This is a genomic window from Pseudomonas sp. ESBL9 (assembly GCF_036668715.1).
Taxonomy (GTDB): domain Bacteria; phylum Pseudomonadota; class Gammaproteobacteria; order Pseudomonadales; family Pseudomonadaceae; genus Aquipseudomonas; species Aquipseudomonas lundensis.
Genome location: NZ_JAZEVV010000005.1, coordinates 56074 through 286759, shown reverse-complemented (window position 1 = coordinate 286759; position 230686 = coordinate 56074). Strand labels below are relative to the sequence as shown.

The window sequence follows — 230686 nt, the reverse complement described above, 5'->3', positions numbered from 1 at the left end:
CCAAAGTGCTGGTGGCCGACGAACCGACGTCCGCCCTCGACGTATCGATTCAGGCACAAGTGCTCAACTTGTTCATGGACCTGCAGCAAGAGTTCAATACAGCCTATGTGTTCATCTCGCACAACCTGGCAGTGGTGCGGCACGTAGCCGATCAAGTGTTGGTGATGTACCTCGGCCGCCCGGTGGAAATGGGGCCCAAAGAGGAGATCTACACTCGGCCGCTGCATCCCTACACCCAAGCGCTGCTGTCAGCCACCCCGACCATTCATCCCGATCCACTGAAGCCGAAAATCAAGATCGTCGGCGAACTGCCCAACCCGCTTAACCCGCCTTCAGGTTGCGCATTCCACAAGCGCTGCCCCTATGCGACAGCGCTGTGCAGCACGGACGAACCCGCATTGCGCGTGCTCGATAACCGCCAGGTGGCCTGCCACTACGCCGAGCAATTCCTCACTTAATACGGGCTAAAGAAAAACGCGCCTGTTCAGAGGCGCGTTTTTATTCAGCTGTTGGAGGAACCTCAAGGATTAGTACTGCCCATCGCTGGACTTGCCATGATCGACACTGTCATCGTCCTTGCGATCGGTCTTGCCATCCTCGCTATGGGTGGTGCTGTCATCAGTGTCTTCATCGCCATCGACCTGATCGTCGTCCCCCGCGCTTCCTCCCTGCCCTTGATCACCCGGTTCGGATTCCGATTTGTAAATCGCATTGAGCGTTGGCCCCGGCACACCGGTTGCAGAAAACCCGGCGGCCTGACCTTGCAGCGGATTGCTCGCCCACGCCGTTGAGGCGCTCACTGCCAGCAACATCATGACTTTTAACAACATGGCGAAACGTTGATAAATCCTCATGTAGAACTCTCCCTGATTACTCAAGCGCATGCGTGAATAGCTGAGACGTCACCGCTGTTACGCCTCGTGGAGGTTTTAAAAATAGTCGCTGAAAGGAGTCTTCGCCAACTTTAAAGGCGAGCATTCCAAAACGTGACCGTTAGATCAATTTGCACTAAAGCACATCGCCGATCTACATATAGATACGTCTATGCAAGAAAACTGGCGCTGCTTTTAATCGACTTTATTTATCTTCAGGAAACCCCCAAGCACCGTCAGCGTCTTTAACGCCCTGAGTCGTGCTGCCATCCTTGAACGTAAACAGTCCGGTATTGTCATTAAAGCTATCGCCATTCTTATAAGTCGTAATGCCATCGGCTGTGGTGATACTTCCGTCTTCATTTTCATGCGCGCCTTCAGGCAGTGTGCCTGAGCCACCCGCCCCCTTTTCATCACCTTGCGCACCTTTACCGTCCGGAAACGTCCACACACCACTGCTATTTTTTACCCCTTGCACAGACTCACCCGTAGAAAACGTGTAGATGCCAGTTTTGTTATCCAACGTATCGCCCGTTTTCGAGACCCACACTCCATCCGGTCTGGTAGTGCTGCCATCAAGATGATTGACCGTGCCATCAGGCATCGCTTTAGAGCCGTCGGGGAGGGTGTGAGAACCGTCCGCATTCATTTGACTGCCTTCGGGGTATTTAACTGTTCGCTTGCCGGTGACCTGATCGACAACGATCTCAACAACGGCAGGCGCAACGAAATTCGCCAGAATGAACTGCAGGGCCTCGCTGATCTGACCTCGACCACCGCCAGTGGTTGCCGGATTGGTTACGGGCGGCTGAACCGGTGGCTTGACCGGGGGTTTTACAGGCGGGTTCACTGGCGGCTGAACCGGTGGCTTGATCGGAGGTTTTACAGGCGGGTTCACTGGCGGCTGAACCGGTGGCTTGATCGGAGGTTTTACAGGTGGGTTCACTGGCGGCTGAACCGGTGGCTTGATCGGAGGTTTTACAGGTGGGTTAACTGGCGGCTGAACCGGTGGCTTGATCGGAGGTTTTACAGGTGGCTTGAACGGGGGTTGAACGGGGGGCTTGATCGGGGGGGTTACAGGCGGCTTGAACGGGGGTTTTGCAACAGGCTTGGAAACCCTGAACGCCGGAGGTTTCGGACTTAACTTCAAGCTCCCGGTCTTCGCTTCTGGCTCTTGGTGTTCTCCTCTTAGCGTGTCTTCACGTACCAAGCCAACAGTGACTTCATTACGATCGTCGAGCAACTCAAACTCATCGTCATCCAAACGTTTGGCTGAGTCGTTTTCGAGTATCTGAATACCCGGTTTATCATCGAATCCATTCATTTCTTTATCATCCTTTAAAGCCGTCACCTTGACAGCCACACTATTATTCAACTCACCTATTTGGTAGTTGAGATTGTTATTTACCCATTAACAAACACTAAAATGAAATTTACTAAAAGCGAGTACCCACACAACAAATAGCCTTAGGACAAGATTAATCTCTGTTTGTACGACAACACCTTTCAGACGCTTCTGTAGGATTGCACAAGCAACAGACTCATATGGTGTGGCGAACCCTTCCGTTCAACTCAACGCTATTGTGTTGAGCGTTATCGAGCTTGCGTCTTTTCAGTACCTCCTAAGAGCAAGCAGAACGGAATCAAAAAAATCGACCCAAAAAAAATGCCAGTCAGCAGAACTGACTGGCATTCAAACGCAGACATGGCCTGCGTTATCGAGGGGTCACGCCTTAGTGATGCTCACGCGTCGCGCGGAACTTCACATCAGGCCAACGCTCTTCCATCAACGCGAGGTTAACCCGCGTCGGTGCGAGGTAGGTCAAGTGACCGCCGCCGTCGAGCGCAAGGTTTTCCACCGCTTTGACGCTGAATTCTTCCAGCTTCTTCTTATCGCTGCATTCGATCCAGCGCGCCGACCACACCGTGATCGGCTCGTAGGAGCATTCCACTTTGTATTCTTCTTTCAGACGGCTCGCGACCACGTCGAATTGCAGCACACCCACCGCACCCAGAATGATGTCGTTGCTGCGCTCGGGGAAGAACACCTGAGTGGCCCCCTCTTCGGCCAGTTGCTGCAAACCCTGGCGCAATTGCTTGGACTTGAGCGGGTCGCGCAGACGTACGCGACGGAACAGTTCCGGGGCAAAGTGCGGGATACCGGTAAAGCTCAGGCTCTCGCCTTCGCTGAACGTGTCGCCGATCTGGATCGTGCCGTGGTTATGCAGGCCGATGATGTCACCGGCGTAGGCTTCTTCGAGCTGTTCACGCTCGGAGGAGAAGAACGTCAAAGCGTCGCCGATACGCACATCTTTGCCGGTGCGCACGTGGCGCATCTTCATGCCTTTTTCGTACTTGCCCGAGCAAATACGCATGAAGGCGATCCGGTCGCGGTGTTTTGGGTCCATGTTCGCCTGAATCTTGAACACGAAGCCGGTGAACTTTTCTTCTTCCGGCTCAACCGTACGCTCGTTGGCCACACGGGCCAGGGGCATTGGCGCCCAGTCCACCACCGCATCCAGTACATGGTCGACACCGAAGTTGCCCAGGGCCGTACCGAAGAAGACAGGAGTCAGTTGACCGTCGAGGAATTCTTGCTGGTTGAACTCATGGCAGGCGCCCTGGACCAGTTCCAGTTGATCGACAAAACGGTCGTACTCGTCACCCAGGTGGGCACGGGCCTCGTCAGAGTCGAGTTTCTCGATGATTTTGACTTCAGTGCGTTCGTGGCCATGACCGGCGGTGTACACAATGATGTAGTCGCCCGCCAGGTGATAAACACCCTTGAAGTCGCGGTAGCAACCAATCGGCCAGGTGATCGGCGCCGCCTTGATTTTGAGTACGGCTTCAATTTCGTCCAGCAGCTCGATCGGATCGCGGATGTCCCGGTCAAGTTTGTTGATGAAACTGACGATCGGTGTATCACGCAGACGGCAAACGTCCATCAGGGCGATGGTGCGCGGTTCGACACCTTTACCGCCATCGAGCACCATCAAAGCAGAGTCGACGGCGGTCAGCGTACGGTAGGTGTCTTCCGAGAAGTCTTCGTGGCCCGGGGTGTCGAGCAGGTTGATCATGTGGTCGCGATACGGGAACTGCATGACCGACGTGGTAATCGAGATACCCCGTTGTTTCTCCATTTCCATCCAGTCGGAGGTGGCATGGCGGTCGGACTTTCGCGATTTCACCGTACCGGCAACGGCAATGGCCTTGCCCATCAGCAAGAGTTTCTCGGTGATGGTGGTTTTACCCGCATCGGGGTGGGAAATGATGGCGAAAGTGCGGCGTTTCGCGACTTCGGCGGCCTGATGGGTCATGGGAAATCGCCTGACGATTGATTCAAAAAAGGGCGCGGATTATAGCCCAAATCCGGCATCCGCAGCCACCGTTGGTGCCTTGGTCTGAATCACAAGGGTGGCAATGTGCCGTAAAAAATGTGAACCTTTTGAGCGGTGGAGGCGTCCACTCTCCTGATAAGACATACCGTCAGGGGCTGAAATATCAGCAAGTTAGCCTGACGAGGCTGCGCTAATGACAGGCGATGCCGGCGTTTACTCTGCCCCCGCCTGTTGCTCTTCGCGAACACATTGTCGGCAGCCAAGAATGGCGTTGCCACACGAGAATGTGTTCGCCGACTAAAAAAAGGAGTCCGCCTGTGGCTAATCGCTATAGAAAAGGGCTTATAGGTTGCGTGGCAGTTGTCGCCCTCCTGGCCCTGTTGGTCCATTGGATCGGCATCAGCACTATCGAACACTATCAAGATGATCTGTTGTTCTACCTGCAAGCCCATCTGTACCTCGTACTCGTTTCAATGCTCGCCGCCCTCCTCGTGGGGATACCCGCCGGCATTTTCCTCAGCCGACCTTCAATGGCCGGACGTGCGGAACGCTTCATGCAAGTCTTCAACATCGGCAACACCGTCCCGCCGCTGGCTGTACTGGCCATTGCACTGGGCTTTCTGGGGATCGGTAGCGGCCCCGCCATCTTCGCCCTGTTTCTCGCCTCGTTGCTGCCCATTGTGCGCAACACCTACGAAGGCCTGAAAAACGTCCAGGGTTCACTCAAAGAAGCCGCCGTCGGCATTGGCATGACCCCGCGCCAAGTGCTTTGGCGCGTCGAGTTACCCAACGCCGTGCCCATCATCATGGGCGGTGTGCGGGTTGCACTGGCGATCAACGTCGGGACTGCGCCACTGGCGTTCCTGATCGGCGCCAACAGCCTGGGCAGCCTGATTTTCCCCGGCATCGCCCTCAACAATCAGCCGCAATTGATCCTCGGCGCCGCGTGTACCGCGCTGCTGGCATTGCTGCTCGACGGCCTGGTGATACTCATCAGCCGCCAATGGTTGGAACGCGGTCTGCGACCTGCTTAGGTCGGGCTGAGCATAGGAAAACCCATGAAAAAAATAAGCTTGTTTTTAGGCTGCATCCTGCTGTGCGCAGGAATTGTGCAGGCCGCTGAAAAACCTTTGATCCGCATCGGGGCACGGGTATTCACCGAGCAAACACTGCTTGCTGAAATCACCTCGCAATACCTCAACGCCAAGGGCTATAACGCGCAAGTCACGGGCGGGTTGGGCAGCAGCCTGGCACGGTCGGCCCAGGAATCGGGACAACTGGACATGGTGTGGGAATACACCGGGGTCTCGCTGGTGGCGTACAACCACATCACTGACAAACTCGACAGTCAGCAATCCTACGACCGCGTTAAAGAAGTCGACGCCAAACAAGGCCTGATCTGGCTGCACCCGTCCAAGTTCAGCAACACCTTTGCACTGGCGCTACCGCAAAAAGTGGCTGAGCAATACCCGCAGATCAACAGCATCAGCGACCTGAACAAAGCCCTGCGCGACCCGGAGCACGAAACGGCACTGGTGGCACTGGACACCGAATTTGCCAACCGTTCTGACGGTCTGGGCGGGCTGGTCAAGCTCTACGACATGGACTTGACCCGTCGCAACATTCGCCAAATGGACGCCGGTCTCGTCTACACCGCGCTGAAAAACAGCCAAGTGTTTGCCGGTCTGGTCTACACAACCGACGGCCGTTTGAGTGCGTTCAACCTCAAGCTGCTGAACGATGACCTGCATTACTTCCCGGACTACACCGCCGCTCCCGTCGTGCGTAAAGCCTATCTGGATCAGCACCCGGATCTCGAAGGCCTGCTCAAGCCGCTGGCCGACCTGTTTGACGATGAAACCATGCGTCAGCTTAACGCCCGGGTCGACGTGGACCACGAAAGCCCGTCCAAAGTAGCCGCCGACTTCCTGCGCCAACACCCACTCAACTGAGGAGAAGACATGGAATTTCTAAACGCCTTTTCCCACATGGACTGGACGCTTGTACTGCACCTCACATGGCAGCACATCACCCTGGTCGGCATCGCCGTCACCTTGGCCATTGTGGTCGGCGTGCCGTTGGGCGTGCTGATGACGCGCTTCCCGTCGTTAGCCGGGCCGATGCAGGCCAGCGCCACGGTGCTGCTGACCATCCCGTCCATCGCCCTGTTTGGTCTGCTGCTGCCCTTCTACTCCAAGTTCGGTCAGGGCCTGGGGCCGATGCCGGCCATCACGGCCGTGTTCCTTTATTCACTGTTGCCCATCATGCGCAATACCTTTCTTGCGCTCACCGGTGTTGAACCGGGCATTCGTGAAGCCGCCCGCGGCATCGGCATGACCTTCGGCCAGCGCCTGCGCATGGTCGAATTGCCCATCGCGGTGCCGGTGATTCTGGCCGGTGTACGCACCGCTGTCGTGATGAACATCGGGGTAATGACCATCGCCGCCACCATCGGCGCCGGCGGTCTGGGTGTACTTATTCTGGCTGCCATCAGCCGCAGCGATATGTCGATGCTGATCGTCGGCGCCGTGCTGGTCAGTGTACTGGCCATCATCGCTGACCTGCTTTTGCAATGGCTGCAACGCTCGCTGACTCCAAAAGGACTGCTCAAATGATCGAACTTCAAAACCTCAGCAAAACCTTCCAAAGCAACGGCAAAGATGTCAAAGCCGTCGACTCGGTAAACCTGACCGTCAACGAAGGCGAAATCTGCGTATTCCTCGGGCCATCGGGTTGCGGCAAAAGCACCACGTTGAAAATGATTAACCGCCTGATTAAGCCCACCTCCGGCAAGATTCTGATCAATGGCGAAGACACCACTGACCTCGACCCGGTGACCCTGCGTCGCAACATCGGTTACGTGATTCAGCAGATCGGTCTGTTTCCGAACATGACCATCGAAGAAAACATCACGGTCGTGCCCAGGCTGCTGGGCTGGGACAAACAGAAGTGCCATGAGCGGGCACGCGAACTGATGAGCATGATCAAGCTTGAACCCAAGCAGTATCTGCACCGCTACCCGCGCGAGCTGTCGGGCGGCCAGCAACAGCGCATCGGCGTGATTCGCGCCCTGGCCGCTGATGCCCCGCTGCTGTTGATGGATGAACCGTTCGGCGCCGTTGACCCGATCAACCGTGAAATGATCCAGAACGAATTCTTCGAGATGCAACGGGCGCTGAACAAGACCGTGATCATGGTCAGCCACGACATTGACGAAGCCATCAAGCTGGGCGACAAGATTGCGATCTTCCGGGGCGGCAAGCTGTTGCAGATGGACCACCCCGACACCCTGCTCGCCCACCCTGCCGACGAGTTTGTCAGCAACTTTGTCGGTCAGGACAGCACCCTCAAGCGCCTGCTGCTGGTCAAGGCCGAAGACGCAGCCGACAACGCCCCTTCAGTCAGCCCTGAAACCCCGGTGGGCGAAGCACTGGAACTGATGGACGAACTTGACCGTCGCTATGTGGTGGTCACCTGCGCCGACAACAAGGCGCTGGGTTATGTACGGCGTCGCGACCTGCATCGCCAGACCGGCACCTGCGGGCAGTTCCTGCGCGAATTCACCGCCACGGCGGCGTCCGAAGAACACTTGCGCATCCTGTTGTCGCGCATGTACGAATTTAACCGTTCGTGGTTGCCGGTAATGGACACCGAGCGTGTGTTCCAGGGTGAAGTCACTCAGGAATCGATCGCGGCTTATTTAAGCTCCGGTCGTTCACGTGGCGCCAAGACCAGCATCGTGTCCCCAGCCGAGACCGCACTGGCTTAAATCGCATCCCGCAGGCGCGATCCGCTCCAGGCTCTGCCTCCCGTTTCATTGCAAACCGCTATGAAACGGGAGCAGAGCCTTGCGCCTGCGGCCTCTGGGCACCTCTAAAAACGCCTTATTGAACATCCCCTCCCTGCCACGGTCGGTTACTTAAACCGCCGGTAAACAGCCTGCGACGAACTCGTGCAAAAACGCGACATTTTTTGTTGATCAATGGGCAATCACCCCCTACAGTTCGCGCCGAACATCCATGCTGGAAACGATCCATCCGGCTCAAGTACTGACGACGAGACAGCAAGGTTCATTTACCTTTTTTGCTTTCGGCGGACATGCCTTGGGAAGTAGGCGAACCAAAGTGGGGATACGGAGGATGTTCAGTTGCGCCCATTTATTGATGACGTTTGCCACCAGGAGTCCTTCAGCATGTCGATTAAGGTCGAAGACTATTACGCGCGCGATACCTTTCAGAAAATGAAAGCGTTCGCTGACACCCAGGAAACCCCGTTCGTGGTAATCGACACCGCGATGATCAGCCAGGCCTACGATGACCTGCGCGCAGGTTTCGAATTTGCCAAGGTGTACTACGCCGTCAAGGCCAACCCGGCGGTTGAAATCATCAACTTGCTGCGCGACAAAGGCTCGAACTTCGACATCGCTTCGATCTATGAGCTGGATAAAGTGATGGCACAGGGCGTGAGCCCGGATCGCATCAGCTACGGCAATACCATCAAGAAGTCCAAAGACATCCGCTACTTCTACGAGAAAGGTGTGCGCCTGTTCTCCACGGACTCCGAAGCCGACCTGCGCAACATCGCCAAAGCCGCGCCTGGCGCCAAGGTGTATGTGCGCATCCTCACCGAAGGCTCGACCACCGCTGACTGGCCACTGTCACGCAAGTTTGGTTGCCAGACCGACATGGCCATGGACCTGCTGATTCTGGCCCGCGATCTTGGTCTGGTGCCTTACGGTATTTCGTTCCATGTCGGCTCCCAGCAACGCGACATCAGCGTTTGGGATGCCGCCATTGCCAAGGTCAAAGTGATTTTCGAACGCCTGAAAGAAGAAGATGGCATTCACCTGAAGCTGATCAACATGGGCGGTGGCTTCCCGGCCAACTACATCACTCGTACCAACAGCCTTGAAACCTACGCTGAAGAAATCATTCGCTTCCTGAAAGAAGATTTCGGCGATGACCTGCCGGAAATCATTCTGGAACCGGGTCGCTCCCTGATTGCCAACGCGGGGATTCTGGTCAGCGAAGTGGTGCTGGTGGCCCGTAAATCCCGCACCGCTGTGGAGCGCTGGGTGTACACCGATGTCGGCAAATTCTCGGGTTTGATTGAAACCATGGACGAAGCGATCAAGTTTCCGATCTGGACCGAAAAGAAAGGTGAAATGGAAGAAGTGGTCATCGCGGGGCCCACCTGCGACAGCGCCGACATCATGTATGAAAACTACAAGTATGGTTTGCCGCTGAATCTGGCTATTGGCGACCGTCTGTACTGGTTGTCGACCGGTGCCTATACCACAAGCTACAGCGCCGTTGAATTCAATGGCTTCCCTCCGCTGAAGTCTTTTTACTTGTAATCCCACACGCCCATGCAGCCAAACTGCATGGGCGTTTTGCTCTGACGCTTAAATCAAACACGCACCTGACGCAACACTGAAATAAATGTGGTCAGGTGAGTTTGCAATGAAGCAATGTCGCACCCGTCAGCTGTTTGAAAAAGACGACACTCTCTTAGAAACACCACCAGACTTTCCACGACCAGCCCCACTTGTTCTACCCATTGCGTTCTTGCCGTCAAGACGCCGTCATAGGACTCAAATTTTTCCTTACGCGCCTGCAACGCCTTGATTTTCTCTTGAACCTCTTGGCGCTCAAGGTTGTTGGCGGATATATGTTTCGACAACCGCACAAGGGCTTCGCCCAAGGACACCAGCTTTGCCGCTGCACCAAAGATATCCAAGTACGTCTCTAATCGCTGCAGTCCTAACTTGATAATTTCAACATCAAACTTGGGAACCAGCGCCTGCGACACTAACATCTGCAGTTCTTCGGCAGTGGGCAGTGTTTTTTTAATATGTTCCTTCCAAAAATCAGTCTCGAGTAATTCATTAGCAGCTTTGATGGCATCCCAATCTGCCTGCAGTTGCTCACCCGTGGCTTTCAATGCGGCTTCACGTGTCACCAGTGCCGTCAGGCGAGCCTCATCATAGTCAATCAAATCACCTGCAAAGTGATCCAGCGTCAATGCGCCTATTTCTGCCCGGTTGGCCTCAATCAAGCCTTGGGCGGCTTCCACTTTTTGCACTACGTGGCGCAATCGTTCCTGGCAGAACGCGTTCAAGTCTTCAATGCCCTTGGCCTTCAATCTGGGGGCCAAGGATGAATCCTCAGCAATCACTTTATACTGCCCGGCAAGATCGCTGATACCTGCACTGGACAGTGACGCTTCGAGTGCGATGGCCTGATCGACTAAAGAGCGACTATGACTATTAATGAGTAACTGCGCCCGCATTACACGCTCATGCAAACCGGGAAGTGCAGCAAAAGCATTATTTGCAACCGCACTGTTAAACACACTTACAGCCCCTTTGACGGCTACCATATTCAAAGTGGGATAGAGATTCAGGTGGGTGATTCCGTTCACGTTTATATTCCTTCTAAATCAGGGTTGGAGCAGTTCATTGAACGCTGCGGAAATTTGCGCAGAGTAGCCTTTGATACTGACCCAAGGATTAATAACTATAGAAAAATTCATTGCAAACTTATGGAGTTCCAACAGGGTATCTACCTTGCTCAAGGATTCGCTGGCCTCATCAAGGTAAGCAGCAATATACGTCCATATCTGGGACAGCTGCTTGGCACCGACTTCAGCCCCTAACATTTGCCCTTGCAGATCAACAAGGTGCAGCTGGAGATCATCAAGCAACTCAGCTAACTTATCGGCATTTTTGAGTTTCTCTAACAACTTACGTCTATCAGCAATGAGTTTATTTTTTTCCTTGCGAATATTTTCTGCTTTACTGCCAAAAATCCCTCCCGTTACCACCAGCCCGATTGGCCCCAAAGCCAAGCCTGAAAAAGAAGCGCCTACCGCGTTTTTGTAAGCACTGGCAAGCGCATCGATTTGCTCATTGAGTTGTAGAACTTTTTCAAGTAATGCCTCACGCTCATGCTCTTTGCCCGAGTTTTTATAGGCCATCATTTTGGCTTTAACCAAGGGGATCAAATCATCGGACAAACCTTTCTCAAAGCCCTTGGCCAATGTCCCAACCTGTTCAACAGACTTGATAAACCCAGCTGTACTCTTCTTGGCGTCTGCTAAATACTCCACCATCTTTTCAATGGCGCGTTTCTCTGTACGGTCTAGCAATATAGCGTTAAGCTCTTCTTGTTCTTCCTCGGTTAGATCTTGGAGGGTTCCATCCAGCTGTCGCCCTAACTCAATAGCCCTTATAAGAGAGACTACACTTTCGCCCGTCGTTACAAAATCAGCTGCGAATTTCTCCAACTCTCTCGCGACTTCTTTACTGCCCGACTCTAATGCTGGCCACGTATTAGCATGTGCCACAGCACGCTCATTCAGTTTTAAAATGTCTTCTGGCGACAAGCCCTCAACATCAATACGATCATAGTTCAAACGCTTTCTTACCACGTCAAGCGAGAGCGGTAGCATTTTGGCAAAAGCGACATACCTACGCGTATTATGAATATCCTCTCGCCGTATTAAAAAACCTAGATCTTTGGGATCAACAGCAGACGGCGTCAGCCCCGTCACTAACTTGATGTATTCCCCCGGCAAACGACTGGCAGCCACATCAAGACTTAAATCCTTGACACTTTCCAAGTCAATTTCCAACGCCAAACTATCCATTTTTTAGCACCTTTAAATTTATGAGCCTGCTCATAACAGCGTAGAGCCAAACTCAACGTACTCAACACGACTAAAGCATCAAAGGGTGTAGGAGAATGGCACATCTGAATATGAGAAGTGGCGAAAAACAACTGGGATACACGTGTTAATAAAAGCACCTTTGAAATAATTGAAACAGTAAGCGTACCCCCTCATTCAGCCCACTCCGTATGTGCAAGAGGCGTCGGCACGCTAAGTTCAAGTCTTCCCATAATATGAAAGGAATAGTCATACACTACCCCGCCGTCCAGTCATCGCGCTCCAATAGGGTCCTAAATGAACTGTAGACTTGCTCAGTCAGTGATTTAACGCCCAACCAGGTTCTCATCAGCCTCACGAGATTTATTTTCAGTTGGGTGAGGTCTGACAGGTGGCTCACCTGCTTTAAATACTCATTCACGCCCAACACATACCACTTGAGGGGGGCCCACGCCTGCTCCATCTCGCGGCAGGTCACGGCGGCAGCCATAAAGCGTCCGCGTAGCTCAAAAAATCGTTGTTGGGATACGTATAGAAGCGTGCCCAAAGCATCCTGCGGCAAATGGGCGAAGACTAAACGCCCGCGCTCGACAACCAGCCGATGAATCTCCCCTCTTACTATTCCCGCCTGGCGGCTGAAAACACCTGAACGGGCATCCAGACTGAACCGTGGCATCATGCCTGGCACGGTCTGCGCAATCAGCCGTTCATAATCAGTGACCCGTGTATGTAGCTGATCATCTATCGCACGCAGATCAGTCTCAAAGGAGTCATTGACTGGCAGATTATTCACGTGCGAATAGGCCTCTAAAAGCGCAGCGACCTTTGGCATCAACACATTTACAAGGGTGTTATTGAAGACACGGCATTGGGTAAAGATGGTGGTATTGAAGAAGCCTCGTATATCGGGCTGCTCGTGAACCCGATTTAAACGTATACCTTCAAGCGCAGAACGCTGTTGATCAGTCAACGCAACACGTTGCAGATCCCCTCCGTTACTTTGAAGGTCTGCGGATTGCCCTCCCGCGATCCCATCGATATCTTCAACCAGTTGAAGAAAACGCTCCGGGATGTCTCCCGCCAATTGGTTCATGCTGTCGCATGCAACTTTGACGGCATGTTCAAGGTGGGTCCAGGCCTTAGTGTGCGTCAGTACCTGTTGATGAAAACTCACTATTTGTTCCGGCTCAAGTCCCTCCAGACCCACAGCCCACGAGGGATACAGTCGCTTTACGCTCTCAAGAGCCGTGGGCAGGAGGCGTGCATGGTCAACATATAATCGAATATTTTCAATATCCGTGCGCCTAAATAAAAACCCTCTGTCGGCACGAGGAATTCCACTTATGCGTACACCCGCCAAATACTGCATAAAGCGCAACGGTACGACAATCGATTGCTCGAACACGCCCGATTGTTCGTAAAATTCAGACCCAACAATAGATTCCAGCTCATCGACATAATGCTCAGACATCGTGCAACTCCTGTTCAATTAATACAGATGAACAAGACTAAGCCTAACCACGACACCCGCAATACAGGCCAAGCGCTAAATCATGTAAGAGAGTGCGCTGCGTGACAGCGCTATTGACCATTGCACTAACTATTACTACTGCGCCTGTAGCGTAATAACTATTTAACTCGGATCTTATTTAAACTTGCGCCTGCCAGAACAGCATCTGATCACGCCGATTCAAGTTGTGCCACGCGCTGTGCAAAGTCTGAGGCCATTGAACGAATGCGCGGATCCGGCGCCTCGATGAGGGATCGCTGAGCAACGCGCAAAAAATTCAGATTCCCGCCAGCCAGCGCCTTGCGCAACCACTCAAGGGCTTCGTCGACTTGCCCACGTTGAGCCAGGACAGCGGCATGGCTGAACTGCCCGCGAAAATCTCCGCCCTCAGCCGAACGTTGGTACCACTGCCAGGCGGCTTTAAGGTCCTGTACACAGTACTGACCGTCCTCCAGATAACGGCCCAACAAATTCATCGACTTGGCGTGCCCCAACTCAGCCGCCTGCCGGTACAACGCCACGGCGGCACACTGATCCTCTGCTACGCCGCGCCCCGTGGCCAGCACGTTGGCGTAGTTGTACATGGCCCAGTCCAGTCCGGCTTCGGCTGCCTGACGGTATTCCAGACTGGCCAGAGTCAGATCCGAAGGCCCGCCCCAGCCATGTTCCCAACAGCGGCCGAGCATGTTGCGCGCCATCAGGTGACCCGCGTTGGCTGCGATCTGGAACCAGCGCCTGGCCAGCACCGGGTCACGTTCGATGCCTTGCCCGTCGAGCAAAATCTGCCCCAGCAACGCCTGACCATCGACGATGCCTTGCCTGGCTGCCAGCAGGATCGCCTGAGCCGCCCGCGCAGGATTTTCAGCCAACATGGCGCTGAGCTGTTCGCCATCGAGCAATTCCTGGCGGCGTAGTTGAAAACTCATGGGTTATACCTCAACCCAGCGGCGCAGCAAGTTGTGGTAGGTGCCGGTGAGCTGAATGAGTGAAGGGTGATCAGGCACGTCAAGGGTCAGTTGCTGGATCGCGCCGTCCATTTCGTACAACAGCGTGCGTTGGCTGTCTTCGCGCACCAGGCTTTGGGTCCAGAAGAAGGAGGCAAACCGGGTGCCCCGCGTCACGGCATTGACCTTGTGCAGGCTGGTGCCGGGGTACAAGACCATGTCGCCAGCGGGCAATTTGACGCGCTGTACGCCATACGTGTCCTGAATCACCAACTCGCCGCCGTCGTAATCGTCGGGGTCGCTGAAGAACAGGGTCGACGACAAATCCGTGCGCACCCGCTCAGGGTTGCCCTTGGGTTGACGCACCGCGTTATCGATATGGAAGTCGAAGCTGCCGCCTGCCGTGTAACAGTTGAGCAACGGCGGGAACACTTTATGCGGCAAGGCGGCTGACATGAACTGCGGGTTCTGCCACAGCCGATCAATCATGGCCGCGCCAATTTCTTTGGCGAGCGGATGGCCTTCCGGCAATTGCAGGTTGTGCTTGGCCTTGGCGGACTGATAGCCGGCCGTGATTTTGCCGTCAGCCCAGTCCGCCTGCTCCAGTGCCTGGCGAATACGCAGGACTTCTTCACGGGTAAACAAGCCGGGAATATGCAGGAGCATGACGCAGTACCTGATAGCAAAGAGATGGCAATGGTATTGATTCTTATTGATCGTGTAAAACGCTGATCGAGGCAGGAGACGAACGAGTGTGAAAAAACCGTAAAGCAAAATTGTAAAGAATGTAAATTTCGCGCTAATAGTAATTGATCTCAATTGATAGGCAGAATTGTTTGCACTATATTTCTCTGCTCAAATTCTGGGGGAAGGGATCTAACGATGTTGCGCCAACCAATAAAAATACCTGTCAGCTCGCCGCGTTTGCTGGCTTCGGCCATCGGTGTAGCAATCACTGCAACCTCTGCCGCGCACATGGCTCAGGCGGCTGAAAGCACCGAAAGCAAGGCACAGGGCAACAGTATTTCCCTTGGCGCAACCACCGTGACGGGGGAGCAGCAGGACGCCTACCAAACTGAAAAGGCAGACTCCCCAAAATACACGGCCCCTCTGATCGACACCCCGCGCTCGATCACCGTGATCCCGCAGCAACTGATCAAAGACACTGCGGCCACTTCGCTGCAAGACGCCTTGCGCACCGTTCCGGGTGTTACGTTCGGCGCTGGCGAAGGTGGCAACCCGCAAGGCGACCGCCCCTTCATTCGTGGTTTTGATGCCCAAGGTGATACATATCTGGATGGCGTGCGCGACACCGGCGCACAAAGCCGCGAAATCTTCGCCGTAGAAAACATCGAAGTCGCGAAGGGACCGAACTCCGCCTTCGGCGGGCGTGGAGCGGCGGGCGGCACCATCAACCTCGTGAGCAAAAAAGCTCATTTGGGTAACTCTTTCGATGCGGGTTATACCTGGGGCTCGGATCAAACCCAGCGTTACACGCTGGATGGCAACTACCAGTTCAGCGACACAGTAGCGGGCCGGTTGAACCTGATGAGCCACGAAAGCAACGTTGCCGGACGTGACAACGTGAACTACGACCGCTGGGGTATCGCCCCGTCGCTGGCCTTTGGCCTGGGCACTGACACGCGCGTTAACATCGATTACTACCACATGGAAAGTAATGACCTGCCGGACTCAGGCATTCCTTACGGTTTCTCTGTGGGCAAGACTCACACTGCCGCAAGCCCCGACAAGCCCAACGATGGCGGCGACAGCACGAACTTTTACGGCTTGACCGATCGTGACTTCCGCAAAACCCGCACCGATATCACCACGCTGGCTTTCGAGCATGATTTCAATGACAGCCTGACTGTCAAAAATACGCTGCGCCATGGCAACAGCATGCAGGACTACATCCTGACGCAGCCGGATGACAGCAAAGGCAACGTGAACAATGGCAGCGTTTGGCGCAGAGCCAACTCGCGAGTAAGCAATACTGCGACGACAACCAACCAAACAGATCTGTTTGGTGATTTCTACGTTGCAGGCTTCAAGAACAGTTTTTCCACCGGGATTGAAATTAGCCGCGAGACCAGCGACAGATCCTCTTATAACGTCAATACCGATACCATTGGCAGCACCAGTGCCGCGGATTCAACCTGCACGCCGGGAATGATCGGATCACCAAGTGGTTATAACTGCACCTCTCTGGGTAACCCGACACCGAACGACCCATGGAGCGGCGCAATCTCGCGCAACTATCTGGGAACGGCCACGTCCAGCAATACTCGCGCTCTATATGTAATGGATACGCTGGAACTGTCGCCTGAGTGGCTACTGAACATGGGCCTTCGTTACGACCATTTCGAGACTAAGTACAAAACTCACGCACTGGATTCAAAAACCAAAGCACCGGTGACCTACAAAGGTGAAGACACCAGCGACTTCTTCTCCGGCCAACTGGGCTTGGTCTGGAAAGTAAGACCGAACGGCAGCATCTATGTTTCTTACGCCACGTCGGCTACCCCACCCGGATCAATGTTGGGTGAAGGCATGGACCCTAACGCACTTCCTGGTTCTCCTGAGCGCAGCGGAGCATTCGCCAGTAGCGACCTTGAGCCCGAAGAAACAACTAACTACGAGCTCGGCACCAAGTGGGATGTGTTCAATGACCGCCTCTCTCTGACCGCGGCTATCTTCCGTACAGAGAAAGAAAACACCCGAGTTCAGGTCGACACTGCATCTTACGAAAACGCCGGTAAAACCCGTGTAGACGGCATCGAGTTGTCTGCCAGCGGCAAGATCACCGATAAATGGCAAGTGTTCGCCGGTTATAGCTACCTTGACGCCAAACAGCAGGACGGTGGCCCGTTGAACAAGGCTACCGATGGCAACAAGCTGCCTAACACGCCGCGCAACAGCGCCAGCCTGTGGACTACGTACGCCATTACGCCCAAGCTGACTGTAGGTGGCGGCGCTTTCTATGTAGACGACGTGTTCGGCAACGTTGCCAACACCACCTACGTACCGTCTTACACACGCTACGACGCCATGGCCAGTTACAAGCTGAGCAAAAACGTTGACCTGCAACTGAACGTACAAAATCTGACCGACAAGACCTACTACGACAAAGCCTTCTCGACCCACTTTGCTAATCAGGCACCGGGCCGTACGGCTTTGCTGACCACCAATTTCCACTTCTAAACAGATGTCACGTTAAGCCAAGCCCCGCCCATCCTATGGCCGGGGCTTTTGTGTGCAAGCCGGATCACTTTCGGTCTCGACGTATAACAAGCATTCAATTGAGCAAGCAAGGCGGTCGTTGTGTTCAAGAAAACACTGTTTCAACTGCACTGGTTTTTCGGGATAACCGCCGGTCTGGTGCTAGCCCTGATGGGCATTACCGGTGCAGTGGTGTCGTTTCAGGACGAACTGCTGAGCGCGCTCAACCCGTCTGTACTCAAGGTCGAAAAACTCGACAGCGGCGTGCTGCCACCGGCCGAGCTGGTACGCAAGGTCGAGGCCACGGAGGGCAAACAGGTCGCGATGTTGTGGGTCGGCGTCGACAGTGACAGCGCCGCCCGCGTGTTCTTCACCCCGCCGCCGGGCGAGCGACGTGGCCAGATGCGCTATGTCGACCCTTACACCGGCACCTATCAGGGCGACGCCGTGGGTCAGGATTTCTTCGGCCTGATGCTGCAATTGCACCGTTTTTTGGCCATGGGCCAAACCGGGCGGCAAATCACCGGCGCTTGCACCCTGATGCTGATTTTCTTTTGCCTCTCCGGACTGTACCTGCGCTGGCCGCGTAAAGCGCTGAACTGGCGCGCATGGTTGACGCTCGATTGGGCGAAAAAAGGCCGTAGCTTCAACTGGGATCTGCACGCGGTGGCAGGCACCTGGTGCCTGGTCTTCTATCTGTTGGCGGCGTTGACCGGGTTGTCATGGTCCTACGAGTGGTACAACAAAGGCTTACAAACGCTGTTTGGTGATTCGCATCAGGGCGAGCAACGCAAAGGCGGTCGTGGCCAGCGCGGGCCGGCCGGGCCGGCTCCCGTGGCCGATTACGATGCAATCTGGGCCAGCATTCAGAAAGCCGCCGGCCCTGAACTGAGCACGTACAACGTGCGCATGCCGCCTGCGGCCGGTCAGCCTGCAACCGTGTTCTACCTGCGCACCGACTCGCCCCATGAGCGAGCTTTCAATCAGATCGTGCTTGACCCGGCAACTGGCGCGATCCAAAAACACGCGCGCTACGACGATAAAAGTTACAAGGCCCAGCTGCTCACCAGCATCTACGCCCTGCACGTTGGCAGTTACTGGGGCCTGACCGGGCGCATCCTGGTCACCGTGGCCAGCTTGACCATGCCGCTGTTTTTTATCACCGGGTGGTTGTTGTATCTGGACCGACGCCGCAAAAAGCGTCAGGTCAAAGAGGCCCGTAAAGGGTTGGCTGGCAACAGCAGCGATGTGTCTTCCTGGTTGATCGGCTTTGCCAGTCAAAGCGGATTTGCCGAGCAACTGGCCTGGCAAACGGCAGGCCAGTTGCAGTCGGCAGGGCTACCGGTACGGGTGCAGCCATTGGCGACACTCAGTGAAGAAGACTTGCAGCACGCGGGCAACGCCCTGTTTGTGGTCAGTACCTTTGGCGACGGTGAAGCGCCGGACAGCGCCCGGGGCTTTGAACGCAACGTGCTGGGCCAACCTTTAAGCCTGCGCACGCTCAAGTATTCAGTGCTGGCCTTGGGTGATCGCCAATACCCGCACTTCTGCGGGTTTGCGACACGCATTCAACAGTGGCTCAGCGAGCGCGGCGCGCAGGCATTGTTCAGCCCTGTTCAGGTCGACAGCGGCGACCCCGATGCGCTGCATCAGTGGCAACAACACCTCCGCCAACTGACGGGAGGCGCACCCAGTGCCCCGTGGCAAGCGCCCAGCTACAACAACTGGACCCTTGAACAGCGCGACCTGATCAACCCCGGCAGCAGCGGCTCCAGCGTGTATCTGCTGGGGTTGCGTGCGCCTGACGCCCATTACCGCTGGCAAGCCGGCGATCTGGTCGAGGTCATGCCGCGCCAATGTGCATGGGCAGTTGAACACTTCCTTGAAGGCCTTGGCCTGAGCGCCGACAGCCCGGTACAACTTGCAGGCCTGCAAGAAACACTGGCTCAAGCTCTTGCTAGCCGCCAACTGCCGGAAAACCGCGGGCATCTGGTGGGCATGCATGCACAAGCGTTGGTCGATGCCTTGATCCCGTTGAACATGCGCGAATACTCCATCGCCTCGATCCCGGAGGATGGCGTGCTGCAACTCATCGTGCGTCAGGAACGGCATGCCGATGGGAGTCTGGGGATTGGTTCAGGCTGGCTGACAGAGCACGCGCCTGTGGGGTTGAGCATCAACCTGCGCGTGCGACGCAACAGTGGTTTCCACCTGCCTGCCGAACCTTGCCCGCTGATATTGATCGGCAACGGCACCGGTCTGGCCGGTTTGCGCAGCCTGCTCAAGGCCCGGATCGCTGCGGGCGAACAGCGCAACTGGCTGTTCTTCGGCGAGCGCAATGCGGCTCATGACTTCTACTGCCGCCAAGAGCTGCAAGGCTGGCTGGCCAACGGCGATCTGGAGCACCTGAGCCTGGCTTTCTCACGTGACCAGGCCCACAAGGTCTACGTGCAAGACCGTGTCCGCGAAGCGGCTGACGAGATCCGGCGCTGGCTCGCTGAAGGAGCAGCCCTTTACATCTGCGGCAGTCTGCAGGGCATGGCGGCGGGGGTTGATCAGGCATTGATCGACATCGTGGGAGCAGAAACATTGGAACACCTGATAGAACAGGGGCGTTATAAGAGAGACGTTTACTGATCAATGCCCCTCAGCCTTTAACACCGGCTGAGGGGCAGTCAGAATATCGTGTACGTTAGGCGGTCTATTCTGCTTTCTTTAAATGCAACTGGGCTTGTTTTCGGGCGTCTTTCATCGAATCTTTATTTATACAATGTTTGTGTTCGCAATTATTGGTGTAGTTGCACGCATCAACACAAGGAATACTGCGCCGGCGATTATCGGCATCTAAAAGCATACACACATCTGCCGAATTGCCTTCAATAGCGCCATTGGCATTCATATCTTTACCGAAAAACAAACACGTTACACTTCCTCCGCCAATGGGCAACATATCGCAGGGTACGCCACCGACCAACACCCATCTGCCCTCACACAATGCGGCGGCCGAAGCCGAAGCGCTAAACATCATGAATGCAGAAAACAAAACACCCAACGATGCTGAAACAATGCTTTTGAATACGTCTTTCGAATTATTATAGATTTTCATAAGAATCAACTCAGGCTTCGTGAATAAAATAAACCTTAACGACAGGTTCACTTATAAAACTACACCCGCTTTTATTCACGCATCAGGCACCCCACCTGTGCCTTCGGCAGGCACAATAAAAAAGTCCCTGCTTATTAAATAAGGCAGGGACTTTTTATTCTCAGCACAACGACACGTCAGGCAGCGGCTGTTTCCAACGCCATCTCCACCGGCTCCGGCCGTTTAATCACGGCATAGACCACCGCTGTCAGCACACTGCCCGCCACAATAGCCAGCAAGTACAGCAGCGCGTGGTTGATGGCATTGGGGATCAACATCACGAACAGCCCGCCATGCGGGGCCATCAGTTTGCAGCCGAAGTACATCGACAACGCTCCGGTCAACGCGCCACCCAACACGCTCGCCGGGATCACGCGCAACGGGTCTTTGGCCGCAAACGGGATCGCACCTTCGGAGATGAAACACATCCCCAGCACCATCGCTGCCTTGCCAGCTTCACGCTCGGTCTGTGCAAATTTGCGACGCGCGATCAGAGTCGCGATACCCAAGCCTATCGGCGGCACCATGCCCGCCGCCATGGTGGCCGCCATCGGTGCATAACTTTGCGAAGCCAGCAACCCGACAGAAAACGCGTACGCCGCTTTGTTGATCGGGCCACCCAGGTCGACGCACATCATGCCGCCCAACAACACGCCCAGCAGGATCGCGTTGGTGGTGCCCATGCTGTCGAGGAAGTGGGTCAGCCCTTCGAGCATGCCCGCCACCGGTTTGCCCACCACGTAGATCATCACCAGTCCGGTAAACAGGCTGGCGAATAACGGGATGATGAGAATTGGCTTTAACGCTTCCAGACTTTGCGGCAGGCGCGCGTAGCGGTTGATCACTTTGGCGCAATACCCGGCAATGAAACCGGCAATGATGCCGCCAATGAAACCTGCACCCAACGTGCTGGCCAGCAAGCCGCCAATCATCCCCGGCGCCAGGCCCGGGCGGTCGGCAATCGAGTAAGCGATGTAGCCCGCCAGCAGCGGCACCATCAATTTGAACGCGGCATCGCCGCCAATCTGCATCAAGGCGGCGGCCAATGTGCCGGGCTCTTTATACGCGGTAATGCCGAAGACGAATGACAGGGCGATCAGCAAACCGCCCGCCACGACCATCGGCAACATGAACGACACACCCGTCAGCAGGTGCTTATAGACCCCGGTCTTCTCCGATTTGACAGGCGCCTCGGCGCCGGACGCCGCGCTCTCTACACGCCCCTCGCTCAGGGCTTTTTTCAGTGTGGCTTGTGATTGTTTAAGGGCAATGCCCGTCCCGCAGCGGTAGATTTTTTTGCCAGCGAAACGCTCGGTGGGCACTTCAATGTCAGCGGCCAGCAACACCACATCGGCTTCACGGATGGCTTGGGCGCTCAGCGGGTTTCTGGCACCCACCGATCCCTGGGTTTCGATCTGCACCTCATAGCCCAGTTGCTTGGCCGCTTGCTGCAAGGCTTCGGCGGCCATGAACGTGTGGGCCACGCCGGTCGGGCACGCCGTCACGGCGACGATTTTGGGGGCATGGGAATGGACAGGCGCTGAGCCTTGCCCGACGGGATCGACCGCCGTGTAGACCTGCGCTTCTTCAACGCCCCGACGCAGTATCCCTTCCACATCCTGCAAGGCTTGAGCCGGGGTGCTCTGGAATACGCGTTTGCCAATAAAGCGCTGCATGTCCAGCGGTGTGCTGCTGACCACCAGAATCCACTCAGCCTCGTCGATGGTGGCTGCCGACAATTGGCGTTCCGGGTGCTTGGGGTCATGCACCTCGACACTGGTGCTCCACCCCTGACGCTGTGCCGCGGCGTCCAGCAATCGGGCACATAACACGCTGGTCACCATGCCGTTGGGGCAACCCGTCACAATGGCTAATTTCATGAGTTTGCCTCTTGTTCTTCTGTCAGGGGATGCACGCGCACGCCACGTTCGAGTGTCGCCAGTTGCGCCCTATCGCTGATACCAAAACCGATCTGGGTAACCGCCATCGCGGCAATCGCTGTGGCAGTGCGCAGTGTCTGTTCAGGGGAGTGGCCGCTGAGCAGGCCGTGCAGCATGCCCGCGAGCAGTGAATCACCGGCACCCACGGTACTGGCGACACTCACTTTGGGCGGCAATGCCTGCCAGATCGGGCCAAGGCTGAACCAATTCACGCCCTCGGCCCCTTGAGAAATCACCACGTGCTCGACGCCTTGGGCGTGCAGGCGGGTTGCCGCTGCAACCTGCGACGCCAAACTGCTGGTATCGGCGCCCAGCGCGTCGCTCAGTTCTTCGGTGTTGGGTTTGATCAGCCACGGTCCCGCGTTCAAACCGTGTTTCAAGGCTTCCCCGCTGGTGTCCAGAATCACTTTCAAGCCCATGGCTTTTAGCCGCAGCAGCAGCTCATACAGCCACTGCGGGCTGACCCCTCGCGGCAAACTGCCCGCGACCACGACAGCGTCATGGCTGGCAGCAATCAGGTCGAGCGTGTCGAGCAGGGCTTGCTGCGCGGCCTCGCTGACCTGCGGGCCCGGCCCGTTGATGTCGGTGACACGGCCATCGTCTTCGGCCAGTTTGATGTTGCTGCGGGTCTCACCGGGCACGCGGATAAACGCATCGACAAAACCGCGACGGGCGAACAGCGCATTGAAGGCGTGTTGATTGTCTTCACCGAGAAAGCCGCTCACGGTGAGTGCGTGGCCCAGATCCGCCAGCACTTGCGCCACGTTGACGCCCTTGCCGGCCGCATGGGTCAGCATCGTCTGGCTGCGATTGACGTCGCCCGGCTGCAAATGCGCCACGCGCACCGTCAGGTCCAGCGCCGGGTTGAGGGTGAGGGTCAGAATCTTGGCCATCAGAGCGCTTCCACCAATTGACGTACTTCGTCCGGGCTGCCCACGCCTAATGCGTCGGCGGCCAGGGTTTTGAGACGGTCCATGCTCAGCTCGCGCACCCGCGCCTTGACCTCGGGAATGCTGCGCGCCGACACACTCAGTTCATCGACCCCCAGCCCGACCAGCACGGGAACGGCCAGCGGATCAGCCGCCAGTTCGCCGCACACTCCCACCCACTTGCCATGGGCATGGGCGGCGCGCACGGTGATGTCGATCAGTTGCAAGACGGCCGGGTGCAAGCCGTCGGCCTTAGCCGACAAGGTCGGATGGCCACGGTCGATGGCCAGCGTGTACTGCGTCAGGTCGTTGGTGCCGACACTGAAGAAATCCACCTCTTTGGCCAGCACCGGCGCCAGCAAGGCGGCAGACGGCACTTCGATCATGATCCCCAGTTGCAGGTCAGCGACCGGGATTTCCTGACGCAAGCGCTCGGTCATGTCGCGGGCAGCGCGCCATTCGGCCACGCTGCCGACCATTGGGAACATGATGCGCAGCGGGCGGTTGTCGGCCGAACGCAACAAGGCGCGCAACTGGCTTTCCATGACCTGCGGGCGCTGCAACGTGAGACGGATGCCGCGCACGCCCAAAAACGGGTTTTCTTCCTTATCAATCGGCCAGTACGGCAGCGGCTTGTCGCCCCCCACGTCCAGCGTACGCACCACCAGCGGGCGGCCGTTGAGGCCATCCAGAACCCGGCGATATTCGGCTTCTTGAGTGGCTTCATCCGGGGCTTGGGAATGGGCCATGAAAATCAGCTCGGTGCGCAGCAGACCGATGCCTTCAGCTCCTTGCTCGACGGCACTGGCCACGCCTTTGCTTTCACCGATGTTGGCAAACACTTCCACCGCGTGCCCGTCGCGGGTCACGGCAGGCTCATGGCGCAATGCGCTGGCGGCCTGCAAACGCTGTTCACGGCTGTCACGTTCCTGCGTTGCGCGTTGCAGGGCCTCAGCGTCCGGCGCCACGTGCAGGCGTCCGCGCTGACCGTCGATCAACAGGGGCGTGCCCGGTGCCAGCAACAATACAGCGTCGCCCGCACCGACCAGCGCCGGAATGCCCAGCGCACGGGCGACGATGGCACTGTGGGCCGTCGCACCACCGCGCGCGGTCAGAATGCCCGCCACCCGCGCCGGGTCGAGCCGCGCCACGTCTGAAGGCCCCACTTCATCCATCACCAGCACGTAAGGCTGATCGGGTTCGGGCGGGGTTTCGATGCCGCACAACTGCGCCAGCACGCGGCGGCCAATGTCGCGCAGATCGGCGGCACGCTCGGCCAACAGCGCATCCTGCAACGCCTCTTGCTGACGCGCCGCCGCTTCAATCACCGACATCCACGCCGCTTCTGCGCTTTCGCCTTGCTTGAGGCGGTTATCGACATCATCGGTCAGCTCGGGATCGTCGAGCATTTCCTGGTGGGTGATGAAAATTTCGCGAATGGCCTTGGACTGGCTGCGCTGAATCAGCGTTTCGATGTCCTGACGTACTTCGGTCAACGCGTGTTGCAAACGCTCGCGCTCCACCACGGACGATTCACCGCGCACCGGGTAATCCAGCACTTGCAGCACGTGAACATGCGCCGGGCCAATGGCGATGCCCGGTGCGGCCGGGATGGCGTTGATCACACTGCCGGGCGCCGGGGCGCTCAGCACTTGCGCCACGTCCGCCACAGGAGCGGGTGCTTCGCTGAGGGCTGACAACGGCTCGACGTCTTCGCCCAACCCTTCTTCAATGGCCGCCAACAGGGCGGGCAGCGCGTCGCTGGCAATGCCCGGCTCGGCCACAAACTCCAGCACCTGGCCGCGACGGGCCCCCAGACTCAGTAATTTGCTCAAACTTTTGGCCGACACGGGCGACTCATGGCCCCCCACGATGCTGACGCGAATCTCGCCCTCAAAACTTTTGGCCAACTGCGCGAGCACTTTAGCCGGGCGCGCATGCAGCCCGTGGGCGTTGGCAAGGGTGATGCGCGCACTCGGCCAGTCGGCCGGCAATTCGCCCCCCAAGACTTCAAGCACGGCGCGGCGGCTGGTGGCATTGCCCAATTCGTGGCCGCGGCCTTCGATCAATAAGGCACACAGCCGCTCCAGCAAGGCCTGGTGAGCCTCCCCCAGGCTGGCGAGGCAGAACAGACCGCTGAGCGGCTGGCCCAGGTAGCGGATCGGTTTGTCGGGCGTGACGAAAGCCAGCCCCGGCCGCCTGACCATTTGCTCGCTGTGCAGCCACCACAGGCCATCCCCCAGCGGCAGCGCTTCAACCTGCTGCAACACCGCGGCGAAGCCGTTATCGACGCATTCAGCCTGACGCAGCAAACGTGCCCCGCGCCAGACCAACTCTTCAAAGTCGTCTGCCGAGACCCCCAAGCCAATCATTTGCGCGTCGAGCGCCAGTTCCTGAGGCGCGCCTTGCAGCAGTTTGAGCAGGGCCTGGGCCGAACTCGCGCGTCGTAAGGCTTCGCCCAGATCGGTTTCGCCCAAGGCACGGGTCAACAATTGCAACAAACGCAAGTGCTCGTCGGACTTGGCGGCAATGCCGATGGCCAGGTACACGATTTGCCCGTCGCCCCAGTCCACGCCTTCGGGGAACTGCAACAGACGCACGCCGGTGGTGAACACCAGGTCGCGGGTTTCAGGGGTGCCATGGGGAATCGCGATCCCCTGCCCCAGAAAGGTCGAGCCCTGAGCTTCACGCGCTCGCAAACCGTCCAGATAGCCTTCGGCCACTAAGCCATCAGCGACCAGCTTCTCGGCGAGTAATTGCAACGCAGCAGACTTATCCACAGCCATCTGGCCCATGGATATCTGCTCTATGGTGAGCTCGAGCATGCGTTCTCCTTTCCTGGCGCTCCGTGGCGCCCGGTATTGTTTTGAATTAAGTCAGCTTAGGCCGCTCGTCCCCAAGTGTGTCACCGGATGTGTGGCAAGCACATCAACCTGAGGCTTACGTCGATTAAACAGGCTTGCTGAAACGTTTAATCATGAATATGCGGCACGTTACTGCATAATCGTCCGCGCTTGAAGCCCAACCTGTCGCATTGACTCGCGTCAGGTAGACGATGCAGTAAAAAAATACAGTAGCGATAAGGCAGACGTTGGTCGGCTGCCTTTATCGGGTAGGATTGGCCAGAATGTCGGCATGTACTACAAAAAATAAGGAATTATCGGCGTGAAGCTCAGCGATATCGCTCAACTGGCAGGTGTTTCCGTGACCACCGCCAGCTATGTCATCAATGGCAAGGCTGAACAGCAACGCATCAGCAGCACGACGGTGGAACGGGTGCGCGCTGTGGTTGAAGAACATGGTTTTACGCCCAACCCGCAAGCGGCGGGTTTGCGTAGCCGCCACAGCCGCACCCTGGGTTTCATCCTCCCCGACCTCGAAAACCCGAGTTACGCGCGCATTGCCAAGCAATTGGAACAAGGCGCCCGGGCCCGTGGCTATCAACTGCTGATCGCCAGTTCAGACGACGCGCCCGAGAGTGAGCGCCAATTGCTCAAACTGTTCCGTGCACGCCGCTGCGACGCCCTGTTTGTGGCCAGTTGCTTGCCGGAAGAAGACGACAGCTACCGTCAATTGCAAGATCTGGGGATGCCGATCATCGCGATTGACCGCACGTTGCCAGCAGACCGCTTTTGCTCAGTCATCAGCGATGACCGCGAAGCCAGCATGGCCTTGACCCGCAGCCTTTTGCAGCCGATGCCGCGTCAAATTGCGTTGATCGGCGCACGCCCAGAGCTGAGCGTCAGCCAGGCCCGCGCGGCAGGGTTCAAACAAGCCCTGGAAGGTTTTGACGGTGAAGTGCTGATCGAGCACGGGACTGCGTTCAGCCGCGAATGCGGTCGACGCATCATTGATGAGTTACTGGCACGTCTGGGGCATTTCCCTGACGCGTTGGTCACGACCTCGTACGTGTTGCTGCAAGGCATGTTTGACGCCTTGCTCGATCACCCGGAACACACAGCACCTACGCGCCTGGCAACCTTTGGTGACACGCAGTTGCTGGACTTCCTGCCGTTGCCGGTCAATGCCATGGGCCAACAGCACCCCTTGATCGCCCAAACAGCGCTCAACCTCGCCCTGGCTGCCATTGAAGAACACCACTACGCGCCCGGCATTCACGCCATTGCCCGTACCTTCAAGCAGCGTATTCATCAGGCCTGAGCATGCAACTGATCGACACCCACACCCACCTCGATTTCCCGGTGTTCGATGCCGACCGCGCGCCGCTGCTGGCGCGCAGTCGGGCGCTGGGTGTCGAGCGCATGGTGGTGCTGGGCGTTTATCAGAGCAACTGGCAACGGGTGTGGGATTTGGTCCAAACCGACAGTCAGTTGCATGCCGCGTTTGGGTTGCACCCGGTGTATCTGGACACGCATCGCCCCGAGCACGTCCTTGAACTCGGGCAATGGCTCAGTCGGCTGGCCGGGCAACGTCAAGTGTGTGCCGTGGGCGAAATCGGCCTCGATTACTTTCTGCCGGCGCTCGACCGCGAACGCCAGCAATCACTGTTTGAAGCCCAGTTGCAGCTAGCCGCTGACTTCCGGCTTCCGGCGCTGCTGCACGTGCGCCGCAGCCATGCGCAAGTCATTGCCACCCTCAAACGCTTCAAGCTGCAACGTGGCGGGATTATTCATGCCTTCGCGGGCAGCCGGGAGGAAGCTCGCGAATACATCAAGCTGGGGTTCAAGCTGGGCTTGGGCGGCGCCGCGACCTGGCCGCAGGCCCTGCGTTTGCGCAGGGTGCTGGCTGACTTGCCGCTGGACACGGTCGTGCTGGAAACCGACTCGCCCGACATGGCGCCGGTCATGTTCGCCAACCAGCGCAACAGCCCGGAGCACCTGCCCGCTATTTGCGAAGCCCTGGCTGAAGTGATGAACCTAAGCCCCGAACGGCTGGCCGAGGCCAGTACGGCCAATGCCTGTGCTGTGTTTGGCTGGTAAACGCGCACCCGTAGCCGCGTGCGCCCGTGCGCATTCAATCAGAGCAACAGCGTCCACACGGCAAAACCGGCGTACCAGAGCAACGCAGAGCGCAGCAATAACTCCCACAACGCATCCAGGCTGGAAACCCCTTCCGGCCCGGTCTGCGGGGGCGGGATTTCAGCCGCAGCGCACCCGGCCTTGTCGATCAGTTGGGCGGCGCTGATGTCCCAGCTCAGCAACTCATGCAGCATGACGCGGCTGACGGCGGCAAAGTTACCCACCAGTGCAAAGCTCGCCGCCAGCAGGCGCACCGGCAGCCAGTCAAAGGCATGGCGCAGTTGCTGGGCACGTTCAACCAGCTCCGGATTTTTGCCATGCTCGACCGCCAGCGCCAGCAAGCGATAGCTCAACGCAGCCACCGGGCCCAGCAAGAAGTACCAGAAGATCACGGCAAAAAAACTTTGATAGGCCTGCCACAGCAGGTGCGCCTGCACGTTCTCCAGCAATTGCTCGCCAGTGTCGGCGCACACGTCAATGTCGCGTTGGGCCACATGGGCGGCCGCTTGCAAATCACCCCGGCGCCACGCGTCGCGAAATGGCCCCAGCCCTGCCAACACATCCCCGCGGCCCAGGCTGAACACCAGCACCAGCACATGCACCGGCAAGGCCAGCAAGCCATACGCCACAGGGTCCAGCACCACCAGCAGCAGGCCCAGCAGCATCACCGGCAACAGGACAAGAATGACCAATACCCACCACGGCCTGTTTGCCAGACGGGTCGACGCCTCCAGCTTGTGGAGCTCTCGCACCCAGCCGCTGTCGCGCTGAAGACGTTGACGCAAGGCCGAAAATTTTTCGATCAGGATCGCCAGCAGTAACACCACAAAACTCATTGTTTCTCTCCTGTGTGCGGCAGCTCACGGCGAAAACGCGCCCAATCAAAGCAAGGGCCCGGATCCGTCTTGCGCCCCGGCGCCACGTCACTGTGGCCACATATTCGCTGGGGGGTAATCTGCGGATAGTGCTGTTGCAGTTGTCGGGTCAGGGCAATCAATGCCTGATATTGCGCGTCGGTGAACGGTTGGTCGTCCGTGCCTTCGAGTTCGATGCCCAGCGAAAAGTCATTGCACGCCTCACGCCCTTCAAAGCTGGAAATACCCGCATGCCAGGCGCGGTCCAGGCACGACACAAACTGCGTGATCTGGCCGTCGCGTTCAATCAGAAAATGCGCACTGACGCGTAGCGCCTTGATGCCTTCAAAGTACGGATGCTCGGTGACGTCCAGCCGGTTCTGGAAAAACGCCTGGACCTTGCCCGTCGCAAACTGCCCCGGCGGCAAGCTGATGTTGTGGATCACCAACAGGGAGATTTCGCCGTCAGGGCGCTCATTGAAGTTGGGCGACGGGCACCGGTGCACGCCTTGGCACCAACCGCTCGCGGGGTCCAGCTGCATAAACGCTCCTTGTGCGTTGAAAAAACCGAAGACGCAGTATGCCGCGATGCGCGCTTCAATTGGCAGCTATCTATGGCGCTGATGTCGCAGGGGTTACTGCGCGTGGTGCTGGTGCAAGCTGCCAATGACCGATTCCAGTGCGCGATCAAAGAGCAAACGGTCATCCAGCAGCAAAACCTTGCCGCTGCGCAACTGGCCAATCAAGTCAGTGCGGCTTTGTTCCAGCACCTTCAGGCCGGTGCGGTTAACGAAAATATGTTTGCCACCCGGCTCCAGAATGGCAATCAGCTTGCAGCGCAGTCGGAATTCTTCGTTTTCCTGCAATTCGATCCACGTCCCCAGCCGTAACTGGCTGACCAGCAGCAGACCCAGATGGTCTTGCTCATCGAGGGTTTGTGAGGCAGCGAGCGGTTTTTCAGGCGCCTTAAGACGCGCGTGCTCAGCCTCGCGCGTGCGCTGTTCCAACAGCTCGATTCGGCCACGTTCAGCCTGGGTGAAGACCAAAAACTCATGCAGCAACGAATCCAGCAGCGCGGGGTTATCGCCCGAATAAGACGCGAGCTGTTGCACGACGCGCTCAATCTGGCGAAACAGCGGGTCGCTGCGCTCATCGGTGCGCACGTCCCAGCCGATGGCCGCGGCAGCGATCACATTCAACAAACGCCGGGCCGCATGGGTGTCGCAGCTGAAAAAATTCTGATCCCGCTGCGCAATCTTGCGCAAGGGTTCCTGCAATAAAGCAATCTGGCTTTTCAGCGCCGGCGAGACATTTCGATCCTGAGCAATGTACTCAAACAGAAGCCCGACCAGATTCTGCGCTTCTTGCACGTGGGCGGGCGGCGCTGCGGCCTGGGCTCCGCAACAGGCGTCGTTGTCAGCCAGTGAAGGCAGTACGCCCGTGGCAATCAGCAGCTGATTGGCGTCGGCATACAGCTGGCCGGAGTGGCTGAGCAGGTAGGTTTCGAACAGTTGCAGCATGATCAGCTTGACCTTGAGGTCCATGCCCTGCTCACGTTCGGCCTGCAAAAAGTACTCACACAACATGGCCGGCCCCAACGGATTGTTGTGCTCATCCAGCGGCAGGTTACAGAGGGTTGCAAGGCGCTGGGTCAGTTGGCAAAGCGCCATTTGGTCACGCGTCATGACCTGCGCCACCATTGCGTTAACGACTTGCGTGCGCTCCAGGTCATTGGATAACAGAGAGAACGTGCCCTCGACGGGCGCGGCGCCATGCAGGGTGCGCTCACTGACATCAGGCTGGGTCAGTCGGGTAAACGCGTCAAAAAAACGGTCCAGGAACCCGCGTTCAATGTGTTTGCGCTTGAGCCTGACATCGCGCATGGCCTCAAAAAACAGGCTTTGCTCGGCGTCGCTGCGGGCGTTGTCAGCCATGGCAAACAGGGTTTCGTCGGCGTTGTCGAACAGCACTTGCAGGCCGCTCTTGAGTTGCTGCGCGGCCTTGTCATGGACCTGCAACAAAATGACAGGCAGGCGTGCGAGCGGCGAATGCGTCGCCAGCTCCGCTATCGCCTTGTGGGCAGCTCCCACTTTCCCGTCATTGTGCATCCAAGCCTCCTGGAACGATGTGTCGCTTGCGGTGGGCGTGCACGGGACAAAGCCGCTTTTGACGCTCGCAAACAGAAACCAGCCAGCCCAAGATGCGCTCGCCGGAAGATCTGAAATTAGGACTTGATGGCATGTCAAAGCTATGACGCCAATTACAAGGCGCGGATTATCTTGCAAAAGACGCGCCTTGTGCTACCCGACTGGCTGAATCATTTGCCAATCGGTGAAAAAAACGTTTCTGAACCCTAAAAAAACAGCACAGTTGCCGCCGTTTACCCACCGTGCAGCGCGCCACCTTGGGTTCGTTCGCGGCATGGCCCTATAATCGACGCACTTTGTTTGTGGAGTTCGTTATGCCGAATTTACATCTGGCCGATCTCACCGCCGAGATCGAAGCCAACGTACGCCGTGCGCTTGCCGAAGACATTGGGAGCGGCGACATCACTGCGCGGTTGATTCCGGCAGAACGCCTGGCCAAAGCCACGATCATCACCCGCGATGCCGCCGTGATCAGTGGCACCGCATGGGTGGACGCGGTGTTCCGCCAACTGGACCCTCGCGTTGCCGTGCATTGGCAGGTTGTCGATGGCGAACGCGTCAGCCCCAATCAAGTGCTGTTTCACCTCGAAGGCCCGGCCCGCTCTCTGCTCAGCGGCGAGCGCAGTGCGTTGAACTTCCTGCAAATGCTGTCGGGCGTCGCGACCCACGCCCGCCAGTTGGCTGACCATGTGGCCGACACTCAGGTCAAATTGCTCGACACCCGCAAAACCCTGCCGGGTTTGCGTCTGGCGCAAAAGTACGCCGTGACCTGCGGTGGCTGTCATAACCATCGCATTGGCCTGTACGACGCGTTTCTGATCAAGGAAAACCACATTGCCGCCTGCGGCGGCATCGCTCAGGCCATCGACGCCGCGCATAAAATCGCGCCCGGCAAACCGGTGGAGATCGAGGTCGAGAGCCTGGATGAACTCAGAGAAGCGCTGGCCGCAGGGGCTGACATCATCATGCTCGACGAGTTGAGCCTGGACGACATGCGCGAAGCCGTGCGCCTGAACGCGGGCAAAGCCAAGCTGGAAGCCAGCGGCGGCATCAATGAAAGTACGTTGCTGCCCATTGCCCAAACGGGCGTGGACTACATTTCGATTGGCGCCATGACCAAGGATGTCAAAGCGGTCGACCTGTCGATGCGGTTGAGTTTGTAAGGCGCCACCGGCTGCGGCGCATTACGTCAGATCGAAGGGCTGATGCGCCCGCTCATGCTCCAGCAGCCACTGCTTGGCCGCGAGCCCGCCGGCAAAGCCCGTCAGTTTGCCGTTGCTGCCGATCACCCGGTGGCACGGGATGATGATCGGAATCGGGTTACGACCATTGGCTGCGCCCACCGCACGCGACGCGGTGGGCCGCTGGATCTGCTGCGATAACTGGCCGTAACTGGTGGTCACCGCGAAAGGAATGGCGGTCAGTGCTTGCCAGACCTGCTGTTGAAACGGCGTACCTTGTGGCTTGAGCGGCAAATCAAAGGTCAGGCGCTCGCCTGCAAAATACGCGTCCAGCTGTCGGCGCACGTGCGCCAGTTTGTGCGGCGCATGCAGCCAGCCTTCCTCCGGTGCATGCGCCCGGCGTTCACATTCGAAGCGCACTTCTCTCAGGCCCTCATCGTCAGCCACTAAAAACAGCGGACCAATGGGCGACGGCATTTGCGCGTAGTAAATCTGCGTCATGGTTAAACCCTCCGTGCCGCAGCCGCATCGGTGGCTGCGCGCCATAAGTACATCACTGAATAGGCCCGCCATGGCCGCCAGCTTTCGGCCAGTTCGAGCAGGGTTTTAGTGCTCAACGGGGCGCCGTCAGGGTTGGCCTCGCGGCGCAAAATCAGATCGGCCGCCGGGAACGCGTCGGGGTGTTTGAGCACGCGCATGGCAATGTAATGCGCGGTCCACTCACCTATGCCCGGCAGTTGCACCCAGCGACGAATGAAGGTTTCGAGCGGCTGTTCAACCGCGAAATCGACCTGTCCATCGATCAGGGCGCGGGCAATGCCCCGGATCGTATGGATGCGCGCCTGAGTGATACCGAGTTGATCCAGATGGGCGTCGGCCAATTGCTGCGCCGCAGGAAACAGGCGATTGAGCCCGGGGATACCGGGCATTTCAACCGGTGTTCCAAACCGTTGCACGATGCGGCTGGCCAACGTGCGCGCGGCGGCCACGCTCACTTGCTGGCCCAACACCGCCCGTACGGCCACCTCAAAGCCATCCCAACCGCCGGGCAAACGCAAGCCCGGGTAGCGTTCGACCAGCGGGGCGAGTGACGGGCTGGCGCCGAGTGTATGCGCAATGGCCTGAGGGTCGGCATCCAGATCGAACATGCGCCGAATGCGGGTAATCACGTTAAGGAGTTGGGCCGGCGCGACGTTGTACAACTCCAGGCGCAAGGCATGCTGCCCCGCCGGCGCGGCGCTGACCCGCAGCCAGCCGGGCGATTGCGCCGGGCCGAACACTCGCTGATAACTCTGGGCGTCCACAGACTCGATACCCGGCAACGCACGATTGAACAGGAAACCCAGCACGGCCTTGAAGTCGTAGGGCGGGCGATAGCCAAGGCGCAGCACCATGGCCGCATCGGCCCGAATGGCTGGGCTGCGCCTGAATGCGCGAGGCTCGGCATGGTTGGCTTCGGCAAACGCCGAATTGAAACGCCGTACACTGCCGAACCCCGAAGCCAGAGCGACGTCAGTGATCGACAATGCGGTTTCGGTCAGCAGTTGTTTGGCAAACAACAACCGTTGGGTGGCATGCACCGCGATGGGTGGCGCCCCCAGGTATTTCACGAACAAGCGGCGTAACTGCCGAGCCCCTACATTCAAACGTTCGGCCAACGCATCCAGCGGGTGATCGGCTAAAAAACCTTCGTTGATCAGCTTCAGGGCACGCGTCACCAAGTGCTCGCTGTGCGACCACAACAGATTGCCCGGCGCCAGCTCGGGGCGACAGCGCAAACAGGGACGAAACCCCTGGGCCTGAGCCGCCGCCGCACTGGCGTAATACACCACGTTCTCAGCCTTGGGCGCACGGGCCGGGCAGACGGGACGGCAGTAAATACGCGTGGTAAGCACGGCCGTGAAAAACACCCCGTCAAACCGCGCATCGCGGCTCAACCGGGCGATTTCGCAGGCGGCGGTAGACGGTGTCAGCGCGGTGTGGGGCGAGTCGTGTGTGTTCATGGCCCGCACAATAGCACCGGACTTTTGGTGAATCTCGCCATTTTCGGACGTTAATGTTGACCGCCGATCAGGTCACCCTGGCGCCTTGAACCGGCCAAACGCGCCCCATAAAAAACGCCCTGCTGAAGACAGGGCGTTTTATTGACTGGTGCCGGAGACAGGAATCGAACCTGCGACCTTCGCGTTACGAGTGCGCTGCTCTACCGACTGAGCTACACCGGCGGTGGCAGCAAAACTATCACTGCCAATGAAATCGGGCAATTCGTGGCTATTTGCAGGCACCGCTGGTCAGGCACGTGCCGCTTTGGGTCCAGACCAGCGCATTACCAGCGCCACTCAAGGCCGGGACCATGACGCTGGTCCAGCCGCCAGCCGCTTGAGTACCGGTCATGGCGATCACACCATCAATCACGGTCATGCCGGCAGCGAGGTTGTCGGTGGCATCTGCGGGGCCGGGTATGCCGTGGGTGCCCGCATCGCATTGGGCCAGATCATTGGTTTCGCTAAAGCACAGTGCAACCGCCGTTTTGTAGCTGTTGCCGAGCGTGTTCACCTCAGCAAACCGCGCTTTCATGGTGTGGTCGTTGTAAGCAGGCAATGCAAAAGACGCGATCAGACCGATGATCGCTACCACGATCATCAGCTCAATCAAGGTAATGCCCTGTTGTTGTTTCATGTACGGCCTCCGAAAAATAAGTCGCCGCCCGGCGACCCGATGCAAGGTCAACGCTGAGCCGCTAAAAAAGTGCGCACAGGCTACCAAGGTTCGTTGTCAGAAGCTTCTGAACAACAGCGTTTGACACCTTTGGAATTGCACTGGCACAGGTGACGACTGTGGCGCTGTCTAGTCTTTGACATGCACGGCGCAACTGAACGCGCCACTGTTCAAGGACGACAGCATGGTCGACACGTATTTGTATCGCTGGGAAGGCAAGGATGCCCACGGCGCCACTCACACCGGGGAACTCAGCGCCAGCGGGCACGCCCAACTTCGCGCCCAATTGCGGCGCAAAGGGATCACGGTGCGCAGCATTCGGCGTCAACGCCCCTCACGCCGTCGCGCTGGCAGGTCTGTCAACGCGTCAGACATCACCCTGTTCAGTCGCCAACTGGCGACGCTGATCCAGTCGGGCGTGCCTCTTTTGCAAGCGCTAGAGGTGATTGGCAAAGGGTTCGAACAGTGCGCCATGCGCCAACTGATGATCGAACTGACGCGGGACATTGCCGCCGGAACCAGCCTCACCGCCGCCCTGCGTAACAAACCGGAGCACTTCGACACGCTGTTCTGCAATCTGGTGGAAGCCGGGGAACAAGCTGGCGCGCTGGAGGTGATGCTGCAACGTATCGCGACCTACAAGGAAAAATCCGACGCGCTGAAGAAGAAGATCAAAAAAGCCATGACGTATCCCATCGCCGTGTTACTGGTGGCATTAGTGGTCAGCAGCATCCTGTTGATAAAAGTCGTGCCGCAATTTCAGGGGGTGTTTGCTTCGTTCAATGCGCAACTCCCCGTCTTTACCTTGTGGGTGATTGGCATGTCTGAGGCATTGCAACGCCACGGCCTTTGGCTTTTACTGGGCACCGCTGGCGCTGCCGTGATCGTCCGTCATCGTTACAAGGCCTCAGCCACCCTGCGCCATCGACTGGACGCCCTGTTGCTGAAAATTCCTGTCACGGGGCAGTTGTTACACCTGTCTGCGATTGCCCGATTTGCCCGCACCCTTTCCACCACCCTGGCCGCCGGCGTGCCTTTGCTCGACGCGCTGGACTCAGTCGCAGGCGCGACGGGCAACAGCGTGCTGAAAGAGGCCGTGCTGCGGCTCAAGCAACACGTTGCCACGGGTACGCAGATTCATGTGGCCATGAGCAGCAGTGGCGCATTCCCGGACATGGCGATTCAGATGACAGCCATTGGCGAAGAGTCCGGCACACTGGACAGCATGCTCAATCACGTAGCCACCTATTATGAGAGCGAGGTCGACACCCTCGTCGATAACCTGACAACGCTGATGGAGCCCGCAATCATGGTGGTACTGGGGATTGTGGTGGGCGGTCTGGTCATTGCCATGTATTTACCGATTTTCAAACTGGGCCAAGTGATTTGAGCATGATCGATTTTTTAAGCATCCACCCTGCTGCGTTAATCGCGGGTGCCTTGTTGCTGGGCCTGTTGGTCGGCAGTTTCCTGAACGTACTGGTCTGGCGATTGCCGAAAATGCTTGAGCAGGACTGGCAGGCTCAGGCCCGTGAAGTGCTTGAGCTTGCCCCTGCGGACGATAAAACGACCTACAACCTGTGCCTGCCGGCGTCTCACTGCCCTGAATGCCAGCACCGCTTACGCCCCTGGGAGAACATCCCGCTGCTCAGTTATGCGCTCTTGCGCGGCAAGTGCTCGCAGTGCAAAACCCGCATCAGCCCCCGCTACCCCCTGACCGAACTGGCGTGCGGCCTCGTGTCTGGCTTTATTGCCTGGCATTTTGGCTTGACCCCTCAGGCTGGCTGGATGCTGTTGCTGACTTGGGGCCTGATTGCCATTTGCCTGATCGACGCCCGGCATCAAATCGTGCCCGATGTGCTGGTACTGCCTTTGCTATGGCTCGGACTGCTGCTCAACAGCTTCGAACTTTTCACCACGCTGTCACAGGCCGTTTGGGGGGCAGCGCTGGGTTACCTGAGCTTGTGGTCGATTTTTTGGCTGTTCAAATGGATGACGGGCAAGGACGGCATGGGCCATGGGGATTTCAAGTTGCTGGCCCTGTTTGGCGCGTGGGGGGGCGTATCGGTATTACCGTTAACGATCCTGTTGTCATCGCTGGTCGGGGCACTGGTGGGCGTCGGTTTGCTGCTGTTGCGCCGCGCTCATCGCGCGACGGCCATCCCCTTTGCCCCCTATCTGGCCATTGCCGGGTGGATTGCATTGCTCTGGGGTGGTCAAATGACCGCTTTCTATTGGCAACTTGCGACGTGAAATGAATACCGCATCTTCCAAACCCTGGATTCTGGGCCTGACCGGCGGGATCGGCAGCGGCAAAAGCGCGGCGGCCGAGCACTTTGCCGCGCTGGGCGTTCATGTTGTGGATGCCGACCACGCGGCACGCTGGGTGGTCGAACCGGGCCGTGCGGCGCTGAAAAAAATCGCTGAGCACTTCGGTGCCGATGTTTTGCAGCCCGACGGGCAACTGGATCGCGGCGCCCTGCGCACACTGATTTTTGCCGACCCGCAGCAACGCCTTTGGCTGGAGGCTCTGCTACACCCGTTGATCCGCGATGAGATTGCTCAGAACCTGGCTCAGGCGACATCGCCCTATGCGATCCTGGTATCGCCGTTGCTGGTCGAATCCGGGCAACACGCGACGACCCAGCGGGTGCTGGTCATTGATGCTCCCCAAGCCCTGCAAATTCAGCGAACCCTGTTGCGCGACAACACCAGCGAAGATCAAGTCCGGGCCATTCTCAAGGCACAGGCCAGTCGTGAAGAACGCCTGCGCCATGCCGATGATGTGCTGGTCAACGACAACGATTTGAAGGCGTTACAGACGGAAGTCGAGCGCTTGCATCACTACTATTTAACTTTGCGTGGAGGCCAATCATGACCAAACCAATGACCGTAGACTGCCCGACGTGCGGCACTGCCGTGGAGTGGGCCCCTGCCAGTGCATTCCGGCCTTTCTGCTCGGACCGTTGCAAACTCATCGATCTGGGCGCATGGGCCAGTGAAGAACACAAAATCCCGGTCAGCCCGGATGCAGAAGAGGACATGTTTTCAGAAGAGTTGACGCCGCGTATTCATTGATTCGCGCTGCTGCCCAAGGCTGCGAGCCATTCAACCGACCCGCTCGCAGCCTCTTGGAAGCAGGTTATTTGTTGGGTCCGTCATCCTTCCATGGCGCTGCGAGGTAACGCGTGCGATTGAAGGTTTCAAGCCACTCCGGGCAAAACACCACCAGCGCCGTGACCAGCATCCCGTTGATAAACGCCTCGGGAAAGATGATCAACCAGAGATAACCGATAAAGTCCTCCAACCATTCCGGCATGACAAACAGGCCATCCAGCCACAGCACGCCCAGGCCCGCCAACAAACACAGCAAGGCCGCCAGCGCCGCTGCAAAAAAACCTGAGCAAAAAATGTACACAAACGGGTTACGTGGTTGCGCGCGCTCGACCAGGTGCGCGCAGGCCTCCGTGACGGCAATGGGCAACAGAATCAACAGCACGCCATTGATGCCCATTGCAGCCAGATCCTGCCGCCCCAACAGAACCAGTCCTATTTGCGCCATCAACGCGCCGACAATGGCCAGCGGCCAGTCCAGCAGCAAAGTGACGACTGTCAGGCCGATAAAGTGATAGGAGACGCCGGTGTCAAAATCGCGACGCACCAGCCACAGCAAGAACAGCGCGAACACCGTGCCAAACAGCAAATGCTGACGCCGCGTGTCGGCAAACAGTTCGACCCACGGCGCCCGCAGGATGGCCCACAGCACTACAGGCACGTACAGCAACCAGCCGATCACCATCGTTGGCGCAGATAACACCTGGCTGGTAATCATGCACGCACCTCCCACTCAACCGTGTTCACGTACACCGCTCTACCCTCCCTGTCAGATGACCCTGTATGTCATGCGGCTCAGTCTACACCCGCACTTCCAGTCACACCTGTTTCGAGGCTAAGCTGCGCCCATGGACGACTCTGATTATTTACGCCTGTTAACCATTCAGGCCGAGCAAGCCAATGCCTTTTTGTCTAATGCCCGCAAATGGGAGCGTGAGCGTTGGGTCTGCCAGCGCCTGCTGCAAGGCTTGAACATTAGCTACCACACGCAAGATTTCACACAGCCCGATCAGGAACCGCCTGATGTGCTGTTTCGCGATGCACGCTTTGAAGTGTTTTTTGTGCTCGACGAAGGGCGACGTCTCAGTGATGAATGGCGTGACGAGCTGCAACGTCGCCGCAATGCCTACTCACTGAGTCAGCTCGTGCGCCGCGAGGCCCGCCCCAAACGTATTCCGGCCAGCAAGTTACTGCAACGGCTGGGGCCGACGCTGCACAAAAAAGCCACCAATTACCGTGAACGCGACCTTGATCTCGGGCAGTTGGACATCATTGCGTTTTCCAGCCTCAAGCGCGAAGTGCTCGATCTCAACAGCCACTTCCCGCCACCGACCGAGTATTTGCGCATGGGCTGGCGCTCACTGTCACTGGTTGGACCGACGTTCGCCCGGGTGCTGTTTGCACAACCCGACGCCCCTGACTTTTTGCGCGGCAATTTGGGGCGCAGCATTATTTTCGATGTCGGGATCAGCCTGTGAGCCCGTTGCAAGAACTGATGGCTGAAGTGCCGCAAACCGGTCGCGTACGCTGGATTGGGGTCCGCCCGCAATCACGCGCCGACCTGGTGATACTGGACGCTGTGGAGGCGCGTCGCGAAGCCGGACTGACGGGCGATCATGCCCGGTCCGGTGCGCGCAATGCACGGCAAGTCACGTTGATTCAGTGGGAACACTTAGCGGTGATCAACGCTTTGCTGGGGCGCCCCACCGAAAACCCGGTATTACCTCAGGATTTGCGGCGCAACATCGTGGTTAGCGGCATCAATTTGTTCAGCCTCAAAGGCCGACGCTTTCGCATCGGACGCGCAATATTCGAGACCACCGGCTGGTGCCAACCGTGCGCCCGACTGGAGCTACGACTCGGCGCGGGCACATTCCAGGCGGTACGTGGTCACGGGGGCATTACGGCAAGGGTTATAGAAAGCGGGATCATTCGTCTAGACGACGAACTGCGGGTCGAGCCTTTGGGTCCCAACGGCTATGCTTCCTTTCATCCCGGTTAACCCTTTGCTGTAGCTTTTACACATTCCGCAACGTCTATCTGACGAGGCAAACTCTATGTCCAGTCGCCTGAAACCAGATGACCAACAGCGTGTCGAAGAGTACCTGCAACTGCCACAACACCAAGTTGAGCGCCGGCCCTTCAGGCCGTGGATGCTCCTTGGCGTGGTGCTGATTGTGGTGATCGGTCTGGGCTTTTTGAGCCGCCTCCTGAGTTACCTGGCACTATGAGCTGCAGTGCGCTCGCCCACGGGACTCAGGCACAGAATTTTTTTTCAAGCCTTGTGAGTGATACCTATGTCCCATCGTATTGTGATTGTCGGCGGCGGCGCCGGCGGCCTGGAGTTGGCGACCCGCCTGGGCAAAACCCTGGGTAAGCGCGGCAAAGCCAGCGTAACGCTGGTCGATGCCAACCTGACCCATATCTGGAAACCGCTGCTGCATGAAGTGGCCGCCGGTTCGTTGAACTCCTCCGAAGACGAACTCAACTACGTCGCCCAAGCCAAATGGAATCACTTTGAGTTCCAGTTGGGCCGCATGAGTGGTCTTGATCGCGAGCTGAAAAAGATCTCATTGTCGGCAACCCTCGACGAAAAAGGCGAAGAGCTAGTGCCTGCCCGTGAACTGGGCTACGACACGCTGGTGATCGCAGTGGGCAGTACCACCAACGATTTCGGCACCCAAGGCGCGGCCGAGCACTGCCTGTTCTTGGACACGCGCAAACAAGCCGAAAAATTCCACCAGCAATTGTTGAACCACTACTTGCGCGCGCATGCGGGGCAAACCGATGCGATTGAAAAAATCAGCGTGGCCATCGTGGGTGCGGGCGCAACGGGTGTCGAGCTGGCAGCCGAACTGCACAACGCGGCCCATGAACTGGCGGCTTATGGCCTGGACCGTATCAAACCGGAAAACATGCACATCACTGTGATCGAAGCTGGGCCCCGCGTACTGCCGGCGCTGCCCGAGCGCATCGGTGGGCCTGTGCATAAGACGCTAGAGAAACTGGGCGTTACCGTCCTGACCAATTCGGCCGTGAGCGAGGTGACGGCTGACAGCCTGATCACTAAAGAAGGCCAAGTGATTCCCGCGAGCTTGAAGGTATGGGCCGCCGGTATTCGTGCGCCCGGTTTCTTGCAAGATATTGCCGGGCTGGAAACCAACCGCATTAACCAGTTGGTCGTGCGCCCTACCCTGCAAACCACCCGCGATGACAATATTTTTGCGTTTGGCGATTGCGCGGCTTGCCCGCAACCGGGCACTGACCGGATGGTGCCGCCTCGCGCACAAGCCGCTCACCAGCAAGCGTCACTGTTGGCCAAATCGCTGAAGATGCGCCTTGAAGGCAAAACAAACCTGCCCGATTACCACTACCGCGATTACGGCTCGCTGATCTCACTGTCGAGTTTTTCAGCTGTGGGTAACTTGATGGGCAGCCTGATGGGCACGGTCATGCTCGAAGGCTGGCTGGCGCGGATGTTCTACATCTCGCTGTACCGCATGCACCAAATGGCGCTTTACGGCACATTCCGCACATTGATGCTGATGCTGGGCAGCCGCATCGGACGCGGCACGGAGCCACGCCTGAAACTGCATTGACCCCACCCGTCGCCGCGGCGGCCATGCGTCAAAGCTGCGAGGCATGAAGCTCGCAGCTTTGATAGCAACGCACACGGTCATCAGCGTCCTGCGTGATTACCCGCCTCGGCTTCACGGCCTTTGAACCCGTGGGGCTGATGCTCATCAAAAAACTTGATGTCCCGCTCAAAGTCCGCCAACAACAGTTTGGCCATGTCGATCGACAGCCCCTGACGTACCAGAATCCGTTGCACTACGACGTTTTCAACATTGGCCGGCAGGCTATAGGCCGGGACTAGCCAGCCCCTTACCCGCAATCGATCTGCCAGATCGTAAAGCGAGAAGTTGGTTTTCACGCCGGGCTTTAAACGCCAGGTCAGCGCCGGGATGCCCAGTTGTGGATCGCCGTTGTACAGCATTTCAAACGGCCCGATCTTCACCAGTTCACGGGCCAGAAATTGCGCCGTTTCGTAACACGCCGAATGAATGCGCTCATACCCTTCACGCCCCAACCGCAAAAAGTTGTAGTACTGCGCAATGATCTGCCCGGCCGGGCGTGAAAAATTGAGGGCAAACGTCGGCATATCGCCCCCCAAATAGTTGACGTGGAATATCAGACCTTCCGGCAGATCCTGCACGTCTCGCCACACTACCCAGCCCGCCCCTAAAGGCGCCAGGCCGAATTTATGCCCGGAAGTGCTGATGGATTTGACGCGCGACAAACGGAAATCCCACTCAATATCCGGGGCACAAAATGGAGCCAGCATGGCGCCGCTGGCGCCGTCGACATGAATCGCCACATTCAGGCCATTGCGTTTTTCCAGATCATCCAGTGCATCGGACAGCGGCTTCACGGTTTCATACAGGCCGGTAAACGTCTGACCAAACGTCGGCACCACCACGATGGTGTTTTCATCAATGCGCTCAAGCATGTCCTCGGGGGTCATGAACCATTGCCCGTCTGACATGGGCACTTCACGGATTTCAATGTCCCAATAACGCGCAAATTTGTGCCAACAGACTTGCACCGGGCCGCACACCATGTTCGGGGTGGTGGTCTGTTTGCCCGCTGCTTTGCGGGCCGCTCGCCAACGCCACAATGCTGCCAGACCACCCAACATGCAGGCTTCACTGGAACCTACTGTCGAGGTGCCGATGGTGGTCGCAGCAGAGGGTGAATGCCAAAGATCCGCCAGCATATGAATGCAGCGACTTTCGAGTTCAGCCGATTGGGGGTATTCGTCCTTGTCGATCATGTTCTTGTCGATGGACAGGTCCATGAGCTTGTGAACTTCATCCTCCTCCCAAGTCTGACAGAAGGTCGCAAGGTTCTGGCGGGCGTTACCGTCCAGATACAGCTCATCATGGACCAGCTGGTAAACCTCGCGCGCAGACTGCTCGGCTTCGGGGAACAGTTTGGTTGCCGCGGCATGCGCCAATGCCGATGAACCAAAAACGGGATCCGTGTCGCTATGACGTTTGGTGCGGTGCAGCGCCATGGGAACTCTCCTTGAATGATGGACCGTGGCTGGCCGACCTCCTCATTTCTGGCTCAGCGTAGGGCTAAGAGCATAGCCAAGCATTTTGACTTTGCCCTGCCTGCGGGCATGTCTGGAAATTCCGTCCTATAGTTGCCGGCGACCCAACGCACACACGGAGTGAGCGCAATGAAAACACAACCCCTGACAGTTGACGGTTCAGTAACCCACGCATTGCATGAAGCCCATCAACGTTTTGCCAATAACCACCACGGAAAAAACGCCAGTTACATCCCGTATCTGGCCTCGGTCCCGGCCAACCTGTTCGGCATCAGCATCATGTTTTGTGATGGCACCCATGCCGAAGTTGGCGACACCGATTACGCCTTTGCCATTGAATCGATTTCAAAAGTGTTCACGCTCGCCCATGTGCTGGATGACATCGGCCCGCAGTCTTTGCGCAGCAAGATTGGCTGCGACCCGACTGGCGAACCCTTCAACTCGGTCATAGCCCTTGAACTTCACAAGGGAAAACCGCTTAACCCTTTCGTCAACGCCGGAGCCATGGCCACTGTCAGCTTGCTCAAGGCCGAAAATGCAACCGCGCGCTGGGCGCAGATTGAGTCTACGTACCAGGCCTTCGCCGGACGCGATCTGACCGTCAACGAAGAGGTGTACGCCTCTGAAGCCTCGACCAATCAGCACAATCGCGGCATTGCCTGGCTGCTTCAAAGCTACGGTTATCTGTATGCCGACCCAATGGAGGTGTGCGATGTGTATACCCGCCAATGCTCGGTTGCGATCACCTGCCATGACTTGGTCACGATGGGGGCAACACTGGCCAATGGCGGGGTTAACCCGGTTACCAACACGCGCGTTGTCGCGGCCAAAACCATTGCTCCCATCCTCGCGGAAATGACCCTGAACGGCCTGTATGACACCACGGGCGACTGGTATTACAAGGTTGGATTGCCGGGCAAAAGCGGAGTGGGCGGCGGGATTCTGGCAGTGGTGCCGGGAGTCTGTGCGATCGCCGCTTTTGCTCCACCGCTGGATGTTGCGGGCAACAGCGTGCGTGGCCAACTGGCTGCCGAACACCTTAGCCGCACGCTCAATTTGAGCTTGCTGCACTGACGAAAAATGTGAAGGGAGGCGATATGGCTACCACCAGTAAAGCTAAAACTTACATGTCATGGCTGACCATCTGTTTCATGATGGTTGCCGCTGTTGCCAGTATTCGTTCATTGCCCAGCATGGCTGTTTACGGCCTGGGTTCGATTTTTCTCTATGTCATCCCGGCGTTACTGTTTTTTATCCCCGTGTCATTGGTTGCGTCTGAACTGGGCACCGGCTGGAACGGCGGGATTTATGGCTGGGTCCGACAAGCCTATGGTGACCGACCCGGGTTTTTCATCATGTGGTTCATGTGGATTCAGGTGGTGGTGTGGTACCCGATAGTGCTCGGGTTCGGAGCCAGCACGATGGCGTACCTGATTAACCCGGAACTGGCCAAGAGCGGGGTGTTCACGGCTGCGGTGATTATTGTGCTGTATTGGCTGTCGACGTTCGTTGCCCTCAACGGCCTGACAACTCTGTCGAAGCTGACGTCGTGGTTCATGCTTTTGGGGACGGCACTGCCAGCCGCGTTGCTGGTACTGTTGGGCGTAGCCTGGCTGGTACTGGGACACAAATCGGCTGCGCCCTTAACCTGGGACGCGTTGATTCCAGCGATTTTCGACACGCACTCCACCGTAAAAACAGGTTCGCACAACCTGCATCCGGATTTGTGGCGTGAGTTCACAGGCGCCATCACTGGTCTGGTGTTGATTGTCAGCAACTTCCTGGCGTTTGCCGGTATCGAAATGAACGCCATTCACGCTCGGGAACTGCGCAATCCGCAAAAGGAAATGCCCCGCGCAATTCTGCTGGCCTTCTTTATGATTCTGTTGGTGTTTATCCCCCCGACGGTCGCGATTTCACTGGTGGTACCGGCGGACTCCACGAGCCTGACGGCGGGCGTTATTCAGGCTTACGCGGCCTTCTTCGAAGGCTTCAATATGCCCTGGGCCACGCCAATCATGGCCATTTTGCTGATCATCGGTGCATTGGGCGGGGTACTGGCGTGGACGGCCGGACCTTCCACCGGTCTGTTGTTTGTGGGTAAGGCGGGAATGCTTCCACCGGTGATGCAAAAAGTGAACAGCAAAGGCGTGCAGAAGAACATTTTGTATTTACAAGCGCTCATCGTGACGCTGCTCTCGACAATTTACATCTTCATCGACAACGTATCCGATGCGTTCTGGATGATCAGCGCCATGGCTGCACTGATGTACCTGATCATTTACGTGTTCATGTTTATGTCCGCCATGAAGCTGCGTAAAACCCAGCCAGACGTTAAACGCGGTTACGTGCTCAAAGGGCTGCATGGCTGGTGCTACCTGGGGTTGTTTTCAACCTGTGTGGCCTTGATTTTCGGGTTTATTCCACCGAATAACTTCAGCAGCATGCCGTTCTTTGAATATGCAGGAATTTTATTGCTGGGCTTGATCGTGGCAGGTACACCCCCGTTTATCTTCTACGCCCTGCGTAAGCCATCATGGCAGATGGTGCCCAAGTCTGAGGCCGATCAATATTCGGCAGCGTTGCAGGACTTGCAGGATGCAGACGAAAAGGGAGTTAACCGCTAGCACAGAACGCTCCCGCGGCCGTTGCCTATGGGAGCGTCGCCTGCGAACCCTGCCCCCAGGGTCTGCAGGCGTGCATTGGCGACTGCAGCGCTCTGGAACGTAGCTTCGGGGGCTACGGTTCGCCATGACCAAGAGCCAGTACCCAGCACAATGGTTTTTTTGAAGCAAAAAAAAAGCGTCCCTAAGGACGCTTTTTTCATGGCGCTGATGCGATTGGCATCAGCGCCTTATTTTCTACACCCATTACTGCCGGGCAGAAAATGGTCGGGGTAGGGGGATTCGAACTCCCGACATCCTGCTCCCAAAGCAGGCGCGCTACCGGACTGCGCTATACCCCGGTAAAAAAAAGGCACCTTCAAAGAGGCGCCTTCTGCGATCAGCGCTTTTGGCCTCTGATCTTAAGATCTAACCCCAGCGAACTGGAGCCAAAAATGGTGGGTCGTGTGGGATTCGAACCTACGACCAATTGGTTAAAAGCCAACTGCTCTACCAACTGAGCTAACGACCCAAAAATGGTCGGGGTAAGGGGATTCGAACTCCTGACATCCTGCTCCCAAAGCAGGCGCGCTACCGGACTGCGCTATACCCCGGCTTGAAAATGGCTCCACGACCTGGACTCGAACCAGGGACCCAATGATTAACAGTCATTTGCTCTACCAACTGAGCTATCGCGGAACTACATATTTCAATCTACTACGATGTTGCTTTACTACTTTGTAACTCTTTGCAATTCTCGTTGACTTCAGCGCATCGCTGCGTTGTCGTCTCTGAGGCGGGCCATTCTACAACCTTTCAAACCCTTGTCAACCATTTTTTTTCGTTAGAAGACAATGATTTAGCGCTTCTAACTGACACCTTGGTTTGGGCCAAGTTGCCGTTGCTGGTGACTGACTGCGGGGCGCACTTTACTCGCGTTTCCCTTACAGATCAACACCCTATGTAAAAAAATTCAAAAAAAGGGCCTCGCACTGCGAGGCCCCCTTTAAAGCACCACTTGCCCGCCTTACGCGAAGACGATTTCGTCGTCTTTCACACTGGCCACTACCGTGGTTCCCGGCAGGAACTGACCCGAGAGAATCAGTTGTGCCAGCGGGTTTTCGATCCAGCGCTGGATTGCACGTTTCAGAGGACGTGCGCCATACACAGGGTCGTAACCGACCGCGATCAGCTTATCCAGAGCCTCCTGGCTCAGCTCCAGGCTCAGATCGCGTTCAGCCAGACGGCTGCGCAGGCGACCCAACTGGATCTCGGCGATGCCGGCGATCTGATCGCGGGCCAGAGGCTCGAAGATCACCACTTCGTCGATCCGGTTCACAAACTCCGGACGGAAGTGAGTACTCACCGCATCCATCACCGCAGCACGCTGTGCCTCACGGTCCCCTACCAACTCCTGGATCTGTGCCGACCCCAGGTTAGAGGTCATCACGATCACGGTATTGCGGAAGTCGACCGTGCGACCGTGGCTATCAGTCAACCGACCGTCTTCAAGCACTTGCAGCAGTACGTTGAACACGTCCGGGTGAGCTTTCTCGACCTCATCCAGCAGGATGACCGAATAAGGCTTACGCCGTACGGCTTCGGTCAGATAGCCACCTTCCTCGTAACCCACATAGCCTGGTGGAGCACCGATCAGTCGAGCCACGGAATGTTTCTCCATGAACTCGGACATGTCGATCCGCACCATCGCCTCTTCGGTATCAAAGAGGAATTCGGCCAGCGCCTTGCACAACTCGGTTTTACCGACACCGGTTGGGCCAAGGAACATGAACGAGCCGCTCGGACGGTTCGGGTCGCTCAGGCCAGCGCGGGAACGGCGCACGGCGTTGGACACGGCCACAACCGCTTCGTCCTGACCAATCACGCGCTCGTGCAGCAAGCTTTCCATCTTCATCAGCTTGTCACGCTCGCCTTCAAGCATCTTGGACACAGGAATCCCGGTCCATTTCGACACCACTTCAGCGATCTCTTCTTCGGTCACTTTGCTGCGCAGCAACTGGTTCTCGGTCTTGCTGTGCTCGTCGACCATTTGCAGGCTGCGTTCCAGATCCGGGATGATCCCGTACTGCAATTCAGCCATGCGATTCAGGTTGCCGCTGCGGCGTGCCACTTCCAGTTCCTGGCGAGCTTGCTCGATCTTTTGCTGGATCTGGGCAGAGCCTTGCACTTCGGCTTTTTCCGAGGTCCAGATTTCTTCCAGGTCGGAATATTCACGCTCGTGGCGCTCAATTTCTTCCTGCAATTTCTCAAGACGTTTTTTCGCCGCCTCGTCTTCTTCTTTCTTGAGCGCTTGCGCTTCAACTTTCAGTTGAATCAGACGGCGCTCCAGACGGTCGAGCACTTCAGGCTTGGAGTCGATCTCCATGCGAATACGGCTGGCGGCTTCGTCGATCAGGTCAATCGCCTTGTCTGGCAACTGCCGATCCGTGATGTACCGATGACTCAGCTTGGCCGCCGCAATGATGGCACCGTCGGTAATCGCGACTTTGTGGTGCACTTCATAGCGCTCTTTCAAACCACGCAGGATCGCGATGGTGTCTTCTTCGCTCGGCTCGTCGACCAGTACTTTCTGGAAGCGACGCTCAAGCGCAGCATCCTTTTCAATGTACTGGCGGTACTCGTTAAGGGTGGTTGCACCGACACAGTGCAACTCGCCCCGCGCCAGCGCAGGCTTGAGCATGTTGCCCGCGTCCATGGCGCCCTCGCCTTTACCGGCACCGACCATGACGTGCAGCTCGTCAATGAACAGGATGATTTGACCTTCCTGCTTTGACAGTTCGTTAAGCAGCGCTTTCAGACGCTCTTCGAATTCACCCCGGAATTTGGCGCCCGCGATCAACGCACCGATGTCCAGCGACAGCAGGCGTTTGCCTTTAAGGCCGTCAGGCACTTCGCCGTTGATGATCCGCTGAGCCAGGCCTTCGGCAATCGCGGTTTTACCCACACCGGGTTCACCGATCAGGACCGGGTTGTTTTTGGTCCGGCGCTGCAACACTTGAATGGTGCGACGGATTTCATCGTCACGACCGATTACCGGGTCAAGCTTGCCTTCTTCAGCACGCTTGGTCAGGTCAATGGTGTATTTGTCCAGCGCCTGACGGGACTCTTCAGCATTGGGGTCATTGACCGCTTCACCGCCGCGCAGGTTGTTGATGGCGTTTTCAAGGGCTTTTTTACTCACGCCCTGACCCAGCAACAACTTGCCCAACTTGCTGTTTTCGTCCATTGCAGCCAGCAATACCACTTCGCTGGTGATGTACTGGTCGCCTTTTTGTTGCGCCAGACGGTCCGCCTGATTCAACAGACGCGCCAAGTCCTGCGACATATTCACGTCGCCGGTGGGGTTCTGTATTTTGGGTAGCTGGTCGAGCTCTTTGGTCAGCTCTTTACGCAGGCTGTTTACATCGAAACCGACTTGCATCAGCAGAGGCTTGATCGAACCGCCCTGCTGCTCCAGTAATGCCTGCATCAAGTGCGCTGGCTCAATTGCCGGATGATCAAGGCCGACGGCCAATGACTGAGCATCGGACAACGCCAATTGCAACTTGCTGGTTAATCTATCTATACGCATTCGTCACCTTCCTTATGAGCAGGCCGGAGGGATGGAAACTCCTGAATGAAGAAACCTGCCAGATACCTTAGTAGATGCGGGCAATTCTGGGAGTTTCAAGCGTACGGTGAATGACGCAGATCAGCTGGACGGCGTTTCGATCCAGACCAGCGAAGCAAAGCGGCCAGTACGGGAACTGCGCCGGTAGGAATAGAAGCGCGGGTCGTTGACGGTGCAAAAGCCTGCGCCGTAGACAGCTTCAATACCGCAGCGAGCCAGACGCAGACGCGCCAGCTCATAGATGTCGGCCATATAACGCCCGGCATTGACACTTGGCACGAAGGCCGAGGCGGCCTGGGGCATGTCTTTAATAAAGACATCACGCACCTCACCCCCGACTTCAAACGCCGCGGGACCGATGGCGGGTCCAAGCCACACAAGTATCTCCTGGGGCTCAACATGGAGGCTGCGCGCGGCGGCTTCAAGCACCCCGGCTGCCAATCCGCGCCAGCCCGCATGCGCCGCAGCGACGCGTGTACCGGCGCGGTTGCAGAACAGTGCAGGCAAGCAGTCGGCGGTCATGACCGTACACGCCACGCCGGGCGTGGACGTCCAGCTGGCATCGGCTTCAACGATGCTGGACGGGTCGGCAGGCGCAACGACAACCCCGTGAACCTGGCTAAGCCAAGCGGGCTGTACGTTAAAAACGCGGGTCAGGTGTTGGCGATTTTGAGCAACGGCGCAAGGATCGTCGTCGACATGGTCACCCAGGTTGAAGCTGTCGAACGGCGCCTGGCTGACGCCGCCCGCACGGGTGGTCACGCAGGCCCTGATGCCTGCCGGCGCAGGCCAGTCAGGAATCAGGAACGCGCTCATCCGATGAAGGCCTCACGGTCTTGCTTGAGCAGCGTCAACAACCAGACAAAATCGTCAGGGAGTGGGGATTCCCAGCTCATGCGTTTACCGGTCGTCGGATGGTCCAGCTCCAGGAAGCGCGCATGCAAGGCCTGACGCGGGAAGTTCTTCAGGGATTCGACCATGGTCACACTGGCTGCCGGCGGGATACGGAAACGACCGCCGTAGGCAGGATCTCCGACCAACGGGAAGTTGATGTGAGACATATGCACACGGATCTGGTGCGTACGCCCGGTTTCCAGCTTGACCCGCACGTGGGTATGGGAACGGAAACGCTCAAGCACGCGGTAATGACTCACCGCCTGTTTGCCGCCTTCCATAACCGCCATGCGCTGGCGTTGCTGGCCGTGACGGCCGATGGGCGCGTCGATCTTGCCCCCGGCGGTGACGACACCGATGACAATGCACTCATATATCCGGCTGACACTGCGGCTCTGCAATTGGGCAACCAGCTGCGTCTGCGCCTGGATGGTCTTGGCGACCACCATCAATCCGGTGGTGTCTTTGTCCAGGCGATGCACGATCCCCGCACGCGGCACATTAATAATGTCCGGTACGTGGTGCAGCAACGCATTGAGCAAAGTGCCATCAGCATGCCCCGCAGCCGGGTGCACCACCAAACCCGCGGGTTTGTTGATGACCAGGATGTCATCGTCTTCGTAAACGATGTCGAGGGGAATGTCCTGGGCGATCCACTCACCCTGGGCTTCCTGCTCTGCAGTCAGCTCCAGGATGGCGCCACCATGCACGATGTCGCGGGGACGTATGACGTCTCCGTCCACAGTGAGGCGGCCGTCTTTGATCCAGGCGGAAAGGCGCGAGCGCGAGTGCTCAGCGAATAATTGTGCGGCGACTTGATCGAGGCGTTGGCCGCCCAATTCGGACGGCACCTCTGCGCGAAGTAGTATTTTCTCGGACATGCTCATCAGGACGGCGCCAAGCCTTTGGTTTCGGCTGCGCGCTTGTGGTTAAATACGGCGTCTTTTGCCCCGAGGCTTTTCACGGGGCGCTCATCATAACAGGACGGCCTCGCCCAAGACAGCGGCCGTCATAGGGACGCAAGCCGCCATGCAAGTGAGACACCTGCTGCTGATCGCCATCCTCGCACTGACCGCCGCTTGCTCGTCGACAAAGGAAGTCGTTGACGAAAACCTCAGCGAAGTCGAGCTGTACCAGCAGGCACAGGCCGATCTGGACAACCACAGCTACACCAGTGCAACCGCCAAACTGAAGGCACTTGAGTCACGCTACCCGTTCGGCCGTTATGCCGATCAGGCTCAGCTTGAACTGATCTATGCCTACTATAAAAACTCCGAGCCGGAAGCTGCCAAGTCTGCCGCAGAGCGGTTCATCCGCCTGCACCCGCAGCATCCGAACGTTGATTACGCCTACTACCTCAAAGGCTTGACCTCGTTTGACCAGGACGTTGGTCTGCTGGCGCGCTTCCTGCCGCTGGACATGACCAAGCGTGACCCCGGCGCGGCCCGTGACTCGTATAACGAGTTCGCCCAGCTGACCAGCCGCTTCCCCAACAGCCGCTACGCGCCTGATGCCAAGCAGCGCATGATTTACCTGCGCAACCTGCTGGCGGCTTATGAAATTCACGTGGCCCACTATTACCTGACCCGTCAGGCCTATGTGGCTTCGGCCAACCGTGGCCGGTACGTGGTTGAGAACTTCCAGGAAACCCCTTCGGTCGCTGACGGCCTGGCGGTGATGGTTGAGTCTTATCAGCGCCTGCACCTCGACAAACTGGCTGACACCAGTCTTGAAGTGCTCAAAGACAACTACCCTAACCATCCGAGCCTGGTTGACGGTCAGTTTGTGCCTCAAGTGTCCGAGTCTGACAACCGCTCTTGGTTGAGCAAGGCTACGTTGGGCCTGATCGAATCCAGCACGCCTCTGCCACCGGGTGAAACCCGCGCCAACCAGGACGTGCAGAAGCAATTCCAGGATGCGAAAGACGCTATTCCTGCCGAGCTGAAGCCTAAAGATTCAGACGGCAATGTCATCGAAGAACCAGAATCGGAAGATACCAGCCGTTCATGGTTCAGCTACATGACGTTCGGTCTTTTCGACTGATCGTCACACTCAAGAAAAGAGCCTTTCGGGGCTCTTTTTTTTGCGTCGCATTTGGTGCTGGGCGCCTACACGGTCCTTGGCTAAACTGGCGCATCTTTTCTCAAATAGCGATTAGCCATGTTTCGTTTACTGATCTGGGTGGCCTTGATTGCTGCCGGCGTGTGGTTGTGGCGCAAATACAAAGCGGGCCTAACCCCCACCAAAAAACCGGTCGACCCCAACGCCCAACCGATGGTGCGCTGCGCCCATTGCGGCGTCCACTTGCCACGAGACCGCGCCCTGAGCCAACAACAAGAGTGGTATTGCACCCAAAACCATCTTGAACAAGGCCCGGGCAAACGCTGAGCAACGGGGTCGCAGCCTGGCAACGCAAGGCTGCGAGACAGCCGCCGTTATCGCTCAGAGTCGCCCTGCAGGAGCGTACGGCGCCGGATCAATGATAGGCGTGCGCTCCAGCAACAAATCTGCAAACAACTGGCAAGACGCGGGCGCCAACACCAACCCGTTGCGGTAATGCCCGCAGTTCAGCCAGAGCCCTTCAAAACCGGCGACCGGCCCGATATACGGTATGCCTTGCGGCGAACCCGGACGCAATCCGGCCCAATGCGCAACGGGCTCGGCATCCGCCAACGCAGGAATCAACGCCACAGCCGACGCTTTCAAACTCTCCAGGGCCGTCTGGGTCGGGGTTTTGTCGAAGCCTTCATGCTCCAGCGTGCTACCAATCAAGATATGGCCATCACGGCGAGGTATGGCGTAGCGGCCGTTGGCCAGAACCATGCACGACAAGAAATCCGAAGCACATTTGTACAAAATCATTTGGCCTTTGACCGGCTCAACGGGCAGTTCTATGTCCAGATGCTTGAGCAGTTCACCGCTCCAGGCCCCGGCGGCCAATACCACGGCATCCCCCAATACGGAGCCATTAACCGTATTGACGCCCGTAATCCGCTCCCCCTCCCTGACAAAGCCCAGCACCTCGGATTGTTCGTGAACCGTGACATTGGGCATCGCTTGCAGTGCCGCTTTTAGTGACTTAACCAGCCGCGGATTGCGCACATTCGCCACGTCCTTCATATAAACAGCACGGGAAAAACCGCCGCCCAATACCGGAACATGGCTTTGAACCGCCGCGATATCCACGGCACTCAAAGGTCGGCCGGCTTGCCGGGCCCAAGCCAGCGCTTGAGCCTCATCGTCCAGATCAAGCCAGTAAAGACCCGTCGTATGCACTTCCGGATCCAGCCCGGAAGTCGCCAGCAGACGCTGCGCCAAATGCGGGTAAAAATCCTGGGACCAGTGAGCCAGCGCTGTGACGGCCGGGGTGTAACGCCACGGATACAGCGGTGACACGATTCCACCGCCCGCCCAGGAAGACTCCTGCCCCACGCCACCGCGCTCCAGCAAAATTACTTGCTCGACGTCTGCGGCCAGATTAAACGCAGTCAGCAGCCCGATCACTCCGCCGCCGACAATCACTACCCGTTGATGCCTAGCCATCTATCAGTCCAGCCCTTATTCAAAAGTAATGGGTCAGCGCCCCCAACATTGCTGCGCGGTGATGCCCGGGGCCGCCTGGGTTATAGCGCTCAGACCTGTATGCGCCAACGTGAAGTTGCCACACGGATCATCTGCCATGGGCGAGCCGTCTTTTCGTGTGGCCATCAATAAAAAGGCATGATCCGAAAAGTCTGTCGTGATGCTGTAGTTCTCATTGCCAGAACTGATATCCGGCAGACCGCTATATAACCCGTTTTTCGTGTAGAACCGCTCTAGACTTTGGGCTTGCTCAGAGAGCAACACGACAATTTGAGACCGGTTCACCCGCTTCACATACTCGCTGTAAAGCGGATAAACAAAGGCCCCAAGGATACCGATGATCGCCACGGTGATCATCATTTCGATCAGCGTAAAACCTGTATTAGACCTAACCATGTGTTCATTCCCTATTGAATTTGTCGCCACATAACCCGACGAAAACGCTGCCGGACAGGCCCGGCCTCCCCGTCCTGCACCGCCTGATGGCGCGCATAAACACTTTCGAGCACAGTGCGAGACAGCCCTCGAAGGCCAATACCGGTTATTCGATAGAGATAGACAGAGCCGTCCTTTTCAGACTGAGAAAGCGGGATGCTGAGCCCCAGAAACTGAATGCCATACAACCCATCCTGCGTTTGCACCCAGTTAATGCCTGACTGAAGATCGAGCCCTGGTGAACGCTGGCTTCTCGCCTCAACAGGGGGCGCGCAGCGGATCGGCGAAGCACACTCCGCCATACCGGACCAATGAGCTTGCAACCACGTCTCACCGACGTGCATCGCCGCTTCGGCCCCTTGAAATGATTGATTGGCAGCCCGTATGGCACCCGCCATTTTCTCTTGCTGGCCCGCGCTTTCCATCGCAGAAAGCCCCAGAAAACCGAGCAACATCAAAAAAACCAGACTGGCCAGCAGCACCATGCCTTTTTGCGAACCTAATACGGGCGGCATAACTATTCCTACCCCTGCCGGTTACGAACGGCGACCAGCACATGGTAGGTCTGGTCTTTTACCCGGGCCCCGGGATCTCTCAAGGTCAAGGCCAGGCGCACGCTGCGAATGCTCGTGGCATCGGCCGGTCTGGACTCATAGCGCACAACCGGGTGCGCGCTGGCTGAACCGGAGACACCGAAGCTCACCTCAAACGCGGCAACATTGTCCAGTAGCACGGTGTTACTGAGCCCGCTCTTGAGTTGGCCTTGCTCAAAACGATAAGCAACCCGACGTACCGCAAAGCCTGTTTCTCCAGGCCCCCACTCAGCCTGTGCGCCAGCAAAAACCTGCGCGTGGTGTTTGCAGTCCGTCACCACCGTCCAGTCAGGCTTGCCGGACTGAGGTCCGACGTCGGCGCTGATCATGTGCAGCGCTCCCGAACTTGAAGTGCCTTGCCATGAAACGGGTGTCGCAAACGCAGCAGGCGCATCGATGATGTGGGTCAAAGGCAAGCAGCCAAACATGCCAGCCATGCGAATTTCCTGCGCGATTTTGCTCAGCACGTAACGGGCATCCTCTTGCAGTTGCGCGGAAGCTGACTGAGCCAAAGAGGTCTGCCGGGCACTCAAGAACACCTGCGTCATCCCCAGCACCAGCAGCAAGCCCAAAGCCATCGCAATCATCAGCTCAATCAGGCCAAATCCCGAGTGGCGCTTTCTCATGACGGGCACGCAGGCGGTATGCCGGGCAGCTGGCTGTTGAGTGTGAATGACTGCAAGGCGCCCTCGTTTTTCTCTGCACGCGAGCCGTCCCAGCGAATGTGGATACTCACTTGCCGGTCATTCAGAGAAATCTCGCCTCGGGCGCTCTCCCCGCCGAAAGCCTGTATGTTGCGTTTGAATTCGCTCAGATCCTGAGTGACGACCCCCGTAACGCTGGAGGTCCGGGCCACGCCATAACGCCCGGAAAAGCGATAGTCCCCTGCAGAATTGGCGCGCATCCGATCCAGCATGTCGTACGCGATGAAACTGGCCTGAGTGCTCATGCGCGCGCTGTCGGTGTATTTCAGTGCACTGATTTGCGCGCCTGCGGCCCCCAAGAGGCCCACGCCTAAAATAAGAGCGGCTACCAGCACTTCAATCAGGGTCATGCCGGCTTGTCGTTTTTTAGTGCCACGCCGCTTCTGGCTCATCCCTGACCACCTGTTTTAACGGCACGTCCTGCGCCGCATTGAGCACAGCCTAGACCCGCGCTCAGCGCTCATGGATCAGAAACGGGTGAGCTCGGCTGTAGGATTGTTCGCTTGATTGCGTACGCTTCAAGCAATCGCAAGGCATAAACATCGGGCAATGATTGGACGACCGCGTTTTAGGTGGCTGCCCTGTCGCAACCGCTATACCTAAGGGTGTTCACCACAAACAAGTCCAGGGAGGACGCTGTGTATCAACGAGGGATGAGTTTGATTCAACTGGTGATTACCTTGTCGATCGTCGCCACCACTGCACAATTTGCCAGCCCGGCCTACCACATGCTCACGGAACAACAACGACGCCAAACCACGGCGGAGCAATTGGCCGGCAGTTTGCGCAAGGCACGCAGCGAAGCGCTGATACGCCATCAGTACGTGGTGGTTCACGCCCGGGAGGGTGACTGGGGCAAAGGATGGAGAATGGTGCTTGATGTAAGCGGTCAGGGCCACGCCGACAAGAACAATCCGGTACTGGCCGAAACACACAACAGTCGCCTGATCCCCATAGCGGGGAACTCGCCGGTCAAACACTACGTGCGATTCAACCCGCTGGGCGAGCCATTATTGAATGCGGGGAGTTTTCAGGCAGGCACCCTGCATGTGTGCCAGACAAAAGAAGAGCTGAGTCACTATCAGGTTGTGCTCGCAAAAAGCGGGAGGATCAGCCTGCGCAACCAAAAAACTGCGCAGGCATTGTGTGCAATGGCTTAGGTGATGGCGCGAACCCGCAACTCTTTGGGCATGGAGAATGTGATGTTCTCTTCACGGCCAGCCAATTCGTCGGCCCCGGTGGCGCCCCAGGCGTGCAATTGCTGAATCACGCCGCGCACCAGCACCTCCGGCGCCGAGGCACCCGCGGTGATGCCAATGCGTTCAACGCCATCGAACCAGCTTTTTTGCAGGTCTTCAGCACCATCGATCAGGTAGGCCGGGGTGGCCATGCGCTCTGCCAGCTCCCGGAGGCGATTGGAGTTGGAGCTATTTGGACTGCCCACCACCAGCACCACGTCGCACTCGTCAGCCAGTTGCTTCACAGCATCCTGCCGGTTTTGTGTGGCGTAGCAGATGTCATCTTTTCGTGGGCCACCAATGGCCGGGAATCGCGTACGCAGGGCATCGATCACCCGGCTGGTGTCGTCCATCGACAGCGTGGTCTGGGTCACGAAAGCCAGTTTTTCGGGGTTGTGCACTTGCAGGTTGGCGACGTCTTTTTCGTCTTCAACCAGGTAGATAGCGCCGCCATTGCTGGCGTCATATTGCCCCATGGTGCCTTCAACTTCCGGGTGACCGGCGTGGCCAATCAGGATGCATTCGCGGCCATCACGGCTGTAACGCGCCACTTCGATATGAACCTTGGTGACCAAGGGGCACGTGGCGTCGAACACTTTCAGGCCGCGCCCGGCAGCTTCACTGCGCACGGCCTGAGAAACGCCGTGGGCACTGAAGATCACAATGACGTCATCCGGCACCTGATCCAGCTCTTCAACGAAGATCGCTCCGCGCGAGCGCAGGTCTTCGACGACAAATTTGTTGTGCACCACTTCGTGGCGAACGTAGATAGGTGGGCCGAATACTTCAAGAGCGCGATTGACGATCTCAATCGCTCGGTCCACCCCGGCGCAAAAACCACGGGGGTTGGCGAGTTTGATGTGCATGCTAGGCCTCGTGGGACGCGCAGAAAGATAATGCCAAACAGGCCCGGCCATTTAGCCGGGCACTGGATTTACAGCGCTTTGACGTCTTTGATTTCGACTTCGAAGGTCAGGGTTTTACCTGCCAGCGGATGGTTGAAATCGATGGTGACCTGGTCGTCGTCAAACGCTTTGACCACGCCAGGCAACTCGGTGTTTGCGGCGTCATTGAAGATCACCAGCAACCCTTCCGACAGTTCCATGTCCTTGAACTGCGAGCGCGCAATAATCTGCACATTTTGCGGATTGGGCTGACCGAATGCATTCTCCGGCAGGATCTCAAGTGTCCGCTTGTCGCCTGCCTTGAAGCCGAAAATAGCCGCTTCAAAACCCGGCAACAGATTGCCATCACCGACTTTGAACGTTGCAGGGTCTTTGTCGAACGTACTGTCGACCGTGTCGCCATTCTCCAGGCGCAAAGCGAAATGCAGGGTGACTTCCGTGTTCTGGCCAATACGAGGCTCAGTCATGAACGGGTTCTCCGGACTTTTTACTTTTGAACATATCCAGTGCCAGCATTACCGCACCCACACAGATTGCGCTGTCGGCAAAGTTGAATGCAGGGAAGTACCAGCGGTTTTGCCAGTGCACGAGAATGAAGTCGATGACATGGCCATAGGCAATGCGGTCATACAAGTTGCCCAATGCCCCGCCGAGGATCAACGCCAGCGCAATGGCCAGCCACGTGTCATCACGCCCCAGGCGTTTGAGCCAGACCACCAGTACGGCGCTGACCACCACGGCAATCAGGGCAAACAGCCAGCGCTGCCAGCCGGCACTGTCAGCCAGGAAGCTGAAGGCTGCGCCCGTGTTGTAGGCCAGCGTCCAACTGAAGTAATCCGGAATGATGACGACCTGTTGATACATCTGTAATGCGCTGTCGAAATAAACCTTGCTGGCCTGGTCAATGACCAGGACCAGCAGGGTCAACCACAACCAGCTCAGGCGCCCGAAGCGCCCGGCAGTGCGGGCATCAGGCATAGTGACGTACCTCGCCGGCGCCGCTGATGTTGTCCACACAGCGGCCGCAGATTTCCGGATGCTCCGGGTTCACGCCAACGTCTTCACGGCAATGCCAGCAACGGGCGCACTTGGCGTGGGCAGATTTGACCACTTTGAGCTTCAGGCCTGGCACCTCAGTCACCACCGCATCCGCCGGGGCCGATGCAAACGGCGCAACGCTGGCTGTGGAGGTGATCAGCACGAAGCGCAGCTCATTGCTCAGCTTGGTGAGGTCGACTGCCAGTTCATCTTCGGCGAACAAGGTGACTTCAGCCTGCAAGTTGCCACCAATGGCCTTGGCCGCGCGCAGGTTTTCCATTTCCTTGTTGACCGCGACCTTGACCGCCATGATCCGCTCCCAATAAGCGCGGTCCAGTTCAGTCCCTTCAGGCAGCTCGGTCAGGCCCTGATACCAGGTATTGAGCATCACCGATTCGTTGCGCTCGCCCGGCAGGTATTGCCACAACTCGTCGGCAGTGAACGCCAGGATCGGAGCGATCCAGCGCACCAGCGCTTCGGAGATATGGAACAACGCGGTCTGGCATGAGCGACGGGCCTTGCTGTTGGCGCCCGTGGTGTACTGACGGTCTTTGATGATGTCGAGGTAGAAACCGCCCAGCTCTTGCACGCAGAAGTTGTGCACTTTGGAGTACACGTTCCAGAAGCGGTATTCACCGTAGTGAAGTTCCAGCTCGCGTTGCAGCAGCAGTGCGCGGTCCACAGCCCAACGGTCCAGTGCCAGCATTTCTTCGGCAGGCAGGATGTCGGTGGCCGGATTGAAACCGGTCAGGTTCGACAGCAAGAAGCGTGCAGTGTTGCGGATACGTCGGTAGGCATCGGCGCTACGTTGCAGGATTTGGTCGGAGACCGCGATCTCGCCCGAGTAGTCCGTCGACGCGACCCACAGGCGCATGATGTCGGCGCCCAGCGTGTCGTTGACTTTCTGTGGCGCAATCACGTTACCCAAGGATTTGGACATCTTGCGACCGGCCTCGTCCACGGTGAAACCATGGGTCAGCAGTTCGCGATAAGGCGCGTGATTGTCGATGGCGCAACCGGTCAGCAACGAAGAGTGGAACCAGCCGCGGTGCTGGTCGGAACCTTCGAGGTACAAGTCGGCGCGCGGGCCGGTTTCATGGCCCATCGGGTGTGAGCCGCGCAGCACGTGCCAGTGCGTGGTGCCCGAGTCGAACCAGACGTCCAGGGTGTCAGAGATCTTGTCGTACAATGGCGCTTCATCGCCCAGCAACTCGGCGGCGTCCATCTTGAACCAGGCTTCAATCCCTTCACGCTCAACGCGCTTGGCGACTTCTTCCATCATTTCGACGGTACGCGGGTGCAGCTCGCCGCTTTCCTTGTTCAGGAAGAACGGGATCGGCACGCCCCAGTTGCGTTGACGCGAGATGCACCAGTCCGGACGGTTGGCAATCATCGAGTGCAGGCGCGCCTGACCCCAGGCCGGAACGAACTGGGTGTCTTCAATGGCCTGCAACGCGCGGGTGCGCAAGGTATCGCCGGCTACCGGCTCTTTGTCCATGCCGATGAACCACTGCGCAGTGGCGCGGTAGATCAGCGGGGTTTTGTGACGCCAGCAGTGCATGTAGCTGTGGCTGATGGTTTCGGTGTGCATCAGCGCACCGACTTCAGTCAGTTTTTCAACAATGGCCGGATTGGCTTTCCAGATGAACTGGCCGCCAAAAAACTCTAGCGACGGCACGTAAACACCGTTGCTTTGAACCGGATTGATGATGTCATCGTTGACCATGCCGTAGGCTTTGCAGGTCACGAAGTCGTCTACGCCGTAGGCCGGAGCGGAGTGAACCACGCCAGTGCCCGCGCCCAGTTCGACATACTCGGCCAGATAAACAGGCGACAGACGATCATAGAACGGGTGACGGAAGTTGATCAGTTCGAGCGCGGCACCGGTGGTGGTGGCAATGACCGAACCTTCCAGGTTGTAGCGTGCCAGGCACGCTTCGACCAGCTCTTCAGCCAGCACCAGCAGCTTGTCACCGACATCGACCAGCGCGTAGTTGAACTCCGGGTGCACGTTGAGCGCCTGGTTGGCCGGGATGGTCCACGGGGTGGTGGTCCAGATCACGATCGAAGCCGGTTTGCTCAAGGCCGCCAGACCGAAAGCCTCAGCCAGCTTGGCTTCGTCGGCAATCGGGAACGCAACGTCAATGGTCGCGGATTTTTTGTCCTGATATTCAACTTCAGCTTCAGCCAATGCCGAGCCGCAGTCGAAACACCAGTTCACAGGCTTAAGGCCCTTGAACACGAAGCCCGCCTTGACGATTTCAGCCAAGGCGCGGATTTCACCGGCTTCGTTCTTGAAATCCATGGTTTTGTACGGGTTGGCAAAGTCACCCAACACACCCAGACGGATGAACTCGGATTTCTGGCCTTCGATCTGCTCGGTGGCGTAGGCACGGCACAGCTCGCGGGTTTTATCCGCAGGCAGGTTTTTGCCGTGGGTCACTTCAACCTTGTGCTCAATCGGCAAACCGTGGCAATCCCAGCCCGGCACGTACGGCGCATCGAAACCGGCAAGGGTTTTCGAGCGAATGATCATGTCCTTGAGGATCTTGTTCAGCGCGTGACCGATGTGGATCGTGCCGTTGGCGTACGGAGGACCGTCATGAAGAACGAACTTCGGACGATCCTTGCCAATCTCGCGCAACTTCCCGTACAGGCCAATGCTGTCCCAGCGCTGCAAAATTTGCGGTTCGCGCTGTGGCAGGCCGGCCTTCATTGGGAAGGCTGTGTCCGGAAGGTTTAGCGTGGCTTTGTAGTCGGTCATTTCAGGCTCTTTTTAAGCGGTTGACCCTGCCAATAGGCTCGGGCGGCGGCGACGTCCGCATTGATCGCCGTCTTGAGCGCCTCCAGGGAGGCGAAACGCTGCTCATCACGCAGCTTGTGGTGGAATGCCACGGTCAGGCGCCGGTCATACAGATCACCGGTGTAATCCAATAGATGTACTTCAAGATGGGCACTGCCATCCCCTGAAACGGTGGGCCGCACGCCAATATTGGCGACGCCGGGCCAGGTTTTGCCGTCGATATCGACACTGGCCAGGTAAACCCCGGTCAGCGGCACGCGACGACGCTTTAATTGAACGTTGGCCGTTGGCGTGCCGAGTTGACGCGCCAGTTTCTGCCCGTGCAACACGCGTCCGGCGATCTGGAACGGACGCCCGAGCAAACGCTCGGCGAGGGCGAAATCAGCATCGGCCAGTGCATCACGCACTTTGGTGCTGCTGACGCGCATACCGTCAAGTTCAACGGTTTGCGCCGCCTCGACGGTGAAACCTTGCGTGAGGCCCGCCTGTTGCAAGAAGTCAAAATCTCCAACCCGGTCACACCCGAAACGGAAGTCGTCCCCGACCTCAAGGTGCTGCACGCCCAGACCATTGACCAGAATCGTGTCAACGAACTCGGCAGCGCTGAGTTTGCTTAAACGCTGATTGAAGGCCAGGCACAGTACCCGATCCACACCGGCGTCTGCCAATAGCTGCAGTTTGTCACGCAAACGCGCCAGACGTGCCGGCGCGGTTTGCGGGGCAAAGAATTCGCGCGGCTGGGGTTCAAAAATCACCACGCAGCTGGGCACACCCAACTCCAGCGCACGTTCACGCAGCCGGCCCAGGATTGCCTGGTGACCACGGTGTACACCGTCAAAGTTGCCAATAGTGGCGACACAGCCCCGATGTTGGGGCCGCAGATTGTGAAGGCCTCGAACCAGCTGCATAACGCGCTTCTTGCTCATAAAGTGGCCGATTATAACCACACCCAGCCTGCTACAACAGGCAACAGCGCAAGGCATTTAGGCCAAACCCCTAAAACAGACGCCTGACCGGTCATAACCTTACATAAGGGACTTGCGGGCGAAATCCTTCAAACGCAAGCCCAGGACCAGCAACATACCGAAATAAGCCAGCACGCCAGCGACGACCAAAGCCCCCAAGCGCAAAAAACGCTCCAGCATATGACCTTGGTCCCATGCGGGCATCAGTTGCATCAAGCCCAGCAAAACGCCCGACATGACAGCAACTGCCAGAACCAGCTTGAATAGGTATTTAGCCCACCCCGGCTGCGCTACAAACAGTTTTTGACTGCGCAGCTGCCAAAACAGCAGGCCGGCGTTAATACAGGCCCCCACACTGATGGCCAACGCCAGGCCCGCATGCTGCAACGGCACAATGAATACCAGGTTCAACAGCTGGGTCACAATCAAAGTGAAGACCGCAATTTTGACCGGCGTACGGATATTTTGTTGAGCATAGAAGCCCGGAGCCAGCACCTTGATCAGAATAATGCCGAGCAAACCGACCGAGTAAGCAATCAGCGCCTGCTGGGTCATGACCGCGTCACGGGCACTGAACTCACCGTACTGGAACAATGAAACCGTCAGCGGCTCGGACAAAATGGCCAGCGCGAGGGCGCACGGCAACACCAATACAAAACACAGGCGCAGCCCCCAGTCGAGAATCCGCGAATACTCATGCCGGTCTTTATTGGCGTAGGTCTTGGACAACGTTGGCAAAAGGATCGTCCCCAGCGCCACGCCCAGTACACCCGACGGCAACTCCATCAAACGGTCCGCGTAGTACATCCACGACACCGAACCTGCGACCAGAAAGGACGCAAAGATGGTGTTGATGATCAGGGAGATCTGACTGACCGAAACCCCCAGGATGGCTGGCAACATTTGCTTCATCACCCGCCACACGCCGGTATCGCGCAAATTGAGGCGAGGCAGCACGAGCATGCCGATCTTTTTAAGGTGCGGCAGTTGAAACAATAACTGCGCCAGACCACCGGCCAGCACGGCCCAGCCAAGGGCCATCACGGGCGGATCAAAATAAGGTGTCAGGAACAGCGCAAAAATAATCATGCTGACATTGAGCAGAGTCGGCACAAACGCCGGAACCGAGAAACGGTTCCAGGTGTTCAGGATCGCGCCCGCCAGCGACGACAACGAAATCAGCAATATATAAGGGAAGGTCACCCGCAGCATGTCACTGGTGAGCTGGAATTTTTCCGGTGTGGTGGCAAATCCCGGCGCCGTCGCCCAGATCACCCAGGGCGCGGCCAGCATCCCCAGGATCGTGACAATCGCTAACACCAGCGTCAGCAAACCGGCCACATACGCCACGAAAGTGCGGGTCGCCTCCTCGCCCTGCTGATTTTTGTATTCCGCAAGAATGGGCACGAACGCTTGAGAAAAGGCCCCTTCAGCGAAGATGCGGCGCAACAGATTGGGCAGTTTGAAGGCGATGAAGAACGCATCCGTGGCCATACCGGCGCCAAAGGTGCGGGCAATGATGGTGTCTCGGATAAAGCCCAAAACCCTTGAAATCATGGTGATGGAACTGACGGCAGCCAACGACTTGAGCAAATTCATTGAAAGAGTTTTTGCCTATAGAGAAAAAGAGCAGGCGAACAAAGCGTCCACTTATGCGATACTGCGCGCCGCAACAGCACAGAGCCAAGCTCGCGAGTTTACAGGTCAAGCGCCGGAAATAAATCTCCCGTCTCCCTCGATCAACCACTCAGCGGATCGTATCAAACGCCCTTGACAAGCCTTCACGTCATCGGCATGATTCGCGGCCTATTTTGTTTGCTATTTTCTAAAGTCTTTCGAGGAGCTCGACGGTGGCCAACACACCTTCCGCCAAAAAACGTGCAAAACAGGCTGAGAAGCGTCGCAGCCACAACGCCAGCCTGCGTTCCATGGTTCGCACCTACATCAAGAATGTAGTTAAAGCCATCGACGCAAAAGACGCCGCTAAAGCACAAGCTGCTTATGTTCTGGCTGTTCCTGTTATCGACCGTATGGCCGATAAAGGCATCATCCACAAGAACAAAGCTGCTCGTCATAAGAGCCGTCTGAATGGCCACGTCAAGGCGTTGAACCTTGCGACCGCCGCTTAAGCGTTAAGCTTTTTAAAAAACCGACCTCAGGGTCGGTTTTTTATTGCCTGCGATTTAGACCAAACACCACCACCCTGGCCACCACCACAAAAACACAGGCAAAAAAAAGCTGCGATTAACGCAGCCTTTTTATAAAAGTTACTGATGCGGCCACGGCAGAATCGGGATCGCCGTTACTGCATTCTGCGGACTGCCTTCAATCAGGCGATCGCTGTACACCAGGTACACCAGCGTATTGCGTTTTTTGTCGAGGAAGCGCACCACCTGCATGGTTTTGAACACCAGCGAGGTGCGCTCCTTGAAGACCTCATCACCGTCTTTGAGATCCCCCTTGAAGCTGATCGGGCCAGTCTGGCGACACGCCAGCGAAGCCTCTGCACGGTCCTCCGCCAACCCCAGACCACCTTTCATGCCCCCCGTTTTAGCGCGGGACAGATAGCAGGTCACGCCTTCGACCTTGGGATCATCGAACGCCTCGACCACAATGCGGTCGTTAGGGCCAACCAGCTTAAACACGGTCGATACCGTGCCAATCTCTTCCGCCGATGCCAGTAACGGCATGGCCAACATCAAACCTAGCAACCCTTTAATCAAGCGCATTCAAACCTCACATTCAAACCAGAATCAGGTTATCGCGATGAACCAGCTCCGGTTCCGCCATATACCCCAACAAGCTGACAATCGCATCCGACGACTGCCCGATAATTTTTTGCGCTTCCGCAGCGCTGTAGTTGGCCAGCCCGCGGGCAACTTCTCGGCCGTCCGGCGCTACGCACACCACCATTTCTCCGCGACGAAAACCACCCTGAACCGCCTTGACGCCCACCGGCAACAGGCTTTTATTGCCCTGCGACAGGGCCGCAACAGCCCCTTCGTCCAGCACCAGCGTGCCGCGCGTTTGCAGATGCCCTGCCAGCCACTGCTTGCGCGCTGCCAACATGCCGCGTTCCGGCGATAACAAGGTGCCAATGCGCTCACCCGCTTTAAGACGGTCGAGCACCCGCTCCAGACGCCCGCCCACAATAATGGTGTGCGCCCCGGAACGCGCCGCCAGACGGGCCGCACGCAACTTGGTCTGCATGCCCCCGCGCCCCAGCGCACCACCCGTGCCGCCCGCCACCGCATCCAGCGCCGGGTCATCCGCGCGCGCTTCATAAATCATTTGCGCGTCAGGGTTCGTGCGCGGATCAGCATCAAACATGCCGTCGCGGTCGGTCAGGATCACCAACAGATCGGCTTCGACCAGGTTGGCCACCAGCGCCGCCAGGGTGTCGTTGTCCCCGAAACGAATCTCATCGGTCACCACCGTGTCGTTTTCGTTGATGACCGGGATCACACCCAACTCCACCAGGGCACGCAAGGTACTGCGAGCATTCAGGTAACGCTTGCGGTCAGACAAATCGTCATGGGTCAGCAGAATTTGCGCAGTGTGGCGCGAGTGCTCAGCAAAGCTCGACTCCCAGGCCTGCACCAACCCCATCTGGCCGATGGCTGCCGCTGCTTGCAGCTCATGCATGGCACTCGGTCGCACCGTCCACCCCAAGCGGCTCATCCCGGCCGCCACCGCGCCCGAAGACACCAACACCAACTCAACGCCAGCTTCGTGCAGGGCCACCATTTGCTCGACCCACACACCCATTGCCGCGCGATCCAGACCTTTGCCATCTGCCGTCAGCAGTGCGCTGCCGATCTTGACGACCCAACGCTGCGCACCTGTCACCTTGCTCCGCATCATGTTCCAACCTATGCCTGAGAGCAGCGCGACCGAGCGCTACCCGTGGAATTTTTGTGATTACCGTTTCGTAGATGCTAAAACGCCGCTCAATTGAGCGGCGCTGTAGTTTACTGCAACGAATCAGTCGCGGACGTAAATGATTTCTGGACCATCGTCGTCTTCAACATCTTCTTCATCCCAGTCATCGTCACCGATGTCGTGGACGCTCTTCACGCCACTGCGACGCAGGGCACGCTTGTCATCCAGCGCCTGCAACTGCGCACGCGCCTCATCTTCAATGCGCTGATCCAGCTCGGCCAGCTCTTCCTTATAGGCAGGATCATTGGCCAGGCGGTCTGCGCGATGTTCGAGGTAGCGCATGATGTCGTGGCACAGCTTGTCAGTGCCGATTTTGGCAATAGCCGAAATCACATACACAGGACCGGTCCACTCAAGGCGATCAACCACCTCTTTCACCACCGCATCGTGCTCTTCCTGAGGCAGCGAATCGCACTTGTTCAAGACCAGCCAGCGATCACGATCAGCCAGGGCCGGGCTGAACTTGGTCAGCTCGTTAACGATGACTTCAGCGGTATCGGCAGCGCTTTCCGAGCCTTCAACCGGAGCCATGTCCACGAGGTGCAGAAGCAAGCGGGTACGCGCCAAATGCTTGAGGAAACGAATCCCCAGGCCAGCACCATCAGAGGCACCTTCGATCAACCCCGGGATGTCAGCAATGACAAAGCTTTTCCAGCGATCGACGCTGACCACACCCAGGTTGGGCACCAGCGTGGTGAACGGATAATCCGCCACCTTTGGCTTGGCCGCAGACACCGAACGGATAAAGGTACTTTTACCGGCATTCGGCAAGCCCAGCAGACCGACGTCAGCCAGTACTTTCAACTCAAGCTTCAAGTCCCGCTGCTCACCCGGCTTGCCCGGCGTGGTTTGGCGCGGCGCGCGGTTGGTACTGGATTTGAAGCGCGTGTTGCCCAGACCGTGCCAGCCGCCCTGAACCACCATCAGCTTCTGACCCGCCTTGGTCAGGTCGCCAATCACTTCTTGCGTGCCAGCATCAATGACGGTCGTACCGACCGGCACGCGCAGGATCAGATCGTCACCCTTGCGCCCCGTGCAATCGGTACTACCACCGTTCGAACCACGCTGGGCATCGAAGTGACGGGTGTAACGGTAGTCAACCAGGGTGTTGAGGTTTTCGTCGGCGACCATATAGATCGAGCCGCCATCACCACCATCACCCCCGTTAGGGCCACCGTTTTCGATGAATTTCTCACGACGGAAACTCATGCAACCGTTACCACCGTCGCCCGCTTTTACCTTGATCGATACTTCATCAACAAACTTCATAACAAAACGCCTCTCGTCATCAGGACGAGCCGATAAACATAAGACATAAGACTCTTGCAAAAATGAGCGCAGCGACCTCAATCAACGACCGTTAAATCCAGCGCCAGCAGCCCATACAAACAGTTTTGCAAGAGACTCATCCCACAAACGAAAAAGCCCCGTCGCAAGACAGGGCTCTTCCAGCTACCAAGCTATTACGCTGCGACGACTTCAGTCTTCGGAACGATGCTTACATAGCGACGACCGAAGGCGCCTTTAACCTGGAACTTGATCACGCCTTCCACTTTCGCGAACAGGGTGTGATCTTTGCCCATACCAACGCCGTAGCCAGCGTGGAATTGGGTACCGCGCTGACGCACGATGATGTTGCCTGGAACGATAGCCTGGCCGCCATACATCTTCACGCCAAGGCGTTTGGCTTCTGAGTCGCGACCGTTACGGGTACTACCACCAGCTTTTTTGTGTGCCATGAGTCAATTCTCCTAGTGAGGAATTAGGCTGAAATTAAGCCTGAATACCGGTGATTTTGATCTCGGTGTACCACTGGCGGTGGCCCATACGCTTCATGTGGTGCTTACGACGACGGAACTTGATGATGCGGACTTTATCGTGACGACCTTGGGAGATCACTTCAGCCACAACAGTGGCGCCAGGAACAACTGGAGCGCCGATGTTCACGTCGTCGCCATTGGCGACCAACAGAACGCGATCAAAAGTTACGGATTCGCCGGTAGCGATTTCCAGTTTTTCGATCTTCAGGTATTCACCTGGAGCTACTTTGTACTGCTTGCCACCAGTAACGATTACTGCATACGACATGGTATTTCTCCGATAATCCTGCTCACCCAGCGCTTTATAGGTAAAGGTATTGGCTGGCATGGCTGCATGGGGCTGGAACGGCCCAAGTGCAATTGCGTAAGGCAGGTGCTGCCCAGGAAGTTCAGGGTGCGCGATTGTACGCAAGGCAAGAGGACGTTGCAAGGGGCCGCCCATCGCGCCTTGACAGGCCATCCCCCCCGACCTAGCATGCCGCGCAACCCTTCTGGAGCACCTGTCGCTGATGCAACCCCAAGCTTTCTACCGCGCGGTGGCGGACGATTTTAGCGCCGTCGACGGCATCATCAAGAAGCAGCTGACTTCACGCGTACCGCTGGTCTCAAAAATCGGCGACTACATTACTTCGGCCGGCGGTAAACGCCTGCGTCCTTTATTAGTGTTGCTCTGTGGCAAGGCGCTGGGCCGCGAAGGCGATGACTTGCGCCTGCTGGCGGCAACCATCGAGTTCCTGCACACCGCCACCCTGCTGCACGACGACGTGGTGGACATGTCCGGCATGCGCCGTGGCCGCAAGACCGCCAATGCGACGTGGGGCAACGCGCCGAGCGTACTGGTGGGCGACTTCCTGTACTCGCGCTCCTTCGAAATGATGGTTGAGCTGGGCTCGATGCCGGTGATGAAGATCCTGTCGCAAGCGACCCGCATCATTGCCGAAGGCGAAGTGCTGCAACTGTCAAAAGTGCGCGACGCCAGCACCACGGAAGAAACCTACATGGAAGTCATCCGCGGCAAAACCGCGATGCTCTTCGAGGCCTCGACCCACAGCGCCGCGGCTCTGGCGGGTGCAACACCCGAACAAAGCGAAGCATTGCGCATGTTCGGCGATCACCTGGGCGTGGCATTCCAACTGGTGGACGACCTGCTCGACTACCGAGGCGACGCCGAAACCTTAGGCAAGAACGTGGGTGACGACCTGGCTGAAGGCAAGCCGACGCTGCCCTTGATCTACACCATGCGCGAGGGCACGCCGGAACAAGCGGCACTGGTTCGCCAAGCCATCCAGAAAGGTGGCATTGAAGACCTGGAAAGCATCCGCGACGCGGTTGAAGCCTCCGGTTCGCTGGAATACACCGCACAACTGGCCCGCGACTTCGTTGCCCGCGCCATTGTTTGCCTTGAAGCCCTGCCGCCGAGCGAATACCGCGACGCGCTGGTCGAACTGAGCGAATTCGCGGTCGCCCGCACACACTGATCCACACCCGGCGTCAGCCGCTCCCGCTCCCAAGGCCTTCACACGAGGGTCTTGGGCAGTGACGCCAAGCGCATCCCCCCGCACTTTCCCCGCCCGCCGACAAAACCCTATACAATGCGTGCCTTTTAGCCATCCTGACTTTTAAGGAGCGCAAGTGAGCACTTTGCCACCCTGCCCGAAATGCAATTCCGAATACACCTACGAAGACGGCGTACAGCTGGTCTGCCCGGAATGCGCCCATGAGTGGTCTGCCAACGCTGAAGCGGAAGTCGACAGCGACGTAAAAGTCTACAAAGACTCCGCTGGCACTGTCCTGAACGATGGCGACACCATCACCGTGATCAAGGACCTGAAAATCAAAGGCACCTCGCTGGTGGTCAAAGTCGGCACCAAGGTCAAGAACATCCGCTTGTGCGATGGCGATCACGACATCGACTGCAAAATCGACGGCATCGGCCCGATGAAGCTCAAGTCCGAGTTCGTGCGTAAAGTCTGATTTCTGCGCCTTTCCTTCCTGCGCCTGGCGCAGGAAGGTGTTGTTTCCCCGCTCTGCTCCCTATCCCGCTTCCTCCCCTGCCACTGCCTGGTTCAACACGCGACATCAAATCGCCAGCCACTTTGACCGGTAGCAACGTCTTCGCAGAAAAACCGGAAATCCGCCAATAGGCACTTGCTATTAATTGAATAAGAATTATTCTCATTGATATCCATCAAGGAGATGACACCCATGACTTATTTAATAGACGCTTGGCTAGACCGACCACACCCGTACCTGCGAATCCTGCATCGGGAAACCGGGGAAGTGTGTGCCGTACTGGAAGAAGACGCGCTGACTGAATTGCAGGATCAGGGCGACCTGGATTTTTCAGGACTTAACTCAAGCGAGCCGGGAGTGCTTAAAGAGTTGGTGCGAAACTTGTTTCTATTCTGTTACGCCCGGGCGTTGCGCCCTGTCGGCTCGGCTGACACCCATGAGCACCAGGCCAAACTAGAACTATGAAGCCAAACGCGTAATGACGGGCTGGCCAACAACCCGTCATTACCGCTAAACCGTGGCGTTCTTACAGAACGTCCAGCAGCTCAACGTCGAATACCAGCACGCTGTGCGGTGCGATGCTGCCAACGCCTTGAGCGCCGTAAGCCAGTTCGCTCGGCACGTAGATACGCCATTTGCTGCCGGCGTTCATCAATTGCAGGGCTTCAGTCCAACCAGCGATCACGCCACCAACCGGGAACTCGGCAGGCTGGCCACGCTCGTAAGAGCTGTCGAACACAGTGCCGTCGATCAGAGTGCCGTGGTAGTGAACACGCACGGTGTCTTCACGGGATGGCTTAGCGCCTTCACCTGCTGTCACCACTTCGAATTGCAGGCCGGACGCCAGGGTGGTGATGCCGTCTTTCTTCGCGTTTTCAGCCAGGAAAGCCTTGCCTTCGCCCGCTGCGGCTTCTGCCTTGGCAGCCGCTTCAGCTTGCATGATCTCGCGGATCACTTTGAAGCTGGCGGACATTTCTTCCTGGCCAACACGGCTTTCTTTACCGGCGAACGCGTCGGTCAGGCCTGCCAGAATGGCATCCAGGCTAACGCCCGGTGGCGGGTTGTCGCGCAGTTGGTCGCCCAACTGACGGCCAATGCCGTAGCTGACGCGGGTTTCGTCGGTCGACAGATTTACTTCGGACATAACACTGCTCCGCTGTGGGACGCTGCAGGCCAGTCAACTGAACGACTGACCCAAACGCCCTGAACCAAAAAAGGGCGAGCAGACTAACACAGCCCCCAAAGCCTTCGCAGCCCGCGTTGTGCAGGCGCTACCGGCGCCCGGCCTCAATGCTTGGTGATCTTGTCCAGATACCCCATGGCAAATGCCGAGATCACAAATGTCATGTGGATAATCACGTACCACATCAGGTACTGGGGCTCGATATTGCGCGCATCCATGAACACCCGCAGCAGGTGAATCGAAGAGATCGCCACAATCGAGGCCGCGACTTTCATTTTCAGCGACGTGGAATCCATCGTGCCCAACCAGCTGAGCTTCTCTTTGTGCTCGTCGATGTCCAGTTGCGAAACGAAGTTCTCGTAACCCGAAATCATGACCATGACCAGCAAGCCCCCCACCAGCGCCATGTCAATCAGCGACAGAATGACCAGGATCAAGTCCGACTCAGATAGCGCAAACACGTTCGGAATTACGTGAAACACTTCCTGGAAGAACTTCAACGCCAGCGCCAGCAGGCCCAGCGACAAACCAAAATAGATCGGCGCCAGAATCCAGCGCGACGCGTACATTGCATTTTCGATAAAGCGTTCCATTGAAACTCACAGGAAGTGAAAAAATGGGCGCGAGTATATCAGCGGGAATTCACTAGAGATAAAGCCCCGGACACAGTCTGTAAAAACTTTTTCTGCTAGTGTCCACCTACTCGGCATCGTTTACGGACAGGAAACCTGAAGAATGGATCTGCGATTCCCCTTGGCTGGTCTCGGACTCTCATTGGCGCTGCTCGCCACGGGAGGCTGCTCACCGGATGACCAACACCCGCTCGCCAGCCTGGAAGAAAGAACCGCCCAATTCGAACAGAACCTGGACACCATCAAAGACCAGCCACTCAAAGATGCCGTCGCCGACCTTGGCGGATCGCTGCTGTTGCTGGAGCGGGCGCGGCTCAAGCTGCAAGACAAGCCGATTGAAACCGAATACACCACAGACGATCTGGCACTGCTCAACCACTACCCCAGCATTCAGGCGCTGACGGACACCTACATCAATGGCCTGTTTGTCCTGCGTAAAAATGCCAGTTCCGACTACCTGACCGATCTGGAGCCGGTGTTCCCCTTCCCGATCAACAGCGCCTCCGAATTCCCGTTCCCCCACGCTCTGGAATGGCAATCCGTCACCTTGAGCAATAAACAAGAGGTGCCGTTCCAGCCCGAGTGGTCCGAAACCGATCCCGGCATTCAGCTAAGCCCTTCGAGCGCCAACCTGAGCAACCCGGACGACCTGACCGTCACCTACCCTTACATCGACGGCGTTGAGACCGAAAACGGCCAGCAGCCGCAACCGGTGATGCTGCATGGCAAGGTAGAAGTGATTGCGCCGGGCAACGTCGTGCATTTCAAGCTCAACGGCAAAGACGTGGGCCAGACACGGACCGATGGCACCATCAGCGTGACCCTGTTAGCGCTGGGCAAAAACTTCGCTGAAGTCGAGATCCACAACAGCGCCGCGCCCGCCGAGGCTGTGGGGGACACCGAACTGAATCCCTTGATCATTCAGGCCCGCGATCAATCAGGCCAATTCCTCTCGCGCGCAGGCTCGATCAACGAAAATGCCGAGCAACTGGCGTTTTACCAGCAACAGCTAGCCGAGATGCTCAAGCAAACCGCCTGGAGCGAAGCCTTCGAACGACAGTTGGCAGACGAAGAAAAAGCCTTCGAGCAAAAACACCCCAACCACTACAGCAAGGTGTACTTCAACGGCTCTGTCGACACGCTGGACATCAGCGTCATGGACTTCTCCAGCGCCACAGTGACCCGCAAAGCCCTCGACCTGCCGGTACGTCGGCTCGATAAAACCGTGATCAGCAAAGAGGTTCAGCCCCTGCCGCTATCGGTCGTGGTGTACGACGACCAGGCGCCTGCGTACCTGAAAAACGCCAACCTCGACCCTGAGCGCTTAAAAAAGACCGTGACCATCAACCAGTCCATTGACGACGCCAGCGCCGCGACGCTGGAGTTCAGCCACCCCGCTACGTTTAATGACGAGTTGGTCGGCCTGCTGCCCGACGCCTCCCAAGCTCCGGTCACGTTCTTTGCCGAAGATGAAAGTGGCAAGCGCAGCGAGCCGCTGGAGCTGCCGGAAGAAGCCTTCGATGTCGACCCGCACACTGGCGTCATCACCTACGACCTGAACTTGTTCCCGGAAACCCCTGCCTACGCCATTGGCTCGATGCCCATGTACATCGCAGCAGTCGACAAGCAGGTGCTGAACATAGAGCACCTGCCCACAGGGCTGGAGCTTAAGGGCAACGCACTAATAGTCGATCAAAAGGCGTTCCCGTCGGATGCCTGGCGGTTCTACGCCAAGGACGCCACCGGCAACTACCTGAAGGAAGTGCTGGCCGTGAGCCACAGCGCAGAGGCAGAAGGCCCTGCGCTGTTTGACGTGCATTACTTCTATGGCCAGCCGACCCAACTGGAAAGCTATGCCCGCACCGACCTTACCCCCGTGGAATACGGCTTTGAGGTCAAGCTCGACAAGGTGCCGGAGGTCAATCCGCCCCACTGAAGCCTGCGATCAGCGAGACGCGTGACAGCGCGCTCCGTTGATTTGCCGTAGCTGGGCCTGCACATGCAGGCACCAGATCTGCGGATCATCCGCCAGCTCATAACCGTGCAGGGTCAGGCTTTCGACGATGGATTCAAGGATGGTTTCGGCCGCGCTCGGGCCGGGGAACGGGCCCTGGGACTTGATCGTGGTGGGCTGCTCGCCCGCCAGTCCGGCAGCAAACAGCAACGTCCACATACCGGTGCCGCCTGCCAGGGGGCGTACGCTGCACTCGATACGCGTGACCAGCCCCAGGCAGCGGCGGGTAAGACAAAGGTTGCGCGACATGGCGGCGACCCTCGGTGGTTCCTGTATTCAGCCGCACACAACGGGCTGCATCGTTCCAGTGACGACAGTGGAGGTCCATGTGCTGAGAATAGAAGAAAAACGGCGCCCGCCAAGGCGCCGTGACCAACGGAAGGTAAAACGCGTCACCACCGCAGAGGGCGTTACACGGTTTTTTTAGCCGCCAGGGTTTCGGCGATCAGTTCTTTTTCCGCTTCTTTGAGATCTTCATCGCTGATCATCTCTGCAATCACCCGCAGGCGTTCGACCACCCGCGCATTGACGCTGCCCTCCGGGAACTGACCTTCAGCGTCCGGCTCGCCCGCAGGCTCGCCCACCAACAAGCTCAGGGCTTCGTCTGCCTGACGCACCGCGTAGACGTGGAACTTGCCTTCGCGCACGGCCTGCAACACTTTCTCATCCAGCATCAAGGTGGCAACGTTGGCTTGAGGGATGATCGCACCCTGCTCGCCGGTCAGCCCGCGAGCCTCGCACAGACGGAAGAAGCCTTCGATCTTCTCGTTGACCCCGCCCACCGCCTGCACTTCACCGAATTGGTTGATGGAGCCGGTGATTGCAAAACACTGCTTGAGCGGCGTTTTGGACAGCGCGGAAATCAACGTGCAAGCCTCGCCCAGCGAAGCACTGTCGCCGTCCACGTAGCCGTAGGACTGTTCCAGCGCGATGCTGGCCGAAATCGCCAGCGGGAATTCCTGGGCATAACGACTGCCCAAGTAGCCGGTCAAGATCATCACGCCCTTGGAGTGAATCGGCTGCCCGAGGTTGACTTCGCGTTCGATGTCGACAATTCCGCTGCCGCCCGGGTACACCGTGGCCGAAATCCGCGCCGGCACGCCGAACGCTGAATCCCCCACTTCCAGCACGGTCAGGCCATTGCATTTGCCGACAGCGGCGCCATCGGTGTCGATCAGGATGATGCCTGCCAGCATGTCATCGAGAATCCGCGCCGACACACGCCCGGTACGGGTGGCCTTGGCCTTGAGCGCACGTTCGATGTGCCCGGCGTCGGTCATTTCATCGTTGGCCAGATGACGAATGAAATCCGCCTCGCTGACCAACTGGAACAGATCACCGATACGAGCCGACAACCGCCCCTGATGCTCCGCCAGCCGCGCGCTGTAGGTGGCCAGTCGCGCAACCGCATCGGCCGTCAGTGGCGCCATGCCTTCTTCAGACGTGCGCGTGGTCAGCAGCTGTGCAAACTGCTCAAGGCTTTCGTCGACCATCGGGATGTCTTCGTCGAAGTCCACCAGCACGCGGAACATCTCCTGGAAGTCCGGGTCGAGGTCTTGCAACGTGTAATACAGCTGACGGGCACCAATGATGATGACCTTGACCTGCAACGGGATCACTTGCGGGGTCAGCGTCACGGTCGCCAGGCGGCCCATTTCACCCAGCGGCGACTCCATTTTCAGCTTGCGCGATTGCAGCGCGCGCTTGAGCGCATCCCACACGAACGGCTCACTGAGCATCTTCTCCGCTTCAAGAATCAAAAAACCGCCATTGGCACGGTGCAACGCACCCGGCCGCAACTGGCGGTAGGTGGTGTAGAGCGCGCCCTGATCGGTGCTGTATTCAATACGACCAAACAGGTTGTCGTAGGTCGGGTGCGGCTCAAACACCACCGGGGCGCCGCCGCTCATCGGCTGACCCACCACCAGGCTTGGCAGGTATTGCTCTTCGAGCAGCTTGCGCGCCTGCGCATCGGTCTTGCTGTCGTCGACCAACTGCTCGACCACGGTTTTGAGCAGATACACCTGCATGGCCTGCAAATAACCGCATACCGCACCGTTCTCGGCGTACTTCTGCGACAGCGGCGCCAGCAACGGTTGCAGCGCCAGGGTGATGGTTTCTTCGTTCAGGTGACGCAACTGGTTGTTAGACTCGCGCTTCCATTGCGGCAGGCTCGCCAGCTCTTCGTTAAGACGCTCTTCGAGCTGCGAAATGTCTTCGTGAAAACGCTCGCGCTCTTCTTCGGGCAACTGCGAAAACTCGGCTTCATCCAGCGCCTTGCCATCGCTCATCGGTGTGAAGGCGACGTTGCTGCTGTCGCGGTACAGCGCCACGCCCTTCTCCAGCGCCAGGCGCTCGATCACGTCCAGCGCCCGGTCATAACGCTGGTTGAAACCCCGGTCGATGGCGCTTTTGCGCTGTTGGTACGTCGGGTGTTCGAACACCGCCGGGAAGGTCGCCAGCAGGTTATCGATCAACCCATTGATGTCCGCGATGAACGCACCGGCGCCACTGGCCGGCAACTCCAGCGCCCGCGGTTCACGCGGGTCATCGAAATTATTGACGTACACCCAGTCGCTGGGCGACTTCAGGCGTTTGCCTTCAGCCTTGAGGTAACGCTTGACGAACGAAAAACGCCCGGTGCCGGGCTCGCCCATGACAAACACGTTGTATCCCGGACGCGGCATGGCCACGCCAAACTGCAAGGCTTCGACCGCACGCTCCTGGCCGAGAATGCCGCGAAAAGGCTCCAGATCATTGGTGGTAGAGAAGCTGAACTGTTCAGCGGAAAACGGACGGGTCAGCGCGTCAGGCGCTAGACGCAAGCTGGCAGCAACAGAATCAGGCATCGGGCTTCCTTACATCGGGCGGGGCAGATGGCAGCATTCTGGCGCTGGCCGTACGCCACTGGCAAGGCGCACGATGCTCGAATTCCCGAGGCCCTGTATTTGCGGGATTAAACTGCGCTCGATCAATGATTGTTTTGCAAAAAATAACGGAACCTGCAGAACGTGCCTAGACTCCAAGGTGTTACGCGGCCGGAAGTCATAACTGGCCCGTACTGGCGCTTCAGGGCCAGACACCCTTGTCCATTGGTTGCACACACATAGAGAACAAAGCTATGAAACGGATTCTTCTCGGTACTCTCTTCACTGTTGTTTCCCTCAATGCCATGGCTCAAGCACCAGGCGGCCCAAACTGCGGTTGGGGCAACATGCTGTTTGAAGGCCAGCGCGGCACACCGGCCCACTTCCTGGCCTCTACCACCAACGGCACCTCCGGCAACGCCACTTTCGGCATGACGTCCGGTACCAACGGTTGCACCACCAAAGACGCGCTGACCTACGGCGGCAAATCGTGGATTGCCATGAATGGCATGATGAACGAGCTGTCCGAAGACATGGCTAAAGGCAACGGCGAAGCACTGACCACCTACGCGGTGGTACTGGGTGTCGCCCCTGAAGACCGCGAGCATTTTGCTGCTGTCACCCACGAACACTTCCAGCAAATCTTCAGCAAAGCTGACGTGACGGCCGATGACGTTCACAACAACACCCTGGCTGTCCTGAAAAGTGACGCACGCCTGTCCAAATACGCCACTGCTGCGTAAATGAGACCTACCCGCTCCTTTCGGAGCGGGTATTCTTGCGCTTCATTTCTCTTTGCCTGACAACAGTTGCCCACCATGCTCAAACGCCTTGCCTATCTGGCGCTCTGTGCCTGCGCCCCGTTATATGCCGCGCCCCAAATCGACAATCAACGTGTGCAGCAGTTGGCCAACGACCCTTTCTGGATTTCCCTCGGGCATTACGAAGCCCGCGCACTCGGAGGCTGGCGCAGTTACGTCAGCGACGACAAATTCTTCATCGCCCCCGACGGCGCCCAACACCCGGACGCTGAACTGCGTGCCACCGTCGAGGCGCTGTATTCGCCGTTGAGCCTGGGGGATAAACACCCGCAGTGCGTGTACCCGGCCCGCACCCGCTGGCTCAAGGCCCAATTGAACCTGACCGACCTGCCGCCAGCCCCCTGCGCGGAGTTCACGCAATGGTTCAAAGACGTGGCCCCGCACAGCACGGTCATGATTTTTCCGGCGGCCTACCTCAACAGCCCCTCATCGATGTTCGGTCACACCTTGCTGCGCATCGATCAGGCGGACGTGCAAAGCAACAAAACCGCGCTGCTGAGCTATGCAATCAACTTTGGCGCCTACATCGAAGGCTCCGACAACAGCATTCTGTATGCCTGGAAAGGGCTGGCTGGTGGCTACCCGGGCCTGTTCGCACTGGTGCCATATCAGGAAAAACTGTCGGAATACCGCAGCCTTGAAAACCGCGACCTGTGGGAATACCGGCTCAACCTGACCCCCGAAGAAACGCAGCGCATGGTCGAGCACGTGTGGGAGCTCAAACAAATCCAGTTCGACTACTTCTTCTTCGATGAAAACTGCTCATATCGCTTGCTGGAGCTGCTGCAGGTGGCGCGCCCCGGCCTGCAACTGACCACCCAATTCCCCCTGACCGCCATCCCCACCGACACCGTCAAGGCCGTCAAGGAAGCAGGCCTGGTCGAAAGTATCGAATACCGTCCGTCCCGCGAGCGCGAGCTGCTGGACCGGGCCAAAGCCCTCGACCCTGAAGAACAGCAATGGGTGCTGCAGGTCAGCGCGGATCAAAAACAATTGCAAAACCCGGATTTCAAAGCACTGCCCGGCGCGCGTCAGGCGTTGATTATCGATGCGGCGTATCGCCTTGAACGCTACCGCGCCAACGGCCTAGAGCGAGACACCGACCGTTCGCAGCGCAGCTTTGAACTGCTGCGCGCGATCAACCAGAATCCGGCCCCGCATCTGCATGTCGAAAAACCCGAGCTGCCAGAAAACGGCCACCAATCGCGTACCTGGCAAGTGGGCGTCGGCAGCCGTGATGACAAGGCTTTTGGCGAGTACGGCCTGCGCATGGCCTACCACGACCTCAACGACAACGCGCCGGGCTTCCCGTTGGGCGCGCAAATCGAAATCCTGCAACTCAAACTGCGCCAGTACGAAGGCAACCACTGGCAAATCCAGCAGCTGGACCTGGCCAACATCCGCTCCCTGACCCCGCGCAATGACTTGCTTAAGCCGTGGTCCTGGCAAGTGGGTGGCGGGCTGGAGCGCGTGCTCGGCAAACATGGCGATGAAACCCTCGTCAGCCACGTTAACGGCGGCGCAGGTGGCACCTGGCAACTGGCTGACGAGGTACTGGGCTTTGCTCTCGGCACCGTGCGCGTGGAGCACAACAACGACTTCGCGGCGTTCGTGTCACCTGCGGCGGGCTTTAACACCGGCGTGCTGTGGCGCAACCCGATCGGCAACCTGAGCCTGGAAGCCAAGGGCGATTACTTCACCAACGGTGAAATACGCCGCACCTTAAGCCTGAATCAACAATGGGAACTGTCGCGCAACCTCGGTTTACGCCTGACAGCCCAGCGCGAATTCAGCCACCTGACCTCGCCCGTGAACGAAGTGATGCTGGAAGTGAAGTGGTATCACTACTAAAGGGAGCTTCACCACATGACGGTAACGTGCCACACCCTTGAAGAGGTGCGCTCACACATCGACGAACTGGACCGCCAGATCGTCGGCCTGATCGCACAGCGCGGGGCGTATGTTTCGCAGGCTGCGCGGTTTAAAAAGGACAGCAACGCAGTCAAAGCGCCGCAACGCGTGGAGCAGGTTTTCCTCAAAGTCAGGGCATTGGCCGACGAACTCGGGGCCAACCCGCAGGTCACCGAACAGGTGTACCGCGCCATGATCGCGGCCTTTATCCAGCAGGAACTGGCTGAACAGTCGGCTCTCGGGGCTCAACCTGATCACTGACATCGCATTGACATCGGCTTGACGTCCCACTCACAGATCCCGGCCTACACTCACCGCATCAGCCGTTCAACGGTGCACTGAGGTGGGTTATGTGGCGCAGGTGTGTGGGGTTGGGGATGCTGATTGTGCTGTTGGCCGGGTGTGAGACCACCCATCAGGACCTGCTGGCCAAAGGGTATCCTCCCGCCTTTGCAGACGGTTTCGATGATGGGTGCAGCAGTGGCCGGCAAGCGGCCGGGGTGATAACGGGGGAATTCAAGAAAAACGTCCCGCGCTACCTGAAGGATTCGACCTACGCTCAAGGCTGGGATGATGGCTTTCGCCAATGCCAGGCCATGCGCGAAAACCAGGACCGGGAGCAATATCAGGACCGTCATTGGGATGAGCGCGAACGCGATTGGCAACACGAGAAGGATGTCGACGCTGCTCGTGCTTATCGCTCGCACTCATCTGAACCTTGATCGGCCCGCGGGCTCTCAACCTTATCGCCATAAGGGACAGTTGCCATGAGCCGCGCATTTGTAAACGAAGACAGCGCTGCTGACCACGCCAATGCCCCCATTGAGCGTCAGGTCAGCAGCCAGCCCAATTACGTCACCGCCCAAGGTCAAGCTTTATTGCAGGCCAAAGTCAGTGAGCTACAGGCTGAGCATGCTCACGAGACGGCGAAAGGGGATGAGGCCGACAAGCAGCGTTTGGCTGATCTTGAGCGTGACCTGCGCTATTTCAATCAGCGCTTGCTCAGCGCACAGGTGGTCGCGCCCGCGACTTCGACGCAGAAGGTGCAGATAGGCAGTTGGGTGACGTTCGTCGATGAACACGACAATGAGCAACGGGTGCAACTGGTCGGCGAAGACGAGGCCGATGCCACGAAGGGGTTAATCAACTGGGGCTCGCCACTGGGCCGTGCGCTGTTGGGCGCAGGCCCCGGCGATGAAGTGTTGTGGCTTCGACCTGCCGGGGATTTGCAGGTCGAGATCGTTCGCGTGGACCGGGCTTAAACCACGCCCTGCGCGAGCATGGCATCGGCCACTTTGACAAAACCGGCGATGTTGGCGCCTTTGACGTAGTTGATGCGGCCGTTTTCTTCACCGTAGTGAACGCAGGCGTGGTGGATCGATTGCATGATGTTGTGCAACTTGCTGTCCACCTCACCCGCCGTCCACAGCAAGCGCATGGCGTTCTGCGACATTTCCAGACCGCTCACGGCCACACCGCCCGCATTGGAGGCTTTGCCCGGTGCGAACAAAATGCCCGCCTCGATAAACAGGTCCACCGCTTCCAGCGTGGTCGGCATGTTGGCGCCTTCGGCCACGCACCCACAGCCATTGCTCAGCAATGTGCGAGCGGCTTCGGCGTCCAGTTCGTTCTGTGTTGCGCAAGGCAGCGCAATGTCACAGGGCAGATGCCACGGATGCTGGCCCGCCAGAAACTCCAGACCAAATTGCGCCGCCAGTTCGCTGATACGTCCGCGCTTGACGTTTTTCAGCGCCATCAGCGCTTCCCACTGCGCGTCGTCCAGACCGGCTTCGCAATACAGGGTGCCTTCGGAGTCCGAGAGCGAAATGACTTTGCCGCCCAGGTCCATGACTTTGCGCGCGGCATACTGCGCCACGTTACCCGAGCCGGAAATCGCAACCCGCTTGCCATCAATACGCTGGCCGCTGCGCTTGAGCATTTCCTGCGCAAAATACACGCAGCCAAACCCGGTGGCTTCCGGGCGAATCAGGCTGCCGCCGTAGCTCATGCCTTTGCCGGTCAACACGGAGGTGAACTGGTTGCTCAGGCGTTTGTATTGGCCAAAGAGGAAGCCAATCTCACGGGCGCCGACGCCGATGTCGCCAGCGGGCACGTCCACGTCCGAACCGATATGACGGTACAGCTCGCTCATGAAGGCCTGGCAGAAACGCATGACTTCCGCGTCGCTCTTGCCCTTGGGGTTGAAATCCGAGCCACCCTTACCGCCGCCCATGGGCAGCGAGGTCAGGGAGTTTTTGAAGGTTTGTTCAAACGCCAGGAACTTCAACACCCCCAAATTCACCGACGGGTGGAAGCGCAAGCCGCCTTTGTAAGGGCCAATGGCGCTGTTCATCTGAATGCGGAAGCCGCGGTTAACCCGCACTTTGCCTTCGTCATCCACCCATGACACGCGAAACACAATTGCCCGCTCAGGTTCGCAAATACGTTCGAGAATCCCGGAAGTCAGGTAGTGCGGATTGGCTTCGAGAAAAGGCCACAGGCTGCGCAGGACTTCTTCCACCGCCTGGTGGAATTCTGGCTGGTCTGGGTCGCGTTTTTTGAGGCGGGCAAGGAAGTGCTCGACGGATTCGATCATGGGTAAGTCTCGGCAAATTTATTGTCGTTAAACGGAGATTGGCCGGAACTTTATCAATTCATGTCGCACCGCGACAGCGCAAAATGTCGCAGTTCTGAATTTAAATGGTGCTTTTCTATAAATAGCGATGATTTTTAGAGGTTTTGCGCACCAAAAATGTGAATTCTGTACCCACTTCTGCACCCCTTTTAAGCGTTAAACCGGTGAAATCCTGAAACGTGGCAAGCCGGGCACTGATGGCGGAAATAGCACACGCAAAAAAAACGGAGCCCCATGGGGCTCCGCTTTTGTAAAAACCGGCCTTACTGAGCCAGTTTTTTGTGACGCACGCGGTGCGGCTGGGTGGCCGCCTCACCGAGGCGCTTTTTACGGTCAGCTTCGTACTCGGTGTAGTTACCCTCAAAGAAGACCGCTTGCGAGTCGTCTTCGTAGGCCAGGATGTGCGTCGCCACACGGTCAAGGAACCACCGGTCGTGAGAGATCACAATGGCGGCGCCAGGGAAGTCCAGCAGTGCTTCTTCAAGCGAACGCAAGGTCTCAACGTCAAGGTCGTTAGACGGTTCGTCGAGCAGCAGCACGTTGGCGCCCTCTTTCAGGGTCAGGGCCAGGTGCAAGCGACCACGCTCACCACCGGACAGGTCCTTGACGAACTTCTGCTGATCGCCCCCTTTGAAGTTGAAACGCCCGACATAGGTACGCGAAGGGATTTCATAGTTGCCGATGCGGATGACATCCGAACCGTCAGAAATGGCCTGGAACACCGTCTTGCTGCCGTCCAGGTCATCGCGGCTCTGGTCAACGCACGCCAACTGAACGGTTTCACCGATTTCGATGCTGCCCGAATCCGGCTGCTCTTTGCCCATCAGCATGCGGAACAGGGTGGATTTACCCGCACCGTTACCGCCGATCACGCCAACGATGGCGCCTTTAGGCATGGCGAACGACAGGTTGTCGATCAGCACGCGATCGCCGTAACCCTTGGAGACGTTCTTGAACTCGATCACCTTGTCACCCAGGCGCGGACCGGCCGGGATGTAGATTTCGTTGGTCTCGCTGCGCTTCTGGAATTCCTGCGATTGCAGTTCTTCAAAGCGTTGCAGACGGGCCTTGGATTTGGACTGACGCGCCTTGGCGCCTTTACGCACCCATTCCAGCTCGTCTTTCATGGCCTTTTCGTGGGCCGATTGCTGCTTGGATTCCTGGGCCAGACGATCGGACTTGGCTTCAAGCCAGCCCGAATAGTTGCCCTCGTAAGGAATACCGGCGCCGCGGTCGAGTTCCAGAATCCAACCGGCTACGTTGTCCAGGAAGTAACGGTCGTGCGTGATCGCAACCACGGTGCCCGGGAAATCGTGCAGGAAGTGCTCCAGCCAGGCGACGGAGTCGGCGTCCAGGTGGTTGGTCGGTTCGTCGAGCAGCAACATGTCCGGGGCCGAGAGCAGCAGGCGGCACAAGGCCACACGACGCTTCTCACCACCCGACAGGTGTTCAACCTTCGCGTCCCATGCGGGCAGGCGCAGCGCGTCGGCGGCGACTTCCAGCTGGCGCTCCAGGTTGTGGCCGTCGCCCGCTTGCAAGATGGCTTCAAGCTTGGCCTGTTCGGCGGCCAGCTTGTCGAAGTCGGCATCCGGGTCAGCGTATTCGGCGTAAACCTGGTCCAGACGCGCTTGGGCGTCCTTGATCACGCTCACGGCCTCTTCAACCACTTCGCGCACGGTTTTGCTCGGGTCCAGTTGCGGCTCTTGCGGCAGGTAGCCGATGTTCAAGTCCGGCATTGGACGGGCTTCGCCGTCGAACTCGGTGTCGACGCCAGCCATGATTTTCAACAGGGTGGATTTACCCGAACCGTTCAGACCGAGTACGCCGATCTTGGCGCCCGGGAAAAACGACAGGGAGATGTTTTTCAGGATTTCCCGCTTCGGCGGAACAACTTTGCTCAGCCGATGCATGGTGAAAACGTATTGAGCCATGGTGAACCTAGCGTCAGTGACAGGTGATTAAGGCGCGAGCAATGCACGGCTCAGGCCATAGCAGAAGGACAGGGATTGATCTGGGTCAATGCCTGTTCATGTAAAAAGCCTGAGTGTAGGAGCCCTTGTGCCCCCGCGTAACCGGCAAAGCTACCTGAATGCGCAGTGCAGGGCAAACCAGCGCCCACCAAGGGGCTGGCACTTTGCCACAGTCCAAGGCATGCTAGCCGCCCTTTGGGCGTCCCGCTTATAGTGCGTATCGCACCATTGCAGCCAATCGCAGGATCACAGCTTGCCCAACGTCACACCGTCTAACCCCGCGCGTGCTCCAGGCCCATGGCTCGGCACCCCCGTGCGCGGCACGTTAAAAGGCGCGCTGGCCACGTTGGTCCTGCTTCTACTGGGCATGTTGTTCTGGCTGCTGATCGAGCAATTTCAGTCCACCGTCGAGCATCAGCGCCAATACAGTGCCACGTACAGCACCGACCTGGCAGATCACGTCAACCTGAGCATGGGCCTGCGGGCGGAGATGGCACTCAAACTGCTGCCTGCCCGGCCATCTCCGGTCACCCTGCAACAGTTGCGCGCGCAGGCCAGCCAGATGATGCAGTCGCTGCCCTCGTTGCAAAGCCTGGCCCTACTCAGCCCTGAGGGCGAGGTGCTGCTCGACAGCGGCGGCATCAGCCCGGACGCCGCCTATTTGCGGGACTGGATCAAACATAATCAATCGCGCAAAAGCACCGACGGCTATTACTTCAGCAACAACAGCGACGCCAGCACCCTTTATTTACTGCTGGATAAACCCGACCGCCCGACGCGTGGCTACTGGCTGCTGCGCCTGAGCCCGGACCTGCTGAACAAACTGACCCAGCAAAACATTCATGGCGACCGGCCGCAGTGGCTGATCGAAAATGCGCTGACCCATAAAGTACTGCGCCACAGCGCAGTGCCGGTCACACCGGCTTCCACCCTCACCGCACAGGATCAGGCCGATACTGTCGTGTTGATGCCGTTGAGCCACAGCGACTGGCAACTGCGCGGGCTGTTCAATAAGGAACAGGTGGTCGAGCAACTGCTGCCCGGGCTCATCGGTAAATGCCTGCTTGGCCTGCTGTTTTCGTTGCTACCGTTGATCGCACTGATCAACCTGCGCCGCCGCCAGCGTCAGGCCCATGAAGGCCGTCGCCGTTATCACGACATATTTGAAGGCACCGGCGTCGCCCTGTGCGTGCTTGACCTCTCGAGCCTGCCGGGCTTTCTCGAACGCGAGCAGCTGTATGACAGCGCTGCGCTCAAACACTGGCTGAACAACAACCCCGTGCAGCGCCAGCATTTGTGCGAACAGTTACGCATCACTGAAGTCAATCAGGTGGCATTGCACTTGCTGGACGTGGATTCGTGCGAAGGCGCCTGGGAAAAACTGATCAACGGTTACCCGAACACCACCTCGGCCATCAGTTATCAAGTTATCGAGGCCGTGCTCAACCACCAACAGCAACTTGAGCTGGAAATCACCCTCGTCGACGCCAAGGGGCAGGACCAGCATTTATGGCTGGTGCTGCGTTTGCCGCAAGACCGCAGCGATTATCAGGCCGTGATCTTGAGCATCAGCGACATCACCAGCCGCAAGCTGATCGAGCTGTCGCTGCAAGAGCGCGAGAGCTTCTGGTCGGATGTGGTGCGTACCGTGCCGGACCACTTGTACGTGCAGGACGTCATCAGCCAGCGGATGATTTTCAGCAACCACCATCTGGGCCACACCCTGGGCTACAACGCCACCGAACTGCAGCAAATGGGCGCTTACTTCTGGGAACTGCTGCTGCACCCCGAAGATGCCGAGCATTACCACCTGCTGCGCAAGCAACAGCGCCACAGCGGCTACGCGCACCTGCTGCAATGCCAGTTGCGTTTTCGCCATAGCAACGGCGTGTGGCGGCGCTTCGACATCCGTGAACAGGCGCTGGCGCGAGACGCCTACGATCAAGTCACGCGTATCGTCGGCGTGGCCAAAGACATCACCGATCAGATCGAAGCCAGCGAATCGTTGCGTGACAGCGAGCAACGCTACCGGATGCTGGCCGAAAGCATCAGTGATGTGATTTTTTCAACCAACAATGCGTTGAAGCTCAACTATGTCAGCCCGTCCGTCCAGACCGTACTGGGCTTTGACGCCGAATGGGTGTTCACCCACGGCTGGCAATCAACCATTGCCAACCCGCAACAACTGGCCGGTGTGTACAGCCTGATCGAACAAGTCAGTCGCGCGCTGGACAAGCCCGAACAACTGGCCGCCCTGCGCACCCAACTCGACACTCAACTGTTCCTGTTCGATTGCTTGCGGGCCGACGGGCGCAAGATCCCCATCGAATTGCGTCTGGTACTGGTGTGGGATGAGAACGATGCGTTCGAAGGCATCCTCGGGGTCGGGCGTGATATCAGTCAGCAACGCCGCGCCGAAAAAGACCTGCGCATGGCCGCCACGGTATTTGAGCACTCGACCTCGGCCATCCTCATTACCGACCCGGCGGGTTATATCGTGCAGGCCAACGAGGCCTTCAGCCGAGTCAGCGGCTACGCCGTGTCGCAAGTGCTCGACCAGTTGCCGAGCATGCTCACCGTCGATGAGCAGCAACAGGCGCATTTGCACTACGTGCTCAAGCAACTGCACCAGCACAACACCTGGGAAGGCGAAATCTGGCTCAAGCGCCTGAACGGTGAACACTACCCGGCGTGGGTCGGCATCACGGCCGTGTTTGATGACGAAGGCGATCTGGCCAGTTATGTGTGCTTCTTCAGCGACATCAGCGAACGCAAGGCCAGTGAACAGCGTATTCATCGCCTGGCCTATTACGACGCCCTGACCCACCTGCCGAACCGCACGTTGTTCCAGGACCGGCTGCACACCGCGCTGCAACAGGCTGAACGCAATAAGTCGTGGGTGGTACTGATGTTCCTCGACCTTGACCGGTTCAAGCCGATCAATGACTCGTTGGGCCACGCCGCGGGCGATCGCATGCTCAAAGACATGGCCATTCGCCTGCTTGCTTGCGTGGACAACGACGACACCGTGGCGCGCATGGGCGGCGATGAATTCACCCTGTTGCTGCAACCCCGTGCGACCCGCGAGATAGCACTCAACCGCGCCATCAGCGTCGCTGAACAGATCCTCGCCAGCCTGGTGAAGCCGTTTGTGCTGGAGAGCCGCGAGTTCTTTGTCACGGCCAGTATCGGCATCGCCCTGAGCCCGCAGGATGGTAACGAGCTCAGCCAGTTGATGAAAAACGCCGACACGGCGATGTACCACGCCAAGGAGCGTGGCAAAAACAACTTCCAGTTTTACCAAGCGGACATGAACGCCAGCGCCCTGGAGCGGCTGGAGCTGGAAAGCGACCTGCGCCATGCGTTGGAGCAGCAAGAGTTCATCCTCTATTACCAGCCGCAGTTCAGCGGCGACGGCAAACGCCTGACCGGCGTCGAAGCGTTGCTGCGCTGGAACCACCCGCGTCGTGGCCTGGTGCCACCGGGCGACTTTATCCCGGTACTTGAAGAACTGGGGCTGGTGGTGGATGTGGGCGACTGGGTGCTGGCTGAATCGTGCCGTCAGCTCAAGCAATGGCACCAAGCCAAAGTGCGCGTGCCGAAAGTCTCGGTCAACATCTCGGCGCGGCAATTTTCCGACGGCCAGTTGGGCACGCGCATCGCCACTATCCTCAAGGACACCGGCCTGCCCCCGGCCTGTCTGGAGCTGGAACTGACCGAGAGCATCCTGATGCGCGAAGTGAGCGAGGCGCTGCAAATCCTTGCCAGCCTGAAAAACCTCGGCCTGAGCATTGCCGTGGACGACTTCGGCACGGGGTATTCGTCGCTCAACTACCTCAAGCAGTTCCCTATCGACGTGCTGAAAATCGACCGCACCTTTGTCGACGGCCTGCCCGAAGGTGAACAGGACGCGCAGATCGCCCGTGCCATCATCGCCATGGCCCACAGCCTGAACCTGGCCGTGATCGCCGAAGGTGTCGAAACCCACGAACAACTGAACTTCCTGCGTGAACACGGCTGCGATGAAGTGCAGGGCTATCTGTTCGGGCGGCCCATGCCTGCGCGACAGTTTGAAGCCCATTTCAGCCAGGAAGCCCTGCCGATGTTCGAGTAAGGCTTCAAAACCCGCTAAAAACCCGTACCTGAAAGCCACTTGTCTGCCACATGATTGCCTTTCATATGCCAGATAAAACCCGTTGGGTTAGAATGCCCTCCTTTTTCCGCCCCCGATCCTTGAGGACCGCCATGTTCAGCCGTGATTTGACACTTGCCAAGTTCGACGCCGACCTTTTTGCCGCCATGGAGCAAGAAGCTCAGCGCCAGGAAGAACACATTGAGCTGATCGCTTCGGAAAACTACACCAGCCCAGCGGTGATGGAAGCTCAAGGCTCGGTACTCACCAATAAATACGCCGAAGGTTATCCGGGCAAGCGTTACTACGGCGGCTGCGAATACGTCGACGTGGTTGAACAACTGGCCATCGACCGCGCCAAGGAACTGTTCGGGGCCGATTACGCCAACGTTCAGCCCCACGCCGGTTCCCAGGCCAACAGCGCGGTGTACCTGGCGCTGCTGTCGGCCGGCGACACCATTCTGGGCATGAGCCTGGCCCATGGCGGTCACTTGACCCACGGCGCAACCGTTTCGTCCTCGGGCAAGCTGTACAACGCGGTGCAGTACGGCATCGACGCCAATGGCCTGATCGACTACGACGAAGTCGAGCGTCTGGCCGTTGAGCACAAGCCAAAAATGATCGTGGCCGGTTTCTCCGCTTACTCGCAGATCCTGGACTTCCCGCGTTTCCGTGCCATCGCTGACAAAGTCGGCGCTTACCTGTTCGTGGACATGGCCCACGTGGCCGGCCTGGTTGCAGCGGGCGTTTACCCGAACCCGGTTCCGTTCGCGGACGTGGTCACCACCACCACCCACAAAACCCTGCGCGGCCCACGCGGCGGCCTGATCCTGGCCAAAGCTAACGCCGACATCGAGAAGAAGCTGAACTCCGCTGTCTTCCCGGGTTCGCAAGGCGGCCCGCTGGAACACGTGATCGCCGGTAAAGCTGTGTGCTTCAAAGAAGCCCTGCAACCTGAGTTCAAGGTTTACCAGCAACAAGTGGTGAAGAACGCCCAGGCCATGGCTTCGGTGTTCATCGAGCGCGGTTATGACGTGGTTTCGGGCGGTACTGAAAACCACCTGTTCCTGCTGTCGCTGATCAAGCAAGACATCTCGGGTAAAGACGCTGACGCCGCACTGGGCAAGGCCTTCATCACCGTGAACAAAAACTCCGTGCCGAACGACCCACGTTCCCCGTTCGTGACCTCGGGCCTGCGTTTCGGTACACCGGCTGTGACCACCCGTGGCTTCAAGGTTGAAGAATGCCGCGAGTTGGCTACCTGGATCTGCGACATCCTGGACGACATCACCAACGAAGCCGTGATCGACGCCGTTCGCGAGAAAGTCAAAGCCATCTGCAAGAAGCTGCCGGTTTACGGCAACTGAGTGTCACTGGCTAAATAAAAAGCCCGGCGCGTGAGCCGGGCTTTTTTATGAGTGCAAAAAAATGAGGCGGGCGCCCTCTCACTCGCTCCCGAGGCGCGCAAACCCCTCGCGAATCTTCTCTTCGGGCAGGTCGTCGGCAATAAACACCATCACACTGTCACGCACCTCTCCCTCAGCCCACTCCGTGTCCCAGTCAAAGCCATACAACTTCAGCACCCCTTGAAACACCAGACGCCGGGCCTCGCCCGCGATATTGAGCACGCCTTTGTAACGCAGCAGTTGCGTGCCATGGTCTTCAAGCAGCTCATTCATGAATTCGCTCAGGCGATCGATGTCCAGCGGCTTGTCGGTGCGCAGCACCAGGCTGGAGATACGGTCAACAGACGCTGCCGGCTGCACCGGGCGCAAACTCACCCCACCGCCCAAGTCGGCATTAAGGTTAAAACCGCGCACGTCCAGCAACTCCGCCAGATCGATTTTGCCGTGCTCGACCACGCGGATCGGTGCGCGACGGTTGATGCGGGTCAACCGCTCACTCAGGGCATCGAAGGTCGCGTCGTCCACCAGGTCGCGCTTACTCACGAGCAAACGATCCGCAAAGCCAATCTGGGCCTGGGCGATGGTCTGCGTCAGGTGAACCTGCGCATGGGCCGCATCCACCAGGGTGATAATGCCGTCCAGCAGGTAGCGCTCGCGCAGTTCTTCATCGATGAAAAAGGTCTGCGCCACCGGCGCCGGGTCGGCAAGGCCGGTGCACTCGATCACCAACCGGTCAAAGGCAATCTCGCCGCTGTCCAGCCGCTCAAGCAGCAGGTAAAGGGCTTTGGTCAGGTCAGTATGGATGGTGCAGCACACGCAACCATTGGCCAGCGTCATGACCTGCACCGGTTCGTCGCCCAACAGTTGGGTGTCGATCCCGGCATCGCTGAATTCGTTTTCGATCACGGCAATTTTAAGGCCGTGTTCGGCCCTGAGCAGGTAACGCAACAACGTGGTTTTGCCAGCCCCCAAGAAGCCGCTGAGGATGGTGACGGGGATGGGAGAGGACATGCAGTCTCCTTGAAAATGGGTGTGCAGATACGAAAACAGGAGCGGGCCTGTTCGCCAAGACACGGGGCATTCAACGGGATCGTTGACTGGCACCACACCTTCACGAACATGCCCGCTCCTGCACAAGGGCTAGCGGGTTAGCAGCACTTGGGGCCACCCTTGCCGCCGTACCGGGCCTCCTGGCGTTCGCGGAAGAACGCCTCATAACTCATGACCGGCTTGTCCGGGTGTTTAGTGCGCATATGCTCGACGTAATTGTCGTAGTCAGGCATGCCGACCATCAGGCGTGCAGCCTGACCGAGGTATTTACCGAGGCGACTCAGGTCGTTGAACATGTTTGCAGCCCTCTGTCACTCTTGCGGCATGGCCTGGAATGGCGCTTCTTTATCGGTACGTTCTTTGGTGCCCCAAGCGGCAATGCCGACTTTGAGCGCATAGAACAGGATGCTGAAGACCACGAACAGGAACAGCACGGTCAAGCCCGCGTTGGTGTACGCGTTGATAATCACGTGCTGCATCTGGTCGATGTTTTTGGCCGGAGCAATCACTTGGCCCGCGTCCAGCGCCGTGCTGTATTTGTTGGCCAGCGCCAGGAAGCCCACCGCCGGGTTGGCATCGAACAGCTTGATGAAGCCTGCCGTGGTGGTGCAGATCAGCAGCCAGACCGCAGGCAGCATGGTCACCCAGATATAACGCTGGCGCTTCATTTTGATCAGCACGACCGTGGCCAGCATCAGCGCGATACCTGCCAGCATCTGGTTGGAGATACCAAACAGCGGCCACAAGGTGTTGATGCCGCCCAGCGGATCGATCACGCCCTGATACAGCAGATAGCCCCACATCGCCACACAGCCGGCCGTGGCAATCAGGTTGGCAGGCCATGATTCGGTGCGCTTGAGGGCAGGCACGAAGCTGCCGAGCAAGTCTTGCAGCATGAAACGACCGGCACGCGTACCGGCATCGACGGCCGTCAGGATGAACAAGGCCTCAAACAAAATAGCGAAGTGATACCAGAACGCCATAGTGTTCTCGCCCGGTAACACGTGGTGCAGGATTTGCGCGATACCGACTGCGAGGGTCGGTGCGCCGCCCGCACGTGCCAGAACTGTGGTTTCACCAATGTCCTGAGCCAGCGCCGTCAGTGCATCCGGCGTGATTGCAAACCCCCAACTGGTGACTGTTTGCGCCACGCTGACAACGTCCGAACCGACGATCGCAGCCGGACTGTTCATGGCGAAGTACACGCCTGGCTCGATCACCGATGCGGCAACCATTGCCATGATGGCGACGAACGACTCCATCAACATGCCGCCATAGCCGATGTAACGGGCGTTGGTTTCGTTATCCAGCAACTTGGGCGTGGTGCCGGAGGAAATCAGTGCGTGGAAACCCGAGACCGCACCGCAAGCAATGGTGATGAACAGGAAGGGGAACAGGCCGCCTTTCCAGACCGGGCCATTGCCATCGATGAATTGGGTAACGGCCGGCATTTTCAGCTCGGGCATGGTGATCAGAATGCCGATCGCCAAGGCCACGATGGTGCCGATTTTGAGGAAGGTGGACAGGTAATCGCGCGGAGCCAGCACCAGCCACACAGGCAGTACTGCCGCGACAAAACCGTAACCGATCAGCATCCAGGTGATTTGCACGCCCGTGAAGGTGAACACGTGCGCCCACTCAGGGTCGGCGGCGATCTGGCCCCCCAGCCAGATAGAGCCCAGCAGCAACAACACACCCACGATGGAGATTTCACCAATGCGACCCGGGCGGATGTAGCGCATGTAAATGCCCATGAACATCGCAATCGGGATGGTGGCCATCACCGTGAACATGCCCCACGGGCTTTCGGCCAGGGCTTTGACCACGATCAGCGCCAGCACCGCGAGGATGATGATCATGATCAGGAAGCAGCCAAACAGCGCAATGGTGCCCGGCACCTTGCCCATTTCTTCACGCACCATGTCGCCCAGCGAGCGGCCATTGCGGCGTGTGGACAGGAACAGCACCATGAAGTCCTGCACCGCACCGGCCAGCACGACGCCAGCAATCAGCCAAAGCGTGCCGGGCAAGTACCCCATTTGCGCAGCCAGCACCGGCCCGACCAACGGTCCGGCGCCTGCGATGGCGGCAAAGTGGTGTCCGAAAAGAATGTGTTTGTTGGTCGGCACGTAGTCCAGACCGTCGTTGTTAACGACCGCAGGCGTGGCCCGGCTCGGGTCCAGCTGCATCACCCGGGTGGCAATGAACAGGCTGTAATAACGGTAAGCGACCAGATAGATGGCAACGGCGGCCACCACGATCCACAAGGCGTTGATCGCCTCACCCCGACGCAATGCCACTACGCCAAGGGCGCAGGCTCCTACAATTGCCAGCACCAGCCACGGAATGTGACGGAGCAGGCTATTTTTATTATTCATTTTTATATTCCGGCCAGTTGGACAAGAAGGACTGCCCCCGGAGTTTAGCGCTCCCAGCACTAAAGACCACCCCCTGACGTTGGTCTAGAGCCTTCTTCGAGCGGTTTTTTTCATCACTGGCAATCGTCGGATCGGGACTATAGTTCAGGCACGCCCGGAGGATTTGACCATGCACACGCAACCTGATGAACGTCGGCACTTTACCCGTATTGCGTTCGATGCCCTGACCCTAATCAGTCAGGAGGATCTGCACTGGTCGGTCAAACTGCTGGATGTATCGCTCAAGGGGATGCTGATTGAAAAGCCGCTAACCTGGCACCCTCACACTGACCCTACGCCAGTGTTTACCGCGCACATCCAGCTGAGCGGCCAAACGCACATCATCATGGACATGCGTCTGGCCCATACCGAGGCCCACAGACTGGGCTTTGAATGCACCCGCATCGACCAAGGGTCGATCAGCCACCTGCGTCGAGTGGTCGAACTGAACCTGGGCGATGAAGCGCTGCTTCAGCGCGAGTTAAAAGCCTTGATCAGCGATCAGTAAACGCTATTCAAACAGGGCATCGAGCGCCTGCTCCAGCCGCGTCACCCCGATGATCTGCAAACCGGGCGGTGACTCTTTCGGGGCATTGCCCTTAGGGACAATGGCGCGTTTGAAGCCGTGCTTGGCCGCTTCCTTCAGGCGCTCTTGCCCGCTCGGCACCGGACGCACTTCGCCCGACAGGCCGACTTCGCCGAATACCAGCAAATCGTGGGGCAACGGGCGATTGCGCAAGCTCGACATCACCGCCGCCATCAAGGCCAGGTCAGACGCCGTTTCAAGCACTTTCACCCCGCCCACCACGTTGAGGAACACGTCCTGATCGTGGGTCGGGATGCCACCATGGCGATGCAACACGGCCAGCAACATGGCCAACCGGTTCTGATCCAGCCCTAATGTCACGCGCCGCGGGTTGGACATGTGGCTGTCGTCCACCAGCGCCTGCACTTCGACCAGCATCGGACGCGTGCCTTCCCAGGTCGCCATAACCACACTGCCCGGTACTTCTTCCTGCGCGCGCGTCAGGAAAATCGCTGACGGGTTGGACACTTCTTTCAGGCCTTTGTCGGTCATGCCGAACACGCCCAGTTCGTTGACGGCGCCAAAACGGTTTTTCACCGCACGCAGCAGGCGCAAGCGTCCATCGGACTCGCCTTCGAAATACAGCACGGTGTCGACCATGTGCTCCAGTACGCGAGGCCCGGCCAGCGCGCCTTCTTTGGTCACGTGGCCGACGAGGAAAATCGCCGTGCCACTGGATTTGGCATAACGCACCAACAACGCCGCGCTTTCACGCACTTGCGAAACGCCACCCGGGGCCGATTGCAGTTGTTCGGTGAAAATGGTCTGGATCGAGTCGATCACCATGACCTTGGGTTTTTCGAGCTTGGCCGTGGCGATGATGCTTTCGATGCAGGTCTCGGTCATCACCTTCAGACGGTCCTGCGGCAGCCCCAGGCGGCGGGCGCGCATGGCCACTTGCTGCTGGGATTCTTCGCCCGTCACGTACAACGCAGGCATGCGCGTGGCCATGTGACAGAGGGTTTGCAGCAGGATGGTGGATTTACCGATACCCGGATCGCCACCAATCAGCACCACAGAGCCGTCGACCAGTCCGCCACCCAGCACGCGATCCAGCTCGCCGGACGCCGTGGAGAAACGCGGGATCTCTTCGATGCTGACTTCAGCCAGGGTTTTGAGCTGGGCTTGCTGTCCGGTCCAACCCGTGCGACCGCTGGGCGGTGCCGCAGAACCGCTTTCCACAACGGTTTCGACCAATGTGTTCCAGACACCGCACTCGCCGCACTGCCCGGCCCACTTGGGAAACGTTGCACCGCACTCGGTGCAGCCGTAAATGCGCTTGGGCTTGGCCATCTGAACTCCACGAAAAAAAACGCGATGATAGCCCACTCGGCCCGGATCAGCGCGCAACCGGCATGCGGATTTCACCCTTGGCCAGCCGAGCGGCACTGTTACCCAACGGATCTTCGGCATTCAGGTCCGCGCCGTGGCGGGTCAGTTCGTTAAGCAACTCAACACGCTTAAACAGCCCCGCGTACATGGCGGCAGTCTGGCCTGCCTGGTTACGCTGGTCCGGGTTGCACTCGGTGGCCAGCAACCGGCGGGCAATCTTGAGCTCACCTTTGAAAATAGCGCCCATCAAGGCGGTGTTACCGCGTTTGTCCTGCACGCAGGCATTGGCCCCGGCGGCCAGTAAACGCTCGACCGCGTCGGCCTGGCCGTGATACGCCGCCAGAATCAACGCGCTGTAGCCTTTGCTGTCCTGAGTGTCGAGGGCGTACCCCGACTCAATGAAGGTGTCGAGCATGGCCACATCGCCTCGGCGGGCAGCGTCGAAGTAGTAATCCTGAAGCTGCACGCGCATGTCCGGCTCATCGGCCTGAGCGCAGACACTGATAAACAGCACGGCGAACGGTATAAAAAAACGCATGGTGCGACCTCCCGGAGGTAAACCCTGCAACCACTGCCCAGCAGCGATTACAGGGGGGGCGTATTAGTCGACCAACTTGGCAGCCAGTGCCTTGACGCGGGTCAGGTCACCTTTTGCGACGTGGGTCACACCGGTTCCGTACTCAGGGTCCGCTTTATAGAGAAAGGACAGGATGATGTGTTTGCTTTCATCGTCCGTGGTCGCCAGCGAGCCGCCGAAACTGTCAATCAGGTCCTGACGTTCTTTCTTGCTGAATGACCGGTACAGATCGCCCGCCTGTTTGAAGTTCTGCTCACGCGCGATCTTCGCTTGCTGGGTCGCCCCCGACAGGGCCATCTCGCTGTAACGCGCGGTTTGCGGCTCTTGACGCGGTTCCAGGCGGCTCGGCTGGTAGTTCACACCCGTAGTGGTGTGACCGAGGTTCATCGCGCCATCCTGGTTGCCATTGTTGACGGCTACACGGGGAGCGTTGATGGGTAATTGCAGGGCGTTGGCCCCCAAACGGTACATTTGCGTGTCGGCGTAGGAGAAGACGCGGCCTTGCAGCAGACGGTCCTCCGACGGTTCGATACCCGGCACCAGGTTGGCAGGCGCCATGGCAACCTGTTCGGTTTCCTGGAACACGTTGGCCGGATTACGGTTCAGGACCATCTGACCCACTTTGCGCTCCGGCACATTCGGCCAGATCTTGGTGGCGTCCAGCGGGTCGAACTCGAAGGATTTCAGGTCTTCAGGCTTGAGCACCTGCACGTACAAGTCCCACTTGGGGAAGTCGCCGTTTTTGATGTGGGTGACCAGATCATTGCTCATGTGGCTGTAGTCTTTGCCCTGAACCTCAGTCACCTGTTTCGGATCAAGGTTTTTCTGCCCTTGCAGGCTTTTCCAGTGGAACTTCACATACCGCACGTCGCCCTTGGCATTCACCAGTTTGTAAGCGTGGACACCGTTACCGTCCATTTCACGGTAGCTGGCCGGCGTGCCTGAGTTGGAGTACAGCTCAGTCAGGGTACGGGTCGCTTCCGGTACATGGGAGAAGAAATCGAAACGACGGGAATCATCATCCAGGTTGGTGCGCGGGTCAGGCTTGAAGGCATGCACCATGTCCGGGAACTTGATCGCATCACGGATAAAGAACGTCGGGAAGTTGTTGCCGACCAAGTCCCAGTTACCGTCTGCGGTATAGAACTTGGTTGCAAAACCGCGTGGGTCGCGCAAGGTTTCGGGCGAGTGGTTGCCATGCACCACCGCCGAGAAACGGACAAACACCGGCGTGACTTCACCGCCAGCAAACACTTTGGCTTTGGTCAGATCGCTGAGGTCGTTGGTCACGGTGAACGTACCGTGAGCCCCCGCACCACGGGCGTGTACGACCCGCTCAGGGATGCGCTCACGATCAAAACGCTGCAGCTTTTGCAGCAGTTGGACATCTTGCAGCAGCACCGGGCCGTTGGCCCCGGCGGTTTGCGAGTTCTGGTTATCGCCCACGGCTGCACCGTTATCGCGAGTCAGGGTGGCGGCATGGACAGAAGCCGACAGTAGGCTGGCGCTCAACACACACAGTACGCGTCGCTGTGAAAACAGTCCGAAGCCAAGGGAGGTGGTCATGCGTAGATCCTCTAATCATTGGGGGCGCATCAACGTGCACTGAGCAAAGGCTAGAGGTCGGTGGGGCAAATTCTAAATAGAAAGGTCTCAAGCAACCCATTAAGAAAAAAGTCTGGAGTTGAACCTCTGAGTCGCGTATTTGGCGGGCGCTGACGAGTAGTTGAAAACTAATGACGTACTGACCGGTCGATAACAAACGCGTAGCGGCAAACAGCCAATCGGGCAAGATCCCCAAGGCTGATTTACACTGCGTTAACCAATCTCATCTGTAACAAGGAATAACCTATGGGCGTGATAAGTGAGTTCAAGGCCTTCGCGGTCAAAGGGAACGTGGTCGATATGGCCGTCGGTATTATCATCGGCGCGGCATTTGGCAAAATCGTTTCATCCTTCGTCGGCGATGTGATCATGCCGCCTTTGGGTTTGTTGATCGGTGGCGTGGATTTCAGTGACCTGGCCATTACGCTCAAAGCCGCTGTGGGCGATGCCCCGGCAGTTGTGCTTGCCTACGGTAAATTCATCCAGAGCGTGATCGATTTCATCATTGTGGCGTTTGCCATCTTCATGGGCGTCAAGGCGATCAATCGCCTCAAGCGTGAAGAGGCCGTCGCGCCAAGCGCCCCCCCGGTGCCAACCAAAGAAGAAGAGTTGCTGGGCGAAATTCGCGACTTGCTCAAGGTACAAAACAATCGGCCTTAACCCGACGCTCACATAAAAACGGCGCCATCAGGCGCCGTTTTTATGTGAGCGTCACTGAGGGGGCAGCCTTACCAATAGTTCTCGACCGCTATCTGCCCCGGCTTGCGCGTCAAACTTAGCCGCATGGCTTTGTTTTTTAATAGCGCGCGAACATCCTCAATCATTTGAGGATTGCCGCATATCATCACCCGTGAATGCTCAGCCGTTAACGCTACACCCGCAGCACGCTCTAACTCGCCACTTTCAATAAGCGATGTCATTCGCTGATTCAATGCACCCGCGACTTTTTCACGTGTCACAACAGGCACATAGATAAATTTGTGCGCATATTCAGCCAAATACTCTCGCTGCATTAGCTGATGAATCAACGGCTGATAAGCCAGTTCTTTTTCTTCGCGCGCACTGTAAACAAGAATGACGCGCTCAAACTTCTCCCACACTTCAAAGTCCTGAAGAATCGATAAAAATGGCGCCACCCCCGTGCCGGTTGCCAATAGCCATAAGTCGCGGCCATCCACAAACCGATTCAAGGTCAAGTACCCAAACGCCTGCCGATCAACCAGCAACGTATCACCCACTTGCAGACGGCTCAGCTCGCTGGTGAATTCCCCCCCCGGTACGACAATGGAGAAAAACTCGAGGAAGTCATCATGGGGCGACGACACCATCGAGTACGCGCGCCAGACCGTACTGCCGTCGGCTTTGGTCACGCCCAGCCGGGCAAACTGGCCTGCCGTGAAACGAAAGCCCTTGTCCCGCGTGGTACGCAGGGTGAAAAGGCTCGGGGTCATAGGACGAACATCAAGCAGGGTCTGACGGGTGAATTTTTCTGCGCTGGCAGTCATGGTGCACTCCATTGGCTAGTGCCCTAGTGTCGCGCAAACGCCCCATGAGGAACACCGACGGTTTGTGATGACATTGTTTTGCTATCACTGCGATTGTTTCACATAAACATTTTAAACATGGCGTGATACACGTAACGGTCATGTTAGTGAAGCAATAGCGTATGACACGGTGAGCACTTATTAATGACGTCAAAAAATTAACAAAAAAATCAAAACTTTAAATATCGAGCATCACCCACACAAGATATCGAATATCGATTTTCGTGCTTTTACACTAATTTTCATTCACTCAACTTATGTTAATACAAGACAAACCGCTTTGAACTTTCCTACAAACCTCAACTACTATGAAGACGTTATGTAAATTGGATCATATTTTAGGGGCAAGGGATCTCCTCATGAAAACTCAACAAATAATCTATGAAAATCAGTGTGCTACAAACCAAACTGAAAGTCAGCTGACCGAATACACACTCAAAAAAATAGAAGCCTATGGTTTTGAATATTTTCTGTTCCGATTAATTCCTCGCTTCGGAAACATCCTAACGCATAGCAAATTATTAACAAACTATCCAAAAGGATTTATAGAGCATTACGAAAAAAATCACTATGTACAAACTAACCCCATTGTCATCCATTGCCAGCTGTCCATCTCACCCATCATCTGGGACCAAACCGTATTTAGTGAAACTCCCGAGATATGGGAAGGTACGCAAGCGCACGGGTTGAACCATGGGTGGTCTCAATCGGTACATGACACCAAAGGCGTTGTGAGCATTTTGAGCCTGGCCAGATCTAACGGCCCGCTCACGGAACGCGAATTTTCCGAGAAGGCCGCAAATGTCCTATGGCTGTGCAATCAACTGCACACGTCCATGACTTCGCGGTACTTTCCGCGGCATGTTGAGTCCGCCCCGACCACGCGGCTTTCGGCCCGTGAGGCGGAAGTACTGAAGTGGACGGCGGAAGGGAAAACCGCGTTTGACATAAGCATGATCCTGAGCCTGACCACGCGCACCGTGAACTTTCATATCAGCAGTGCCATCCGCAAGATGGGAGCGAACAATAAAACGTCAGCCGTGGTCATCGCGACCAAATCAGGTTTGTTGTAGCCAAACGCCTCAGTCGTTCATAGCGATCCCTTCACCTGATAAACGCATCAGGTAATCCCCTGCAAAAAAAAGTAAAATCGCGCACACCTGTAAACCCCACGGACGCCAGTGTTGATTCTTGCCCTCAAGGCACAGACCCGCTGTCGATTCCCCAGAGTTTGTTCAAATGCCTGTGCTCGACACCCCGTTCGCTCAACTCCACTTGATCCGCCAGCCTGAACAACAGAATGAGCCGCTTCAGGCCTTCGATGCTGCGGACGAATATTTACTCAATCACCTGGCTGAACAGAATCTGCCCAAAGGCAGTCGTGTCCTGGTGCTCAATGACAGTTTTGGTGCGCTGGCTATCAGCCTGGTCGACTCAATGCACGTCACCAGCAGCAGTGACTCGTTCCTGGCCATTCAGGCACTGGAAAAAAACCTCACCCGTAACCAGTTTGCATTCGATGCAGTGACCGTCATCACGGCGAGCCAGCCACTGATCGGGCCGTTCGATTGTGTATTGGTCAAAGTGCCAAAAACCCTGGCATTGCTTGAAGAGCAACTGATCCGTTTGCAAGGCCAACTGGCGCCGGGCGCCCAGGTGATTGCGGGCGCCATGATCAAACACTTGCCCCGCGCGGCCGGTGATCTGTTGGAGCGCTACATCGGCCCGGTACAGGCCTCGCTGGCCGTGAAAAAAGCACGACTGCTGAGCGCAACGGTGGAAGACAAAGGCCCTTTCACCTCACCTTATCCGACCCGCTACCGGCTGGATGAGCCCGCCATCGAGTTAATCAACCACGCCAACGTCTTCTGCCGCGAGGGCCTGGATATCGGCACGCGGGCGTTTCTGCCGCACCTGCCCAAAAATCTGGGGGCGGCGCGGGTGGCGGATCTTGGGTGTGGCAATGGCGTTCTGGCGATTGCCAGTGCGCTGAGTAACCCGGATGCGCATTACACCTTGGTCGATGAATCGTTTATGGCGGTGCAGTCGGCACATGAGAACTGGCAGGCGGCGTTGGGTGATCGCGAGGTTGTCGTGCGGGCTGATGACGGACTGGCTGGCCAGGCGCCACAATCACTGGACGTGGTGCTGTGTAATCCGCCGTTCCATCAACAGCAGGTCGTGGGCGACTTTCTGGCATGGCGCATGTTCAATCAGGCCCGCGATGCACTGGTGGTGGGGGGGGCGCTGTACATCGTCGGCAATCGCCATTTGGGCTACCACAGCAAATTGGCGAAACTGTTTCGGGGTGTCGAACAAGTGGCCGCGACGCCCAAGTTCGTCATTCTCAAAGCGCGCAAGTAAAGCCTCCGGCGATCACGGACTGCGGCTATGGCAAGGCGTGTGCACAGATAAAAAAAACCGCCGAGGCGGTTTTTTTATCTGTACTGCAAGGCAACGGGATGAGAAGTCAGTGGCTTTTCATCCCGGCCGCCGACATAAACAGGCGTACCAGCATGGCAAACACCGCCAGGCTCGCCACACTGGCGGTCCAGATCACCAGCAACCAGCCAATGCGTTGCCACAGCGGCTTCTTCTCGCACTCTTGCACGTCGTTCAGATAATCTTTTCCAGCCATGTTCAGCACTCCTCTGCAGGCAATGGCTGCGACCCGCAGGCCGCAGCGGCCCATGCGACTAGTGGTAACCGTCTTCGTGGGTCACCTTGCCGCGGAACACGTAGTAGCTCCAGTAGGTGTAACCCAGAATAAACGGAATGATGAACAGGGTTCCGACCAGCATAAAACCCTGACTTTGCGGCGGCGCCGCTGCATCCCAGATCGATATCGCAGGCGGGACGATGTTTGGCCACAGGCTGATACCCAGCCCGCTGTAACCCAGGAAAATCAGCACCAGGGTCAACAGGAACGGGGTGTAGTGGGCATTACGGGCGATCGCTTTGAGCAATGCGTACAGGGTCACCAGTACCAGAATCGGTACGGGCAGGAACCAGAACAAATTAGGCAACGTGAACCAGCGCGCCGCGATGTCGGAATGCGCCAGCGGTGTCCACAGGCTCACCACGCCCATCAGGACCAATACCGCCAATGCCAGAGGGCGACCCAGCTTGTGCATGCGCTCTTGCAGGTGGCCTTCGGTTTTCATGATCAGCCAGGTGCAACCGAGCAAGGCATACGCCACGATCAGTGCAATCCCGCAGAACACGGTGAACGGCGAGAGCCAGTCCAGTCCGCCGCCAGCGTACTGACGATTGACCACCGGGATGCCATCAATGAACGCACCCAGCGCGACACCTTGGAAGAACGTCGCCGCAATCGAGCCTCCGATGAACGCCTTGTCCCAAATGTGGCGCTTCTCGGCGCGGGCCTTAAAGCGGAACTCGAAGGCCACGCCGCGAAAGATCAGGCCGATGAGCATGAATATGAGTGGCAGGTACAGCGCCGACAACACCACCGAGTACGCCAGCGGGAAGGCGCCATACAACGCGGCCCCGCCCAGTACCAGCCAGGTTTCGTTACCGTCCCATACGGGCGCGACCGTGTTCATCATCACATCGCGGTCTTTCTCGCCCTTGATGAACGGGAAGAGGATGCCGATCCCGAGGTCGAAGCCATCCATGACCACATACATCATGATCCCGAAGATGATGATGATTGCCCAGATAAGTGGCAGATCAATACCCATGACTCAATTCCCCTTGTTCAGGCTGTCGCTGTGACCTTCTTCTGTGCCTTCATGGGCAGCAGACAAAGGACGGGCAGGCGTGCGTTGCTGACCTGGACCACCGGACGGGTGTTCGTCGCCTTCGTGAGTCACCGGGCCTTTGCGCACCAGACGCATCATGTAACCCAGCCCTACCCCGAACAGTGAGAAGTAGACCAGCACGAACATGATCAGGGTGATGCTCATCTGCGTGACACTGTGATTGGACGACGCATCGGCGGTGCGCATCAGCCCGTAAACCACCCACGGCTGACGACCCACTTCCGTGGTGAACCAGCCTGCCAGGATCGCGATCAGACCGGACGGCCCCATCCACAACACCAGACGCAGGAACCAGCGGTTTTCGTACAGCGTGCCGCGCTTACGCAACCAGACACTCCACAGACCGATGAAGATCATGATCATCCCCAACGCAACCATGATGCGGAAGGTGAAGAACACAATGGTCGAGTTCGGACGGTCAGCGGCCGGGTAATCCTTCATGGCCGGGATCTGTTTATCCAGGCTGTGCGTGAGGATCAGGCTGCCCAGGTACGGCACTTCGATCTTGTAGTCGGTGGTTTCAGTTTTCATGTTCGGGATGCCGAACAGAATCAGCGGAGTTGGCTCACCGGGTTTGTTTTCCCAGTGACCTTCAATCGCCGCGATCTTCACGGGTTGATACTCCAGGGTATTCAAACCATGTGCATCCCCGATCAGGGCTTGAACCGGTGCAACCACCAGCGCCATCCACATGGCCATGGAAAACATCCGGCGAATGGCCGGTGTATTACGGCCGCGCAACAGGTGCCAGGCCGCTGAGGCCCCGACAAAGAACGCCGTCGCCACAAAGGCTGCGGTGGCCATGTGTGCCAGACGGTACGGGAACGACGGGTTGAAAATGACCGCCAGCCAGTCAACCGGGATCACGCGGCCGTCGATGATTTCGTAACCCTGCGGCGTTTGCATCCAGCTGTTGGAGGCCAGAATCCAGAAGGTCGAAACCAGTGTCCCGAGGGCCACCATCGCGGTCGAGAAGAAGTGCATGCCGCGACCCACGCGGTTCCAGCCAAAGAGCATGACGCCCAGAAAGCCCGCTTCAAGGAAGAAGGCCGTGAGCACTTCGTACGTCAGCAGCGGCCCGGTGACAGACCCCGCAAAGTCGGAAAACTGCGACCAGTTCGTGCCGAACTGATACGCCATGACCAGACCGGAAACCACGCCCATACCAAAGTTGACAGCGAAAATCTTCGACCAAAAGTGATACAGATCGCGGTACGTGTCGTCACGGGTTTTCAGCCACATGCCTTCGAGCACCATCAGATAACTGGCGAGACCGATGGTAATGGCGGGGAAAATAATGTGAAACGATACGGTAAACGCAAACTGAATTCGGGCGAGATCTAAAGCCTCCAAACCGAACATAAGCTTTCCTCTATCAGGTATCAGGTCGTTCAGAACACAGGCACGGCGCCCGTATCCAACTGTCCCGCAGGCCTGGGCCAGTGCGAATCGGTGTTCGCTCTTTCAACCAAGGCACGAAGGGGATCTGGCCGGCTGGCCATTCCAGATAAAACGCGAGGTGTTTTGATCTGGATCAAGCATTGCTGAAAGAGTAGTCCATTCTGGTCGAGCGGCTAATGTGGTTTGTTGTCGCGTGACATGATGTCCCAGGCCCCGGAATAGACCGTTGCAAGAAGTGCAGGTAATCGCTGGAACACGGTTTATGAGCGCCCCTTGGTCAGCTTTTCCGCGCACTACTTCGCGTCATCACTTGTTACAGATTAATGATAATCTCGCGCTCTCCCCTGCCCGCACCAACGGCCCTCTTCTTGATGACTACCCCGCCTTTATTGCTGCGCCATCACCGACCGTTTGTCGCCTTTTGGTTTGCCCGCATCTTTACCGCCAGTGCGTTTCAAATGCTGACCGTGGCCATCGGCTGGAACCTCTATCAATTGACGGGCAACGTCATGGACCTGGGCTGGGTCGGGCTTATCGAATTTGCCCCACGCGTGATATTCATGCTGCACACCGGGCACGTGGCCGATCGCTATGACCGCCGCAAAGTGGCGGCGCTGTGCCAAACCGTACAGGCCATGATTGCACTGACACTGGCCATCAGCAGCGCAAGCGATCACGTGACGCGGGAGATGATCTTCCTGCTGGCGTTTCTATTGGGCAGCGCGCGCTCTTTCGAAATGCCCAGCACGCAAGCCCTGTTGCCTTCGATCGTACCGGTCAGTCTGTTCCCCCGCGCCGTGGCCGCTGCCCAAGCGGCGCAGCAATCGGCCACCATTATTGCCCCGGCATTTGGCGGTTTGCTCTACGCCTTTGGCAGTGTCTGGGTGTATGGCCCCTCCGTTGCGCTGTACCTGATTGCCGCGCTGTTGATGAGCAACCTGCCTGCACGGCAAGCGGCACTGAACAAAGGCAAGGCCACGCTGGACTCGCTATTGGGCGGCATTCGCTTCATCCGCCGTCACCCGGACGTGCTGGGCGCGATCTCACTGGATTTATGTGCCGTGCTACTGGGCGGGGCAACGGCGCTCTTGCCGGTATTTGCCAAAGACATCCTGCTCACCGGCCCGTGGGGTCTGGGCATGTTGCGCTCGGCACCGGCAGTGGGTGCGCTGCTGATGTCATTGTGGCTGGCCCGGTTCCCGGTAGAACGCAAGGTCGGCCGCATCATGTTTACGGCCGTGGGCGTGTTCGGTGTCGCCACCATTGCGTTCGGGCTGTCGACATCCTTCTGGTTTTCAATGGCAGTCCTGGTCGTGCTCGGCGCGGCGGACATGATCAGCATGGTGATTCGCGCGTCGTTCGTGCAACTGCAAACCCCGGATGAAATGCGCGGCCGCGTCAGCGCGGTCAATGGCCTGTTCATCGGTGCATCTAACCAGTTGGGGGAGTTCGAATCGGGCGCGACAGCTCATTGGCTGGGCACCGTGCCCGCAGTGGTCATGGGCGGCGTCGGAACGCTGATCGTCACCGGGCTGTGGATAAAATTGTTCCCGGGTCTGGCCAGACGCGACCGGATGCTGGAAGAAAAAGCCGCGTAGTCGCGGCGTTTGGGGAACACCTACTTTATATAGAGGCGCGCACTGAGCCGGTTATGCGGCGGCACCAGCGAGGTGTTAGCGAACTCGAACCAGCCGCCATCGGTGTTACTCAAGGTGAACGTATACAGGTAGCCCACCGTGGTTCCTGCACCGTTGCAGGTCACGAGCCCCTCGCCCTGGTTACACACCGGAGTGCGCGTGCCATCGACCTCATGGCCATTGAACGTTACCCACGGCTGATGACCGCCATAGCCCCGCTCCAGCACATGCACGCGGATGTTGGCGCCATGGTGCGTGCGTTGGGTGGTGTCCGTGCTGCGCACTTCCTCTGTCGCGCCCGATTTAGACACCACCTGCAAAATCTCGACCGCACTCAGGGGCAGCGCTGGCGCCGCCTGGAGACCTGCACTGAGGAACAGGCTCAAACAAGCCAAAACAGAGTTGATGGTGCGCGTCATAAGTCCCCCGAAAAACTGGCACACAGTATGCCTGTCCCCCAGTCGTTACAAAACATCGCCGCTCACCCAAACCAAAGCAGCCATCCGCTGAAGCTGCTGGTATGATGCGCGGCTTTTTCCGACAGACAGAAAATCTTCAGGCGCTACAAGTCTGTGCTTTGCTGTTGAAAACGATTTAATAACGGCGCCTGGGGGCGCCACGGGGACTGGCATGCTGGAAAGGCTGTTTCAACTCAAGGCACACAACACCAACGTGCGGACCGAGATTCTTGCGGGTATCACCACGTTTCTGGCCATGGCCTACATCCTGTTCGTAAACCCGAGCATCCTCGGTGAGACCGGCATGGATAAAGGCGCCGTGTTTGTCGCGACCTGTCTGGCGGCAGCCATCGGTTCGGCCATCATGGGCATCATCGCCAACTACCCGATCGCACTGGCGCCGGGCATGGGGCTGAACGCCTTCTTCACCTACACCGTGGTCCTGCACATGGGGCACACCTGGCAGGTCGCGCTGGGTGCCGTCTTCATTTCTGCCGTGCTGTTCTTCCTGTTGTCGATCTTTCGCATCCGCGAATGGATCATCAACAGCATTCCGCTGCCCCTGCGCTCGGCAATTGCTGCCGGCATCGGCCTGTTTCTGGCGCTGATCGCGCTGGGTAACGCGGGCATCGTAGTGGCCAACCAGGCCACGCTGGTCGGCATGGGCGATCTGACGCAACCCAAAGTCGTCCTGGCCTCCCTGGGCTTTGCCGTGATCGTGGCACTCGAAGCCCTGAAGGTCCGTGGCGCCGTGCTGATCGGGATTCTGGGCGTGACCGTCGCGTCCATCCTGATGGGCGTGACCGAGTTCGGTGGCGTGATGTCGATGCCGCCTTCGCTGGCCCCGACCTTCCTGCAACTGGACATCAAAGGCGCACTGGACATCGGGCTGATCAGCGTGATTTTTGCCTTCCTGTTCGTCGACCTCTTTGACAACTCGGGCACCCTGATCGGCGTTGCCAAACGCGCCGGTCTGATGGGCAAAGATGGCCACATGCCAAAAATGGGCCGTGCCCTGATTGCTGACAGCACCGCGGCCATGGCCGGTTCGTTGCTGGGTACTTCGACCACCACCAGCTACATCGAATCGGCAGCGGGCGTGAGCGCCGGTGGCCGTACCGGCCTGACCGCCATCGTGGTCGGCATCATGTTCCTGCTGGCGCTGTTCTTCTCGCCCCTGGCGGCCAGCGTACCGGCCTTCGCCACCGCGCCAGCCCTGATGTTCGTGGCGGTACTGATGATGAGTGGCCTGGCCGAAATCGAATGGGACGACGTGACCGTTGCCGCACCGGTGGTCATCACCGCGCTGGCGATGCCGTTCACGTACTCCATCGCCAACGGCATTGCCTTCGGCTTCATTTCCTGGACCGTGATCAAGTTGCTGTCGGGCCGCGCACGCGAACTGAATGCACCGTTGATCATTCTGTCGGTCCTGTTCGTGGTCAAGTTGGGTTGGTTTTACGCATGAGTGCCTTGCCGTTTGATTCTGCAACCTATGCCGTCGAACTGGAGGCCAAGGCCAATCGTCTGCGTGAGTTACTCGCGCCGTTCGACGCGCCACAGCCTCAGGTCTTCGACTCGCCGATGGAACACTTCCGCCTGCGCGCCGAATTCCGCCTGTGGCGCGAAGCGGGCGAACGTCACTACGCGATGTTTTCCCCGCAAGACAAGCGCACGCCGATCCTGATCGACACCTTCCCGATTGCCAGCCTGCGCATCAATCAATTGATGCCGCAGCTCAAGGCCGCCTGGAAAGCCAGCGCCGCGTTGAGCCACAAACTGTTTCAAGTCGAGTTCCAGACCACGTTAGCTGGCGATGCGATGGTTACCTTGTGCTACCACCGTCCGCTGGACGAGCACTGGCAGAACGCCGCCGAACAGTTGGCCAAAGACCTCGACATCAGCGTGATTGGCCGCTCCAAAGGCAAACGTGTGGTGATCGGTTGCGATCATGTGGTGGAGAAACTCGACGTGGCAGGCCGCACGTTCAGTTATCAACAGCCCGAAGGCGCGTTCACCCAGCCCAACGGCACCGTCAACCAGAAGATGCTCAACTGGGCTTACGAAGCGCTGGGCGAGCGTTCGGACGACTTGCTGGAACTGTATTGCGGCAATGGCAACTTCACCCTGCCGTTGGCGACCCGCGTGCGCAAAGTCCTGGCCACTGAAATCAGCAAGACCTCGGTGTATGCAGCGCTCAACAACCTGCGCGACAACGCTGTGGATAACGTCACGCTGGTCAGGTTGTCGGCTGAAGAATTGACCGAGGCGCTGAACGAAGTGCGTCCGTTCCGCCGCTTGCAGGGCATTGACCTGAAAAGCTACGACTTCGGCAGCGTATTCGTTGACCCGCCGCGTGCCGGCATGGACCCGGACACCTGCGAACTGACCCGCCGCTTCGATAACATTCTGTACATCTCGTGCAACCCGCTGACCCTGGCCGAGAACATCGCCCAACTCCACGACACCCACCGCATCGAGCGTTGCGCGGTGTTTGACCAGTTCCCGTGGACCCACCACATGGAATCGGGTGTGCTACTGGTTCGCCGGTAACCCCCAAAAACCACAGCCCTGCGCGCCTCGTGAGTGACTACATTGCAACCTGTAGTCACCGACGAGGCGCGAGGCAGCGTCAAGGGTTGGCGTTTTCAGGGTTGAAAATACCCGGCCATCTGCTGCAAATCCCCTTCATTCAATAGTCCGGCGTAATACTTGAGCTGCACCCGCGCCAGCAAATAAGCGTAACGCGCCTGCGCCAAATCCCGCTTCGCACTGAACAACTGCTGCTCTGCGTCCAATACGTCCAGATTGACCCGCTCCCCGCCCCGTACGCTTTTTTGCGTCGCTTGCACCAGGGCACTGGCGGAGTCCACTGCCATTTCATATGCCCGCACCTTGGCCGCCGCGCTGTGGTTAAGGTTGAACTGTTTGCGCAGGTCAACCAACGTGGCCGCGGTCTGTGCGTCCAGTTCGTACTGCGCCTGAGACAATTGCCGCGCCGCCTGACGCGTGGAAGCCGACACCGAGCCCCCTGCAAACAACGGCACACGCAGCTGAATGCCTACGCTGTTGGTGTCGTATTTCTGGTTATAGGTGCTTTCTGAATCGGAGCTGGACTGCCGACTGCTGGCATACAGGCTGAGCGTGGGCAGGTGACCGGCCCGCTTGCGCTCCACTTCGTACTCGGCCGATGTCAGGGCATGATGTTGCGACGCCAGTTCAGGGTTATTGGCCAAGGCCAGTTCGCGCCAGTTTTCAAAACGTTGAGGCTCCAGTGGCGGGACAGTGAAAGGCGCCACCAGCGGGTCGAGGTCTTCAACCTGCAACGGTTTACCCAACATCGCTTCCAATTCACGCAACGCGGCGTCCTGATCGTCCTGCGCTTCGATTTCTTGCGCCACGGCCATGCTCAGGCGCGCGCGGGTTTCCAGCACATCGGTGCGCGTCCCTTCGCCGCCTTTGAGCAAACGCTGGTTCAGTTGCAGGCGCTCGGCATAGGCGCGCTTTTGCGCACGGCTCAACTCAATGTGCTCGCGGGCCAGCAGCGCCTGGCTGTAGGCACTTAGCACGCGAACCAACAGGTGTTGGCTTTTGCTGCGAAAGCGCTCATCCGCGAACAACGCTTGCGCCGCACCTTGTCGGAATCGGGCATAGGCTTCGTAGTCCAGCAACGGCTGCTGCAAGGTCAGGGTCGACGCATAACTGCGGTAGTCACGGTCAGTGCGCGTGTCGGCTTGGGTGACCTGCGAAGCATTACGCGAGTTGTTGTAGTTCCACGACAACGTCGGCAATAACGCGGAGCGACCCAGGGCGCGGTTTTCCTACCCCGCTGCCCGTTCTTCAATCGCCGCCTGAAACGTCGGATCGTTACGCACGGCCAAGTCATACGCCTGGAGCAACCCCAACGCCTGCGCCGAGGGCATCGAACAGCCGCAGGCCATGACCACCGCGCAAAAAAGTCGGCGCACGCTCATTCCTCCACCAGCGCCATGTGGGTGCGGTCGAGCAAGGGCTTGAACACGTAGTTGAGCAGCGAACGCTCGCCCGTGCGCACGAACGCTTCCACCGGCATGCCCGGACGGATCTGCAAACCGGCCAGTTGCTTGAGCCCGGCTTCGCTGACTTGGGCACGAAGTGTGTAATACGGTTCGTCAGTACGTTGATCCACCTGCCGATCCGCCGACACCAGCGTCACCTCACCCGCCACCCGGGGCGTGGTGCTCTGGCTGAAAGCCGAGAACATCAGTTCAACCGGCAACCCTGCATGCACCTTGTCAGCCAGTTCGACGGGCACGCGCGCCTCCACCAGCAAGGGCTCGCCTTGCGGGACGATTTCCATCAACGCCTGACCGGGCTTGATAACGCCACCTTCGGTGAACACGTCCAGCCCCACCACAATGCCCGACGCAGGCGCACGCAGCTGACTGTTGGCCAGTTCGAACTCTGCCGAGGCCAGCCGGTGACGCAGGTCTTCTGTACGCACACGGGTCTCGGCCAATTGCGTGCGGACTTCCTTTTGATACTCCTCGGCCAACTGACGCACTTTCAGACGCATCTCTTGCACTTGTCGCTGTAACTGCCCGCTGCGCCCGTAGTCTTCGCTGATCGACCCCAGCACTTGGGCATACACGCGCTCACTGTCCAGCAGCCGGTTGCGTGGGATGTATCCGTCGCGGGCCAGTTCACGCAGGCCTTCCAGCTGTTCAGTCAGGGCCGTGCGTTGCAGGATTTTATTGGCCTGGGAATCACGCACCCCGCGCAGTTGCGCCTCGGCGCCTGCAATGCTTTCACCGATGCCCTGCTGATCCAGCAGCAATGCCTGACGTCGGCTATGGAATAACTGCGCTTGCAACGCCAGATTGGGCGCCACCTCGGGCTCATCCTGGTGGGCCAGCAGTTCGGGCGGAAAGCTCACGTGTGTGGCGCCATCGGCCTCGGCATTGAGCCGTGCTTCGCTGGCCAGCGACGCATAAAACTGGCTGCGCAACGACTGCGCCTGCCCCCGCAAAGGCGTCTCCTTGAGGCGAATCAGCACCTGCCCGGCCGTCACGCTGTCACCTTCGCGCACATCAATGCGCGCCACGATTCCGCCGCTGGGGTGTTGCACCACTTTGCGGTGCCCCTAGACCATGACGTTGCCTGACACGGCTACGCCTTTATCGAGAGGCGCCAGCGCGGCCCAACCGAGAAAACCGAGAAAACCGCCAAGCATCAACAGCCACCCCAACCGCGCGTAGCGGCGGTCATCCAGTTGCAGGACGTTACGGTCGTCCAGCGCTTTAACGTTCGTAAGACTCATGCCTTGCCCGCCTCTACCACACCGAGGCGGTAGCTCACGTTCATGGCCGGTTTCGCAGCGCGCGCTTGCCCTGGAGCCGGTGCCGCCAGCACGCTGGCGGTCGGTCCGAACGCTTGCAGTTGCCCGTCACGCAAGATCAGCAGTTGATCGGTGAGGGTCAGCACATTGGGCTTGTGGGTAATCAAGATCAGCGTTCGCTTCAGGGTTTTCAGCCGGGTAATCGCCTGCAACAACGCCTGCTCTCCCGCGTCGTCCAGATTGGAATTGGGCTCGTCGAGGACGATCACGGCGGGCAAGCCGTACACGGCACGCGCCAGCCCGATGCGTTGCTTTTGCCCACCGGACAACCCGGCGCCGCTGTCGCCCAGCACGGTGTCGTACCCCTGTGGCAATTGCAGGATCAGTTCATGGACGCCCGCCATTTGCGCAGCGGCCAGCACCTTGTCGGCATTGACCTCTGCAAAGCGTGCGATGTTGTGCGCGATGGTCCCTGCAAACAGTTGAATGTCCTGAGGCAAATAGCCCAGATGCGGGCCGAGTTGGTGTTTGTCCCACTGCGACAAGTCCGCGCCGTCCAGCCGGACCTTGCCCGTGACGGGCTGCCAGACCCCCACCAGCAATCGTGCCAGGGTGGACTTGCCGCAGCCTGAAGGGCCGATGACGCCCAGCACTTGACCGGCGGGCAACGCGAAACTCAGGTTGGCCAACGTGGCGCGCCGGGTGCCCGGTGCGCAGGCGCCCAGTTGCTCGACGGACAATTCACCTGTGGGCGTAGGCAATGCCATCCGACGCGGGCGCGGCGGATAGGCCTGCAACAACGCCTCCAGACGTTGATACGCCAAACGGGCGGACGACCACTGTTTCCAGACGCCAATCAACTGATCAATCGGGCTGAGCACGCGCCCCATCAGGATCGACCCTGCAATCATCATCCCCGCCGTCATCTGCCCCTGCACGGCCAACCATGCCCCGAGCCCCAGCACCAGCGATTGCAGGGCCAGGCGCACACCTTTGGACCAGGCGCTGACGGTGGCGGTTTTTTCACTGGCCAGGTTTTGTTGCGTCAAAAACGCGATGTGCTGTGCCAGCCAACGCTCGCGCAGGGTGTCGAGCATGCCCATGGCCTCGATCGTTTCGCTGTTGCGCAGGTGAGCGCTGGCCTGCTGCGTGGCCTCCACCGACCATTCGCTTGCGGCTTTTAGAGGGCCGTGCGAAACCCGCTGGTTGATCCATGCCAATAGCATCAGCACCACGGCCCCGCCCAAGGCCAAGAGCCCCAGCCACGGGCTGAACATGAAGATGACAAACAGATACACGGGGAACCACGGCGCATCGAAAAACGCGAACAGCGCATTGCCGGTCGCAAACTGACGCAAGCGTGTGAGGTCACTCAGCGCCTGCCCGGCGGCGGGGCTGCCGGTGCGTAATTGCGCTTCAAATGCCGCGTCATACACCCGCTGATTCAGGCGCATGTCCATTTGCGTGCCGAGGCGGATGACCACCTGGCTGCGCACCCACTCCAACGCGCCCATCAGGGCGAACAGCCCGAGGATCATCAGCGTCAGCATTAACAGGGTCATGAGATTGCCCGATGCCAGCACCCGGTCGTACACCTGCAACATATACAGCGCGGGGGCCAGCATCAGTAAATTGATGACGGCCGAGAACAGGCCGATGTTGAAAAAAGCACGCTTGTAGGCCGTCAAGGCAGCCAGCATCTCGTTGGCGACGTGGGCATTGTGCCGGGTCATGAAGCGATTCCGTGAGCGATGAACCAACAAAACCGCGCACGCTGGGGGGGCATGCGCGGCACAACGGCGTCCTGTCAGCCGTCAACCGTGGCTACAGGACAAGACGGGGTTTACGCCGCCAATGCCCAGTCCTGAGCCACGTCTTGCACACCCACCAGATCGATATCGGCGGCCAGCGGTGCGTCGGCGTGTGCCAGACCGGCGGCGGCCAGGTCGTCGAAGGTGGAATCGGTGGACAGGCCGAACCCGCTCAGCAGGTTGTTGAGTGCCCCTTCCAGGCCCGAGACGTCGCCTTTCATCAGGCCATAGATCACGTCCTGAACAGCGTTGCCTGCCCGGCCGGCGTCACTGGCCGCGGAGAGGTCGAGGCCGTTGAAGGAAACGGTGTAGTCGTTCAACGCAAATTCGTTGCCCGCACCGCCGGTGAGCACTTCGCCCAACTTCACGTTATCCAGTTGCCCCCACAGGAAGTGGTTCATGTTGTCGCCCGCCGGTACGCCGGGGTTATAGACATAGTTCAACCCCTGGGTGGCATTACTTTCAGCAATAAAAGCGTAATCCGACTGATGACTGCCGTGAGTGGCGTATTGCTCACCACTCAGTTCACGGGCCCCGCCATTAAAACCACCGGTATTACTCACACCATGACCGGCCGTCTTAAAGCCTTGAGCCCAATCTGTCAGTACGTCATGAATCGAATCAGCGCCTACTGCCGAGTTGTAATTAATTGAAAGCGTCATAACTTAATATCGTCCATAGAAGGTTTAAGGAAGGTGTGCGCACGATGACGCACCTTTACTCAACGCGTGAGCAAACCGGTTCTATAACACAGCGCTTGCCTGTTATTTAAAAGGTGTATTCGAGCATGCCGCTTAATGTTCGGCCACGCGCCATGCTCAAATTGTTGGTATCGCCCATGGCCACAAAATAAGCTTCATCAGTCGCATTCTCCAATGACAACGTAATGTTCAACTTATCCGTTGGCCAGTAACTCGCATAGAGGTCATAGACGCTGTACTTGGGCCATGCGGCCTGTTCAAGCCCGCTGTAATTCCAGTCGTTAAGGTTTTCACCATTGCCCGGGCTGTAACGTAAACGCACTCCGGTATCCAGACGTCGCTCAAGAAACCGCGCACCGACTGTAAGCGAGCCCCTGTCAGCAGGCATATAGGCGGCGTTGCCCATGGTCGGACCACAATTAATTTTATTGCTGGCGAGCGGGTTATCAAGCCACTCATATTCACGTTTTGTGGTGTAGCCAATTTTTCCATCAGGGCGTGTGTACGGTTCGCGCCAACTGCTAATTTGTTTGCCTCTTATCTTCGCGCCGCCCATGTAATAGTCACTGGCACAGAATTCGTTCTTGCCAATCATATGCGTGTAATTCAAATGGGTGTACACACGCCCCATGTCATAGTTCAACTGATATTCCACACCCCGAAAACGCGTATCCGCACTGTTATTCACATACGCCGAGCGCCCCAAACTGCCGCCGCTGGACGTTTCAGGCAGCGCAACACCATAGTGCATGAAAGAAAAGTTTTTGATGGTGTTATCAAAGTAAGCCACTTTTATGCCGAGGCGATCATTATTAAAAAACAATGATTCTTTAAATACATTGAAGCCAAATTCCCAGTCCCGGGACTCTTCCGCTTTCAGGAAAGGATTGGGGAATACCCGCTCAGGTGCGCTGCCGCCATGAGGGCGACCGGTCATATAGACCTCGGTCACTGCTGGCGGGCGCCAGCCTTTGCCCCAACGCGCATAGAGCTGAAGCCAATCGATGCCCGGCTTTACACCAATGCCGAACGTCGGTGAAAACCTGCCCTCCTCACGCTCGGTGTCATAGACATAGTCAATGCGCTTGGCCGTGCCCCCTACAACGGTAGGCACGCCATTAACGACCCGATGAACAGGCAACTCCCACACACTCATGCCTGTTTTGCCATCCAGTCGATAGCGGTCATAACGCAACCCGGCATCCAGTGTCAGCCAGTCACTGTATTGATAATCCAGGCGACTGAACAAACTGGCCATTGTGCGCTTGCCCTCAGGGTCGGCACCTTCAACCCAGGCCAGGTCTTGTTCATTCTGCGAAGGCACCAGATTGTTTTTGGACTTGAGAATGTCCTGGTAGCCCTCAAAGCCATAGTTCCACCTCAACACCCCTAAATTGTTGAAGTCAAAGAGCGATGTGTTTTCGGCCTGAAAGCCCCATGTACTGGTGCGAAACTGATCTTCATAAGCACCAAAGGCATTGCCGCTACTGGCGGAGGCATTGTGGGGCGCGTTGCGGCGGTCAAGCTGCGTATTGACGTAATAGAACTTGCTCTTGAAGTCGATCAGCTCGTTATCGGGGTTGTAGCTGTAATCCAATGCCAGGTTGCCGGTATTGATATTGCTCTTGCTACTGCGCACATAGTCGTAGCCATCGTGCTGGGCATTGATGTAGGTCCAGGCGTCATTACTGTCGCTGTCTGTTTCCAGATACGTGAACTGTGCGCGCTGATCGTTTGGCAGGTTCAGGCCAAACTTGATCATTTGTGAGCGGGTCACACTGCCCGTGTCACCGACCTCACTGTTCAACCAGCTCTTCCAGGCTTGGGGGTAGACGTTTTTGTTACGAATCTGCGTGCCCAAGTTATCAGCGTTTTGCCGCCCGGTTCGGTAATCGCCAAAATGACGTTCGCTGTAAGCAAAAAGTGCATCCCCCATTTCATTGCCAAAAGCAAAGACGCCGCTGCCGTTGAAGTAGGTGCCATTAGCCAGCTCACCGATGCCGCTGCCCGCTCGAATCCGTCCTCCGAACTCTTTGCCATCTTTGAGGTAGTCACTGGCTTCAAGCGTCTTGAAGGTCGCAATCCCGCCGATAACGGCCGCGCCTCCCATTGCCGACTGGGTGCCTTTATCGATTTGCACACCGGACAGCATTTCGGGATCGACCAGCATGACGCCATTGCGCTGTTGATGACCGTTAACGTTGAAGTTCTGGCGCATGCCGTCGATGTTCATGTTCACGCGGCCATAGTCCTGAACGCCACGAATATTGACGGATAAACCTGGATCCCGCTGATTGACGGCCGTGTACACACCCGTGGTTTCTTCCAGCATGTCTGCAGCGTGGCGCGGGGCACGTTTGTCTATTTGGTCGCGGGTAATCACGGCCACGGAAGAGGGCGTCTGATACACCCAGTCAGCGCTATTGCCTTCTGCCTCACTGGCAGAAATAGAGGTGGTGCCCAGGGCCAGCGCGCCGGTGGGGTTGCCGTCCACCCGGGTCAGGGTGACTTGGCGCTCGCCCGTGAAGCGGTATTCAATCGGGTTGCTACCTACCAGTCGCGCCAGGCCTTCCTGTACCCCGAAGTCGCCTTTGAGTGCCGGGGCATGCAGACCTTGCAGCAGGTGGCTGTCGAACAGCACTTGCAGACCGGCCTGCTCGGCAAATTGCAGAACCGCTTTGTCCAGCGGCTGGGCCGGAATATGAAACGCAATGAACGTTTGCTGCACTGCGCTCTCGGCTTTTTCAGCCGCCTGAGCAGGCACCTGCGCTGCCAACAACGCGAACACACCGACATGAACGGCAAAGGCTAACCGGCTGGCGGCCCCTACCCCTTTGCGCTGATTGAACACCATTCTTGTTATCCCCAAACGTGCACGATTTGCATTGCGAATGAATCTCAATAGCAAGACGTGCGAACAGGGAAAACTCAGTAAGGCTTTTTGCGATTAATGTTCAAAAAGGTAAAACGGGGCTGCGATTCGCTGATGGCTCGTAGCCCCGTGTTGACGGTCAATGGCAGCATCACCGGTCAATAAATCAGGCTGACACCGGCCATTTCGACGCGCTTGATGTGCAGTTCGCGGGAGAGGGTGTGCAGCGCCCCGTCGAGCATTTCAAGGCGGAAAACACCGCTGACCTGCCGACTGGCCAATGCCGGGTTGGCCAGTACGACCTGGCCGGGGCGATAGCGGTTGAGCTGCTCAATCACTTGGTCCAGCGGCTGGCGGTCAAACACCAGCACGCCCCGGCGCCAAGCGGTGGCTGAACTCAGGTCAAAGCCCGGCAACAACTGCACGCCGCGCTGTGGGGTATAGCGCGCACTTTGGCCTTCTTTGAGCACCTGTTGCGCGGCGCCCCCGTTGGGTGGCGATTGCACGCTGACCGCCACGCTGTGTTGCAAAACGCCGACCCAGGCCTGATCCGCGCCTTGGCGCCCGACAACAAACTGGGTGCCCAAGGCCTGGGTCTGCCCCCCGGCACTTTGCACCACGAACGGTCGGGTTTCGGCCTCGCCCATGGGCGCAACGTCAAACACGGCGGAACCGGCCAGCAAGCTGATGCGCCGCTCGTGGGTGTCGTAATCAATGCGAATGGCACTCGACGCATCCAGCTCCACCGAGCTGCCGTCATCCAGTTGCACAGTGCGCAACTCGCCCGTGCCGGTTCGATAGTCAGCCTGCATCTGCACCAGCAGGTTCGGCCCGCCGACCCACGCCACTGCCAGCACCATGCAAACGGCCGCCGCACGCCCTGCCCAGCGCAACGGCCGACGGCGTCGAGTGACGGGCGCAGGCCGGGCACACGGCGACTCGGGCCTTAAACGGTGAGCCTCGGGCTTGAGTGCGTGCGGTTCCAGCGCCAACTCCCCCAGCGCCGCCCATGTCTGCTGCGCAAACTGCAGCGCAGGCCGATGACGCTCATCACACGCCAACCACTGGGCCAAGTGCGCCTGCACCTCGTCACTCAACGGGCCCGCGTGCAGACGCACCGCCCATTCGGCGGCCGCCTGCGTAATGATCTGCTGCTCGGGGCCTTGGCTATTCACGTATGAATCTCAAATTCTCATTAGGTATAGGCAGTGACGTCTTGCGTGAAGGTTCTCAGTAAGCCATCTGTCGATAGGTAGGAAAATTACTGCTCCGGAGTCTGCAGACGCTGCATGACATAAGCCAAGGCTTTGGACAGATGCTTTTGCACTGAGCTATCAGAGATTTCAAGATGACGCGCCACTTCAGCGTGGGTCATGCCTTCGATCCGGTTGAGTCGAAATATTTCCTGAGTTCGCTCGGGCAGTTCGCAAAGCGCCTGTTTCAAGGCTTTGCGCTGTTGCTCGGCCATTGCCTGGGCCTCCAGCCCTGCCATTTCATCCTCGATTTCAGCCAGGGCTTCATGGCTTACCGAGTCGGTTTTTCGACGGGTTTCCTGACGGATGTGGTCCACCAGCAGGTTGCGCGCCGTGCGGTAAAGATAACCGGGAGAGTTGTCGATTTTCGCTTTTCGTCCATGCTCAACCATACGCAGGAAGCTTTCCTGCACCAGATCGGCAGCGAGCTGTGGGTCACGTACCTTGCGCGCCAAGTACCCGCGCAGGGTGTTGGCATGCTTGAGGAACAAGCCCTTGAGATCCATATCCGACAAACCGACTCCCTGGAGCATGAAGGAAAGGGGGCGTCATCTTACTTTTTGTCGAGAATGATTTTCAATTGATATTAAGTCTCACTGCCGTAGACCTGAACTTATCACTGCGACGTCATCGCACTAAGTGCCACACTTCGCGGTCACTGCAAGAGCGTCTGACGACCGGGCTGGCGCAGCACCCCGTCAGCAACAACACTTATGAACAAGATTGATAGAGGACACCTCCATGCTGTGGAAAAAAGGCCGGCGTAGCGACAACGTTGAAGACGTGCGCGATCAAAGCACCGGAAGCGGCGGGATGCGTATTGGGGGCGGTAAAGGCCTGAGCCTGATGGCCGTGGTGGTCATTGTCGGTTTCGGCCTGCTGACCGGGCAGGACCCGATGCAAATTCTTGGGCAATTGAGCGGCCAGTTAACCGAGCAATCATCGCCGCAGGTCTCGCAACAAACCGGTCATGCTCCGCCGGCCAACGATCAACAAGCCGAGTTCGTGCGTGCCGTGCTGGGCGATACCGAAGACACCTGGCGTCAGGTCTTTCAGCAGTCCGGTCGCACCTATAAAGACCCGACATTGGTGCTGTTCAGTGGCCAGATCAACTCGGCGTGTGGCTTCGCCTCTTCTGCCAGCGGCCCTTTTTACTGCCCGGCCGACCAGAAAGTGTACCTGGACATGAGCTTTTTCCAGGAGATGGCTCAGCGCTTTCAGGCCGCAGGGGATTTTGCCCAGGCGTATGTGATTGCCCATGAAGTCGGTCATCACGTGCAAACGTTGTTGGGTGTGTCGTCAAAAATGCAAATGGCCCGCCAGCAAGGCAAACCCATGAAAGGCGATGGCGGTTTGCTGGTCCGTCAGGAATTACAAGCGGACTGTCTGGCAGGCGTGTGGGCCAGCGTTGCGCAAAAACGCTTGAACTGGCTGGAGCCGGGAGACATTGAGGAAGCGCTCAACGCGGCAAACGCCATTGGTGATGACCGCTTGCAGCAACAAGGCCAGGGTCGCGTGGTGCCGGACTCCTTTACCCACGGCACTTCGGCGCAACGGGTGAAGTGGTTCAAGACCGGCTTTGCACAGGGCGACATCAATCAGTGCGACACCTTCTCCGCTGCCCGCCTGTAACTGCCGGGGCGCGGGATGCCAGGGCTGATCGCCCTGGCATGAGGTTGACCGCGAATCAGGCCACGAGGCGCCGCAATTCAAAACAATCCCTGGCATGCCAGTCGGCCAGACCAGGCCACGGGTTTTCAGGGACATTGACCAGCACCGTCTTGCTGCCCGCAGCACGCCCGCATTCAAGGTCAAAGCGGAAATCCCCCACCATCACCATTTGCGCAGGCTCAACGCCCCACGCCTTGGCCAGTTTCAACAGGCCATCCGGGTCGGGCTTGTGGGCCGCGTTATCACGTCCCAACACATCGTCGGGAGCAAAACACTGATCCAGACCAATGGCCTTCAGGGTGATTTGCGCCAGCTCCTGAGCGTTTCGGGTCAGAATCCCCAAGCGCACGCCCCGCTCAGCCAGGTCAAGAATCAACTCGACCGCACCGGGTGCCGGGGTGGAAGCCAGCGCCAGCTCGCGCTCATGCTCCAGCAGCCAGGCATGCTTGGCGGCCGACTCGGCGGCCGGCAAACCAGCGAGGTGGGTGAGGATGTCTTCATCGTCCGGGATGGACAGTTCACGATGAATCAGCTTGAAGTCATGCACCGCCACAGTCAGCGTGCCGTCCATGTCGAACACCCAATGCTTTACGTCTTTTAGCGTCATGCCCAGTCCTTGCGATGGCGAATTAAACCTTCCTGAGTGACCGACGCCACCAACTGCCCGGCGCGGTTATACACACTGCCACGAGAGAACCCGCGAGAATTGCCAGCCCACGGGCTGTCCATGGCGTACAGCAACCAGTCGTCAGCGCGCAGATCCGCGTGGAACCACAGGGCGTGGTCGAGACTGGCCACTTGCATATCTTTTTGCCAGACGCCTTTGCCGTGAGGTAGCAGCGAAGTCGTGAGCAAGCCGAAGTCCGAAGCATAGGCCAGCAGGTACTTGTGCAGCGCGGGCGTGTCGGCCAGCGCGCCGTCTGCGCGAAACCAGACGTATTTGATCGGGTCGCAGACCTTGGGGTTGAACGGGTCTTCCCCCACTACCGGCCGAAACTCGATGGGCTTGGCACACAGCAGTTTTTCGCGCATGGCCTCGGGAATCAGGTGCGCGCGCTGACGGATGAGGTCCAGCTCGGAAGGCAGATTTTCCGGGCCGACCACATCGGGCATCGGGATCTGGTGCTCAAACCCGCCTTCGTCGTATTGAAACGATGCGCTACAGGTAAAAATCGGTTGGCCCTTCTGGATCGCGGTCACCCGACGGGTGCTGAAACTGCCGCCATCACGCACGCGGTCGACTTGATACACCACGGCCAGCCCGGCATCGCCGGGCCGCAGAAAGTAACCATGCATCGAATGCACATGCCGGGCGTCTTCAACCGTCTGGCTCATGGCGGACAGCGATTGACCGAGCACCTGACCGCCGAACAACTGGCGAAAGCCCAAGTCCTGACTGCGGCCGCGAAAGAGGTTCTCTTCGATCGGTTCCAGGGTCAGCAAATTGACCAGATCATCCAACACTTGGCTCATTCAGTTTTTCCTCACACAGAGCAATACCGGCGCAATCTTCGCTGCGACGGCCACACAAAATTCGGCACTCGCCGCTTAACCTACAACTTGAACGTCATTTGCCTGCTTATCCGTGCAGCGTTTCCAACCATTGCGCCCGACTGATCCGATACAGGACGTGGGGGCGCAAGGGATGGCCCTCGGGGATCTTCGGGTGTTCAAAATCACCCGCCAGATCACGCTGCATGCCGATGGCCTGCATCACTTTCTGCGAGGGCAGATTGGCCTCGGTGGTAAAGGACACCACTTGATCCAGCGCCAGCCGGTCAAAGGCGCAGCGCAACACTGCCCACGCAGCTTCACTGGCGTAACCCAACCCCCAATGCTCGGGCGCCAGGCGCCAGCCAATCTCGACAGCAGGGGTGAACGGTGCGTCGAATCCGACATTCAATAAACCGGTAAAACCAATAAACGCACCGCTGTCCTTACGCTCCAGAGCCCACAGTCCGTAGCCATATTCAGCGAAGTGGCCGCGAACACGGCCGATCAGCGCGGCGCTTTCGAGGCGGCTCAACAGTCCCGGAAAATAGCGCATGACCCGCGGGTCGGCGCACATGGCCGCAAACGCTGCCAAATCCGTGTCTCGCCACGGGCGCAGGCGAAGACGGGCACTTTCGAGTTCCTGAATTTGCTCCATCAAACCCCTCCGATTTATTACCGGGCTTTTCATGTGTCGGCCAGTGTACCGCGCTGTTAAGATCCGGCGCTCGTTCCGATGTGAAATCCCCATGCCTTTACCGCTGATTTATCACGATGACTACAGCCCGGCGTTCCCGCCCGAGCATCGTTTCCCGATGGATAAATTCCGCTTGTTGCGCGACCACCTGGTGGAAACCGGGCTAACACGGGACGCCGACCTGCTTCGCCCCGCGCTGTGCCCTGTGGATATCCTCGCCCTTGCCCATGATCCGGCGTACATCGAGCGCTATATGGCGGGCGAGCTGGCGCGTGAAGACCAGCGGCGTCTGGGCCTGCCCTGGAGCGAAGCCCTGGCGCGTGAAGACCAGCGGCGTCTGGGCCTGCCCTGGAGCGAAGCCCTGGCGCGGCGCACCATTCGCGCCGTCGGCGGCTCTCTGCTCGCCGCCGAGCAGGCATTGAGCCACGGGCTGGCCTGCCACTTGGCCGGTGGCACCCATCACGCCCACTACGACCACCCGGCGGGCTTTTGCATCTTCAATGATCTGGCGGTCATCAGCCGTTACTTGCTGGAAAGCGGGCGTGTCAGTCGCGTGCTGATTTTCGACTGCGACGTGCATCAGGGTGATGGCACGGCGCGCATTCTGGACACTACGCCAGAGGCGGTGACCGTTTCGCTGCACTGCGAAAAGAACTTTCCGGCGCGCAAGGCGCAAAGCGACTGGGACATCGGCCTGCCCATGGGTATGGGCGATGCCGCCTATTTGCAAGTGGTGGATGAAGCGCTGAATTACTTGCTGCCGCTGTACCAGCCGGATTTGGTGTTGTACGACGCCGGGGTCGATGTGCACCAGGACGACGCGCTGGGGTACTTGAAACTGACAGACGCAGGCGTGGCCGCACGTGATGAAGCCGTGCTGCGGCATTGTCTGGGCCGGGACATACCGGTGGTCGGGGTGATCGGCGGGGGCTACAGCAAAGACCGCAAGGCGCTGGCGCGCCGTCATGGGATTTTGCACCACAGCGCGCACAAGGTCTGGTGCGCAATGGGCTGCGATTAATTACCCACAATGCCTGTGGAACCGCTTGTGGATAACCTGAGTGAAAGCCCTTGCAGGCCATACAGCACGTGGCCTGCAAGGCGCTGTGTGTTTTTCGTACAGATGCAGTCGTGATGCTCGTTTTGGGCTGGCGGGGAGCGCTGGAACGGACGCTTGAGCCGTGACGTCGCCGGACGTGAAGTGTGAGCGTTGAACGGGCGTACATCGCCCCCTTGCTCGGCAGCGACTACGGATTTGCGCAGTCAGGTAGAATGCGCCGCTTATTTCGCCGATTTGCAGCTTGCCATGACTGACGCCATCCCTTCCCTTCCCCCTCATGTCGCCATCATTGGCGGTGGCCCGGCGGGCCTTATGGCCGCTGAAGTGCTGAGTCAGGCGGGTGTGCGAGTCGATCTGTATGACGCCATGCCGTCGGTCGGGCGCAAGTTTTTACTGGCTGGGGTCGGGGGCATGAACATCACGCACTCTGAAGCGTATCCCGCCTTCCTGTCGCGCTATGCCGAACGGGCGCCCCAGATTGCGCCCCTGTTGCGTGCCTTTGATGCCGATGCGCTGTGCCGCTGGATTCACGATCTGGGCATCGAGACCTTCGTTGGCAGCTCGGGCCGGGTGTTCCCCTCCGACATGAAAGCCGCACCGCTTTTACGCGCCTGGCTCAAGCGGTTGCGCGAGTCCGGCGTGGTTATCCACACCCGCCATCGCTGGTTGGGCTGGCGAGCCGATGGCGCATTGCGCATCGACAGCCCGGAAGGCGAAAAACACCTCACCCCCGACGCAACCGTCCTGGCGCTGGGGGGCGGCAGTTGGGCGCGGCTGGGGTCCGATGGGGCGTGGATGCCGCTGCTCGCTGAACGCGGGGTCTCGCTGGCAGCCCTGCAACCCAGCAACTGCGGGTTTGATGTCCCTGGCTGGAGCGAGGTGCTGCGCACCAAATTTGCCGGTGCACCGCTGAAAAATATCGCCATTGCACTGGAGCATCACAACCCGCGCTTGGGTGAATGCGTGATCACGGCCAGTGGCATCGAAGGCAGCCTGATTTACGCGTGGTCGGCGCCGATTCGAGAAGCGATCAACCGGCAAGGGGCTGCCACGATTCTGATCGACCTGTTGCCGGGCAAGGCTGTGGATAACGTGGCAAAGGCGCTCGCCAAACCCCGTGGCTCACGCTCGATGAGCAAACATCTGCACAGCCAGTTGGGTCTGGACGGCGTGAAAGCCGCGCTGCTGCGCGAATTGGCACCCGCTGAATGTTTCGCAGACCCGGCGCTGCTGGCCCGTGCCATCAAAGCGTTGCCGTTGCAGTTGATTAAGCCACGTCCGCTGGACGAGGCCATCAGCAGTGCGGGCGGTGTGACCTTTGAGGCGCTGGACGAACACTTGATGCTCAAACCGTTGCCGGGGGTGTTCTGCGCAGGCGAGATGCTGGACTGGGAAGCGCCAACAGGCGGCTATTTGCTCACCGGCTGTTTCGCCAGTGGCCGCGCCGCCGGGTTGGGGGTTTTAAGCTGGCTGCACCCTCAGGCCTGATTCAAAACCGCTACCCGCCAGCGCGCGGTAGCGGTTAAAAACCTTACTTGCGTTTACGCGGGCCGGTGTTGAACACGGGCACTTTACGCACAGGCTTGACTGAGGGTTCAGTCGGGGCCACTTCGCCGCTGTCCACCCATTTGCCCAGGTTGCGTTTACCGCCACCGCCGGACGTTTTGGGCTTTTTAGGCTTCTTCGGTTTTTTGATCACCTGACCCGAGGCGTCGGTTTCGGGCACGCGGTGCTCTGGCTCGAAGTCCTGTTCTTCATGGCGCGGCAGCGTTTGGCGAGTCAGCATCTCAATGGCCGAGAGCATGTTCACCTCATCGGCACACACCAGCGAAATCGCCTCGCCCTTCTGACCGGCGCGACCCGTACGGCCAATGCGGTGGATGTAGTCCTCGGCCACGATCGGCAGGTCGAAGTTGACCACCAGCGGCAAGTCTTCAATGTCCAGACCACGGGCCGCGACATCGGTGGCCACAAGGATCTGCACTTCACTGGCCTTGAAACGATCCAGCGCGCGTTGGCGCGTGGCCTGCGGTTTGTCGCCATGGATGCCGTCAGCGTTGATGCCCAGCGCTTGCAGCTTGCCCACCAGGTCATCCACGCCATTGCGGGTTTTGGCAAACACCAGCACCTGCTTCCAGCGCTGGGTGCGCAACAAATGCAGGAACAGCTCGGCCTTGCGCTTCTTGTCGACCGGGATAACCCACTGCTTGACGCTGCTGGCCGCGACGTTGCGCGGGCTGACTTCAATGCTCAGCGGGTTATCGAGCATTTGCTCGCCCAGCGCGCGGATCGCATCCGAAAACGTGGCCGAGAACAGCAAGGTCTGACGCTTTTTCGGCAAGGCGCGGTAGATGTCGCGCAGTTCTTCGCTGAAACCCAGGTCGAGCATGCGATCGGCTTCGTCCAGGATCAAGGTTTGCAGCTGGTTGAACTTGATCGCTTTCTGGCGATACAGGTCAAGCAGGCGACCCGGCGTGGCTACCAGCACATCAACGCCTTTGCGCATTTTCATCATTTGCGGGTTGATGCTGACGCCGCCGTACACCGCGTAGGTGCTCAACGGCAGGTGTTCGGCGTACTGGCGAATGCTTTCGTGAACCTGCTCGGCCAGCTCACGGGTCGGCACCAGCACCAGCGCACGCACGGAGTTGCTGGCGACTTTCGGGCCTTCCATGGTCAGCGACTGCAACAGCGGCAGGGCAAAACCGCCGGTTTTACCGGTGCCGGTCTGGGCGGCGGCCATCAGGTCGCGGCCCGCCAGCACGGCGGGGATGGCTTGGGCCTGAACCGGGGTCGGGGTCTGGTAGCCGAGCGTCTCAAGGGCGCGCAGCAAGGGTTCGATCAGGCCAAGGGAGGCGAATGTCATGGGGATACCGTCGAAAAAGGTCAGCGCGTGGGTGCAGAGGTTGCAATGGCGCGCAGTTTACCCTAATTCAGACGGGTTTCTGCTTGCGCCACTGCGGTAACCCGATCAACACCACCGCACTGATGATGACCGCCATCGCCAGGCACTCTTCAAAACCGATGGTCTCGCCCGCAAAGGCAATGCCAAGCATCACCGCCACGGCCGGGTTGACGTAGGCGTAGCTGGTGGCGGCTGCCGGGCGTACGTTTTTAAGCAAATACATGTAGGCACTGAACGCGATGATGGAGCCGAAAAACACCAGATACAGCAAGGCACCCCAACCGGCGGCTGTCGGCATTTGCGTCAGACGCTCGCCGCTCAACAGGCTGCCGATGAGCAACACAGCGCCCGCCGTGAGCATTTCCGCAGCGCTGGCCATTGGCCCGGCCGGCAGTGGCAAGTGACGGCTCCAGACGGAACCGAAGGCCCAGGCCGCCGCCGCAAACAGGATCATGGCCGCACCGAGCGGGCTGGCTTGCAGGTTGGAGCCGAGGTTGAGCATGGCAATACCGATCAGCCCGAGCACAATCCCCGCCCACTCCAGCCGCGTATTGCGCGCGCCCCAAAAATAGCCAAACAGCAACGTGAACAACGGCACGGTGGCCACGGCCAACGCCGCTACCCCCGACGCCACGCCCGAGTGCTCGGCCAGGGTCACGCCGCCATTGCCGCAGGCCAACAGCAGAAAGCCGATCATCGCCGCCGAACGCCACTGCACCCACGTGGGCGCAGGCGATCCGCGCCAGCGCATGAACGCATACATCAAGCTGCCCGCCACGAGGAAACGCACCCCGGCCATCATCAGCGGCGGCCAGGACTCAATGCCGATACGGATCACCAGATAAGTCGACCCCCAAATCACGTACAACGCGAAAAAAGCACCGATCAATTGCAACGGGAAACGAGGTGCGGCAGGCATGGTTCAGCTCAAAGGCAAAGGCAGGGGATCTGGAAGTCTAGACATCGGAGCAGTGCAACAGAAGTAACAGATTGCATCAAAAGCGGCCGTACACTTTTTACCGCCATGGGGGCGCTAGGTGAGCGTCAGAAACCCCGGTAACGCTTGAGGTGATCGTTGATCTTGGCGGCCGGCACTTTTTGCAAGCTGCACAGCAGGTCATGGTTCAGCTCACGCAGACCATGCTGTTCGCGCAGTTGCCGGGCCAGGTGCGCGGTCAGGTTGGCGGCCATTTCGGCGTCGGCCATCGCCCGGTGCGCCTTGCCGGTGTGAGGCAGGTCAGCGAACGTGGTCAGCGTGCCGAGTTTGTGGTTGGGGGCGGCGGGCATCAAACGCCGCGCCAACAGCAGCGAACAGGCAAAGTTCTGCAAGCGGGTACGCTTGATGCGGCCCATCTCGAAATCCCAGAACTTTTGGTCGAACGCGGCGTTATGCGCCAGCAACGGGGTGATGCCGACAAACTCGTTGACCTCGTTCATCACCTGCTCGGCCGAAGGCGCGGAGCGCAACATGGCGTTGCTGATACCCGTCAACTGCTCGATAAACCCCGGCACGCGCACACCGGCGTTCATCAGACTCTGGTAACGCTCGACAATGCGCCCCTGCTCCAGAATGACCACGGCAATTTCAGTGGCCCGGCAGGTGCTGCTCGGTGAAATGCCGGTGGTTTCAAAGTCGATGACGGCGATACGTTCCAAACGGGGTCAATCCTGTAAAAAGTGAGCGTTACTTAAGCAGCAAATTGCCTTCGATCGGCACGTAGCGGGTGGCCGCGCGGATCAAGGAGTTGGCGGTCAGGCCCGGCACGCCGTATGCCACGGTTTCGACCCCGTGCTTGTTGGCAATGCGTTCAAGCAACAGGTCGAAGTCGCCATCGCCCGAGGCCAGCACCACTTCGTCCACATTGGCGGCGGCGTCCATGATGTCGATGGTGATGCCGACATCCCAGTCGCCTTTGGCCGAGCCGTCACTGCGCTGGATATAGGGCTTGAGCTTCACCGTGAAACCGAGGTTGCGCAGGATTTGCTGAAACTGCTGCTGTTTGCTGTCACCACGGTCGATGGCGTACGCATAGGCTTCAACAATCTCACCCCGCTGGCTGATATCGGCCCACAGCGCGGCGTAATTGAAATGGCAGCCATACGCCTGGCGAACTGTGTAGTAGAGGTTCTGCACATCTGCAAAGACTGCAATTTTTTTCACCGAAGACACCTCAAGGCGTCCAGGCAAATGGGCGCACGACTGAATACAAGTGGGGCAGTATGCCAGCCCGCGCAAGGTTTGCGTGGATAATGCGCCCGCCGCGCCCGATGGGGCATTCGCCTTACACGAACTTAGGCACTTGCATTTGCTTGATGCCAGGCTTGATCGGTTAAAGTGGCGCACCGCTTTTGAATGCTGATACCGAACATGAATCCTCTGACTGTTATTCGTGACGCCCTGTACTTCTTCCAGCGCAATCTGGGCCAGATTGTGACGCTGTGCTTGCCGCTGGTGATTCTTGAGGCCGTGCTGCAACAACTGGTCGACCACGCCACGGGGCCTGATGCTTCGCCAGGCTATGGGTTGGTTGTCGGCTTGTTGGTGTACCCGATCTACACGGCGGCCCTGATCCTGTTTCTCGACGCACGCAGCCGGGGCGAGAGCCCGCGCAACCGTGACCTGCTGGCCCGTGCGCTGCAACTGTGGCCAAAGTTTGCGTTGTTGGCGGCCATCAGCACCTTGCTCATCGTGCTGGGGCTGTCGATGTTTTTGGTGCCCGGCATCTACCTGACCGTCGTGTTTGCGTTTGCCGAATACCAGTTGGTGCTGCGCGACGAACCGCCCCTGGCCGCCTTGAAGTCCAGCTTTGAGCTGAGCCGCGGCCACTTCTGGCGCATCTTCGTGTGCATTCTGGCGGTGCTGGGGCCCTTGATGCTGCTCAAGGAGCTGGGCTTTTCGGTATACCCGCCAGCCGAAAACCCGGTGCTGTCACTGGTGCTCGAAAGTATCAACAGCTTCTTGCAGCTGTTTCTATCCGTGGTCCTGTTCCGTTTATTTATGCTAATTCGAGAATCTTCCGGCAAGTAATAGAAGATTTACCTACAAGCCTGCCAGTGGGATGCCGAGCATCGGGCGCGTATGCTCGGCCTTCTGCGCAACCTTTTATAAGCCGAGTCCATGTCACGTCTTTTGCGTACTACCGTAGTGGGTGTGTTGCTGACAGCAGCGCTGTTGGCGTGCCTGATCTACAGCCTGACGTGGCGCCCGCAGGCCAGGGAGGTGCTGCCCGTCAGTTGCCCTGCCTCGGCCCCGGTGCTGGTGCCCGGTCAGGCACTCAAGGTCATGACCTGGAACGTGCAATACCTGGCGGGCAAGCGTTACGTGTTCTGGTACAACCTGAGCGACGGCAGCGGGCCGGATACCCGCCCCAACCGCGAAGACATGGCCTACAGCCTGGATCAGGTGGTGCGCGTCATCCGCGACGAAAAGCCCGATCTGGTGTTGCTGCAAGAGGTCGATCAAAACGCCAAGGCCAGTGCGTATCAGGATCAGCTCAAACTGTTGCAGGAGCGCCTGATCGACCTGTACCCCTGCAGCGCGCAAGCATTCACCTGGAAAGCCGACCTCGTCCCCGACCGGCACATTTTTGGCAGTGTCGGTCGCACTCTGGTGACGCTGAGCCGCTTCCAGATCGAACACGCCGAGCGCGTGCAATTACCGGTGGCCGAGGCCAACATCGTCAGCCGTCAGTTTCAACCCAAACCCGCCCTGCTGGTCACTTACCTGCCCCTCAACGACGGCGGGCAACTGGTGGTCATCAATACCCAACTCGACCGCCCGACGCTGAACAACAGCAACCTGCGTCGACAAATGCAGGCGACCGCTGCGGTGGTGGACAAGTTTGAGGGTTACGGCACCCCCTGGCTGATCGGCGGGGACTTCAACTTGCTGCCTATCGGCCAGTTTCTGCGCCTGCCCGCCGAGTTGCGCGCAGGTTACTCGCCTGATAGCGAGCTGCACCTGCTGTGGGAAAAGTACCCAATGATTCCCAGCAACCCTGAAGCCACCGGCATCGACCGCGAACTGTGGCTCACGCATTTCCCGAACAATCCGCGTGTCGAAGAACCCGATCGCACCCTCGATTACCTGTTTTACAGCCCGAAACTCAAACGCATCGAAGGCTACGTGCGTCAGGAAGACACGCTCACCCTTTCTGACCACTTGCCCGTTGTCGGCCGCTTTTTACTGCCGCTGGACTGAACCGGCCCCGCCCGTCAGCGGTCAGGTTTTTCTGGGTTTGATGCGCGCCGTGGCTTCAGCCACGAGTGGATCGTCGGGCCAGTAGTGTTTGGGGTAACGCCCTTTCAGGTCTTTTTTGACCTCGGCATAGGTGCTGCGCCAAAAGTTGGCCAAGTCCTGCGTCACCTGCACCGGCCGCCGCGCCGGCGACAGCAGGTGCAATTTCACCACCTGCCGCCCGCCCGCAATACGCGGGGTATCCGCCAGCCCGAACAGCTCTTGCAGACGCACAGCCAATATCGGCGGGTGTTCGCTGTAATCCAGCCGCACCGATGAGCCAGACGGCACTTTGATGTGATGGGGCGCCTGCTCCTCTAACCGTTGCGGTAATGGCCACGGCAGCCGGTTATGCACAATGCTGGACACATCGAGGCTGGCGAAATGGCTGAGCCGCGAGACACGTGTCAGGTACGGCGCCAGCCAGTCTTCCAGGCTGGCCAAGAGCGCCGCATCACTGACATCCGGCCAATCACTCTGGCCCTGGGCCTCAAGGTCCAACTGACGCAACAGGCCTACCCGGGCTTGCCATTGACGCAGCTCCGGCGTCCACGGCAACAGTTCCAGGCCCTTGCGTCTCACCAGATTGACCAATGCCTGTGTGCGCGCGGTTTCGTCGAGCCCCGTTAACGGTTCGCGGCTCAACACCAGCTCACCCACTTTGCGTTGGCGCTCGGCGCGCAACACGCCTTCGCGCTCGTCCCAATCCAGTTGGTCGATCACGCTGACCTGCTCACTCAACACATCGTCCAGCAACGCGGGATCAAACTCTGCCGCCAGGTAGATACGCTCTTCGCGCTGCCCTTGGCGGCTGCCGAGGTCGGCGATGACCAGCCACGGCTGCTTCATCAGGGCATCGACCTCGCTGAACAACGCGGCCCGGCCATTGGCCAGACGGTATTCGGCGCCGCCGGGTTTGCGCTGCTGGGCGATGCGGTCGGGATAGGCCAAGGCCAGCAAGGCGCCGAGCCAGCGCGGGTGCTCGGGATCTGCCACCGGGCGGGCCGGTTTGCCGCGTAACTGCGCACGGTACTGGCGCGCCAGTTGTCTGGCACGCTGTACGCCGCCCTGCCCGCCCCGCGCTGCGCGGGCCTCACCGTCCAACAAGGCCAGGCGGCTGTGCACATCGGCCCCCGCGCCGCGAAGAATATCCCGCTCACCCAACAGCGCGGCGACGTAACAGGCCATGTCTGCCAGGCCCCATTCCTGACCGCGCAATAACAAGTGCGCGATACGCGGGTGCGCCGGTAACTCGGCCATTGCCTCGCCATGCGCCGTGAGGGTGCCTCCTTGAGGCGACGCAGGGTTCATGGCGCCCAAACGCTCCAGCAACTGTAGCGCCTGTGCATAACTTGCCGCGGGCGGGGCATCCAGCCAAACCAGCTCCTGCGCACTGACGCCCCAGCGCGCCACTTGCAGCGCCAGCCCCGCCAGATCGGCCTGCATCATCTCGGCAGTGCCATACGCCGCCAACTGCGCGTGCTGATCTTCTGACCACAGGCGATAACACACGCCGGGCTCCAGTCGTCCGGCGCGACCAGCCCGCTGCGTGGCGCTGGCGCGGGAAATACGCTGGGTGTCGAGGCGCGTCATGCCACTGCCGGGATCGAAACGCGGGACACGCGCCAGCCCCGCATCGATCACCACCCGCACGCCGTCGATGGTGAGGCTGGTTTCCGCAATATTGGTGGCCAGCACCACTTTGCGCAGGCCCGAAGGCGCCGGCTCGATAGCCGCCCGTTGCGCTGCCAGCTCCAGTTCGCCGTGCAGCGGGCACAGCAGAATGTCGCTCTGTGACTCCAGCGCTTGTGCTAATTGTTGATGAACCCGCCGGATCTCTGCCTGACCGGGCAGGAACACCAGCAGACTGCCCGTTTCATCATTGAGGGCGTCCAGTACGGTCTGTACCACCCTCGGCTCGATGAACTCACCGGGCACGAACGGACGGCCCCAGCGCATGGCGACCGGGTACATGCGCCCTTCGCTGCGTAAGATCGGGGCGTCGTCGAGGACGCTGGCAAGCCGCTCGCCCTCAAGCGTGGCCGACATCAGCAAGATTTTCAGCGGCTGTTCATCGCGAAACAGCTCGCGGCCGTTGAGGCTCAGGGCCAACGCCAGATCGGCATCCAGACTACGCTCATGGAACTCGTCGAAGATCAGCAGGCCGACGTCCTCCAGCGCCGGATCCTGCTGCAAACGCCGGGTGAGGATGCCTTCGGTGACCACTTCAATGCGCGTCGTGGGGCCCACTTTACTGTCGAGGCGGATGCGGTAACCGACGGTCTCGCCGACCTTTTCACCCAGTTCGCTGGCCAGCCGTTCGGCCGCGGCACGGGCAGCGAGGCGTCGGGGTTCGAGCATCACAATCTTCTGCCCCGCCAGCCACGGTTCGTTGAGCAAGGCCAAAGGTACACGGGTGGTTTTACCGGCGCCGGGCGGTGCTTCAAGCACGGCTTCGTGACGTTCAGTCAAGGCGTGGCGCAGCGCGGGTAAAACTTCATCAATCGGCAGAGAAATCATGGTGGCTCCAGAACAGTGCGGCGAGTATAACGGCGAACAGTTCGGCATTAAGCACCGTCTTGATGCCGGGATCGGCCCTTCAAACGTTTATGAGGTTTTGAGATGCGTATGTCTTCGCGCGTGATAGGTGGCGTTGTGATTGCCGCCCTGTTCACTCAACTGACTGCCTGCGGCAGTATTTTCTTCCCGGACCGTCGCGGGCAGATCGACGGCAAGATCGACCCCATGATTGCGGTGCTCGATGCCGTGGGCTTGCTGTTTTATGTGATCCCGGGCCTGATCGCCTTTGGCGTCGACTTTGCCACGGGCGCGATTTACTTCCCGCCAGGCAAGACCGCGCACATCGCCCCACAAAAACTGCAAGACGCCATCGGTGCGGACGGCAAGGTGGATAACAGCAAGCTGCAAACGATCCTTGAACGTGAATTGGGCGGCAGCTTTCCACTCGACGATCCACGTCTGATCCAGCACACGGGCAGCGTGCAGCAATTGGCCCTTTACGGCCTTGCCCCCGCCGCCTGATACAAGGAACGTTCATGACCAGCAGCCCGGAACACGCGCGCCTGTTACGCCTTGCTACCCGAGCCTCGGTGGCAGTGGCGAGCCTTTTGATCGTGACCAAGGCCATCGCCTGGTGGCTCAGCGGTTCGGTCAGCATGCTGGCCGGGTTGACCGACTCGTTGCTGGACGGCGTGACGTCGTTTCTCAATCTGTTGGCCGTGCATTACGCCTTGCGCCCTGCCGACGATGACCACCGCTACGGCCATGGCAAGGCCGAGTCCCTCGCCGGGATGGCGCAGGCGCTGTTTATTGCCGTAAGCGCCGTGCTGATTGCGTTTCAGGCCATCGAGCGCCTGAAACACCCCGTGCCCATTGGCGCGCCATGGATCGGCATTGGCGTGATTGTGTTCTCGCTGGTGATGACCGTGGCGCTGCTGGTGTTACAGCATCGGGTGGTCAAGGCCACCGGGTCGAACGCGGTGCGCGCCGACTCGCTGCATTACCGCTCCGACCTGTTGCTCAATGGCAGCATTCTGGTGGCGCTGGTGCTGGCCAGCTTCGGTTGGCCGCAGCTAGACGCGTGGTTTGGCTTGGGGATTGCGGGATACATCCTGTGGAGCGCGATCCAGATCGCACGCCAGAGTTTTTCCGTGTTGATGGATGAAGAGTTACCGGCTGACGTAAGCCAGAACATGCTGGAACTGGCCTGCAGCGTACCGGGCGTGTTGGGGGCACATGACCTGCGCACGCGCATTTCGGGGAATATCTGGTACGTGCAATTGCACCTTGAATTGCCCGGCGAGCTGACGCTCTCGGTGGCTCACGACCTCAGCGACCGCGCCGCCGAAGCGATTGAGCGCCGTTATCCACAGGCCGAAGTGCTGGTGCACGCCGACCCGCAGGAAGTAGTCAAACACCGGGATCAGTAAGTGACCTGATAACCGCGGCTGCTCAGGCAGGTGCCCTGCGCCTGACGATAGGTTTGCACCACCGCCGGTGAAGGCGCGTAGGTCACGCTGGCGGGGTTAAAGCCGCTCTGGTCGACGGCCCAGCGGTAACAGTCGTAGCGATCCTGATCCACTTGCGCAAGTGTCTGGCCATTGGCCGGATAGGCCACCACGTCGTAGCCGCTGCTCAGCGGTTGCGGCGCGGCCACGGGGATGGGCGCTGGCGGTTGCACCACGATGTAGTCCTGCGTCGCGGGTTGATAAGCGTAATACGCACCGGCGGCGAGAAATAACAGCGAGCTGCCGATCCACACTTCACGCGCGTAATCGGGCAGATAGCCTACGCGGATCCCGTAGGGCGGCTGCACCACGACATAACGCGGGCCGTGGGGGCGATACCAGTAACCGCCGGAGTAGAAATAGTCCTGCCCACGGTAGGGTACTTGCCAATAGCGGTCGGGAAAGCGCTCAACCCTGTAGCCGGGACGATAGCGAGGGCCCGACCCCCAACCATTGCCATGCCCGTCCGGCCGCCCCTGCCAATGGCTGTCATCGGGACGCCCGTTATTGAAACCGGGGTTTGGGCCGTAGCCGGGCCGTGGGCGACCTTGCCACTGGGAATAGTCGCCGGGACGCCGGGGAATATCCTGATAGTGACCCTGGCGCGGTGGCTGAGTCTGCTGCACGGAGTCAGGTCGCGGCTGAATGCTTAACTGATTGCCGGGCGCTGACGGGCGATGTTGCGCCCCGTCGCCCTGAGGACGACTTTGCCATTGGCCACCTTGCGGCTGACCATGGCCGCCGGGCTGCGGGTTGTAATCGGGGCGCGAGGGGGCGTTCGCGCCTTGACCTTGAGGGCGATGCTCGCCGCCGTCGGGCCGACCTGGCTGAGGATGGCCTTCACCCCGCTCATCAGCCACCACATGACCGCTGACACCGACACTGAGCAAACTGACGACAGCCAAACGCCAGAGACGCGATTTCATGATGTTCCTCACTGCAGGTAGGGGCGTAACGATAAGACTGGAAATCCGGGAACCGGTTCGGCGGCAGGTTAGCAGGTCCGGCACTTATTTTTGGCCATAAAAAAGGGCGACCCGTCGGCCGCCCTTTGAATTTTTTCGTCCTGGCTCAACACGTGTGGTGTTGGCTCACCTCGCTCCGTCTTCTGGACAGTGCGTAGCCCGGGGGCCGGGGCAACCCTGTAGGGTTGGCGGCCGCGGCTGGCCTGATTCGGCGGGCCGCAGTGGACTCTATGTCCGGGCAGTGATTCTGGTGTAAAGCATAGGCCTGTGCAGACGGCACACGATTGCGAAGATTGCTCAATAAAACATTACTTGCGCAATTTTTGACTTAAGGTGGATACTTTCACGCAATAGTTATGACAAAGGGTAACTTCGTGAGCAAACTCGACCGATACGACTTGAGTATTTTGGCGGAATTACAACGTGATGCACGCATCTCCAATCAGGAACTGGCCGAACGCATTGGGCTCTCGCCTTCGCCGTGCTCAAGACGGGTCAAGCAACTGGAAGACGATGGCTACATCTCGCGCCAGGTCGCCTTGCTGGACCGTAAAAAGCTGGGGTTGAGCCTGACCGCCTACGTACTGATCGGCATGGACCGTCATACGCCAGAACGTTTCGAGAATTTCGAATCCGCCATCCGCAGCCTGCCCCAAGTGCTGGAATGCAGCCTGGTGACCGGGGTTGACGCAGACTATCAGTTGAAAATCGTGGTGCCGGACATGGACCACTATCAACAGCTGTTACTGGGCCATCTGACCCGGATCGAGGGCGTGACCAGCGTGCGTTCGAGCTTTGTGCTCAATCAGGTGCTCAACAGCACCGAGTTGCCGCTCACGCACTTGCGCACGTAAGCCGCCACCGGCTACGGGTCACTACCCGCCGCGGGCATTGGCGTATACTCGCCCGGCTTTTCACCCCCGATGACGCTGGAGAACACTGATGGATCCTGCCGTATTTGAAGAGTGGATGATGACGATTCTGGTCAGCATCCTGATCATGTTCATGGCTTTTATCGTCTGGGATCTGGCGAAGAAGTCCAAGGCCGGGCGTTTCGGCTCGTTTATCCTGTTTTTCGTGCTGGGGCTGGGTGTGGCCGCGTTCATCATCAAAAGCGTGGTGATCGGCTTGATTGAGTCTGGCGCGCTATAGCCGCGCCGGCACTTCCCTGTACTGCCCCTGCTCCAGGCCCTCGATGCTCCAGTCGCCAATGCGCACACGCACCAGCCGCAACGTCGGTAAACCGACAGCGGCGGTCATGCGCCTGACCTGACGGTTACGCCCTTCGCGAATCACCAGTTCCAGCCAGGCCGTGGGCACGCTTTTGCGAAAGCGCACCGGCGGGTTACGCGGCCATAGCTGCGGCTCTTCCAGCGCCCGCGCCTCGGCGGGCAGCGTTTTGCCGTCGTTGAGCACCACACCCTCGCGCAGCTGTTGCAATTGCTCCGGGGTGGGCTCGCCTTCTACTTGCACCCAATAGGTCTTGGGCAGTTTGTGTTTCGGGTCCGCGATCCGCGCTTGCAACTGGCCATCATTGGTCAGCAGCAGCAACCCTTCACTGTCCCGGTCCAACCTTCCGGCCGGGTAAATGCCGGGGATGGGGATAAAATCCTTGAGCGTCGCCCGCCCGCCTTCGTCGCTGAATTGAGTCAGTACATCAAACGGTTTGTTGAACAGGTACAGCTTGGGCTCAGCAGGTGGTGCCTTGGCCACGCGACGACTGGCGGTGTGGGGTTGAGGGCTTTTAGACGCCGGACGGCGTGGGGCGGGACGAGCAGGACGGGACATGGCACACCGGACATCTAGCGATCAGGGCGGGCAATGCTAGGGGCTGTTCCCGTTTCATTGCAAGCCGCGTCGCTGAATCACATTTAGCCAGGCAAGGCGCAGCGCGAAGGGAATGGGGGCTCCCTTCTCAAGCTCTGCAACGCAGCCTGGCTAAATGACCATCACCAATCAACGGAACGGCGGTTCGTCGAAGCTGCGCAATTTGCGCGAATGCAACGAGTGCAACTGATTGCGCATCAAGTCCACGGCGGCAATGCCGATCTTCAAATGCTGGCTGACCGCGCGCTCATAAAACGCGTTGGCCGAACCGGGCAATTTGATTTCACTGTGCAGCGGTTTGTCCGAGACGCACAGCAGCGTGCCATACGGTACACGCAAGCGATAACCTTGCGCGGCGATGGTGCCGCTTTCCATGTCCACGGCCACGGCGCGAGACAGGTTAATCAGTGGACGTTCCTGCGCCCAGCGCAACTCCCAGTTACGGTCGTCGTAGGTCAGCACAGTGCCGGTGCGCAGACGCTTTTTCAGCTCATCGCCATGCTCGCCCGTGACCTGCGCCGCCGCTTCTTGAAGCGCCAGCTGCACCTCGGCCAGGGCCGGGATCGGAATGTTCGGCGGCACCACACGATCAAGAATGCCGTCGCGGCGCATGTAGGCGTGGGCCAGCACGTAGTCGCCAATGGTTTGCGACTGACGCAGGCCGCCGCAGTGGCCGATCATCAACCAGCAGTGCGGACGCAGCACCGCCAAATGGTCGGTGATGTTTTTCGCATTCGACGGGCCAACCCCGATGTTCACCAGCGTCACGCCATGGCCATCGCTGGCTTGCAGGTGATACGCCGGCATTTGGTAGCGGTGCCACACCACACCTGCCGCAATGGCTTGCGCTTCGCCGTAGTCCATGGATTTTTCGATCAGCACATTACCCGGCAGCACCATGCGCACAAAGCGCGGGTTATCGCGCAGTTGTTCGAGGCCGTGGAGGATGAACTGGTCGACATAACGGTGGTAGTTGGTCAGCAGGATCCACGGCTGCACATGGCGCCAGTCGCTGCCGGTGTAATGCACTAGCCGCCGCAGCGAGAAATCGACGCGGGCGGCATCAAACAGCGCCAGCGGCAGCGGGTCGGTGTTTTCCCAGTCGTACAGGCCATCCGCGATGCCATCCGTGGCAGCCGACAGGTCGGTGCTCGGGAATACCCGCGCCAGCGCAGCGGCCGTCACGCCGGAGCCCGCGAGTTCGTCGCCCTGCTCCACCACGTACGGGTAAGGAATGTTTTGCTGGCTGACGCCGACCTCGACGTCAACGGTGAAGTCGCGCATCAGCGGCACCAGCTGTTCCAACAAATAATTACGGAACGCGGCGGGATGGGTGACGGTGACGCTGTACGTGCCGGGCAGTTGCACCTTGGCATAGGCGCGGGTGATAACGGGCACTTCGCCATGAAAGCGGTAGGTCAACCGCAATTCCGGGTAGCGGAACAGGGCGCGCTCTTGCGCAGACGGCTCGATGCGGTCTTTGAGATAACGCTTGAGTGCCTGGCTTAACGCCGTGGTTGCGCGCTCATGCAAGGCTGCGAGGCGGTCGACAGCCTCTTCAGCGGTGGGGACGACAATAAAAGCTTCAGTCACGATGAGCATCCTGTCTTCTGAACGGGCAGGCCGTTATCTTGCCTGCATCGCTGAGCAAAACACAGCCCGTTACAGGTCGCGGTGGCCGACCAATCAGCCCACGGACGGCGTTGAGCGCGCCACGATGGCCGCGACGTTCAAGCCGCGCGGCAAAGCGCCATAGGTTCGCGCGCTGCCATGCAGGCGGCTGGCGATAAAGGCGTCACTCACGTCGCTGTTACCGGCTTGGAGCAGTAATGTCGCCTGTAACCCCAACGCGATGTCTTCGGTCAGTTGCCGGGCGCGGTATTGAATGTCGTCGGTGTCCTTGAACGCGGTTTTGAGCTGCGCGATGTGCTGCGCCAGTCGCCGGTCGCCATGCCCGTCCCCCAGTTCCATGAACAACGCGTCCAGCACACCCGGCTCTTTGGACAAGGCGCGCAACACGTCCAGGCACTGCACGTTGCCCGAGCCCTCCCACGTTGAGTTGACCGGGGCTTCGCGGTACAGGCGCGGCAAGATGCTGTCTTCGACATACCCCGCGCCGCCCATGCACTCGGCGGCTTCATTAATCATCGCGGGCGCCCGTTTGCAGATCCAGTACTTGCCCACGGCAGTCACCAGGCGTGAGAACTTCGCCTGCTGCGGGTCGTGCGGATGATCCAGTGCCTGCCCCATACGCAAACTCAAAGCCAGCGCCGCTTCGCTTTCCAGCGCCAGGTCCGCCAGCACGTTTTGCATCAACGGCTGCTCTGCCAGCACCCGGCCGCCCACGGTGCGGTGCGCACAATGATGGCTGGCCTGGGTCAATGCCTGACGCATCAAGGCGCTGGAACCCACCATGCAGTCAAACCGGGTCATGGCCACCATCTCGATGATGGTCGGGACGCCGCGCCCTTCTTCGCCCAGCATCCATGCCAGCGCCCCGCGAAATTCAACTTCGCTGGAGGCATTGGAGCTGTTGCCGAGCTTGTTTTTCAGACGCTGGATGTAAAACGCGTTGCGGGTGCCGTCCGGGCGGTGGCGCGGCAGCAAAAAGCAACTCAGGCCCTTGTCGGTTTGCGCCAGCGTCAGGAAGCCATCGCACATGGGTGCCGAGCAAAACCATTTATGGCCCAGCAGCTCATAGGCCTGGCCCGGCCCCGGCGCCCCCACCGGGTAAGCACGGGTCGTATTGGCGCGGACATCGGTGCCGCCCTGTTTCTCGGTCATGGCCATGCCCAGCGTCACACCGGCCTTCTGGCTGATGTCGACGTTGCGCGGGTCGTAGTGGGTCGCGAGTACTTTGGGCAGCCAGATCTGCGCCACATCCGGCTGCAAACGCAGCGCGGGGACGCTGGCAAAGGTCATGGTCAGCGGACAACCACTGCCGGCTTCAGCCTGGGTATGCAGGTACGTCATGCACGCCCGGGCCACGTGGGCACCAGGGCGCGGGTCCGTCCAGGGCAACGACGGCAAGCCGTGTTCAATCGCCGTGCGCATCAGCTCGTGATACGCGGGGTGAAATTCCACCAGATCGATCCGATGACCAAAACGGTCATGGCTGACAAACACGGGTTTGTTTTCGTTGGCCAGAAAGCCCGCGGCCATCAACGGCCCACCGGCCAGGGCGCCGTATTCATCGATGCGCGACTGCGCCCAACCGGCGCCAAAGCGCTGCCCCCACGCTTGCAGCGGCAGGTCGATGCGGTACAGGTTAACGCCGTCCAGGGAGGGCGGCTGGTTGGTGACTTCGTGGGTTTCTGCGTACTGATGCAAATTCATTGCGCGGGCTCCTGGGAATCATGCCAATGGAGCCAGTGAAGCACGCATTGCCACCTTCACAAGTGGCATAAGCGCCTAAAACTCGACGCTTTTGTCCTCATCGCCGGTTAACAGCCGTTGTGCCAATGCCTGTTGCAGGTCTTCGAAACGCAGCGGTTTGATCAGGAAATCGGTGATGCCCTCCACCTGCGTGCGTGCCGTTTGCGCAGCGGCCTGGGACTCAAACAACGCCAGCACCGGCAACCGGGCGCATGCGGCCAGCGTCAGCAGCTGGCTGCCCATGGATGAGCCGGACACGTGACTGAACGGGCACGCCAGCAACACCGCATCCACGCGCTCCCGGCGCAACGTGTCGACCGCGTCTTGACCGCTTTGCGCCGTCAACACCCGGTAACCCGATTTGAGCAGCATCGCGCGTAACACCGCCGAGTTGGCGGTGTTGTCTTCTACCAGCAAAACGACGTATTGCTCGGGAAAACGCATCGGCATTTGTACGACTTGCGCTGTTTCGAGCGGCGACTCCATTTCGATGGACAGCTGAAATTGCGACCCCTGCCCCGGCTGCGAATGATGGGTCAGGCGACCGCCGAGCAGTTCAACCAAACGCCGGCAAATCGCCAGCCCGATGCCCAAGCCGCCATATTCCCGGGTCATGGACCCGTCGACCTGGAAGAAGTGCTGGTACAACTCGGCTTCTTCCTGATGGACAAAGCCGATGCCGCTGTCGATCACGTTAAAGGCCAGGTTCCAGCGACCCGGCCCGGCGGTTTTACCCGTGACGCGCAGGATGACCCCGCCCTGATGGGTGAACTTGATGGCGTTATCCAGCAAGCACTCCAGGCACTGCCGGATCTTCTGGGCATCGCCCAGCCATGTGTCAGGAAGGGTGCGGGCCACTTCATGGGTGAAGGAAAGCCCTTTGACCCGGGCTTTTGGCCCGAACCGGTCGTGCAAACCCTGCAACAGCTCGCCCGCACTGAAACGGTCACTACGGGCCGACAGGCGACCGGCTTGCAGCTCGGTCAACGTCAAAATGCCATTCACCATGCCCATCATTTCTTTGGCCGAGCCTTCAGCGGTCTGGGTGTACTGCTCAAGTTCGGGCGTCATGTCCAGCGTCTTGATCAACTCCAGAGAGCCAATCACACCGTTCATGGGCGTGCGCAGCTCATGGGTCACAGTGGCCAGGAACTCATCCTTGAGCTGGTTGGTGCGCTCCAGTTGCTGGTTCATGGCCGCCAGTTTTTGCCCGGACTCTTGCAGGGTCCGGGCCTGCAAGTCGCGCATGGCATTGATACGGTCCGCCAGCGCCAGCGACAGCAGCCCGACTTCAATCGCCGAACCGATCTGGCTGGCATACATGGTGAGAAATACATTCGGCAGATAACCCAACACCATCAACGTGTTGACCAGGCCACCGACCAAAAAGGCGGTCCAGGCGATGACGAAATAACGCGCCACCCGCAGGCCGCGGCACCACGCCACGATCCCGGCCACAAAGATGGTGAAGATAAAGGCCAGCGCCAGCCCGGTGGCCAGTCGCAACGAAATCGCGTAGCTGGTGGTCAGCGCCAGCACCATGACCAGCGCGCCGACCGCCATCAGCAGCATCAGCGCACGGTCGAGCCAGCGGCTGTGGCTGGCGGTATGCAGGAAGGTGCGGGCGAACTGACAGCCGAAAAAGGCTGCCGAACCGATCAGAAACGGCGTCGCCGCGTTCGCCCACCACGGGTTGTCAGGCCAGAAATACTGCACTGCGGCGCCATTGACCGACAGTTGATACAGGCCAAACGAGGCAATGTAGAAGATGTAATAGAGGTAACTGGTGTCACGCACACTGATGTAGATAAACAGGTTGTACACCAGCATGCCGAGCAGTACGCCGTAGATCAGGCCGAGGATGTAGATGCGCACGGGCTGGTCTTCGAGGTAGGCCTTGGCAGACCACAGCGTCAACGGCGCCTGAATGGAGCCTTCGCTGGCCAGACGCAAGTACACGGTCTGGGTGTGGCCCGGAGAGAAATTCAGCTCGAACAGGTAGTTGTTTTCTTTGACCGGGCGGCTGTCAAAGGGCAGGGCGTCGCCGGTGCTCTGCGTCAGTTCGAATGCGCCGTCGGCGTTTTGCTGATACAGGTCGATATGGTCCAGCGGCGGGTACGCCAGCTCCAGCAACCAGGACGTACTGACTTGCGGGTCACGCGGCTGATAGTTGAAATCGACTTTAAGCCAGAACACCGAATGCGAGTAACCCGCGTTCAGGGTGTCTTTTTTATGGGGTTGCAAACGTTCAGGATGGGCCACGATATCGGCGATGGTCGCTTGCCCGGCCACATCTTCATAGACGTGCATCTCACGGCCCAAGGGCAGGCGTTGAGTGGTTTCGTCAAAGGTGATTGCGCTGGCCAGCGCTGGCAGCCAGCCCATCAGGAAAATAAAAAAATAGCGCATACAGCCCCAAAATGGCCTGCCCGATTGCGTCTTTGGGCCTCCTTTCCCTTTGAGACGACGTAAACCAGCATTACCTGTTATTCGTTTGAGGGTCACTCTAGCACAGCAGCTAATGGCAAATACACATCACGTAAACATTCAATGCAAAGCGTCTAGATCAAGCCTTACAGCGATACTGAGCCTGCAAAAATACAATCTGATACGGTAGTTTTTTCCGAAACTGACGTGAGAAAAATCGCCACACCCTGAGCCGCCCGCAAAAACGGTTTGGTGGTAAGCTCGCGCACCATGAATATCTACAGCTCTCGCCCTGTTGTCCTCTGTCTCTCCGGCCATGACCCCAGTGGTGGCGCCGGCTTGCAGGCAGATATCGAAGCCCTGCTGGCTCAAGGTTGTCACGCCGCTCCGGTGGTCACCGCCCTGACTGTGCAGAACACCGTCAACGTCAGCGATTTCCGCGTGCTGGATCGTGAGTGGGTGCTGGCGCAAGCCGCTGCCGTGCTCAGCGACTCCAACGTGGCCGCGTTCAAGCTTGGCATGCTCGGCTCTTTAGAGATGGTCGACACCGTCGTCGAGCTGCTCAAGGCCCACCCGCACGTGCCGATGGTCTGCGACCCGGTGCTGCGCGCAGGCGGCGGCGGGCGGCTGGGCAAGGACGAAGTGGGGTTCGCCATGCGCGAGCGCCTGCTGCCCCTGGCCACTATTGCGACCCCTAACTTGCCCGAAGCCCGCATTCTGGCCGAACTGCCGGAGGGCAGCGCCGACGCGTGTGCCGAAAAACTCCTGCCGTACTGCAAGCACCTGCTGATTACCGGCGGGCACGGCGATGAACACGAAGTGCACAACCGCCTGTACAGCCGCGACGGCAGCCGTCACACCTTCACGTGCTATCGCCTGCCTGGCAGCTACCACGGTTCGGGCTGCACGCTGGCCAGTACCCTCGCCGGGCGCCTGGCCATTGGCGAGCAGTTGGTCAGCGCGGTTGAAACCGCGCTCAACTACACGTGGCGCACCTTGCGTGACGCCGAGCAATTGGGTCAGGGGCAATTTGTGCCGCGCCGCTTGCCGCTGGACTTCTGCTCGTAACACAAGGGGCTCGCACCATGAAACTGCGTGGACTTTACGCAATCACTGACAGCCAACTGCTGGCAGGCAAATGCCTGACGTACGTGGAGGCCGCCCTTGATGGCGGTCTGACATTGCTGCAATACCGCGACAAGAGTGCAGATGACGCCCGCCGCCTGCGCGAAGCCGAGGCATTGCGCGAGCTGTGCGCACGTTACGGCGCGCAGCTGATTATCAACGATGACGCCGAGCTGGCGGCGCGGCTGGGCGTTGGCGTCCACTTGGGTCAGACCGATGGCCCGCTGAACCCGGCCCGCGCCCTGCTGGGCCGCAACGCGATCATCGGCTCGACCTGCCACAGTCAGATCGAACTGGCTCAACAGGCCGCCCAGGAAGGCGCGAGTTACGTCGCGTTTGGCCGTTTTTTCAATTCAAGCACCAAGCCCGGGGCGCCGACCGCTACGCTGGAACTCCTGGATCACGCCCGTGCGCAGCTCACTGTGCCGATTTGCGTGATCGGCGGCATCACCCTGGAGAACGCCGCGCCACTGGTCGAGCATGGCGCCGACCTGCTGGCCGTGGTGCACGGGCTGTTTGGCGCCGAGACGGCGCAGGCCGTTACCCGCCGCGCCCGTGCCTTCAACGATTTGTTGTCACTTTAACTACCGAATCCTGATTCAGAGAGAGCCCACCATGTCTCGTTCCGAAACCCTGTTTGCCAACGCTCAAAAACACATTCCCGGCGGCGTGAATTCGCCAGTGCGGGCCTTCAAGAGCGTCGGTGGCACCCCGCTGTTTTTCAAACACGCCGAAGGCGCCTACGTGACGGACGAAGACGACAAGCGCTACGTGGATTACGTGGGCTCGTGGGGGCCGATGATTCTGGGCCACAGCCACCCGGACGTTCTGGACGCCGTGCGTGCGCAACTGGAACACGGCCTGTCGTACGGGGCGCCGACCGCCATGGAAACTGAAATGGCCGACCTGGTGTGCTCCATCGTGCCGTCGATGGACATGGTGCGCATGGTCAGCTCCGGCACCGAAGCCACCATGAGTGCCATCCGCCTGGCGCGTGGCTACACCGGCCGCGACAACATTCTCAAGTTTGAAGGCTGCTACCACGGTCATTCCGACAGCCTGCTGGTTAAAGCAGGCTCCGGCGCACTGACACAAGGCGTACCCAGCTCGGGCGGCGTACCGGCGGACTTCGCCAAACACACCCTGACCACCACGTTCAACGACATCAACGCCGTGGAAAAACTGCTGGCCGACGTCGGTGACACCGTCGCCTGCATCATCGTCGAGCCTGTGGCCGGCAACATGAACTGCGTGCCGCCAGCGCCGGGCTTTCTGCAAGGCCTGCGCAGCCTGTGCGACCAGCACGGCGTGGTGCTGATTTTTGATGAAGTGATGACGGGCTTCCGCGTCGCCCTCGGCGGTGCCCAGGCGCACTATGGCGTGACACCGGACTTGAGCACGTTTGGCAAAATCATCGGCGGCGGCATGCCGGTTGGCTGCTTCGGCGGCAAGCGCGAAATCATGGAATGCATCGCACCGCTGGGCCCGGTCTATCAGGCAGGCACCCTGTCCGGCAACCCGCTGGCCATGGCTGCTGGCCTGACCACGCTGCGCCTGATCAGCCGTCCGGGCTTCCACGCCGAGTTGACCGACTACACCACGCGCCTGCTCGACGGCTTGCAGGAACGGGCGGATGCGGCGGGTATCCCATTCGTTACCACCCAGGCAGGCGGCATGTTCGGCCTGTACTTCAGTGGCGCAGACGACATCGTCACCTTCGACGACGTCATGGCCAGTGATGCCGACCTGTTCAAGCGCTTCTTCCACTTGATGCTTGAAGGCGGCGTGTACCTGGCGCCCAGTGCCTTCGAAGCGGGCTTCACGTCCATTGCCCATGGCGATGCCGAGTTGAAGCTGACCCTGGACGCCGCAGAACGCGCATTCGCCGCCCTGAAGTGATCCGCCAAAACGACAAGGGTTGTGGCCCTTGTCGTTTTTTTATGCCCGTAATGCACTGATCTTTTAACCCACTCGTCCAAAATCGTCTTAAATCAACCGATATCACGTTCGCGCAGCAGAAAAACGAGTAAAGACTTTGTAAGGTTGCCTCGGCTTATTTCATAATGCGCGCCTATACATTCCTTGGTCGGGCCCGCCCGTCTTTCAGAGGTACGTCGATTCCCATGAACCGCACCGGCCGCGCCCTTGCAATGGGCTGCCTGTTGCTCCTACAGCCGTTGCTTGCTCAGGCAGGCGGTAACTCGTTGTTGATCCCGGCGATGGGTCGCTGCACCCTCAATACTCAGCCAGAGAATCTGGAAGAGGCGCTCGCTGCGTGCGTGCAAGCGGCAAAAGGCGGGGATGCAGAAGCCGAATACGAGTTGGGCGAGTTCTACTACGACGTCAATAATCCCAAGCGCGACCTCAACCAAGCCCTGAGCTACTTCGAACAAGCGTCGCTCCAAGGCCACGCCATGGCCCAGTTCAAGCTCGGCACCATGTTCTACAAAGGTGAAGGTGTACCCGCCAACAACATTCAGGCGTATATCGTGCTGAAAATGGCGGCCGTCAATGGTGCGGAAGACGCACTGGACACCGCGGATGAAGTGGCCGAACAAATGCCCCGCGACCAGCTCGAAACCGCGACCCAGGTGCTGGGGCAAATCTTCCGCAAATACCTGATGGAACTGCAATCGACGGACGCCCGTTCGCCGTTTTCGCCATTGCCTTGAGTTCCGGCAGCCCAGGGCTGCCATCTGCATGACTTATCCAGACGCGAGCCTTACTTCTCCGGCATCGGAAACGGAAACGGCATGACATTGCTGACGCCCCGCGCCTCGCTGATTTTGGGCGTGCCCAGGCGTTCCACTTCGTCGATGCGCACAATCGAATGCATTGGCACAAAGCTGCGCACAACGCCTTCGAACTGGGCCTTGAGTTTTTCTTCGCTCGGGTCAACGACCATTTGCGTGCGCTCACCGAAGACGAATTCTTCTACTTCCAGGAAGCCCCACAGATCACTTTGATAGATCTGCTTGGCGTACATTTCGAACACCTGTCCCTGGTTGAGGAAAATCACCTTGTAGATTGGAGCTTCACGTTTGGTCATGGAGGGCGGGTAAACATCTGAAGGTATAAAAGAGGGCGCGAACTATAGCATAGCCTCCTGACGCACAGCGCTAGGAAGCAACGGCTATGCCCCCTATAATGCGCGGTTCTTTGAACCACTTGATGAACACCCATGGCCAAGAAGCTTTACATCGAAACCCACGGTTGCCAGATGAATGAGTACGACAGCTCACGCATGGTCGATCTGCTGGGTGAACATCAGGCCCTGGAAGTCACGGCGCGCGCCGAAGACGCTGATGTGATCCTGCTTAACACCTGTTCCATCCGCGAACGCGCCCAAGATCGCGTTTATTCGCAACTGGGTCGCTGGCGCGAGCTGAAACTGGCCAACCCGGAGATGGTGATTGCGGTTGGCGGTTGCGTGGCAAGCCAGGAAGGCGCGGCGATCCGGGATCGCGCGCCTTACGTGGACGTGGTGTTCGGTCCACAGACCCTGCACCGCCTGCCTGAGATGATCGACGCGGCGCGCATGACCAAGCTGCCACAGGTTGACGTTTCGTTCCCCGAGATTGAAAAGTTTGACCATTTGCCGGAACCGCGCATCGACGGCCCAAGCGCCTATGTCTCGGTAATGGAAGGGTGCAGCAAGTACTGCACGTTCTGCGTCGTACCTTATACCCGCGGCGAAGAAGTCAGCCGTCCGTTCGATGACGTGGTAGGCGAAGTGATTCACCTGGCTGAAAACGGCGTGCGTGAAGTGACCCTGCTCGGGCAGAACGTGAACGGTTATCGCGGCCTGACCGACGACGGTCGCCTTGCCGACTTGGCGGAACTGATCCGCGTGGTGGCGGCGGTCGACGGGATCGAGCGTATCCGCTACACCACGTCGCACCCACTGGAGTTTTCCGACAGCCTGATTCAGGCCCACGCTGAGGTCCCGGAACTGGTCAAACACCTGCATTTGCCGGTGCAGTCGGGTTCGGATCGTATTCTGTCGGCGATGAAACGCAACCACACGGCGCTGGAATACAAGTCCAAGTTGCGCAAGCTGCGCGCCGCCGTGCCGGGTATCTGCATCAGCTCCGACTTCATCGTCGGCTTCCCCGGCGAGACCGAAAAAGACTTCGAGCAGACCATGAAGCTGATCGAAGACGTGGGTTTCGATTTTTCTTACTCGTTCGTGTACAGCCAGCGCCCGGGCACGCCCGCCGCCGACCTTGCCGACGACACGCCCGAAGAGCGCAAGAAAGAACGCCTGAACGCCTTGCAACATCGCCTCAACCAGCAAGGTTTCGAGATCAGCCGACAAATGGTGGGATCCGTCCAGCGGATTCTGGTGACCGATTACTCGAAAAAAGACCCCGGCGAACTGCAAGGGCGCACCGAGAACAACCGCATCGTCAACTTCCGCTGCGATAACCCGCAGTTGATCGGCCAGTTTGCGGACGTGCATATCGATGCCGCTCAACCCCACTCGCTGCGGGGCTCGCTGCTGAACTGAGCCGACGCGCAGTCGCTGACCCCTGATCGTCAAGATCCTCGATGTTTAAAGGGCAGACACCTGCCTTGCGGACCATCGCAGTGGGCGTCAGCGACTACAGATTTTACGTGGTATCAGTAAGCCCTTTCGTCCATGACCTGCTAGCGTTATCCTTCAAACCATCTCAATTGCCTCAGGGCGGCTAAAAACGACTTTGAACGCACCCATCGAACCACATCGTTTTCTCCTCGAGCCTTTTGAGGCTCGCCGCTTCGCCAATCTGTGCGGGCTATTCGACGAGCATTTACGTTTGATCGAACAGCGCATGGCCATCGAAATCCGCAATCGCGGCAATCAATTCGAATTGATCGGCGACCCTAAAACCACCTCCTCGGCAGAACACCTGCTGCGCCGCCTGTACCGCGAAACCAAAGCCACCGAGCTGTCGCCGGACATGGTGCACCTGTTCCTGCAAGAATCTGCCGTCGAAGACCTGGCCAGCAACCCCGTGGCCGACCCCAGCGTGTCGTTGCGCACCAAAAAGGGCATGATTCGCCCTCGCGGCATCAATCAGCAGCGCTACGTCAAAGAGATTCTGGGCAACGACATCAACTTCGGTATCGGGCCGGCAGGTACGGGTAAAACCTATCTGGCCGTGGCGTGTGCCGTGGATGCCCTGGAGCGCGAACAGATCCGTCGCATCTTGCTGGTACGTCCGGCGGTCGAAGCGGGCGAAAAGCTCGGCTTCCTGCCCGGCGACCTGTCGCAGAAAATCGATCCGTACCTGCGTCCTTTGTATGACGCCCTGTACGAGATGCTCGGCTTTGAATACGTGGCCAAGCTCATTGAGCGCCAGATCATCGAAGTCGCGCCGCTGGCCTATATGCGCGGCCGGACGCTCAACAACAGCTTCATCATCCTCGACGAGAGCCAGAACACCACCGTCGAGCAAATGAAGATGTTCCTGACCCGCATCGGCTTCGGCTCCACCGCCGTGATTACCGGTGACATTACCCAGATCGACCTGCCTAAAGGCACCAAATCCGGGCTCAACCATGTCATCGAAGTGCTCAAGGACGTACCGGGCATCAGCTTTACGCATTTCCAGTCCAAAGACGTCGTGCGCCATCCATTGGTGCAGCGCATCGTGGAGGCTTATGGCCGCTACGAGCAGGAAGCCGCCGACAAATTGGCCGCCCTGCCAGCTGCCAAGGATTACCGCCACGATGCTTGAGCTTGATCTGCAACTGGCGACCCAGGCCGTCACACCGAGCGAAAGTCAGTTCCGCCAATGGTGCGAGCTGGCCTTGCGCCAGCGAACTGCTGACTCGGAAATGACCATCCGTCTGGTGGACGAAGCGGAAGCCCGCGAATTGAACCACACGTGGCGCGACAAAGATTACGCCACCAACGTGCTGTCTTTCCCGGCCGATGTCCCCGACGAATTCCTCGACATCCCGCTACTCGGCGACCTGGTGATCTGCGTCGCTGTGGTTGAGCGCGAAGCCGCCGAACAAGGCAAGGAACTTGAGGCCCACTGGGCCCATCTAGTGATTCACGGCTGCTTGCATCTTCTGGGTTACGACCATATAGACGATGAAGAAGCCGAAGAAATGGAAGCACTGGAACGAACGTTGCTTGCAGAACTGGGTCACCCAGACCCGTACGCAGACGACGAAAACTGATCAACATCACTGAAACTACCAAGGGATACGAGTAAATCGCTATGAGCGAAGACCGATCGAGCAACGGGCAAAAGTCATGGTTGGGTAAGCTGACCCAGGCCTTTGCCCATGAGCCGAAAAACCGCCAGGAGCTGCTTGAGCTGCTGCGCGAAGCACACCAGAACAAACTCTTGGACAGCGAAGCGCTGGCCATCGTCGAAGGCGCCATTCAAGTGGCTGACCTGCAAGTGCGCGACATCATGGTGCCGCGCTCGCAGATGATCAGCATCAAGGCGACCCAGACACCCCGTGAATTTCTCCCGGCGATCATCGACGCGGCGCACTCGCGCTACCCGGTGGTCGGCGAAAGCCACGACGACGTGCTCGGCGTGTTGCTGGCCAAAGACCTGCTGCCGCTGATCCTTCAAGAGAACGGCGACAAGTACAACATCAAGGATCTGCTGCGTCCGGCGACGTTCGTTCCCGAGTCCAAGCGCCTTAACGTGTTGCTGCGTGAGTTCCGTGCCAACCATAACCACATGGCCATCGTCATTGACGAGTACGGCGGCGTGGCCGGTCTGGTGACGATTGAGGACGTGCTCGAACAGATCGTCGGCGACATCGAAGACGAACACGATGTCGAAGAAGACAGCTACATCAAGCCGCTGCCAAGCGGTGACTTCCTGATCAAGGCCCTGACCCCGATCGAAAACTTCAACGAGTTTTTCGACAGCGACTTCTCCGACGACGAGTTCGACACGGTGGGCGGCCTGGTCATGAGTGCGTTCGGGCACTTGCCAAAACGCAATGAAACCACTGAAATCGGCCCGTACCGCTTCCGCATCCTCAATGCAGACAGCCGCCGTATTCACTTGATTCGCCTGACGCCTATCGCCCGCTAAACCTCCAACACCAAGGATTGAAATGCGCTGGATAACCTCCCCCGGCTGGCCCGGTAACTTGCTGGCTGTGGTCGCCGGCGCACTCACCACCCTGGCGTTGGCACCGTACGACATCTGGCCGCTGGCGCTGGTCGCCCTGGCCCTGTTCTACCTCGGCTTGCGCGACCTGTCGCCACGTCAGGCGCTAGGCCGGGGCTGGTGCTTCGGTTTCGGCCTGTTTGGCGCGGGCACCAGCTGGATCTACTACAGCATTCACAACTTCGGAGGCGCGTCAGTCCTGCTGGCGGGCCTGCTGATGCTGGCATTCACTGCCGCCATTGCCTGGTTCTTCGCCCTGCCCGCGTGGCTATGGGCGCGCTGGATTCGCCGCAATGAAGCCCCGCTGGCGGACGCTTTGGCCTTTGCGGCCCTGTGGGTCATGCAAGAAGCCTTTCGCGGCTGGTTCCTCACCGGGTTCCCGTGGCTTTATTCCGGTTACAGCCAGCTCGACGGTCCACTGGCCGGGCTCGCGCCGCTGGGCGGCATGTGGCTGATTTCCTTCACCCTGGCGCTCACCGCCGCCCTGCTGTGCAACCTCCCTCGGCTGATTCGGGCCAAACGCAAGGCTTTCATCGCCGCCGGAGCCGTGCTGCTGGTCGGCCCGTGGATCATCGGTAGCGCCCTCAAACACCACGCTTGGACCAGTCCTTCGGGCGATCCGCTGAGCGTGGCGGCGATTCAGGGCAATATCGAACAAAGCATGAAATGGGACCCGGCGCAGTTGAATGCGCAACTGGCCCTGTACCGCGACATGACGTTCAGTTCCAAGCGGGTCGATCTGATCGTCTGGCCTGAAACCGCGATCCCGGTACTCAAGGAAAACGCCGAAGGCTACCTGTCGATGATGGGCCGCTTTGCTGCCGACCGGCATTCCGCCCTGATTACCGGTGTGCCGATCCGCCAGGAAGTGCGTCACGAACCCCGCTTCTTCAACGGCATTACGGCCGTGGGCGAGGCGGATGGCACCTACCTGAAACAAAAGCTGGTGCCGTTTGGCGAATACGTGCCGTTACAGGATGTGCTGCGCGGGCTGATTGCGTTCTTCGACCTGCCGATGTCCGACTTCGCTCGCGGGCCTGCGGAACAAGCGCTGCTACAAGCCAAGGGCTATCAGATCGCACCGTTCATTTGCTACGAAGTGGTGTACCCGGAATTCGCTGCCAGCTTGGCGGCCAAGAGCGATGTGCTGCTGACCATCAGCAACGACACCTGGTTCGGCACCTCGATTGGCCCGCTGCAGCATTTGCAGATGGCCCAGATGCGCGCGCTTGAGGCTGGCCGCTGGATGATCCGGGCAACCAACAACGGCGTCACCGGGCTGATTAACCCTTACGGGCAGATCACGGCGCAAATCCCGCAGTTCGAACAGGGGATTCTCTACGGCGAAGTGGTGCCGATGCACAACCTCACGCCGTACCTGCAATGGCGTTCGTGGCCGTTGATCATCCTGTGTGTGGTGCTGATCGGCTGGGCCCTGATAACCAGCCGCATTGCCAAGACCGTGTGAGACGTCGCGTGTCGCAGCCAGCGCATGAGGCTGCGACACGCACAGGGTTACTATCCTCCAGCGCGTGAGCCGGCTCAGCGGTAAAACAACGGGTAAGCCACTTGCCCCACCGCCTCGTTCAGCAACTGCCCGGACTGCCAGATCGATTTGAATTCTGGCATCCATCCGCCCAGAGGCCGGGCGTTGTCTCGGCCCAAAAAGCCCACCGGCGCTGCCACCACTTCAAACCCAGCCTTTTCGAAACTCCAGACGGCACGCGGCATGTGCCACGCTTGCGTGACCACCACCACGCGCTTGATGCCCTGAGACAACAAGAGATCGGCCGTCATTTGCGCGTTTTCCCACGTCGTGCGGCTGCGCTCTTCTTTCCAGCGCACTTGCACACCGAAGTCATCGCGCAAGGAGTCTGCCATCAACTGCGCCTCACTCGGCGGCGTGCCGTAATGCAGGCCACCCGTGGTCACCAGCGGCAGCCCGGAAGCCTTGGCCAGTCGGGCCGCATAACGCTGACGCTCTAGCCCGGTGCCCGTCGGCTGATCGCTGCCCCACGCCGGATCGCCCCGCTCACGCCCGGACCCCAGCACCACAATCGCATCGGCACGCGAGGCCAAAGTCGCCCAGTCACTTTGCGCCAGTGCCGGTTCACGCTCCAGCGCGCGGGCGCTCCATTCCACCACCACGGGCAGGCTCATCAACCAGAAGCCACCCACCCCCACGACGAACAACGCCCCGGCCAGCCGCGGGCGCGAACGGCGCAGCCACCAGGCGAGCACAAGGATCAGTAAAAGAATGCCGGGCGGCAGAAGCAGTTGTTTAACGAAATATCGAATAGGCATCGAGCATCTCCAAAGATGCCCGAAGCCTAAGGGGGTTGATCCGATGCAACAACAGGCACGTGAGTGACTTGGATATAAACGCCTGCTTATCAACCCTGGGACACGTAGGTGACGCCACTCGCTGTATCGCGGACTCACGACGTAAAAAGTCGCCCTAGCCCTTGGCTTGCTTGACCCGGTCCTTCAGCCAGATGACATTGGCTGCCGACGGGGTTTCCTGCACATGACTGCTGCCATGCGAACGTCTATCCACCTCGCGTTCGCTCCGGTTTAAATACGCGTTAATCAACTCCAGTTCAGCATGACTCAAACCTCGCAATTCCACTTCGGCTGAGTGCTCGTTACGTAATTGCACTGCCGTTTGCGCTGAATCGAGAGCCACGTCCAAACGATTGATCAGACGCTCATACACCTGTGACGTTGTCGCTTTGCGTTGCGTTCTTGCCATCCGCTCACCTCATTGAAGGATATCAATCTCCCCTTTGAGCAAGCTTAGTCGCGTGCACAAAACCGGTGAGGTGCAGCGACCAACGGAAGGACGAGGCAATCAGGGTTTCCCTCGATAGAGTGGGGTCATGTATGCTACGGGGCTTCCTGTAACCCCTACTCCAACTTGACCGGGCAACACAATAGCCGGCCGTATGTTGAAGAGGATTAGGCCACCCTTTATCAGTACAAGTAGCCATGCACGAACAATATCAGCCCCGTGAAATAGAAGCCGCCGCCCAATCATTCTGGGACAACCAAAAGTCCTTCGAAGTCAGCGAAGATCCAGGCAAGGAAACCTACTACTGCCTGTCGATGTTCCCGTACCCGAGCGGCAAGCTACACATGGGGCACGTGCGTAACTACACCATCGGCGACGTGATCTCCCGTTACCAGCGCATGCTCGGCAAGAACGTATTGCAACCTATGGGGTGGGATGCCTTCGGCATGCCGGCTGAAAACGCCGCGATGAAAAACAACGTCGCACCGGCCAAGTGGACGTACGAAAACATCGAATACATGAAGACCCAGTTGCGCAGCCTGGGCCTGGCGGTTGACTGGTCGCGTGAAATCACCACCTGCAAGCCGGACTACTACCGCTGGGAACAATGGCTGTTCACGCGCCTGTTCGAAAAAGGCGTGATCTACCGCAAAAACGGGACCGTGAACTGGGACCCGCTGGACCAGACCGTTCTGGCCAACGAGCAAGTGATCGACGGCCGCGGCTGGCGTTCGGGCGCGTTGATCGAAAAACGCGAAATCCCGATGTACTACTTCAAGATCACGGCCTATGCCGATGAGCTGCTTGAAAGCCTCGACGAGCTGACGGGCTGGCCTGAGCAGGTCAAGACCATGCAGCGCAACTGGATCGGCAAATCCCGCGGCATGGAAGTCCAGTTCCCTTACGACGTCGACTCCATCGGCGAGCAGGGCACCCTCAAGGTCTTCACCACCCGCCCCGACACCCTGATGGGCGCCACCTATGTGGCCGTGGCGGCCGAGCACCCGCTGGCCACCCAGGCGGCACAGTCCAACCCCGAGCTGCAAGCGTTTATCGCTGAATGCAAAGGCGGCAGCGTGGCTGAAGCCGACATGGCTACCCAAGAGAAAAAGGGCCTGCCGACCTCGCTGTTCGTCCTGCACCCGCTGACCGGCGAGAAGCTCCCGGTGTGGGTCGCCAACTATGTGTTGATGCACTATGGCGACGGCGCAGTCATGGCCGTTCCTGCTCACGACGAGCGCGATTTCGAATTCGCCACCCAATACGACCTGCCGATCAAGTCGGTCGTGCGCACCAGTGCGGGCGACGCCTCCCCTGCGCCTTGGCAGGACGCTTACAACGAACACGGCCCACTGATCAATTCCGGCGAATTTGACGGTCTGGATTTCGACGCAGCCTTTGCGGCAATGGAAGCAGCCCTGAGCGCCAAAGGTCTGGGCCAGTCGCGTACCCAGTTCCGCCTGCGCGACTGGGGCATCAGCCGTCAGCGCTATTGGGGTTGCCCGATCCCGATCGTTCACTGCGACAGCTGTGGCGACGTTCCGGTGCCAGAAGACCAATTGCCGGTTGTATTGCCTGAAGACGTCGTACCCGATGGCGCCGGTTCGCCATTGGCCCGCATGCCTGAGTTCTACGAATGCAGCTGCCCGAAATGCGGCGCCCCGGCCAAGCGTGAAACCGACACCATGGACACCTTTGTCGAGTCGTCGTGGTACTACGCGCGCTACGCCTCGCCTCACTACGAAGGCGGTCTGGTCGAAAAATCCGCCGCCGATCACTGGCTGCCGGTTGACCAATACATCGGCGGTATCGAACACGCGATCTTGCACCTGCTGTATGCGCGCTTCTTCCACAAACTGATGCGCGATGAGGGCTTGGTCAGCTCCAACGAGCCGTTCAAGAACCTGCTGACCCAGGGCATGGTGATTGCCGAAACGTATTACCGTCGCGAAGCCAACGGCGCCCTGACCTGGTTCAACCCGGCAGACGTCGAGCTGGAGCGTGACAGCAAGGCCAAAATCATTGGCGCCAAGCTGATCAGCGACGGCCTGCCGGTTGAGATTGGCGGCACTGAAAAAATGGCCAAGTCCAAGAACAACGGCGTTGACCCGCAATACATGATCGAGCAATACGGCGCCGATACCTGCCGCCTGTTCATGATGTTCGCGTCGCCACCTGACGCCAGCCTCGAATGGTCGGACTCCGGCGTCGAAGGCTCGCACCGCTTCCTCAAGCGCGTCTGGCGCCTGGCGCATGCGCACGTTAGCCAGGGCCTGCCGGGCGCACTGGACATCGGCACGCTGAATGACGAGCAAAAAGTCATTCGTCGCGCCATTCACCAGGCCATCAAGCAAGCCAGCCAGGACGTGGGCCAGCACCACAAATTCAACACCGCCGTCGCGCAAGTGATGACCGTGATGAACGTGCTGGAAAAAGCGCCGCAGGCCACCGAACAAGACCGCGCCCTGTTGCAGGAAGGTCTGGAAACCGTGGCCTTGTTGCTGGCCCCGATCACCCCGCACATCAGCCACGAGCTGTGGAATCAGCTGGGTCACATCGGCGCCATCATCGACGCACCGTGGCCGACGCTCGACGAAAGCGCGCTGGTTCAGGACACGCTGCAACTGGTGATTCAGGTTAACGGTAAACTGCGCGGCCAGATCGAAATGCCTGCCGGCGCCAGCCGTGACGATATCGAAGCGGCGGCCCGGATCAACGAAAACGTGCTGCGTTTCACCGAAGGCCTGACCATCCGCAAAGTGATCGTCGTGCCGGGCAAACTGGTTAATATCGTCGCCAGCTAAATTGGAACAGGCGCCCGCCTCGTGCGCGGGCGCCCAACAAAACCTTCCGGGCCGCTCCGTCGGTCCATCTGGTTTCAAGGGGAGCAACACATGATCAAACGCAACTTGCTGGTGATGGGCCTCGCAGTCTTGCTGAGCGCCTGCGGCTTTCAGCTGCGCGGCACCGGCACCAATCAGCTGTCGATTACCGAACTCGACGTCACGGCCCGTAATGCTTACGGCGATACCGTGCGTGAGTTGCGACAAGTACTGGAAAACAGCGGCGTGAAAATCACCGCCGCTGCGCCTTACCACCTGATCCTCACCAACGAGCAAGATAGCCAGCGCGCTGCCAGCTATGCGGGCATTGGCGGTTCGGTCGAATACGAATTGACCAAAGTGCTGAACTACGAGATCCGTGGCGAGCACAACTTGCCGTTGCTCAACAACAAGATCGAAGTGCACAAGGTCTACCTGCAAGACAGCAGCAACATCACCGGTTCTGGCCAAGAAGCGTCCATGATCAGCACCGAGCTGCGCCGTGAACTGGTGCAACAAATGGTGCTGCGCCTGGAGCAGTTGACTCCGGAACAACTGGCCAAGCTGCAACAAGTGGCTGACGAGAAAGCACGGGCTGAAGCCCAGGCCATCGAAGCTGCGCGCCAGGCACAAGACGCGATTCCTCAGCAGTCGCCCCTCGAAGTTCCTGAGCAATAAGGTATACGGGGCGCTCAGGCGCCCCGTCATCTATCAAGTCCTATGAAACTCGCCCCCGCCCAACTCGCCAAACACCTGCAAGGCAGCCTGTCGCCCGTCTACATCATCAGCGGCGACGACCCGCTGTTGTGTCAGGAAGCCGCAGACGCCATCCGCAGCACCGCCCGCCAACAAGGTTTTGATGAACGCCAAGTGTTCAGTGCTGACGCCAGTTTTGACTGGGGTTCATTGCTGCAGGCTGGCGCAAGCATGTCGTTGTTTGCCGAAAAACGCTTGCTGGAGCTGCGATTGCCCTCCGGCAAACCCGGCGACAAAGGCGCGGCAGCCCTCATCGAATATTGCTCGCGACCCGCAGACGACACCCTGCTGCTGATCAGCCTGCCAAAACTCGATGGCAGTGCGCAGAAAACCAAATGGGGCAAGGCGCTGGTGGAGGGTGCGCACACACAGTTCGTACAGATCTGGCCGGTGGACGCCAATCAATTGCCGCAATGGATTCGCCAGCGGCTGTCGCAAGCGGGACTGGCGGCGACCCATGATGCTGTGGAATTGATCGCCGCACGGGTAGAAGGCAACTTGCTGGCAGCCGCTCAGGAAATCGAAAAGCTCAAACTGATGGCTGAAGAAGGCCAGATCACGGTCGAGACCGTGCAGGCCGCGGTCGCCGACAGTGCGCGTTTCGATGTGTTCGGGCTCGTGGATGCGGTGCTTAATGGTGAGGCTGCCCATGCATTGCGCATGCTTGAAGGCTTGCGCGGTGAAGGGGTCGAGCCGCCCGTGATCCTCTGGGCGCTGGCTCGCGAGCTGCGGGTCTTGGCCAACATTGCGTTGCAATACAGCCAGGGCATTCCGCTGGACAAGGCGTTCAGCCAGGCACGCCCGCCGGTGTGGGACAAACGCAAACCGCTGATGAGCAAAGCCTTGCAACGTTATTCAGCTCAGCGCTGGGCGCAGCTATTGATGGACGCGCAACGCATCGATGCACAGATCAAGGGTCAGGCGGCAGGTTCGGCCTGGAGCAGCCTCAGCCGATTGACGCTGCTGATGTGTGGGCAACGTCTGAACTTGCCAGCGGAATAACCAACCAGCCTGAATGGCCGCTGTAAAAGCACGAAACAGCCGGTCAACGCCTGCACGTAACGACGCTGGACAGATCAAACAATCTGGCCGATGATTTGCGCCTGTTCAACCCAGCGAGAGTCATTGCCATGAGCAAACGTCCCAACAAGGCCAAATCCATCGTCACCCAACCCTTGTTCCGCAGCCGCCAGGAACGCCCCGCCAAAGGCAAAGGCAGCTACCGCCGCGAAGCCTTCCAGTCGAGAGACCGGGAGGCTTTTTACTTTCTGGCTGCCTGACGGCGGGAATGTTAAGGTCTGCATCTGATTCGCATTACCTGGACCTGCGCATGCCCTTAAGTCATAAACGCCGTTGGCCAATGCGCCAACTGATTGCTGCTTCCAGCGTCATCCTTTTAGTCGCCTGCGCAGAGAAACCCACCGCAGCCGATGCTCAACCCCTGCCTGTGACGCCTCCCGCGCCCGCGGTGACCACCAGCGCTCCCGTTGCAGACACCCTTGAAATCCAGCCCGCCCAAAGCTTCAGCGAATGGCAAGCCAACTTCCGTGCGCAAGCCCTGAAAGCAGGGATCAACCCGCTGGTTTTCGATAACGCCTTCAAAGACATCACCCCCGACATGGGCGTCATCAAGGCTGATCGCAGCCAGCCCGAGTTCAGCCGCCCGGTGTGGGAATACCTCGAAGGCGCCCTTTCGCCGCTGCGCGTGCGCAATGGCCAGCGATTGCTGGAGCAAAATGCCGACCTGCTGAGTCGTATCGAAGAGCGCTACGGCGTTGACCGCGAGGCACTGGTCTCGGTGTGGGGCATGGAAAGCAACTTCGGCACCTTTCAAGGCAACAAATCGGTGATCCGTTCCCTGGCCACCCTGGCGTATGAAGGCCGTCGCCCGGAATTCGCCCAGAGCCAACTGATCGCTGCCCTTAAGATCATCCAGGAAGGCGATATTTCGCCCGAGAAAATGCTCGGTTCATGGGCAGGCGCGATGGGCCAGACCCAGTTCATCCCCACCACCTATGAAACCCACGCGGTGGATTTCGACGGCGATGGCCGTCGGGACATCTGGAACAGTTCGGCTGACGCGCTGGCCTCCACGGCTCACTACCTGCAAAGCTCCGGTTGGAAGCAAGGCCAGCCTTGGGGATTTGAAGTGAACCTGCCGAGCGGGTTTGACTATGCGCTGGCTGACGGAACCGTTCGTAAAAGTGTCAGCGAATGGCAAGCACTTGGGGTTCGGGTGCCTGTTACCGCCAGCGGTTCAGAACAACTGAGCGCCACGTTGTTGCTGCCCGCCGGATACCGGGGACCGGCATTTTTAGTGCTGGATAACTTCAGGGCCATCCTGCGCTACAACAACTCTTCGTCGTATGCGCTGGCGGTGGGCCTGCTGTCTGAGCGCTTCAACGGTGGTGGCATCATCAAAGGGGACTGGCCCAAGGATGACCGCCCGTTGAGTCGCAGCGAACGTGTCGAGCTGCAAACCCTGCTGAGCAACCGCAACTACGACGCCGGCAAGGCTGATGGCATCATCGGGGCAAACACCCGCAAGGCGATTCGCAGCGCGCAGCAAGCGCTGGGCTGGCCCGCGGATGGCTACCCTTCGCATAAGTTGCTGGAAAGTTTGCGCCAACAATAAACGGCCTGCGCCACCCCTCTCCCGCCGGGAGAGGGTCAAGGCGTGATCGAAACGACGTCCTGCTCTAACACCAACTGCTGGTTATCTGCATCCAGACGCACGAGCGCGCCCATTGGCAAGGTCAGGTTGGGGTCGCAATGCCCGCTGCGCCATCCCGCGAGTACAGGCACCCCTAGCGGCCCAAGCTCCTGCCCGATCAGCCGCATCAACGCCTGAGTGTCCACTCCGGCCACATCCCCCACCAACACACCCCGAACCCGCGCCAACTTGCCCGCTAACCGCAGTTGGGTCAGCAGACGGTCAATCCGGTACAGCGGTTCGTTGACGTCCTCAATGAACAAAATGATGCCGTCTGCGTCCAGCTCGAATGCGGTGCCAAGCGTGCCGCAGATCATGGCCAGGTTGCCGCCCAGCAACCGTCCGCTGGCCACGCCCGGCGCCACGGTGGTCAACGCAAACGCGGCGGGATGAGTCAGAACGGCGCCTTGCCGGCCACTGATCATGTCCAGCAGGGAGGATTCAGTGGGCGCCTGCTTATTGCCCAGCAGGTCGGCGTTCAGCATCGGCCCGTGAAAGGTCACGAAGCCTGCATAACGGGTGATGGCCAGATGCAGCGCCGTGATGTCGCTGTAGCCAATAAAAGGTTTCGGATGGCGTTTCAGGAGTTCGAAGTCGATGCCATCGAGCAAACGCGGGCTGCCATAGCCGCCGCGCATGCACAAAATCGCGTCGATGCTGTCGTCGGCAAAGGCGTCGTGCAAATCGTGCAAACGAATAGCATCAGCGCCGGCCAGGTAGCCGTCTTTTTCCCATACCCCCGGAAAAACCCGCAGTTGATAACCGCGTGCCTGTATCCATTGGGTGGCAAGGTGAAGATCGAGTTCGGCGGGGCCAGCCGGGGCGATCAGGCCGATCACCCCGCCAGCACGCAGCGCGGGCACCGCGCCGTGGGCCTTGTCAGACACCTGCGCGATGAACCGGCTGTTCATGGTTTCACTCACTGACCAGCATGTTCTTGACCAGCTTGGCCTGCTCATCCGCGTGGTACGAGGAACGAACCAACGGCCCGGATGCAACGTTTTTGAAGCCCATTTTGTAACCTTCCTCGGCGAACCAGGCGAAGGTGTCAGGGTGCACAAAACGCTGAACCGGCAAGTGGCTGCGCGACGGTTGCAGGTACTGGCCAAGGGTCAGCATGTCGATGTCGTGCTCGCGCATGCGCTTCATCACTTCGATGACTTCTTCATCGGTTTCGCCAAGGCCCAGCATCAGACCGGATTTGGTCGGGATGTGCGGCATCATTTGTTTGAAGCGCTGCAGCAACGTCAACGACCACTGGTAATCGGAACCCGGACGCGCCGCCTTGTACAGACGCGGGACGGTTTCGAGGTTGTGGTTGAACACGTCAGGCGGCTCGGCGGCCGTGATGTCCAGCGCTACGTCCATGCGGCCACGGTAGTCGGGCACCAGGGTTTCAAGCAGCACGTTGGGTGACAGCTTGCGGATTTCGCGGATGCAATCGGCAAAGTGCTGGGCACCGCCGTCACGCAGGTCGTCACGGTCCACCGAGGTGATGACCACGTACTTCAAGCCCAGGTCAGCAATGGCGATGGCCAGGCTTTGTGGCTCATTGACGTCCAGAGGCTTGGGTCGACCATGGCCGACGTCGCAGAACGGGCAGCGACGGGTGCAGATGTCGCCCATGATCATGAAGGTGGCAGTACCGCCCGAGAAGCACTCACCCAGGTTCGGGCAGGATGCTTCTTCGCAAACGCTGTGCAATTTGTGTTTGCGCAGCAGTTGCTTGATACGGTCGACTTCCGGAGAAACCGGGATGCGCACCCGAATCCAGTCAGGTTTTTTCGGCAATTCGGTGGTCGGAATGATTTTGACCGGGATACGCGCCACCTTTTCGGCACCGCGCAGCTTGACGCCGGTCTCAACCTTGGAACGGGCCTCGCTGGCGCGGGCTGCACGTTCTGAGATGTCCAGCGTAGGGATCAGGGTTTCAACAGCGTCTTGCGCAGTAGTCATATCAATCGATTCCGCCCGTCAGGGTCGTCTGCTCAGCATAGTCGAGGTGTTTGACGAGCTGCGCGCGCAGCCGGGCACGCACCTCGGCAAATTCAATCGGGCCTGCATGGTCGCGCAACTGGGTCATCGCCAGCCCCGCGTAGCCACAGGGGTTAATCCGTCGAAACGGTTCCAGGTCCATATCCACATTCAGGGCCAGGCCGTGGAAAGAGCAGCCATTGCGGATCCGCAGGCCCAGTGAGGCGATTTTCGCGCCATTCACATACACGCCGGGCGCATCGGGCTTGGCGTGGGCGCTTACGCCATAGCTGGCGAGCAGCTCGATCAGGCAGCGCTCCATCCGGCTGACCAGTTCGCGAACCCCAAAACCCAGACGCCGCACGTCCAGCATCAGGTAGGCAACCAACTGGCCGGGCCCGTGATACGTCACTTGCCCGCCGCGATCTGATTTGACCACCGGGATATCACCCGGCAGCAGCAGGTGCTCGGCCTTGCCGGCCTGCCCCTGGGTGAATACTGGCGGATGCTCCACCAGCCAGATCTCGTCTTGCGTCTCGGGCCGGTCTTTGCGTTGGTCAGTGAAACGCTGCATGGCCAGCCAGGTGGGCTCGTAATCCAGCAACGCCAACTCGCGAAAACCCAGGGCCCGCGACATCACAACACCATGTGAACGAAGCCAGTGGCCCGCAGTTCGCTGTTGATGTTGTACAGCTGGTCCTGATCCGTGGCCACAATGTGCAGCTGGATGGTGGTGTACTTGCCGTTGGTGCTCTGGCGTTCGTCAATACGCTCGTTGTTGATCGTTGCGTGTTTTCTCACGATCACGAGGATTTTGTCCTTGTTACCCACACCTGTGTCACTGATCACCTTAACCGGGTAATCGGTTTGAGGAAATTCGATCTTTGGCGCCTTTACTTCGTTATCGCTCATGGCGTATTGGCCTCGTAAGCCCGGAACTACAGACATGACCCCGCGCCGGGTAAGCGCAGGGTCACACAGGTGGGTGCAATCAGTTGAACAACCCGTAGAAGAATAGACGGATGCTATCCCACACGCGGCGGAAAATGCCACCTTCCTCAACCGGCTCAAGTGCGATCAAGTCCGCACTGTGAACAACTTTATCGTCGAGTTTGACTTCAACCTTACCGATCACGTCACCTTTGGCGATGGGCGCCATCAGTTGCGGGTTCATGGTCATGCTCGCGGCCAGCTTTTTCAATTGGCCTTTAGGCAGGGTCAGGGTCAGGTCGTTGGCCAGACCGGCTTTGACCTGACTGGTGGTGCCTTTCCAGACAGGAGCCTGAGCCAGCTCGGTGCCTTTCTGGTAGAAGGTCTGGGTTTCGAAGAAGCGGAAACCGTAGGTCAGCAGTTTTTGCGTTTCGGCCGCACGGGCCGCTTCGCTGTTGGTGCCGAACACCACGGCGATCAAACGCATGCCGTCACGCACTGCCGAAGACACCATGCAGTAGCCTGCTTCATCGGTGTGACCGGTTTTCAGGCCGTCAACGGTCTTGTCGCGCCACAGCAACAGGTTGCGGTTAGGCTGCTTGATGCCGTTCCAGAAGAACTCTTTCTGCGAGTAGATCGCGTAGTGGGTCGGGTCTTCGTGGATGATTGCGCGGGCCAGCAGCGACATGTCATGCGCCGACGAGTAGTGCTCAGGGTTTGGCAGACCGGTCGGGTTCATGAAGTGGCTATTGGTCATGCCCAGCTCGGCTGCGGTCTTGTTCATCAGATCCGCGAAAGCGTCTTCACTGCCGGCAATGTGCTCAGCCAATGCAACGCTGGCGTCGTTACCCGACTGAATGATGATCCCGTGCAGCAGATCGCTGACCGACACCTGGGAGCCGACCTTGATGAACATGCGCGAACCACCGGTGCGCCAGGCGTTCTCGCTGACCGTTACCGGGTCGTTCTCGCCAATCTGGCCACGACGGATTTCCAGCGTCGCAATGTACGCGGTCATCAGTTTGGTCAGGCTGGCCGGGGGCAGGCGCTGGTCGCCATTGTTCTCAACCAGCACGTTGCCGCTACTGGCATCCATCAGCACGTAGGATTTGGCGGCAAGCTGTGGCGGCGACGGCATCATTTCGGCTGCCCAGGCGGCAGGCGTAATGATCAGCGGGACAAGCAGGCACAGGCGTTTGGCAAAGGTGGTGATGTTCATCCGTCTCTCGAAATTGTTGATGGAAACTTACCCTCGCGGGCAAAACTGTTCTGACAGCCCTTAGAGGGGCTGTCGCGTATTCAGTTGCAGGCACGGCCCTCGCAGGGCTTTTGTTCTTTGTCGCTGCAACTGCGTTTGGGCCCTGAACCTTCGGGGCCCAACGCGTTAATCAGTGTTACTGATCCGATGTCACAACGCTTGGCTGGCCCAAATTGGCCAGTCGCACGCTGTTTTGCGCCTGCTGTACTTCGCCGGCCGAGGCAATCGGCCCCAGCCGCACACGGTGCAAGGTCTGCTGATTGCGCACAATCGAGCTAATGAATACGGGGGCACTGACCATGCCACTGAGCTTGGAACGAAGCAACTCTGCGGCATCCGGGTTGGCAAAGGCGCCGACCTGCAAGTACGTGCCCTGCCCGTTGGCCATGCGCGGCACCGGCACAACATCCGTGGCGTGTTGCTGCGCAGGCGGCGTCCATTGCTCGACCTTGCCCGTGGCAATGGTAGGTCCGGGGGCATTCTGGGCCATTTTCGGCTCATTGAGCATCAGCGGCGCAGGACGACCGCGCTGCGCCCACCACTGCTGCGGGTCGATGCCTTCGACTTTGACCCGCGCCGTACCGGTTTCGGCATAGCCCAGCTTTTTGGCCGCCGCGTAGGACAAGTCAATGATGCGGTCCGAATAGAACGGGCCACGGTCGTTAACCCGCAGCACCACGGCTTTACCGTTGTCCAGGTTGGTCACTTTGACGTAGCTGGGCAGCGGCAGGGTTTTGTGCGCTGCGCTCATGCCGTACAGGTCATACACCTCGCCATTGGCAGTGTTCTGACCGTGAAACTTGGTGCCGTACCAGGATGCCGTACCTGACGCCACGTACGTCTTGGACTCTTGCATCGGAAAGTAGGTCTTGCCCAGCACGGTATACGGGTTGGCTTTGTACGGCCCGGTGTGCAGGGTGGGCGTCGCATCGGGGATACGCGAGACGTCTACGTCCCACCACGGCGCGCCGTCCTTGTGTGCCCGGTTGATGTCCAGACCGGGCGTGGCGCGGACCACCGGGGCCGACTTTTGCTGCGGCGCGGTGGAACGACTGCTGGAGCAACTCACCACCAGCAACGCGACGGCGGCGCAGGCAGCAACTTTCAACGGTGTACGGATCGCTAGAAACGGCATTACTTGTTGCCCCGTGCTTGAACCAGCAGGTCGGACAGTTGGTGCACTGCCATGGCGTACATCACGCTACGGTTGTAACGCGTAATCGCATAAAAATTCTTCAGGCCCATCCAGTATTCAGGGCCGTTTTCGCCTTCGAGACGCAAGGCGGTGACCGGCATGTCGTCACGCAGCGCATCATGACTCGACCACCCCAGCGCTCGCAACTCCCCGACCGTTTTCACCGGTTCGATGCCTTGGGTCAACCCTTCGTCGGCGCGATCGCCTTGCACATCAGCCCGAATGACCACCGGCTCGCCCGCTACCCAGCCATGGCGCTTGAAATAGCTGGCAACACTGCCGATGGCGTCGTCCGGGTTGCTCCAAATATTAATGTGGCCGTCGTTATCAAAGTCCACGGCATAGGCGCGGAAGCTGCTCGGCATAAATTGCGGCAAGCCCATCGCACCGGCGTACGAGCCCTTAAGGGTCAACGGGTCGACCTGTTCCTCGCGGGCCAGCAGCAGAAATTCGCGCAGTTCTTTGCGGAAGAATTCAGCACGTGGCGGGTAATCGAAGCCCAGGGTCGACAGCGCGTCGATCACCCGGTAGCTGCCCGTGTTACGGCCGTAGAAGGTTTCAACGCCAATGATCGACACAATCACTTGCGCCGGTACGCCATATTCCTGCTCGGCACGGGCCAGCACGGCTTCGTGCTCACGCCAAAAATCGACACCGCGCGCCACGCGGGCATCCGAAATGAAGATCGGGCGGTATTCCTTCCACTGTTTAACGCGCTCGGCCGGACGCGAAATGGCATCAAGGATGCTCTGCTTGCGTTGAGCCTCGCGGAAAACGTCCATCAGCTGTTCACCGGCGAACCCGTAATCGCGGGTCATCTCGCCGACAAACTCAGCCACCTGGGGCGAGCCTTCATAGTCGCCGGCCACCGCGCCTTGCGCCGCCCCGAACAGACCTAACAGGCCTACCCAGGACGCGTATCGAGCAGCCCAGCCACGCATTACTTGCATTGAATTCTTCACCTTAATCAAACTTGCGCGATCCACTTGCGATGCGTGTGGATCGACATCAAAACCCCAAACGCTGACAGCAGCGTAACGAGCGAAGTTCCGCCGTAGCTAATGAACGGCAATGGCACGCCCACCACCGGCAACAGGCCACTGACCATACCGATGTTGACGAAAACATAAACAAAAAACGTCATGGTCAGGCTGCCGGCCAGCAATTTGCCGAACAGCGTCTGCGCCTGGGCCGTAATCACCAGGCCACGACCAATCAACAGCAGATAAATCAGCAGCAATGCGCAAATGCCCACCAGCCCGAACTCTTCGCCCATCACCGCAATAATGAAGTCGGTGTGGCTTTCAGGCAGGAAGTCCAGGTGCGACTGGGTGCCCAGCAACCAGCCTTTGCCAAACACACCGCCCGAACCAATGGCGGCCTTGGACTGAATGATGTTCCAGCCGGTGCCCAGCGGATCGCTTTCAGGGTCGAGGAAGGTCAGCACGCGCTGCTTTTGATAGTCGTGCATCACGAAAAACCACATGGCGACGGCCACCGGCACCGTGGCCGCCAGCACGCTGAGAATCCAGCGCCAACGCAGCCCGCCCATGAACAGCACAAACGCGCCACCCGCCAGTACCAGCAGCGCAGTACCGAGGTCGGGCTGACGCACAATCAGCGCAAAGGGCACGCCAATCAGCATGAGGCTGATCGCCACGTGTTTGAGCTGCGGGGGCAAGGTGCGCTTGGAGAGGTACCAGGCGATGGTCGCTGGCATCAGAATCTTCATGAATTCCGAAGGTTGGAAACGGATCACCCCCGGGATGTTGATCCAGCGCGTGGCCCCCATGGCGTTGTGGCCCATGACGTCCACGACCACCAGCAGCAGCACGCCGATCAGGTAACCAATCGGCACCCAGCGCGCCATGAACCGGGGTTCAAGCTGGGCAATGATGAACATTGACACCAGACCGATACCAAACGAGGTGGCCTGCTTGCTCAGCAGGTCCCAGCTCTTGCCGCTGGCCGAGTACAGAACGAACAGACTGCCAGCCGCCAGGGTCAACAGCAAAATCAGCAGCGGGCCATCGATGTGCAAACGCTGCAACAGCGAGGCACGTCGACGCATCACATCCTCACTGGAGAGCATGCGATCAAAATTACTCATCACGGGCCGTAACCTCCGCCTTTGAAGGGCTGGCGTACTCAGGTTTGAGCTTGCCTTGTGCATCCAGCAACCAGGCATCCATGACCTTGCGCACGACCGGCGAAGCCACGCGGCTGCCCGCCTCACCGTTTTCAATCATGACCGAGACCGCAATTTGCGGGTTGTCGGCCGGGGCGAAACCAACGAACAACGCGTGGTCGCGGTGGCGTTCCTGAACTTTGGAACGGTCATATTTTTCGCCCTGCTTGATCGCCACCACTTGCGCCGTACCGCTTTTGCCGGCGATCAGGTATTGCGCCCCCACGCCCGCCACACGGGCAGTCCCGCGGGCGCCATGCACCACTTGCTGCATGCCGTGGGTGACCTTGGCCCAGTTGGACGGGTCGCGCAGCACGATGTCCGGCATCGGGTTCGGATCAACGGGTGGCACACCCTCGATGGTCTTGGCCAGGTGCGGGCGGATCCATTTGCCTTTGCTGGCAATCAGCGCGGTCGCTTGTGCCAGTTGCAACGGCGTGGACTGCATGTAGCCCTGACCAATCCCCAGAATCAGGGTTTCGCCCGGAAACCAGGCCTGCCGCCGCGTCGCCCGCTTCCACTCGCGGGACGGCATCAAGCCTGCGGACTCCTCGAACATGTCGAGCGAGACTTTCTGGCCAATGCCGAACTGGTTCATGTACGAGGACAGACGATCAATGCCCAGCTTGTGAGCCAGGTCATAAAAGTAAGTGTCGTTGGAACGCATGATCGCGGTGTCCAAATCCACATAGCCGTCACCGCTGCGGTTCCAGTTACGGTACTTGTGATCGTAATTGGGCAGCATGTAGTAGCCGGGGTCGTAGACCCGCGACGAACCGGTGATCACGCCGCTGTCGAGCCCGGCAATCGCCACCGCGGGCTTGATGGTCGAGCCCGGCGGGTAAAGGCCGCGCAGAATGCGGTTGAACAGCGGGCGGTCGATCGAGTCGCGTAACTCGGCATACGCCTTGAAGCTGATGCCGGTGACAAACAGGTTGGGGTCGAAGCTCGGCTGACTGACCATCGCCAGTACTTCGCCAGTATTCGGATTCAACGCCACCACGGCGCCACGGCGCCCGGCCAGCGCTTCTTCGGCGGCTTCCTGCAATTTGATGTCGAGGCTGAGCACGATGTCCTTGCCGGGGATCGGGTCCGTGCGCTTGAGCACACGCAACACCCGGCCACGGGCGTTGGTCTCGACTTCTTCGTAACCTACCTGACCGTGCAGTTCAGCCTCATAGAAGCGTTCGATGCCGGTTTTACCGATGTGATGGGTGCCGCTGTAATTCACAGGATCGAGGGTTTTAAGCTCTTTCTCGTTGATCCGCCCCATATAGCCCACCGAATGCGCAAAATGCGCGCCCTGCGGGTAGTGGCGCACCAGTTGCGCGACCACTTCAACCCCGGGCAGGCGGAACTGATTCACGGCAATCCGGGCGATCTGTTCTTCGGTGAGCTCAAACAGAATGGGCACCGGCTCGAATGGCCGACGCCCCTGTCGCATGCGCTTTTCAAACAAGGCACGGTCTTCTGGCGTGAGCTGCAACACTTCGACGATCACATCGAGCACTTGCTGCCAGTCGCCGGAACGTTCGCGGGTCATGCTCAGGCTGAAGCTGGGCCGGTTGTCCGCGATCACCACACCGTTGCGGTCGAAAATCAGGCCACGCGTCGGGGGAATGGGCTGCACGTGCACCCGGTTGTTTTCAGACAGGGTCGAGTGGTACTCGTACTGCACAACTTGCAGGTAGTACAGGCGCGCAATCAGCGCACAAATGAGCGCCACCACCACAATTGCGCCGACCACAACGCGGCTGCGCACAAGGCGTGCGTCTTTCTCGTGGTCTTTGAGGCGAATTGGCTGAGACATTCGGGACGCTGACTATTTGTGATAAGGGTGCCCGGACAAAACCGTCCAGGCGCGATACAACTGCTCACCAATCAGAATCCTTACCAACGGGTGCGGCAACGTCAACGGCGACAGCGACCAGCGCTGATCAGCCCGTGCACAGACTTCCGGCGCCAGCCCTTCAGGGCCGCCCACCATGAAGTTCACCGTGCGCGAGTCCAGGCGCCAGCGGTCCAGCTCGACCGCCAGCTGCTCGGTACTCCAAGGTTTGCCATGCACTTCCAGCGTGACAATACGCTCACCCGGACCGACTTTGGCCAGCATGGCCTCGCCTTCCTGACGGATGAAGCGGGCCACGTCGGCATTTTTGCCGCGGGTGTTGAGCGGTATTTCCACCAGTTCAAGGGCCAGCTCGGATGGCAGACGCTTGGCATATTCATGCCAGCCTTCTTCCACCCATTTAGGCATACGCGAACCGACAGCGATCAAACGCAGGCGCACAGCTAACCCTTACTCTTGGTCTTTGTTGAGCTTGAGGAAATGCTCGTGGGTGTTTTCCGGGCTGTGGTGAGCAGCGCTGCCTGCACGGCTTTGCTCAGCACCGGCCCACAGACGCTCCAGGTCGTAGAACTGACGCGCACTGGCGGTCATCATGTGAACGATCACGTCGTCCATGTCCAGCAGAACCCAGTCGCTGTCGCCCTTGCCTTCTTCGCCCAACGGCTTGACGCCCAGCGCTTTGACCGCTTCGCGGACCTTGTCCAGCATCGCGCCGATTTGACGGTTCGAAGTACCGGTGGCGATGATCATGAAGTCAGTGATGCTGTGCTTGTCGCGCACGTCGATGACTTGAATGTCCTGGGCCTTGACGTCTTCCAGGGCAGTCACCGCCACCTTGACCAGCTCTTCGCCTTTCAGGATTTCGGTCGGTTGGGCTTTTTCCGGCAGAGGGGCGCTCTTGAACGTGCCTTTGCGCTTAACTTTGCTTACATCTTTGTTGGTCATATAAAACTCGTTTTGCTCATATGTTCGGGTGTTTCAATACACGTTGTTATCGCGCCTTGAAACACGCCTTTTCAGTTCGACGCACGGTACAGTCCGTGCGCATCGATGTAGGCCAGGACCGCGTCGGGCACCAGGAAACGTACCGACTTACCGCTGGCCAGCAGTTGACGGATCTGGGTGGCGGAAACCGCGAGCGGTGTCTGCCAGACGAATGCAATCTGTCCGCTCGACCCTTTCAGGGCCAGCGGGTCGCTTACCGAGCGCGCTGCCAGCAGGTTGCGCAAGGCATCCGGCGGTTCGCTGTCGGCATCCGGGCGCTGTAGCACCAGGATATGGCAATGCTGGAGCAACTCTTCCCAGCGGTGCCATGTAGGCAGGCCGCAAAACGCGTCCCAACCCAGCAATAAAAACAACTGGTCCTGCGCGGCAAGCTCGGCCCGCATCAGTTCCAGGGTGTCGATGGTGTAGGACGGTTTGTCCCGTTGCAGTTCCCGGGCGTCCACCACCAGCGTAGCCACACCTTCGACGGCGCACTCGACCATCGCCAGACGGTCGTGCGCAGACACGTGCGGCGTGTCACGGTGAGGCGGCCTGGCATTGGGCGTCAGACGCAGCTCGTCGAGCCCCATCATCTCTGCCACTTCCAGCCCGCCGCGCAAATGCCCGATGTGCACCGGATCGAAGGTTCCACCCAACACACCTATGCGCCGGGGTAACGCGTCGTTCATCGGTGCCTCCACTGCCGCTTCAAGGTCGATCAAGTCAGACCGGCTCCTGACCGCGCAGCTGTCCGTCACCGACCACAATGTACTTCTCGCAGGTCAGACCTTCGAGACCCACCGGGCCGCGGGCGTGCAGCTTATCAGTAGAAATGCCAATCTCCGCACCCAATCCGTATTCAAATCCATCGGCGAAGCAGGTCGGGGTGTTGAGCATGACCGAACTGGAGTCCACTTCGGCCATGAAACGCCGGGCGTCGCCCTGATGTTCGGTGACAATCGAGTCGGTGTGATGGGAGCCGTAGTGATTGATGTGCTCAATGGCCGCGTCCAGCCCGTCGACAATACGGATCGACAGAATCGCGTCCAGGTATTCGGTGTGCCAGTCGTCTTCAGTGGCCGGTACCACGTCGATCAGCGCTTGAGTACGCTCACACCCGCGCAGCTCGACACCCTTGGCGCGGAACTCCTCGGCCATGGCAGGCAAAAAATCTGCCGCGACGGCCTGATCCACCAGCAACGTTTCCATCGCCCCGCAAATACCGTAGCGATAGGTCTTGGCGTTGAACGCAATGCGCCGGGCCTTGGGCAGGTCGGCATGAGCACTGACGTACACATGGCAAATGCCGTCCAGGTGCTTGATCACCGGCACCCGCGCATCACGGCTGACACGTTCGATCAAGCCTTTGCCGCCACGGGGGACGATCACGTCCACGTATTCGGGCATGGTAATCAACGCGCCGACAGCCGCGCGGTCGGTCACTTCAACCACTTGCACCACCGCCGGCGGCAGCCCGGCCTCGGCCAGACCTCGCTGGATACAGGCGGCAATCGCCCGATTGGAGTGAATGGCTTCGGAGCCTCCGCGCAAAATGGTGGCATTGCCGGACTTCAGGCACAGGCTCGCGGCGTCGATGGTCACGTTGGGACGCGACTCATAGATGATGCCAACCACGCCCAGCGGCACGCGCATCTTGCCCACCTGGATTCCCGAAGGGCGGTAGCTCATGTCACGAATGGCGCCGACCGGGTCCGGCAGGCTGGCCACCTGACGCAGACCGACGATCATGCCGTCAATGCGCGCCGGGGTCAGGGCCAGACGCTCCAGCATGGCGGGTTCAAGACCATTGGCCCGGCCCGCCGCCAGATCCTGCTCATTGGCGGCGGTGAGTTCCGGTCGCGCAGCGTCCAATGCAGCAGCAGCCGCCAGCAAGGCACGGTTTTTTTGCCCGGTGCTGGCACGGCCAATCACACGGGAAGCTTCACGGGCAGCGCGACCCAAACGGGTCATGTAGTCAAGAACGGACTCAGTCATGGTCTCAATGGTCTTGGCAGAGAGGAAAGCGGCCGATTATAGCGGTCAAGCCGCCTCACGCACAGCGGTGGCAGGCGGATGGTCGAAATGGACTGCAAATACACAGCGTTCAGCGCGGATTAAGCAGGTCTTGCTATGATCTGCGCCCTTTGCGCCACTGATGTGATAGCCCTGAAGATGCCTACGATGCTGCCGGATGCCTTTTTCGACCGTGATGCCCAACGCGTTGCCCGCGAACTATTGGGCAAAGTCATTCGTCACCGGGTTAACGACCTGTGGCTCAGTGCGCGGATTATCGAAACCGAAGCCTATTACTGCGTCGACAAAGGCAGTCACGCCTCACTGGGTTACACCGAAAAGCGCAAGGCGCTGTTTCTCGATGGCGGGCACATTTATATGTACTACGCTCGCGGCGGCGACTCGTTGAACTTCAGCGCCCACGGCCCGGGCAATGCCGTCCTGATCAAATCGGCCTACCCGTGGGTCGACGAGCTGTCCGGCCCGCACAGCCTGGCGCTCATGCAGCGCAACAATCCCGACACGCAGGGCCGCCCGCGACCCGAGCGCAAGCTCTGCGCCGGGCAAACATTGCTGTGCAAGGCGCTGGGGCTGAAAGTGCCTGAATGGGATGCAAAATGTTTCGACCCCGAACGTTTACGGGTCGATGACGTCGCACAACAACCCTCGCAGGTGATTCAAACCACACGCCTGGGCATCCCCCACGGGCGCGATGAACACCTGATGTACCGCTTTGTCGACGCTGACTACGCTGCGTATTGCACGCGTAACCCGCTGCGACGCGGCCAGGTTGAAGGCAAGGACTACGTGATCCTGGATCACCCGTGATTGCCACTGCCCGAACGATTTAACCGACGATCAAAAGGAAATTGAAACATGGGCCCATGGCTCGATAGCGTAACTGGCTGGCTGACAGCCAACCCGCAGTGGCTGGGCCTTGCGGTGTTTATTGTGGCGTGCGTTGAATGCCTGGCCATTGCCGGGATTATTGTGCCGGGCACCGTGCTGCTGTTTGCAATCGCCGTCATGGCGGGCAGCGGTGCCTTGTCATTGGGCGAAACCTTGCTGCTGGGGTTTCTCGGCGGACTGCTCGGGGATGTCGTGTCTTATGCGCTGGGCAGACGCTTTCATCAAAACATTCGGCGCTTGCCTTTATTGCGCACCCACCCCGAGTGGATGAACGGCGCCGAAAGTTACTTCCACAAGTACGGCATCGTCAGCCTGCTTGTGGGGCGTTTCATCGGCCCGCTACGGCCCATGCTGCCCATGGTCGCAGGGATGTGCGACATGCCCGTCCCGCGCTTTATCGGGGTCAGCCTGCTGGCCGGCATCGGCTGGTCGGTGGCGTACCTGCTGCCTGGTTGGGCGACCGGCGCCGCGATCCGCTTGCCATTACCTGAAGGCTTCTGGCCCCAAGCGGCGATTGTCGCGGTCGGGCTGGCGGGGTTGCTGGGGCTGAGCATCAACGCCAGCATTCGGCGCCAATCCAAAGCAACCTTGCTGATCGGCGCCCTGAGCCTGGTGCTGCTGCTGGCGGTGTTCATCGGCTACCCATACATGACGGCTCTGGATCAGGGCATTTCTGCACTGGTGCAAGAGCATCGCAGCAGCGCCATGGACATGGCCGCCGTGCTGGTGACGCAGATCGGCAACTTCCGCACCCAGTTTCTGGCGGCGGCGCTGGTGTGCATCATCCTGCTGCTGACCCGGCAATGGCGCGCGATGATTTTTTTCGGCGGGGTGACGCTGTTCACTGCGCTGGCCAACACTTTCACCAAGCTGTTCTTCGCCAGGGTGCGCCCTGACGTGTTGGTGGATCCGCTGACCAGTTACAGCATGCCCAGCGGCCATAGCTCCGGCGCGTTTGCGTTCTTTGTCGCGCTGGCAATTCTGGCCGGGCGCGAGCAACCTCAGCGCATGCGCATCACGTGGGTGCTACTGGGCTGCCTGCTGGCGATCACGGTCGCCATGTCGCGGGTGTACCTCGGCGCTCACTGGCCAACTGACATCATGGCGGGCGCGCTACTGGCGATCACGGTCAATGCGTTTGGACTGGCGCTGTGCCAACGCTTCATGCCGCTGAGCCCCGTCCCGCAGAAAGTCTGGTGGCTGATTTTGCCCGCCAGCACGGCGCTGTATGGCTTTTTCATGCTGGCGCACATGTCCAAAGAGCTGCTGCGCTACGCGTACTAACACCGCCGCGTGGGGCGAGGATCAATTGAGGGTTTCGCCCTGAGAATCGCCCTGCATTTCGTCCAGCAGCACCTGAATGCCATCCAGACGCTGCTGCGGGTCATCGACTTGCAGCAGTTGTAACTTGTCCTCCTCGGCAAAAGGCAGCAAATAGGCCAGTTGATTGGCCAGCGACTGCTGCCCCTCGACTTCGGTGTTCATGTTCAGGGCCGCCACCATCGGGTGCTCGGCCAGCGCCTTGAGCAGCGCCAGCAAATCCTGATCTTCCTCTTCAAGCGGTTGCTCGGGGATTTCGTCCAGCCACTCAACCTCCGCTACCAGCAACTGGTCACGCTGGCGTTCTGCACTCAGCACCCCAAAGCGTCGCCCGCCTTCGACCCGTATGCCCAACAGGCCATTTTCCTGTTGCTGAAAGTCGCGGATCAGCGCTTCACACCCGATCGGCGCAATGTCGTCGGGGGCGTCGCCCACTTCACTGCCCTCCAGAATGCACACCACCCCAAAACCGGTGCCCTGCTTCATGCAGCGGGCAATCATGTCGAGGTATCGCGCCTCAAAAATTTGCAGATCCAGTACACAACCGGGAAAGAGCACAGTCTTGAGAGGAAACAACGGCAATGTCATGTCTACGTCCTTACACCACAAGGCTGACGGCCAGCGGTAAAAAGACCGCCGTGCCCACACCCATTAAACTCATCGCCAACGCCGCAAAAGCGCCGCACTCTTCGCCTTCCTGCAAGGCCACTGAGGTCCCGACTGCGTGAGCCGTCATGCCCAGCGCCATGCCCCGCGCTTCGGCACTGTGAACCTGCAACAGGCTCAGCAGGCCCGGCCCGACAATCGCACCAATGACCCCGGTAATCAGCACAAACACGGCCGCCAACGCGGCGACACCGCCGATTTGTTCAGCCACCAGCATGGCAATCGGCGAGGTCACCGACTTGGGCGCCAGGGTCATCAGCACCATGTGCTCAGTGCCGAACCACCAACCCAGCAACACCACCAAGCCGGTCGCAAACACGCCCCCAATCACCAGCGTAGTAAAGATGGGCCAGAACAGTTGGCGGATTCTTCGCAAATTCAGGTACAGCGGCACGGCCAGCGCCACCGTGGCGGGGCCCAACAGGATGCTCAGGATGTCGGTGCTTTTGCGGTACTCGTCGTAGCTCAGGCCGCAACTGAGCAGCACGCCGATCACCAGCAGCATCGAGGCCAAAACCGGTTGCAGGAAAATCCAGCGGGTTTTTTCGAACGCCGCCAGCACCAGTTGGTAAGCGCCCAGGGTGATGCCAATGCCGAACAGCGGATGGTGGATCACGGCTTGCCAGGCGCCTTGCCATTCCAGGGTCATGGCCGTTCCTCCGCAGACTGATGACGCTTGAGCAAGCGCTGCATCAGCACGCCCACGAACGCCATCGACAACAGCAGCGACAGCACCAGCGCGCCGACAATCGCCCAAAAATCGGCGGCGATGTCACTGGCGTAGACCATCACCCCCACGGCGGGCGGCACCAGCAACAACGGCAGGTAGCGCAACAGACCGCTGGCCGCCTGGCTCAAGGGCTCGCCAACCTGGCCGCGCACGATCAGGAAGGCCAACAGCAGCAACAACCCGATGATCGGGCCGGGCAACACAGGGATGAACAAATGATTGAGGGCAGTGCCGAGCAATTGAAACAGCACCAGCCAGGTCAGGCCGCGTAACAACATCTCTCGTCTCCAGCGATCTTTTTTGCGCCGCATTATAAGCACGCTCAACACGCACTGGCTTGGCTAAAGGCAAGAGCGGCGCGTGAATATCTCAGGATGTTTCATGTCGCCCTATAGAGCGGCTTCCATTGCTGCGGCATACTCGGCGGCCTAACTTTCCGGATCCTGCCATGCGCCCATTTGTACCCCTTGCTCTGACTTTGCTGCTGACGGCCTGCGGCGACGGCGACTCGCTGTTGCCCCCGGACGCTCGCCTGCCCGATGGCGGGCGCTATCGCGGTGAAGTGGTCAACGGGCTATTGCAGGGCCAGGGCCGTATCGACTACCCGAACGGCACTTGGTACGCGGGCGAATTCAGCAATGGCGTGTATCAGGGCCAGGGGGAATGGCATGCCAGCAATGGCGACGTCTACCGTGGCAAATTCGAGGGTGGCCTGTGGAACGGGCAAGGCAGCCTGACCACCCACGACAGCGAGTACGTCGGCGGCTTCAAGCAAGGTCGCCGCGAAGGTGAAGGCACCCTCAAACAAGGCGGCATGAGCTATCGCGGCGCTTTCAAGGATGACCAGTTTTCCGGCTTCGGCCACCTCGAACTGGAAGACGGCAGCGAGTATCAGGGCCAGTTCGCCCAGGGCAAACCCCATGGCGAAGGCAAGCGCAGCGATGCCAGTGGCAACGAATTCACGGGCACGTTCGTCAATGGTCAGCTCGAAGGCACTGGCATTTTCAACAGCGCCGAAGGGGATCAATACGAAGGCGAGTTCAAAGACAACCAGCTCAACGGCAAGGGCCGCTTCGAAAACGCTGACGGCGACGTGTGGATCGGCGAGTTCAAGGACGGCGCCCTGACGGGCCAGGGCGAGTTCATCGGCGTTGACGGCAGCCGCTATCGCGGTCAATTCAATGAGTGGCGCTTCAATGGTCCCGGCCAGCTCGACATGGCCGATGGCAGCCGCTATGTCGGTGACTTTGCCAACGACACGTATCAGGGCTATGGCACCCTGACCCTGAGCGACGGCACGGTAGAGAAAGGCTACTGGATCAATGGGCTGCGCGTGCGCGACGAAAAAGGCGAACTGCTCCCTGACCCGCTTGAGCTGGGCCTGCTCAATCAGGGCGCGCTGCTCGACCGGGCCCTCAAAGCGGTTCCACATTCCACCCCGGCCGTCGAGCTGTACAGCCTGGTGCTGGGGGGCGACGGCAAGCAAAGCGTCTTTCTGCGTGAAGCTGATTACGTCAGCGACATGCTCACCAGCCGTTTCGGCAGCCGCGGCAACATCAGCCTGGTCAACCATCGCGACCACTTGATGGATCGCCCCATGGCCACCCGCGAAAACCTGCACCGCGCCGCCAAGACCCTGGCCGAGCGCACGGGCCCGGAAGACCTGGTGTTCATCTACCTGACCAGCCACGGCACCCACGACCATGAACTGGTGCTCGACCAGCCGCGCCTTGAACTGGCTGACCTGCCCGCCGACGAATTGGCCGCCGCGCTTGCCCCTTTGAAGCATCGCGACAAGATCATTGTGATTTCTGCCTGCTACTCGGGCGGGTTCATCCCGGCGCTCAAGGATGAAAGAACCTTGATCATGACCGCCTCCGAAGCGGACAAAGTGTCGTTTGGCTGTTCGGAAGAAGCCGACTTCACTTACTTCGGCAATGCCCTGTTCGCGCAGGCCCTGAACCAGACCGACGACCTGCAGCAGGCGTTCACCCTGGCGAAACAATACGTTGCCGAGCGCGAACAGGCCGATAACTTCGATGCTTCAGCACCTCAACTCTGGGCACCGAAAGGCGTCTTGAACCACTGGCAGCGCCTGCGCGAGCAACAAGCCCGGCAAGCGTTGCATTAATCCGATGGAACAGCATGGACGCCGCGAGTGACTAAGCTGAATGTATCAAGGGAGAATTCGCATGTACCTGACGCCTCAGCACATCCTGCTTGCGGGTGCCACCGGCCTGACCGGTGAGCTGTTGCTCGACCGTTTGCTTAACGAACCGACGGTAGAACGCGTACTCGCCCCCTCGCGCAAACCTCTGGCCGACCATCCGCACCTGGAAAACCCGGTGGGCGACCCTGCCGTGTTTCTGCCGCAACTCAGCGGCCCGGTCGATGTCGCGTTCTGCTGCCTGGGCACCACCATCAAACAGGCCGGTTCCGAAGAAGCCTTTCGCGCCGTGGACCACGACATGGTCGTGGCCTTTGCCAAACGCGCGCGTGAGATGGGCGCCAGGCATTTGATCGTCATCAGCGCCATTGGCGCAGACCCAGAGTCATCCATTTTCTACAACCGGGTCAAAGGTGAGATGGAACAATCCTTGCGAGCGCAGGACTGGCCTCAGTTAACCATCGCCCGCCCATCTCTGCTCATCGGCGAACGCCTGGAAGAACGCCCGGCAGAGAAAATTGCAGGTCTTTTTTCAAAATTGATCCCCGGCAAATACCACGGCATTGAAGCCTGCGAACTGGCCCGGGCACTGTGGCGACTGGCGCTTGAAGATCAGCAAGGCGTGCGGGTGATTGAGTCCGACGAACTGAGGAAACTGGGCAAGTAACCCGTTACAGCCCCCCGTTGGCCTGGACGCCGACCCCCAGCACGGTCAACACCGACAACGGCAACAAAAGCGTATCCAGCAAGGCGCTGGCAGGCAGGTCCAGCCCCGGATAACGCGGGGGCTGGGCGCCAAAGCGGTCTTGCGCACAGCACCCGCCTTGCAACGCATACCAATCGAGCCGCGCACCCGAATACACCACCGGCGCCCCCGGCTTGGCGGCGTCCAGCGTGCGAACGCTGGCGCAACCGGCAATGTGCAGGAGCATCAACACGCCCAGCAGCGCCTTACTCATCGCCGCCCACATGATGCTCGCCCCAGCGCGGGAGCATGTCCTGCGGGATATTGAGCAGGTTAAGAATGCGCGCGACCATAAAATCGACCAGATCATCGATGGTCTGCGGCTGATGATAGAAACCCGGCGACGCGGGCAAGATGATGGCGCCCATGTTCGACAGCTTGAGCATGTTTTCCAGATGAATACTGGAGTACGGCGCTTCGCGCGGCACCAGAATCAACTGGCGACGCTCTTTGAGCGTCACGTCCGCCGCCCGTTCGACCAGGTTGTTGCACGCGCCCGTGGCAATGGCCGACAGCGTGCCCGTGGAACACGGCACCACCACCATCGCGGCCGGCGCGCCGGAACCCGACGCCACCGGTGACATCCAGTCTTCCTTGCCGTACACACGGATCTGCCCGGCAGCCGCTCCGGTGTATTCGGTCAGAAACGTCTGCATGGCCTGCGGCTTGGGCGGCAGGTTAACGTCGGTTTCAGTCGCCATGACCAACTGTGCGGCCTTGGAAATCAGGAAGTGAACCTCGCGGTCTTCGCGCACCAAGCAATCGAGCAAGCGCAACGCGTAAGGCATGCCCGATGCACCGGTTACGGCCAGGGTGATGCGTTCCGGGCCACTCATTGCAGCGCGTCCGCCAGCTTGCCGTGTAACCCGCCAAAGCCGCCGTTACTCATGATCACCACGTGGGTGCCAGGCTTAACGCGGGTTTTGACGTCGGCGATGATGGCGTCCAGCGAGTCGCAGACCCGGGTCGACACAGGGCTCGATGCAACCGTTGCCGCCAGGTCCCAGCCCAGATTGGCCGGTGCATACCAGACCACGTGATCGGCCTGGACCACGCTCTGCGGCAGGCCATCCCGGTGGGCACCCAGTTTCATGGAGTTGGAACGCGGTTCAATGATCGCCACCAACGGGGCATCGCCGATACGCTTGCGCAACCCGTCCAGCGTGGTGGCAATGGCGGTCGGGTGGTGAGCGAAGTCGTCATAAATCGTGACGCCCTTCACCTCGGCCACTTTTTCCATTCGGCGCTTCACGCTTTTGAAGGCGCTCAGGCCATCAATCGCCATGCTCGGCACCACCCCGACATGGCGGGCAGCCGCCAGCGTGGCCAAGGCATTGGCGACGTTATGCTGGCCGGTCATGTCCCACTCGACAGTGCCCTGAACCACGCCCTCGAACAGCACCTCAAAGCGCGAACCGTCGTCGCTCAACAGGCGGGCTTGCCATTGACCCCCTTCGCCCGTGGTTTGCACCGGGGTCCAGCAGCCCATGTCAATCACCCGCTGCAAGGCAGGTTCAGTGGTGGGGTGAATCACCAGGCCTTCGCTGGGGATCGTGCGCACTAAATGGTGAAATTGCCGCTCGATCGCAGGCAGGTCGGGGAAGATGTCCGCGTGATCGAACTCAAGATTGTTGAGGATCGCGGTCCGCGGACGGTAATGCACAAACTTGGAGCGTTTGTCGAAGAAGGCGCTGTCGTACTCATCGGCCTCGACCACGAAAAACGGCGTGTCGCCCAACCGCGCCGACACGGCAAAGTTTTGCGGCACGCCGCCGATCAGGAAGCCCGGCGCCATGCCAGCATGTTCCAGCACCCAGGCCAGCATGCTGCTGGTCGTGGTTTTGCCGTGAGTCCCGGCCACCGCCAGCACCCAGCGGCCTTGCAGCACGTGATCGGCCAGCCATTGCGGCCCGGACACATACGGCAGGCCCTTGTTGAGCACGTATTCGACCGCCGGATTACCACGCGACAGCGCATTACCGATCACTACCACATCAGGCGCGGGGTCCAGCTGGGCGGAGTCGTAGCCTTGGGTCAACTCAATGCCTTGAGCTTGCAGCTGGGTGCTCATCGGCGGATAGACGTTCGCGTCGGAGCCTGTCACGTGATGGCCCAGTTCTTTGGCCAAAACCGCCAGCGAACCCATGAATGTGCCGCAAATACCAAGAATATGAATGTGCATAGTCGACCTCGAAAATCATCGGCGAAGGGTAGCGTAGAGCACTGTTTTTCGCACTCACTAGCTGAACGGGCCCTGCAGAAAAAGCGCTTCGACAGTTTTTCAATCCCTCCGCCCCCTCTCGGCGTGATAGAGCTATCACTTCTGCTAGTACCGTTAACCTAGTCAACCTTGGACAATCAGAAGGGAAAAACAAGGAGGTGGGCCGCATGAAGAATTCACATAAAGCTGTTGCGTGTCAGTATCGCTATGACCCATTGAATCGATTACTCACCCAATCGTTTCCATCCGAACCCAGCACTACGACATACCTGTATGCCGATAATAGGCTTGCGACGGAAGTTCAAGGCTCTACAAGTTCTACGCTAATGAGAGTGATGGGCGAAAACAGAGTGATAGCACAGCACCGTGCGCACAACGGAATCAAAGACACTGTACTACTCGCTTGTGACGCCCAAAACTCCCCTCTCGTAGCAAGAGCCGAACTTGACCACGAGCAGCACGCCTACACGGCGTATGGCTTTAGCCCTGACAACATCAATTCAGTTTCTCTACTGGGCTACACCGGGGAACGTCAAGACGTTGTAACCGGCCACTATTTACTGGGAAGGGGGCGCAGGGCATACAACCCTGTATTGATGAGATTTAATTCACCCGATCTTTTAAGCCCATTTGAGAGAGGCGGCATTAACAGCTACACCTACTGCACAGGAGACCAATAAACCTTATTGACCCCGAAGCAACCAATGCCATCAGTCATTTTTTCCGTTCTTTTTTCAAAGCATTCAAAGGCACTAGCAAAAAAACCAGCGCACCGGTAGAGCAAGTTTTAAATGACGGCAGCGTGCTTATTGGTTACCACGGAGCTAGCGACGAGCAAATAAACCAACTGATCAGCCAGGGTTTAAAGAACAACTATGTACCAACACGCAGCGGCAGAGAAGTATTTGGCCGTGGCTTCTATGTCACTCGCAAACCAGAGGTCGCTAGATTCTATGCTAATAAACTTGCACTCTCACGGGCCAAAAGAAAAACCGGAAGCGTCGTTGCCGTGTATTTAAAAAACCCAAAAGACAAAATTCATGGCATTCACCAAGACTTCACTTTTGCCACCCCCTTCAAGAATCCAACTTACAAAAACCTTATTAAAGTCATTGAAAAAAATAATAACATTGTATTAAAGGACAATATCCACCCCGACATCACATTTATCAAACTACCCTCTGCCAAACACTTGCCAGTTGTTATCAATCGAGAACTTCGAATGAGGTAAAACAACAACCCATTCAATACACCCTAAAAGTGCTCGCTCATGCAAAACGAGCACTTTGGCCTTCAGCGCTCAATCCCATGCTTGCGCAGCTTTCTGTACAGCGTATTGCGGCTGACCCCCAGTTGCAGGGCGGTATGCGTCATGTGCCAGCGATGCAACTCCAGCGCCATCAGCAAGGCCATTTTCTCGGCTTCATCGAGCGGGTGTTCAGACGCCTCAGGTTCTTTGGGCAGCGCCTTGCGCAGATTGGCGGGCAGGTCCTGCAACCTGATACGCCCGTCTTCACATAACGCCGCCAAGGTACGCAACACGTTACGCAATTGGCGGACGTTGCCCGGCCAACTGAAATCAAGCAGCGCCTGACGGGCCTGAGGGTCGATCTCCAACCGCTCCGGCCCCGCCTCCTGCGCCAGCAGAAAATCGAGCAGCTGAGACTTGTCACTGCGATCACGCAAGGCGGGCAAGGCGATTTCCAGCCCATTGAGCCGGTAGTACAGGTCTTCGCGAAAGCTGCCCTGCTCCACGCGTTCCAGCAAATTGCGATGGGTGGCGCTGATGATGCGCACGTTGACGGCTTGCGGCTCGCCACCGATCGGCACCACCAGACGGTCTTCAAGCACACGCAGCAAACGAGTCTGCATGGCCAGCGGCATGTCGCCGATCTCATCGAGAAACAACGTTCCGCCATCGGCCTGTTGCAACTTGCCCTGCATGCCTTCCTTGCGGGCACCGGTAAAACTGCCGCCGCGATAGCCGAACAATTCACTTTCAATCAGGCTTTCAGGAATCGCCGCGCAGTTGAGCGCCACAAAGGGTTGGTCGGTGCGCAAGCTGGCCAGATGCACCGCTTTGGCGAAGGCTTCTTTGCCCGAGCCGGTTTCACCATTGACCAACAACGGTACGTCGCGCTCGAAGACCCGCAGCGCCCGGCGAAAATCGGTGTGCAACGCGTCATCGCCCAGGCAGATCCCGCTCAGGCGCGCAGGTGCGGGGTCAGGTTGAACGCTGACTGGCGCGGGTTGAGCGCGCGCCAGGCCCCGCAATGCGGCGAATAAATAGCGACCATCGCGGGTGCAGAGCGGCCAACTGGCGCTGGCCTGCGGGCTGGCGCGGGCGAAGAGTTCGTCGCGCGGGCAATCAAATACCTGATCAATGAGTTGCCCCACCAACCCGCCGCGCACATGGCCCAACAGGTTCAAGGCGCTCTGGTTGACCGCAACAATCACGCCCTCGCCATCGAACGCCAGCATGCCTTCGCTGAACAGCCCTACTGACTGCGCCTGGAGGTGAAAACGCAGCAGCCATTGGTCTTCAAAATGACGCAAGAAGTAACTGCTTTCGATGATTTTCGCCGACAAATTGACCAGCGCCATGGTGTGGAACTGGCTTTGGCGCGACACGTCGTGGCGGGCCGAGGACACGTCCAGCACGGCCAGCAACTCGCCCTGCGGGTCAAACACCGGGCTGGCCGAACAGGTCAGGCCGGTGTGACGGCCGCGAAAGTGCTCGTCCTGATGAATGGTCAGCGCCTGTCGCTCCACCAGGCACGTGCCGATACCGTTGGTGCCTTCACGGGCTTCACTCCAGTCAGCCCCCAGCCATAACCCTGCGCGTTCGAACACCGTGCGCTCTGTGGGCGCGGTCACGCAGTTCAGGATCACGCCCCGGGCATCGGTCAGCAGGACGGCATGACCGGCGCCCGATAATTGTTGATGCAGGCTGTTCATTTCGTGAGTGGCAATGTGCAACACCTGCTGCAAACGCTCGCGCCCTTCCAGGATGCGGCCGTGTTCCAGCACCGTCGGGGCGACAGTGTGTGCGGGGTCGAGATGGTAATCCTCCAGGCAGCGTTGCCAGGAGCGAACGATGGACGGGTCGCATCCCTGAGGACGGCCCTGCGTGACATCGATGACTTGTCGGGCGTGCCGACTGATATCTGCACTGTGCATTTTTATTATTCTCCGCTCTGTCTCGGCGGTCTCGGCGTGTACAGGGCAAATGCCCCACGTGCTGCGCCCGAGTACCAGTCCAAACCGAGCCCCCAGCATCCTCTTGCGCCCAAAGCATTGCAATCGCCATCTGACTGACTGGTCATGCGCTGTACCGTTTTTGGCACACAGTGTCACCCCGACTGTACCAGCCGTGTCACAGACAGACGTCCCGTGCCATGACGGGAGCGCCCGAAAGCCCCGTTTTAGAGCACTCAACGGAATCTGGCCCGGCCTTTGCTCCGGCTTAGGGCAGCGCCCGAGCGCGTCCTCCCATAAGCACAAAAAAGCCAGGAGACATTCACCATGCGTTATGCACAACCCGGTACTGAAGGCTCGATCGTCTCGTTCAAGAGCCAATACGGTAACTACATCGGCGGCGAATTCGTGGCTCCCGTCAAAGGTCAATATTTCACTAATACCTCACCGGTAAACGGCAAACCCATTGCCCAGTTCCCGCGCTCGACCGCAGAAGACATCGAAAAAGCCCTCGACGCCGCCCACGCCGCCGCGGATGCGTGGGGCGCGACGTCGGTGCAAGCGCGCTCGCTGGTGTTGCTGAAAATCGCCGACCGTATCGAACAAAACCTTGAACTGCTGGCCGTCACCGAAACCTGGGACAACGGCAAGGCCGTGCGCGAAACCCTGAACGCCGACGTGCCGCTGGCAGCCGACCACTTCCGGTACTACGCCGGGTGCATCCGCGCCCAGGAAGGCAGCGCCGCCGAGATTGACGGCAACACCGTGGCCTACCACATCCACGAACCGCTGGGCGTGGTCGGGCAGATCATCCCGTGGAACTTCCCGCTGCTGATGGCCGCCTGGAAACTCGCCCCGGCGCTGGCAGCCGGTAACTGCATCGTGCTCAAGCCTGCCGAACAAACACCGCTGAGCATCAGCGTGCTGATGGAGCTGATTGGCGACCTGCTGCCGCCGGGCGTGCTGAACGTGGTTCAAGGCTTCGGCAAGGAAGCAGGCGAAGCGCTGGCCACCAGCAAGCGCATTGCCAAAATCGCGTTCACCGGTTCGACCCCCGTGGGCGCGCACATCATGAAATGTGCCGCTGAAAACATCATTCCTTCTACCGTTGAATTGGGCGGCAAATCGCCGAACATCTTCTTCGAAGACATCATGCAGGCCGAACCCTCCTTCATTGAGAAGGCCGCTGAAGGCCTGGTGCTGGCGTTCTTCAACCAGGGCGAAGTCTGCACCTGCCCGTCGCGCGCACTGGTGCAAGAGTCGATCTACGACGAATTCATGAAAGTCGTGATGAAGAAAGTCGAGGCGATCAAGCGTGGTGACCCGTTGGACACCGACACCATGGTCGGCGCACAAGCCTCCGAGCAGCAATTTGACAAGATCCTGTCCTACCTTGAAATCGCCAAAAACGAAGGCGCGCAATTGCTGACCGGTGGCGCTGTGGCCAAACTCGAAGGGGATCTGGCCACTGGCTATTACATCCAGCCAACCCTGCTCAAGGGCACCAACAAAATGCGTGTATTCCAGGAAGAAATCTTTGGCCCGGTGGTCAGCATCACCACCTTCAAGGACGAAGCCGAAGCATTGGCCATCGCCAATGACACCGAGTTCGGCCTGGGCGCCGGGCTGTGGACCCGCGACATCAACCGCGCCTACCGCATGGGCCGGGCGATCAAGGCAGGCCGCGTCTGGACCAACTGCTATCACCTCTACCCGGCACACGCCGCGTTCGGTGGCTACAAGAAGTCCGGCGTTGGCCGTGAAACCCACAAGATGATGCTCGACCATTATCAGCAGACCAAAAACCTGCTGGTGAGTTACGACATCAACCCGTTGGGCTTCTTCTAACGGCCTGATCTGCAGGAGCGAGCGAGCCTCGCTCCTGCAGACTTGCAGGTTGGCCCTTCTCTTGCTTCACACCCTGTCAAATTTTCCAAACAATAAAGAACAGGTGAATGCACATGCCTAGCGAACCCATCGCCGCCGCAGCGGCCCCCTCTTCGGTCGACTTCGAAAAAGTCGGCTCCGATTACTTTCAACAACGCGAACTGAAAAAAGGCGCCGCCGGCTGGGTCCTGCTGGTAGGACTGGGCGTGGCGTATGTGATCTCCGGCGACTATGCCGGCTGGAACTTCGGTCTGGCCCAAGGCGGCTGGGGCGGAATGTTCCTCGCCACCTTGCTGATGGCCACCATGTACTTGTGCATGTGTTTCTCGCTGGCCGAGTTGTCGTCAATGATCCCCACAGCGGGCGGCGGCTACGGCTTTGCCCGCAGTGCATTCGGCCCGTGGGGCGGGTTCCTGACCGGCACGGCAATCCTCATCGAGTACGCCATTGCCCCGGCCGCCATTGCCGTGTTTATCGGCGCTTATTGCGAGTCGCTGTTCGGGATTGGCGGCTGGATGATCTATCTGGCGTTTTACATCATCTTCATCGGCATCCACATTTTTGGGGTCGGTGAAGCGCTCAAGCTGATGTTCATCATTACCGCCGTGGCCGCCATTGCCCTGGGCGTGTTTCTGGTGTCGATGGTGCCGCACTTCAGCGTTGCCAACCTGCTGGACATCCCGGTGACCGATGCCAAAGGCGCCAGCCCGTTCCTGCCGTTCGGTTATGTGGGCGTGTGGGCCGCCATCCCGTATGCGATCTGGTTTTTCCTCGCCGTCGAAGGCGTGCCGCTGGCCGCCGAAGAAACCAAGAACCCCAAACGCGACCTGCCGCGCGGCCTGATCGGCGCCATGCTGGTGCTGGTGACGTTCGCGCTGATGATCCTGGTCATCGGGCCGGGCGGTGCCGGGGCGCATCATTTGATGGCCTCGGGCAACCCGTTGGTGGAAGCCTTGAGCAAGTCCTATGGCGGTTCCACCTGGATGGGCGGTTTCGTCAATCTGGTCGGGCTGGCCGGTTTGATCGCCAGTTTCTTCTCAATCATTTACGCCTATTCGCGTCAGATCTTCGCCCTGTCCCGTGCAGGCTATCTGCCACGCAAACTGTCCGAAACCAACAAAAGCAAAGCACCGGTACTGGCCCTGATCATCCCCGGCATCATCGGGTTTGGCCTGTCACTCACCGGACAAGGCGATCTGCTGATTCTGGTGGCCGTGTTCGGGGCGACCATTTCCTACGTGTTGATGATGGCCGCGCACATCACTCTGCGCATTCGTCGCCCCAAAATGGAGCGTCCGTACCGCACACCGGGCGGCATTTTCACCTCCGGCGTCGCACTGGTGCTGGCGTGCGTGGCGGTGGTCGCCGGTTTCCTGGTCGATCCGCGCGTGGTGATTGGTGCGGCCGTGATCTATGGCGTATTAATTGCCTACTTTGCGTTCTACAGTCGGCATCACTTGGTCGCTGGTACACCTGAAGAGGAATTCGCGGCCATCCAGAAAGCCGAAGAAACCTTGCACTGATCGCTGAGTAGCCCGCCAGACGCCCCGCGTCTGGCGTCAAGGAGCACCCTGTATGGCAACGTTTTCCCATGCGGTAGGTACGCAGACTTACCGCTTTGACAGCCTCAAAGAGGTGATGGCCAAGGCCAGCCCGGCACGCTCCGGCGATTTCCTGGCGGGCGTGGCCGCGCAAAACGATGGCGAGCGGGTCGCGGCACAAATGGCACTGGCCGACATCCCGCTCACGCATTTCCTGCACGAAGCGCTGATTCCTTACGAGACCGATGAGGTCACGCGGCTGATTATCGACAGCCACGACGCCCAGGCTTTCAGCGGGGTCAGCCACCTGACCGTCGGCGGGTTTCGTGACTGGCTGCTCAGCGACGCCGCCGATGAACACAGCTTGCGCGCCCTTGCGCCGGGGCTGACGCCAGAAATGGCAGCCGCCGTGTCGAAGATCATGCGCGTTCAGGACCTGATTCTGGTGGCGCAGAAGATCCGCGTCATCACCCGCTTTCGCGGCACGCTGGGCCTGCACGGCCGCCTGTCAACACGGCTGCAACCCAACCACCCCACCGATGACCCGGCCGGGATCGCCGCGAGCATTCTCGACGGCCTGCTTTACGGCAATGGCGATGCCATGATTGGCATCAACCCGGCCACCGACAGCATTGCCTCGATCTGCGACCTGCTGATGATGCTGGACGCGATCATTCAGCGATACGAGATCCCCACTCAATCCTGCGTGCTGACCCACGTCACCACCTCTATTGAAGCGATCAACCGCGGCGTGCCACTGGATCTGGTGTTTCAGTCCATTGCTGGCACCGAGGCGGCCAACGCCAGTTTCGGCATCAACCTGAATATCCTGCAAGAAGGCTATGACGCCGGGCTGAGCCTCAATCGCGGCACATTGGGTAACAACCTGATGTATTTCGAGACAGGCCAGGGCAGCGCACTGTCGGCCAACGCGCACGCCGGCGTCGATCAACAAACCTGCGAAACCCGCGCCTATGCAGTGGCGCGGCATTTCAAACCGTTTTTGGTTAACACCGTGGTCGGCTTCATCGGCCCCGAGTACCTGTACAACGGCAAGCAGATTATCCGCGCCGGACTTGAGGACCATTTCTGCGGCAAGCTGCTCGGGGTGCCGATGGGGTGCGACATCTGCTACACCAACCACGCCGAAGCGGATCAGGACGACATGGACACCCTGTTGACCTTGCTCGGCGTGGCCGGGATCAACTTCATCATGGGCATTCCGGGCTCGGACGACATCATGCTCAACTACCAGACCACCTCGTTCCATGACGCCCTGTATGCGCGCAAGACGCTGGGCCTCAAACCCGCGCCCGAGTTTGAGCAATGGCTGAGCAAGGTCGGTATTTTCACCCAGCGCGATGGCCGCATCGAATTCGGTCATCAACTGCCACCGGCATTCCGCCAGGCGCTGGCCCATTTGGGAGGTCGTTGAACATGGCCCACACACCCAACGACAGCACAAACCCTTGGCTGGCACTGCGCCACCTGACGCCTGCACGCATTGCGCTGGGCCGCACCGGCACCAGCCTGCCGACCCACGCCCAGCTGGACTTCCAGTTTGCTCACGCGCAAGCGCGCGATGCAGTGCATTTGCCTTTCGATCATGCGAGCTTGAGCGCTCAACTGAGCGAGCGCGGCCGTGACAGTCTGTTGCTGCACAGCGCGGCGGCCGATCGTCATAGCTACCTGCAACGCCCTGACCTCGGGCGCAAGCTTCACGACACCTCAGCGCAGATTTTGCGCGATTACACGCACGCCAACCCGGGCGGCGTCGACGTGGCGGTGGTTGTGGCGGACGGCCTTTCCGCGCTGGCAGTCCACCGGCACACCTTGCCTTTTCTGGCACGCATGGAGGAGCACATCGCCAGCGACGGCTGGTCGATGTCGCCGGTGGTGCTGGTGGAACAAGGCCGGGTGGCGGTGGCGGATGAAATCGGCGAGCTGCTCGGCGCCAAAATGGTGGTGATGCTGATTGGCGAACGGCCGGGGCTCAGCTCGCCGGACAGCCTGGGCCTGTATTTCACCTACGCGCCCAAGGTCGGGCTGACCGACGCCTACCGCAACTGTATTTCCAACGTGCGGCTCGAAGGGCTCAGCTACGGCATGGCCGCTCATCGGCTGGCGTATCTGATGCGTGAAGCCTGCCGTCGGCAGTTGTCGGGCGTAAACTTGAAGGACGAAGCGCAGGTTCAGACAGTGGAAACGGACACGCCCCGCCAAAATTTCCTACTCAGCGATCAATAAATCCGGCGATTTGTCGCTACCCTGTTGACCTGTAGTCACTGTCGAGCCGCGCAAAGCTGGCATCGACAGTCGCTACGGGGTCTCAACAGTTTTCGCACCGCAATACACGCTTCGCTACAAACTCTAGAAGCAGAAGTTGCTTCAATCCGTATAATCCGTCCGGTTCAAAATGTACGAAAAAACTACACCCTCTGTAGTTCATTACCTTTTTCCCTGCACAGACCTGCTGAGCCGGGTCATCAACACAGGTGCTTTACATGGATTTCAACCCGATCGACATCATCCTGCACCTCGATGTGTACCTCGACATGCTGGTAAGAGATTACGGAGTGTGGATCTACGCCATCCTGTTCCTGGTGATTTTTTGCGAAACCGGCCTGGTGGTCATGCCGTTTTTGCCGGGTGATTCATTGCTGTTTATCGCAGGCGCTGTGGCCGCGGGGGGTGGCATGGACCCGGTGCTGCTCGGTGGTTTGCTGATGCTGGCCGCGATTTTGGGAGACAGCACCAACTATGTCATCGGACGAACGGCAGGCGAGCGGCTGTTCAGTAACCCGAACTCCAAGATTTTCCGTCGCGATTATCTGCAAAAAACCCACGACTTCTATGACCGCCACGGTGGCAAAACCGTGACCATGGCGCGCTTCCTGCCGATCATCCGAACCTTCGCTCCGTTTGTTGCCGGTGTGGCACGCATGCCCTACCCGCGTTTTTTCGGCTTTAGCGTATTCGGTACCATCCTGTGGGTTGGCGGCCTGGTGACCCTGGGTTACTTCTTCGGCAATGTACCGTTCATCAAGAAAAACCTGTCGTTGCTGGTGGTGGGCATCATCCTGCTGTCACTGGTACCGATGATTGTGGGTGTGGTGCGCAGCCGTCTGGGGCGCACACCTTCCAAAGCCTGATCGAGACAAGCCCATGTGGTCACTGAGCGAATGGAGACGCCAGAGGATACTTGCCCAGCACCCGGTCGCCCCGGAGGCCTGGCAGGAGGTGCGCCAACACCTGAGCATCCTCGATGGTCTGGATGACAAACAAGACACCTGGCTGCGTGAGCACAGCGTGCTGTTCTTGCAGGACAAACACCTGACGCCGATGCCCGGGGTTGAACTCACCGAGGTCGGCCGGCTGCTGCTGGCCGCGCAAGCGCAATTGCCGCTGCTGAACCTGGGTGAGCTGGACTGGTATCAGGGCTTTCACGAAATCGTGCTCTACCCCGACGATTTCGTCAGCCCGCAGCGTCACCGCGACGCCAGTGGTGTGGAGCACGAATGGGAAGGGCATCACAGCGGCGAAGCCTGGGAGCATGGCCCGGTGGTGCTGGCCTGGCCGGGCGTGCTGTCGAGCGGTGGCTGGGAAGGTTACAACCTGGTGATTCATGAGCTGGCACACAAACTCGACATGCTCAACGGCGCCGCCAATGGCATGCCGCCCCTGCACAGCAGCATGAACGTCAGCGACTGGTCCCACGCCATGCAAGCGGCCTACGACCACCTCAACCATTACCTCGATCACCACAACCCCGATCACGCGCCCATCGACCCGTATGCGGCCGAAAACCCGGCGGAGTTCTTTGCTGTCATCAGCGAGTATTTCTTCAGCGCACCCGATCTGCTGCATCAGGCCTACCCACGGGTTTACCAGCAACTGAGCCTGTTTTATCGTCAGGATCCATTGACCCGCTTACAAATGCTTCAGCGTGAACATGTCGGATACCGCGCACAGCACTGATCGCCCAAGCGTGACGTCGTTGCAGGAATACGCCTATAATCGCCGCCACTTTTTGGCCAAATCGGCCAAGCAAACTGGCCTACTAACGGGGGCACCGCCCAATGAGCTACAGCAAGATTCCGGCTGGCAAAGACCTGCCGAATGACATCTACGTCGCTATCGAGATTCCGGCTAACCACGCGCCGATCAAATATGAAATCGACAAAGACAGCGATTGCCTGTTCGTTGACCGCTTCATGGCCACCCCGATGTTCTACCCGGCCAACTACGGCTTTATCCCGAATACCCTGGCCGACGACGGTGACCCCCTCGACGTGCTGGTCGTGACCCCTTACCCGGTTGCACCCGGTTCGGTTATCCGTGCTCGCCCGGTCGGCATCCTGCACATGACTGACGACGGCGGCGGCGATGCCAAAGTGGTTGCAGTGCCTCACGACAAGCTGTCCCAGCTGTACGTGGACGTTAAAGAGTACACCGACCTGCCACCTCTGCTGATCCAGCAGATCCAGCACTTCTTCGAGAACTACAAAGACCTCGAAAAAGGCAAGTGGGTGAAAATCGAAGGTTGGGGCGACGCAGAAGCCGCTCGCGCCGAGATCACCAAATCGGTTGCTGCCTACAAAGGCTAAGTGTTGAATCACTGGCTTCGGCAAGTGCCTACACTTGAAAACCCCGGTCTTCCGGGGTTTTTTATGCCCGCTTAAACACGGTAAAACAGCGTGTTCACCCCGTACAAATGAGTCGCACATTAAACGTAGGAAAAGCCTCTAGAAAAGGGCGATTCGTCTGATTCTTACGTGCTTTTTTGAACGTTTAGTTTATTTAAACGGCGACTTCTTCTCCGTAAACTCCGCCAGCATGAATACATCCGGTGATCGTCTAAGACTCCTCTTAAGGGAGTGCCATTTATCCGCTTCGGACTTCGCTGCCAATCGCCGCGTTACGCCGCAGCACGTCAACAACTGGTTCAAGCGCGGCATCCCCATGGCTCGGCTTGACGAAATCGCTGAGCTTTTGTGTGTGAACAGTCGCTGGCTGCGCACGGGGGAAGGTTTAAAACACCCCAAAGGCCCAAGCGCGCCTGAACCCACGCGCGCATCAGCAGAAGCGCAACCTATGCCCCTCAACTCCGCCAACGTGTCACCCGACACCAGCGATGTCTGCATCGCGTTCTATAACGAAGTGTTAGCGCCCGATGGGGCCGGAACACGTGTCATGGAAATCCCCAACCACCACGTGCGCCTTGACCACTCGATCTTGCAGGCTGCGGAGGTGAGTCCGGAGCATGCCGTTTGCGTCCCCATGATTGGCAACAGCATGACGCACAAAATACAAAGCGGTTCTACCCTGGCCATCGACACCAGCCTCACGCACATCGTCGACGGCGAAATTTACGCCCTCGAACAGGACGGCATGCTGCGTATCCAATACGCCTACCGCCTGCCGGGTGACGGACTGCGCCTGCGCAGCCACAACCTCAGTGAATACCCGGACGAGCGCTACTCGGCCGAACAGATCCAGGCTTTGAATATCCGCATATTGGGCTGGGTATTTTGGTGGTCGACCCTCAACACCCGCAGGCCCGCCGTGCCCCACCCGCTTGAAGACAACTGAAGGACCACCCGCACTGCCGGAAAACCCGGACCGGTTTTAGCTGGGAAACCTTCGCGAAGTTGAGTATGCTGCGCCGCACACTTTGCAACCGCTGCGAGCGGTTCGCACGACCAGACGGCCACACGCCTCTGCGTCCACATCCACATGCCTTTGCGCTGGATGTCCACATTGAAGGTGGGTACGGTTTACCAAAAATAAACCACATCCTCCCCCGAGAAGCCGGCCACAAGCCGGCTTTTTAATGCCCGCCGATTACGTCCCGCGCTTAAAGCACCAGCGCTTTTTCGCGGGTTTCAGCGCCTCACTCAGTTGTTCAATGCTCACCGTTCGCTGCTTAGGGTCCTGCTTGATCGCCTTTTGCAGCGCCGACCAGAATTGACTTGGCAGGTGCCGGGGCTTTTTGTGCGGCGAGCGCTGAGGCGGATACTCCGACAGTGCGGGTATGCGCGGATTGAAGGGCGGTTTGCCCGTTGCCAGTTCATGCAGTAAGCAACCCACGCTGTAGAGTTCAGCCTGGCGCGTTAGCGGGCCGCCGTGCCGCAGTTCGGGCGCCGCATAACCGGGCGTCCAGGCGTTGAATCGGGTACGGCTCAGCGACGCCAGCCCTTGCAGTTGCCCCGCTTCGCTTTGCCCAAGCCCGAAGTCAAACAGGCGTACCCCCTGCTCGCTCAGCAGTACGTTGCCGGGTTTGATGTCGCCATGCAGCACGCCGTGTTGATGGGCGTGCGCCAGCACCGAGAGCAGGGGCAAGCCGATTTCCTGCAACTCGTGCAGGGGCAAGCCTAAGGGGCGCTCGCACAAAACGCGGTCGAGGGTCGGGCCGCGCAGCAGCTCCATCACGATAAATCCCCGATCATGCTCGGGGTCGATGCCAAAGCTATACAGGTGCACGAGGTTGGGATGGCGAACCTGACGCATCAGCGCAAATTCGTTGAACAGCAGGGCATTGGCGTCGGGCGCGTGGGCGAGTTCGTCATTTAGGATTTTCAGGGCCACATCGGCGTACGGATCACCTAACTGCTCCTGCAACAGGTCGCGCGCGCAGTAGACCGCGCCCATGCCACCGGCGCCCAGCAAACGCTCCAACCGGTAGCGGCCACCCCATAAGCGTGGCACCTCCCACGCCCCCGTCAGAAGCGGTTGAGTCATTGAGCGATCACCACGGCACTCAGGTTATCCCGCGCCTCGCCCGCCAGCACGGCGTCAAACAGACGCGCCAGGCAGGTGTGCGGGGCGTCTTCATTCATCGCCTGCCCCAGCATTTTCGGGCTCAAGTCTTGATAAAGGCCGTCGCTGCACAACAGGAACACATCCCCCGGCTGAACAGCAAACGACAGAATATCCAGCGTCAGCCGCTCCCCGGCCCCCACCGCATGGGTCAAGGCCCGTGCATCGGGATGCGCCATGGCCTGCCCGGGGCTCATGTGTTCTTGCTCCATCAGTTGCCGTGCAAAGGAGTGATCACGAGAGAGTTGGTACAGCCGCTGTTCGCGCCACAAATAACAACGACTGTCCCCGGCCCAGACACACGCCCCCTGCTGCCCTTCGAGGATCAAGACCACCACGGTGCTACCACTGACAGTGCCCGCCGAGTCAGCAATCAGGCGGTGATGGGTGTCGTGCAGGGACTCGCGCACGGCCTGCAGCCGTGACTCAAAATCCGTTTGCACAGGCAGCGCGCCCAAACGGCTGACCAGCCTCAGGCTGGCAAGATCACCGCGCGAGTGGCCTCCCATACCGTCCGCCACCGCCCAGAGCCCCTGCTGCGGACGGTCGAGAACGGCGTCTTCGTTACGTGTGCGCACCTTGCCCATGTCCGTGCGCGCAGCGCTTCGCCAAGTCATCCCGGTGGGCTTCACAATTGCGCCGGCAAGCGAAAACTGCGCAGCACTTGCAGGTCAAAGGGGTTGGGCGTGCGTTGGCTCGTCAGCAGGTAGTTGGCCCGCAGACCGCCCACCTCCGCTTGCAGCAACATGACGTCGCGACCACTCAGGTAATCCACCTGCATCAAGTCCAGCAGCCTGAAAAACGACCACGGGCCGGTGCTTTTTTCGATGCCCAGCGGACGACCCGCCGCTTTCTCCAACACCAGGCTGGTGCGCCCGTTGTTGATCGACGTCGGCCATTGCAGGGTGGTGGTCACAATAGGGCCATGCCGGTATTCAATGACTTGATCACCGAAACGCAACTGCGCGCGGCTCACGCTGGAGTCCAGGCTGTAGGGTTCCAGGGTGAACTGCACTTGCGGCTGCGACGGGTCCTGGGCGAAGAAGCCCTGTCGAATGATCTGCGCTGTGGCGATTTGTTCAAAGAAGGCGGCCGACATCGGCAAGTGCTGGCCGTCCATGCTGCGCAAGCGGTAGTTGCCCGCTTCGCCAGCGACGAACGGTTTGAGCCAGTTATCGAAGAACTGTTCAACCAGCCCCTGGCCTTTGAAAAACGCCCGAAAGTCGTTGAGCGCCACATCACTGCTGCTGTGGGCACTGAAGGGGTAACGTCGGTCGATGGCGCGCGTATAAAACCTGTACAGCTCGTATTTGTAGCGCTTATCCACGAATTGATAGGCATCGTTGAGTACCAGTCTCCAGGTGTTTTCAGCCACACCGTTGAACCAGCGATCCAGCGGACGCGGCAGACGTTGAGCGCTCTGGCGCAGGTGGCTCAAGGCATCTCGCTGGCCGCTCATGCGCTGGCGGGCGATTTCATAGGCCGCGTTATCCGGCGCACTGGCGCTGGCCAGTCCGGCCATTTGCGACTGCAGATCGGTAAGCCCGGCCAACAGAGGCAAGAGGCTGCCAGCGGGGCCGTTGTTGTCATCCAATAACTGATGAAGCGGCTCGAACTGTCGCTGTAAGGCTTTTTTGGCGGTGTCCGGCACGTGATCCGACACCGCCTCAGCCCCCTTGGCCGCCACGTCTGCGGCAACCGTAACCGCTCCTGCCAGCGGCCCGGCAGCCGGGGCGGGGGGCAATGCCGGTAACGCGTCTGCCAACGTGCTGAAGCGTGTGTTTTCCCGCACCGCCAGCAGCATGCGCACAACCGGCGAGTTGGCAGAGGTCATCCCGGCCAGTTGCTCGGCACTGTCCCGTGCGTCATCGAACGGCTCCAGCCCCAGTTGCCCGACTGCCGCCGTCCACTGTTCGGCGTAATCGTGGAAGTAGAGTTGTTCCAGTTCAACCATGAGCTTGCGCATGTCCATCGCGCTGATGCTGCTGCCCTCTCCCAGCACCCAGTTATCGCGCAGAATGCCGCTCACCAGACTTACGCCCTGGATCGAAAAATACTGTTGATAACCTTGGCGCGTGTAAAACCCCGGAATCTCATAATCGGCGCCGCTGAACAGATGACCTTGTGGCCCCAAGTGCTGAGCAAGGCTGTAAGGCGGCAAGGATCGTGACTGCTCGCGCAGCGTGCGATAGACCACGGTTGCCAACGACTCACTGCGCAGCACCTGACGCGCTTGAGCAATCAGGGCCGAATCCAGCACAGGCTTTATCGGGGTTTTCAGTAACCGTTCGAAGTGCTGATTCAGGCCGTTCTGCACCTGTGTCAGGCCGCGATAGCGCATCGACCAGTCGTTGGCCACCCAACCCTTGAGCCAGGCGGGGTCGCGTTTGTCACTCACGTCGAACATCAGGTAGGCGCGCAGGCTGTTGAGCAAGGAGTCGCGGTTGCTCAGATTGGCACGAATCTGTTGTTCGAGCTGTTGGATAACCCGTGGCATCAACTCGGTTTGCAAGGTGTGTTGATAAGCACGTTCGACCCGCTCGCGCACCTCTGCGCCTTGATACAGCCCCGTGCGTTCATACAGGGCCGTGTCCAGTGGCGAGGCAAAGACCTGGGTGGCGGCGTAGTGCGTGTCCAGGGTCTGAAGAACGGCCTTGGCGTCATCACGGGGGCTCAACTGCCCCTGTTGTTGACCCCATTGCTGGGCCAGCTGTCGCAATTGTTCAAGACGCCCGTGGTTGGATGAAAAACTGCCGGCCCACAACATGCCCAAAGCAGCCAGCACACCCATGGCCGCCATGTAGTGGAAACGCTGCCCCCAATGCAGGCGTCGGCGCTCGCGTTTGTCCAGTTCGGCCAGTTGCGCCTCGGGGAACATCACGCGGCTGAGCAGATGATGGATGAAGTAAGCATGGCCCGAGAGCATCGCGGGCATCGCCCGGGTGTGCTCCACGCCAGCCCCGGTTTCATCAGGCTGCGGGACATGAGGCGCGCTGGTCAGATAAAAACCCCGCAGCGGACTGGCCCGTTGATAGCGGTTGCCGGTGAACGTCATGTCGGCAAACACACACAACTGCGTCGCGACGTCACTCAATTGCCGAGGGAAGTCCAGCATTCGCCCGCGCCGCCGGGTATCGCGTTCTTGATGCATCCGCGCGATGACCTGGCTGTTGAGCCGCACCAACAACGCCTCGCACTCGCTACGCATGAGCGCTGCACCGCCCTGCCCCGGCTCAAAGGTGGCACCGAATACCTGAGCGCGCTCTTCACGGGTCAGAGCCTCGAAAAACTCGGTAAAGCCGGGTATCAGGTCGGTCTTGGTCAGCACCAGGTACACCGGCAACTCGATGCGTAATACCTGATGAACGTCTTGCAGCCGTGCCCGGATCTGATCCGACAGCCCGGAGAGCCTGTCGTGACTGGCCTGCATCAGGCTGTCCACCGGGACAGTCACCAGCACCCCGTTCAACGGTCGCTCGCGTTTGCGTTTACGCAGCAGGCCCAGCAAGGTCTTCCAGCCGCTGGCATTAACCGGTTCATTGCCCTGGGTCAGATAGCCCCCGGCGGTGTCGATCAGCACCCCGTGTTCGGCAAAGTACCACTCACAGTCCCGCGTACCGCGCAGGTCGCGGGTGAGGCTGCGATCAAGTTTATTCAGTGGAAACTCCAGCCCGGAAAAATCGAGCAGGCTGGTCTTGCCGGCGCCTTGCGGCCCGAGCACCACGTACCAGGGCAGTTCGTCGCGCCAGCGCTCGCTGCGCCCTTTGTACACGCTGGTGTTTTTCAGGGTGTGCAGCGCTTGCTTGAAACGCTTGCGCAGGGTTTTGCGTGCGGCCTCGGCGTCGAGTGCCTCACGCGCTTGAATCTGGCCTTCTTCGCTGTCTGCCATGGCTTTTTTATGCTGGCCTGCACGCCAGCTGACAAACACCATGGCCAGCCCCCACACGAGGATCAAGACACTGATGCTCAACAGCCGCGCCACGGGGTCGGCCCAAAACTTGTGATCGTTTACGGCCAGCAACGGCCCGCCCCACCACACCAGCAGCGCAACGGACAGCACCAGCAAGAGGCTCCAGAGCCATGTTTGCGTCAGTAACGCTGCGGCTTTTTTCAACACACTTTTCATCATGACTTCCTGTTCGCAACTGCAGGCTGGTCCGCTGCAACGTGCTGTTCGTAAGGTTGCATCACGGCTTCACGCTGTTGGCTCAACACCCAGGCGAACCCGGTGTACATCACCGTCAGGCAGCTCAGGGTGAACGTGACCCATAACCAGCGCGGCACGAGGCGTACCGCACTGCTGCGCGGTGCGTTCAGGCCTTGCCAGTGAGGCGAGACTTCGCGGATGACATCGCCGCGCAAATGACGGATCTGGCGATAGAGGTTGTCGCGTATCGACTCCAGTTCGAGGGTCCCGCGCGACTCCACGCGAAAGCGTCCCTCGAACCCCAGCGACAGGCAGACATACAGCAACTCAAGCAAATACAGGTTCTTCGCGGGCTCTCGGGAAAACCGCTCAATCAGTTGAAACACCTTCTCGCCGCCAAAGGTTTCATTGTGAAAACTGCCCAGCAGACTTTTTTGCGACCAGTCCAGCTCATTGCCCCACACCGTGGTGCAGATGGCTTCGTCCAACACCGTGCACAGGACGTACCGGGCGTTGATGACCTGCCCGCTTTCACACCCCGCATGCAGGGCGTTGGTTTCGAAAGCCTTTATTTCTGTGCTGAGCAGGGCATGCAGGACCAGCAGGTCGTTTTGCGCCCTGTGGTCGTCGATCCCCACCACAAATGACAGCACATCGCTGGCTGCCGCGATCAGGGGATTAAGGCCGACACTGATGTGCTCAGTCGGTTTGAGCTGTGCGTTGTAGACGATGCGTTCATCGATGTTTTCAATGCGCGGCACAGGCTCGCTGTCGGTCAGGGCAACGTGTCGCGGCGCTCTGCCGTAACGGTCCAGCAAAAGGGTTTTGGCATCGTGCGAATAAGGCGTCTGCGTGTTCATGGGAGTCAGTTCCTGATGGCCCAAAAAGTCAGTTCAAGCTGGGCAAACTCGCCCGACGCATGAAACGCAAAACCGCCCGAGCGCTCCATTTGCGCCAGGTCATCGGCTGTCAGTTCGAGCACGAAATAGGTTTGGTCGGCGTGATACGGCAATTGCCGGGGCGCGACCGCCAGCGGCTTGAGCTTGAAACCCGGCAGGTGCAGGTTGACCAAATGGCGGATGTTTTCCACCGGGCCAATCTTCAAGTGCGCGGGCAACCGATGGCGCAAGGCGTCGTTGTCACACGCGGCCCTGGCCACCACCACGAACGTCGTCGTGCCCAGTTGCGAAAGGTCATCAAACTGCGCGACATGCACGCCGTATTGACGCGGCTGCAGCACCAGTTCAATCGCGTGTTGTTCGAGCACCATCGAAAGCGCCTCGCGCAACACTTGCATCAGCGTGCGGAAGCTTTCGCCCTGATTGCTGTGCTGGTAGTGGCTGTGCAAACGGGGACGCTTGGTCTCGCTGGCAAAGGTCGACAGGTCACCCAGCAACGCCAGCAGCACGCAATACAACTCCTCGGGATGCACTTGTTTGAGCTGCAAGTAGTGCAGCAACACCAGTTCGCTGCGGTTAATCAGTTGCAGCATCATGAAGTCACCGACTTCGGCGCCTCCCACTTTGCCGTTCGAGCGAATCCGCTCGGCCAGCTTCTCGGCCCGGTGGCCGAGCATGCTGATGACTTCCTTGAGACACGACTGCACGTATCCCGAGCAGTGCGTATGGAGATAGGTGGGCACACACTGCGTATTGAGCCTGATGACGCCGTCGGGGGTGGTGTCCTGGATCTCGCACACTTGCAATTTGACCCAGGCCTGATCGCTCTGCTGCGCGCCCAGCAGCAAGCGAAAGTCCGGCCGCCCGCAACTGATCGGGCTGATGGCGTTCTCACCCGCGTTGGAGTCTGCAACCTGTGCTTCATAGCGGGTGTAGCGCGACAACACATCGGCGTGGTCGGTGCGACGCGCCTCGATGTGGTTGCCTGTGACCAGTGGCAAGGCCAGGTACACAGGGGTTTGCCCGGTATTGGGCGGGATATCGAGCGCGAGGGGCTGATTATCGCCGCCCAGCTCGAACAGGCTGCCATCCGGCAGCACGCCGGACGCATGGCTGATGACCAGCTTGCTCATGTTGAGAAACTGCACATCGATCTCCAGCCTGAAAAAACCCCAGAGGTAACGACCCAGCATTTGGGTTCGAGTTTTCAGCTGGTGATCGTAATAACGGTCGCTGTGCTGGAAGTGTTGCGGGCGCAGCAGCAGGCCTTCCTCCCAGATCACTTTATGCACATTCATGCGTCATCACCTGCATCAGGGTTCTCGTCATCGGCGCGACGGATGCCTGTTTGATCGAGCACCAGGTGTGCTTGCGTGATCTGCTCGGGGCTCAAGGTGATCACATAGCGCCATCGGGTTTGCGGCAAGTCGCGATACGCAGCCAGTACACCGACATAGCGGCTGACGGGGGCAACACTGAGCTTGTGCGAAACCGTCTCGCCGGGACGCAATTCGAGTTCTTCGCTGATGAGCAGGTCTTGAGCCAAGACGCTGTCGGCGCGTTCATACACGCTAAAAAAATCAGCGTTCTCAAACGCCACGGGATGCTTGAGTTCGAGCAGCCGAATGACAACCGGTGAAGCGCGCCCGTGTACGTCCGGGTTGACCTGATCACTGGCGCTCAGGGTCAGGTCCAGTTTGGTGACGTTCGAATACGGCGACAGCGCGCTGCAACCCGCCAACAGCAGCGTGAGCAGCACCATCGGTGCCTTGAAATGAACAGCAGTACAACGCGGCATCGGCCTCATCCTTGCGGGGTCTGGTGAAGGGTGGAAATCAAACGCACTTGCTCTTCGTAGGCCTTGGCAAAATCCCTGGCCAGCAACCGCTCGGTCCAGTCATCGTCCTGTTGCAGCGCCTGGTGGTAGCGCCCAAACGCACGCCATCGACTGCCTGCGGTGGCCAGCAGCGGCGGGCAGCCATCACGCTCGAAACGCAAGGTCAGTTGGCGTGGGGAAAAGTGCTCAAGGCAGCCACGCATCGCCGCACGGCTGGCGCTGAGCAAGGCCACTTGATGGGCCTGCACATCACGAAATGCGCCCGTAACCGATTGCTCTGGCGTCGGCTGATGAGGCGCGCGAGGCCCCAGCATCTGCCTCAAGGCATGCTGCGCATCGTGGGACGATTTGAGCGGGTTTCGCGCCGCTCCCGGCGCAACGGTGTGCGCCAGACGCAACTCATTTTTCAATTCGCCACGCGTCCACATGCACTGTTGCAACCCGGCGACGCACTGCTTGAGCAACCCGGCGACATTCAGTGCCAGCGACTCTCTGCCCGCCTGATCAAGGGCGCGCGCGTCCACGCCCAGCGCCTGGCCAAACGCCTCCCAAAACGAATCAGCCGGGGATGCTCCCGGGCCTTGCGCTGAAACCTCGTCGGGCTGCGTGGGCGCAACCAGGCGCGGGACGATCAGGTGTTCAAGGTCAACAGGGGTGAAACCAACGTGATGGTCGTGCTGCCCCCCAGGCTCTTCCCCGAACGGTGAGGCAAACGCGTTTTCCCGAAGCACTTGCAACACGTCAGGCTCGATAAACGCATCATCCGGGATCGGGCTGCCTGCGGGTTGCGGCACGCCAACCTGTTCCAGGCGCACCTCCAGCGGCGGTTCCAGACGGGCCCGAATAGACAGGCCGGCAAGGCCGAACACATCGCCGTGATTGATCAGTTGCAACTGGCCCGGAGGCAGATAGGCCTGTCCGCCACTGATCGAAATGCCGTTGGTACTTACGTCCTGAATGAAGTACGCACCGCGTTCATGGCTGATCCGCGCATGCTGGCCGGAGACCGTTCCGGTTGCGTCCGCGAGCACCCAGTCGCATTGATGACTGCGGCCAATGACGCCGCCCGCCGGGGTGAATCTGTACTGACTGGGTTGGCCCGTCGCCGTCGGCGACGTGGCCAGCAAGTCAAAAACCAGTTCCATCATGATGCTGCTCCTGAGGGTCATTTACCGCGATTGATGGCGTGCGGATCACCCAGCGGGCGATAGTCGCTGTCAGTGAAGGTGTAATTGCCCTTGCAGCCGCCCAGCGCGCACAACAAGGCCAGCGTTAGCACCACGTGCAGTCGGTGGCGAACCGTCATCAACTCATCTCCATTTAGTGGCCGGGCCTCGAACCCATGGCCCGCGCGGGGATCACGAGGCATAGGCGCGTATCTCATCGGAATTGATATTCAAACGCCCCAGCCGGTACAGCAGCGTGCGCCGTGCAAGGCCCAGTTCCTGGGCGGCCAAGGTCTGGTTGCCGGCGTTGCGGCGTAAACAGTCGAGCAGCAAACCGCGCTCCATGGCGTCCATGCGCTTGCGAAAATTCAGGCGCCCTGACTCATCGTTCAGCTCGCTGGGCAGGGCAAAATGCTCGGCCAGCAGCTCATGCCCGTCACACAGCAAGACCGCACGCTCGACCAGCCCCTTGAGCTCGCGCACATTGCCCGGGAAGGCGTAACAGGCCAGTTGCGCCATGGCGCTGTCTGCCAGCACCACCGGGCGTCGCTGTAGAAATGCGCAGGTTTGGGCCGCGAAGTGAGTGGCCAGATCGAAGATATCCTTGCCGCGCTCGCGCAGAGCGGGCATGACCACCGGAAACTGGGCGAGGCGGTAATAGAGGTCTTCACGAAAACGCCCCTGCCTGACCCGTTGCTTCAAGTCACAGTGGGTGGCCGCAATAATGCGAACGTCGATGGTGTGGCTTTCATTGCAGCCCAACGGCCGGATTTCACCTTCTTGCAGCACGCGCAATAACTTGGCTTGCAGCGCCAGGGGCATATCACCGATTTCGTCCAGCAACAGGGTGCCGCCGTGGGCGGCATCGAACAGCCCTTTGCGGTCACGGTCCGCCCCGGTAAAGGCCCCTTTGCGATACCCGAACAATTCGCTTTCGAGCAGGTCCTCAGGGAACGCGGCGCAGTTCTGCACGATGAAGGGCTGCGCACGCCGGGGGCCACTGTCGTGAATGGCCCGTGCGACGACTTCCTTGCCCGTGCCGGTCTCTCCCAGCAGGAGCACGGTATAAGGGCTGTGCACCACGCGATTGATCAATTGGTAGGTTTTGCGCATCACAGGGCTGGAGCCGATCAGGGTCCCGGCACTCACACAGCGGCCCAACGGTTTGCCCTGTTGCGGGCGGCGCTCCAACAGGCTCATCTGCATCAAGGCGGCGCTGCCCAAGGCGCCTAATGACGGGGCATACCCTTGCAGCGGCGTGTGCGTGCAACTGGCCAGCATCAATACACCGGCCACGGTCTGACGTGAATCGCGCATCGGCACGGCCAACAGCGAACGCCAAGGCTCGCCAGCACGGGGCAGGAAATCGATATTGTGCAGGCGGCTGTCGAGGTTGCTCAGGTCCACGACCCGGTTTTGGCTAATCGCGTATTGCAGCAAAGGCTCTTGGCCATGGTCGGCAGAGCGTCCGGAGCCCAACGCCGGGTGCAGCGTTCCTTCCAGCCACTGAGCCTTGAGTTCCAGCCGTTCGCGAGAGGCATCGAGCAGGTAAAGCTGACTCAACTGGCACCCGGTGAGTTGTGCCATGGCCTGGGCACTCTGGCTCAGCAGCGTGCTGCTGTCGGTGCTCTGTGACAGGCGGGAGAAGTGGGCCAGCAGGGCTTCGGCATACTCCAGCGGCTGCGGGATTTGAGTAAACATCACGCGCCCCTCACTCACAGTCGCATAACACGCGGGACTGGGCGTCCAGCGTGATATGTACAGAGGTAAGGGTTTGCCCGCAGGCGAGAGCGTCCAGTATCCGGTCGGCGACCAGCGGCAGGACATGAGCGTCCAGCAGGTCATCGATCAATCGGGCGCCGCTGTCACTTCGCGTGCAGCGTTCGACCAAATGGTCCACCAGACGCTGGCAATGGCTGAACCGCAGATGACGCCGCGACAGACGTTCGCCCAGCCGCACCAGCTTGAGCTCAACCAGTTCGCGCAACACTGCGCCGTTCACCGGGTAATACGGCACCACCCGCATTCGCGCCAGCAGGGCCGGTTTGAAGTGCTGGCTGAGCAGCGGGCGGATGTGCGCTTCAAGCTCCTCGGCGTCAGGGTGCGCACCGTTTGCGCACAGCGCTTGAATACGCTCACTGCCCAGGTTGGAGGTCATCAGAATCAACGTATTGCGAAAGTTGATCTCACGTCCTTCGCCGTCGTTGACCACCCCTTTGTCGAAGATTTGATAGAACAGATTCAGGACGTCGGGGTCCGCCTTTTCAACCTCGTCCAGCAACACAACGGAATACGGTTTTTGCCGCACGGCTTCAGTGAGCATGCCGCCCTCGCCGTAGCCGACGTAACCGGGCGGCGCGCCAATCAAGCGCGAAACGGTGTGCTTCTCCTGGAACTCCGACATGTTGATGGTGGTGACAAAGCGCTCGGCGCCATACAGCAGATCGGCAAGCGCCAGCGCGGTTTCGGTCTTGCCCACACCGCTGGGGCCCACCAGCAGGAAAACCCCGACAGGCGCATCGGGTTTGTTGACCCCCGCCGCTACAGCCCGCATGGCGCGGTCCAACTGACCAATCGCCTGTTCCTGACCGAGAATGCGGGCGCGTAAATCTTGTGCGAAATGTGCGACCTTGACGCTGTGCTCTCGGGCCAATTGCGTCAGCGGCACGCCCGTCCACGCACTGACCACTTCGGCCACCAGGCGTGGGCAAACCTCAAAACTGACCAGCCGCTCACGCAGATGGGCCTGACTCAAGGCGTGCTGAGTCGCCTGAAGTTCCGCTTCCAGCACCGCCACCTGTTCGAGCGCCTGCGGCTCATCTTCCTCACGGGCCTTGGCCAGACGCTGACGCAGTTCCAGCAAGCGCTCGGCCAACGCGCGCTGCGCACGCCAGGCGTCATTGAGCGCGACCTGTTCAGCGTCGACCTGTATCAGCCGTTGCTCCAGCGCCTCCAGTGCAGCGCTATCCACCACCAGTCCCGCTTCGGCATCCCGTCGCAAGGCATGAACCTGACGCTCACCCTCTGCGAACTCGGCCCGCAGGCGTTCCAGTTGTTCCGGCGCCGCCGCCAGACTGATGCGCACGCGGGCACAGGCGGTGTCGAGCACATCCACTGCTTTGTCAGGCAGTTGGCGTCCGGCCAGATAACGCGCCGACAAGTGGGCAGCCGCCACCACCGCATCATCGCGCAGGTAAATCCCGTGGCTTTTTTCATACACGTGCGCCAGGCCGCGCAGAATGGTCACGGCCTCGCTGACACTCGGTTCGTGCAGCTGCACCGGCTGAAAGCGCCGGGCCAGCGCGGGGTCTTTTTCGAAGTATTTTTTGTATTCGCTCCACGTGGTGGCCGCGATGGTGCACAGTTCGCCACGGGCCAATGCAGGCTTGAGCAAGTTGGCGGCGTCCGAGCCTCCGGCATTGCCCCCCGCGCCAATCAGGGTATGGGCTTCGTCGATAAACACAATGATCGGCACAGGGGAGGCTTTGACCTCGTCGATGACGCCCTTGAGACGGCGTTCGAATTCTCCTTTCACGCTGGCGCCAGCTTGCAGCAAGCCCATGTCCAGCGACAGCAATTGAACGCCCTGCAACACCGGCGGCACTTCGTTGGCCGCGATGCGCAACGCCAGCCCTTCCACGATCGCGGTTTTGCCCACGCCCGCTTCCCCCACCACAATCGGGTTGTTCTTACGGCGCCGCGCCAGGATGTCGATCATTTGCCGGATGGCGTCGTCACGGCACAACACCGGATCGAGCTGCCCGGCCCGGGCCTGCGCCGTAAGGTCATGGGTAAAGCGTTGCAACAGGGATTCACCGCCTACCACCGCAGACGCCGGGCTGCCTGACACCTGTTGTGACAAAGCGAAGGACTTCAATCGTTCGGTACTGAGCGCGGACAGCAGCGCGTAATACCGGCTGCCCGCATAACGCAAAGGGTTACCCAGCAGCGCCAGCAGCAAGGCCGCCTGATCGACGTGCGCTTGTTTGAGTTCAAGGTGGGCGACCAGCAAGGCATCTTGCAGCCACTGAATCAGTTCGGGAGCAAACACCGGATTGCGCGATGCGCCCTGTTCAGTGCGAGGCTGTAAGGCTGCATTTAACTGCCCGGCGTCGATATCGGCATCGAGCAAGGCACGCATCAGTAAACTGTCGGGCCGCTCCAGCAGGCCCAGCAGCAGATCCTCCACCACCACCAGGTGTGCACCCCGCCCCACGCAGCGCTCGGCGCACGCTTCCAGGTCACGGCGGGTTGCCGGGTCCAGCGCTTGAATCAGGTCTTGCAGGTCAACGTTGATCATGTCATCCGTCCTTAATGAAGTGTGCTGTTCAGGGTCACGACGCCGTCCGCCCGCTCGCGCCCCAGCCAGCTGGTCCAGCCGAGACGGCAGGTGTTGTGCGCGCCAATACGCAGTTCGCGCACTTCTTCGTGGCGCAGTTGCAGCCGGATGTCGTAGTCCAGCGGGTCACGCAAGGTGAATCGCACCAGCGCGCACAGCGGCTGATAGCCCTCGCCAATCGGCAGAAATTCGTGAAAGCGTTGCCAGTCCAGGTCGCGGATGTGAATGCGGAATTTGCCGCTGCGGTCGCGAACCCTTTCCCCCAGCACCAGGCTGTCACCGAGCTGGTGATTGCCCAGGCCCAAGGCATTGCGTTGCTCAGGCGCGATAACGACCCGGCGCTCGATGCATTGCTCAATCGTCAGCGCCGCGTGCTTGAAGTAGTAACGCAGCACTGACTCAATCAGGGCCGCCGAATGTGCCCGCAAACTCAGGAGCCCGAGGTAGGGCAGCAAGCGCCGCCAATTCAGCCCTTGCGCCTGACGAATCTGTTCGCCACCCAACCCGATCAGGGCGAATAACTGGCTGGAAAACGGGTCTGTCGCGCCTCGTTGAAAGCGGGCGCCGTAGCGGTATTTGCGCCAGATCGGCAGCATCAAACGCTGTAAGCGATCGTGAAAGAGATCCAGAAACCCGCGCGTGACATTGGCCTCGTCGCCCTCCTCCAGCGCTTGCTCGGCGTAAAACGCGGGCAGCGGAGAAGACGAGCCCACCAACCCCATGAGGTTGAAACACAAACGCGCGCGAAGCTGGCCGTGTTCGGTAAAAAACGTCACGTGCTCAACATCACAGCCCGGAAACCCCAGACTGGGGTTGGCAACGAATTCAAGACGCTCGTACAGCGCGTCATCGCTGATGTCCGGATTGCCGTCACGCAATCGGTCCATGACCAGCAACACCGCCTGATACAGCGAGTACTCTCGTATGCGTGTGGACAGCCCGCTCAAAGCAGGGGCTGCAAGCCCATGCGCGGTGTCCATTGGTAGCGATCTCCCTGGGTACTGGTGACGCGCAGCTCGTGGTAAGAGTTGAGGCTGGCGTAAAGGGCAAAAAACTCGTTGAGCACAGAGGCGAAAACAAACACGTCGCCCTCACCGATATAGCCTTGGGGGTCTATCGTCAGTTCGGTACGCACGCCTCGTAGCGGCAAACCACGGTGCAGTCGGTCCACGTGTTCGTGGCGGATGGACGTGAGGCCGTTCAGCAGGTTCTTGCTGACACGCTCGGCCTGCTCGTCGTAGTAGCGCGGCAGGTCGTAGGTTTCGAGGATCACCTTCAAGGCGTCCACATTGGCCAGCGACAAATAGTTGAGCGACATGTTGCTGATCAACTTCCAGAGAAAGTCGCGGTTGACCGGCGGCGCATAACTGGAGGTCACGCGGGTGATGTTGCGAAACGTCAGCCCCTCGGGCATGTCTTCGCCTGGCAGGCAAATCGCGCCGGGCGCCAGCCCGCGCGCAAGGTTCTGGTTGGTGCAGGTCATCTCCACCGACAGCGTTTCGCTGTGCTCGGGCCGACGCACACCCACGCTCAGAAAGGTGTCGAGCCCCTCATGCACCTGCGAGGAACGCTGGCGCATGCTGTAATGGGCATGGGCTTGCGACACATCGAAACTGGGATCGTGTTCAAACGATTCGAACGGCACATAGCTCTGTTCACCCGCACCGCCAGACCGCCACCCGCTGACATGGTCGACAGAAAACACGGCGCAGTGCGCGCTATCGAGCCTGGATGGCATCAACAGATACTCGTCCTGCTTACCGTCCAGCCGAATCGGCATTGCATCGTGGGCAAACAAATTGACCACAGGCGTGCAATACAACTTCACGTTGTCACGGGTCGGCCGCAGGCGTTGAGCGCTGTGCTGGCGAATCAGAAAACGCAGTTCGAGGCTGCGGGTTTGTTTCAGGGTCTCGGGCGCCAGGCTGTGGATAACGTCCAGCCCGCTCAGGTCGACGAACAAAAACTTGTCTTGAAACGCAAAGTATTCCTGCAAGTAGCGATACCCGCGGAATGTGTTCAGCGGATAGGGAATCAGTGCTTGATCCTCCGCAAAACCCACGGGCTGCAAGCAGTCGGGGGGCAATGTGAATACGCCCAATTGCTCCCCGAGTTCATCCTTGGCCAGCACGGTGACGTGATCCACGTGACGCAGCAGACCGAGGTAAAGCGTTTGGCTGATATAGCGCTCGCCCGCCAGGTGCAGGCGCAATTGGCTCACGTCCAGTTCACCCAGATGCCCTGGGCACGTCATGTCCAGTTGCAGGCTCAACAACACACCGTCGCCCGTCACTGAATGCGTCAGCCCGGTCAGTTGCAAAGGCAACAGGTCGGTGGCGTAGCAGGTGCGAAACTGACAGCTCACGCCTTTGATCGGCAGGCTGGCCACCCCCGTATCGCGAGGCACCCGCAGGGCAGGCCCGGCCTGCTTCAACGGGTCAAATTGCAACAGACTAAAAGCCGGCAGCGGCCGCATGTAGTTGGGCCACAGCAAATGCATCAGCGAGTGACTGAGCTCGGGCAGTTCGTCATCGAGCTTCTGGCGCAGGCGCCCGGTCAGAAACGCGAACCCTTCGAGCAACCGCTCCACATCCGGATCACGCCCCGCCTGCCCCAAAAAGGGGGCCAGTGCCGGATTACGCTCAGCGAAGCGACTGCCCAACTGGCGTAATGCCGTGAGCTCACGTTGGTAATACTGGTTAAAAGACACGCGGGTTACCTGGTCATTGGCGACATCAAAAAGTGAAAACGCTGATTCAAAGCAGTGACTCGACCCGAACCTGCCCGCTGCCATCGAGCTGAGCCGAGAAGCTGACCTGGCGACGTAATCCCTCAACCTCCAGCAACGCCTCAATGGCGAAACTCAAGCGCAGGGGGTGCCGGTCGTGTGGCAACGAGACGACCCGCACCTGAGTCAGGCGCGGCTCGTACTGTTCGATGAAGGTTTCAATGGACTGACGAGCCTGCGACAACGCCGTGTGCAGGCTGACGCGCATGTCGTTGAGATCGGGCAGGCCGTAGTCGGGCAACGTTTGCACGCTGCCCGCCCGGGTACTGAGCATCCGGGTCAACTGCGCAGTCACCGAGGCCATGACAGCCCTCTCGCGGCTCAGCCCCACACGCCGCTGTGCATCGCCTTTCAAGCGCTCGAAAAGGCTGCCGTATCCCGTCATGCCCGCCCCTGCGTCACTCTTTGTCCAGCTTGCCGACCAGCGACAGGGTGAAATCAGCGCCCATGTACTTGAAATGCGGGCGCACGTTCAGGTTGACGCGGTACCAGCCCGGCTCGCCGTCAACATCACTGACGATGATTTGCGCCGCCCGCAGCGGCCGACGACCACGCACTTCAGCACCGGGGTTTTCCTGGTCGGCGACGTACTGACGGATCCATTTGTTGAGTTCGATCTCAAGGTCGGTGCGCTCTTTCCAGGAACCCAGTTGCTCGCGTTGCAACACCTTCAGGTAATGCGCCAGCCGGTTAACGATCATCATGTACGGCAGTTGGGTGCCCAGTTTGTAGTTCAGCTCCGCACGCTTGCCTTCTTCGCTGGCGCCAAACAACTTGGCTTTCTGCGCTGAGCTGGCAGAGAAGAAAGCCGCGTTGTCACTGCCCTTGCGCATGGTCAGGGAGATGAAGCCTTCTTCCGCCAACTCGTATTCACGGCGGTCGGAGACCAGCACTTCGGTCGGGATCTTGGTTTCAATCTCGCCCATACTTTCAAAGTGATGCAGTGGCAAATCTTCGACAGCCCCACCGCTCTGCGGGCCGATGATGTTCGGGCACCAACGGAACTTGGCAAAACTGTCTGCCAACCGGGAGGCAAAGGCATACGCGGTGTTGCCCCACAAGTAATGCTCGTGGCTGTTGGCGACGGTCTCTTTATAGACAAACGTTTTGACCGGGTTTTCCAGCGGGTCATACGGGGTGCGCAGCAAAAAGCGCGGCACGGTCAACGCCATGTATCGCGCGTCTTCAGATTCCCGAAAACTCTGCCATTTGGCGAATTGCGGCCCGCCGAAATGGTCTTTCAGGTCTTTGAGGTTGGGCATCCCGGTAAAGCTTTCCAGCCCGAAAAACTGCGGCCCTGCCGAGGCAATAAACGGCGCGTGGGCCATACAGGCCACGCTGGACACGTATTGCATCAGCTTGATGTCTGGCGAGCTTGGAGACAGGTAGTAGTTGGCAATGATTGCCCCGACCGGCTCCCCGCCGAACTGACCGTATTCAGCGGTGTAAATGTGCTTGTACAAACCCGACTGCATGACTTCGGGCGAATCTTCGAAGTCGTCCAGCAGGTCGGCTCTGGACACGTTGAGGATTTCGATCTTGATGTTTTCGCGGAAGTTGGTGCGCTCCACCAATACCTGCAAGCCGCGCCACGCAGACTCCAGCGACTGGAAGTCCGGGTGGTGGACAATTTCATCCATCTGCTGGCTGAGCCGGGCGTCAATCTCGGCAATCATGCGGTCAACCAGGGCTTTCTTGACCGGCTCGCCCTGGTTCTGTGGCTTGAGCAGCTCTTCAATAAATGCCGCCACCCCGCGCCTGGCAACGCTGTAGCCGTCGTCTTGGGGGGTCAGTCGGGTCTGGGCGATGATGCCATCAAGGATGCTGGCATTCGGTTGCTGTTCGTGTTGCTGCGATGCGGCTTGCGTACTCATGGCGGGGTCTTCCTTTGCTGATGGGGGGCTCAAATGTCCGAGGCGGGGGAACCGGACAGGTCCAGCTCGCTCAACACCCGCGCACGGGATTGGTCATCGGCCAGTACCCCTTCAATTGCCTTGCGGAAACTGGGCGCATTGCCCAGCGGGCCTTTGAGCGCAACCAGGGCTTCGCGCAACTCCATCAGTTTTTTCAGCTCGGGCACTTGCTCAACGAGGCTTGCAGGGTTGAAGTCCTTCATCGCATTGACCCGCAGCGCAATCCCCAGCTCATCAGGGCCACCCTCGTCCTGCAGACGATTGGGCACACTCAGATTCAAGGTCAGGCCTTGTTTGGCCAGCACTTCATCGAACGTCATTTTGTCGATGGCGATGGGTTTTCGGTCTTCCAGCTTGCGCGCGTCGAACCGCTGAACGTAGTCGCCCAGCACCAGTAATTTCAGGGGCAGTTCAATTTCTTCCTGAGCCCCGCCCGTCGCGGGTTTGAACGTGATGTTGATACGTTCTTTAGGTGCAACCGAGCCTTCTTTGGCCATGATGTTTTCCCTTATGCGTATGGCCCAAAGGCCTATTCAAGTACCACTTCAAGGTCGAGGTGGCACAACCTGCGGTACAACTCATCCTTGCGTTCGCGCACGTCATGACTCTGCGGCAACAGCTCGCAACAACGGCGCCAAAGGCTGAGCACCTCCAACACAAGATCGGGCTCCCAGGCCTGCAAACCGGAGCGCTGAAGCAGTTGGTCGAGCATGTCGAGCTGGGTCTGAGCGATTTCGTATTTGCGGTTTGCTAAGCACAGCCGTGCCAGCGCCAACTGCCAGAAAAAACGCACGCGCCCGCCCTGGGCTTGGGCCAGGCCACTTTTGAGTGATTGAACGGCGGGTTTGAAACCCTGGGAAAGCGCCACCTCTTGCGCGTGCTCAAGGGCCAGCTCCCACGCGGGTTGTTCAGCGCCGGGGGCCTCGCTTTGCGGGACGTCGTCTTGCACATGCGGCATGACGTGCGTGACGAACCAGGCCCGTGTCTGCTCATCGGCAAACGGTTGGCCATCGCTGAAGCGCAGGGTTTCCAGCCCGGGCAAGCGCTGCAGCAACAGCGCCATGTGCAGCTCGACTTCACGCATCGCACGTTCGGCGTTCAATGCTTCAAGGCACCTCCAGACCAGACGTTGGCCGTCAAACCAGAACGGTGCCTTGCTCAGGCTGGACTCCAGCTCCACCAACACGTCAGCGAATTGCCCGCGCTCAAAGCGCTCGTTGAAGGTGTTCAGTCGATCTTTTGCCAACCCTCGCACCGGCGTGATCTGTTCCCCGTTGCGTTCGGGCACGGCGTCAATGGCCATCCAGGTCAGGGTTCGATTCAGGCGCAATGCGCGCACGTCCGTCGCGTTTTGCTTGAGCCACCAGGCACACAGCACTCGGGCGCTGTCCTGTTGGGCACGCAGTGCTTTGTGGGCGTCTTTTTCATTTTCGATCGGGGTTTGGCTGTCAACCAATTGGGCTGCCATCTGCTTGACGTGGGCCACCGCCGCCGCAATGGGCCCTGGATCAGGCGGCTGGATCCCCGCCCGCTCGACCATGCGGCTTAAACGTCTGCAGAGCGGGAGCAACAATGGCACCTCGTCGCCCATGTGCGACGCCAGACTGCATTCGAGCGCCATCAGCAAGTCGAGCAAACGCTGAAACAACGGCAATTGCTCTTTGACCGGGATGTTTTCGTTCAAGGCATCATTGAGGCGCGACACCAGCCAACTGACGGCCGCTGCCCGGGTCCGTAATTTGCGCGGGTGGATCTGTGCCCAATGCTGCACACACAAGTGATGCAGCAACCCGACACCGGCCAACAGCCCGGAAAAGGATTCACGCTGATATAAAGCCCAGGTCAGCCACGCCGCCACCCGCAGGTCCCTGGACTGATCGCGCAACAAGACTTCGCTCTGTTGTTGCACCATCGACCAGTCAACCGGCGTGTGTTCGTGCAAGGAGTGGACCTTGGCCAGCTCCCGTTCCAACGCCTCGAACTCAGGGGAAAAACGAACGTCGTTGCCCGCAAAGTTGTCAGTCGCCACGGGGTCCTTGACCAGTCCGACAGTGCGCGCCAGAGACTTGCTGGTATACGTCACGCCCCAACCCTCCTCACGCAGGGTGAAAAACGTAGCGCTGCCCGAGCTTTCATGAAGATTGCCATTGGCCACTATCCGAGTCCGTTCAAGGGACGCGACGATAGGTGAATGACTGACGAAAAAAAGTAGGAAATTTCGGCATTTCTATAGGAAACGTCTTAGCGATTTAAAAAAACTCACAAATCCTCGATTGGTTAAAAAGCCGCCAACGCCAAGTGTCTTTTTCCTACACAAAATCTGGACGTTTTCACCGTCAGCCTAAGCTCCGAAAGTCAGCTCCTGTAGTTCCACACAAACGTTGTGAAACCTGCGAACAGGCCCGACGCTACGGCAGGCCACCTACCGTCGGATTTGCCCCAAAACCCGCCGTCTGCTAGTGTCAGCCGGTTTTAACGCCTACCGAGAATGCCGCCATGGCCCGCAAAAAAGCTTCCCTGGATTTCGAGCAGTCCCTCGCTGACCTGCAAACACTGGTCGAGCGTCTGGAAAACGGCGAGTTGTCGCTGGAAGACTCCCTGACAGCATTCGAGCAAGGCATCCGCCTGACCCGCGAATGCCAGGGCGCACTGGCCCAGGCCGAACAGAAAGTGCACATCCTGCTCGAACGTGATGGTGAATTGGCCCAAGAGCCATTTGATGCGGAACAACCCGAATGATTGATGCTTATCAAGCCAGCAGCCAGGCCCGTGTCAACGCGGCCCTCGAACGCTTGTTTGTCGCTCCGGCACCGGAGCTGGCCCGCCTGTACGAGGCGATGCGCTACAGCGTCATGAATGGCGGCAAACGGGTGCGGCCGCTGTTGGCCTACGCCGCTTGCCAAGCCTTGGGCGCTGCCCCTGAGCAGGCCAACGGTGCAGCGTGCGCAGTGGAGCTGATCCACGCCTATTCGCTGGTACACGATGATTTGCCGGCCATGGACGACGACGATTTGCGCCGCGGCCAGCCCACCACCCACAAAGCCTTTGACGAAGCCTGCGCGATTCTGGCCGGTGACGGCTTGCAGAGCCTTGCATTTACCGCCCTGCTCGACCCGCACATGAACACGCTGGACGCTGACACCCGACTGCGCATGGTCTCTGACCTGGCGATGGCCGCAGGCCCGGCGGGCATGGTCGGCGGGCAAGCCATTGACCTGGGTTCGGTCGGGGTCAAGCTCGACCGGACTGCCCTTGAATACATGCACCGCCACAAGACCGGTGCCCTGATCGAAGCCAGCGTCCAGCTGGGCGCGCTGGCCAGTGGTCACGCCCGCCCTGAAGACCTGCACGCTTTGAACATCTACGCGCGGGCCATTGGTCTGGCGTTCCAGGTTCAGGACGACATCCTGGATGTTGAGGGAGATACGGCTACGCTTGGCAAACAGTCAGGCGCCGATGCGGCCCGCGACAAGCCGACCTATCCGTCCTTGATGGGGCTGGCAGCGGCCAAAACCTATGCGCTCGAATTACGCGATCAGGCCATTAACGCCCTGCGACCATTTGATGCAGCTGCCGAGCCTTTGCGTGAGCTTGCACGTTACATCGTGGAACGCCGCCACTAAAAAGCGGCGCAACACCTCTTTTTCTGACCGGCTCTACGGCCAAGGTCTGACTAACGAGCTCCAGACTCCGTGGGCAGCTTCCGTTGCATAAGGTAAACTGCCGCCTCTTCTTATACCTATAACGATTCGCCTGATGCCAACGACGTTTCATGAGATTCCCCGCATACGCCCGACCACGCCCCTGCTCGACCGAGCCGGCACGCCTGCGGGCCTGCGCCGGTTAGCCGAAGCCGAGCTGGAACCTTTGGCCGATGAATTGCGCCAGGAACTGCTCTACACCGTCGGTCAGACGGGTGGGCATTTCGGTGCCGGCCTGGGCGTCATTGAACTGACCATCGCGTTGCACTACGTGTTCGACACCCCGGACGACCGTCTGGTGTGGGACGTGGGTCATCAGGCGTATCCGCATAAAATCCTGACCGGACGCCGTGAACAAATGGCGACCTTGCGTCAGAAGGACGGCGTGGCCGCGTTCCCGCGTCGCTCCGAGAGCGAGTACGACACCTTTGGCGTCGGCCACTCCAGCACCTCAATCAGTGCGGCTTTAGGCATGGCCATAGCCGCCCGCCTGCAAAACAGTGATCGCAAGGCAATTGCCGTGATCGGTGATGGCGCCCTTACCGCCGGCATGGCGTTTGAAGCCTTGAACCATGCGCCCGAGGTCGACGCCAACATGTTGGTGATCCTCAACGACAACGACATGTCGATTTCGCGCAATGTCGGCGGGTTGTCCAACTACCTGGCCAAAATCCTGTCCAGCCGGACGTACGCCAGCATGCGCGAAGGCAGCAAGAAAGTGCTGTCGCGCTTGCCGGGCGCGTGGGAAATCGCGCGCCGTACCGAGGAATATGCCAAAGGCATGCTGGTGCCCGGTACGTTGTTCGAAGAGCTCGGCTGGAACTACATCGGCCCGATTGACGGCCATGATCTGCCGACGCTGATCGCCACGCTGCGCAACATGCGTGACCTCAAAGGCCCGCAGTTCCTGCACGTTGTCACCAAAAAAGGCAAAGGCTTCGCCCCGGCGGAAGCAGACCCGATTGGCTACCACGCCATCACTAAGCTCGAACCGCTAGACGCACCGGTTGCAGCGCCCAAAGTGGCCAGCGGGCCAAAATACTCCGCGGTCTTTGGCGACTGGTTGTGCGACATGGCCGCTGCGGACCAGCGCCTGGTGGGGATTACCCCGGCGATGAAAGAAGGCTCGGACCTGATCAAGTTCAGCGAGCGCTTCCCGCTGCGTTATTTCGACGTGGCCATCGCTGAACAGCATGCGGTAACGCTCGCGGCCGGCATGGCCTGCGAAGGCGCCAAGCCGGTCGTGGCGATTTACTCGACATTCCTGCAACGCGGCTACGACCAACTGGTGCATGACGTCGCGGTGCAAAATCTGGATGTGCTGTTTGCCATTGACCGTGCCGGTCTGGTGGGTGAAGACGGCCCGACCCACGCGGGCAGTTTCGACCTGTCGTACCTGCGTTGCATCCCGGGCATGGTCATCATGACCCCGAGCGATGAAAACGAATTGCGCAAAATGCTCACCACCGGCCACCTGTACAACGGCCCGGCGGCGGTGCGCTACCCGCGGGGCACGGGGCCGAATGCACCCATCGAAAAAACCCTGGAGCCGCTGGAAATCGGCAAAGGCGTGATTCGTCGCCACGGCTCAAAAGTCGCGATGCTGGTGTTTGGCGTGCAACTGGCGCAAGCCCTGCAAGTGGCCGAAACCCTCGACGCGACCGTGGTCGACATGCGCTTCGTCAAGCCGATGGATGAAGCTCTGGTGCGCGAGATGGCCAACAGCCACGAGCTGCTGGTGACGATCGAAGAAAACGCCATCATGGGGGGTGCGGGGGCGGGTGTCAGCGAGTTCATGGCCCGCGAAAACCTGCTCAAGCCAATCCTGCACCTGGGCTTGCCCGACGTGTACGTGGAACACGCCAAGCCAAGCCAGATGCTGGCCGAGTGCGGCCTGAACGCGGCCGGGATCGAAGCATCGGTGCGTCAACGCATGGAACTGCTGGGGCTGTAAACCCGCTCAGTTGTTAGCAAAACGAGGTGATCGGGTTCCCCCCGATCACCCCCTCGTCCCTCGTGAACCACGACGGGGACCACAGAATTCGGAACTCATGAAATCGCTTCGCCTAGCGGCCCTGATTCTCGGCAGCATCCCGGCCAGCCCCTTGCTGGCAGACACCGCGGATCGCGAAAACGCCCTCAAACTCCCGCAAACACTGATCACCGGTAACCGCCAGGTGCAAGCGCGTTCGGACAGCACCAGCGCCAACAGCGTGTTTACCCGTGAGGATATCGACCGCCTGCAACCCACAAGCCTGACCGACCTGCTGGGCCGAGTTCCGGGTGTGCAAGTGGCGCGCAGTGGCGGACGCGGAGCACTGCCGGGCATCTACATTCGCGGCACCAAATCGGCGCAGAGCCTGGTGCTGGTTGACGGCCAGCGCATGGCCAATGCCACCTCGGCCGACAGCAACCTGCACTACCTGAACATCGACCAGATCGAGCGCGTCGAAGTGCTGCGCGGCTCGCGCTCAGTGGTGTATGGCAGCGATGCGATTGGCGGGGTGATTCAGATCTTTACCCGACGCGGCGCCGAACAGCCCCCGCAACTGCGCTTGCACAGCGCCATGGGCAGTTATGGCAGCTCACAAAACAGTGTGGGCATTTCAGGCGGTGACGCTCAGACTCGCTTCAACCTCAGCGGTGCGCTGGAAAACACGGCCGGCATCGACCGCACGACCGTGTCCTATCCGGTCGACAACGACCACGATGCCTATCGCAACCAATCGGTCAGTCTGAACCTGAGTCATCACCTGAGCGACCGCCTTGAGATCGGCCTCAGTGCCGTCAAGAGTGAAGGTAAAACTGAACTTGATGCGATGTTCGGGCAAAAGGCCTATAGCGATTTCGACATCAGCAGCGTAGGCAGTTTCGTTGACGCACAGTTCTCCGAACGCTGGAATTCGCGCCTCGAACTCGGCCACAGCGAGAACCGTGAAACAACCCGCGACAAACTAAGCCCCGACCTCTATAGCTTCAACACCTATCGCGATTCCCTGAACTGGCAAAACAGCCTCGTGCTGGACGATCAAAACAGCCTGATGCTGGGCCTCGATGCGTATGAGGATCGGGTTCGCAGCAACACCGACTTCGACAAAGACAGCCGCTGGAACCGCGCGGTATTTATTCAGCACCGTTTTCAGGGCGACGGTTTTTCAACAGAGCTGGGGCTGCGACATGACAAAAACCAGCAATTTGGCAGCAACAACACCTGGAGCGCCAGCCTGACGGTGCCGCTCAATGCCGATAACGATGTGCTGATGTCCTACAGCGAAGGCTTCAGGGCGCCTACGTTTAACGATCTGTATTACCCGCAGTTTGGCAACCCGGCGCTTCAGCCCGAACACTCCAAGAGCTACGAGCTACAGTGGCGCAGCCAATGGAGTGAGACCAGCCGACTGGAAACATCCCTCTATCGCACGGACATTCGCGACGCGATCGTCGCTGATGCCGACTGGATTCAGCAGAACGTAGGGGCTGCACGCATCACCGGTTTTGAAAGCGCGCTGCACCAGGAGTGGTTCGGCTGGCAGAGCAGCCTCGGTGTCGCCATCATCGACCCGCGCGACCGCGACACCGGTAAAACCCTGAGCCGCCGGGCGCGTCGTACATTGAACCTTGATCTGGATCGACAGTTTGACCGCATCGGCGTAGGTGCCAGCTGGCAAGCGGTCAGCAGCAGCTATAACGATGAGCAAAACCAGCAGCCGCTTGGCGGGTACGCCCTGCTAGGCGTGCGTGCCAATTGGCTCGCCACCTCAGAGGTCAGGCTGGACCTGAAAGTCGATAACCTGCTGGACAAGACCTTCACGCGCGCGTTGTACAGCTATGAAGGTGACTATTACGGCTATCGCGAAGAGCGGCGCAGCGTGCAGCTGGCCGTCACCTGGACACCCCGCCTGTAAATGCCGTGTCGGTTCACGCTCGCACGCGCAGCGGCTACGGTTCAGGTTCGGCCAGTTGTTCGCATAAACGGGCCGTGGCTTCGATCATTTGTCCGCTCGGTCGCTCCAGACCTTTGTCAGCCAGTAACAGCAACCGCCCTTGCTTCACCGCTTCGAGCTGCGGCCAGGCTTTCCAGGCATCCAGCTGCGCCTGAGTGCCTGCAATGATCACGTCGGGATTGCGTTGCAACACCGACTCCACGCTGACCTGCGGCGCAGGCAATGACACGTCCGCAAATACATTGCGCGCCCCGCACAGGGCCAGTGCATCGCTGATGATTTGACCGCCGCCCACGGTGTACAGGGGCCGATCCCACACTTGATAAAACACGCGCAACGGTTGTTCGCGGGCGTATTGCTGGCGTAGCTGCTCCAGACGTGCCCGCAACCGGGCGGCCAACTCACGACCGCGTTCGGCGCGATTGAGCGCAGTCGCCACCCCTTCGACCTGATCGACCAACTGCGTCAGGTTTTTCGGTTCGGCGGTAAAGGTGGGAATGTTCAAGCGCTTCAACTGGTCGCGCTGCGCCACGCCAACGCTGCCGGGCCAGAGCAGAATCAAGTCCGGGCGCAGGCTGAGCAAGCGCTCCATATCCAATTGGCCATAGCCACCGACCGAGGCCACATTCACCAGCTCAGGCAAGGTCTCGCCCGCCTCCAGCCGCCCGACGAGCAGATCGGTTGCGCCCAGTTCCACGACGATTTCAGAGAGTGAGGGCGCCAGGCTGACCACCCGCGTGGCCGCCATGGCCTGAGTGCCCACGGCCAGCAGCAGAACCGCCAGCCACAGGCGCATCAGCCGACCTGACGGGGGATGCGATAGAGGTAAAACAGCACCAGCGTTGACAACGCCAGCAGCAACAGCGGCACGCCTTCAAGACCGACAAACACGCCCAGCGCGGCGATCCAGGCGGGCAACCCGGCGGCCAGCAATGCACGACGCCGCACGTGCGCCAATGCATCCCAGGCGGCAGGTTCCTGGTCTGTGTCGAGGGACTTTTGCAGGTCAATCAGGCCATGTTTATACGGCCCGAACGTGCGCAGGGTCACGAACATCGACAACACGCCCGCAATAAACAGGGGCATGGCCAATTCAGGCCACAGCGGTTCGGCGCTGCCGAAAAAACCGTTGACCAGTACCAGCGGCAAGCAAGTCAGCACCAGCTGTTGCCACCAACTGAAACTCAGGCGCCGACGACGCTGGCCCCGCGTCACGCCGGGTCTGCCTCGTTCTGGTGCTGATTGCCCATCATGTGCCCGAGCTTGTTGGCTTTGGTCGCCAGGTACAGTTTGTTGTGCGGGTTTTGCCCGGTGTGCAAAGGCACGCGCTCGGCCACGGTAATGCCCATGTCGGTCAAGGCTTTGACCTTGCGCGGGTTGTTGGTCATCAGGCGCAGCGACGTCACGCCCAAGTGTTCCAGCATCGGCAGGCAGATGGCGTAGTCACGCTGGTCAGCGGCAAAGCCCAGACGTTCGTTGGCTTCTACGGTATCGGCACCACCGTCTTGCAATTGGTAGGCACGAACCTTGTTCAGCAGGCCAATCCCACGGCCCTCCTGACGCAAGTACAGCAACACGCCACGGCCTTCACGGGCGATGGCCTGCAAGGCGGCTTCGAGTTGAGAGCCGCAATCGCAGCGCTGGCTGAACAAGGCATCGCCGGTCAAGCACTCGGAATGCACGCGGCCCAGAACCGGCGCACCGTCCGCCACGTCGCCCAGACTGAGCACAACGTGTTCACGACCCGTGGCCTTCTCAAGGAAGCCATGCATGGTGAATTCGGCAAAGGGGGTAGGGAGTTTGCAAGCGGCAACAAAAGCGACGGGCACCGTGTGCTCCTGATCAATTTGAGGACTGGAAATTCGCAGAGGCGGCATTGTAACAGGACGTTCCTACAGACGCTTAGGCTGAATTATCGAGGATAAATATCTAAAAGTTTGATGGGACACGCGGCATGGCGGCGGCAGTGACAGACGCTCGCCTTAAAAATGCTGATAGCCACGGGTTGCCGGGGTGATGTCCTGCCCGTGCGCATCCAGCACGCCAACGCCCTGCCCTTCAACCACTCGGCCGATCACATGAACCGGCCAGCCATCGGCCAGCAATGTGGGCAATTCAACAGCCGGTAGCGTAAACGCCAGCACATAGTCATCGCCGCCGCTTAACGCCGCTTGCTGTGCGGCCGCGTCGCCCAGAAACTCCTGCAGCGCCAGCGAGATGGGCAAGCGGTCGTGCTCAATCAGCAGCCGGACGCGCGACGCCTGCGCAATGTGCCCGCAGTCAGCCAGCAAACCGTCCGAGATATCCAGCGTCGAGGTCGCCTTGCCACGCAGCGCCTGGCCCAACGCCAGTTGCGGCTGCGGTGACCAGTAATGCGCCAGCAGCGGCTCGGCGATAAAGGATTCGGCGCTGCGCTGGCCCAGCACCAGAGGCAAGGCCCCGGCGGCATTACCCAGCTCACCGCCCACGCACAGCAGATCGCCCGGCCGGGCGCCGCTGCGGGTCAGGGCCTGGCCCGCCGGGACGCGACCGAACACGGTCAACGTCAGGCACAACGGGCCACGGGTGGTGTCGCCACCAATCAGGCGCACGTTGCACGCTTGCGCCATCTGATTCAAACCGCAGGCAAACGCGTGCAGCCAATCGGCGGCAACCGTCGGCAGGGTCAGGGCAAGGGTAAACGCGAGGGGAGTTGCGCCCATGGCCGCCAGATCACTGGCCGCCACCGCCAGCGAACGCTGACCGAGCAAAAAGGGGTCGCAAGGATCTGCGAAGTGCACGCCAGCCACCAGCGTGTCAGTGGAGATTGCCAGCTGTTCCCCGAAGGGAACCTCCAGCAGGGCGCAGTCGTCGCCAATGCCCAACGCAACGCCCTCGCCGCCCTGCGCACAAGGCGCGGCAGCGAAAACGGTGCGGATCAGCTCGAACTCGCCCATGGCCGACAGCGCTGTTTAGCGCTTGAACGCCTTGACTTCAGCTTCACGCAGGCGCGGTGCCAATTTGTCCAGTACGCCGTTGACGAACTTGTGCCCGTCAGTGGAACCGTACACTTTGGCCAGCTCGATGCCTTCGTTGATGACCACACGGTAAGGCACGTCCACACGCTTGATCAGCTCCCAGGTGGACAGGCGCAGGACGGCCAGTTCAACCGGGTCCAGCTCTTCGATGGTGATGTCCAGGCACGGGGCCAGGGCAGCATCGATATCGGCTTTGTGCGCAGGCACGCCGTGCAGGATTTCGCGGAAATAGGCGGCATCCACGTCGGTGAAGTCGTTATCAACGCGAAACTGCGCTTCGATCTCGTTCAGCGAATGCTTGGCCATGTGCCACTGGTACAGCGCTTGGGTCGCGAGCTGACGTGCTTCACGACGTTTAGCGCTTTTGGAGGGCTTGCCAGCGTCCGCAGGTTTTGGATCGCGCGGGTTGAAACGATCGCTTTCGTCGGAAATCACTTGGCCTCCAACTGCGCCAACAGGCTGACCATTTCGAGGGCGGACAAGGCGGCTTCAGCGCCTTTGTTACCGGCTTTGGTGCCGGAACGCTCGATGGCTTGTTCGATGGAGTCAACGGTCAGCACGCCGAATGCAACCGGTACGCCGAACTGCATGGACACCTGAGCCAAACCTTTGGTGCACTCGCCGGCCACGTATTCGAAGTGCGGAGTACCGCCACGAATCACAGCGCCAAGGGCGACAATGGCGGCGAACTCATTGCGCTGGGCAACTTTTTGCGCAACCAGCGGGATCTCAAACGCGCCAGGCGCACGAATGATGGTGATGTCGTTTTCGTTCACACCGTGGCGAACCAGGGCATCAACGGCACCACTCACCAGGCTTTCGACGACGAAGCTGTTGAAACGGCCAACCACGAGTGCGTAGCGGCCTTTGGGGGCAATGAAGGTACCTTCGATGGTCTTCAGGGTCATTCGGTATGTCTCGTATTAAAGAGCCAGAACGCACTCGCGTGCGTTCTTTAATGAGTTTGGGCCACGAATTTCAGGCGGGAAACACCCGGTCTTTATTCGGAGGGCACGTATTCTACAACTTCCAGATCGAAACCGGATATGGCGTTGAACTTCATCGGTGAACTCATCAGGCGCATTTTGCGCACACCGAGGTCACGCAGGATCTGCGAACCGGCCCCCACAATGCTGTAGGTCGTCGGTTTTTTGGCCGGCAAAGCGTCGGCTGTTTCGCGGATGTGCGCCAGCAACACGTCGCCATCCAGCGGGTGCCCCAACAACAGCACCACACCGCTGCCAGCCTCTGCGACGGCGCTCATGGCGGCACGCAGGCTCCAGCGGCCCGGCTGTTTGACCATCAGCAGGTCACGCAGCGGATCCATGTTATGCACCCGCACCAGCGTCGGTTCATCTGCGCAGATCTTGCCCAGGGTCAGTGCCATGTGCACGTCGCCTTCGACTGAATCACGATAGGTCACCAGGTTGAATTGGCCCAGTTCGCTGTCCAGCGGCTGCTCGGCTATCCGCTGAACGGTACGTTCGTGGATCATCCGGTAGTGGATCAGGTCGGCGATGGTGCCGATTTTGATGTTGTGTTCAGCCGCGAATTTTTCCAGCTCGGCGCGACGCGACATGGTGCCATCGTCGTTCATCACTTCGCAGATCACGCCGCTTGGCTCAAAACCGGCCATGCGCGCCAGGTCACAGGCCGCTTCGGTGTGACCGGCACGGGCCAGCGTGCCGCCAGCCTGTGCCATCAGCGGGAAGATATGCCCCGGGCTGACGATGTCTTCAGCCTTGGCGTCCTTGGCGGCAGCAGCTTGCACGGTGCGGGCGCGATCAGCGGCGGAGATGCCGGTGGTGACGCCGGTGGCGGCTTCGATGGAAACGGTGAACTTGGTGCCGAACCCGGAGCCGTTGCGCGGTGCCATCAACGGCAGCTTGAGCAGCTCGCAACGCTCGCGGGTCATCGGCATGCAAATCAGGCCACGGGCGAAACGCGCCATGAAGTTGATGTGCTCGGCCTTGCAGCACTCGGCGGCCATGATCAGGTCGCCTTCGTTCTCGCGGTCTTCGTCATCCATGAGGATGACCATCTTGCCTTGGCGGATGTCTTCAACCAGTTCTTCGATGCTGTTGAGCGCCACGCGGCACCCCCTTAAGTCAGGATTTGAGGTAGCCGTTGGCGGCCAGAAAACTTTCGCTGATGGTGCTGCCCTTGGTCGGCTCGGCGGCCTTGTCGCCCAGCAGCAAGCGCTCCAGATAACGCGCCAGCAGATCGACCTCAAGGTTCACCCGGCGGCCCGGACGGTAGTCGTCCATGATGGTTTCGCTCAGGGTGTGCGGGATGATGGTCAACGAGAATTCGGCGCCATTGACCGCGTTCACGGTCAGGCTGGTGCCGTCGACCGTGATCGAGCCTTTATGGGCGATGTACTTGGCCAGCTCTTTCGGCGCGCGGATGCGGAATTCGATGGCGCGGGCGTTCTCTTCGCGGGAGATCACCTCGCCGACGCCGTCCACGTGACCGCTCACCAGATGACCGCCCAGACGCGTGGTCGGCGTCAGGGCTTTTTCGAGGTTGACCCGGCTGCCCGATTTCAAGTCATTGAAAGCCGTGCAGTCCAGCGTCTCGCGACTGACGTCGGCCATAAAGCCGTTGCCCGGTAGCTCAACGGCTGTCAGGCAAACGCCGTTGATGGCAATGCTGTCGCCGAGTTTAACGTCGCTCAGGTCGAGCTTGCCGGTCTCTACATAAACCCGTACATCGCCACCTTTTGGGGTCAGTGCACGGATGTTGCCGATGGATTCGATGATGCCGGTAAACATGGCGTTCCCCTTGAGAACCAAGCCTGCGTAAAACGGAGGCTGAGAATTATACGCTGGCTGATGGCACAGGTATGGCAGTGACTCGCCAGTCATCCCCAACTGCGCGCATATCAATGATCTTGAGCTCGGTTGCCTCGCTCATGCGGGTCAAGGGCAATTCCAGCAAGGGACGTGCCGTTGAACCCAAAAACTTGGCCGCGATGAAAATCTGATATTCGTCCACCAGCCCTTGCTCGGCAAATGCGCCCGCCAGACGTGGACCGGCTTCAACCAAAACCTCGTTGACGCCCCGCGCCGCCAGCGCCACCAGCAATTGACGCAGATCGACCTGACCGTTCTCGCCAGGGATCACCAGGCACTCCGGCCCCGTGCGGTATTGCTCGGCAGGCGGTACGCAGGTGGCGACAAGCGCCGGGCCAGCCTTGAAAAACGGCGCATCGAGCGGCACGCGCAGGCGGCCATCGATCAACACGCGCAGCGGCGGGCGGCTCATGACCAGCGCGGTCTGTTCGGCATCCAGCCCCAGCTCGTCGGCACGTACGGTCAGGCGCGCACCGTCGGCCAGCACGGTGTCGGCGCCCGTGATCACGACGCTGGCCTCGGCGCGTAGACGCTGCACGGCCGAACGCGCGGCAGGGCCTGTGATCCATTGGCTCTCGCCACTGGCCATCGCCGTGCGCCCGTCCAGGCTCATTGCCAATTTGACCCGCACAAACGGCAAGCCGTGTTCCATGCGTTTGAGAAACCCCTGGTTCAGGGCCCGGGCCTGGGTTTCAAGCACGCCGCAGCGCACGTCGATCCCGGCATCCGTCAAACGCTTGAGGCCACGCCCGGCGACTTCCGGGTTAGGGTCTTGCATGGCGGCCACCACACGGGCGACCCCGGCGGTGACCAGCCCTTCCGCGCACGGCGGGGTGCGGCCATGGTGGCTGCACGGCTCAAGGGTGACATAGGCGGTCGCCCCGCGAGCCAGCTCGCCAGCGGCACGCAATGCGTGAACCTCGGCATGGGGTTCACCGGCCCGCACATGCCAGCCCTCGCCCACGACCTGACCGTCACGCACAATCACGCAGCCGACACGCGGGTTGGGATGGGTGGTGTACAGGCCCTTTCGGGCCAGTTCGATGGCACGCGCCATGTAATGGGCGTCCAGTACGGATTGCTCAGTGGACACAATCACTCCTTTGAAGGCTCACGGGCAAGGCGGTCGATCTCTTCGCGGAACTCGTTGAGGTCCTGGAAGCGTCGATACACAGAAGCAAAACGGATGTAGGCCACTTCGTCGAGTTTTTGCAGCTCGGTCATGACCAGCTCACCGACCACCAGCGATTTGACTTCGCGTTCGCCGGTGGCGCGCAGCCTGCTTTTGATATGCGCCAGCGCCGCTTCAAGACGCTCGACACTGACCGGGCGTTTTTCCAGCGCACGCTGCATACCGGCGCGCAGTTTTTCTTCGTCGAACGGCTGACGGCTGCCGTCCTGCTTGATGAGGCGAGGTAAAACCAACTCAGCTGTTTCAAAGGTGGTGAAGCGTTCACCACAGGCCAGGCATTCGCGCCGGCGACGCACCTGATCGCCCTCGGCGACCAGACGCGAGTCGATGACTTTAGTGTCGTTGGCACCGCAGAAGGGACAGTGCATGGTGGCAGGCAACAAAAAATGGGGAGCGCCATGGTAGCGCATCCCACTGGCAAGACAAGCCATAGGCTTTACGGTATACAGTCCGCCTACTACGTTTTACACAATCCGATACGTCGACTGACCTGCCGCTGGAGCCCTCTATGTCGCTACGAACGCTTGTTTTGCTGTGCCTCGCCAGTGTGCTGGTCGCCTGTAGCAGCGAGCCGCCCAAGTCGGCGCAACCTCAAGTGCTGACCCAGCCTAAAACCGATGCGCCTGCCGATCTGGGGCCCTTGCCTGCCTATCAACGTGAACTGAGCGGCGTATTGACGGGCGCACCCGCAGGCGCCGAAGTTGAATTGGCGATGTTGATCGTGGATGAACGCGGTCGCCCTCAAGGGCTGATGGCCAGCAGCAAGATTGTCGGCAACAACCAGCCACTGCCATTCAAGCTGCGCTTTAACCCGCAGGCGTTTCCAGCCGGTGCACGGGTCGAACTGCGCGGGCGCGCCAGCCAGTCCGGGCAACTGATCCTGCACTTGCCGTCGCGCATCATCCAGCAGCCGACCACGCAAGCCTTGGGCACCTTGGCCTTTGTCAAAGCACCATGAACCCGCCGTTCGCCCTGCAACAGTCGCTGAGTGAACTGCTGGGGGATGCGCAACTGGTGGTCACCGACCTGCCCGACACGTCGCTCAAGCTGTGGCTGATCGACGCGCAGAACATGGACCGCGCCTTCACCCCGGACGAAACCCGGCGCATTTTGCATGAGCCGCCGTACTGGGCGTTTTGCTGGGCCAGCGGTTTGGCCCTGGCGCGCTACCTGGCCGAGCAGCCGCATTGGGTCCAAGGCAAGCGCGTGCTGGACTTCGGTGCTGGCTCAGGCGTGGCCGCGATTGCAGCAGCCAAGGCTGGCGCGCTGGAAGTGCTGGCGTGCGATCTCGACCCGCTGGCGCTGGCAGCCTGCCAGGCCAATGCGGCGCTCAATCACGTGCAGTTGGGCTACTCCGACGATTTCTTCGCCGAGGCAGATCGCTTTGATCTGATCCTGGTCGCTGATGTGCTGTACGACCGCGAAAACCTGCCCCTGCTTGACCAGTTCCTGACCCGCGGGCAGCAAACGCTGGTGGCCGATTCGCGGGTGCGCGACTTCAGGCATCCGCTGTACCGCCAGTTGGAAAGCCTCAAGGCGCTCACCTTGCCGGATCTGGCCGAGCCCCATGAGTTCCGTCACGTGAGCCTGTATCACGCGCAGCGCTGACACGCGACTTTCAGCGTGCCCGCGCAGCCTTTATAGTTGCCTTCATTTACCTGTTTCGAGACCCACAATGACTCAACCTACGACTGCATATAGCTTTGACGTGACGTCGGCAGACTTCGACAAACAGGTTGTTGAAGCCTCTTTTGAACAACCCGTCCTGGTGGATTTCTGGGCAGAGTGGTGCGCCCCGTGCAAGGTGATGCTGCCGATTCTGGAGCAGATTGCCGAGGACTATCAGGGCGAGCTGCTGCTGGCCAAGGTCAACTGCGATGTGGAACAGGACATCGTGGGCCTCATCGGCATCCGCACCCTGCCGACGGTGGTGTTGTTCAAGGACGGCAAGGTGGTTGATGGCTTTCAGGAGGCGCAACCCGAATCCGCGATTCGCGCCATGCTTGAGCCTCATGTCGAAATGCCCGCTCCGCCAGCTGAAGACCCGATGGTGCAAGCGCAGGCCCTGTTTGCCGAAAGCCGCTTTGCCGACGCAGAAGCGTTGCTCAAGCAGGTACTGACCGAAGACAACACTAATGCCAGGGCATTGATTCTGTATGGCCGTTGCCTGGCAGAGCGAGGTGAGCTGACTGAGGCGCAGGCCGTGCTGGACGCGGTCAAGAGCGACGAACATAAAGCCGAGCTGGCGGGCGCCAAGGCGCAGTTGACCTTCTTGAGCCAGGCCAAAGACCTGCCGGATGTGGCAGACCTCAAAACCCGTGTGGCGCAAAACCCGCAGGACGAAGAAGCTGCCTACCAACTGGCCGTGCAGCAGTTGGCGCGCCAGCAATACGAAGGCGCACTGGAAGGCTTGCTGAAACTGTTTATCCGCAACCGCAGCTACAACGAAGGCATCACCCACAAAACCCTGCTGCAAGTGTTTGACCTGCTGGGCAACGATCACCCGCTGGTCACCACCTATCGCCGCAAACTGTTTGCCGCGCTGTACTGACCTCGCTGCGGCGACAACGCGCCCTCACCGGTTTATTCGACCCAGCTGTAAACCGGTGAGTCAGCGCCGCTCGCCACTTGCACTTGCGGGCTATGACGCAAGCGCACCAACAGCCGCTTGCCCGCTCCCGTGCTGCCGGTCAAGGCCTCTAATTGCGCCAGCAACTGCGGCCCGGTCATGTGTCCGGCCTTGCGCAGTAACGCCTTGGTCATTTCCCACACCGCGTCGTCCTGACTGACCGGCGTGCTGGCAACCGCCACGCTAGCGGGCGCCGCTGTTTTTAACGTCCCGCCCAACTGCGCCCACTCCGTCTCGTCCAGCTCAACCGTCAGATCGACGGGCCAATCGCCAATTGTTCCGCGAATCCGCACCATTACAGGGTTCCTCAAGTTTCATGTGCGCATGCTCCCATGCGTCTTGCGTAACGCCAAGCACACGGGCAAACTCTCGCAACTTCGTTATAAGATTACATAACAAAACATTCATCCCATTGTTGCTGGAGTCATGCTATGCGTCGTTTGCTGCTCGCTTTGCCGTTCGCTTTATTACCGCTGGCCGTGGCGCATGCGGCTCAAGCGCATGATCACGAACATGGCAGCCTTGCCCCCCATGAACACGGCGTAGGCACCTTGAATGTGGCACTCGACGACAAAACACTGGAACTGGACCTCGACGGCCCGGCGATGAACCTGGTGGGGTTTGAACACGCGGCCACCACCGATGCCGACAAAGCCACCGTGGCGGCCGCCAAGGCCCGGCTGGAAAACCCGCTGGCCCTGTTCAACCTGCCGCCAGCGGCAAAGTGTGTGGTTGAGGCGCAGGAGCTGAGCAGCCCGTTGTTCGATCCGGCTCCCGAAGAAGGCGCCAGCAATGCCAAGGCCGAGCATCACCACAGCGACATCGAAGCTCACTATGCGTTTACCTGTGCCGATGCGGCCTCGTTAAAAACCCTCGACCTCAGCA

At 59.2% G+C, this 230686-nt stretch carries 212 protein-coding genes, 5 tRNA genes and 2 pseudogenes (2 of these 219 running past the window's edge); 88 read left to right on the top strand and 131 right to left on the bottom strand.

Features of this window, described 5'->3' with window-relative positions; translation table 11 throughout:
- Positions 1–458, top strand: partial view of a peptide ABC transporter ATP-binding protein gene (locus V6F78_RS16230; RefSeq protein WP_332727814.1) — the final stretch only. It extends 514 nt beyond the left edge of the window; 458 of the gene's 972 nt are visible here — the last part of the coding sequence; the start codon falls outside the window, past its left edge; the stop codon is at positions 456–458.
- 69 nt (positions 459–527) lie between these two features.
- On the opposite strand, the gene V6F78_RS16225 is transcribed toward V6F78_RS16230, so the two are convergent.
- From V6F78_RS16225 to V6F78_RS16215, 3 genes are all read right to left on the bottom strand, one after another.
- On the bottom strand, positions 528–854 hold the full coding sequence (locus V6F78_RS16225) for a hypothetical protein (RefSeq protein WP_047292123.1): 327 nt from the start codon (positions 852–854) through the stop codon (positions 528–530).
- 223 nt (positions 855–1077) lie between these two features.
- A complete protein-coding gene (locus tag V6F78_RS16220) occupies positions 1078–2196 on the bottom strand; it encodes a hypothetical protein (protein WP_332727812.1) in 1119 nt (372 codons plus the stop codon).
- A gap of 409 nt (positions 2197–2605) precedes the next feature.
- The gene (locus V6F78_RS16215; protein WP_047278953.1) at positions 2606–4189 is read right to left on the bottom strand and encodes a peptide chain release factor 3; all 1584 of its coding nucleotides are present in this window, start codon (positions 4187–4189) and stop codon (positions 2606–2608) included.
- A gap of 338 nt (positions 4190–4527) precedes the next feature.
- Between V6F78_RS16215 and V6F78_RS16210 the strand changes: the two genes are divergently transcribed.
- The 5 genes from V6F78_RS16210 (at position 4528) to V6F78_RS16190 (ending at position 9566) form a co-directional block, all read left to right on the top strand.
- On the top strand, positions 4528–5244 hold the full coding sequence (locus V6F78_RS16210; protein WP_047292121.1) for an ABC transporter permease: 717 nt from the start codon (positions 4528–4530) through the stop codon (positions 5242–5244).
- Positions 5245–5268: 24 nt separating this feature from the next.
- Positions 5269–6162: a glycine betaine ABC transporter substrate-binding protein gene (locus tag V6F78_RS16205; RefSeq protein ID WP_047278960.1), complete on the top strand. Its 894-nt coding sequence runs from the start codon at positions 5269–5271 to the stop codon at positions 6160–6162.
- Between the two features lie 9 nt (positions 6163–6171).
- Positions 6172–6825 (top strand): ABC transporter permease, encoded by a 654-nt coding sequence (locus tag V6F78_RS16200; protein ID WP_047273691.1) that lies wholly within the window; start codon positions 6172–6174, stop codon positions 6823–6825.
- Positions 6822–7979, top strand: coding sequence for an osmoprotectant ABC transporter ATP-binding protein OsmV (locus tag V6F78_RS16195; RefSeq protein ID WP_047273689.1), 1158 nt, complete (start codon positions 6822–6824; stop codon positions 7977–7979). The genes V6F78_RS16200 and V6F78_RS16195 overlap by 4 nt, the downstream gene beginning before the upstream one ends.
- A 423-nt stretch (positions 7980–8402) precedes the next feature.
- Positions 8403–9566: a type III PLP-dependent enzyme gene (locus V6F78_RS16190; RefSeq protein WP_047273687.1), complete on the top strand. Its 1164-nt coding sequence runs from the start codon at positions 8403–8405 to the stop codon at positions 9564–9566.
- Positions 9567–9619: 53 nt separating this feature from the next.
- Here the strand turns inward: V6F78_RS16190 and V6F78_RS16185 are convergent, their stop codons facing one another.
- The 5 genes from V6F78_RS16185 to V6F78_RS16165 form a co-directional block, all read right to left on the bottom strand.
- Positions 9620–10633, bottom strand: a complete 1014-nt coding sequence (locus V6F78_RS16185; RefSeq protein WP_273416900.1) for an alpha-xenorhabdolysin family binary toxin subunit B — start codon at positions 10631–10633, stop codon at positions 9620–9622.
- A gap of 18 nt (positions 10634–10651) precedes the next feature.
- Entirely contained in the window at positions 10652–11860 is a 1209-nt protein-coding gene (locus V6F78_RS16180) for an alpha-xenorhabdolysin family binary toxin subunit A (RefSeq protein WP_047292117.1), read from the bottom strand.
- Positions 11861–12134: 274 nt separating this feature from the next.
- A complete protein-coding gene (locus V6F78_RS16175; protein WP_047292116.1) occupies positions 12135–13349 on the bottom strand; it encodes a hypothetical protein in 1215 nt (404 codons plus the stop codon).
- A gap of 209 nt (positions 13350–13558) precedes the next feature.
- Positions 13559–14314, bottom strand: coding sequence for a tetratricopeptide repeat protein (locus tag V6F78_RS16170; protein ID WP_047292115.1), 756 nt, complete (start codon positions 14312–14314; stop codon positions 13559–13561).
- A gap of 3 nt (positions 14315–14317) precedes the next feature.
- On the bottom strand, positions 14318–14998 hold the full coding sequence (locus V6F78_RS16165) for a Fe2+-dependent dioxygenase (protein ID WP_047292113.1): 681 nt from the start codon (positions 14996–14998) through the stop codon (positions 14318–14320).
- 216 nt (positions 14999–15214) lie between these two features.
- Between V6F78_RS16165 and V6F78_RS16160 the strand changes: the two genes are divergently transcribed.
- A complete protein-coding gene (locus tag V6F78_RS16160) occupies positions 15215–17533 on the top strand; it encodes a TonB-dependent receptor (RefSeq protein WP_169862554.1) in 2319 nt (772 codons plus the stop codon).
- Between the two features lie 120 nt (positions 17534–17653).
- The gene (locus V6F78_RS16155) at positions 17654–20188 is read left to right on the top strand and encodes a sulfite reductase flavoprotein subunit alpha (RefSeq protein WP_332727804.1); all 2535 of its coding nucleotides are present in this window, start codon (positions 17654–17656) and stop codon (positions 20186–20188) included.
- Positions 20189–20252: 64 nt separating this feature from the next.
- Here the strand turns inward: V6F78_RS16155 and V6F78_RS16150 are convergent, their stop codons facing one another.
- From V6F78_RS16150 to ptsP, 4 genes are all read right to left on the bottom strand, one after another.
- Entirely contained in the window at positions 20253–20657 is a 405-nt protein-coding gene (locus tag V6F78_RS16150) for a hypothetical protein (RefSeq protein WP_143518300.1), read from the bottom strand.
- 176 nt (positions 20658–20833) lie between these two features.
- Positions 20834–22576: a PTS fructose-like transporter subunit IIB gene (locus tag V6F78_RS16145; RefSeq protein WP_314400894.1), complete on the bottom strand. Its 1743-nt coding sequence runs from the start codon at positions 22574–22576 to the stop codon at positions 20834–20836.
- Positions 22573–23529 (bottom strand): 1-phosphofructokinase, encoded by a 957-nt coding sequence (gene pfkB, locus V6F78_RS16140; protein WP_332727799.1) that lies wholly within the window; start codon positions 23527–23529, stop codon positions 22573–22575. Before pfkB ends, V6F78_RS16145 begins: the two co-directional genes overlap by 4 nt.
- Complete coding sequence (gene ptsP, locus V6F78_RS16135; RefSeq protein ID WP_332727798.1) at positions 23529–26390, bottom strand: phosphoenolpyruvate--protein phosphotransferase; 2862 nt, start codon at positions 26388–26390, stop codon at positions 23529–23531. Before ptsP ends, pfkB begins: the two co-directional genes overlap by 1 nt.
- Before the next feature lie 340 nt (positions 26391–26730).
- On the opposite strand from ptsP, the gene cra reads away from it, so the two are divergent.
- Positions 26731–27726 (top strand): catabolite repressor/activator, encoded by a 996-nt coding sequence (gene cra, locus V6F78_RS16130; RefSeq protein WP_047292102.1) that lies wholly within the window; start codon positions 26731–26733, stop codon positions 27724–27726.
- 2 nt (positions 27727–27728) lie between these two features.
- Positions 27729–28505, top strand: a complete 777-nt coding sequence (locus V6F78_RS16125; RefSeq protein WP_332727796.1) for a TatD family hydrolase — start codon at positions 27729–27731, stop codon at positions 28503–28505.
- 38 nt (positions 28506–28543) lie between these two features.
- Here V6F78_RS16125 and ampE read toward each other — a convergent pair whose 3' ends face one another.
- The 3 genes from ampE to V6F78_RS16110 all read right to left on the bottom strand — a co-directional run bounded on the left by ampE (position 28544) and on the right by V6F78_RS16110 (position 31506).
- Positions 28544–29380: a regulatory signaling modulator protein AmpE gene (gene ampE, locus V6F78_RS16120; RefSeq protein ID WP_047292098.1), complete on the bottom strand. Its 837-nt coding sequence runs from the start codon at positions 29378–29380 to the stop codon at positions 28544–28546.
- Complete coding sequence (ampD, locus tag V6F78_RS16115) at positions 29377–29940, bottom strand: 1,6-anhydro-N-acetylmuramyl-L-alanine amidase AmpD (protein WP_047292096.1); 564 nt, start codon at positions 29938–29940, stop codon at positions 29377–29379. The genes ampE and ampD overlap by 4 nt, the downstream gene beginning before the upstream one ends.
- A gap of 93 nt (positions 29941–30033) precedes the next feature.
- The gene (locus V6F78_RS16110; RefSeq protein WP_047292095.1) at positions 30034–31506 is read right to left on the bottom strand and encodes a DUF1631 family protein; all 1473 of its coding nucleotides are present in this window, start codon (positions 31504–31506) and stop codon (positions 30034–30036) included.
- A 353-nt stretch (positions 31507–31859) separates the two neighbouring features.
- On the opposite strand from V6F78_RS16110, the gene nadC reads away from it, so the two are divergent.
- On the top strand, positions 31860–32708 hold the full coding sequence (nadC, locus tag V6F78_RS16105) for a carboxylating nicotinate-nucleotide diphosphorylase (protein ID WP_047274271.1): 849 nt from the start codon (positions 31860–31862) through the stop codon (positions 32706–32708).
- A 21-nt stretch (positions 32709–32729) separates the two neighbouring features.
- Here nadC and V6F78_RS16100 read toward each other — a convergent pair whose 3' ends face one another.
- The 4 genes from V6F78_RS16100 to V6F78_RS16085 form a co-directional block, all read right to left on the bottom strand.
- Positions 32730–33227, bottom strand: coding sequence for a methylated-DNA--[protein]-cysteine S-methyltransferase (locus V6F78_RS16100; protein ID WP_332727792.1), 498 nt, complete (start codon positions 33225–33227; stop codon positions 32730–32732).
- Between the two features lie 2 nt (positions 33228–33229).
- Positions 33230–34729, bottom strand: coding sequence for a DNA-3-methyladenine glycosylase 2 family protein (locus V6F78_RS16095; RefSeq protein ID WP_094990473.1), 1500 nt, complete (start codon positions 34727–34729; stop codon positions 33230–33232).
- Between the two features lie 146 nt (positions 34730–34875).
- Positions 34876–34951, bottom strand: a tRNA-Thr gene (locus V6F78_RS16090).
- A gap of 46 nt (positions 34952–34997) precedes the next feature.
- Positions 34998–35405, bottom strand: coding sequence for a pilin (locus tag V6F78_RS16085; protein ID WP_094990474.1), 408 nt, complete (start codon positions 35403–35405; stop codon positions 34998–35000).
- Between the two features lie 223 nt (positions 35406–35628).
- Between V6F78_RS16085 and V6F78_RS16080 the strand changes: the two genes are divergently transcribed.
- The 4 genes from V6F78_RS16080 to yacG are packed head-to-tail and all read left to right on the top strand — an operon-like array spanning position 35629 to position 38522.
- On the top strand, positions 35629–36834 hold the full coding sequence (locus V6F78_RS16080) for a type II secretion system F family protein (protein WP_094990475.1): 1206 nt from the start codon (positions 35629–35631) through the stop codon (positions 36832–36834).
- Positions 36835–36836: 2 nt separating this feature from the next.
- Positions 36837–37697 carry a prepilin peptidase gene (locus V6F78_RS16075; protein ID WP_047292059.1) on the top strand — a complete coding sequence of 287 codons (861 nt, stop codon included), beginning with the start codon at positions 36837–36839 and terminating at the stop codon, positions 37695–37697.
- A 1-nt stretch (position 37698) separates the two neighbouring features.
- On the top strand, positions 37699–38322 hold the full coding sequence (gene coaE / locus V6F78_RS16070; protein ID WP_047292058.1) for a dephospho-CoA kinase: 624 nt from the start codon (positions 37699–37701) through the stop codon (positions 38320–38322).
- Complete coding sequence (yacG, locus tag V6F78_RS16065; RefSeq protein ID WP_047292056.1) at positions 38319–38522, top strand: DNA gyrase inhibitor YacG; 204 nt, start codon at positions 38319–38321, stop codon at positions 38520–38522. The genes coaE and yacG overlap by 4 nt, the downstream gene beginning before the upstream one ends.
- A 64-nt stretch (positions 38523–38586) precedes the next feature.
- On the opposite strand, the gene V6F78_RS16060 is transcribed toward yacG, so the two are convergent.
- Positions 38587–39276: an energy-coupling factor ABC transporter permease gene (locus tag V6F78_RS16060; RefSeq protein WP_047283079.1), complete on the bottom strand. Its 690-nt coding sequence runs from the start codon at positions 39274–39276 to the stop codon at positions 38587–38589.
- 130 nt (positions 39277–39406) lie between these two features.
- Between V6F78_RS16060 and V6F78_RS16055 the strand changes: the two genes are divergently transcribed.
- The 4 genes from V6F78_RS16055 (at position 39407) to V6F78_RS16040 (ending at position 42157) form a co-directional block, all read left to right on the top strand.
- Complete coding sequence (locus V6F78_RS16055; protein ID WP_047273644.1) at positions 39407–40036, top strand: DUF1780 domain-containing protein; 630 nt, start codon at positions 39407–39409, stop codon at positions 40034–40036.
- Positions 40033–40560: an MOSC domain-containing protein gene (locus V6F78_RS16050; RefSeq protein ID WP_047292054.1), complete on the top strand. Its 528-nt coding sequence runs from the start codon at positions 40033–40035 to the stop codon at positions 40558–40560. The genes V6F78_RS16055 and V6F78_RS16050 overlap by 4 nt, the downstream gene beginning before the upstream one ends.
- 55 nt (positions 40561–40615) lie before the next feature.
- Positions 40616–40789: a DUF3094 family protein gene (locus tag V6F78_RS16045; protein WP_047273641.1), complete on the top strand. Its 174-nt coding sequence runs from the start codon at positions 40616–40618 to the stop codon at positions 40787–40789.
- 66 nt (positions 40790–40855) lie between these two features.
- Positions 40856–42157 carry an NAD(P)/FAD-dependent oxidoreductase gene (locus V6F78_RS16040; protein ID WP_047292053.1) on the top strand — a complete coding sequence of 434 codons (1302 nt, stop codon included), beginning with the start codon at positions 40856–40858 and terminating at the stop codon, positions 42155–42157.
- Positions 42158–42237: 80 nt separating this feature from the next.
- Here V6F78_RS16040 and V6F78_RS16035 read toward each other — a convergent pair whose 3' ends face one another.
- Positions 42238–43635 carry a glutamate decarboxylase gene (locus V6F78_RS16035; protein WP_070411056.1) on the bottom strand — a complete coding sequence of 466 codons (1398 nt, stop codon included), beginning with the start codon at positions 43633–43635 and terminating at the stop codon, positions 42238–42240.
- Positions 43636–43803: 168 nt separating this feature from the next.
- On the opposite strand from V6F78_RS16035, the gene glsA reads away from it, so the two are divergent.
- Complete coding sequence (gene glsA / locus V6F78_RS16030; RefSeq protein WP_047292048.1) at positions 43804–44748, top strand: glutaminase A; 945 nt, start codon at positions 43804–43806, stop codon at positions 44746–44748.
- Positions 44749–44771: 23 nt separating this feature from the next.
- A complete protein-coding gene (locus tag V6F78_RS16025; protein ID WP_047273634.1) occupies positions 44772–46301 on the top strand; it encodes an amino acid permease in 1530 nt (509 codons plus the stop codon).
- 261 nt (positions 46302–46562) lie between these two features.
- Here the strand turns inward: V6F78_RS16025 and V6F78_RS16020 are convergent.
- From V6F78_RS16020 to rluD, 7 genes are all read right to left on the bottom strand, one after another.
- Positions 46563–46639, bottom strand: a tRNA-Pro gene (locus V6F78_RS16020).
- A gap of 94 nt (positions 46640–46733) precedes the next feature.
- Positions 46734–46809 (bottom strand) — tRNA-Lys (locus tag V6F78_RS16015).
- Positions 46810–46814: 5 nt separating this feature from the next.
- Positions 46815–46891 (bottom strand) — tRNA-Pro (locus V6F78_RS16010).
- Between the two features lie 9 nt (positions 46892–46900).
- Positions 46901–46976 (bottom strand) — tRNA-Asn (locus tag V6F78_RS16005).
- Positions 46977–47304: 328 nt separating this feature from the next.
- Positions 47305–49869: an ATP-dependent chaperone ClpB gene (gene clpB, locus V6F78_RS16000; protein ID WP_047273631.1), complete on the bottom strand. Its 2565-nt coding sequence runs from the start codon at positions 49867–49869 to the stop codon at positions 47305–47307.
- Between the two features lie 120 nt (positions 49870–49989).
- Positions 49990–50724, bottom strand: a complete 735-nt coding sequence (gene pgeF, locus V6F78_RS15995) for a peptidoglycan editing factor PgeF (protein ID WP_047292046.1) — start codon at positions 50722–50724, stop codon at positions 49990–49992.
- Positions 50721–51683, bottom strand: a complete 963-nt coding sequence (rluD, locus tag V6F78_RS15990) for a 23S rRNA pseudouridine(1911/1915/1917) synthase RluD (RefSeq protein ID WP_047279261.1) — start codon at positions 51681–51683, stop codon at positions 50721–50723. Before rluD ends, pgeF begins: the two co-directional genes overlap by 4 nt.
- Positions 51684–51831: 148 nt before the next feature.
- Between rluD and V6F78_RS15985 the strand changes: the two genes are divergently transcribed.
- Both V6F78_RS15985 and V6F78_RS15980 read left to right on the top strand, forming a co-directional pair.
- Complete coding sequence (locus V6F78_RS15985) at positions 51832–52845, top strand: outer membrane protein assembly factor BamD (RefSeq protein ID WP_047273627.1); 1014 nt, start codon at positions 51832–51834, stop codon at positions 52843–52845.
- Positions 52846–52962: 117 nt separating this feature from the next.
- Positions 52963–53190 (top strand): PP0621 family protein, encoded by a 228-nt coding sequence (locus V6F78_RS15980; protein ID WP_047279014.1) that lies wholly within the window; start codon positions 52963–52965, stop codon positions 53188–53190.
- Positions 53191–53244: 54 nt separating this feature from the next.
- Here V6F78_RS15980 and thiO read toward each other — a convergent pair whose 3' ends face one another.
- Genes thiO through pilV form a run of 5 tightly spaced genes read right to left on the bottom strand, consistent with a single transcriptional unit; the run spans position 53245 to position 56508 of the window.
- The gene (gene thiO / locus V6F78_RS15975; RefSeq protein WP_095007542.1) at positions 53245–54345 is read right to left on the bottom strand and encodes a glycine oxidase ThiO; all 1101 of its coding nucleotides are present in this window, start codon (positions 54343–54345) and stop codon (positions 53245–53247) included.
- Between the two features lie 33 nt (positions 54346–54378).
- Positions 54379–54780 (bottom strand): type IV pilin protein, encoded by a 402-nt coding sequence (locus V6F78_RS15970; protein ID WP_094990479.1) that lies wholly within the window; start codon positions 54778–54780, stop codon positions 54379–54381.
- Between the two features lie 11 nt (positions 54781–54791).
- Entirely contained in the window at positions 54792–55334 is a 543-nt protein-coding gene (locus tag V6F78_RS15965) for a pilus assembly PilX family protein (protein ID WP_273416777.1), read from the bottom strand.
- 8 nt (positions 55335–55342) lie between these two features.
- Complete coding sequence (locus tag V6F78_RS15960; protein ID WP_047292036.1) at positions 55343–56038, bottom strand: PilW family protein; 696 nt, start codon at positions 56036–56038, stop codon at positions 55343–55345.
- Positions 56035–56508, bottom strand: a complete 474-nt coding sequence (pilV, locus tag V6F78_RS15955; protein ID WP_273416776.1) for a type IV pilus modification protein PilV — start codon at positions 56506–56508, stop codon at positions 56035–56037. The genes V6F78_RS15960 and pilV overlap by 4 nt, the downstream gene beginning before the upstream one ends.
- Before the next feature lie 261 nt (positions 56509–56769).
- Between pilV and V6F78_RS15950 the strand changes: the two genes are divergently transcribed.
- Positions 56770–57276, top strand: coding sequence for a GspH/FimT family pseudopilin (locus V6F78_RS15950; protein WP_047292033.1), 507 nt, complete (start codon positions 56770–56772; stop codon positions 57274–57276).
- Here V6F78_RS15950 and ispH read toward each other — a convergent pair.
- The 6 genes from ispH to murJ form a co-directional block, all read right to left on the bottom strand.
- Positions 57273–58220, bottom strand: a complete 948-nt coding sequence (gene ispH / locus V6F78_RS15945; protein WP_047273610.1) for a 4-hydroxy-3-methylbut-2-enyl diphosphate reductase — start codon at positions 58218–58220, stop codon at positions 57273–57275. The two genes, V6F78_RS15950 and ispH, sit on opposite strands and share 4 nt — an antisense overlap.
- A gap of 68 nt (positions 58221–58288) precedes the next feature.
- A complete protein-coding gene (locus V6F78_RS15940) occupies positions 58289–58726 on the bottom strand; it encodes an FKBP-type peptidyl-prolyl cis-trans isomerase (RefSeq protein ID WP_047273608.1) in 438 nt (145 codons plus the stop codon).
- Complete coding sequence (gene lspA / locus V6F78_RS15935) at positions 58719–59237, bottom strand: signal peptidase II (RefSeq protein ID WP_047273606.1); 519 nt, start codon at positions 59235–59237, stop codon at positions 58719–58721. Before lspA ends, V6F78_RS15940 begins: the two co-directional genes overlap by 8 nt.
- Positions 59230–62061 (bottom strand): isoleucine--tRNA ligase, encoded by a 2832-nt coding sequence (gene ileS, locus V6F78_RS15930; protein ID WP_047292032.1) that lies wholly within the window; start codon positions 62059–62061, stop codon positions 59230–59232. The genes lspA and ileS overlap by 8 nt, the downstream gene beginning before the upstream one ends.
- Positions 62058–63008, bottom strand: a complete 951-nt coding sequence (gene ribF, locus V6F78_RS15925) for a bifunctional riboflavin kinase/FAD synthetase (RefSeq protein ID WP_047273602.1) — start codon at positions 63006–63008, stop codon at positions 62058–62060. Before ribF ends, ileS begins: the two co-directional genes overlap by 4 nt.
- Before the next feature lie 117 nt (positions 63009–63125).
- Entirely contained in the window at positions 63126–64664 is a 1539-nt protein-coding gene (gene murJ, locus V6F78_RS15920; protein ID WP_047273600.1) for a murein biosynthesis integral membrane protein MurJ, read from the bottom strand.
- Between the two features lie 251 nt (positions 64665–64915).
- On the opposite strand from murJ, the gene rpsT reads away from it, so the two are divergent.
- Positions 64916–65194 (top strand): 30S ribosomal protein S20, encoded by a 279-nt coding sequence (gene rpsT / locus V6F78_RS15915; protein WP_003443902.1) that lies wholly within the window; start codon positions 64916–64918, stop codon positions 65192–65194.
- 138 nt (positions 65195–65332) lie between these two features.
- On the opposite strand, the gene V6F78_RS15910 is transcribed toward rpsT, so the two are convergent.
- The 5 genes from V6F78_RS15910 to rplU form a co-directional block, all read right to left on the bottom strand.
- A complete protein-coding gene (locus V6F78_RS15910) occupies positions 65333–65794 on the bottom strand; it encodes a CreA family protein (protein ID WP_047273598.1) in 462 nt (153 codons plus the stop codon).
- Between the two features lie 13 nt (positions 65795–65807).
- Positions 65808–66926 carry a glutamate 5-kinase gene (proB, locus tag V6F78_RS15905; protein ID WP_070411077.1) on the bottom strand — a complete coding sequence of 373 codons (1119 nt, stop codon included), beginning with the start codon at positions 66924–66926 and terminating at the stop codon, positions 65808–65810.
- 123 nt (positions 66927–67049) lie between these two features.
- Entirely contained in the window at positions 67050–68276 is a 1227-nt protein-coding gene (cgtA, locus tag V6F78_RS15900; protein WP_332727772.1) for an Obg family GTPase CgtA, read from the bottom strand.
- A gap of 194 nt (positions 68277–68470) precedes the next feature.
- Positions 68471–68746: a 50S ribosomal protein L27 gene (gene rpmA / locus V6F78_RS15895; protein ID WP_047273595.1), complete on the bottom strand. Its 276-nt coding sequence runs from the start codon at positions 68744–68746 to the stop codon at positions 68471–68473.
- A gap of 34 nt (positions 68747–68780) precedes the next feature.
- A complete protein-coding gene (gene rplU, locus V6F78_RS15890) occupies positions 68781–69095 on the bottom strand; it encodes a 50S ribosomal protein L21 (protein WP_007901869.1) in 315 nt (104 codons plus the stop codon).
- A 241-nt stretch (positions 69096–69336) separates the two neighbouring features.
- On the opposite strand from rplU, the gene V6F78_RS15885 reads away from it, so the two are divergent.
- The 3 genes from V6F78_RS15885 to V6F78_RS15875 all read left to right on the top strand — a co-directional run bounded on the left by V6F78_RS15885 (position 69337) and on the right by V6F78_RS15875 (position 71305).
- Positions 69337–70305: a polyprenyl synthetase family protein gene (locus V6F78_RS15885; protein ID WP_047273592.1), complete on the top strand. Its 969-nt coding sequence runs from the start codon at positions 69337–69339 to the stop codon at positions 70303–70305.
- A gap of 154 nt (positions 70306–70459) precedes the next feature.
- Positions 70460–70801: a zinc ribbon domain-containing protein YjdM gene (locus tag V6F78_RS15880; protein ID WP_047273590.1), complete on the top strand. Its 342-nt coding sequence runs from the start codon at positions 70460–70462 to the stop codon at positions 70799–70801.
- 231 nt (positions 70802–71032) lie between these two features.
- Positions 71033–71305: a PA4570 family protein gene (locus V6F78_RS15875; protein WP_047273588.1), complete on the top strand. Its 273-nt coding sequence runs from the start codon at positions 71033–71035 to the stop codon at positions 71303–71305.
- Between the two features lie 61 nt (positions 71306–71366).
- On the opposite strand, the gene V6F78_RS15870 is transcribed toward V6F78_RS15875, so the two are convergent.
- Entirely contained in the window at positions 71367–71984 is a 618-nt protein-coding gene (locus V6F78_RS15870; protein ID WP_047273586.1) for an FKBP-type peptidyl-prolyl cis-trans isomerase, read from the bottom strand.
- A gap of 143 nt (positions 71985–72127) precedes the next feature.
- A complete protein-coding gene (locus tag V6F78_RS15865) occupies positions 72128–72616 on the bottom strand; it encodes a TIGR00645 family protein (protein WP_047273583.1) in 489 nt (162 codons plus the stop codon).
- Positions 72617–72758: 142 nt separating this feature from the next.
- Between V6F78_RS15865 and V6F78_RS15860 the strand changes: the two genes are divergently transcribed.
- Positions 72759–74591 (top strand): hypothetical protein, encoded by a 1833-nt coding sequence (locus V6F78_RS15860; RefSeq protein WP_332727768.1) that lies wholly within the window; start codon positions 72759–72761, stop codon positions 74589–74591.
- Positions 74592–74600: 9 nt separating this feature from the next.
- Here V6F78_RS15860 and V6F78_RS15855 read toward each other — a convergent pair whose 3' ends face one another.
- A complete protein-coding gene (locus V6F78_RS15855) occupies positions 74601–74918 on the bottom strand; it encodes a PA4575 family protein (RefSeq protein WP_047273579.1) in 318 nt (105 codons plus the stop codon).
- A 161-nt stretch (positions 74919–75079) separates the two neighbouring features.
- Complete coding sequence (locus tag V6F78_RS15850; RefSeq protein ID WP_047279041.1) at positions 75080–77518, bottom strand: Lon protease family protein; 2439 nt, start codon at positions 77516–77518, stop codon at positions 75080–75082.
- 272 nt (positions 77519–77790) lie between these two features.
- On the opposite strand from V6F78_RS15850, the gene V6F78_RS15845 reads away from it, so the two are divergent.
- From V6F78_RS15845 to V6F78_RS15825, 5 genes are all read left to right on the top strand, one after another.
- Positions 77791–78279 carry a DUF3015 domain-containing protein gene (locus V6F78_RS15845; protein WP_019411892.1) on the top strand — a complete coding sequence of 163 codons (489 nt, stop codon included), beginning with the start codon at positions 77791–77793 and terminating at the stop codon, positions 78277–78279.
- 75 nt (positions 78280–78354) lie between these two features.
- Positions 78355–80208 carry an Lnb N-terminal periplasmic domain-containing protein gene (locus V6F78_RS15840; protein WP_332727764.1) on the top strand — a complete coding sequence of 618 codons (1854 nt, stop codon included), beginning with the start codon at positions 78355–78357 and terminating at the stop codon, positions 80206–80208.
- 15 nt (positions 80209–80223) lie between these two features.
- A complete protein-coding gene (locus tag V6F78_RS15835) occupies positions 80224–80529 on the top strand; it encodes a chorismate mutase (RefSeq protein ID WP_070411072.1) in 306 nt (101 codons plus the stop codon).
- 89 nt (positions 80530–80618) lie between these two features.
- Complete coding sequence (locus V6F78_RS15830) at positions 80619–80990, top strand: hypothetical protein (protein ID WP_047292021.1); 372 nt, start codon at positions 80619–80621, stop codon at positions 80988–80990.
- 45 nt (positions 80991–81035) lie between these two features.
- Positions 81036–81530 (top strand): GreA/GreB family elongation factor, encoded by a 495-nt coding sequence (locus V6F78_RS15825; RefSeq protein WP_047292020.1) that lies wholly within the window; start codon positions 81036–81038, stop codon positions 81528–81530.
- Here the strand turns inward: V6F78_RS15825 and gdhA are convergent.
- Positions 81527–82864, bottom strand: a complete 1338-nt coding sequence (gdhA, locus tag V6F78_RS15820; protein ID WP_047292019.1) for an NADP-specific glutamate dehydrogenase — start codon at positions 82862–82864, stop codon at positions 81527–81529. The two genes, V6F78_RS15825 and gdhA, sit on opposite strands and share 4 nt — an antisense overlap.
- 302 nt (positions 82865–83166) lie before the next feature.
- A complete protein-coding gene (ettA, locus tag V6F78_RS15815; RefSeq protein WP_047273569.1) occupies positions 83167–84834 on the bottom strand; it encodes an energy-dependent translational throttle protein EttA in 1668 nt (555 codons plus the stop codon).
- A gap of 292 nt (positions 84835–85126) precedes the next feature.
- Between ettA and V6F78_RS15810 the strand changes: the two genes are divergently transcribed.
- Positions 85127–88987: a sensor domain-containing protein gene (locus tag V6F78_RS15810; RefSeq protein ID WP_442965110.1), complete on the top strand. Its 3861-nt coding sequence runs from the start codon at positions 85127–85129 to the stop codon at positions 88985–88987.
- A gap of 131 nt (positions 88988–89118) precedes the next feature.
- Positions 89119–90372, top strand: a complete 1254-nt coding sequence (gene glyA, locus V6F78_RS15805; protein ID WP_047273567.1) for a serine hydroxymethyltransferase — start codon at positions 89119–89121, stop codon at positions 90370–90372.
- A gap of 78 nt (positions 90373–90450) precedes the next feature.
- On the opposite strand, the gene yjiA is transcribed toward glyA, so the two are convergent.
- The 3 genes from yjiA to V6F78_RS15790 all read right to left on the bottom strand — a co-directional run bounded on the left by yjiA (position 90451) and on the right by V6F78_RS15790 (position 93839).
- Positions 90451–91422 (bottom strand): GTPase, encoded by a 972-nt coding sequence (yjiA, locus tag V6F78_RS15800; protein ID WP_047292015.1) that lies wholly within the window; start codon positions 91420–91422, stop codon positions 90451–90453.
- A gap of 137 nt (positions 91423–91559) precedes the next feature.
- Positions 91560–91757: a YbdD/YjiX family protein gene (locus tag V6F78_RS15795; RefSeq protein ID WP_047273565.1), complete on the bottom strand. Its 198-nt coding sequence runs from the start codon at positions 91755–91757 to the stop codon at positions 91560–91562.
- 15 nt (positions 91758–91772) lie between these two features.
- Positions 91773–93839, bottom strand: a complete 2067-nt coding sequence (locus V6F78_RS15790; protein ID WP_047292013.1) for a carbon starvation CstA family protein — start codon at positions 93837–93839, stop codon at positions 91773–91775.
- 169 nt (positions 93840–94008) lie between these two features.
- On the opposite strand from V6F78_RS15790, the gene V6F78_RS15785 reads away from it, so the two are divergent.
- Entirely contained in the window at positions 94009–94386 is a 378-nt protein-coding gene (locus V6F78_RS15785; RefSeq protein ID WP_048376735.1) for a PilZ domain-containing protein, read from the top strand.
- Between the two features lie 3 nt (positions 94387–94389).
- Here the strand turns inward: V6F78_RS15785 and radA are convergent, their stop codons facing one another.
- The 3 genes from radA to katB all read right to left on the bottom strand — a co-directional run bounded on the left by radA (position 94390) and on the right by katB (position 97939).
- Complete coding sequence (radA, locus tag V6F78_RS15780) at positions 94390–95757, bottom strand: DNA repair protein RadA (RefSeq protein ID WP_047273562.1); 1368 nt, start codon at positions 95755–95757, stop codon at positions 94390–94392.
- 46 nt (positions 95758–95803) lie between these two features.
- Positions 95804–96334, bottom strand: coding sequence for an ankyrin repeat domain-containing protein (locus V6F78_RS15775; RefSeq protein ID WP_047292007.1), 531 nt, complete (start codon positions 96332–96334; stop codon positions 95804–95806).
- A gap of 63 nt (positions 96335–96397) precedes the next feature.
- The gene (gene katB, locus V6F78_RS15770) at positions 96398–97939 is read right to left on the bottom strand and encodes a catalase KatB (protein WP_095007552.1); all 1542 of its coding nucleotides are present in this window, start codon (positions 97937–97939) and stop codon (positions 96398–96400) included.
- Between the two features lie 285 nt (positions 97940–98224).
- Between katB and mscL the strand changes: the two genes are divergently transcribed.
- A complete protein-coding gene (gene mscL / locus V6F78_RS15765; RefSeq protein WP_047273558.1) occupies positions 98225–98638 on the top strand; it encodes a large-conductance mechanosensitive channel protein MscL in 414 nt (137 codons plus the stop codon).
- 68 nt (positions 98639–98706) lie between these two features.
- Here mscL and V6F78_RS15760 read toward each other — a convergent pair whose 3' ends face one another.
- Positions 98707–99483, bottom strand: a complete 777-nt coding sequence (locus V6F78_RS15760; protein ID WP_047295644.1) for a ferredoxin--NADP reductase — start codon at positions 99481–99483, stop codon at positions 98707–98709.
- A gap of 398 nt (positions 99484–99881) precedes the next feature.
- On the opposite strand from V6F78_RS15760, the gene V6F78_RS15755 reads away from it, so the two are divergent.
- Positions 99882–100595: a helix-turn-helix transcriptional regulator gene (locus V6F78_RS15755; RefSeq protein ID WP_080963833.1), complete on the top strand. Its 714-nt coding sequence runs from the start codon at positions 99882–99884 to the stop codon at positions 100593–100595.
- Positions 100596–100761: 166 nt separating this feature from the next.
- Entirely contained in the window at positions 100762–101886 is a 1125-nt protein-coding gene (locus tag V6F78_RS15750; protein ID WP_047295645.1) for a methyltransferase, read from the top strand.
- A gap of 106 nt (positions 101887–101992) precedes the next feature.
- Here the strand turns inward: V6F78_RS15750 and V6F78_RS15745 are convergent, their stop codons facing one another.
- The 3 genes from V6F78_RS15745 to V6F78_RS15735 are packed head-to-tail and all read right to left on the bottom strand — an operon-like array spanning position 101993 to position 104669.
- Entirely contained in the window at positions 101993–102160 is a 168-nt protein-coding gene (locus V6F78_RS15745; RefSeq protein ID WP_047273554.1) for a DUF2474 domain-containing protein, read from the bottom strand.
- A gap of 58 nt (positions 102161–102218) precedes the next feature.
- Positions 102219–103226, bottom strand: a complete 1008-nt coding sequence (gene cydB / locus V6F78_RS15740; protein ID WP_047295647.1) for a cytochrome d ubiquinol oxidase subunit II — start codon at positions 103224–103226, stop codon at positions 102219–102221.
- Positions 103227–103229: 3 nt separating this feature from the next.
- On the bottom strand, positions 103230–104669 hold the full coding sequence (locus tag V6F78_RS15735; protein WP_047279073.1) for a cytochrome ubiquinol oxidase subunit I: 1440 nt from the start codon (positions 104667–104669) through the stop codon (positions 103230–103232).
- Positions 104670–105079: 410 nt separating this feature from the next.
- Between V6F78_RS15735 and V6F78_RS15730 the strand changes: the two genes are divergently transcribed.
- On the top strand, positions 105080–106306 hold the full coding sequence (locus V6F78_RS15730; protein ID WP_371264260.1) for an MFS transporter: 1227 nt from the start codon (positions 105080–105082) through the stop codon (positions 106304–106306).
- Between the two features lie 20 nt (positions 106307–106326).
- Here the strand turns inward: V6F78_RS15730 and V6F78_RS15725 are convergent, their stop codons facing one another.
- Complete coding sequence (locus V6F78_RS15725; protein ID WP_047295651.1) at positions 106327–106764, bottom strand: DUF4879 domain-containing protein; 438 nt, start codon at positions 106762–106764, stop codon at positions 106327–106329.
- Between the two features lie 211 nt (positions 106765–106975).
- On the opposite strand from V6F78_RS15725, the gene V6F78_RS15720 reads away from it, so the two are divergent.
- Both V6F78_RS15720 and trmA read left to right on the top strand, forming a co-directional pair.
- Positions 106976–108271 (top strand): NCS2 family permease, encoded by a 1296-nt coding sequence (locus V6F78_RS15720; protein ID WP_047295653.1) that lies wholly within the window; start codon positions 106976–106978, stop codon positions 108269–108271.
- The gene (trmA, locus tag V6F78_RS15715) at positions 108268–109356 is read left to right on the top strand and encodes a tRNA (uridine(54)-C5)-methyltransferase TrmA (protein ID WP_332727759.1); all 1089 of its coding nucleotides are present in this window, start codon (positions 108268–108270) and stop codon (positions 109354–109356) included. The genes V6F78_RS15720 and trmA overlap by 4 nt, the downstream gene beginning before the upstream one ends.
- A 95-nt stretch (positions 109357–109451) precedes the next feature.
- Here trmA and V6F78_RS15710 read toward each other — a convergent pair.
- The 7 genes and pseudogenes from V6F78_RS15710 to V6F78_RS15680 all read right to left on the bottom strand — a co-directional run bounded on the left by V6F78_RS15710 (position 109452) and on the right by V6F78_RS15680 (position 119272).
- Positions 109452–110744: pseudogene (locus V6F78_RS15710) on the bottom strand (TolC family outer membrane protein).
- 29 nt (positions 110745–110773) lie between these two features.
- Positions 110774–112102 (bottom strand): annotated as a pseudogene (locus V6F78_RS15705) (HlyD family type I secretion periplasmic adaptor subunit).
- Positions 112099–113853 carry a type I secretion system permease/ATPase gene (locus V6F78_RS15700; RefSeq protein ID WP_332727757.1) on the bottom strand — a complete coding sequence of 585 codons (1755 nt, stop codon included), beginning with the start codon at positions 113851–113853 and terminating at the stop codon, positions 112099–112101. Before V6F78_RS15700 ends, V6F78_RS15705 begins: the two are co-directional and overlap by 4 nt.
- A 110-nt stretch (positions 113854–113963) precedes the next feature.
- Positions 113964–114593 (bottom strand): heme acquisition protein HasA, encoded by a 630-nt coding sequence (locus tag V6F78_RS15695; protein ID WP_094990490.1) that lies wholly within the window; start codon positions 114591–114593, stop codon positions 113964–113966.
- A gap of 106 nt (positions 114594–114699) precedes the next feature.
- Entirely contained in the window at positions 114700–117486 is a 2787-nt protein-coding gene (locus tag V6F78_RS15690) for a TonB-dependent receptor (RefSeq protein WP_094990491.1), read from the bottom strand.
- Positions 117487–117662: 176 nt separating this feature from the next.
- Positions 117663–118679, bottom strand: coding sequence for a FecR family protein (locus tag V6F78_RS15685; protein WP_047295662.1), 1017 nt, complete (start codon positions 118677–118679; stop codon positions 117663–117665).
- Between the two features lie 86 nt (positions 118680–118765).
- The gene (locus tag V6F78_RS15680) at positions 118766–119272 is read right to left on the bottom strand and encodes an RNA polymerase sigma factor (RefSeq protein WP_048376711.1); all 507 of its coding nucleotides are present in this window, start codon (positions 119270–119272) and stop codon (positions 118766–118768) included.
- Positions 119273–119498: 226 nt separating this feature from the next.
- On the opposite strand from V6F78_RS15680, the gene ypfJ reads away from it, so the two are divergent.
- Positions 119499–120389, top strand: a complete 891-nt coding sequence (gene ypfJ, locus V6F78_RS15675; protein WP_047273541.1) for a KPN_02809 family neutral zinc metallopeptidase — start codon at positions 119499–119501, stop codon at positions 120387–120389.
- Positions 120390–120444: 55 nt separating this feature from the next.
- On the opposite strand, the gene V6F78_RS15670 is transcribed toward ypfJ, so the two are convergent.
- The 3 genes from V6F78_RS15670 to V6F78_RS15660 all read right to left on the bottom strand — a co-directional run bounded on the left by V6F78_RS15670 (position 120445) and on the right by V6F78_RS15660 (position 122577).
- Complete coding sequence (locus V6F78_RS15670) at positions 120445–121035, bottom strand: HAD family hydrolase (protein ID WP_047273540.1); 591 nt, start codon at positions 121033–121035, stop codon at positions 120445–120447.
- Positions 121032–121901 carry an acyl-CoA thioesterase gene (locus V6F78_RS15665; RefSeq protein WP_047295666.1) on the bottom strand — a complete coding sequence of 290 codons (870 nt, stop codon included), beginning with the start codon at positions 121899–121901 and terminating at the stop codon, positions 121032–121034. The genes V6F78_RS15670 and V6F78_RS15665 overlap by 4 nt, the downstream gene beginning before the upstream one ends.
- 106 nt (positions 121902–122007) lie before the next feature.
- Complete coding sequence (locus V6F78_RS15660) at positions 122008–122577, bottom strand: GNAT family N-acetyltransferase (RefSeq protein WP_047273538.1); 570 nt, start codon at positions 122575–122577, stop codon at positions 122008–122010.
- Positions 122578–122668: 91 nt separating this feature from the next.
- Here V6F78_RS15660 and V6F78_RS15655 point away from each other — a divergent pair, with 91 nt between their 5' ends.
- A complete protein-coding gene (locus tag V6F78_RS15655; RefSeq protein WP_332727750.1) occupies positions 122669–123637 on the top strand; it encodes a histone deacetylase family protein in 969 nt (322 codons plus the stop codon).
- A 285-nt stretch (positions 123638–123922) separates the two neighbouring features.
- Positions 123923–125164, top strand: coding sequence for a TIGR03862 family flavoprotein (locus tag V6F78_RS15650; protein ID WP_048376780.1), 1242 nt, complete (start codon positions 123923–123925; stop codon positions 125162–125164).
- Between the two features lie 43 nt (positions 125165–125207).
- On the opposite strand, the gene V6F78_RS15645 is transcribed toward V6F78_RS15650, so the two are convergent.
- From V6F78_RS15645 to V6F78_RS15630, 4 genes are all read right to left on the bottom strand, one after another.
- Complete coding sequence (locus V6F78_RS15645; RefSeq protein ID WP_048376707.1) at positions 125208–126542, bottom strand: DEAD/DEAH box helicase; 1335 nt, start codon at positions 126540–126542, stop codon at positions 125208–125210.
- A gap of 67 nt (positions 126543–126609) precedes the next feature.
- A complete protein-coding gene (yedA, locus tag V6F78_RS15640; protein ID WP_048376705.1) occupies positions 126610–127500 on the bottom strand; it encodes a drug/metabolite exporter YedA in 891 nt (296 codons plus the stop codon).
- Positions 127501–127625: 125 nt separating this feature from the next.
- Positions 127626–128237 carry a 3'-5' exonuclease gene (locus tag V6F78_RS15635; protein WP_169858880.1) on the bottom strand — a complete coding sequence of 204 codons (612 nt, stop codon included), beginning with the start codon at positions 128235–128237 and terminating at the stop codon, positions 127626–127628.
- 28 nt (positions 128238–128265) lie between these two features.
- Complete coding sequence (locus tag V6F78_RS15630; RefSeq protein ID WP_047273532.1) at positions 128266–128742, bottom strand: NYN domain-containing protein; 477 nt, start codon at positions 128740–128742, stop codon at positions 128266–128268.
- 207 nt (positions 128743–128949) lie between these two features.
- Between V6F78_RS15630 and V6F78_RS15625 the strand changes: the two genes are divergently transcribed.
- On the top strand, positions 128950–129609 hold the full coding sequence (locus V6F78_RS15625; protein WP_047295803.1) for a YciC family protein: 660 nt from the start codon (positions 128950–128952) through the stop codon (positions 129607–129609).
- 90 nt (positions 129610–129699) lie between these two features.
- Complete coding sequence (locus tag V6F78_RS15620; RefSeq protein WP_047295673.1) at positions 129700–130782, top strand: endonuclease/exonuclease/phosphatase family protein; 1083 nt, start codon at positions 129700–129702, stop codon at positions 130780–130782.
- 21 nt (positions 130783–130803) lie between these two features.
- Here V6F78_RS15620 and hrpB read toward each other — a convergent pair whose 3' ends face one another.
- Positions 130804–133338: an ATP-dependent helicase HrpB gene (gene hrpB, locus V6F78_RS15615; protein WP_047295675.1), complete on the bottom strand. Its 2535-nt coding sequence runs from the start codon at positions 133336–133338 to the stop codon at positions 130804–130806.
- 102 nt (positions 133339–133440) lie between these two features.
- Between hrpB and V6F78_RS15610 the strand changes: the two genes are divergently transcribed.
- Positions 133441–133860, top strand: a complete 420-nt coding sequence (locus tag V6F78_RS15610) for a hypothetical protein (RefSeq protein WP_047295677.1) — start codon at positions 133441–133443, stop codon at positions 133858–133860.
- A 14-nt stretch (positions 133861–133874) separates the two neighbouring features.
- Positions 133875–134768: a cation diffusion facilitator family transporter gene (locus V6F78_RS15605; RefSeq protein WP_047295678.1), complete on the top strand. Its 894-nt coding sequence runs from the start codon at positions 133875–133877 to the stop codon at positions 134766–134768.
- Here V6F78_RS15605 and V6F78_RS15600 read toward each other — a convergent pair.
- Positions 134762–135772, bottom strand: a complete 1011-nt coding sequence (locus V6F78_RS15600) for a DUF6515 family protein (protein WP_047295680.1) — start codon at positions 135770–135772, stop codon at positions 134762–134764. The two genes, V6F78_RS15605 and V6F78_RS15600, sit on opposite strands and share 7 nt — an antisense overlap.
- Before the next feature lie 413 nt (positions 135773–136185).
- Between V6F78_RS15600 and V6F78_RS15595 the strand changes: the two genes are divergently transcribed.
- Both V6F78_RS15595 and V6F78_RS15590 read left to right on the top strand, forming a co-directional pair.
- The gene (locus tag V6F78_RS15595; RefSeq protein WP_047274261.1) at positions 136186–136665 is read left to right on the top strand and encodes an Lrp/AsnC family transcriptional regulator; all 480 of its coding nucleotides are present in this window, start codon (positions 136186–136188) and stop codon (positions 136663–136665) included.
- Between the two features lie 88 nt (positions 136666–136753).
- A complete protein-coding gene (locus tag V6F78_RS15590) occupies positions 136754–136963 on the top strand; it encodes a DUF2788 domain-containing protein (protein ID WP_047273525.1) in 210 nt (69 codons plus the stop codon).
- Here the strand turns inward: V6F78_RS15590 and V6F78_RS15585 are convergent.
- From V6F78_RS15585 to V6F78_RS15570, 4 genes are all read right to left on the bottom strand, one after another.
- On the bottom strand, positions 136958–137524 hold the full coding sequence (locus V6F78_RS15585) for a pseudouridine synthase (protein WP_162199726.1): 567 nt from the start codon (positions 137522–137524) through the stop codon (positions 136958–136960). The genes V6F78_RS15590 and V6F78_RS15585 overlap by 6 nt on opposite strands.
- 243 nt (positions 137525–137767) lie before the next feature.
- On the bottom strand, positions 137768–139240 hold the full coding sequence (amn, locus tag V6F78_RS15580; RefSeq protein ID WP_162199724.1) for an AMP nucleosidase: 1473 nt from the start codon (positions 139238–139240) through the stop codon (positions 137768–137770).
- Positions 139241–139324: 84 nt separating this feature from the next.
- Entirely contained in the window at positions 139325–140974 is a 1650-nt protein-coding gene (locus V6F78_RS15575; RefSeq protein WP_047273523.1) for an acyl-CoA dehydrogenase family protein, read from the bottom strand.
- A gap of 75 nt (positions 140975–141049) precedes the next feature.
- Complete coding sequence (locus tag V6F78_RS15570) at positions 141050–143422, bottom strand: hybrid sensor histidine kinase/response regulator (RefSeq protein WP_047295683.1); 2373 nt, start codon at positions 143420–143422, stop codon at positions 141050–141052.
- A 288-nt stretch (positions 143423–143710) separates the two neighbouring features.
- Here V6F78_RS15570 and V6F78_RS15565 point away from each other — a divergent pair, with 288 nt between their 5' ends.
- The 4 genes from V6F78_RS15565 (at position 143711) to V6F78_RS15550 (ending at position 147237) form a co-directional block, all read left to right on the top strand.
- Positions 143711–144508 (top strand): hydroxymethylpyrimidine/phosphomethylpyrimidine kinase, encoded by a 798-nt coding sequence (locus V6F78_RS15565; RefSeq protein WP_047295685.1) that lies wholly within the window; start codon positions 143711–143713, stop codon positions 144506–144508.
- Between the two features lie 17 nt (positions 144509–144525).
- Entirely contained in the window at positions 144526–145149 is a 624-nt protein-coding gene (gene thiE, locus V6F78_RS15560; RefSeq protein WP_047273520.1) for a thiamine phosphate synthase, read from the top strand.
- Positions 145150–145180: 31 nt separating this feature from the next.
- Complete coding sequence (gene hemL / locus V6F78_RS15555) at positions 145181–146464, top strand: glutamate-1-semialdehyde 2,1-aminomutase (RefSeq protein ID WP_047295687.1); 1284 nt, start codon at positions 145181–145183, stop codon at positions 146462–146464.
- 224 nt (positions 146465–146688) lie between these two features.
- The gene (locus tag V6F78_RS15550) at positions 146689–147237 is read left to right on the top strand and encodes a tetratricopeptide repeat protein (RefSeq protein WP_047273518.1); all 549 of its coding nucleotides are present in this window, start codon (positions 146689–146691) and stop codon (positions 147235–147237) included.
- Between the two features lie 50 nt (positions 147238–147287).
- Here V6F78_RS15550 and V6F78_RS15545 read toward each other — a convergent pair whose 3' ends face one another.
- Entirely contained in the window at positions 147288–147614 is a 327-nt protein-coding gene (locus V6F78_RS15545; RefSeq protein WP_019411970.1) for a DUF1820 family protein, read from the bottom strand.
- A 132-nt stretch (positions 147615–147746) separates the two neighbouring features.
- Here V6F78_RS15545 and miaB point away from each other — a divergent pair, with 132 nt between their 5' ends.
- From miaB to lnt, 5 genes are all read left to right on the top strand, one after another.
- Positions 147747–149075, top strand: coding sequence for a tRNA (N6-isopentenyl adenosine(37)-C2)-methylthiotransferase MiaB (miaB, locus tag V6F78_RS15540; protein ID WP_047273517.1), 1329 nt, complete (start codon positions 147747–147749; stop codon positions 149073–149075).
- Between the two features lie 193 nt (positions 149076–149268).
- Positions 149269–150288 carry a PhoH family protein gene (locus tag V6F78_RS15535; protein ID WP_047281359.1) on the top strand — a complete coding sequence of 340 codons (1020 nt, stop codon included), beginning with the start codon at positions 149269–149271 and terminating at the stop codon, positions 150286–150288.
- On the top strand, positions 150281–150739 hold the full coding sequence (ybeY, locus tag V6F78_RS15530; protein ID WP_047295689.1) for an rRNA maturation RNase YbeY: 459 nt from the start codon (positions 150281–150283) through the stop codon (positions 150737–150739). Before V6F78_RS15535 ends, ybeY begins: the two co-directional genes overlap by 8 nt.
- 41 nt (positions 150740–150780) lie before the next feature.
- The gene (locus tag V6F78_RS15525) at positions 150781–151620 is read left to right on the top strand and encodes an HlyC/CorC family transporter (RefSeq protein WP_047273514.1); all 840 of its coding nucleotides are present in this window, start codon (positions 150781–150783) and stop codon (positions 151618–151620) included.
- Between the two features lie 22 nt (positions 151621–151642).
- A complete protein-coding gene (lnt, locus tag V6F78_RS15520; protein ID WP_047273513.1) occupies positions 151643–153166 on the top strand; it encodes an apolipoprotein N-acyltransferase in 1524 nt (507 codons plus the stop codon).
- 74 nt (positions 153167–153240) lie between these two features.
- Here lnt and V6F78_RS15515 read toward each other — a convergent pair whose 3' ends face one another.
- Positions 153241–154002: a YdcF family protein gene (locus tag V6F78_RS15515; protein WP_047295690.1), complete on the bottom strand. Its 762-nt coding sequence runs from the start codon at positions 154000–154002 to the stop codon at positions 153241–153243.
- A 154-nt stretch (positions 154003–154156) separates the two neighbouring features.
- Entirely contained in the window at positions 154157–154450 is a 294-nt protein-coding gene (locus tag V6F78_RS15510) for a hypothetical protein (RefSeq protein WP_047295692.1), read from the bottom strand.
- Positions 154451–154686: 236 nt separating this feature from the next.
- On the opposite strand from V6F78_RS15510, the gene leuS reads away from it, so the two are divergent.
- From leuS to V6F78_RS15485, 5 genes are all read left to right on the top strand, one after another.
- Positions 154687–157293: a leucine--tRNA ligase gene (leuS, locus tag V6F78_RS15505; protein WP_169839721.1), complete on the top strand. Its 2607-nt coding sequence runs from the start codon at positions 154687–154689 to the stop codon at positions 157291–157293.
- 90 nt (positions 157294–157383) lie between these two features.
- Entirely contained in the window at positions 157384–157989 is a 606-nt protein-coding gene (locus V6F78_RS15500; protein ID WP_047295697.1) for an LPS-assembly lipoprotein LptE, read from the top strand.
- Positions 157990–158031: 42 nt separating this feature from the next.
- Complete coding sequence (holA, locus tag V6F78_RS15495; protein ID WP_047273508.1) at positions 158032–159069, top strand: DNA polymerase III subunit delta; 1038 nt, start codon at positions 158032–158034, stop codon at positions 159067–159069.
- 128 nt (positions 159070–159197) lie between these two features.
- On the top strand, positions 159198–159347 hold the full coding sequence (gene arfA / locus V6F78_RS15490) for an alternative ribosome rescue factor ArfA (RefSeq protein WP_047273507.1): 150 nt from the start codon (positions 159198–159200) through the stop codon (positions 159345–159347).
- Positions 159348–159397: 50 nt separating this feature from the next.
- Complete coding sequence (locus V6F78_RS15485; RefSeq protein ID WP_094990503.1) at positions 159398–160702, top strand: lytic murein transglycosylase; 1305 nt, start codon at positions 159398–159400, stop codon at positions 160700–160702.
- 35 nt (positions 160703–160737) lie between these two features.
- Here the strand turns inward: V6F78_RS15485 and V6F78_RS15480 are convergent, their stop codons facing one another.
- The 13 genes from V6F78_RS15480 to V6F78_RS15420 all read right to left on the bottom strand — a co-directional run bounded on the left by V6F78_RS15480 (position 160738) and on the right by V6F78_RS15420 (position 173153).
- Entirely contained in the window at positions 160738–161691 is a 954-nt protein-coding gene (locus tag V6F78_RS15480; RefSeq protein ID WP_332727731.1) for a S66 peptidase family protein, read from the bottom strand.
- Between the two features lie 4 nt (positions 161692–161695).
- A complete protein-coding gene (gene lipA / locus V6F78_RS15475; protein ID WP_047279119.1) occupies positions 161696–162736 on the bottom strand; it encodes a lipoyl synthase in 1041 nt (346 codons plus the stop codon).
- Position 162737: 1 nt separating this feature from the next.
- On the bottom strand, positions 162738–163391 hold the full coding sequence (gene lipB, locus V6F78_RS15470; RefSeq protein ID WP_047273503.1) for a lipoyl(octanoyl) transferase LipB: 654 nt from the start codon (positions 163389–163391) through the stop codon (positions 162738–162740).
- Complete coding sequence (locus tag V6F78_RS15465; protein ID WP_047295708.1) at positions 163391–163666, bottom strand: DUF493 domain-containing protein; 276 nt, start codon at positions 163664–163666, stop codon at positions 163391–163393. The genes lipB and V6F78_RS15465 overlap by 1 nt, the downstream gene beginning before the upstream one ends.
- Positions 163667–163745: 79 nt before the next feature.
- Positions 163746–164903: a D-alanyl-D-alanine carboxypeptidase family protein gene (locus tag V6F78_RS15460; RefSeq protein WP_047295711.1), complete on the bottom strand. Its 1158-nt coding sequence runs from the start codon at positions 164901–164903 to the stop codon at positions 163746–163748.
- 175 nt (positions 164904–165078) lie between these two features.
- A complete protein-coding gene (locus V6F78_RS15455; protein ID WP_047273500.1) occupies positions 165079–166077 on the bottom strand; it encodes a septal ring lytic transglycosylase RlpA family protein in 999 nt (332 codons plus the stop codon).
- Positions 166077–167099, bottom strand: a complete 1023-nt coding sequence (gene mltB / locus V6F78_RS15450; protein ID WP_371264262.1) for a lytic murein transglycosylase B — start codon at positions 167097–167099, stop codon at positions 166077–166079. Before mltB ends, V6F78_RS15455 begins: the two co-directional genes overlap by 1 nt.
- Before the next feature lie 5 nt (positions 167100–167104).
- Positions 167105–168208: a rod shape-determining protein RodA gene (rodA, locus tag V6F78_RS15445; protein ID WP_047274257.1), complete on the bottom strand. Its 1104-nt coding sequence runs from the start codon at positions 168206–168208 to the stop codon at positions 167105–167107.
- Positions 168209–168239: 31 nt separating this feature from the next.
- On the bottom strand, positions 168240–170135 hold the full coding sequence (gene mrdA, locus V6F78_RS15440) for a penicillin-binding protein 2 (protein WP_047279123.1): 1896 nt from the start codon (positions 170133–170135) through the stop codon (positions 168240–168242).
- 12 nt (positions 170136–170147) lie between these two features.
- The gene (gene rlmH / locus V6F78_RS15435; RefSeq protein WP_003444191.1) at positions 170148–170615 is read right to left on the bottom strand and encodes a 23S rRNA (pseudouridine(1915)-N(3))-methyltransferase RlmH; all 468 of its coding nucleotides are present in this window, start codon (positions 170613–170615) and stop codon (positions 170148–170150) included.
- 9 nt (positions 170616–170624) lie between these two features.
- Positions 170625–171119: a ribosome silencing factor gene (gene rsfS, locus V6F78_RS15430; RefSeq protein ID WP_047279125.1), complete on the bottom strand. Its 495-nt coding sequence runs from the start codon at positions 171117–171119 to the stop codon at positions 170625–170627.
- A 71-nt stretch (positions 171120–171190) separates the two neighbouring features.
- Entirely contained in the window at positions 171191–171847 is a 657-nt protein-coding gene (gene nadD / locus V6F78_RS15425; RefSeq protein ID WP_047274255.1) for a nicotinate-nucleotide adenylyltransferase, read from the bottom strand.
- Positions 171848–171881: 34 nt separating this feature from the next.
- The gene (locus V6F78_RS15420) at positions 171882–173153 is read right to left on the bottom strand and encodes a glutamate-5-semialdehyde dehydrogenase (protein WP_047273496.1); all 1272 of its coding nucleotides are present in this window, start codon (positions 173151–173153) and stop codon (positions 171882–171884) included.
- Positions 173154–173330: 177 nt separating this feature from the next.
- On the opposite strand from V6F78_RS15420, the gene V6F78_RS15415 reads away from it, so the two are divergent.
- Together V6F78_RS15415 and V6F78_RS15410 are read left to right on the top strand one after the other, a co-directional pair.
- Positions 173331–173999, top strand: a complete 669-nt coding sequence (locus V6F78_RS15415) for a DNA-3-methyladenine glycosylase (RefSeq protein ID WP_080963834.1) — start codon at positions 173331–173333, stop codon at positions 173997–173999.
- A gap of 48 nt (positions 174000–174047) precedes the next feature.
- Positions 174048–175364, top strand: coding sequence for a bifunctional DedA family/phosphatase PAP2 family protein (locus tag V6F78_RS15410; protein WP_047273494.1), 1317 nt, complete (start codon positions 174048–174050; stop codon positions 175362–175364).
- Between the two features lie 21 nt (positions 175365–175385).
- Here the strand turns inward: V6F78_RS15410 and V6F78_RS15405 are convergent, their stop codons facing one another.
- Genes V6F78_RS15405 through V6F78_RS15395 form a run of 3 tightly spaced genes read right to left on the bottom strand, consistent with a single transcriptional unit; the run spans position 175386 to position 177074 of the window.
- Positions 175386–175988, bottom strand: coding sequence for an LON peptidase substrate-binding domain-containing protein (locus V6F78_RS15405; protein ID WP_047279131.1), 603 nt, complete (start codon positions 175986–175988; stop codon positions 175386–175388).
- A 10-nt stretch (positions 175989–175998) separates the two neighbouring features.
- Positions 175999–176715, bottom strand: coding sequence for an LrgB family protein (locus V6F78_RS15400; RefSeq protein WP_047273492.1), 717 nt, complete (start codon positions 176713–176715; stop codon positions 175999–176001).
- Positions 176712–177074 (bottom strand): CidA/LrgA family protein, encoded by a 363-nt coding sequence (locus V6F78_RS15395; protein WP_047273491.1) that lies wholly within the window; start codon positions 177072–177074, stop codon positions 176712–176714. The genes V6F78_RS15400 and V6F78_RS15395 overlap by 4 nt, the downstream gene beginning before the upstream one ends.
- Positions 177075–177244: 170 nt before the next feature.
- Between V6F78_RS15395 and V6F78_RS15390 the strand changes: the two genes are divergently transcribed.
- Together V6F78_RS15390 and V6F78_RS15385 are read left to right on the top strand one after the other, a co-directional pair.
- Positions 177245–178927: a C13 family peptidase gene (locus tag V6F78_RS15390; RefSeq protein WP_047295720.1), complete on the top strand. Its 1683-nt coding sequence runs from the start codon at positions 177245–177247 to the stop codon at positions 178925–178927.
- 61 nt (positions 178928–178988) lie between these two features.
- Entirely contained in the window at positions 178989–179630 is a 642-nt protein-coding gene (locus V6F78_RS15385) for an oxidoreductase (protein ID WP_047273489.1), read from the top strand.
- A 4-nt stretch (positions 179631–179634) separates the two neighbouring features.
- Here V6F78_RS15385 and V6F78_RS15380 read toward each other — a convergent pair whose 3' ends face one another.
- The 3 genes from V6F78_RS15380 to mpl are packed head-to-tail and all read right to left on the bottom strand — an operon-like array spanning position 179635 to position 181890.
- A complete protein-coding gene (locus V6F78_RS15380) occupies positions 179635–179922 on the bottom strand; it encodes a YceK/YidQ family lipoprotein (RefSeq protein ID WP_094990507.1) in 288 nt (95 codons plus the stop codon).
- Positions 179915–180544, bottom strand: coding sequence for a flavin prenyltransferase UbiX (ubiX, locus tag V6F78_RS15375; RefSeq protein ID WP_047273487.1), 630 nt, complete (start codon positions 180542–180544; stop codon positions 179915–179917). The genes V6F78_RS15380 and ubiX overlap by 8 nt, the downstream gene beginning before the upstream one ends.
- On the bottom strand, positions 180541–181890 hold the full coding sequence (mpl, locus tag V6F78_RS15370) for a UDP-N-acetylmuramate:L-alanyl-gamma-D-glutamyl-meso-diaminopimelate ligase (RefSeq protein WP_169839727.1): 1350 nt from the start codon (positions 181888–181890) through the stop codon (positions 180541–180543). The genes ubiX and mpl overlap by 4 nt, the downstream gene beginning before the upstream one ends.
- A 206-nt stretch (positions 181891–182096) precedes the next feature.
- Between mpl and V6F78_RS22460 the strand changes: the two genes are divergently transcribed.
- Entirely contained in the window at positions 182097–182609 is a 513-nt protein-coding gene (locus V6F78_RS22460) for an RHS repeat-associated core domain-containing protein (RefSeq protein ID WP_442965109.1), read from the top strand.
- Entirely contained in the window at positions 182591–183160 is a 570-nt protein-coding gene (locus tag V6F78_RS15365) for a hypothetical protein (RefSeq protein ID WP_332727934.1), read from the top strand. Before V6F78_RS22460 ends, V6F78_RS15365 begins: the two co-directional genes overlap by 19 nt.
- A gap of 62 nt (positions 183161–183222) precedes the next feature.
- On the opposite strand, the gene V6F78_RS15360 is transcribed toward V6F78_RS15365, so the two are convergent.
- The gene (locus V6F78_RS15360) at positions 183223–185109 is read right to left on the bottom strand and encodes a sigma-54-dependent Fis family transcriptional regulator (protein WP_047273485.1); all 1887 of its coding nucleotides are present in this window, start codon (positions 185107–185109) and stop codon (positions 183223–183225) included.
- 345 nt (positions 185110–185454) lie between these two features.
- On the opposite strand from V6F78_RS15360, the gene exaC reads away from it, so the two are divergent.
- From exaC to V6F78_RS15320, 8 genes are all read left to right on the top strand, one after another.
- The gene (gene exaC, locus V6F78_RS15355; protein WP_047295728.1) at positions 185455–186975 is read left to right on the top strand and encodes an acetaldehyde dehydrogenase ExaC; all 1521 of its coding nucleotides are present in this window, start codon (positions 185455–185457) and stop codon (positions 186973–186975) included.
- Positions 186976–187088: 113 nt separating this feature from the next.
- Complete coding sequence (gene eat / locus V6F78_RS15350) at positions 187089–188537, top strand: ethanolamine permease (protein ID WP_314398015.1); 1449 nt, start codon at positions 187089–187091, stop codon at positions 188535–188537.
- Between the two features lie 52 nt (positions 188538–188589).
- The gene (locus tag V6F78_RS15345; RefSeq protein ID WP_169858889.1) at positions 188590–189990 is read left to right on the top strand and encodes an ethanolamine ammonia-lyase subunit EutB; all 1401 of its coding nucleotides are present in this window, start codon (positions 188590–188592) and stop codon (positions 189988–189990) included.
- Entirely contained in the window at positions 189987–190802 is an 816-nt protein-coding gene (eutC, locus tag V6F78_RS15340; RefSeq protein ID WP_162199725.1) for an ethanolamine ammonia-lyase subunit EutC, read from the top strand. Before V6F78_RS15345 ends, eutC begins: the two co-directional genes overlap by 4 nt.
- A gap of 257 nt (positions 190803–191059) precedes the next feature.
- Positions 191060–191707, top strand: coding sequence for a DedA family protein (locus V6F78_RS15335; RefSeq protein WP_047273481.1), 648 nt, complete (start codon positions 191060–191062; stop codon positions 191705–191707).
- Positions 191708–191720: 13 nt separating this feature from the next.
- Entirely contained in the window at positions 191721–192533 is an 813-nt protein-coding gene (locus tag V6F78_RS15330; protein WP_047295730.1) for a zinc-dependent peptidase, read from the top strand.
- A gap of 101 nt (positions 192534–192634) precedes the next feature.
- A complete protein-coding gene (ppa, locus tag V6F78_RS15325) occupies positions 192635–193162 on the top strand; it encodes an inorganic diphosphatase (protein ID WP_016779241.1) in 528 nt (175 codons plus the stop codon).
- 229 nt (positions 193163–193391) lie between these two features.
- Positions 193392–194147, top strand: coding sequence for a LexA family transcriptional regulator (locus V6F78_RS15320; protein ID WP_047295732.1), 756 nt, complete (start codon positions 193392–193394; stop codon positions 194145–194147).
- A gap of 252 nt (positions 194148–194399) precedes the next feature.
- On the opposite strand, the gene V6F78_RS15315 is transcribed toward V6F78_RS15320, so the two are convergent.
- Genes V6F78_RS15315 through tssA form a run of 16 tightly spaced genes read right to left on the bottom strand, consistent with a single transcriptional unit; the run spans position 194400 to position 214546 of the window.
- Complete coding sequence (locus tag V6F78_RS15315; RefSeq protein ID WP_047295734.1) at positions 194400–195296, bottom strand: serine/threonine-protein kinase; 897 nt, start codon at positions 195294–195296, stop codon at positions 194400–194402.
- Positions 195293–195991, bottom strand: coding sequence for a PP2C family protein-serine/threonine phosphatase (locus tag V6F78_RS15310; RefSeq protein ID WP_048377146.1), 699 nt, complete (start codon positions 195989–195991; stop codon positions 195293–195295). The genes V6F78_RS15315 and V6F78_RS15310 overlap by 4 nt, the downstream gene beginning before the upstream one ends.
- 11 nt (positions 195992–196002) lie before the next feature.
- Positions 196003–199500 (bottom strand): type VI secretion system membrane subunit TssM, encoded by a 3498-nt coding sequence (gene tssM / locus V6F78_RS15305; RefSeq protein ID WP_332727717.1) that lies wholly within the window; start codon positions 199498–199500, stop codon positions 196003–196005.
- Positions 199500–200381: a type IVB secretion system protein IcmH/DotU gene (icmH, locus tag V6F78_RS15300; RefSeq protein WP_047295739.1), complete on the bottom strand. Its 882-nt coding sequence runs from the start codon at positions 200379–200381 to the stop codon at positions 199500–199502. The genes tssM and icmH overlap by 1 nt, the downstream gene beginning before the upstream one ends.
- Before the next feature lie 5 nt (positions 200382–200386).
- Positions 200387–201718, bottom strand: a complete 1332-nt coding sequence (gene tssK, locus V6F78_RS15295) for a type VI secretion system baseplate subunit TssK (RefSeq protein ID WP_273416193.1) — start codon at positions 201716–201718, stop codon at positions 200387–200389.
- On the bottom strand, positions 201715–202218 hold the full coding sequence (tssJ, locus tag V6F78_RS15290) for a type VI secretion system lipoprotein TssJ (RefSeq protein ID WP_047295743.1): 504 nt from the start codon (positions 202216–202218) through the stop codon (positions 201715–201717). The genes tssK and tssJ overlap by 4 nt, the downstream gene beginning before the upstream one ends.
- Before the next feature lie 5 nt (positions 202219–202223).
- Complete coding sequence (gene tagH, locus V6F78_RS15285) at positions 202224–203402, bottom strand: type VI secretion system-associated FHA domain protein TagH (protein ID WP_332727933.1); 1179 nt, start codon at positions 203400–203402, stop codon at positions 202224–202226.
- Between the two features lie 20 nt (positions 203403–203422).
- A complete protein-coding gene (locus tag V6F78_RS15280; RefSeq protein ID WP_047277780.1) occupies positions 203423–203563 on the bottom strand; it encodes a hypothetical protein in 141 nt (46 codons plus the stop codon).
- A gap of 52 nt (positions 203564–203615) precedes the next feature.
- On the bottom strand, positions 203616–205124 hold the full coding sequence (locus V6F78_RS15275) for a sigma-54-dependent Fis family transcriptional regulator (protein ID WP_095007581.1): 1509 nt from the start codon (positions 205122–205124) through the stop codon (positions 203616–203618).
- 10 nt (positions 205125–205134) lie between these two features.
- Entirely contained in the window at positions 205135–207723 is a 2589-nt protein-coding gene (gene tssH / locus V6F78_RS15270) for a type VI secretion system ATPase TssH (RefSeq protein ID WP_332727715.1), read from the bottom strand.
- Positions 207724–207734: 11 nt separating this feature from the next.
- Positions 207735–208742: a type VI secretion system baseplate subunit TssG gene (tssG, locus tag V6F78_RS15265; protein WP_048377130.1), complete on the bottom strand. Its 1008-nt coding sequence runs from the start codon at positions 208740–208742 to the stop codon at positions 207735–207737.
- Entirely contained in the window at positions 208706–210472 is a 1767-nt protein-coding gene (gene tssF, locus V6F78_RS15260) for a type VI secretion system baseplate subunit TssF (RefSeq protein ID WP_332727713.1), read from the bottom strand. The genes tssG and tssF overlap by 37 nt, the downstream gene beginning before the upstream one ends.
- Positions 210473–210518: 46 nt before the next feature.
- Positions 210519–210935 (bottom strand): type VI secretion system baseplate subunit TssE, encoded by a 417-nt coding sequence (tssE, locus tag V6F78_RS15255; RefSeq protein WP_047295753.1) that lies wholly within the window; start codon positions 210933–210935, stop codon positions 210519–210521.
- A gap of 13 nt (positions 210936–210948) precedes the next feature.
- Complete coding sequence (gene tssC, locus V6F78_RS15250; RefSeq protein WP_047279170.1) at positions 210949–212424, bottom strand: type VI secretion system contractile sheath large subunit; 1476 nt, start codon at positions 212422–212424, stop codon at positions 210949–210951.
- A 29-nt stretch (positions 212425–212453) separates the two neighbouring features.
- Complete coding sequence (gene tssB / locus V6F78_RS15245) at positions 212454–212960, bottom strand: type VI secretion system contractile sheath small subunit (protein ID WP_047295757.1); 507 nt, start codon at positions 212958–212960, stop codon at positions 212454–212456.
- A gap of 32 nt (positions 212961–212992) precedes the next feature.
- Entirely contained in the window at positions 212993–214546 is a 1554-nt protein-coding gene (tssA, locus tag V6F78_RS15240; RefSeq protein WP_314398057.1) for a type VI secretion system protein TssA, read from the bottom strand.
- Positions 214547–214959: 413 nt separating this feature from the next.
- Here tssA and V6F78_RS15235 point away from each other — a divergent pair, with 413 nt between their 5' ends.
- The 4 genes from V6F78_RS15235 to V6F78_RS15220 all read left to right on the top strand — a co-directional run bounded on the left by V6F78_RS15235 (position 214960) and on the right by V6F78_RS15220 (position 220069).
- Positions 214960–215202, top strand: coding sequence for an exodeoxyribonuclease VII small subunit (locus tag V6F78_RS15235; protein ID WP_047295759.1), 243 nt, complete (start codon positions 214960–214962; stop codon positions 215200–215202).
- Positions 215199–216086 (top strand): (2E,6E)-farnesyl diphosphate synthase, encoded by an 888-nt coding sequence (gene ispA, locus V6F78_RS15230; RefSeq protein ID WP_047277803.1) that lies wholly within the window; start codon positions 215199–215201, stop codon positions 216084–216086. The genes V6F78_RS15235 and ispA overlap by 4 nt, the downstream gene beginning before the upstream one ends.
- Positions 216087–216219: 133 nt before the next feature.
- A complete protein-coding gene (gene dxs / locus V6F78_RS15225; RefSeq protein WP_047279176.1) occupies positions 216220–218118 on the top strand; it encodes a 1-deoxy-D-xylulose-5-phosphate synthase in 1899 nt (632 codons plus the stop codon).
- A gap of 97 nt (positions 218119–218215) precedes the next feature.
- Positions 218216–220069 (top strand): TonB-dependent receptor domain-containing protein, encoded by a 1854-nt coding sequence (locus V6F78_RS15220; RefSeq protein WP_273416197.1) that lies wholly within the window; start codon positions 218216–218218, stop codon positions 220067–220069.
- A gap of 34 nt (positions 220070–220103) precedes the next feature.
- Here V6F78_RS15220 and V6F78_RS15215 read toward each other — a convergent pair whose 3' ends face one another.
- The 10 genes from V6F78_RS15215 to nrdR form a co-directional block, all read right to left on the bottom strand.
- A complete protein-coding gene (locus V6F78_RS15215; RefSeq protein ID WP_047295763.1) occupies positions 220104–220904 on the bottom strand; it encodes a cobalamin-binding protein in 801 nt (266 codons plus the stop codon).
- A complete protein-coding gene (locus V6F78_RS15210; RefSeq protein WP_047277812.1) occupies positions 220904–221323 on the bottom strand; it encodes a hypothetical protein in 420 nt (139 codons plus the stop codon). Before V6F78_RS15210 ends, V6F78_RS15215 begins: the two co-directional genes overlap by 1 nt.
- On the bottom strand, positions 221320–221937 hold the full coding sequence (gene ribA / locus V6F78_RS15205; RefSeq protein ID WP_047277934.1) for a GTP cyclohydrolase II: 618 nt from the start codon (positions 221935–221937) through the stop codon (positions 221320–221322). Before ribA ends, V6F78_RS15210 begins: the two co-directional genes overlap by 4 nt.
- A 153-nt stretch (positions 221938–222090) precedes the next feature.
- Positions 222091–223044, bottom strand: a complete 954-nt coding sequence (gene thiL, locus V6F78_RS15200; protein WP_047295765.1) for a thiamine-phosphate kinase — start codon at positions 223042–223044, stop codon at positions 222091–222093.
- Between the two features lie 15 nt (positions 223045–223059).
- Positions 223060–223560, bottom strand: a complete 501-nt coding sequence (gene nusB, locus V6F78_RS15195; RefSeq protein WP_047277816.1) for a transcription antitermination factor NusB — start codon at positions 223558–223560, stop codon at positions 223060–223062.
- A complete protein-coding gene (gene ribH, locus V6F78_RS15190; protein WP_047277819.1) occupies positions 223557–224033 on the bottom strand; it encodes a 6,7-dimethyl-8-ribityllumazine synthase in 477 nt (158 codons plus the stop codon). The genes nusB and ribH overlap by 4 nt, the downstream gene beginning before the upstream one ends.
- A 92-nt stretch (positions 224034–224125) precedes the next feature.
- Positions 224126–225217 (bottom strand): bifunctional 3,4-dihydroxy-2-butanone-4-phosphate synthase/GTP cyclohydrolase II, encoded by a 1092-nt coding sequence (ribBA, locus tag V6F78_RS15185; protein ID WP_047279183.1) that lies wholly within the window; start codon positions 225215–225217, stop codon positions 224126–224128.
- A 16-nt stretch (positions 225218–225233) separates the two neighbouring features.
- The gene (locus V6F78_RS15180) at positions 225234–225899 is read right to left on the bottom strand and encodes a riboflavin synthase (RefSeq protein WP_047277823.1); all 666 of its coding nucleotides are present in this window, start codon (positions 225897–225899) and stop codon (positions 225234–225236) included.
- A gap of 46 nt (positions 225900–225945) precedes the next feature.
- Positions 225946–227037 (bottom strand): bifunctional diaminohydroxyphosphoribosylaminopyrimidine deaminase/5-amino-6-(5-phosphoribosylamino)uracil reductase RibD, encoded by a 1092-nt coding sequence (gene ribD, locus V6F78_RS15175; protein ID WP_047277935.1) that lies wholly within the window; start codon positions 227035–227037, stop codon positions 225946–225948.
- Between the two features lie 38 nt (positions 227038–227075).
- Entirely contained in the window at positions 227076–227540 is a 465-nt protein-coding gene (nrdR, locus tag V6F78_RS15170) for a transcriptional regulator NrdR (protein ID WP_162199719.1), read from the bottom strand.
- 140 nt (positions 227541–227680) lie between these two features.
- Between nrdR and V6F78_RS15165 the strand changes: the two genes are divergently transcribed.
- The 3 genes from V6F78_RS15165 to V6F78_RS15155 all read left to right on the top strand — a co-directional run bounded on the left by V6F78_RS15165 (position 227681) and on the right by V6F78_RS15155 (position 229723).
- Complete coding sequence (locus tag V6F78_RS15165) at positions 227681–228130, top strand: YbaY family lipoprotein (protein ID WP_047277826.1); 450 nt, start codon at positions 227681–227683, stop codon at positions 228128–228130.
- Positions 228127–228780, top strand: coding sequence for a class I SAM-dependent methyltransferase (locus tag V6F78_RS15160; protein WP_047279185.1), 654 nt, complete (start codon positions 228127–228129; stop codon positions 228778–228780). Before V6F78_RS15165 ends, V6F78_RS15160 begins: the two co-directional genes overlap by 4 nt.
- A gap of 67 nt (positions 228781–228847) precedes the next feature.
- A complete protein-coding gene (locus V6F78_RS15155; protein WP_332727704.1) occupies positions 228848–229723 on the top strand; it encodes a co-chaperone YbbN in 876 nt (291 codons plus the stop codon).
- 32 nt (positions 229724–229755) lie between these two features.
- Here V6F78_RS15155 and V6F78_RS15150 read toward each other — a convergent pair whose 3' ends face one another.
- Complete coding sequence (locus tag V6F78_RS15150) at positions 229756–230097, bottom strand: hypothetical protein (protein WP_047279189.1); 342 nt, start codon at positions 230095–230097, stop codon at positions 229756–229758.
- Between the two features lie 135 nt (positions 230098–230232).
- Here V6F78_RS15150 and V6F78_RS15145 point away from each other — a divergent pair, with 135 nt between their 5' ends.
- On the top strand, positions 230233–230686 hold the 5' portion of the coding sequence (locus tag V6F78_RS15145) for a DUF2796 domain-containing protein (RefSeq protein WP_047295768.1). 110 nt of this gene lie beyond the right edge of the window; the window shows 454 of its 564 coding nt (coding positions 1–454); it begins with the start codon at positions 230233–230235; the stop codon falls past the right edge of the window.

Excerpts from the sequence above, each read along its gene's own strand:
- V6F78_RS16225 (WP_047292123.1), bottom strand. The coding sequence starts at position 854 with ATGAGGATTTATCAACGTTTCGCCATGTTGTTAAAAGTCATGATGTTG.
- V6F78_RS16220 (WP_332727812.1), bottom strand. The coding sequence starts at position 2,196 with ATGAATGGATTCGATGATAAACCGGGTATTCAGATACTCGAAAACGAC.
- V6F78_RS16215 (WP_047278953.1), bottom strand. The coding sequence starts at position 4,189 with ATGACCCATCAGGCCGCCGAAGTCGCGAAACGCCGCACTTTCGCCATC.
- V6F78_RS16205 (WP_047278960.1), top strand. The coding sequence starts at position 5,269 with ATGAAAAAAATAAGCTTGTTTTTAGGCTGCATCCTGCTGTGCGCAGGA.
- V6F78_RS16200 (WP_047273691.1), top strand. The coding sequence starts at position 6,172 with ATGGAATTTCTAAACGCCTTTTCCCACATGGACTGGACGCTTGTACTG.
- V6F78_RS16195 (WP_047273689.1), top strand. The coding sequence starts at position 6,822 with ATGATCGAACTTCAAAACCTCAGCAAAACCTTCCAAAGCAACGGCAAA.
- V6F78_RS16190 (WP_047273687.1), top strand. The coding sequence starts at position 8,403 with ATGTCGATTAAGGTCGAAGACTATTACGCGCGCGATACCTTTCAGAAA.
- V6F78_RS16180 (WP_047292117.1), bottom strand. The coding sequence starts at position 11,860 with ATGGATAGTTTGGCGTTGGAAATTGACTTGGAAAGTGTCAAGGATTTA.
- V6F78_RS16175 (WP_047292116.1), bottom strand. The coding sequence starts at position 13,349 with ATGTCTGAGCATTATGTCGATGAGCTGGAATCTATTGTTGGGTCTGAA.
- V6F78_RS16170 (WP_047292115.1), bottom strand. The coding sequence starts at position 14,314 with ATGAGTTTTCAACTACGCCGCCAGGAATTGCTCGATGGCGAACAGCTC.
- V6F78_RS16165 (WP_047292113.1), bottom strand. The coding sequence starts at position 14,998 with ATGCTCCTGCATATTCCCGGCTTGTTTACCCGTGAAGAAGTCCTGCGT.
- V6F78_RS16160 (WP_169862554.1), top strand. The coding sequence starts at position 15,215 with ATGTTGCGCCAACCAATAAAAATACCTGTCAGCTCGCCGCGTTTGCTG.
- V6F78_RS16150 (WP_143518300.1), bottom strand. The coding sequence starts at position 20,657 with ATGAAAATCTATAATAATTCGAAAGACGTATTCAAAAGCATTGTTTCA.
- V6F78_RS16145 (WP_314400894.1), bottom strand. The coding sequence starts at position 22,576 with ATGAAATTAGCCATTGTGACGGGTTGCCCCAACGGCATGGTGACCAGC.
- pfkB (WP_332727799.1), bottom strand. The coding sequence starts at position 23,529 with ATGGCCAAGATTCTGACCCTCACCCTCAACCCGGCGCTGGACCTGACG.
- ptsP (WP_332727798.1), bottom strand. The coding sequence starts at position 26,390 with ATGCTCGAGCTCACCATAGAGCAGATATCCATGGGCCAGATGGCTGTG.
- V6F78_RS16125 (WP_332727796.1), top strand. The coding sequence starts at position 27,729 with ATGCAACTGATCGACACCCACACCCACCTCGATTTCCCGGTGTTCGAT.
- ampE (WP_047292098.1), bottom strand. The coding sequence starts at position 29,380 with ATGAGTTTTGTGGTGTTACTGCTGGCGATCCTGATCGAAAAATTTTCG.
- ampD (WP_047292096.1), bottom strand. The coding sequence starts at position 29,940 with ATGCAGCTGGACCCCGCGAGCGGTTGGTGCCAAGGCGTGCACCGGTGC.
- V6F78_RS16110 (WP_047292095.1), bottom strand. The coding sequence starts at position 31,506 with ATGCACAATGACGGGAAAGTGGGAGCTGCCCACAAGGCGATAGCGGAG.
- nadC (WP_047274271.1), top strand. The coding sequence starts at position 31,860 with ATGCCGAATTTACATCTGGCCGATCTCACCGCCGAGATCGAAGCCAAC.
- V6F78_RS16100 (WP_332727792.1), bottom strand. The coding sequence starts at position 33,227 with ATGACGCAGATTTACTACGCGCAAATGCCGTCGCCCATTGGTCCGCTG.
- V6F78_RS16095 (WP_094990473.1), bottom strand. The coding sequence starts at position 34,729 with ATGAACACACACGACTCGCCCCACACCGCGCTGACACCGTCTACCGCC.
- V6F78_RS16085 (WP_094990474.1), bottom strand. The coding sequence starts at position 35,405 with ATGAAACAACAACAGGGCATTACCTTGATTGAGCTGATGATCGTGGTA.
- V6F78_RS16080 (WP_094990475.1), top strand. The coding sequence starts at position 35,629 with ATGGTCGACACGTATTTGTATCGCTGGGAAGGCAAGGATGCCCACGGC.
- V6F78_RS16075 (WP_047292059.1), top strand. The coding sequence starts at position 36,837 with ATGATCGATTTTTTAAGCATCCACCCTGCTGCGTTAATCGCGGGTGCC.
- coaE (WP_047292058.1), top strand. The coding sequence starts at position 37,699 with ATGAATACCGCATCTTCCAAACCCTGGATTCTGGGCCTGACCGGCGGG.
- yacG (WP_047292056.1), top strand. The coding sequence starts at position 38,319 with ATGACCAAACCAATGACCGTAGACTGCCCGACGTGCGGCACTGCCGTG.
- V6F78_RS16060 (WP_047283079.1), bottom strand. The coding sequence starts at position 39,276 with ATGATTACCAGCCAGGTGTTATCTGCGCCAACGATGGTGATCGGCTGG.
- V6F78_RS16055 (WP_047273644.1), top strand. The coding sequence starts at position 39,407 with ATGGACGACTCTGATTATTTACGCCTGTTAACCATTCAGGCCGAGCAA.
- V6F78_RS16045 (WP_047273641.1), top strand. The coding sequence starts at position 40,616 with ATGTCCAGTCGCCTGAAACCAGATGACCAACAGCGTGTCGAAGAGTAC.
- V6F78_RS16040 (WP_047292053.1), top strand. The coding sequence starts at position 40,856 with ATGTCCCATCGTATTGTGATTGTCGGCGGCGGCGCCGGCGGCCTGGAG.
- V6F78_RS16035 (WP_070411056.1), bottom strand. The coding sequence starts at position 43,635 with ATGGCGCTGCACCGCACCAAACGTCATAGCGACACGGATCCCGTTTTT.
- glsA (WP_047292048.1), top strand. The coding sequence starts at position 43,804 with ATGAAAACACAACCCCTGACAGTTGACGGTTCAGTAACCCACGCATTG.
- V6F78_RS16025 (WP_047273634.1), top strand. The coding sequence starts at position 44,772 with ATGGCTACCACCAGTAAAGCTAAAACTTACATGTCATGGCTGACCATC.
- clpB (WP_047273631.1), bottom strand. The coding sequence starts at position 49,869 with ATGCGTATAGATAGATTAACCAGCAAGTTGCAATTGGCGTTGTCCGAT.
- pgeF (WP_047292046.1), bottom strand. The coding sequence starts at position 50,724 with ATGAGCGCGTTCCTGATTCCTGACTGGCCTGCGCCGGCAGGCATCAGG.
- rluD (WP_047279261.1), bottom strand. The coding sequence starts at position 51,683 with ATGTCCGAGAAAATACTACTTCGCGCAGAGGTGCCGTCCGAATTGGGC.
- V6F78_RS15985 (WP_047273627.1), top strand. The coding sequence starts at position 51,832 with ATGCAAGTGAGACACCTGCTGCTGATCGCCATCCTCGCACTGACCGCC.
- V6F78_RS15980 (WP_047279014.1), top strand. The coding sequence starts at position 52,963 with ATGTTTCGTTTACTGATCTGGGTGGCCTTGATTGCTGCCGGCGTGTGG.
- thiO (WP_095007542.1), bottom strand. The coding sequence starts at position 54,345 with ATGGCTAGGCATCAACGGGTAGTGATTGTCGGCGGCGGAGTGATCGGG.
- V6F78_RS15970 (WP_094990479.1), bottom strand. The coding sequence starts at position 54,780 with ATGGTTAGGTCTAATACAGGTTTTACGCTGATCGAAATGATGATCACC.
- V6F78_RS15965 (WP_273416777.1), bottom strand. The coding sequence starts at position 55,334 with ATGCCGCCCGTATTAGGTTCGCAAAAAGGCATGGTGCTGCTGGCCAGT.
- V6F78_RS15960 (WP_047292036.1), bottom strand. The coding sequence starts at position 56,038 with ATGAGAAAGCGCCACTCGGGATTTGGCCTGATTGAGCTGATGATTGCG.
- pilV (WP_273416776.1), bottom strand. The coding sequence starts at position 56,508 with ATGAGCCAGAAGCGGCGTGGCACTAAAAAACGACAAGCCGGCATGACC.
- V6F78_RS15950 (WP_047292033.1), top strand. The coding sequence starts at position 56,770 with ATGAGTTTGATTCAACTGGTGATTACCTTGTCGATCGTCGCCACCACT.
- ispH (WP_047273610.1), bottom strand. The coding sequence starts at position 58,220 with ATGCACATCAAACTCGCCAACCCCCGTGGTTTTTGCGCCGGGGTGGAC.
- V6F78_RS15940 (WP_047273608.1), bottom strand. The coding sequence starts at position 58,726 with ATGACTGAGCCTCGTATTGGCCAGAACACGGAAGTCACCCTGCATTTC.
- lspA (WP_047273606.1), bottom strand. The coding sequence starts at position 59,237 with ATGCCTGATGCCCGCACTGCCGGGCGCTTCGGGCGCCTGAGCTGGTTG.
- ileS (WP_047292032.1), bottom strand. The coding sequence starts at position 62,061 with ATGACCGACTACAAAGCCACGCTAAACCTTCCGGACACAGCCTTCCCA.
- ribF (WP_047273602.1), bottom strand. The coding sequence starts at position 63,008 with ATGCAGCTGGTTCGAGGCCTTCACAATCTGCGGCCCCAACATCGGGGC.
- murJ (WP_047273600.1), bottom strand. The coding sequence starts at position 64,664 with ATGAATTTGCTCAAGTCGTTGGCTGCCGTCAGTTCCATCACCATGATT.
- V6F78_RS15910 (WP_047273598.1), bottom strand. The coding sequence starts at position 65,794 with ATGCGCTTGATTAAAGGGTTGCTAGGTTTGATGTTGGCCATGCCGTTA.
- proB (WP_070411077.1), bottom strand. The coding sequence starts at position 66,926 with ATGCGGAGCAAGGTGACAGGTGCGCAGCGTTGGGTCGTCAAGATCGGC.
- cgtA (WP_332727772.1), bottom strand. The coding sequence starts at position 68,276 with ATGAAGTTTGTTGATGAAGTATCGATCAAGGTAAAAGCGGGCGACGGT.
- rpmA (WP_047273595.1), bottom strand. The coding sequence starts at position 68,746 with ATGGCACACAAAAAAGCTGGTGGTAGTACCCGTAACGGTCGCGACTCA.
- rplU (WP_007901869.1), bottom strand. The coding sequence starts at position 69,095 with ATGTCGTATGCAGTAATCGTTACTGGTGGCAAGCAGTACAAAGTAGCT.
- V6F78_RS15885 (WP_047273592.1), top strand. The coding sequence starts at position 69,337 with ATGCAACCCCAAGCTTTCTACCGCGCGGTGGCGGACGATTTTAGCGCC.
- V6F78_RS15875 (WP_047273588.1), top strand. The coding sequence starts at position 71,033 with ATGACTTATTTAATAGACGCTTGGCTAGACCGACCACACCCGTACCTG.
- V6F78_RS15870 (WP_047273586.1), bottom strand. The coding sequence starts at position 71,984 with ATGTCCGAAGTAAATCTGTCGACCGACGAAACCCGCGTCAGCTACGGC.
- V6F78_RS15865 (WP_047273583.1), bottom strand. The coding sequence starts at position 72,616 with ATGGAACGCTTTATCGAAAATGCAATGTACGCGTCGCGCTGGATTCTG.
- V6F78_RS15860 (WP_332727768.1), top strand. The coding sequence starts at position 72,759 with ATGGATCTGCGATTCCCCTTGGCTGGTCTCGGACTCTCATTGGCGCTG.
- V6F78_RS15855 (WP_047273579.1), bottom strand. The coding sequence starts at position 74,918 with ATGTCGCGCAACCTTTGTCTTACCCGCCGCTGCCTGGGGCTGGTCACG.
- V6F78_RS15850 (WP_047279041.1), bottom strand. The coding sequence starts at position 77,518 with ATGCCTGATTCTGTTGCTGCCAGCTTGCGTCTAGCGCCTGACGCGCTG.
- V6F78_RS15845 (WP_019411892.1), top strand. The coding sequence starts at position 77,791 with ATGAAACGGATTCTTCTCGGTACTCTCTTCACTGTTGTTTCCCTCAAT.
- V6F78_RS15840 (WP_332727764.1), top strand. The coding sequence starts at position 78,355 with ATGCTCAAACGCCTTGCCTATCTGGCGCTCTGTGCCTGCGCCCCGTTA.
- V6F78_RS15835 (WP_070411072.1), top strand. The coding sequence starts at position 80,224 with ATGACGGTAACGTGCCACACCCTTGAAGAGGTGCGCTCACACATCGAC.
- V6F78_RS15830 (WP_047292021.1), top strand. The coding sequence starts at position 80,619 with ATGTGGCGCAGGTGTGTGGGGTTGGGGATGCTGATTGTGCTGTTGGCC.
- V6F78_RS15825 (WP_047292020.1), top strand. The coding sequence starts at position 81,036 with ATGAGCCGCGCATTTGTAAACGAAGACAGCGCTGCTGACCACGCCAAT.
- gdhA (WP_047292019.1), bottom strand. The coding sequence starts at position 82,864 with ATGATCGAATCCGTCGAGCACTTCCTTGCCCGCCTCAAAAAACGCGAC.
- ettA (WP_047273569.1), bottom strand. The coding sequence starts at position 84,834 with ATGGCTCAATACGTTTTCACCATGCATCGGCTGAGCAAAGTTGTTCCG.
- glyA (WP_047273567.1), top strand. The coding sequence starts at position 89,119 with ATGTTCAGCCGTGATTTGACACTTGCCAAGTTCGACGCCGACCTTTTT.
- yjiA (WP_047292015.1), bottom strand. The coding sequence starts at position 91,422 with ATGTCCTCTCCCATCCCCGTCACCATCCTCAGCGGCTTCTTGGGGGCT.
- V6F78_RS15795 (WP_047273565.1), bottom strand. The coding sequence starts at position 91,757 with ATGTTCAACGACCTGAGTCGCCTCGGTAAATACCTCGGTCAGGCTGCA.
- V6F78_RS15790 (WP_047292013.1), bottom strand. The coding sequence starts at position 93,839 with ATGAATAATAAAAATAGCCTGCTCCGTCACATTCCGTGGCTGGTGCTG.
- V6F78_RS15785 (WP_048376735.1), top strand. The coding sequence starts at position 94,009 with ATGCACACGCAACCTGATGAACGTCGGCACTTTACCCGTATTGCGTTC.
- radA (WP_047273562.1), bottom strand. The coding sequence starts at position 95,757 with ATGGCCAAGCCCAAGCGCATTTACGGCTGCACCGAGTGCGGTGCAACG.
- V6F78_RS15775 (WP_047292007.1), bottom strand. The coding sequence starts at position 96,334 with ATGCGTTTTTTTATACCGTTCGCCGTGCTGTTTATCAGTGTCTGCGCT.
- katB (WP_095007552.1), bottom strand. The coding sequence starts at position 97,939 with ATGACCACCTCCCTTGGCTTCGGACTGTTTTCACAGCGACGCGTACTG.
- mscL (WP_047273558.1), top strand. The coding sequence starts at position 98,225 with ATGGGCGTGATAAGTGAGTTCAAGGCCTTCGCGGTCAAAGGGAACGTG.
- V6F78_RS15760 (WP_047295644.1), bottom strand. The coding sequence starts at position 99,483 with ATGACTGCCAGCGCAGAAAAATTCACCCGTCAGACCCTGCTTGATGTT.
- V6F78_RS15755 (WP_080963833.1), top strand. The coding sequence starts at position 99,882 with ATGAAAACTCAACAAATAATCTATGAAAATCAGTGTGCTACAAACCAA.
- V6F78_RS15750 (WP_047295645.1), top strand. The coding sequence starts at position 100,762 with ATGCCTGTGCTCGACACCCCGTTCGCTCAACTCCACTTGATCCGCCAG.
- V6F78_RS15745 (WP_047273554.1), bottom strand. The coding sequence starts at position 102,160 with ATGGCTGGAAAAGATTATCTGAACGACGTGCAAGAGTGCGAGAAGAAG.
- cydB (WP_047295647.1), bottom strand. The coding sequence starts at position 103,226 with ATGGGTATTGATCTGCCACTTATCTGGGCAATCATCATCATCTTCGGG.
- V6F78_RS15735 (WP_047279073.1), bottom strand. The coding sequence starts at position 104,669 with ATGTTCGGTTTGGAGGCTTTAGATCTCGCCCGAATTCAGTTTGCGTTT.
- V6F78_RS15730 (WP_371264260.1), top strand. The coding sequence starts at position 105,080 with ATGACTACCCCGCCTTTATTGCTGCGCCATCACCGACCGTTTGTCGCC.
- V6F78_RS15725 (WP_047295651.1), bottom strand. The coding sequence starts at position 106,764 with ATGACGCGCACCATCAACTCTGTTTTGGCTTGTTTGAGCCTGTTCCTC.
- V6F78_RS15720 (WP_047295653.1), top strand. The coding sequence starts at position 106,976 with ATGCTGGAAAGGCTGTTTCAACTCAAGGCACACAACACCAACGTGCGG.
- trmA (WP_332727759.1), top strand. The coding sequence starts at position 108,268 with ATGAGTGCCTTGCCGTTTGATTCTGCAACCTATGCCGTCGAACTGGAG.
- V6F78_RS15700 (WP_332727757.1), bottom strand. The coding sequence starts at position 113,853 with ATGACCCGGCACAATGCCCACGTCGCCAACGAGATGCTGGCTGCCTTG.
- V6F78_RS15695 (WP_094990490.1), bottom strand. The coding sequence starts at position 114,593 with ATGACGCTTTCAATTAATTACAACTCGGCAGTAGGCGCTGATTCGATT.
- V6F78_RS15690 (WP_094990491.1), bottom strand. The coding sequence starts at position 117,486 with ATGGTGTTCAATCAGCGCAAAGGGGTAGGGGCCGCCAGCCGGTTAGCC.
- ypfJ (WP_047273541.1), top strand. The coding sequence starts at position 119,499 with ATGCTGTGGAAAAAAGGCCGGCGTAGCGACAACGTTGAAGACGTGCGC.
- V6F78_RS15670 (WP_047273540.1), bottom strand. The coding sequence starts at position 121,035 with ATGACGCTAAAAGACGTAAAGCATTGGGTGTTCGACATGGACGGCACG.
- V6F78_RS15665 (WP_047295666.1), bottom strand. The coding sequence starts at position 121,901 with ATGAGCCAAGTGTTGGATGATCTGGTCAATTTGCTGACCCTGGAACCG.
- V6F78_RS15660 (WP_047273538.1), bottom strand. The coding sequence starts at position 122,577 with ATGGAGCAAATTCAGGAACTCGAAAGTGCCCGTCTTCGCCTGCGCCCG.
- V6F78_RS15655 (WP_332727750.1), top strand. The coding sequence starts at position 122,669 with ATGCCTTTACCGCTGATTTATCACGATGACTACAGCCCGGCGTTCCCG.
- V6F78_RS15650 (WP_048376780.1), top strand. The coding sequence starts at position 123,923 with ATGACTGACGCCATCCCTTCCCTTCCCCCTCATGTCGCCATCATTGGC.
- V6F78_RS15645 (WP_048376707.1), bottom strand. The coding sequence starts at position 126,542 with ATGACATTCGCCTCCCTTGGCCTGATCGAACCCTTGCTGCGCGCCCTT.
- yedA (WP_048376705.1), bottom strand. The coding sequence starts at position 127,500 with ATGCCTGCCGCACCTCGTTTCCCGTTGCAATTGATCGGTGCTTTTTTC.
- V6F78_RS15625 (WP_047295803.1), top strand. The coding sequence starts at position 128,950 with ATGAATCCTCTGACTGTTATTCGTGACGCCCTGTACTTCTTCCAGCGC.
- V6F78_RS15620 (WP_047295673.1), top strand. The coding sequence starts at position 129,700 with ATGTCACGTCTTTTGCGTACTACCGTAGTGGGTGTGTTGCTGACAGCA.
- hrpB (WP_047295675.1), bottom strand. The coding sequence starts at position 133,338 with ATGATTTCTCTGCCGATTGATGAAGTTTTACCCGCGCTGCGCCACGCC.
- V6F78_RS15610 (WP_047295677.1), top strand. The coding sequence starts at position 133,441 with ATGCGTATGTCTTCGCGCGTGATAGGTGGCGTTGTGATTGCCGCCCTG.
- V6F78_RS15605 (WP_047295678.1), top strand. The coding sequence starts at position 133,875 with ATGACCAGCAGCCCGGAACACGCGCGCCTGTTACGCCTTGCTACCCGA.
- V6F78_RS15600 (WP_047295680.1), bottom strand. The coding sequence starts at position 135,772 with ATGAAATCGCGTCTCTGGCGTTTGGCTGTCGTCAGTTTGCTCAGTGTC.
- V6F78_RS15590 (WP_047273525.1), top strand. The coding sequence starts at position 136,754 with ATGGATCCTGCCGTATTTGAAGAGTGGATGATGACGATTCTGGTCAGC.
- amn (WP_162199724.1), bottom strand. The coding sequence starts at position 139,240 with ATGCTCATCGTGACTGAAGCTTTTATTGTCGTCCCCACCGCTGAAGAG.
- V6F78_RS15575 (WP_047273523.1), bottom strand. The coding sequence starts at position 140,974 with ATGAATTTGCATCAGTACGCAGAAACCCACGAAGTCACCAACCAGCCG.
- V6F78_RS15570 (WP_047295683.1), bottom strand. The coding sequence starts at position 143,422 with ATGCGCTATTTTTTTATTTTCCTGATGGGCTGGCTGCCAGCGCTGGCC.
- V6F78_RS15565 (WP_047295685.1), top strand. The coding sequence starts at position 143,711 with ATGAATATCTACAGCTCTCGCCCTGTTGTCCTCTGTCTCTCCGGCCAT.
- thiE (WP_047273520.1), top strand. The coding sequence starts at position 144,526 with ATGAAACTGCGTGGACTTTACGCAATCACTGACAGCCAACTGCTGGCA.
- hemL (WP_047295687.1), top strand. The coding sequence starts at position 145,181 with ATGTCTCGTTCCGAAACCCTGTTTGCCAACGCTCAAAAACACATTCCC.
- V6F78_RS15550 (WP_047273518.1), top strand. The coding sequence starts at position 146,689 with ATGAACCGCACCGGCCGCGCCCTTGCAATGGGCTGCCTGTTGCTCCTA.
- V6F78_RS15545 (WP_019411970.1), bottom strand. The coding sequence starts at position 147,614 with ATGACCAAACGTGAAGCTCCAATCTACAAGGTGATTTTCCTCAACCAG.
- miaB (WP_047273517.1), top strand. The coding sequence starts at position 147,747 with ATGGCCAAGAAGCTTTACATCGAAACCCACGGTTGCCAGATGAATGAG.
- ybeY (WP_047295689.1), top strand. The coding sequence starts at position 150,281 with ATGCTTGAGCTTGATCTGCAACTGGCGACCCAGGCCGTCACACCGAGC.
- V6F78_RS15525 (WP_047273514.1), top strand. The coding sequence starts at position 150,781 with ATGAGCGAAGACCGATCGAGCAACGGGCAAAAGTCATGGTTGGGTAAG.
- lnt (WP_047273513.1), top strand. The coding sequence starts at position 151,643 with ATGCGCTGGATAACCTCCCCCGGCTGGCCCGGTAACTTGCTGGCTGTG.
- V6F78_RS15515 (WP_047295690.1), bottom strand. The coding sequence starts at position 154,002 with ATGCCTATTCGATATTTCGTTAAACAACTGCTTCTGCCGCCCGGCATT.
- V6F78_RS15510 (WP_047295692.1), bottom strand. The coding sequence starts at position 154,450 with ATGGCAAGAACGCAACGCAAAGCGACAACGTCACAGGTGTATGAGCGT.
- leuS (WP_169839721.1), top strand. The coding sequence starts at position 154,687 with ATGCACGAACAATATCAGCCCCGTGAAATAGAAGCCGCCGCCCAATCA.
- V6F78_RS15500 (WP_047295697.1), top strand. The coding sequence starts at position 157,384 with ATGATCAAACGCAACTTGCTGGTGATGGGCCTCGCAGTCTTGCTGAGC.
- holA (WP_047273508.1), top strand. The coding sequence starts at position 158,032 with ATGAAACTCGCCCCCGCCCAACTCGCCAAACACCTGCAAGGCAGCCTG.
- arfA (WP_047273507.1), top strand. The coding sequence starts at position 159,198 with ATGAGCAAACGTCCCAACAAGGCCAAATCCATCGTCACCCAACCCTTG.
- V6F78_RS15485 (WP_094990503.1), top strand. The coding sequence starts at position 159,398 with ATGCCCTTAAGTCATAAACGCCGTTGGCCAATGCGCCAACTGATTGCT.
- V6F78_RS15480 (WP_332727731.1), bottom strand. The coding sequence starts at position 161,691 with ATGAACAGCCGGTTCATCGCGCAGGTGTCTGACAAGGCCCACGGCGCG.
- lipA (WP_047279119.1), bottom strand. The coding sequence starts at position 162,736 with ATGACTACTGCGCAAGACGCTGTTGAAACCCTGATCCCTACGCTGGAC.
- lipB (WP_047273503.1), bottom strand. The coding sequence starts at position 163,391 with ATGTCGCGGGCCCTGGGTTTTCGCGAGTTGGCGTTGCTGGATTACGAG.
- V6F78_RS15465 (WP_047295708.1), bottom strand. The coding sequence starts at position 163,666 with ATGAGCGATAACGAAGTAAAGGCGCCAAAGATCGAATTTCCTCAAACC.
- V6F78_RS15460 (WP_047295711.1), bottom strand. The coding sequence starts at position 164,903 with ATGAACATCACCACCTTTGCCAAACGCCTGTGCCTGCTTGTCCCGCTG.
- V6F78_RS15455 (WP_047273500.1), bottom strand. The coding sequence starts at position 166,077 with ATGCCGTTTCTAGCGATCCGTACACCGTTGAAAGTTGCTGCCTGCGCC.
- rodA (WP_047274257.1), bottom strand. The coding sequence starts at position 168,208 with ATGCGTCGACGTGCCTCGCTGTTGCAGCGTTTGCACATCGATGGCCCG.
- mrdA (WP_047279123.1), bottom strand. The coding sequence starts at position 170,135 with ATGTCTCAGCCAATTCGCCTCAAAGACCACGAGAAAGACGCACGCCTT.
- rsfS (WP_047279125.1), bottom strand. The coding sequence starts at position 171,119 with ATGACCAACAAAGATGTAAGCAAAGTTAAGCGCAAAGGCACGTTCAAG.
- nadD (WP_047274255.1), bottom strand. The coding sequence starts at position 171,847 with ATGAACGACGCGTTACCCCGGCGCATAGGTGTGTTGGGTGGAACCTTC.
- V6F78_RS15420 (WP_047273496.1), bottom strand. The coding sequence starts at position 173,153 with ATGACTGAGTCCGTTCTTGACTACATGACCCGTTTGGGTCGCGCTGCC.
- V6F78_RS15415 (WP_080963834.1), top strand. The coding sequence starts at position 173,331 with ATGCCTACGATGCTGCCGGATGCCTTTTTCGACCGTGATGCCCAACGC.
- V6F78_RS15410 (WP_047273494.1), top strand. The coding sequence starts at position 174,048 with ATGGGCCCATGGCTCGATAGCGTAACTGGCTGGCTGACAGCCAACCCG.
- V6F78_RS15405 (WP_047279131.1), bottom strand. The coding sequence starts at position 175,988 with ATGACATTGCCGTTGTTTCCTCTCAAGACTGTGCTCTTTCCCGGTTGT.
- V6F78_RS15400 (WP_047273492.1), bottom strand. The coding sequence starts at position 176,715 with ATGACCCTGGAATGGCAAGGCGCCTGGCAAGCCGTGATCCACCATCCG.
- V6F78_RS15395 (WP_047273491.1), bottom strand. The coding sequence starts at position 177,074 with ATGTTGTTACGCGGCCTGACCTGGCTGGTGCTGTTTCAATTGCTCGGC.
- V6F78_RS15390 (WP_047295720.1), top strand. The coding sequence starts at position 177,245 with ATGCGCCCATTTGTACCCCTTGCTCTGACTTTGCTGCTGACGGCCTGC.
- V6F78_RS15385 (WP_047273489.1), top strand. The coding sequence starts at position 178,989 with ATGTACCTGACGCCTCAGCACATCCTGCTTGCGGGTGCCACCGGCCTG.
- V6F78_RS15380 (WP_094990507.1), bottom strand. The coding sequence starts at position 179,922 with ATGAGTAAGGCGCTGCTGGGCGTGTTGATGCTCCTGCACATTGCCGGT.
- ubiX (WP_047273487.1), bottom strand. The coding sequence starts at position 180,544 with ATGAGTGGCCCGGAACGCATCACCCTGGCCGTAACCGGTGCATCGGGC.
- mpl (WP_169839727.1), bottom strand. The coding sequence starts at position 181,890 with ATGCACATTCATATTCTTGGTATTTGCGGCACATTCATGGGTTCGCTG.
- V6F78_RS22460 (WP_442965109.1), top strand. The coding sequence starts at position 182,097 with ATGAAGAATTCACATAAAGCTGTTGCGTGTCAGTATCGCTATGACCCA.
- V6F78_RS15360 (WP_047273485.1), bottom strand. The coding sequence starts at position 185,109 with ATGCACAGTGCAGATATCAGTCGGCACGCCCGACAAGTCATCGATGTC.
- exaC (WP_047295728.1), top strand. The coding sequence starts at position 185,455 with ATGCGTTATGCACAACCCGGTACTGAAGGCTCGATCGTCTCGTTCAAG.
- eat (WP_314398015.1), top strand. The coding sequence starts at position 187,089 with ATGCCTAGCGAACCCATCGCCGCCGCAGCGGCCCCCTCTTCGGTCGAC.
- V6F78_RS15345 (WP_169858889.1), top strand. The coding sequence starts at position 188,590 with ATGGCAACGTTTTCCCATGCGGTAGGTACGCAGACTTACCGCTTTGAC.
- V6F78_RS15335 (WP_047273481.1), top strand. The coding sequence starts at position 191,060 with ATGGATTTCAACCCGATCGACATCATCCTGCACCTCGATGTGTACCTC.
- V6F78_RS15330 (WP_047295730.1), top strand. The coding sequence starts at position 191,721 with ATGTGGTCACTGAGCGAATGGAGACGCCAGAGGATACTTGCCCAGCAC.
- ppa (WP_016779241.1), top strand. The coding sequence starts at position 192,635 with ATGAGCTACAGCAAGATTCCGGCTGGCAAAGACCTGCCGAATGACATC.
- V6F78_RS15320 (WP_047295732.1), top strand. The coding sequence starts at position 193,392 with ATGAATACATCCGGTGATCGTCTAAGACTCCTCTTAAGGGAGTGCCAT.
- V6F78_RS15315 (WP_047295734.1), bottom strand. The coding sequence starts at position 195,296 with ATGACTCAACCGCTTCTGACGGGGGCGTGGGAGGTGCCACGCTTATGG.
- V6F78_RS15310 (WP_048377146.1), bottom strand. The coding sequence starts at position 195,991 with ATGACTTGGCGAAGCGCTGCGCGCACGGACATGGGCAAGGTGCGCACA.
- tssM (WP_332727717.1), bottom strand. The coding sequence starts at position 199,500 with ATGAAAAGTGTGTTGAAAAAAGCCGCAGCGTTACTGACGCAAACATGG.
- icmH (WP_047295739.1), bottom strand. The coding sequence starts at position 200,381 with ATGAACACGCAGACGCCTTATTCGCACGATGCCAAAACCCTTTTGCTG.
- tssK (WP_273416193.1), bottom strand. The coding sequence starts at position 201,718 with ATGAATGTGCATAAAGTGATCTGGGAGGAAGGCCTGCTGCTGCGCCCG.
- tssJ (WP_047295743.1), bottom strand. The coding sequence starts at position 202,218 with ATGCCGCGTTGTACTGCTGTTCATTTCAAGGCACCGATGGTGCTGCTC.
- tagH (WP_332727933.1), bottom strand. The coding sequence starts at position 203,402 with ATGGAACTGGTTTTTGACTTGCTGGCCACGTCGCCGACGGCGACGGGC.
- V6F78_RS15280 (WP_047277780.1), bottom strand. The coding sequence starts at position 203,563 with ATGACGGTTCGCCACCGACTGCACGTGGTGCTAACGCTGGCCTTGTTG.
- V6F78_RS15275 (WP_095007581.1), bottom strand. The coding sequence starts at position 205,124 with ATGTTTACTCAAATCCCGCAGCCGCTGGAGTATGCCGAAGCCCTGCTG.
- tssH (WP_332727715.1), bottom strand. The coding sequence starts at position 207,723 with ATGATCAACGTTGACCTGCAAGACCTGATTCAAGCGCTGGACCCGGCA.
- tssG (WP_048377130.1), bottom strand. The coding sequence starts at position 208,742 with ATGGACACCGCGCATGGGCTTGCAGCCCCTGCTTTGAGCGGGCTGTCC.
- tssE (WP_047295753.1), bottom strand. The coding sequence starts at position 210,935 with ATGACGGGATACGGCAGCCTTTTCGAGCGCTTGAAAGGCGATGCACAG.
- tssC (WP_047279170.1), bottom strand. The coding sequence starts at position 212,424 with ATGAGTACGCAAGCCGCATCGCAGCAACACGAACAGCAACCGAATGCC.
- tssB (WP_047295757.1), bottom strand. The coding sequence starts at position 212,960 with ATGGCCAAAGAAGGCTCGGTTGCACCTAAAGAACGTATCAACATCACG.
- V6F78_RS15235 (WP_047295759.1), top strand. The coding sequence starts at position 214,960 with ATGGCCCGCAAAAAAGCTTCCCTGGATTTCGAGCAGTCCCTCGCTGAC.
- ispA (WP_047277803.1), top strand. The coding sequence starts at position 215,199 with ATGATTGATGCTTATCAAGCCAGCAGCCAGGCCCGTGTCAACGCGGCC.
- dxs (WP_047279176.1), top strand. The coding sequence starts at position 216,220 with ATGCCAACGACGTTTCATGAGATTCCCCGCATACGCCCGACCACGCCC.
- V6F78_RS15220 (WP_273416197.1), top strand. The coding sequence starts at position 218,216 with ATGAAATCGCTTCGCCTAGCGGCCCTGATTCTCGGCAGCATCCCGGCC.
- V6F78_RS15215 (WP_047295763.1), bottom strand. The coding sequence starts at position 220,904 with ATGCGCCTGTGGCTGGCGGTTCTGCTGCTGGCCGTGGGCACTCAGGCC.
- thiL (WP_047295765.1), bottom strand. The coding sequence starts at position 223,044 with ATGGGCGAGTTCGAGCTGATCCGCACCGTTTTCGCTGCCGCGCCTTGT.
- ribH (WP_047277819.1), bottom strand. The coding sequence starts at position 224,033 with ATGACCCTGAAGACCATCGAAGGTACCTTCATTGCCCCCAAAGGCCGC.
- V6F78_RS15180 (WP_047277823.1), bottom strand. The coding sequence starts at position 225,899 with ATGTTTACCGGCATCATCGAATCCATCGGCAACATCCGTGCACTGACC.
- ribD (WP_047277935.1), bottom strand. The coding sequence starts at position 227,037 with ATGGCGCGTGCCATCGAACTGGCCCGAAAGGGCCTGTACACCACCCAT.
- nrdR (WP_162199719.1), bottom strand. The coding sequence starts at position 227,540 with ATGCACTGTCCCTTCTGCGGTGCCAACGACACTAAAGTCATCGACTCG.
- V6F78_RS15165 (WP_047277826.1), top strand. The coding sequence starts at position 227,681 with ATGTCGCTACGAACGCTTGTTTTGCTGTGCCTCGCCAGTGTGCTGGTC.
- V6F78_RS15160 (WP_047279185.1), top strand. The coding sequence starts at position 228,127 with ATGAACCCGCCGTTCGCCCTGCAACAGTCGCTGAGTGAACTGCTGGGG.
- V6F78_RS15155 (WP_332727704.1), top strand. The coding sequence starts at position 228,848 with ATGACTCAACCTACGACTGCATATAGCTTTGACGTGACGTCGGCAGAC.
- V6F78_RS15150 (WP_047279189.1), bottom strand. The coding sequence starts at position 230,097 with ATGGTGCGGATTCGCGGAACAATTGGCGATTGGCCCGTCGATCTGACG.